General features: G+C 72.7%; 140 protein-coding genes, 2 rRNA genes, 1 pseudogene and 1 riboswitch (1 of these 144 only partly in view). Of the genes and pseudogenes, 65 read left to right on the forward strand and 78 right to left on the reverse strand.

Annotated features, from left to right (window positions below; all coding sequences use genetic code 11):
- Together V2J85_RS04475 and V2J85_RS04480 are read right to left on the reverse strand one after the other, a co-directional pair.
- A protein-coding gene (locus V2J85_RS04475; protein ID WP_261952968.1) for an HlyD family efflux transporter periplasmic adaptor subunit crosses the window boundary here: on the reverse strand, positions 1–86 show its start. Its footprint begins 721 nt before the window's first position; only the first 86 of its 807 coding nucleotides appear in the window; the start codon lies at positions 84–86; its stop codon lies beyond the left edge, outside the window.
- 200 nt (positions 87–286) lie between these two features.
- Entirely contained in the window at positions 287–499 is a 213-nt protein-coding gene (locus V2J85_RS04480; RefSeq protein WP_261952967.1) for a type A2 lantipeptide, read from the reverse strand.
- A gap of 778 nt (positions 500–1,277) precedes the next feature.
- Here V2J85_RS04480 and V2J85_RS04485 point away from each other — a divergent pair.
- Positions 1,278–2,306 carry a PHP domain-containing protein gene (locus V2J85_RS04485; RefSeq protein ID WP_330820678.1) on the forward strand — a complete coding sequence of 343 codons (1,029 nt, stop codon included), beginning with the start codon at positions 1,278–1,280 and terminating at the stop codon, positions 2,304–2,306.
- A gap of 12 nt (positions 2,307–2,318) precedes the next feature.
- Here V2J85_RS04485 and V2J85_RS04490 read toward each other — a convergent pair whose 3' ends face one another.
- The 5 genes from V2J85_RS04490 to V2J85_RS04510 all read right to left on the reverse strand — a co-directional run bounded on the left by V2J85_RS04490 (position 2,319) and on the right by V2J85_RS04510 (position 7,588).
- Positions 2,319–3,716 carry a chloride channel protein gene (locus V2J85_RS04490; RefSeq protein WP_330820679.1) on the reverse strand — a complete coding sequence of 466 codons (1,398 nt, stop codon included), beginning with the start codon at positions 3,714–3,716 and terminating at the stop codon, positions 2,319–2,321.
- Positions 3,717–3,816: 100 nt separating this feature from the next.
- Positions 3,817–4,725: a LysR family transcriptional regulator gene (locus tag V2J85_RS04495; RefSeq protein ID WP_261952964.1), complete on the reverse strand. Its 909-nt coding sequence runs from the start codon at positions 4,723–4,725 to the stop codon at positions 3,817–3,819.
- 85 nt (positions 4,726–4,810) lie between these two features.
- Positions 4,811–6,010, reverse strand: coding sequence for a glycine C-acetyltransferase (locus tag V2J85_RS04500; RefSeq protein WP_261952963.1), 1,200 nt, complete (start codon positions 6,008–6,010; stop codon positions 4,811–4,813).
- Between the two features lie 60 nt (positions 6,011–6,070).
- Positions 6,071–7,099 (reverse strand): L-threonine 3-dehydrogenase, encoded by a 1,029-nt coding sequence (gene tdh, locus V2J85_RS04505; RefSeq protein WP_261952962.1) that lies wholly within the window; start codon positions 7,097–7,099, stop codon positions 6,071–6,073.
- A 189-nt stretch (positions 7,100–7,288) separates the two neighbouring features.
- Entirely contained in the window at positions 7,289–7,588 is a 300-nt protein-coding gene (locus V2J85_RS04510; RefSeq protein WP_261952961.1) for a DUF6506 family protein, read from the reverse strand.
- Between the two features lie 302 nt (positions 7,589–7,890).
- On the opposite strand from V2J85_RS04510, the gene V2J85_RS04515 reads away from it, so the two are divergent.
- From V2J85_RS04515 to V2J85_RS04525, 3 genes are all read left to right on the forward strand, one after another.
- A complete protein-coding gene (locus V2J85_RS04515) occupies positions 7,891–9,408 on the forward strand; it encodes a S1 family peptidase (protein ID WP_330820680.1) in 1,518 nt (505 codons plus the stop codon).
- Positions 9,409–9,612: 204 nt separating this feature from the next.
- Positions 9,613–11,898, forward strand: a complete 2,286-nt coding sequence (locus V2J85_RS04520; RefSeq protein WP_330820681.1) for a hypothetical protein — start codon at positions 9,613–9,615, stop codon at positions 11,896–11,898.
- Complete coding sequence (locus V2J85_RS04525) at positions 11,804–12,400, forward strand: hypothetical protein (protein ID WP_330820682.1); 597 nt, start codon at positions 11,804–11,806, stop codon at positions 12,398–12,400. Before V2J85_RS04520 ends, V2J85_RS04525 begins: the two co-directional genes overlap by 95 nt.
- 36 nt (positions 12,401–12,436) lie before the next feature.
- On the opposite strand, the gene V2J85_RS04530 is transcribed toward V2J85_RS04525, so the two are convergent.
- Positions 12,437–13,225 (reverse strand): VOC family protein, encoded by a 789-nt coding sequence (locus tag V2J85_RS04530; protein WP_330820683.1) that lies wholly within the window; start codon positions 13,223–13,225, stop codon positions 12,437–12,439.
- Between the two features lie 160 nt (positions 13,226–13,385).
- On the opposite strand from V2J85_RS04530, the gene V2J85_RS04535 reads away from it, so the two are divergent.
- The 3 genes from V2J85_RS04535 to V2J85_RS04545 all read left to right on the forward strand — a co-directional run bounded on the left by V2J85_RS04535 (position 13,386) and on the right by V2J85_RS04545 (position 17,316).
- Positions 13,386–15,812, forward strand: coding sequence for a SpoIIE family protein phosphatase (locus V2J85_RS04535; protein ID WP_330820684.1), 2,427 nt, complete (start codon positions 13,386–13,388; stop codon positions 15,810–15,812).
- 112 nt (positions 15,813–15,924) lie between these two features.
- Positions 15,925–16,116 carry a hypothetical protein gene (locus V2J85_RS04540; RefSeq protein ID WP_261952957.1) on the forward strand — a complete coding sequence of 64 codons (192 nt, stop codon included), beginning with the start codon at positions 15,925–15,927 and terminating at the stop codon, positions 16,114–16,116.
- 99 nt (positions 16,117–16,215) lie between these two features.
- Positions 16,216–17,316, forward strand: coding sequence for a GNAT family N-acetyltransferase (locus tag V2J85_RS04545; RefSeq protein ID WP_330820685.1), 1,101 nt, complete (start codon positions 16,216–16,218; stop codon positions 17,314–17,316).
- A 42-nt stretch (positions 17,317–17,358) separates the two neighbouring features.
- Here V2J85_RS04545 and V2J85_RS04550 read toward each other — a convergent pair whose 3' ends face one another.
- Positions 17,359–19,209, reverse strand: coding sequence for a glycoside hydrolase family 15 protein (locus V2J85_RS04550; RefSeq protein ID WP_261952955.1), 1,851 nt, complete (start codon positions 19,207–19,209; stop codon positions 17,359–17,361).
- Between the two features lie 99 nt (positions 19,210–19,308).
- Here V2J85_RS04550 and V2J85_RS04555 point away from each other — a divergent pair, with 99 nt between their 5' ends.
- The 8 genes from V2J85_RS04555 to V2J85_RS04590 all read left to right on the forward strand — a co-directional run bounded on the left by V2J85_RS04555 (position 19,309) and on the right by V2J85_RS04590 (position 30,714).
- Entirely contained in the window at positions 19,309–20,115 is an 807-nt protein-coding gene (locus V2J85_RS04555) for an SAM-dependent methyltransferase (protein WP_261952954.1), read from the forward strand.
- On the forward strand, positions 20,112–22,238 hold the full coding sequence (locus V2J85_RS04560) for a putative bifunctional diguanylate cyclase/phosphodiesterase (protein WP_330820687.1): 2,127 nt from the start codon (positions 20,112–20,114) through the stop codon (positions 22,236–22,238). Before V2J85_RS04555 ends, V2J85_RS04560 begins: the two co-directional genes overlap by 4 nt.
- A gap of 401 nt (positions 22,239–22,639) precedes the next feature.
- Entirely contained in the window at positions 22,640–23,470 is an 831-nt protein-coding gene (locus tag V2J85_RS04565; protein WP_261952952.1) for a glycosyltransferase family 2 protein, read from the forward strand.
- A complete protein-coding gene (locus V2J85_RS04570; protein WP_261952951.1) occupies positions 23,467–24,810 on the forward strand; it encodes a glycosyltransferase family 2 protein in 1,344 nt (447 codons plus the stop codon). Before V2J85_RS04565 ends, V2J85_RS04570 begins: the two co-directional genes overlap by 4 nt.
- The gene (locus V2J85_RS04575; RefSeq protein WP_261952950.1) at positions 24,807–26,141 is read left to right on the forward strand and encodes a lipopolysaccharide biosynthesis protein; all 1,335 of its coding nucleotides are present in this window, start codon (positions 24,807–24,809) and stop codon (positions 26,139–26,141) included. The genes V2J85_RS04570 and V2J85_RS04575 overlap by 4 nt, the downstream gene beginning before the upstream one ends.
- Positions 26,138–28,933: a glycosyltransferase gene (locus V2J85_RS04580; protein ID WP_330820688.1), complete on the forward strand. Its 2,796-nt coding sequence runs from the start codon at positions 26,138–26,140 to the stop codon at positions 28,931–28,933. Before V2J85_RS04575 ends, V2J85_RS04580 begins: the two co-directional genes overlap by 4 nt.
- A 44-nt stretch (positions 28,934–28,977) precedes the next feature.
- On the forward strand, positions 28,978–29,814 hold the full coding sequence (locus V2J85_RS04585; protein ID WP_261952948.1) for a polysaccharide deacetylase family protein: 837 nt from the start codon (positions 28,978–28,980) through the stop codon (positions 29,812–29,814).
- A gap of 132 nt (positions 29,815–29,946) precedes the next feature.
- Positions 29,947–30,714 (forward strand): S1 family peptidase, encoded by a 768-nt coding sequence (locus V2J85_RS04590; RefSeq protein ID WP_261952947.1) that lies wholly within the window; start codon positions 29,947–29,949, stop codon positions 30,712–30,714.
- A gap of 67 nt (positions 30,715–30,781) precedes the next feature.
- Here V2J85_RS04590 and V2J85_RS04595 read toward each other — a convergent pair whose 3' ends face one another.
- Positions 30,782–31,612 carry a glycoside hydrolase family 16 protein gene (locus V2J85_RS04595; protein WP_261952946.1) on the reverse strand — a complete coding sequence of 277 codons (831 nt, stop codon included), beginning with the start codon at positions 31,610–31,612 and terminating at the stop codon, positions 30,782–30,784.
- Between the two features lie 134 nt (positions 31,613–31,746).
- Between V2J85_RS04595 and V2J85_RS04600 the strand changes: the two genes are divergently transcribed.
- Positions 31,747–32,253 (forward strand): DinB family protein, encoded by a 507-nt coding sequence (locus V2J85_RS04600; protein ID WP_330820689.1) that lies wholly within the window; start codon positions 31,747–31,749, stop codon positions 32,251–32,253.
- Between the two features lie 40 nt (positions 32,254–32,293).
- Here V2J85_RS04600 and V2J85_RS04605 read toward each other — a convergent pair whose 3' ends face one another.
- The 3 genes from V2J85_RS04605 to V2J85_RS04615 form a co-directional block, all read right to left on the reverse strand.
- Complete coding sequence (locus tag V2J85_RS04605) at positions 32,294–33,148, reverse strand: GNAT family N-acetyltransferase (protein ID WP_261952944.1); 855 nt, start codon at positions 33,146–33,148, stop codon at positions 32,294–32,296.
- A gap of 92 nt (positions 33,149–33,240) precedes the next feature.
- On the reverse strand, positions 33,241–34,692 hold the full coding sequence (locus V2J85_RS04610; protein ID WP_330820757.1) for an amino acid permease: 1,452 nt from the start codon (positions 34,690–34,692) through the stop codon (positions 33,241–33,243).
- A gap of 119 nt (positions 34,693–34,811) precedes the next feature.
- Positions 34,812–35,774, reverse strand: coding sequence for a hypothetical protein (locus V2J85_RS04615; RefSeq protein WP_261952943.1), 963 nt, complete (start codon positions 35,772–35,774; stop codon positions 34,812–34,814).
- A gap of 985 nt (positions 35,775–36,759) precedes the next feature.
- On the opposite strand from V2J85_RS04615, the gene V2J85_RS04620 reads away from it, so the two are divergent.
- Positions 36,760–37,296, forward strand: coding sequence for a winged helix-turn-helix domain-containing protein (locus V2J85_RS04620; protein ID WP_261952942.1), 537 nt, complete (start codon positions 36,760–36,762; stop codon positions 37,294–37,296).
- A 27-nt stretch (positions 37,297–37,323) separates the two neighbouring features.
- Here V2J85_RS04620 and V2J85_RS04625 read toward each other — a convergent pair whose 3' ends face one another.
- Complete coding sequence (locus V2J85_RS04625) at positions 37,324–39,036, reverse strand: hydrogenase maturation protein (RefSeq protein WP_330820691.1); 1,713 nt, start codon at positions 39,034–39,036, stop codon at positions 37,324–37,326.
- 365 nt (positions 39,037–39,401) lie between these two features.
- Between V2J85_RS04625 and V2J85_RS04630 the strand changes: the two genes are divergently transcribed.
- From V2J85_RS04630 to V2J85_RS04665, 8 genes are all read left to right on the forward strand, one after another.
- The gene (locus V2J85_RS04630) at positions 39,402–39,557 is read left to right on the forward strand and encodes a hypothetical protein (RefSeq protein ID WP_261952940.1); all 156 of its coding nucleotides are present in this window, start codon (positions 39,402–39,404) and stop codon (positions 39,555–39,557) included.
- A gap of 135 nt (positions 39,558–39,692) precedes the next feature.
- The gene (locus V2J85_RS04635; RefSeq protein ID WP_330820692.1) at positions 39,693–40,931 is read left to right on the forward strand and encodes a phenylacetate--CoA ligase family protein; all 1,239 of its coding nucleotides are present in this window, start codon (positions 39,693–39,695) and stop codon (positions 40,929–40,931) included.
- 49 nt (positions 40,932–40,980) lie between these two features.
- Positions 40,981–41,493, forward strand: coding sequence for a glycine-rich domain-containing protein (locus tag V2J85_RS04640; RefSeq protein WP_261952938.1), 513 nt, complete (start codon positions 40,981–40,983; stop codon positions 41,491–41,493).
- Positions 41,494–41,506: 13 nt separating this feature from the next.
- Positions 41,507–42,790 carry an MFS transporter gene (locus tag V2J85_RS04645; RefSeq protein WP_330820693.1) on the forward strand — a complete coding sequence of 428 codons (1,284 nt, stop codon included), beginning with the start codon at positions 41,507–41,509 and terminating at the stop codon, positions 42,788–42,790.
- A 121-nt stretch (positions 42,791–42,911) separates the two neighbouring features.
- Positions 42,912–43,355, forward strand: a complete 444-nt coding sequence (locus V2J85_RS04650) for a hypothetical protein (protein ID WP_330820694.1) — start codon at positions 42,912–42,914, stop codon at positions 43,353–43,355.
- A 93-nt stretch (positions 43,356–43,448) separates the two neighbouring features.
- Positions 43,449–44,051: a carbonic anhydrase gene (locus tag V2J85_RS04655; RefSeq protein ID WP_261952935.1), complete on the forward strand. Its 603-nt coding sequence runs from the start codon at positions 43,449–43,451 to the stop codon at positions 44,049–44,051.
- A 17-nt stretch (positions 44,052–44,068) separates the two neighbouring features.
- Positions 44,069–45,538 carry a SulP family inorganic anion transporter gene (locus tag V2J85_RS04660; RefSeq protein ID WP_330820695.1) on the forward strand — a complete coding sequence of 490 codons (1,470 nt, stop codon included), beginning with the start codon at positions 44,069–44,071 and terminating at the stop codon, positions 45,536–45,538.
- Positions 45,539–45,749: 211 nt separating this feature from the next.
- Entirely contained in the window at positions 45,750–46,199 is a 450-nt protein-coding gene (locus V2J85_RS04665) for a nitroreductase family deazaflavin-dependent oxidoreductase (protein WP_330820697.1), read from the forward strand.
- 22 nt (positions 46,200–46,221) lie between these two features.
- On the opposite strand, the gene V2J85_RS04670 is transcribed toward V2J85_RS04665, so the two are convergent.
- The 3 genes from V2J85_RS04670 to V2J85_RS04680 all read right to left on the reverse strand — a co-directional run bounded on the left by V2J85_RS04670 (position 46,222) and on the right by V2J85_RS04680 (position 49,727).
- On the reverse strand, positions 46,222–48,210 hold the full coding sequence (locus V2J85_RS04670) for an ABC transporter permease (RefSeq protein ID WP_330820698.1): 1,989 nt from the start codon (positions 48,208–48,210) through the stop codon (positions 46,222–46,224).
- A gap of 114 nt (positions 48,211–48,324) precedes the next feature.
- Positions 48,325–49,125, reverse strand: a complete 801-nt coding sequence (gene modA, locus V2J85_RS04675) for a molybdate ABC transporter substrate-binding protein (RefSeq protein ID WP_330820699.1) — start codon at positions 49,123–49,125, stop codon at positions 48,325–48,327.
- A 206-nt stretch (positions 49,126–49,331) separates the two neighbouring features.
- A complete protein-coding gene (locus V2J85_RS04680; protein ID WP_261952930.1) occupies positions 49,332–49,727 on the reverse strand; it encodes a TOBE domain-containing protein in 396 nt (131 codons plus the stop codon).
- Between the two features lie 136 nt (positions 49,728–49,863).
- On the opposite strand from V2J85_RS04680, the gene V2J85_RS04685 reads away from it, so the two are divergent.
- Entirely contained in the window at positions 49,864–50,283 is a 420-nt protein-coding gene (locus V2J85_RS04685; protein WP_261952929.1) for a TOBE domain-containing protein, read from the forward strand.
- 17 nt (positions 50,284–50,300) lie between these two features.
- Here the strand turns inward: V2J85_RS04685 and V2J85_RS04690 are convergent, their stop codons facing one another.
- Positions 50,301–50,825 (reverse strand): molybdopterin-dependent oxidoreductase, encoded by a 525-nt coding sequence (locus V2J85_RS04690; protein ID WP_261952928.1) that lies wholly within the window; start codon positions 50,823–50,825, stop codon positions 50,301–50,303.
- Positions 50,826–51,171: 346 nt separating this feature from the next.
- On the opposite strand from V2J85_RS04690, the gene V2J85_RS04695 reads away from it, so the two are divergent.
- A complete protein-coding gene (locus tag V2J85_RS04695; protein ID WP_261952927.1) occupies positions 51,172–52,707 on the forward strand; it encodes a PucR family transcriptional regulator in 1,536 nt (511 codons plus the stop codon).
- A gap of 50 nt (positions 52,708–52,757) precedes the next feature.
- On the opposite strand, the gene V2J85_RS04700 is transcribed toward V2J85_RS04695, so the two are convergent.
- Positions 52,758–53,165: a TOBE domain-containing protein gene (locus V2J85_RS04700; protein ID WP_261952926.1), complete on the reverse strand. Its 408-nt coding sequence runs from the start codon at positions 53,163–53,165 to the stop codon at positions 52,758–52,760.
- A 335-nt stretch (positions 53,166–53,500) separates the two neighbouring features.
- Between V2J85_RS04700 and V2J85_RS04705 the strand changes: the two genes are divergently transcribed.
- From V2J85_RS04705 to V2J85_RS04725, 5 genes are read left to right on the forward strand one after another with little or no spacing between them, the layout of a single operon-like run.
- Positions 53,501–53,686: a hypothetical protein gene (locus V2J85_RS04705; RefSeq protein ID WP_030411128.1), complete on the forward strand. Its 186-nt coding sequence runs from the start codon at positions 53,501–53,503 to the stop codon at positions 53,684–53,686.
- A gap of 10 nt (positions 53,687–53,696) precedes the next feature.
- Positions 53,697–54,398, forward strand: coding sequence for a hypothetical protein (locus tag V2J85_RS04710; protein WP_261952925.1), 702 nt, complete (start codon positions 53,697–53,699; stop codon positions 54,396–54,398).
- Complete coding sequence (locus V2J85_RS04715; RefSeq protein WP_330820702.1) at positions 54,395–55,378, forward strand: DUF6895 family protein; 984 nt, start codon at positions 54,395–54,397, stop codon at positions 55,376–55,378. Before V2J85_RS04710 ends, V2J85_RS04715 begins: the two co-directional genes overlap by 4 nt.
- A complete protein-coding gene (locus tag V2J85_RS04720) occupies positions 55,375–56,295 on the forward strand; it encodes a DUF6895 family protein (RefSeq protein WP_330820703.1) in 921 nt (306 codons plus the stop codon). The genes V2J85_RS04715 and V2J85_RS04720 overlap by 4 nt, the downstream gene beginning before the upstream one ends.
- 27 nt (positions 56,296–56,322) lie before the next feature.
- Complete coding sequence (locus tag V2J85_RS04725; protein ID WP_330820704.1) at positions 56,323–57,360, forward strand: serine hydrolase domain-containing protein; 1,038 nt, start codon at positions 56,323–56,325, stop codon at positions 57,358–57,360.
- A gap of 19 nt (positions 57,361–57,379) precedes the next feature.
- Here V2J85_RS04725 and V2J85_RS04730 read toward each other — a convergent pair whose 3' ends face one another.
- Both V2J85_RS04730 and V2J85_RS04735 read right to left on the reverse strand, forming a co-directional pair.
- Positions 57,380–59,413 (reverse strand): ATP-binding protein, encoded by a 2,034-nt coding sequence (locus tag V2J85_RS04730; RefSeq protein WP_261952921.1) that lies wholly within the window; start codon positions 59,411–59,413, stop codon positions 57,380–57,382.
- A gap of 96 nt (positions 59,414–59,509) precedes the next feature.
- Entirely contained in the window at positions 59,510–61,345 is a 1,836-nt protein-coding gene (locus tag V2J85_RS04735; protein ID WP_330820705.1) for an alkyl/aryl-sulfatase, read from the reverse strand.
- Positions 61,346–61,428: 83 nt separating this feature from the next.
- Here V2J85_RS04735 and V2J85_RS04740 point away from each other — a divergent pair, with 83 nt between their 5' ends.
- Complete coding sequence (locus V2J85_RS04740; RefSeq protein WP_261952919.1) at positions 61,429–61,863, forward strand: hypothetical protein; 435 nt, start codon at positions 61,429–61,431, stop codon at positions 61,861–61,863.
- A 101-nt stretch (positions 61,864–61,964) separates the two neighbouring features.
- Here the strand turns inward: V2J85_RS04740 and V2J85_RS04745 are convergent, their stop codons facing one another.
- Positions 61,965–62,402: an SPW repeat protein gene (locus V2J85_RS04745; RefSeq protein WP_261952918.1), complete on the reverse strand. Its 438-nt coding sequence runs from the start codon at positions 62,400–62,402 to the stop codon at positions 61,965–61,967.
- Between the two features lie 161 nt (positions 62,403–62,563).
- Positions 62,564–63,145 (reverse strand): histidine phosphatase family protein, encoded by a 582-nt coding sequence (locus V2J85_RS04750; RefSeq protein WP_330820706.1) that lies wholly within the window; start codon positions 63,143–63,145, stop codon positions 62,564–62,566.
- Positions 63,146–63,455: 310 nt separating this feature from the next.
- Between V2J85_RS04750 and V2J85_RS04755 the strand changes: the two genes are divergently transcribed.
- Positions 63,456–63,674, forward strand: a complete 219-nt coding sequence (locus V2J85_RS04755) for a CbtB-domain containing protein (RefSeq protein WP_261952916.1) — start codon at positions 63,456–63,458, stop codon at positions 63,672–63,674.
- 16 nt (positions 63,675–63,690) lie between these two features.
- Positions 63,691–64,440: a CbtA family protein gene (locus V2J85_RS04760; RefSeq protein WP_330820707.1), complete on the forward strand. Its 750-nt coding sequence runs from the start codon at positions 63,691–63,693 to the stop codon at positions 64,438–64,440.
- Between the two features lie 117 nt (positions 64,441–64,557).
- On the opposite strand, the gene ribA is transcribed toward V2J85_RS04760, so the two are convergent.
- Positions 64,558–65,250: a GTP cyclohydrolase II gene (ribA, locus tag V2J85_RS04765; protein WP_261952914.1), complete on the reverse strand. Its 693-nt coding sequence runs from the start codon at positions 65,248–65,250 to the stop codon at positions 64,558–64,560.
- Positions 65,251–65,376: 126 nt separating this feature from the next.
- Between ribA and V2J85_RS04770 the strand changes: the two genes are divergently transcribed.
- Together V2J85_RS04770 and V2J85_RS04775 are read left to right on the forward strand one after the other, a co-directional pair.
- A complete protein-coding gene (locus V2J85_RS04770; RefSeq protein WP_261952913.1) occupies positions 65,377–66,132 on the forward strand; it encodes a creatininase family protein in 756 nt (251 codons plus the stop codon).
- Positions 66,125–66,769: pseudogene (locus V2J85_RS04775) on the forward strand (RibD family protein); the annotation flags it as partial. The gene V2J85_RS04770 and the pseudogene V2J85_RS04775, both read left to right, overlap by 8 nt.
- Here V2J85_RS04775 and V2J85_RS04780 read toward each other — a convergent pair.
- The 5 genes from V2J85_RS04780 to V2J85_RS04800 all read right to left on the reverse strand — a co-directional run bounded on the left by V2J85_RS04780 (position 66,683) and on the right by V2J85_RS04800 (position 71,306).
- Positions 66,683–67,876 carry a lysylphosphatidylglycerol synthase transmembrane domain-containing protein gene (locus tag V2J85_RS04780; RefSeq protein WP_261952912.1) on the reverse strand — a complete coding sequence of 398 codons (1,194 nt, stop codon included), beginning with the start codon at positions 67,874–67,876 and terminating at the stop codon, positions 66,683–66,685. The pseudogene V2J85_RS04775 and the gene V2J85_RS04780 sit on opposite strands and share 87 nt — an antisense overlap.
- On the reverse strand, positions 67,873–68,730 hold the full coding sequence (locus V2J85_RS04785) for a class I SAM-dependent methyltransferase (RefSeq protein ID WP_261952911.1): 858 nt from the start codon (positions 68,728–68,730) through the stop codon (positions 67,873–67,875). The genes V2J85_RS04780 and V2J85_RS04785 overlap by 4 nt, the downstream gene beginning before the upstream one ends.
- A complete protein-coding gene (locus tag V2J85_RS04790) occupies positions 68,727–69,845 on the reverse strand; it encodes a glycosyltransferase family 4 protein (RefSeq protein WP_261952910.1) in 1,119 nt (372 codons plus the stop codon). The genes V2J85_RS04785 and V2J85_RS04790 overlap by 4 nt, the downstream gene beginning before the upstream one ends.
- Positions 69,842–70,240, reverse strand: coding sequence for a 6-pyruvoyl trahydropterin synthase family protein (locus V2J85_RS04795; RefSeq protein WP_261952909.1), 399 nt, complete (start codon positions 70,238–70,240; stop codon positions 69,842–69,844). The genes V2J85_RS04790 and V2J85_RS04795 overlap by 4 nt, the downstream gene beginning before the upstream one ends.
- 76 nt (positions 70,241–70,316) lie before the next feature.
- Positions 70,317–71,306, reverse strand: a complete 990-nt coding sequence (locus tag V2J85_RS04800; protein ID WP_261952908.1) for a zinc-dependent alcohol dehydrogenase — start codon at positions 71,304–71,306, stop codon at positions 70,317–70,319.
- A gap of 107 nt (positions 71,307–71,413) precedes the next feature.
- Here V2J85_RS04800 and V2J85_RS04805 point away from each other — a divergent pair, with 107 nt between their 5' ends.
- Positions 71,414–72,208, forward strand: coding sequence for a CDP-alcohol phosphatidyltransferase family protein (locus V2J85_RS04805; RefSeq protein ID WP_261957235.1), 795 nt, complete (start codon positions 71,414–71,416; stop codon positions 72,206–72,208).
- On the opposite strand, the gene V2J85_RS04810 is transcribed toward V2J85_RS04805, so the two are convergent.
- A complete protein-coding gene (locus tag V2J85_RS04810; protein WP_261952907.1) occupies positions 72,144–72,539 on the reverse strand; it encodes a hypothetical protein in 396 nt (131 codons plus the stop codon). The genes V2J85_RS04805 and V2J85_RS04810 overlap by 65 nt on opposite strands.
- 289 nt (positions 72,540–72,828) lie before the next feature.
- On the opposite strand from V2J85_RS04810, the gene V2J85_RS04815 reads away from it, so the two are divergent.
- Positions 72,829–73,203: a VOC family protein gene (locus V2J85_RS04815; RefSeq protein ID WP_261952906.1), complete on the forward strand. Its 375-nt coding sequence runs from the start codon at positions 72,829–72,831 to the stop codon at positions 73,201–73,203.
- Between the two features lie 74 nt (positions 73,204–73,277).
- On the opposite strand, the gene V2J85_RS04820 is transcribed toward V2J85_RS04815, so the two are convergent.
- Positions 73,278–75,584 carry an excinuclease ABC subunit UvrA gene (locus V2J85_RS04820; protein ID WP_261957234.1) on the reverse strand — a complete coding sequence of 769 codons (2,307 nt, stop codon included), beginning with the start codon at positions 75,582–75,584 and terminating at the stop codon, positions 73,278–73,280.
- Positions 75,585–75,666: 82 nt separating this feature from the next.
- Here V2J85_RS04820 and V2J85_RS04825 point away from each other — a divergent pair, with 82 nt between their 5' ends.
- From V2J85_RS04825 to V2J85_RS04835, 3 genes are all read left to right on the forward strand, one after another.
- The gene (locus V2J85_RS04825) at positions 75,667–76,467 is read left to right on the forward strand and encodes a TetR/AcrR family transcriptional regulator (protein ID WP_261952905.1); all 801 of its coding nucleotides are present in this window, start codon (positions 75,667–75,669) and stop codon (positions 76,465–76,467) included.
- Between the two features lie 457 nt (positions 76,468–76,924).
- On the forward strand, positions 76,925–77,986 hold the full coding sequence (locus tag V2J85_RS04830) for a right-handed parallel beta-helix repeat-containing protein (protein ID WP_261952904.1): 1,062 nt from the start codon (positions 76,925–76,927) through the stop codon (positions 77,984–77,986).
- Between the two features lie 63 nt (positions 77,987–78,049).
- Positions 78,050–79,078, forward strand: coding sequence for an acetylserotonin O-methyltransferase (locus tag V2J85_RS04835; RefSeq protein ID WP_261952903.1), 1,029 nt, complete (start codon positions 78,050–78,052; stop codon positions 79,076–79,078).
- A 135-nt stretch (positions 79,079–79,213) separates the two neighbouring features.
- Here V2J85_RS04835 and V2J85_RS04840 read toward each other — a convergent pair whose 3' ends face one another.
- From V2J85_RS04840 to V2J85_RS04870, 7 genes are all read right to left on the reverse strand, one after another.
- A complete protein-coding gene (locus V2J85_RS04840) occupies positions 79,214–79,546 on the reverse strand; it encodes a TcmI family type II polyketide cyclase (protein WP_261952902.1) in 333 nt (110 codons plus the stop codon).
- Between the two features lie 56 nt (positions 79,547–79,602).
- Entirely contained in the window at positions 79,603–80,076 is a 474-nt protein-coding gene (locus V2J85_RS04845) for an SRPBCC family protein (RefSeq protein ID WP_261952901.1), read from the reverse strand.
- A 1-nt stretch (position 80,077) separates the two neighbouring features.
- Positions 80,078–80,365, reverse strand: a complete 288-nt coding sequence (locus V2J85_RS04850; protein ID WP_261952900.1) for an acyl carrier protein — start codon at positions 80,363–80,365, stop codon at positions 80,078–80,080.
- Between the two features lie 14 nt (positions 80,366–80,379).
- The gene (locus V2J85_RS04855) at positions 80,380–81,630 is read right to left on the reverse strand and encodes a ketosynthase chain-length factor (RefSeq protein WP_261952899.1); all 1,251 of its coding nucleotides are present in this window, start codon (positions 81,628–81,630) and stop codon (positions 80,380–80,382) included.
- On the reverse strand, positions 81,627–82,895 hold the full coding sequence (locus V2J85_RS04860) for a beta-ketoacyl-[acyl-carrier-protein] synthase family protein (RefSeq protein ID WP_261952898.1): 1,269 nt from the start codon (positions 82,893–82,895) through the stop codon (positions 81,627–81,629). Before V2J85_RS04860 ends, V2J85_RS04855 begins: the two co-directional genes overlap by 4 nt.
- Positions 82,892–83,326 (reverse strand): cupin domain-containing protein, encoded by a 435-nt coding sequence (locus V2J85_RS04865; RefSeq protein WP_261952897.1) that lies wholly within the window; start codon positions 83,324–83,326, stop codon positions 82,892–82,894. The genes V2J85_RS04860 and V2J85_RS04865 overlap by 4 nt, the downstream gene beginning before the upstream one ends.
- Positions 83,327–83,393: 67 nt before the next feature.
- Positions 83,394–84,512: a TcmI family type II polyketide cyclase gene (locus tag V2J85_RS04870; protein WP_261952896.1), complete on the reverse strand. Its 1,119-nt coding sequence runs from the start codon at positions 84,510–84,512 to the stop codon at positions 83,394–83,396.
- A 252-nt stretch (positions 84,513–84,764) separates the two neighbouring features.
- On the opposite strand from V2J85_RS04870, the gene V2J85_RS04875 reads away from it, so the two are divergent.
- Positions 84,765–86,399, forward strand: a complete 1,635-nt coding sequence (locus V2J85_RS04875) for an FAD-dependent oxidoreductase (RefSeq protein WP_330820708.1) — start codon at positions 84,765–84,767, stop codon at positions 86,397–86,399.
- 468 nt (positions 86,400–86,867) lie between these two features.
- On the forward strand, positions 86,868–87,356 hold the full coding sequence (locus tag V2J85_RS04880) for a glutathione peroxidase (RefSeq protein ID WP_261957233.1): 489 nt from the start codon (positions 86,868–86,870) through the stop codon (positions 87,354–87,356).
- A gap of 13 nt (positions 87,357–87,369) precedes the next feature.
- On the opposite strand, the gene V2J85_RS04885 is transcribed toward V2J85_RS04880, so the two are convergent.
- Both V2J85_RS04885 and V2J85_RS04890 read right to left on the reverse strand, forming a co-directional pair.
- Positions 87,370–87,774, reverse strand: coding sequence for an STAS domain-containing protein (locus tag V2J85_RS04885; protein ID WP_330820709.1), 405 nt, complete (start codon positions 87,772–87,774; stop codon positions 87,370–87,372).
- Positions 87,775–88,025: 251 nt separating this feature from the next.
- Positions 88,026–88,532, reverse strand: coding sequence for a DinB family protein (locus tag V2J85_RS04890; protein WP_261952893.1), 507 nt, complete (start codon positions 88,530–88,532; stop codon positions 88,026–88,028).
- Positions 88,533–88,719: 187 nt separating this feature from the next.
- Here V2J85_RS04890 and V2J85_RS04895 point away from each other — a divergent pair, with 187 nt between their 5' ends.
- The 3 genes from V2J85_RS04895 to lnt all read left to right on the forward strand — a co-directional run bounded on the left by V2J85_RS04895 (position 88,720) and on the right by lnt (position 93,014).
- Entirely contained in the window at positions 88,720–90,705 is a 1,986-nt protein-coding gene (locus V2J85_RS04895) for an ABC transporter ATP-binding protein (RefSeq protein ID WP_261952892.1), read from the forward strand.
- Between the two features lie 63 nt (positions 90,706–90,768).
- The gene (locus V2J85_RS04900; RefSeq protein WP_261952891.1) at positions 90,769–91,251 is read left to right on the forward strand and encodes a nuclear transport factor 2 family protein; all 483 of its coding nucleotides are present in this window, start codon (positions 90,769–90,771) and stop codon (positions 91,249–91,251) included.
- A gap of 170 nt (positions 91,252–91,421) precedes the next feature.
- Positions 91,422–93,014 (forward strand): apolipoprotein N-acyltransferase, encoded by a 1,593-nt coding sequence (gene lnt, locus V2J85_RS04905; RefSeq protein ID WP_261952890.1) that lies wholly within the window; start codon positions 91,422–91,424, stop codon positions 93,012–93,014.
- Here the strand turns inward: lnt and V2J85_RS04910 are convergent.
- Both V2J85_RS04910 and V2J85_RS04915 read right to left on the reverse strand, forming a co-directional pair.
- Positions 92,983–93,891, reverse strand: coding sequence for a Gfo/Idh/MocA family protein (locus V2J85_RS04910; protein ID WP_261952889.1), 909 nt, complete (start codon positions 93,889–93,891; stop codon positions 92,983–92,985). The genes lnt and V2J85_RS04910 overlap by 32 nt on opposite strands.
- The gene (locus tag V2J85_RS04915) at positions 93,888–95,222 is read right to left on the reverse strand and encodes an FAD-dependent monooxygenase (RefSeq protein WP_330820710.1); all 1,335 of its coding nucleotides are present in this window, start codon (positions 95,220–95,222) and stop codon (positions 93,888–93,890) included. Before V2J85_RS04915 ends, V2J85_RS04910 begins: the two co-directional genes overlap by 4 nt.
- A gap of 135 nt (positions 95,223–95,357) precedes the next feature.
- Between V2J85_RS04915 and V2J85_RS04925 the strand changes: the two genes are divergently transcribed.
- Positions 95,358–96,191 carry a TetR/AcrR family transcriptional regulator gene (locus V2J85_RS04925; RefSeq protein WP_419836735.1) on the forward strand — a complete coding sequence of 278 codons (834 nt, stop codon included), beginning with the start codon at positions 95,358–95,360 and terminating at the stop codon, positions 96,189–96,191.
- Here the strand turns inward: V2J85_RS04925 and V2J85_RS04930 are convergent.
- From V2J85_RS04930 to V2J85_RS04960, 7 genes are all read right to left on the reverse strand, one after another.
- A complete protein-coding gene (locus V2J85_RS04930) occupies positions 96,188–96,742 on the reverse strand; it encodes a hypothetical protein (RefSeq protein WP_330820759.1) in 555 nt (184 codons plus the stop codon). The genes V2J85_RS04925 and V2J85_RS04930 overlap by 4 nt on opposite strands.
- A 246-nt stretch (positions 96,743–96,988) precedes the next feature.
- Entirely contained in the window at positions 96,989–97,657 is a 669-nt protein-coding gene (locus V2J85_RS04935; RefSeq protein ID WP_261957231.1) for a uracil-DNA glycosylase, read from the reverse strand.
- A 371-nt stretch (positions 97,658–98,028) separates the two neighbouring features.
- On the reverse strand, positions 98,029–99,006 hold the full coding sequence (locus V2J85_RS04940; RefSeq protein ID WP_330820711.1) for an aldo/keto reductase: 978 nt from the start codon (positions 99,004–99,006) through the stop codon (positions 98,029–98,031).
- A gap of 153 nt (positions 99,007–99,159) precedes the next feature.
- Positions 99,160–99,930 (reverse strand): SDR family oxidoreductase, encoded by a 771-nt coding sequence (locus tag V2J85_RS04945; RefSeq protein ID WP_261952885.1) that lies wholly within the window; start codon positions 99,928–99,930, stop codon positions 99,160–99,162.
- Between the two features lie 28 nt (positions 99,931–99,958).
- Positions 99,959–100,720, reverse strand: a complete 762-nt coding sequence (fabG, locus tag V2J85_RS04950; RefSeq protein ID WP_261952884.1) for a 3-oxoacyl-ACP reductase FabG — start codon at positions 100,718–100,720, stop codon at positions 99,959–99,961.
- 312 nt (positions 100,721–101,032) lie between these two features.
- Complete coding sequence (locus V2J85_RS04955) at positions 101,033–101,428, reverse strand: DUF3037 domain-containing protein (protein WP_330820712.1); 396 nt, start codon at positions 101,426–101,428, stop codon at positions 101,033–101,035.
- Entirely contained in the window at positions 101,425–102,249 is an 825-nt protein-coding gene (locus tag V2J85_RS04960) for a HipA family kinase (RefSeq protein ID WP_261952882.1), read from the reverse strand. The genes V2J85_RS04955 and V2J85_RS04960 overlap by 4 nt, the downstream gene beginning before the upstream one ends.
- A 383-nt stretch (positions 102,250–102,632) precedes the next feature.
- On the opposite strand from V2J85_RS04960, the gene V2J85_RS04965 reads away from it, so the two are divergent.
- Positions 102,633–104,654 (forward strand): prolyl oligopeptidase family serine peptidase, encoded by a 2,022-nt coding sequence (locus tag V2J85_RS04965; protein WP_330820760.1) that lies wholly within the window; start codon positions 102,633–102,635, stop codon positions 104,652–104,654.
- Positions 104,655–104,774: 120 nt separating this feature from the next.
- Positions 104,775–105,314 carry a Rieske (2Fe-2S) protein gene (locus tag V2J85_RS04970; RefSeq protein WP_419836736.1) on the forward strand — a complete coding sequence of 180 codons (540 nt, stop codon included), beginning with the start codon at positions 104,775–104,777 and terminating at the stop codon, positions 105,312–105,314.
- Between the two features lie 84 nt (positions 105,315–105,398).
- On the opposite strand, the gene V2J85_RS04975 is transcribed toward V2J85_RS04970, so the two are convergent.
- The 9 genes from V2J85_RS04975 to V2J85_RS05015 all read right to left on the reverse strand — a co-directional run bounded on the left by V2J85_RS04975 (position 105,399) and on the right by V2J85_RS05015 (position 137,730).
- Positions 105,399–106,301: an alpha/beta fold hydrolase gene (locus tag V2J85_RS04975; protein ID WP_330820713.1), complete on the reverse strand. Its 903-nt coding sequence runs from the start codon at positions 106,299–106,301 to the stop codon at positions 105,399–105,401.
- On the reverse strand, positions 106,298–107,893 hold the full coding sequence (locus V2J85_RS04980) for an ABC-F family ATP-binding cassette domain-containing protein (RefSeq protein ID WP_330820714.1): 1,596 nt from the start codon (positions 107,891–107,893) through the stop codon (positions 106,298–106,300). Before V2J85_RS04980 ends, V2J85_RS04975 begins: the two co-directional genes overlap by 4 nt.
- Before the next feature lie 122 nt (positions 107,894–108,015).
- On the reverse strand, positions 108,016–108,933 hold the full coding sequence (locus V2J85_RS04985; RefSeq protein WP_261952879.1) for an SAM-dependent methyltransferase: 918 nt from the start codon (positions 108,931–108,933) through the stop codon (positions 108,016–108,018).
- A 58-nt stretch (positions 108,934–108,991) separates the two neighbouring features.
- Positions 108,992–109,966, reverse strand: coding sequence for a diiron oxygenase (locus V2J85_RS04990; protein ID WP_261952878.1), 975 nt, complete (start codon positions 109,964–109,966; stop codon positions 108,992–108,994).
- A 159-nt stretch (positions 109,967–110,125) separates the two neighbouring features.
- Positions 110,126–111,328: an MFS transporter gene (locus tag V2J85_RS04995; protein WP_261952877.1), complete on the reverse strand. Its 1,203-nt coding sequence runs from the start codon at positions 111,326–111,328 to the stop codon at positions 110,126–110,128.
- A 250-nt stretch (positions 111,329–111,578) separates the two neighbouring features.
- On the reverse strand, positions 111,579–112,457 hold the full coding sequence (locus V2J85_RS05000) for a proline iminopeptidase-family hydrolase (RefSeq protein ID WP_330820715.1): 879 nt from the start codon (positions 112,455–112,457) through the stop codon (positions 111,579–111,581).
- Positions 112,450–128,673 (reverse strand): non-ribosomal peptide synthetase/type I polyketide synthase, encoded by a 16,224-nt coding sequence (locus V2J85_RS05005; protein ID WP_330820716.1) that lies wholly within the window; start codon positions 128,671–128,673, stop codon positions 112,450–112,452. Before V2J85_RS05005 ends, V2J85_RS05000 begins: the two co-directional genes overlap by 8 nt.
- Positions 128,670–135,959 (reverse strand): amino acid adenylation domain-containing protein, encoded by a 7,290-nt coding sequence (locus tag V2J85_RS05010; RefSeq protein WP_330820717.1) that lies wholly within the window; start codon positions 135,957–135,959, stop codon positions 128,670–128,672. Before V2J85_RS05010 ends, V2J85_RS05005 begins: the two co-directional genes overlap by 4 nt.
- A gap of 1,123 nt (positions 135,960–137,082) precedes the next feature.
- The gene (locus V2J85_RS05015; protein ID WP_261952873.1) at positions 137,083–137,730 is read right to left on the reverse strand and encodes a cysteine hydrolase family protein; all 648 of its coding nucleotides are present in this window, start codon (positions 137,728–137,730) and stop codon (positions 137,083–137,085) included.
- A gap of 244 nt (positions 137,731–137,974) precedes the next feature.
- On the opposite strand from V2J85_RS05015, the gene V2J85_RS05020 reads away from it, so the two are divergent.
- From V2J85_RS05020 to V2J85_RS05030, 3 genes are all read left to right on the forward strand, one after another.
- Positions 137,975–138,439 (forward strand): pyridoxamine 5'-phosphate oxidase family protein, encoded by a 465-nt coding sequence (locus tag V2J85_RS05020; protein ID WP_330820718.1) that lies wholly within the window; start codon positions 137,975–137,977, stop codon positions 138,437–138,439.
- A gap of 180 nt (positions 138,440–138,619) precedes the next feature.
- Positions 138,620–140,077: an acyl-CoA synthetase gene (locus tag V2J85_RS05025; RefSeq protein ID WP_330820719.1), complete on the forward strand. Its 1,458-nt coding sequence runs from the start codon at positions 138,620–138,622 to the stop codon at positions 140,075–140,077.
- The gene (locus V2J85_RS05030) at positions 140,070–141,545 is read left to right on the forward strand and encodes a carboxyl transferase domain-containing protein (protein ID WP_330820720.1); all 1,476 of its coding nucleotides are present in this window, start codon (positions 140,070–140,072) and stop codon (positions 141,543–141,545) included. Before V2J85_RS05025 ends, V2J85_RS05030 begins: the two co-directional genes overlap by 8 nt.
- Positions 141,546–141,563: 18 nt before the next feature.
- On the opposite strand, the gene V2J85_RS05035 is transcribed toward V2J85_RS05030, so the two are convergent.
- The gene (locus V2J85_RS05035; RefSeq protein ID WP_261952870.1) at positions 141,564–142,472 is read right to left on the reverse strand and encodes a LysR family transcriptional regulator; all 909 of its coding nucleotides are present in this window, start codon (positions 142,470–142,472) and stop codon (positions 141,564–141,566) included.
- 74 nt (positions 142,473–142,546) lie between these two features.
- Here V2J85_RS05035 and V2J85_RS05040 point away from each other — a divergent pair, with 74 nt between their 5' ends.
- From V2J85_RS05040 to V2J85_RS05055, 4 genes are all read left to right on the forward strand, one after another.
- Complete coding sequence (locus tag V2J85_RS05040; RefSeq protein WP_330820721.1) at positions 142,547–143,557, forward strand: DMT family transporter; 1,011 nt, start codon at positions 142,547–142,549, stop codon at positions 143,555–143,557.
- A gap of 263 nt (positions 143,558–143,820) precedes the next feature.
- Positions 143,821–144,177: a hypothetical protein gene (locus tag V2J85_RS05045; RefSeq protein WP_330820722.1), complete on the forward strand. Its 357-nt coding sequence runs from the start codon at positions 143,821–143,823 to the stop codon at positions 144,175–144,177.
- Positions 144,159–144,944, forward strand: coding sequence for a hypothetical protein (locus tag V2J85_RS05050; protein ID WP_330820723.1), 786 nt, complete (start codon positions 144,159–144,161; stop codon positions 144,942–144,944). Before V2J85_RS05045 ends, V2J85_RS05050 begins: the two co-directional genes overlap by 19 nt.
- Complete coding sequence (locus tag V2J85_RS05055) at positions 144,941–145,372, forward strand: hypothetical protein (RefSeq protein WP_330820724.1); 432 nt, start codon at positions 144,941–144,943, stop codon at positions 145,370–145,372. The genes V2J85_RS05050 and V2J85_RS05055 overlap by 4 nt, the downstream gene beginning before the upstream one ends.
- Positions 145,373–145,511: 139 nt before the next feature.
- On the opposite strand, the gene V2J85_RS05060 is transcribed toward V2J85_RS05055, so the two are convergent.
- A complete protein-coding gene (locus V2J85_RS05060) occupies positions 145,512–146,843 on the reverse strand; it encodes an aminotransferase class I/II-fold pyridoxal phosphate-dependent enzyme (RefSeq protein WP_261952866.1) in 1,332 nt (443 codons plus the stop codon).
- Positions 146,844–146,878: 35 nt separating this feature from the next.
- Here V2J85_RS05060 and V2J85_RS05065 point away from each other — a divergent pair, with 35 nt between their 5' ends.
- On the forward strand, positions 146,879–147,544 hold the full coding sequence (locus V2J85_RS05065; RefSeq protein WP_261952865.1) for a pyridoxamine 5'-phosphate oxidase family protein: 666 nt from the start codon (positions 146,879–146,881) through the stop codon (positions 147,542–147,544).
- 9 nt (positions 147,545–147,553) lie between these two features.
- Positions 147,554–148,219 (forward strand): FMN-binding negative transcriptional regulator, encoded by a 666-nt coding sequence (locus V2J85_RS05070; protein ID WP_261952864.1) that lies wholly within the window; start codon positions 147,554–147,556, stop codon positions 148,217–148,219.
- Between the two features lie 267 nt (positions 148,220–148,486).
- Here V2J85_RS05070 and V2J85_RS05075 read toward each other — a convergent pair whose 3' ends face one another.
- Together V2J85_RS05075 and V2J85_RS05080 are read right to left on the reverse strand one after the other, a co-directional pair.
- On the reverse strand, positions 148,487–149,677 hold the full coding sequence (locus V2J85_RS05075; RefSeq protein WP_261952863.1) for an EamA family transporter: 1,191 nt from the start codon (positions 149,675–149,677) through the stop codon (positions 148,487–148,489).
- Positions 149,678–149,726: 49 nt separating this feature from the next.
- Positions 149,727–150,257, reverse strand: coding sequence for a Clp protease N-terminal domain-containing protein (locus tag V2J85_RS05080; protein WP_261952862.1), 531 nt, complete (start codon positions 150,255–150,257; stop codon positions 149,727–149,729).
- A gap of 333 nt (positions 150,258–150,590) precedes the next feature.
- Here V2J85_RS05080 and V2J85_RS05085 point away from each other — a divergent pair, with 333 nt between their 5' ends.
- The gene (locus V2J85_RS05085; RefSeq protein ID WP_261952861.1) at positions 150,591–151,019 is read left to right on the forward strand and encodes a type II toxin-antitoxin system Rv0910 family toxin; all 429 of its coding nucleotides are present in this window, start codon (positions 150,591–150,593) and stop codon (positions 151,017–151,019) included.
- A 94-nt stretch (positions 151,020–151,113) separates the two neighbouring features.
- On the opposite strand, the gene V2J85_RS05090 is transcribed toward V2J85_RS05085, so the two are convergent.
- Positions 151,114–151,755: a PadR family transcriptional regulator gene (locus V2J85_RS05090; protein WP_261952860.1), complete on the reverse strand. Its 642-nt coding sequence runs from the start codon at positions 151,753–151,755 to the stop codon at positions 151,114–151,116.
- 299 nt (positions 151,756–152,054) lie between these two features.
- On the opposite strand from V2J85_RS05090, the gene V2J85_RS05095 reads away from it, so the two are divergent.
- The gene (locus V2J85_RS05095; protein WP_261952859.1) at positions 152,055–152,876 is read left to right on the forward strand and encodes a PhzF family phenazine biosynthesis protein; all 822 of its coding nucleotides are present in this window, start codon (positions 152,055–152,057) and stop codon (positions 152,874–152,876) included.
- A gap of 339 nt (positions 152,877–153,215) precedes the next feature.
- Here V2J85_RS05095 and V2J85_RS05100 read toward each other — a convergent pair whose 3' ends face one another.
- Positions 153,216–154,058 (reverse strand): CPBP family intramembrane glutamic endopeptidase, encoded by an 843-nt coding sequence (locus V2J85_RS05100; protein WP_261952858.1) that lies wholly within the window; start codon positions 154,056–154,058, stop codon positions 153,216–153,218.
- A gap of 173 nt (positions 154,059–154,231) precedes the next feature.
- Here V2J85_RS05100 and V2J85_RS05105 point away from each other — a divergent pair, with 173 nt between their 5' ends.
- Complete coding sequence (locus V2J85_RS05105; protein WP_330820725.1) at positions 154,232–156,019, forward strand: substrate-binding and VWA domain-containing protein; 1,788 nt, start codon at positions 154,232–154,234, stop codon at positions 156,017–156,019.
- Positions 156,020–156,065: 46 nt separating this feature from the next.
- Here the strand turns inward: V2J85_RS05105 and V2J85_RS05110 are convergent, their stop codons facing one another.
- Positions 156,066–157,619 carry a glutamate-cysteine ligase family protein gene (locus tag V2J85_RS05110; RefSeq protein ID WP_330820726.1) on the reverse strand — a complete coding sequence of 518 codons (1,554 nt, stop codon included), beginning with the start codon at positions 157,617–157,619 and terminating at the stop codon, positions 156,066–156,068.
- A 578-nt stretch (positions 157,620–158,197) separates the two neighbouring features.
- Here V2J85_RS05110 and V2J85_RS05115 point away from each other — a divergent pair.
- Positions 158,198–158,788, forward strand: coding sequence for a hypothetical protein (locus V2J85_RS05115; RefSeq protein WP_261952855.1), 591 nt, complete (start codon positions 158,198–158,200; stop codon positions 158,786–158,788).
- Positions 158,789–159,142: 354 nt separating this feature from the next.
- On the forward strand, positions 159,143–159,337 hold the full coding sequence (locus tag V2J85_RS05120; RefSeq protein ID WP_030416598.1) for a DUF5999 family protein: 195 nt from the start codon (positions 159,143–159,145) through the stop codon (positions 159,335–159,337).
- A 77-nt stretch (positions 159,338–159,414) separates the two neighbouring features.
- Here the strand turns inward: V2J85_RS05120 and gcvP are convergent, their stop codons facing one another.
- A complete protein-coding gene (gene gcvP / locus V2J85_RS05125) occupies positions 159,415–162,300 on the reverse strand; it encodes an aminomethyl-transferring glycine dehydrogenase (RefSeq protein ID WP_261952854.1) in 2,886 nt (961 codons plus the stop codon).
- Positions 162,301–162,488: 188 nt separating this feature from the next.
- Positions 162,489–162,586, reverse strand: a riboswitch (glycine riboswitch).
- A gap of 114 nt (positions 162,587–162,700) precedes the next feature.
- Between gcvP and V2J85_RS05130 the strand changes: the two genes are divergently transcribed.
- Positions 162,701–163,096, forward strand: coding sequence for a PRC-barrel domain-containing protein (locus V2J85_RS05130; RefSeq protein ID WP_261952853.1), 396 nt, complete (start codon positions 162,701–162,703; stop codon positions 163,094–163,096).
- On the opposite strand, the gene V2J85_RS05135 is transcribed toward V2J85_RS05130, so the two are convergent.
- The 12 genes from V2J85_RS05135 to V2J85_RS05190 form a co-directional block, all read right to left on the reverse strand.
- Positions 162,994–164,457: a DNA polymerase IV gene (locus tag V2J85_RS05135; RefSeq protein WP_330820727.1), complete on the reverse strand. Its 1,464-nt coding sequence runs from the start codon at positions 164,455–164,457 to the stop codon at positions 162,994–162,996. The genes V2J85_RS05130 and V2J85_RS05135 overlap by 103 nt on opposite strands.
- Positions 164,458–164,523: 66 nt before the next feature.
- Entirely contained in the window at positions 164,524–165,129 is a 606-nt protein-coding gene (locus V2J85_RS05140) for a MerR family transcriptional regulator (protein WP_261952851.1), read from the reverse strand.
- 195 nt (positions 165,130–165,324) lie between these two features.
- Complete coding sequence (locus tag V2J85_RS05145; protein ID WP_006606439.1) at positions 165,325–165,798, reverse strand: bifunctional nuclease family protein; 474 nt, start codon at positions 165,796–165,798, stop codon at positions 165,325–165,327.
- A gap of 56 nt (positions 165,799–165,854) precedes the next feature.
- The gene (gene ftsR, locus V2J85_RS05150) at positions 165,855–166,601 is read right to left on the reverse strand and encodes a transcriptional regulator FtsR (protein WP_261952850.1); all 747 of its coding nucleotides are present in this window, start codon (positions 166,599–166,601) and stop codon (positions 165,855–165,857) included.
- A gap of 17 nt (positions 166,602–166,618) precedes the next feature.
- Complete coding sequence (locus tag V2J85_RS05155) at positions 166,619–167,467, reverse strand: FHA domain-containing protein (RefSeq protein ID WP_261952849.1); 849 nt, start codon at positions 167,465–167,467, stop codon at positions 166,619–166,621.
- A gap of 118 nt (positions 167,468–167,585) precedes the next feature.
- Positions 167,586–168,575, reverse strand: coding sequence for a DUF881 domain-containing protein (locus V2J85_RS05160; RefSeq protein ID WP_261952848.1), 990 nt, complete (start codon positions 168,573–168,575; stop codon positions 167,586–167,588).
- A gap of 5 nt (positions 168,576–168,580) precedes the next feature.
- Positions 168,581–168,913 carry a small basic family protein gene (locus V2J85_RS05165; protein ID WP_003984969.1) on the reverse strand — a complete coding sequence of 111 codons (333 nt, stop codon included), beginning with the start codon at positions 168,911–168,913 and terminating at the stop codon, positions 168,581–168,583.
- Complete coding sequence (locus tag V2J85_RS05170; protein WP_261952847.1) at positions 168,910–169,842, reverse strand: DUF881 domain-containing protein; 933 nt, start codon at positions 169,840–169,842, stop codon at positions 168,910–168,912. The genes V2J85_RS05165 and V2J85_RS05170 overlap by 4 nt, the downstream gene beginning before the upstream one ends.
- A 75-nt stretch (positions 169,843–169,917) precedes the next feature.
- Complete coding sequence (locus tag V2J85_RS05175) at positions 169,918–172,413, reverse strand: mannose-1-phosphate guanyltransferase (RefSeq protein ID WP_261952846.1); 2,496 nt, start codon at positions 172,411–172,413, stop codon at positions 169,918–169,920.
- 119 nt (positions 172,414–172,532) lie between these two features.
- Positions 172,533–173,144, reverse strand: coding sequence for a cardiolipin synthase ClsA (locus tag V2J85_RS05180; protein ID WP_261952845.1), 612 nt, complete (start codon positions 173,142–173,144; stop codon positions 172,533–172,535).
- A 150-nt stretch (positions 173,145–173,294) separates the two neighbouring features.
- Positions 173,295–173,411, reverse strand: a 5S ribosomal RNA gene (gene rrf, locus V2J85_RS05185).
- Between the two features lie 77 nt (positions 173,412–173,488).
- Positions 173,489–173,594: ribosomal RNA gene (locus tag V2J85_RS05190) — 23S ribosomal RNA — on the reverse strand; the annotation flags it as partial.

The following is a 173,594-nucleotide window of genomic DNA, read 5'->3' on the forward strand; positions in this document are numbered from 1 at the left end:
AGTCCCTGCGGCCGGGCGAAGCGCACCGGCAGATCGATTTCCTCGGGCGATTGCAGCTTGGAAAGGGCCTGTTGGCGGAACTGCACGACACTCTTCCCTCAACTGCAAAGGACTGTCAGGACTCCAGGACCCGGCGCCCGTTCCGGCCGCCGCGGTGGGGCCGAGCGTACGGTGTCGGGTCCGGGGCTCGGCAGCCGGGTGCCCCGGAACCCGGCGAAGGCCTGGCGGTTCCGGGGCATCCGGCCGGCATGTCGGCAAGGAGGGGACGCCGACCTGCCGTTGGTCTTTAGAGACCGGCGACGAGGCCCGTGACCTGGCCGGTGTTGACGCCGGTCAGGCCCTCGACGGTGCCGGTGACGGTGCCGAGGGTGCCGCCGACGTTGAGACCCGTGGCGCCGTCGAGGGTGGAGGTGGCGGTGCCGGCCAGGTTGCCGACGAGGCCACCGGCCACGTTGTCCAGCTCGCTGTCGGCGATTTCCTGGGTCTGAATCTCGCGCATGATGATTCCTTTCGGATGCATATCTCAAATAGCTGCGACCGAGCCGTCCGCAGGGCGGTCCGGCCGCGGCAGCGGTCGCCCGGGCCCTCGAAATCGAGAACCTCTGCACGACTTCCGCAGTGCGAAGGATCAAAGCATGCAGGTGGGTTGTGCTGCTAATCGGACTACGGCCCATCCGGACCGCTTCGAACCTCTCAATTACCTGACGTGGACGCACGTCCATGAATTGGTGGCAGCTTCTTCACAACCTCTGCGGTTTGCGTTCGCTCGTGTTGTCGAAGACCCGTCAGGCGAACGGGACATTCCCGCATCAAACCGCTTACGTGCAGGTCAGCGCCGTGACGGACAGCGGGAGGGGGTGTGCCGGCTGCGCAATCGGTGTGCAGATTCCTTGAAGACACGCGGTTTTTACAGCACCGATCGACGGGCGCCCGCAGAACTCCGCCGAGCCCCCGGGGAACCCTCCGCCGAATGTTGCGCAAGCTTTAACGGCGCCCGATTTACCCGGAGTTACGGGGGGTGGTATCGAGCCCATGGAACGCCTTGCACGGATTCTTCGGCACTATCCGTACGGCATTCCCATGGAATCGGATCGACCGCCCCGAGAACGGACATAACCCCATAACGGCACACCGTCCGACTCGGCGGGAATGGGCGATTTCCCGCCGGTACCGCCCGCGGGCGTCGGCCCGGCCGACGGGCCCGGTGGCAGCCGGTGTCCGGTTGCGGCACGGTGAGAGGGACCCGCGGGGACCGGCGCACCCGGAAGGAGCCGTACGTGGAGCCCGTCGACGCGCTGGAGCGGATCGCGTTCCTGCTGGAGCGGCAGGGCGCGGCGACCTACCGCGTACAGGCGTTCCGCGGGGCCGCGGCCGCGCTCGGCGCGCTGTCGGACGACGCGCTGCGCGAGCGGGCGCGGCAGGGCACGCTGGTCCGCCTCAAGGGGCTGGGTCCCAAGACCACCCGGGTGGTCGAAGAGGCGCTGGCGGGCGTGCGGCCCACCTATCTGGCGCGGCTGGAGGACGAGGCCGGCGCCCCACTGGTCGAGGGGGAGCAGGGGCAGCGGCTGCGGCGGGCCCTGCGCGGCGACTGCCATCTGCACTCCGACTGGTCGGACGGCGGCAGCCCGGTCGACGTGATGGCCCGGGCCGCCCGCGACCTGGGGCACGAGTGGTGCGTGCTGACCGACCACTCCCCCCGTCTCACCGTCGCCCGCGGGCTGTCCGCGGAACGGCTGCGGGAACAGCTGGAGCTGGTGGCGGAGGTGAACGAGCGGCTGGCGCCGTTCCGCCTGCTGACCGGGATCGAGTGCGACATCCTCGACGACGGCTCCCTCGACCAGGAACCGGAGCTGCTGGAGCGGCTCGACGTGGTGGTGGCCTCGGTGCACTCCAAGCTCCGGATGGACAGGGCGCCGATGACCCGGCGGATGGTGGCCGCGGTGCGCAATCCCCTGGTGGACGTCCTCGGGCACTGCACCGGGCGGCTGGTGACCGGCCGGGGCCGCCCGGAGTCGGAGTTCGACGCCGACGAGGTGTTCGCGGCCTGCGCGGAGCACCGCACCGCGGTGGAGATCAACTGCCGCCCCGAGCGCCTCGATCCCCCGCGCCGGCTGCTGCGCCGGGCGCTGGCGTCCGGGACGCTGTTCTCCATCGACACCGACGCGCACGCCCCGGGCCAGCTGGACTGGCAGATCTACGGCTGCGCCCGCGCCGAGGAGTGCGGCGTACCTGCGGAGCGGGTCATCAACACCTGGACGGAGCGCCAGTTGGCCACCTGGACGGCCACCGGCCGCACCCCGCGCTGAACGGACGCCCGGTCAGGCCGCCGACGGCGCCGGGGCGGTGCGGCCGGGCGCGGCGGGTGCCGGGGTGAGCCGCAGCGTCACCACGTAGCCGACCACGACGGCGACGATCACCAGCGGCATCACCGTGAGTCCGCTGCGGCCCATCAGCAGCGTCGCCATCAGCACCGACGTCATCGGGAGCCGGAGCATGGCCACCGCCAGCGCTCCGACGCCCATCGCGAACGCCGGGGTGAGCGACAGCCCGGGCAGATGTGACAGCACCACCCCGCCGGCCGCGCCGAGGAACAGCGCCGGGAAGATCGGCCCGCCCCGGAAGGCGCTCAGCGACACGCAGTACGCCAGGCCCTTGCCCAGGAGGAGCAGCAGCAGCGCCGCCATGGAATATCCGGCGCTGTCGTGGAACAGCGTCCCCAGCGCCGACTGCCCCGAGAAGAGCAGCTCTTGGGCGGGCTTGCCGGTGGCCGCGGAGAAGCCCACCGCCAGCGCGCCCACCACCAGACCCATCAGCACCGTGGCCGGCACCCGGTGGCGGATCACCCGCGCCTTGAGCCACCGCGCCAGCCGCCGGACCCCGGTGCCGGCGCACGCGGCGGCCACCCCGATGACCAGGGCCCAGCCGAACTCCGGGACGGTGGGCCCGGCGGCCCGGGGGACGTCGTGCAGCGCGAGGGAGTACGTGCCGAGCCCGGTCCAGTCGCCCAGCCCGGTGAAGACCAGCGCCCCGATGCCCGACGCGAGCAGGCCCGGCACCAGCACCACTCCGAGCATCGGGCCGGCCAGGCCGGAGACCTCCATCAGCAGGAACGCGCCCAGCAGCGGGGACCCGAGCAGTGCGCTGATCGCGGCGAAGCTGCCGGCCGATCCCACCATGGCGACCGCCCGGGCGTCCTTGCCCCACCCGGTCAGCCGGGCCGCGCCCGCGGCCAGCCCGCCGCCCAGGGCGATCAGCGGCGCCTCCGGACCGAGCACCGCGCCGAAGGCGAGCGAGGCCAGGGACGCGAGCGCGACGCCGGGCAGTGCGGACAGCCCGGGCGGGCCGCCGAGCGCCAGCCCGTCGGCCGGTTCGTGGCCGCCGTTCCCGGGCAGGTGGCGGATGGCGAGCCCGGTCAGCAGCCCGCCGAGGGCGAGCACCGGCAGCGGCCACCACAGCGGCGTGCCGGCGAAGCCCAGCGCCCGCGGCAGGTCGTCGTAGAGCAGCGGTTCCAGGGCGTGCACGACGGTGAGGAAGCCGAACGCGATCGCACAGACCGGGAACCCGATCACCGCCGCGGTGAGCAGCAGCTTCGGGTAGTCGCGGGTGCGCACCGGCGCGTAGGGGTCGGGGGACGCGGCGGCGGGCGGTGTGCCGCCAGGGCCGGTGGGGCCGCCAGGGCCGGTGGGACCGCTCTGGCCGGTGGGGCCGACCGACATCGCCTCGCCTCCTCGCCGCAACCGGGACGAGCCTGCCACGGGCGGGGCGGGCGGCCCGGAAGGACGCCGTCCGTATCAGCCCGAAGCACCCGAACGCCGGTCAGCCCTGCGCGGCCGCCGCCTCCCGGAGCGCGGTCAGGACCGGGCGGAACAGCGGGTGGTCCTCGGCCCCGCGGCGTACCGCGGCGAAGACCCGGCGGGTGGGCGCGACGTCGTCGAGGGGGCGGACGACGACTCCGGTCAGGTCCATGTCGCGCAGCGCCGAGCGGGGCACCAGCGCCACCCCGGCCGCGGCCGAGGCGAGCGCGACCACCGCCCGGAAGTCGTCGGAGGAGTGTTCCAGCCGGGGCTCGAAGCCGGCGTACTCGCAGGCCAGGACCACCACGTCGTGGCAGGGGTTGCCGGGGTAGGGGCCGATCCAGGGGTCGCCGGCGAGGTCGGCGACGGCGACCCGGTCGGCCTCGGCGAGGCGGTGGCCGGGCGGGAGGACCGCGTCGAAGGGTTCGGCGTAGAGCGGGACCCGGGTCAGCCGGGGATCGTCCGCGCGGGGCGCGCCCCGGTATTCGACGGCCACCGCGACGTCGACCTGCCGGTCGAGGACCATCCGCAGGCTGGCGTCGCCCTCGGCGTCCTGGACGCGGACCCGTATGCCGGGCGCGCAGCCGGCCAGCGCGGTCAGCGCGGGCGCGACGACCAGGCCGATGCCGGTGGCGAAGGACGCGACGGTGACCGTGCCGGCCTCGCCCGAGCCGTACGCGGCGAGCTCGGACTCGGCGCGTTCCAGCTGGGCGAGGACGGCGTTGGCGTGGCCGAGCAGGATGTCGCCCGCGGGCGTCAGCCGGACACCGCGGGCGCTGCGCTCCACCAGGCGGTGGCCGGTCTCCTGTTCCAGGGCGGCCAGTTGCTGGGACACCGCCGAGGGCGTGAGGTAGAGCGCGGCGGCCGCGGCGGTGACCGTGCGGTGGTCGGCCACCGCACGGAGGATGTGCAGCCGGCGTGCTTCGATCATGTCCCCAGTGTCCCAGGACGCGGACGGACCGGGCGGGTCACTCCCCCGTGGCGGCCCCCGCCTCGGCGTTCATCGCGGCTCGCGCCTAGGCGTTCATCGCGGCTCGCGCCGCTACGAATGCGTCCACCGCACGGTGCACGTCCTCGGTGGAGTGCGCGGCGGACAGCTGGACGCGGATGCGGGCCTGGCCCTGCGGCACGACCGGGTACGAGAAGCCGATCACGTACACCCCGCGCTCCAGCAGCAGCTCCGCCAGCCGGGCCGCCCGGGACGCGTCGCCGATCATGACGGGGGCGATGGCGTGGTCGCCGGGGAGGACGTCGAAGCCCTCCTCGGTCATCCGGGAGCGGAACAGCGCGGTGTTGGCGTGCAGCCGCTCGCGCAGGTCACCGGCGGACTCCAGCAGGTCGAGGACCTTGAGCGAGGCCGCGGCGATCACCGGGGCGAGCGAGTTGGAGAAGAGGTACGGCCGCGAGCGCTGGCGCAGCAGGGCGACGATCTCGGCGCGGGCCGCGACGTAGCCGCCGGAGGCGCCGCCGAGCGCCTTGCCGAGGGTGCCGGTGATGATATCGACGCGGTCCATGACCCCGTGGAGCTCGGGGGTGCCGCGGCCGCCGGCGCCGACGAAGCCGACCGCGTGCGAGTCGTCGACCATCACCATCGCGTCGTAGGCGTCGGCCAGGTCGCAGATCTCGCGCAGCGGCGCCACGTAGCCGTCCATGGAGAAGACGCCGTCGGTGACGATCAGCTTGCGGCCCGCGCCGCCCTCGGTGGCCTCCTTCAACTGCCGTTCCAGATCGGCCAGATCGCGGTTGGCGTAGCGGAAGCGGCGGGCCTTGCACAGCCGGATGCCGTCGATGATGGAGGCGTGGTTGAGGGCGTCGGAGATGACCGCGTCCTCCGGGCCGAGCAGGGTCTCGAAGACGCCGCCGTTGGCGTCGAAGCAGGAGGAGTACAGGATGGTGTCCTCCTGGCCGAGGAAGGCCGACAGCCGCGCCTCCAGCTCCTTGTGCACCTCCTGCGTGCCGCAGATGAAGCGCACGGACGCCATGCCGTAGCCCCAGCGGTCCAGCGCCTGGTGGGCGGCCGCGACGACCTCGGGGTGGTCGGCGAGACCGAGGTAGTTGTTGGCGCAGAAGTTGAGCACCTCACCGGGGTTGCCCCCGGCGGTGACGTCGACGGTCGCCGACTGGGGCGTGCCGATGACCCGCTCGGGCTTGTGCAGGCCGGCGGCGACGATCTCGTCGAGGGTGCCGCGCAGTTCGTCGCGTACGGAGTGGAACATCAGGGGTTCTCCAGGAGAGTGGGGGTGGTGACGGGCGGGACGGACGCGGTCAGGCCGTGATCAGGCACTCCAGTCCAGGATGATCTTGCCGCTGCGGCCGCTCGCGGCGTCGTCGAAGGCGGCCTCGAAGTCGGTGTACGCGTACCGGCCGGTGATCACGGGAGCGAGGTCCAGTCCGCCTTCGAGCAGGACCGACATCGCGTACCAGGTCTCGAACATCTCCCGGCCGTAGATGCCCTTGATCGTGATCATGGAGGTGACGATCCGGGACCAGTCGACGGGGAAGTCCTGGGCGGGCAGGCCGAGCATGGCGATCCGGCCGCCGTGCGTCATGTTGGCGATCATGTCGCGCACCGCCTCGGGCCGCCCGGACATCTCCAGCCCGATGTCGAAGCCCTCGCGCAGCCCGAGCGCGCGCTGCCCGTCGGCGATGTCCGCCTCGGCGACGTTGAGCGCCAGGCTGACGCCGATCTTGCGGGCGAGGGCCAGGCGTTCCTCGCTGACGTCGGTGATCATGACGTTGCGGGCGCCCGCGTGCCGGGCCACCGCCGCCGCCATCAGGCCGATCGGCCCGGCGCCGGTGATCAGGACGTCCTCGCCGACCAGCGGGAACGACAGCGCGGTGTGCACGGCGTTGCCGAACGGGTCGAAGACCGCGGCGATGTCGAGGTCCACGGGGACGCGGTGCACCCACACGTTCGTCGCGGGCAGTGCCACGTACTCGGCGAAGGCGCCGTCCCGGCCGACGCCGAGCCCGACCGTGGCGCGGCACAGGTGGCGGCGCCCGGCGAGGCAGTTGCGGCACTTGCCGCAGACCAGGTGGCCCTCGCCGCTGACCAGGTCACCGGTCGCGACATCGGCCACGTCGCGGCCGGTGGCGACCACCTCGCCGACGAATTCGTGGCCGATCGTCAGCGGGGTGGCGAGCGCCTGCTGCGCCCAGCCGTCCCAGGCACGGATGTGCAGGTCGGTGCCGCAGATGCCGGTGCGGAGCACCTTGATCAGTACGTCGCCCGGGCCGATGGCCGGTTCCGGCACCTCCGTGAGCCAGAGCCCCGGCTCCGCCTTCTGCTTGACCAGTGCCTTCACCGCGACGGCTCCCGTACGTAAGAGTGCATGACGTGTCGGGGGCAGTCATGTTCCGGCCACCCGATCTCCGCCGGAAAATCTTCCGTACGACGGGCGCCCGGTCCATCGAGGTTTTCTTAAGCGCGGTGACAGCTGATCTTCACGCCCCGCCGCGGCGGCCGCGGCGGGGCGGGCGGGCCGCGGCCCGGGTCAGGAGAAGATCGCGTGCACCTGGTCGACCGCCTCGGGCCCGTACCCGACCGTGCCGACCGGGACCGCGCCGTCGATCGCGTCGATGATCCGGCCGCCCCAGACCGGCCCGAAACCGCCGCACAGCTCGATCAGTTGGACCCCGTCGGCCACCAGTTTGCGGGCCGCCTCGATGCCCTCCTCGGGCTTGGTCACCCCGATGAACACGCTGCGGCACGCGCCGGTGTCCACGACGTTGACCTCGCCGCCGGCGGCGCTGCCGGCCGCCGTGTAGATGAACCCCCAGTGGGTGAGTGCCATGCCGTGGACCTCCCGTGGTCGTGGCGGTCACCCGGTCGTGGTGATCGCCGAGGGGACCAGCCAAGCAGAGCCGGGGCGGCCAGGGCACGGATTCGGTCACGCCGGGCCGACCGCGCGCGAGCCGGGCGCGGGAGTGTAGGGCGTCGGGGCGGCGGCCGGCGGAATTCATCACAGGTTGAGCGGGCCTGAGCCCGGGGCGCGGCGGACTCCGTAGGACTGGATGCAACCACACACGGGGCGCGCCGCGCCGCACCACGGCGCTCCGTGTGCTCCGTTCCTGTGCGGCCCTGGAGGTCAGTGAAGTGAGCCACCGACATGTGAACAAGCGGACCGGCGTCGTCATCGGCGCCGCCGCGGCCGCCGTCATGGGCGCGGCGATCCTGCTCCCCAACGCCAACGCGAGCACGGACCGCCCGCCGGCCCCGCGCACCTTCAGCGCCTCCGCGGCGACACAGCTGGCGACGGCCCTGAAGTCGGACCTCGGCGGCGACAACGCCGGCTGGTACCTGGACGGCGCCAACGGCCACCTGGTGATGAACGTGCTGTCGAAGGACGCCGCCGAGCGGGTGCAGTCCAAGGGCGCGGTCGCCAGGGTCGTGCACAACAGCATGACCGCGCTGAAGGCGGGGACGAAGACGCTGCGCGAGACCGCCGCGGTCCCGGGCACCGCGTGGTCGATCGACCCGCGGACCAACAAGATCGTGGTGGTCGCCGACAAGACGGTCACCGGCGCGAAGATGGCCACGCTCACCAAGGCCACCCGCGGCATGGGCGCGGGCATGGTCACCGTCAAGCGGTCGCAGGGCGAGTTCCGGCGGTTCGACGGCGGAGGGATGAGCGAGGACCCGGGGACCCCGCCGGCCGGCGGCGACGGCCAGAACGGGGGCCAGGGAGCCAACGGGGGCCAAGGGGCCAACGGGGGCCAGGGAGCCAACGGCGGGCAGGGGGCCAACGGCGGGCAGGGCGGCGGTCAGGCCAACGGCGGGCAGGGCGGCGGCGGTTCGGCCGCGGGGCCGATCGGGGGCAGTGCCATCTTCGGCGGCAACGCCCGCTGTTCCCTGGGGTTCAACGTCACGGTGAAGGGCGCCCCCGCGTTCCTGACGGCGGGCCACTGCGGCAACGACTCCCCCACCTGGTCCGCCGACCAGGGCGGCAGCCAGCCGCTCGGCAGCGTGCAGGACTCGCAGTTCCCCAAGACCGACTTCGCGATCGTCACCTACGACGACAAGAGCGCGCAGCCGCAGAGCGCGGTGGACCTGGGCAACGGCTCCACCCAGCAGATCACCAAGGCCGCGGAGGCCGCCGTCGGCATGAAGGTGCAGCGCTCGGGATCCACCACCGGGGTGCACGACGGCACCGTCACCGGGCTGGACGCCACGGTCAACTACGGCAACGGCGACATCGTCAACGGCCTCATACAGACGGACGTCTGCGCCGAGCCGGGCGACAGCGGCGGCTCGATGTTCGCCGGTGACTCCGCCGTCGGACTGACCTCGGGCGGCAGCGGCGACTGCACCCAGGGCGGCGAGACGTTCTTCCAGCCGGTCACCGACGCGCTCAAGGCCACCGGCGCGGAGATCGGCGCCGGCGGGGGCGCCGGCAGCGGTGGCGCCGCCGCGGGCGGCGACCAGAGCGCCGGCGGCGACCAAAGCGGCGGGAGCGACCAAAGCGGCGGGAGCGACCAGGGCGCCGGTGGTGACCAGAGCGCCGGCGGCGATCAGGGTGCCGGGGGCGACCAGAGCGCCAGTGGTGACCAGAGCGCGGGTGCCGACCAGGGTGCCGGCAGTGACCCGAGTGCCGGAGGTGATTCGCTGAACTGATGACGATCACGACGTCCGACGACGACGTCTGACCAGGACATCTGATAACGACGGCGCAGATGACGCCCCGCCCGCCCCCCAATCCCCTGGGCGGGCGGGGACGTTGGTGGCCACGGGGTCCTGGAGTACCGGCGGAACCATAGCGACCGCCTGGGACGCGGTGTCAGAATACCGGCCCTACTCCGACCCGTCCTCAGGGGCACCATGGCGTCGAACGAACTCGATTCCCAGATCCCCGTCTTCCGCGGAGCAGGCCATCTGCTCCGTCTGATCGCCGACCTGACCCGCCGGCCACGCCGGCGGGAGTGTCCGGAACCGGTGCGGCACCGCGGCGTGGCGCAGGGCCGGGAGGGCCTGCCGGTGCTCTGTCTGGTGGCCGGCCCGGACCACACCCCGCTCGCCAAGGGCATCGGCTACTTCCTCAGCCACGCCGATCCGCGCCGGGTGCCGCACGTGCTGTACGACCTCGCGGCCGACGCGCCGCGGTCCGAGCCGGAGTCCGTCGAGGCGGTGCGGCGGACCCTGGAACGCCTCGCCCAGGGCTTCGCGCGGAGCGTCAACGGCAGTGACGGCAGGGTCCGTTTCCGCCGGTTCGGTCTGGTCAACTGGCTGACCCAGGTGGGCACCGGCAACCGCCCGGACGACCTGGGTGACATGGAAGGCACCGACCACACCCTGTTACAGGGGCTGCGGGAGCGGGAGTTCCGGCGGCGGCGGATGTTCGGGCTGCTGCGCTCCCCGGAGACCGAGCTGGCGGTGGACGGCAAAGTGCCGTGGTGGGTGTGGCTGTTCGCGGTCCACGTCTTCCCGCTCGCCTGGTTCCGGGTCCGCCGCGGCCTGGGCCGGGAGTACCGCTGGCTGCTCAACCAGCCCTACCTCGCCCCGCGCGACCCGGGCACCTTCATCGGCTTCGCCGAGCGGCTGACCGCACCGCACAACCAGGTCGAGGACCCGGAGCAGTTGCGGAAGCTGATGGTCAACGCGTTCCTGGAGGATCTGCGGGTCGCCTTCCGCCGCCGTCCGTGGCGGCCCCGCACGGCCCGGCGCACCGCGTACTGCGTGGCGCTGCTCGACGGGGTCGGCCCGGACAACTGCGGTCATCCGCTGCTCCAGGCCGTCATCGACGTCCGCAACGAGACCGGCGCCTTCGACCCGCTGCTGATCATCGCCTGCGGTGCCCAGCCGCCGGCCGAGGGCAGCCGGGCCCGGGCGGACTGGGGCCGCAGCGAGCTGTGGGAACTGACCGACCGGCTCTACGGCGGCTGGCGGGACACCTTTCTGCACCAGGGCCGGGCCCGCAACCGCGCCCCCTGGTACCTGCCGGTCAGCGTGCCGCGGCTGATGCCGCCGTCCGAGGAGAGCTACGAGCTGACCCGGCGGCTGGAGGTGGCGCAGGACGCCCGGCTGCGGATCCCCGAACCGCCCCTGTGGGCGCGCCGGGTGGTGTCCGTCGTGGCGGTCTGCGCGGTCGTCGTCGGCCTGCTGGGCGCGGGCGGCCTGGTGCTGGGCGCGGAGAGCCGGTACCGGCAGGCGCACTGCGGGCTCAGCCGGTTCAACGCCGACGCGGACACCCTGCGCACCGCGGAGACCGGTGAGTGCATCGGGGTGGCCCGCCATGGTTTCACCTTCCACTCCCCCGATCCGTCGCTGGACCGGACCCTGCAGAAGATCTACGCCCAGAACGCGGTCGCCGAGCAGGAGCACCGGGCGGCGCCGGAGCGGCCGTTCGTCACGCTGGTGCACCTGTCCGCGCTGCTCAGCGTCTCGGGCAAGCTCTCCGGTCAACTCGCTTACGGGCGCGAGGCGTTGCAGGGGGCGGCGAGCGCGCAGTCCCGGCAGCTGCGCAGCAGCGGGGCCACCGAGCCGATCCTGCGGATCTTCCCCGCGAACGCCGGGTCGGGGATGCGGTTCGGCCCGCGGGGTGGTGGAGATCCTGGACCGGCTCAAGGAGCAGGACCCGTCCCTGGTGGGGGTGACCGGGCTGGACCAGAGCCGGGAGGCGACCAACCGGACGATACGGCAGCTGACCGCGGTGGGGCTGCCGATGGTGGCGACGACGCTGTCCGCGGACTCGCTGGTGCGCCAGTCGCCGATGTACTTCCAGGTGTCACCGCAGAACAGCCGGGAGGCGGAGGTCGCCGCGGCCTACGCCGACCACGTCGTACGGACCGGTGCGGGCAAGCCGGCCCGGCGGGTGCGGATCATCGCATCCGCCGATCCCAGCGACACCTACAGCCGCACGCTCAGCGACGACGTCGAACGGCGCTTCCGGGCGCGGGAGTTCGCGGTGGAGCGGACGTCGTTCACGCCGCCCCCGCCGCCGGGCCAGGAGCCCGCCTCGGATGCCCCGGGCCCCGGCACGGTGGGGCAGCGGAGCTGTTCGTACCCGGGGGTGGTGTTCTTCGCGGGGCGCTCGGAGGACTTCGAGTCGCTGCTCGGCGGGATCAACGAGTCCTGCAACTCCGCGCCGCCGGTGCTGATCGGCGGTGACGACGTGGCCCGGCTGGCGGCGGACGCGGACCGCCGGGGGCACTATCCGGGGATCCCGTACGACTTCCTGGACTTCACGCTCGGTTCGGCGCACTGCGACGGCACCAGCGAGCTGTACGCGGAGCTGAGCCGGCTGTTCCCCGAGGAGTGCGCGAAGGTTCCCAACTCCTCGCTCGACGGGCATGCGGCGCTCGGGTTCGACGCCGTGAAGCTGTACGTCAACGCGGTCAAGCAGCTGCGGGAGGAGGCCGCGCAGATGCCGCTGACGCCGCCCGCGGTGTGGCACGCGATCAGCGGGGTGCACGGGGACGGGGCGCTCGACGGGGCGAGCGGGATCATCAGCTTCGGCGGTGAGGTGGACCGCCAGGTCCCGCTGGACAAGCTGCTGTCGGTGCAGCGCATCGACAGGACGGGGCGGCCGGCCCAGGCCGGGTTCTGCGGGCGGGTCGGCGGGCGGAAGCAGGCGGCGTGGTGTCCCGCGCTGGAACCGGAGGAGGGCTGACGCACCGGCCGGCCGGGGGGCGCGGTCCGGCGGGGGTCAGGGGGGTTCGGGCGAGGTGACGGTGAACAGGCCGCCGTCGGGGTCGCGGACGACGGCCTGGCTGCCGTTGCCGTCGGCGGTCGCGGTCACCGGGGTGACGGTCCCGCCGGCGGCGACCGCGGCGGCGGTCACCTTCTCGATGTCGTCGACCGGGAAGTGCACGTGCCAGCGCGGCCGCACCCGCGGGTCCGGGGCGGCCTCCACCCCGCCGCCGCGCAGGGTGGCGACGATGTGGGTGCCGTCGTGCACGATGACCTGGTCGTGTTCGTAGGTGACCTCGCAGCCGCCGGGCCGGCCGGAGGCCCATTCGAAGACCTCGGCGTAGAAGATGGCGGCCTCGAAGGCGTCGCGGGTGCGCAGTTCCAGGCAGGCGGGGGCGCGGCCGTGCCCGACCGACCAGGCGAGCGTCTGGCCCTCCCAGAAGCCGAAGGTGGCGCCGTCGCGGTCGGCGGCCAGCGCGGCGCGTCCGGGGCCGAGCTTGAGCGGGCCGACCGCGACGGTCCCGCCGCGCTCGCGGATCCGGTCGGCGGTCACGTCGGCGTCCTCCACCGCGAAGTACGACGTCCAGGCCACCGCGACCTGGAAGCTCTGGGCGAGTGCGCCCAGGCCGGCGACCGGCTGCCCGTCGGCCATCGCGACCGAGAACTCCTGGCCGAGGCTGGCCGGGCGGAACCGCCAGCCCAGCACGGCGGCGTAGAACTCCTGCGCCGATTCGAGATCGCGGGCCATCAGGCTCACCCAGCACGGAGCCCCGCGCACGGGGGTCGTGGGGCCATGGGCCGACATGACATCTGCCTCCTGTCGCTTCGCACCCCCGCCGCACCCCCTCCCACTGTGCCAGCGACGCAGCGGGCCCGCACCGGGGCGCCGGGCGCGGGGCAGCGCAGTTGTGCCGGTCTTGATCAGGCTCGATGCTGTAGGTACTGAACCGGGCTGGGTTGATGCCATGAACGCATGGAACGCGGCGGAGAGCGCCGACTTCCGTGGTCCCCTCGACGTCACCAGGGCGGCCACAGCGGTGCTCGACGCCCGGGACCTGGTCATCGGGTGGAGTCCGGCGGCCCAGCGGCTGCTCGGCTACCGGCCCGAGGAGGTCATCGGGCGCCCCTGCGAGGCGTTCTTCCCGGCCGCCGAGGCGGCCGGTGACGCGTGGTCCGGGCAGTCGGCGAAGGCCCCGCTGAGCAGCGGCCGGCTGGGGACGGCACGGCACCGGGACGGCCGGCTGCTGCCGGTGGCGGTCACCACCTGCCCGCTGGAGCCCGCGCCCGGCGGTTCCGCGCCGGACGCGCCGGCCCGCATCCTGGTGGTGGCCGGGCTGGCCGCGCAGCAGGAGTGGGAGTCCCGGCAGGCGATGCTGCACGGACTGGCCACCCAGTCCCCGGTGGGGCTGGGCATCTATGACACCGATCTGCGGGTGACCTGGGGAAACGCCGCGTTCGTGAAGGAGATCGGGCTGCCGCTGCGGGAGTTCCTCGGCACCCGGGCCGAGGCGCTGTACCCGGACGGGGAGTTCGTGACGGAGGGGTACCCGCGCACGCTCGACGCGGTGATGGAGCAGGTCCTGGAGACCGGTGAGCCGGTCCTCGACCTGCACTTCCTCGGCCAGCAGCCGTCCGAGCCGGGCCCGGACCACGTCTGGTCGTGCTCCTACTACCGGCTGCACGACGCCCAGGGGCAGGTCCTCGGGGTGTGCGAGGACGCCTTCGACATCACCGACCGCTACCAGGCGCAGCGCCGGCTCAACCTGCTGGTGGCGGCCGGCACCCGGATCGGGACGACGCTCGACATGACGGCCACCGCCCGGGAGATCACCGAGGTCGCGGTGCCGGACTTCGCGCGGACGGTCACCGTGGACCTGGTGCACCCGGTGCTGGAGGGCGAGGAGCCGGCGCCGGGGGACGGGACGGTGCCGCCGCTGGTCCGGGTCGCCACCCGCAGCGTCGACGACCCGCCGGACGCCGTGCCGCACGGCCCGTACCGCATCGAGTATCCGCCGGGGTCGCTGCCGTACCGCAGTCTGTCCTCCGGGGGGATGGTGCGCGCGGAGAACTCGATGGTCGTGCCGCTGCGGGCGGGCGGCGCCCCGATGGGGCTGGTCACCTTCACACGGGGCACCCACCCGTCGGTGTTCGACAAGGGCGAGGTCGAGCTCGCCGACGAGCTGGTCACCCGGACGGCGGTGTGCCTGGACAACGCCCGCCGCTTCACCCGGGAGCACACCGCCGCGCTGGCCCTGCAGCGCAACCTGCTGCCGCAGCACGTGCCGGAGCAGTCCGCGGTCGACGTGGCGTACCGCTATCTGCCCAGCGACGACCGGGCCGGGGTGGGCGGCGACTGGTTCGATGTGATCGGGCTGTCCGGGACCCGGGTCGGGCTGGTGGTGGGGGACGTGGTGGGGCACGGCCTGGAGGCGGCGGCGACGATGGGGCGGCTGCGGACGACGGTGCGTGCGCTGGCCCAGCTGGACCTGTCGCCCGACGAGCTGCTGAGCCGGCTGGACGACCTGGTGGGGCAGCCCGCGGAGGAGGGGGCCGGCCAGGTCGGCACGCACACCGGCCCGGACGACGTGGCCACCGGCGTGACCTGCCTCTACGCGGTCTACGACCCGGTGTCGCGGCGCTGCACCATGGCCCGGGCCGGGCATCTGCCGCCGGCCGTGGTCGACCCGTCGGGCACGATGTTCTTCCCCGATCTGCCGGCCGGTCCGCCGCTGGGCCTGGGCGGGCTGCCGTTCGAGTCGCTGGATCTCGAACTGCCGCCGGGCAGTCTGGTCGCGCTGTTCACGGACGGGCTGGTGGAGTCGCCGCACCGGGACGTCGACGAGGGGCTCGCGGTCCTGGCCCGGGTGCTGGGCGAGCACCACCGGCCGCTGGAGGAGCTGTGCGACCGGGCGATGGCCGAACTGCTGCCGGACGGACCGGCCGCCGACGACTCGGCGCTGCTGCTGGTGCGCACCCGGGAGCTGGACGCGAGGCAGGTGGCGGCCTGGGAGCTGCCGGCGGATCCGGCCGCGGTGGGCGCGGCCCGGGAGCTGGCGACCGCGCAGCTGCGGGAGTGGGGCCTGGAGGAGCTGTCGTACGCGACCGAGCTGGCGGTCAGCGAGCTGGTCACCAACGCGGTGCGGCACGCCTCGGGGCCGCTGCACCTGCGGCTGCTGCGCGATCTGACGCTGCTGACCGAGGTGTCCGACACCGGGCACACCTCGCCGCACCTGCGCCACGCGGCCAATGAGGACGAGGGCGGGCGGGGGCTGTTCATCGTCGCGCAGCTGGTGCAGCGCTGGGGCACCCGGTACACGCCGTACGGCAAGACCATCTGGACCGAGCAGGCCTTCCCGCCGCGGTATCCGGGGGCGCCGCGGCCGATGGACTGACCGGGTGCGGGGGCCGCGGCCCGGCGTACGTCGTGCGGGTGTTCGGTGACCGCCCCATCATGGAACCAAGCGAGGTCCCGGCGACCCGGCGGGCGCGGACGAAGGAGGACCTGTGACGACCAACGGCAAGGAGCAGCCGGCCGAGCACCGGCCGGCCGAGCTGTACACCGGCAGCGAGCGGCCCTACGACCCGGAGGATCTGGTGCGGGCGTCCGGGCGTGAGCCCACCCCGTCGAGCCTGGCATGGGCCAGGCGGCTCATCGAGGAGGAGGGGCCGGGCGCCATCGAGCGGTATCTGCCGTGACGGCCGCACGCTCCGGGGGACGCTCCTGAGGGCCTGCTTCCGGATCTCCCCGACGACCCCGCGCCGGCGGCCGCGGCGCGGGATGCGGAGGCGCTAGGGATGGACATCGAGGTCCTGGCGGCCGGTGCGCTCGGCGGTGTCCGGGCCGAGCGCTGGGCGCGGGCGCTGTCCGCGCCCGGCGGTGCGGCCCATCCGGTGCTGTCCCCGGATTTCGCGCGGGCGGTCGGCGGGGTCCGTCCGGCCGCCCGGGTCGCGGTGCTGGAGAGCGACGGGCGGTGCGGCTGGCTGGGGTTCGAGGAGCGCGGGCACGGCGTCGGCGAGGTCATCGGCAAGGGCTTCACGGACGTGGGCGGGCTGCTCTGCGAGCCGGGGCTGCCGCGGCCCGACTACCGTGCCGTGCTGGCCGCCTGCGGGCTGGCGGTGTGGCGCTTCGTGCAGGCCGAGCCGGCCGGTCCGCCGCTCGGCGGGGCGGGTACCGCGGTGCCGCCCGGGGTCCGGCTGCTGGGCCGGGTGCCGAGTCCGCTGGCGGATCTGAGCGAGGGCTACGAGGCCCATCGCACGGCCGTCCGGCGGCGCTCGCCCGCCTCGGCGAAGACCCTGCGCAAGCACGAGAACCGGCTGGCCCGCGGCGCGGTGCCGGTGCGGTACGTCTTCGACGCGCGCGATCCGCAGCTGCTGGGGACGATGCTGCGCTGGAAGTCGGCGCAGTACCGGGCGAGCGGCTGGTCCGATCCGCTGGCCGCGGAGCGCGGTACGGAGCTGGCGCACGCCTTGGCGGGGCTGCGCACGCCGACGTGCACCGGCGCGCTGTCCGTGCTGTACCTCGGTGACGAGCCGGCGGCGATGCAGCTCACGCTGCGTTCGGCGACCGTGCTGACCTGTTGCGTCACCGCCTTCGACCACCGGTACGCGGCGCATTCGCCCGGTACGGTGCTGCTCGGCCGGGTGATCGAGACCGCGGCGGAGCTGGGGGTGACCACCGTCGACCTGGGCACCGGCGACTCGGAGTACAAGCAGGCGTTCACCACCGAGCAACGCACCCTGCCGCAGGGCCTGTTGTGGCGGCCGACGCTGGTGGCGGGCGGTGCCCTGCTGCACGACGCGGCCGAGCGCACGGCGCGGGACTTCATCACCGCCCGGCCGTGGCTGCGGTCCCGGGTGCGGGGCGCGCTGCGGCGCTACGGAGCGCTGCGCGGCTGAACGGGCAGGCGGGTGAAGGGAGTTGGCCGGGTGCGGGCCGCGTCATGCGGCGACGGCGGCGTCCTCGGACAGCAGGAACGCCGTGTTCACCAGCGCGACATGGGTGAACGCCTGCGGCGTGTTGCCCAGTTGGCGGCGTGTCTCGGGGTCCCATTCCTCGGAGAGCAGCCCGACGTCGTTGGCCGCCGACAGCACCCGGGCGAAGAGTTCCCGGGCGGCGTCGTGCCGGCCGGTCGCGGCCAGCGCGTCGGCGAGCCACAACGAGCAGGCGAGGAAGGCGCCTTCGGTGCCGGGCAGTCCGTCGACCGCGGCCCGTCCGGCGTAGCGGCGGTGGAAGCCGGCGTGGTCGAGTCCGTCGCGCACCGCGTCGACGGTGCGCACGACCCGGGGGTCCTCGGGCGGCAGGAAGCCGGTCTTGACGATGAACAGGGTGGCCGCGTCCAGTTCCCGGCTGCCGTAGTGCTGGACGAACACCCCGCGTTCCCGGTCGTAACCGTGCGCGCAGACGTCGGCGTGCACCGCGTCGCGCATCGCCCGCCAGCGGTCGACCGGGGCCGCGAGGCCGGTCAGGTGCGCCATCCGGACCGCCCGGTCCGCGGCGACCCAGGACATGACCTTGGAGTGCACCCAGTGCCGGCGGCCGCCGCGGCCCTCCCACAGGCCCTCGTCCGGGTCCCGCCAGTGCGCCTCGATGAAGGACATCAAGGTCCGCAGCAGGCCCCAGACATGGCGTTCCATCGGGATGCCGGCCCGCAGCGCGAGGTAGAGGGTGTCGACGACCTCGCCGTAGATGTCGAGCTGGAGCTGGTCGACTGCGGCGTTGCCGAAGCGGACCGGGGCGGAGTGCTCGTAGCCGGGCAGCCAGTCGGCGGCGGTCTCGGGCAGCCGCCGTTCACCGGCGACGCCGTAGACGCTCTGCAGGTCCCGCGGGTCGCCGGCGATGGCCCGTACCAGCCACTGCCGCCAGGCGGCCGCCTCCTCGCGGAAGCCGCCGCGCAGCAGGGCGGACAGCGTCATGCTGGAGTCGCGCAGCCAGCAGAAGCGGTAGTCCCAGTTGCGTACGCCGCCGAGGTGTTCGGGCAGCGAGGCGGTGGGGGCGGCGACGATCCCGCCGGTCGGCCGGTAGGCGAGCGCCTTGAGGGTGATCAGGGAGCGCCGGACGGCCTCGCGCCATTCGCCGTCGTAGCGGCAGCCGGCCGTCCAGCGCCGCCAGGCGTCGGTGGTCTCCCGCAGGGCGCGGTCCGGATCGATCCGGTGGGCGTTGGGCAGGTGGGAGGGCTGCCAGGTCAGGACGAACGGCACCGTCTCGCCGGCCCGTACGGTGAACTCCGAGCGGGTGCTGGTGTCGTGGCCGTAGGTGTGCACACCGGGGGCGAGCCGCAGCCAGGCGGAGTCCGGTCCGGCGACCGCGATGCGGTGGTGCTCGGTGCGCCGCACCCAGGGCGCGATCCGGCCGTAGTTGAAGCGGAGCCGCAGGTCGCCGCGCATCTCGACACTGCCGCGCAGGCCCTCGACGAGGCGGACCAGGCGCGGTGACTGGTCGCGCTGCGGCATGAAGTCGACGACCCGGACCGCGCCGTCGGGGGTCTCCCAGGTGCTCTCCAGGATCAGGGTGTCGCCGCGGTAGGCCCGGCGGTCGCACGGCCCGCCGGAGACCGGGGCGAGCCGCCAGTGGCCCTGCCGTTCGTCACCGAGGAGGGCCGCGAAACAGCTGGGCGAGTCGAAGCGGGGCAGGCACAGCCAGTCGATCGAGCCGTCCCGCCCGACCAGGGCGGCGGTCTGCAGGTCGCCCAGCAGGGCGTAGTCCTCGATGCGTCCGGGCATGGCGTCCCTTCGTGATGTCCATTCTGCGCGCGACGGCGGCGGGGCGCGCGGGCCGCCCGTTCGGCGCACGGCGCACGGCGCCCGACTGGCCCGCTTGCGGCGGATATGGGATCGTAGGAGGCTTTTTTTGCAGCGTGGGATCCCTCGTCTGGGGAGGAGGGACGCTCGATGACGCGGCGGCGGTGGGTGCCCGAGGGCACCGACCAGGACGTTCCGAACGTCGCCCGGGTCTACGACTGCTACCTGGGCGGTTCGCACAACTTCGCGGCGGACCGGGAGCTGGCCCGGGAGGCCGTCGAGATGTGGCCGGACCTGCCGCTGATCATGCGCGCGAACCGGGCCTTCCTGCGGCGGGCCGTGCAGTTCCTCGCCGGGGAGGGGATCACCCGCTTCCTGGACATCGGCTCCGGTCTCCCCACGTTCGGCCCGGTCCACGAGGTGGCGCGGGTGGTGCAGCCCGAGGCGCGGGTGGTGTACGTGGACATCGACCCGGTGGCCGTGCAGCACAGCAGACTGCTGGTGGCCGATGACCCGCTGTGTGCGGTGGTCGAGGCCGACATGCGGGATCCGGCGGGGCTGCTGGCGCGGCCCGCGGTGGCGGAACTGCTGCGTCCGCGCGAGCCGGTGGCGGCGCTGCTGCTGGCCGTACTCCACTTCGTGACGGACGAGGAGGACCCGGCGCGGATCGTCCGGGAGCTGTCCGCCGCGCTGCCGGCGGGCAGTGCGCTGGCGCTGTCGCACGGGTCGCGGGAGGGCCGGCCCGATGTGGTGGAGAAGCACGAGGACCTGTACGCACGGGCGTCGGCGCCGTTGACCATGCGTACCCGGGAGGAGATCGTGGCGCTGTTCGAGGGGTTCCGGCTGCTGGAGCCGGGGGTGGTCTACCTCCCCGAGTGGCGTCCGCAGGATCCCGCGGCGGTGGGACCGCATCCGGAGCTGTTCAGCGGCCTGGCGGGAGTGGGGCTGAAGCCGTGAGCGTCCCGGCCGGGGGGCGCGTGGACGCCGCCGCGGTCCGTTTCCGTGACTCCTGGTCCCGGCTGTTGCGGCAGGGCCACGGGGCCGCGGTGAGCCCGGGTGTCCTGGGCCCGCTGGTGTACCGCACGGCCGAGCTGCTCAGCCGGGCCCACGGGGAGGATCCGTTCGATCCGGGACCTGCCGAGCGGGCCGGGGCGCTGCTGGTCGACGCCCAGTTCACCGACCCCGTGGTGCTCGCCCACGCCGTCGAGCTGCTCCAGCAGTGGCCGGCGCCGGACGACCGGGGGCCCGCGCTGACCGGGGCGTTCGCCGCGGGCTGGTCGGCCGCGCTGCGCGACCGGACGCTGCGTGAGCAGGAGGCGATCCGGCGCGCGGTGGACCTGGCGCGGCGGGAGGCGGAGCGGGCGCTGTACGCGTCGGAGGCCCGGTTCCGGGCGATGTTCGAGCGCGCCGCGATCGGCATCGGCTTCGCGGACCTGGAGGGCAACCTCCTGGTGGTGAACAGCACGCTGCAGGACATGTTCGCGGCCACCGCCGAGGACATGCGCGGGCTCAACGTCGAGTCGCTGGTCCACCCCGAGGACTCGTCCGGTGTCTGGGAGACGTACCACGAGCTGGTCCAGGGCGAGCGGGAGAACTTCCAGTGCGACAAGCCGTACTACCGGCGGGACGGCGAGGTGATCTGGACGCACCTGACGGTCTCGCTGATCCGCGACGAACAGGACACGCCCCGTTACCAGGTGGCGATGCTGGAGGACATCACCGACCAGCACCGGCTGCAGGAACGGCTGCGCCATCAGGCCACGCACGATCCGCTGACCGGGCTGCCGAACCGGACGGCGTTCTTCGAGCGGCTGGAAGCGCTGTTCGACGATCCGGGGCCGGGGGCGCGGTTCGGGCTGTGCTCGCTGGACCTGGACGGCTTCAAGAACATCAACGACAGCCTGGGCCACGAGGCGGGTGACCAGCTACTGGGGGCGGTCGCGGACCGGCTGCACTCCGGGGTGGCGCCGCTGGGCCACCTGGTGGCACGGCTGGGCGGGGACGAGTTCGCCGTGCTGATGGAGCGGAGCAGGGGGCCGCAGGAGGGCATCGCGGTGGCCCAGCGGGTGCTGGGGACGCTGGCGCCGCCCTTCCTGATCGGCGATCAGCAGCTGGTGGTCAGGGCCAGCATGGGGGTGGTGGAGCAGCCGGTCTCCGCGACGACGGCGAGCGCCGCGATGCGCAGTGTGGACCTGACGCTGTACCGGGCGAAGAAGGAGGGCCGCGGCCGCTGGACGCTGTTCGATCCGCAGCGCAACGCGGTGGCGGTGAGTCAGTACGCGATGTCGGTGCGGATACCGATGGCGCTGGACCGCGGGGAGTTCTTCCTCGACTACCAGCCGCTGTGCGCGCTGGACGACGGGGCGATGGTGGCGGTGGAGGCGCTGGTGCGCTGGCGCCATCCGGAGCTGGGGGTGCTGGGACCGGACGAGTTCATCATGACGGCCGAGGACAGCGGGCTGATCATCCCGCTGGGCCGCTGGGTGCTGCTGCACGCCTGTGAGCAGGCGGCGCGCTGGGCGGACCGGTTCGGTGACGCGGCGCCGCGGATGAACGTCAATCTGGCGGTGCGGCAGGCCCGTAACGCCGGGCTGATCGCGGACATCGACCGGATCCTGCGGTCGAGCGATCTCGATCCGGGCCGGCTCCAGCTGGAGATCACCGAGAGCGCGATGCTCGGCCCGCGGGACCCGGCGCTGCAGGCGCTGCACGAGCTGGTCGGCATGGGGGTGTCGCTGACGGTGGACGACTTCGGCACCGGCTGGTCGAACCTGGCGTACCTGCGGGACCTGCCGGTCTCCGGACTGAAGATCGACGGATCGTTCGTGTCCGAACTGCATGCGTCCGGGGAGGATCCGGTGGGCTGGCGGATCATCGGCGGCATGGTGTCGCTGGCGCATTCGCTGGGTCTGTCGGTGACGGCGGAGGGGGTGGAGACCGCCGCGGACGCACAGCGGTTGCGGGCGATCGGCTGTGACTGCGCGCAGGGCTGGTACTACGGCCGTCCGGTGCGGCCCGGGGAGATCACCCGGCGGATCGTCGAGGCCGCGGGCGGCACCCGCGCCGACGGGGAGGGCTGAACGGCCCTCAACCCCCGGAAGATAATTTCTCCGACATTTTGGACATTTCCCCTTGACTCGGTACCGAGAACCTGTTCATGATGGGGCCCTGGCACCCCGTAGGTAGTGCGGGCACCGCCCCACAGCCCCAACGGACAGCACATTTGCCAGTCGTGGTGGTCGACGCTTCCAGCGTCCGAGAACGACCCGGCGTCTCCTCGCCCGGGGTACAGCGACCGAGTTCCTCCGCGAACTCCTCCTGCCTCGCGTCCCCGCAGCTCGTTCTCCTTACGGTTCGCGGGTGTACCGCGCCTTCTCGAACAGGCCCCGGCGGCCGCGCCGCCGATGTACGCCCCTCACCTTCCGGTACGCCCTGCGGCTTTCCGGCCCGGGCGTCCGTTGCCGCTTCGTGAGGCACGCTCATGAGTACCACTCTGCCCTCGGGCATGATCCAGCGCACCGTCGACGGCGGGCGGCCGCTGCGCCGCTCCAGCGACCGCATCACCAGTCCGCTCCCGATGCGGCGGGAAAGCGACCTCCCACCGACCTCACACACCGTCAGTTTGGTGATCCCGGCGCACAACGAGGCCCGCAACGTCCCCTGGGTGTTCAACCAGATCCCGCCCTCGATCGACGAGGTGATCCTGGTCGACGGCGCGTCCGACGACGCGACCGTGCGGATGGCCGCGCACTGCCTGCCGTCCGTGCGCGTGGTCCAGCAGACCGGTCACGGCAAGGGCGACGCACTGCGCACCGGCTTCCTGGCCGCGACCTGCGAATACATCGTCATGATGGACGCCGACGGCAGCATGTGGCCCGGTGAGATCCCGCACTACGTGCACTTCCTCGACAACGGCTTCGACTTCGTCAAGGGCTCCCGCTTCATCGCCGGCGGCGGCTCGCTCGACCTGACGCCGGTGCGCTCGCTGGGCAACCGCGCGCTGCTCACCGTCGTCAACCGGGTCTACCACGCCACCCTGACCGATCTCTGCTACGGCTTCTGCGCCTTCCGCCGCACCTTCCTCGACGACCTGCACCCGCAGGCGCCCGGGTTCGAGATCGAGGCGGAACTGATCGCCCACGCACTGCGACTGGGACTTCGCGTCGCCGAAGTGCCCAGCCTGGAACTTCCCCGCCGCAGCGGGCGCTCGCATCTCCACGCGGTCTCCGACGGCCGCCGGGTGCTGCGGACGCTGCTCGCCGAACGGCCTGGTGGCCGGCGCACGGCGCCCCTGGGAGTGGGGAATCGATGAACGGCCTCGGCCCGCGCACCGCAGCGGCCTGCCCCGGACTCGCCGCCCGCGATTCGCTCTACACCCCCGCCCATGTCGTCGAGCTGGACCTGGCGGCGCCCGGTGAGCTGCGCTCACCCGGCGGCGCACCGGCCGCCGCCCCGGGTGGACGCGTGTTGGCGTTGGTGCGGCTGCACGGACACCCGCTCGGAATGGTCAGCGCCCACGGTGTGCTCGGGGACACCACCGGCCTGTACCACGCGCTGGCCGAAGCCGCGCATCGCCAACTGACCGCACCGGCCGCCCCGGAGGCACTCCGGCCCGGTCCCGGCCGTCCGGCCCGGGCCCCGGGAGCGGCCGCACCGCCCGCGGTCACCGTCATCGTCGCCACCCACAACCGTCCCGGGATGCTGCGCCAGTGCCTGGACTCGCTGCTGCGCAGCCGGCACCCCTCGTACGAGATCGTGGTGGTCGACAACGCGCCGCGCGACGACGCCGCCGAGCGGCTGGTGCGCGACCGTTATCCGTCCCGGGTCAGGTATGTGAGGGAATCCATGGCGGGCCTGGCCCGGGCGCACAACCGCGGACTGCTCGCCGCCCGCGGCCGGATCTGTGCCTTCACCGACGACGACACACTGGCCGACCCCGGGTGGCTGGACGCCCTGGAACGCGCCTTCGACGACGGCGGCGCACCGGGCGGCGGGGCACGGGTCGGCTGCGTCACCGGGCTGATCGTGCCCGCCGAACTGGCGACCGCGGCGCAGTCCGCGCTGGAGTTCCACGGCGGCTTCGGCAAGGGGTTCGCCCCGCGCAGCTGGTCGCTGGCCGACCCGCCCGCCGATCCGCTCTTCCCGTTCACCGCCGGGCAGTTCGGCTCCGGGGCCAACATGGCCTTCCGCACCGACGTGCTCCGGGAGCTGGGCGGCTTCGACCCGTCGACCGGCACCGGCACCCCGGCGCACGGCGGCGACGACCTGCTGGCCTTCTTCCTCGTCCTGGCCACCGGGCACCGCATCGTCTATCAGCCCGACGCCGTCATCTGGCACCGCCACCGCCGGGCGGCGGACGCCCTGCCGGCCCAGGCGTTCGGCTACGGCGCCGGGTTCGGCGCCTTCCTGGCCGCCGCGCTGCGGCACCGTCCCGGGGCGCTGCCCGCCCTGCTGCGCCGGCTGCCGGGCGGCATCCGGCACGCCGTCGGCCGGGCCCACGACCGCTCGGCGCCGGCCGGTGTCTGGCCGGCCCGGCTGTCCCTGCTGGAGCTGCGCGGCCTGCTCTACGGCCCGGTCGGCTATCTGCGCAGCGTCCACGCCACCCACCAAGCCGCCCACCGCGCCGCCACCGCCGGAACGGGACCGTCATGACCCCGCACACCGCTCCCCCGGGCGTCGCGGACCTGCCCGCCGCGCCCTATCTGGTCGTGCTGCGGCGGCGCTTCGGCTCCGCGCTCCACTACGAGCCGCTGCTGCGCAACGGCCACGTCCTGGTGGCCAGTTCGCTGATGACGGCCGCGGTCGGCGCGTTCTACTGGGTGCTCGCCACGTCCTGGTACCGCCCGGAGACCGTCGGCCGCTCGTACGCCGTGATCTCCGCGGTGACCCTGCTCGCCGGCTTCGGGCAGCTCAACCTCTCGGACGTGCTGGTGCGGTTCGTCCCCTCGGCCGGCCGGCACACCCGGCGGCTGCTGCTGCGCAGTTACGCCGCGGCCGGACTGTGCGCCGGACTGCTGGCCGGCGCCTTCCTCGCCCTGGTGCCGCTGATCGCCCCCGGACTGGGCTTCCTGCGCGGCCCGTTGGTCGGCCCGTTCTTCGTGGCGGGGACGATGGGCTATGCGCTGTTCATCGTGCAGGACGGGGCGCTGACCGGTGTCCGCCGGGCAAACTGGGTGCTCGGCGAGAACGCGGTCTTCGCGGTGGTCAAGGTCCTGGTGCTGACGCTGGCCGCGGGCTGGGCGATCAGCTCCGGCATCCTGCTGTCGTGGGCCGGGGCGCTGGCCGTCTCGCTCCTCGTCGCCAACTACGTCCTGCTGCGGCGCGCGGTGCCGGCCCACGAACGGGCGCACACCGACGGGCGGATGCCGCCCCGGCTGCTCGGCTACGCCGCCACCGACTACGGCGGCGCCCTCTTCCGGCTGTCCGCCTACAACATCGTGCCGCTGATCGTGCTCGACACCCTGGGCGGCGCCCGGAACGCCTACTTCTCCCTGTCGTGGGTGATCGCGTACACCCTCTACCTGGCGACCTACAACATGGGCAGTTCGCTGCTGGTCGAGGCCGCGCACGATCCCGCCCGGATCAGCGAGCTCGGCCGCCGGGTGCTGCGGCACACCGGTCCGCCGCTGACCGCCGGGGTGGTCGTCCTGGTCGTCGTCGCCCCCTGGCTGCTGTCGGTCTTCGGTGCCGAGTACGCCGACCAGGCCACCGGCGTACTGCGGTTGCTGGCCCTGTCCGCCCTGCCCAACCTGCTGCTCAACGTGGCCATCGACGTGGCGCGCGCCCGCCGCCGGCTGGCCTGGGCCGTCGCCCTCCAGGCGGCGCTGTGCGCCCTGGTGCTGGGCCTGACCGTCCGGCTGATCCATCCCTTCGGCATCACCGGTGTGGGCGCCGCCTGGCTGCTGGCCGAATGCACACTCGCCCTGCCCCTGCTGATCACGCTGCCGCGCTGGCTGCCGTCCCCCGCGAGGAGCCCTCGATGAACGCGCTCGGATTCCGCCTCTTGGGCGGTCTGCTGCAGGCGGTCCGCTTCGTGCTCGGCATGCTGTGCGGTGGCGCGTCGACGACCGTGGGGGCGCGGCCGGCTCCGACCGCCGCGGCCCGCACCGAGCCGAGCCTGACCGTGGTCATCTGCGCGTACACCCTCGACCGCTGGGAGCAACTGCTGGACGCCGTCCGCTCCGTGCAGCTCCAGCACTACCCGGCCGACGAGATCCTGCTGGTCGTCGACCACTGCCCCGAGCTGGCCCGGCGGGCCGAGCCTGCGCTGCCCGGCGTACGGGTGCTGCCCAACGCCGAGGCACAGGGACTCTCCGGTGGCCGCAACACCGGGGTCGGGGCCGCGCACGGCGACATCGTGGCCTTCCTCGACGACGACGCGGCGGCCGACCCGGACTGGACCGCCCGGCTGCTCACCGCCTATCACGACCCGCGGGTGCTCGGCGTCGGCGGGCTGGTCCGCCCCCTGTGGGAGACCGGCCGGCCCGCCTGGTTCCCCCGCGAGTTCGACTGGGTGGTCGGCTGCTCCTACCAGGGACTGCCCGAACACCGCGCGCCGGTACGGAACTTCATCGGCGCCAACATGTCCTTCCGGCGCGCCGAGGTGCTGGCCGCCGGCGGCTTCCGCACCGACCTGGGCCGGATCGGCACCCGCCCGCTGGGCTGCGAGGAGACCGAACTCTGCCTGCGGGTCGCGGCCCGCAACCCCGACGGGAAGCTGCTGTACGAGCCGGCCGCCGCGGTCCGCCACCACGTACCCGCCGCCCGCACCACCCGGACGTACTTCCGGGCCCGTTGCTACGCGGAGGGGCTGTCGAAGGCGGCCGTCGCCCGGCACGCCGGTGCCGGCCCGGCGCTGGCCAGCGAACGCACGTATCTGCGCCACACCCTCCCGGCCGCGGTGGCCGACGGGCTGCGGCCGGGCGGCGAGGCACCGTCGCGCACGGTGCCGGCGCTGGTGAGCGGGGTGGCCGCCACGGTCCTCGGCTACGCCGTCGGCCGGCTGCACCGCCCCGTCGAACGCACCCGCGCCCAGGCCGCCCTGCGTGCCCTGGCCGTGCTCGCGCTGCCCGCCGCGCTGCTGCTGTGGGTGTTCTCGCTGCGCGGGGTGGACCTCGACGCGATGCGCGACCTGGGCCTGGTGCAGGTCCTGCCGGTCACCTACTGGGCCGGGCTGGTGCTGCTCGGCCTCGGGTTCTGCGCCGCGCTCTCCGACCGGCGCACCCGTGGCCTGCACCACGCCGGTTACGTGCTGGCGCTGATCACCTTCCTGCACGCCACCCCGCTCGCGCTCTACCCCGAACTGCGCTATTCCTGGGCCTGGAAGCACGTCGCGGTCACCGACGTCCTGCTGGACACCGGCACCCTGCCCACGGCGGCCGGCCCGCTGGCCGTCTACGCCCGCTGGCCCGGCTTCTTCTGGCTCAACGACCTGTTCGTCACCCACATCGGCCTCAAGTCACCCGGCTCCTACGCCAGTTGGTTCCCGCTGCTGATCAACGCGGCGCTGGTGATCCCGCTGCTGGCGCTGTACCGCTCCTTCACCCGCAGCCGGCGGCTGGTCTGGGGCGGCGCCTTCCTCTTCTTCAGCTGCTCGTGGGTGGGCCAGGACTACTTCTCACCGCAGGCGTTCGCCTTCCTGCTGTACGTCTGCGTCATCGCGGCCGTCGTCCACCGCCTCCCGCGACCGGGCCGGCCACGACCGGGCCTGCCACCGCTCGGCTGGGCGGTGCTGGTGCTGCTCGCGATCGTCACCATCGTCGTGTCCCATCCGCTCACCCCGGTGATGCTGATCGGCTCGCTGCTCCTGCTGTCCCTGCCCCGCCGCAACCGCCGGGTGGCGCTGCCGGTGCTGCTGGTCGCGCTGGCGCTGACGCTGGCCTGGGACCTGACCGCGGCCCGGCCGTACCTGGAGGAGAACCTCCACAACCTGATCGCCGGCCTCACCACGCCGGAGTCGAACGCCGGGTCCGGGCTGCTCGGCCTCTCCGGCGCCACCAGCGGACAGGTGATGGTCGCCTGGGCCGACCGGATCCTGTCCGCGGTGGTCTTCCTCTTCGCCGGGCTGGCGGTGCTGGCGCGGCCCTCACTGCGGCGCACCGCGCTGCCGTGGCTCGCGGTGGCACCGCTGCCCTGGGCCGTGGCCAACAGCTACGGCGGCGAGATGATCTTCCGGGTGTACCTGTTCGCGCTGCCCGCGACCGCGTTCGGCGCCGCGGCGCTGCTGCTGCCCCCGCTGCTGACATCGTCCCGCGGCCGCGGTCTGCGCCGCGCGCTGCGGCGGGTGCGGGCCGCGGCGGTACCGGTGGTGCTCGTGGCGCTGTTCGGCGCGCTCTCCCTGGCGTACTTCGGCAAGGAGAACGTCAACTACTTCACCGCCTCGGAGACCTCGGCCGCCAAGTGGCTCGCCACGCACGCCCCGGAGGGCTCGCTGATCGTCGGCGCCTCGGACAACTTCCCGTACGCCTACCACGATTACGAGTACCACGACCGGATCTGGCTGTCCGAGGCGGCGCCCGGCGACCAGTGGCAGGTGCGCCGCGACCCCGCGGCCGAGCTGCACGTGCTGACCGGATCGGGGCCGCCGCGCCCGGTCTACCTGATCCTCAACCGGGCCCAGGAGGCCCAGGTCACCGCCACCGGAGCGCTGCCGCCGGGCACCCTGGCCCATCTGCGGAGCGCACTGGCCCACCGCTCCGACTACCCCGTCATCCACCGTACCGCCGACGCGGTCGTCTACCGCATCCTGCCGGAGCGCACCCCAGGAGGCTCCTGAGAGCACTTCCGGTTCCGCACGGGGGTCCCGAAAGGACACCGGACATGAGCGCCGTGCCCGTCTTCCTCTACCACTCGGTGACCAGCGACCCACCTCCCTGGATCGCGCCGTACACGGTCACCCCCCGGGCCTTCACCGAGCAACTCGACCGCATCGCGGACGCCGGGCTCACCATCATCCCGCTGCGCCGGCTGGTCGCCGCGATCCGCGGCGGGCCCGCGCTGCCCGCCCGCTGCGCGGTACTGACCTTCGACGACGGCTTCGCGGACTTCTACTGGTCGGTGGCACCGCTGCTCACCGAACGCGCCCTGCCCGCGACGGTGTTCATCACCACCGGTGCCGTGCATCCGCCCGGCGGCGCCCCGGAGGGCAGTCTGCTGCCGCCCGCCGCCATGCTGAGCTGGCGCCAGATCGCCACCCTGGACGCGCTCGGCATCGAGATCGGCGGCCACACCGTCACCCACCCCCAGCTGGACGCCCTGCCCGCGCAGCGCGTCTGGCACGAGGTCGTCGACTGCAAACGGCGGCTGGAGGACGCGCTCAACCACGCCGTTTACGCCTTCGCCTATCCGCACGGCTACTCCAGCAACGCGGTCCGCCGCACGGTACGGGAGGCGGGCTGGACCTCGGCCTGCGCGGTGCGCAACGCCCTGGCGACGGCCGACCGCGACCCGATGCGCATTCCCCGCCTGATGGTGCGGGCGGACACCCGGCCGGAGCTGTTCACCCAGTGGGTCCGCGGCGGCGGCGCGCCGGTGAATCCCGCCGGGGAGTCCTTCCGCACGACGGGCTGGCGCCTGTACCGCCGCACCCGCGCCCTGCTCGGCCGCCCGGTCGGCGGGCCGTCGGAATCCGGCACCCTGTCACGGGAGTCGGGGTGACGCACTCGACGAGGTGACGCACCTCACATAGTCCAAAATGGATGATTGCCTCCCCGCGGAGCGCGGTCAGCGGTTGGCTGGAGCCGACATCGCCGCCCGGCCGTCCAGGCCCCGCAACGGGAAGTGATCCTCTTGTCACGTCACTTACGCGCGTTACGCGCCCTTGGCCTCGCCCTCCTGCTGGCCACCCTGTCCCTGGTCACCGCCCCGTCCGCGAGCGCGGACACCCGCACCGCCATCGGGGGCGGCACCGGGATCATCTTCCGGCTGCAGCCGAACCCCCAGGAGCCCACCGGCTTCTACGTCTGCACCCTCACCGCGGTCGGCCGGGACGCGGCCGGCAACCTGGTGGCCCTGACCAACGCCCACTGCTTCATCGACGAGGCGGGCAACAAACTGGTCGGCGAGAAGGTCTACCGGGACCGCTCGCCCGCCGGGACGGCCTTCTCCCCCGCCCCGCTCGCCGACAGCCGCCCGGACCTGGACACCGGCGTCATCGGCACGGTGACCTACGTCAGCACGCCCAACAACCTGCTCAACTCCGGCCCCAAGGGCCTGGACTACGCGGTGATCAAGCTGGACGAGAGCCGGGTCGCGCCGACCGGCACGGTCGGCGGCGTCACCATCACCTCCCTCGGCGCCCCGCCCGCCAACGGCACCCGGATGTGCAAGGAAGGCCACCGCACCGGCCTGACCTGCGGCATCAAGCTGGGCACCCACGACCTCTGGTTCACCCACCTCATCTGGACCGACGGCGGTGACTCCGGCTCCCCCGTCGTCGACGGCCAGACGCTGGTCGGCAACGCCTGGGGCGCCCAGCACAGTTCACCGATCCTGAGCATCCTCGACGAGATGAACGCCCACGGCGGCGTCGGCGCCGGCTTCCACCTCGCCACCTGAGCCCGCACGGAGCGCACGGGCCCGCCCAGGGGGTGCCTCCGGGCCGGGCCCGTGCCGTTCGCCCGGCTCAGTGCTGCCAGACCCGCACCCAGTCCACCGACATCCGGGCCGTGTGCACGTCCGGCGGCGGGAGCTCGGGGTAACCGACCGCGAGGGTGAACAGCAGCTCCATCGGCACGTGCGGGATCTTCGCGGGATCGGTCACCCGGAACCTGGGCTCACCGTCGATGTACCAGGTGAGCGCGTCGCGTTCCCAGTTCAGCGCGAACACGTGGTGACCGGCCGGGAAGTCCACCGGCCCGAAACTCCCCGCGGTCGACCGCTCCCCGCCGTCCGGCCCCCGCCAGTGCACCGTCATATCGATCCACCGGGGCATCTCCAGCACCTCCGCGATGTCGATCTCCGGCGGCGTGAACCGCGAGGCCGGCATCAGCCAGAAGGCCGGCAGCATCCCGCCCTGCCCCGGGATGCGCACCGACGCCTCGAAGTAGCCGTAGGTGAAGACGGCGCGCGGGCGGGCGTTCCAGGAGCTGCGGCCGGTGGAGACCATGCCGGAGGTCCAGGGGTAGTCGCGACCGTCCGTCCCCCGGGTCGCCCGCCGCCGGGCGGTCAGGGTGAGCCGGCCGCCGCCGACCGAGACCTGCCCGGGCCGGTACCACTCCAGCTCGTCGTTGCCGCGGTTGGTGCACCCGCCCTGGTTCCAGTCGTAACACGTCGTCCACCTGGCCGGGTTGAGCCGGTCGCCGTGGAAGTCGTCGGCGAAGACCGTGTGCCAGGGCCCGGGGACCGGTGGGGTCGGCGGCGGGACGCGCGATCCGCCGTCGTGGGCGCAGCCCGCGGTGACGGCGACCGCCAGAAAAAGGCTTGCGGCGGCCCGCACCACTCGGGAAGATCCCATCGGCCGCCTCCCCGGCGCGCTACGGAGCACTCCCGAAGATCGTCCCCCAGACCGGGACGGTCCGCTACTTTCCCGCTCCGCCGCCCCGAGGCCCCTGGCCGTCTCCCAGCCCGCACACCTCCCGAAGGACCGGCATGACCACCGAACGCATCTCCCCGCCCGTACGTGCCGGCGAACGCGAGACCCTGCGCGCCTTCCTCGACTTCCACCGCGCGACCCTCGCCATGAAGGCCGAGGGCCTGTCCGACGAGGACCTGCGCCGCCGCTCGATGCCGCCCTCCACGCTCACGCTGCTCGGCCTGGTACGCCATATGGCCGAGGTGGAGCGCACGTGGTTCCGCCGGGTGATCAACGGTGAGGACATCCCGCTCGTCTGGTCCGCCGAGGGCGACTACCAGGCGGCCTACGACCCGGACGGCTCCACCGGTGCTGAGGCGTTCGCCGTCTGGCAGGAGGAGGTGGCGCACGCCCGCCGCATCGAGCAGCAGGCGCCGTCCCTCGACGTCACCGGCTACCAGCCCCGCTGGGGCGAACACGTCTCGCTCCGCCTGGTCATGCACCACCTCATCCACGAATACGCCCGCCACAACGGCCACGCGGACTTCCTCCGCGAGGGCATCGACGGCACGGTGGGCGCCTGAACCGTCCGGGCGCCCCCTGGGCGGGGCGCCCGGTGGACGGTCAGCCCAGTTCCAGGCTCGTTACGCCGTACGTGCGGTGCTGGTCCGTCGGAGGGACCGGGCCGGTGTACATGCGGACGGTGTGGGACCGGGGGGTCAGGCCGCGGTCGGTGGCCAGGGCATGGGCGCCGGTCCGGGGGCCGGGGATGTCGAGGGCGACCTCGTCTGCGGGGGCGAGGGTGGCCGTCAGGGCGTCGAAGAGCGCCTCGGCGACCCGGTCGGTGTCGGCGAAGAGCGGGCCGATGCGGTGACCGGTGCGGGCCGGGCGCAGCACGCCGTAGCCCGCGATCTCACCGTCGCGCAGGTACGCCCGGGCGGTGTGACCGGGGGCGGTCAGCCAGCGGGTGACGAAGCCGCGCCGGTCGGCGGGGAAGCAGCGCCGGTCGTAGGCGGCGAGCGCGTCGAGGTGGGAGCCGGTGACGGGGACGACCTCGGGCGTCGGGGTGCCGTTGCGGACGGGCCGCCCGCCGTAGCGGATGGTCTCGTGGGCGGGGGTGAATCCGGCGCGCCGGTAGGTGGCCTGCTGGGCCGGGACGGCATCGAGGCCGACGGTCCGGGTGCCGGCGTGCGGGACGGCGGCGCGCCAGGTGGCCAGGCCCAGTCCCTGTCCGCGCAGGTCGGGGTGGACGAGGTAGTAGCCGAGGAAGGCGTACGACGCCGAGTAGTTGACGACGGAGACCGCGGAGACCGGCCGGCTGCCGCGGCGGCCCAGGAAGAAGCCGTCCGGGTCGGTGGGGTGGAAGCAGGCGGTGTCGTCGCGGCCGGGGTTCCACTCCTCGTCGGCGGCCCACTGCACCACCTGCTGCCAGTCGCCCGGCGTGGCGGTGGTGACGGTGAGTTCATCGGTGGCAGGCATGACGGGTGATCGGGTCCCTTCAGGTGGGGCAGCGGGGTGGGGGCTGCGGAGGCCGCGGGCCTCGGGGCCCAGGTGTGCTGTACGGACAGGTCCTAGATGAGGTCCATCGCGGCGACCTCGTCCGGGCGGCCGTAACTGACCGGGCCCTGGAAGCGCCGGCGGGCGGTGGCGAACCACCAGACGGTGGCGATGACGAGGACCACGGCCAGGGCGAGGGGCGCGTAGTTGAAGGAGGCGGGGGTGATCGGGGACGCCTGCGGCAGCATGAACAGCACGTTGCTGATCAGGATCCAGATCACCGCGATCGCCGCGACCGGCTTGCCGTAGCGGCCCAGGTTCCACGGCCCGGCCTGGAAGTCGTCGAGCCGCAGCCGCAGGAAGATCGGCACGGCGTAGGCGAGGAACAGCCCGACGACGTTGACGCTCACCACCGCGGTGAAGGCGGTGTGCGACCACCAGCCGGGCACCACCAGCACCAGCGGGCAGGCCGCCGCGAGCCAGACCGCCTTGACGGGCGTACGGGTGCGCGCCGAGACCGAGTGCCACCAGCGGGAGCCGGGCATCGCCCCGTCCCGCGAGAACGCGAAGATCTGCCGGGTATTGCTGGTCATGTTGGCGAGCCCGCAGAACAGCATCGCGCCGATGACGATCAACAGCAGGAACTTGGCGGTGCTTTGGCCGAGCGCGTCGACGAGAATCTGCACCGGCGGCGCCTCGGCGCCCGCCGCGTGCCCGTAGTCGCGAATCGCATAGACCAGGGCGAGCATGAGGATCAGCCCGGTGATCGCGGAGTAGGTGATGGCCCGCATGATGCCGCGGGGCGCGTTGACCGTCGCCTTCACGGTTTCTTCGGACATGTGGAAACTGCCGTCGAAACCGGTGAAGGTCCAGCTGGTGACGAGCAGTCCCAGCATTCCGCCGTACATCGCGTTGGTGAAGCCGGTGTTGTTGACGAAGTAGGCGGCGAACGCGGGCGATTGGTGATGGTCCGGAACAAAGGTGAGCGCGCCGACGATGACCACCATGCCGATCAGCAGCCACCAGACGGAAATCCGGTTCACCAGTGCCACCAGCCGGACGGTATACGTGTTCGCCAGCGCCTGGACGAGCAGGATGGCGGCGGTGATGAGCACCGTCTGCTGCGGCGTCGGCGTGTAGGACGGCCACTGCATCGCGAGGAACGCCTGGATGAAGGTGGCGGCCGCGAAGTTGGTGGCGGCGGTGCCGCCGACCTGGCCCACGAAGTTCAGCCAGCCGGTGTACCAGGACCAGGCGCCCTGGTGCCGCTTGGCCAGCTTGCCGGCCGAGAAGTAGAGCGCGCCGCTGGTCGGGTAGGCGGAGGCGATCTCGCCCATCGCGGCGCCGACGAACAGCACCATGACCGACACCCCGATCCAGCCGAAGACGAGGATCCGCGGCCCGCCCGCGGTCATGCCGAATCCGAAGGACGAAAAGATCCCGGAGATGATGTTGATGATGGTGAACGAGATGGCGAAATTGTCGAACGCGCGGAATCTCCGGGTGAGTTTCCGCGGATAGCCCATGGCATGCAGTGTCGCGTCATCGTCGAGGGTGGCCGGGTCGGCCGCGTGGGGGGATTTCGAGCGGGTTATTGATGTGCGCTCGGACACAACCGCAACCTTTCTGGGGGGAATTTTCTGCATCACGTCTCGTGCGGTACCGGGAGACCGCAGGAACGTCTGGCTTTCGACAATTGCTCCGCCGGATCGCCGAATGCGCTCCAGGGCATGCGGGAGGCGTACGGCCCCATCGCCGTGAGGACTTCGCGCGCCTCGAATTCGTGTTTCGCCATGTACAACGCGTGCGCCAGATAGGCCAGATCGAGTACCGGCGTGAAACGGTATCCGGACACCTGCGGCAGCCAGTTGCGGTAGATGCTCAGCGCCGCGCTGGTCCACTGGGGCTGTTCCCAGGTGCGGTCGGCGAGCGGCATCCCGGGGACGTAGTCCTCGACCAGGGCCACCAGCGGCAGCAGCCGCAGCGCCGAGGTGACCGGCGCCCGCTGGCTGAGGAAGGCGGCCACGTCCCAGCTCGCGCTGGAGGCACCGCCGTAGCGGGGGAAGAAGAACGACAGGAAGCGGTGGTGGGCCTCGCGGTGCCAGGGGTCGAGCCGGAGGATGTGGGCGAAGAGGTACCAGGGGCCGGGCGGCGCGGTCAGCAGCCCCTGCGGCGCGGGGTCCAGGGGGCGGTCGAGACGGGTCAGCGCCAGCTGGGCGACCCAGGGGGTGGGGTCCTCGGGCAGCAGTTTCGCGGCCCGGTCGCACGCCGTCCGCGCGATCCGCGCCAGCGCGCCCTGCCGCCGGTCGCCGGCGCCGGCGTCGGCCATGCGCAGCGCCCGGACCATGGCCACCCGGGCCCAGAGCAGGGCGGCCTCCGGGCCGGGCTCCTCGGCCAGCCAGCGTTCGGCGAGGTCCGAGTCGGCGGCGACGGAGGCCAGGACGAGCGAGCGGTGGGCGCGGACCTCGAAATCGTCGCGGGTCTCCTTGAGGACGTCGTGTGCGCTCAGGTACCGCCCGGCGGTGACGTCCATGCAGGCCCGGGCCAGCGCCCGGTCGTCGGCCGCCGGACTCCACACGTACTGCCCCTCGAATGAGCCGGCCGCCATGGTCCCCTCCCGGTCACGAAGGCGTCATCCGCCACACCGCATTCCAGCCGCGCCGAATTCAGCTGGCCCTGCCACCGGTCGAGCAGCAGCGGGCCACACCCTACTCATCATCAACTCACCAGGAAAACAGTCGTCTGGAATATCTGGTTCCGCACCCTTTTGCTCTGACCGACGAGAAAGAGATTGAAGAGGAAACCACTTTCCGGCCAACTTCCCGTGGACCCCTTCCCCTTGAGCCCCGTTCGACCCCAGTGCATTTAATTGGCATATTCAGGCGTTCACCAACCCTCCACAAGCGGAGGCCATCGACGCCCTACCCCTCCGTTTCGCGCACGACTCCCCGTCCGGCACCCGCGACGGCCGCCGATCCGTCGAACCGGCCCCCTTATGCGCCGACGGCCCGTACCTCTCGGCCAGTTCACCCGCGATTTCCGGCCATGCCGGACGGAGACCGGTTCCCGGACCGAGAAGTCACCGCGAGCCCGGTACGCGTGCCGCTCCGGGCCTCTTCACGGCGCACTTCCAGGCGCAAACGACTCCCACGCTGATGACGACCCCTCAGGTTCCGGCAATTTTTTGCACCTTCGTTGAACGAAACGGCACTCCGCGCCGGTCACCACCCACCTGTCACCTCAAGGGAGTTGGCGCACCGCAAGCACGGATTCGACCCAAGAGCAACCGAAATTAGCGGAAGCTACTTTCCGGAAGCGCGCGATCACATGTAGCGTTCGTCCGACCGGAGGCCGTGGCCACGCACCACGTCATGGCCGAGTACGGGCATGGGCGCGAACGTTCTTGTGCACGGACGGAGCGATTGCCCCCGTTGGGCGCAGCCGCCTCCCACGTGCCTGTTCGCGACCACGCCCCGCCACCGGATTAACGTCGCGATGGCTGCACAGCACCTCAGCACCCTTCGAACGTCGAGCACCGCCATGTCTGTCCGTACACGCCTGCTTTGCAAGAGGAATGGGCCCAGATCATGTTTATGAACTCCTCGACGACCCCGCTTGCTTTGCGACCGGATGCCGACTTCGGCCGCCCGGTCATGGCCGGGCCCGGCGAAGGGCCACCCCTGGCGGTCGACCGGCTCCCGGACGGGACCTGGCAACTGACCCTGCACGCCCTGGAGCCCGTCTCCGTGTACCGGCTGCCCTCGGACGAGGTGCACATCATCCTGGCCCCGCCGGGTGAGAACCCGCCCCGTCCCGAGGAACCGGCGGCCGGGCCGGCCCCCCGCCCGGAGCCGATCCAGATCGACAACGCGGCCCGCACGGTCTTCATCAAGGGCCGCCAACTCGGCCTGCCCAAGCTCGAATTCGACCTGCTCGCACACCTCGTCCGGCATCCCCAGCGGGCCTTCACCCGGGAGCAGCTGATGGCCGCGGTCTGGCCGAGCTGCCAGTCGAGCACCCGCACCGTCGACGTGCACATCGCCCGGCTCCGCCGCCGTCTGGGACCGGGCCTGCGCGATTCGATCCGCACGGTCTTCGGTATCGGGTACAAGTACCACCCCGCGCCCTGACGACGGCCGGCACCCCGGCGCCGGGCCTCAACCCCCCGCGAAGGCGGCCGGGTTGAGATGTGCCGGGGTGCCGTCCGAGGGTTCCTTGCGGACGAACGCCCGGCGCAGGGCGTGGTACGGCTGGTCCGGGTCGAAGAAGATCCGGTGCATACGGGCGAGTTCGTGCTCCCGGTAGGCGGCGAGCGGCCGCTCCGCCTCGTCCCGCTCCCGGGCGTCCTTCTTGGCGGCGATCCGCGACTGGACCGCCGGCGAGGCCGCCAGCCGTCGCGCCAGTTCGGTGGTCCGGACCGTGAAGTCCCGCGCGGCGCAGTCCACGGTCCGGTCCACCAGTCCGAGCCGCTGCCCGGTCGCGGCGGTGACCGGCAGGGCGCGGGTGGTGAGCCGTTCGGCCGCCTCCCGCCCGGCCCGGCGGGGCAGGGTGTAGGTCCAGTACTCCGAGCCGTAGAGCCCCATCAGCCGGTAGTGCGGGTTGAGCACCGCGGCCGAGCGGCACCACACCTCGTCGGCGGCGAGCGCCAGCATCACCCCGCCGGCCGCGGCATTGCCGCCGAGCGCGGCGACCACCAGCCGGTCGGTGGTGGTCAGCACGGCCTCCACGAGGTCGTCCATGGCGTTGAGGTTGGCCCAGGACTCCTCGGCGGGGTCGGCCGCCGCCTCGATCACGTTGAGGTGGATGCCGTTGGAGAAGAAGTCCCGGCGGCCGCCGAGGACCAGCACGGACGTGGGCCGGGTGCAGGCGTGGCGGTAGGCGGCGAGCAGCCGCCGGCAGTGGTCGGTGCTCATCGCCCCGCCCGGGAAGGAGAACTCCAGGAATCCCGCCGGGCCTTCCTCGCGGTAGCGGATGTCGCTCCAGGTCCGGGGCGCCTCGCCCCGGTCGAGCGGTGCCGGGATCTCGGGGAGCGGCGGCAGGCGGTCGCCCAGTGCGAGGGTGGCGGGGAGCTTGACGGTGCCGGGCTCCCCCGGCCGGCGCGGCGCCCGGAGTTCGGGGATCCACACCGCGCCGTCGGCCGTCGCCCGGCAGATCGCGCCGCACCGGGTGGCGAGAAGTTCACCCGGCCGCCCACGCAGGGTGTCCTCGGGATGTCCGCCGTGCAACATCCAGGTGTCGCCGAGGAGTTCGTCCCGTACGCCGGGCCGGGAGTCGGCGGCGCGGAGCGTGCGTACGACGGTGGCGGTGGGGTCCGAGCGCCAGTCGATCCGGCGCAGGTCCTGGCGGAACGGTGGCCGGGGCCGGCCGGGGCGGGCACCGGCGGGCAGGGTGGCCTGGGGCTGCGGGCGGTGGGTGCCGGAGGCGAAGCGCTCGACGGCGGTGAGCACCGCCTCGACGGCCGCGTCGGCGATCTCGTTGCGGTACAGGTCGCTCTTGCCCACCGCGGGGACCGGGCAGCTCGCCGAGGCCCAGATGTCGCCGGCGTCCATCTCGGCGTTGGCCTGCAGGACGGTCACGCCCCAGGCGTCCGCGCCCAGGTGCACCGCCCAGTCCACGGAGGACGGACCGCGGTCGCCGACCGGGCCGGGGTGCACGATCAGACAGGTGTGGGCGGACCACACCTCCCGGGGAACGGCCGTGGTGAGCATGGGCGCCACGATCAGGTCGGGGGCGTGGCGGCGTACGACGTCGAGCAGCGGGGTCCGCGGAGTCACCAGTTCCACGCCCACCCGGTGGCCGCGGTCGCCGAGTTCGGCGTGGACGCGCTGGGTCAGGCTGTTGAAGGCGCCGGCGATGAGCAGAATGTGCACAGCTTCACTCCCCTGGTGCGGCAACCGGTGCGGTGGGCCGGGGTGGCCGGTGGTGAGCGTTCCCCGGGCACGGCCGCACGCCGCGCGCCCGCCCGGCAGGTCCCCCGATCGGCGACGGCCGTATGGCGCAACCCGTCCGCCGAACCCCCGCCCGGGCGAGACGTGACTGACTGCCCGTCAGGTAGTTCCGGGCCCCGATCACCTCGGCGGTATCCCGCCAAAGTTGGCGCGCCGGGGCCGCCTCACACCGCCCCGGCATTGCCTTTCATTGACATTTGCTTGGCCAGGCTTTTACTTTCGGTGTGCGGCATCGACGCAGGTCAGCGCCGATGCCGGACCGTCTTCCGACTCTCACGGAGGTTCCCATGGAGCAGCTCATCAAGAAGATGGCCCAGGACGACGTGTGGCGCAGCTGGCTGGCCGCCAACTCCGCCGCACAGGCGGCGAAGGAGGGCTGCATCAGCGCCGCACCCAAGGCCGGCTGCATCAGCGCCGCGCCGAAGGCCGGCTGTATCTCCTGATCGTCCACCGGCACTCCCCGGCGCCCGGGAGCAAGGGACGGCGGTGGCACTTCCCCCCCGCCGGCCCGCTCCCGGGCGCCGCGCCCCGTCCCCGCGGGCACTCCCCGTTCCTCCCCGAGCCATGACGAGGGTTCCATGGATGGTCAGCCGACCGCCGAGGTCATCGAGCAGATCCGCGACATACCGCTCTACCGCGCATCGCTGGCGAAGGGCTATTTCCCGGTCCTCGACAAACCGGACATCGCCCGCGGCTTCCCCGAGAACTGGATGACCCCCCGGCTGGCCGCGGCCCTTGAGGCCGGTGAGGCGGAATACGTGCTCTCCACCGGCACCAACCACGCCCGGATGCAGCTGATCCGGCCCCCGTACTTCCTGCTGCACTCCTACTACCGGCTGTGGAGCGAGCATCCGGACATCGCCGGGACCTGGGAGTCGGGCTGCCGGCGGGTCTCGCTCACCACCGTGCTGGCGACCGAGCACGTGGCCCGGGTCGGCGCGGCCCGGCGCGGCGTCCCGCCGGCGCCGGTGCCCTCCTTCGAGGACCGGTGGCTGGACGACCGCACCTGCTACCTCAACCTGCGGCTCGACCCCGCGCGGTGGGAGCGCGACGAGGTCCTGCGGATGCTCCGGGAGATCGAGGCGGCCCGGCAGTCGCACCCGCGGGGCGAATACCACCTCGACTGCTCCGGGTACCACCTGGCGCATCTGCTGCGGAAGGTCGGGGAGTGGGGGCTGTGGGACGACTTCCCGCCGCCCGCCAGCATCATCCACGCCTACGAGTACACCCCGGTCAACGTCCGGCGCTTCCTGGCACAGCACTTCGACTGCCCGGTCATCGACCTCTTCGGCAGCACCGAGCTCGGCTACCTCTACTTCAGCGACCGGCGCGGCGGATACCGGCCGTACCTCGACGGGATGAGCGTGGAGCTGCATCCGGTCGCCCCGGAGAGCACGATCCACGAACTCGTCGTCTCCAGCGTGCGCAATCCCTTCATGCCGCTGATCCGCTACCGCTCGGGCGACTGCGTGCGCACCCTGGACGGCACGCCGGACCCGGACCGGATCACCCAATTCTGCGGCCGCCGGAAGGAGTTGCTGCCGACGCGGAACGGGCCGGTCGCCCAGGGCGACCTCGACCGGTGCATCGGTGAGCTGTCGCCGGACGTGTTCGTCTACCAGCTGCAGCTGACCGGTCCCGCCGAGGCCCTGCTGGCGTACACCACCTTCCACGGCATCCCCGTCGGGGCCGCCGAGTCCGCCGCGCTGGAGGACGCCGTCGGCGCGCTCACCGGGCGGCGCTGCCGGCTGGTGCACCACGCCCACGTCCCCATCGGGAAGTCCGGGAAGTACGCCTGGCTCGTCGACGCCGACTGATCCGCGCACCCCCCTCCCACCTGCCCGTCCGCACCCGCACAGGAGACCCATGACCAGCCGCCCGCCGCTGTCCGCCGACGCCCTCCGGGAGTTGCTCGGGGAGGCGCTGCACACCGAGGTCCTCGACCATTTCGCCGCCCGCAGCGAGGCGCCGCGGGAGTTCGTGGCGCGGCAGGTCACGGAATGCCTGCGCTACCTCTTCCTCGTCTCGCGGTACCGCGACCGGCTCGGCGGCCTGTTCCTCCCGGTCGAGCAGGACATCGACGAGATCTGGCACTACCTCATCCTGCAGACCCGGGAGTACCGCGCGCTGTGCGAACAGCGGCTGCCCGGGCGGTACTTCATCGAGCACCGCAGCATCGCCTACGAGGACTACCAGCAGGAGCCGGGCCGCGAGCAGGTCCTCGAAGAGGCGCTGCGCTGGATCCCGTTGTACTGCGCGGAGTTCGGGCCGTTCGACGAGGGGGCGCTGCCGCACTGGACGATCGTGCGCTTCCTCCACGAGCAGCTGGGCATGCCGCTCGCGGACATCGCGGCGCTGAAGTCGCCGGCACCGGTATAGGGGACCGCAGATCATGCGCGAAAGGCCGGAACAACGGCGCGTCCTGGCCGTCCTGGTGGTGGCCCAGGTCCTCAGCGGGGCCGGGCTCGCCGCGGGCATCACCGTCGGGGCGCTCCTCGCCGAGGAGATGTTCGGCTCGACCGGGCTGGCGGGCGTGCCCAGTGCGCTGTTCACCGCCGGGGCCGCGGGCGGCGCGGCCGTGATCGGCCGGCTGTGCCGCCGCTGGGGCCGGCGCCCCGGCCTCGCCCTCGGCTACGGCGCCGGGGCGCTGGGCAGTCTCGGGGTGGTCGCGGCGGCCGCCGCCGGGAGCGCCGTGCTGCTGTGCGCGTCCCTGCTGGTCTACGGGGCCGGTACCGCGACCAATCTGATGGCGCGTTACGCGGGCGCCGATCTGGCCTCCCCCGAGCGGCGCGGGCGCGCGGTGAGCACGGTGCTGTTCGCCACCACGCTCGGCGCGGTGGCCGGCCCCAACCTGGTGACGTGGACCGGTGACCTCGCGCGTTCCTGGGGCATTCCCCGGCTGGCCGGGCCGTTCCTGCTGGCCTGCGTGGCGTTCGCCGCGGCGGCGCTGGTGCTGGCCGTGCTGCTGCGGCCCGACCCGCTCCGGCTGGCCGCGCGCCTGGCCGCCGCGCCGGAACTGGCGGACGCCCCACCGGCGGCCGCCCCGGCGGGCGGCCCCCCGTGGGGCGACGCCCGGCGGCGCGGCCTGGTGGCCGGCACCGCGGTCATGGTCCTCACCCAGCTCGTGATGATCGCGGTGATGACGATGACGCCGGTCCACATGCTGGCCCACGGGTCGGACCCGCAGGCCGCCGGGCTGGTCATCGCGCTGCACGTGGCGGCCATGTTCCTGCCCTCGCCGCTCACCGGACTGCTCGTCGACCGGTACGGCCGGCGGTGGATCGCCGCCGCGTCGGGCCCGCTGCTGCTGGCCGCCGGGGTGCTCGCCGCGACGGCGCCGCCGCACGCGGTCCCGCAACTCGCCACGGCGCTGGTGCTGCTCGGCCTGGGCTGGAACGCCGGGCTGGTCAGCGGCACAGCCCTGGTCACCGACGCCCTGCCGCCCGAGCGGCGGGCCGCGGTCCAGGGCCTGGTGGACGTCGGCATCGCGGGCGCCGGTGCGGCCGGCGGGCTGTCATCGGGGCTGGTCGTGGCGGTGGGCGGTTACCCGGTCCTGGCGCTGGCCGGCGGGGTTCTGGCGCTGGCGGTCGTGCCCGCCGTGGGCTGGTCGGCCCGGGTGCCGCGCACGGTCCGTGGGGTGCCGGCGGCCGCAGGTACGGAGGCGGAGCGGTCATGAACTCCCGTACGCACGGCGGGTGGTGCGCAAGTGCACCAGGAGAAATCTCGAAACATGGCGTCATTTCGCGTTTTCCTGCTGGAAACCTGGATGCTGCACTGTGAGGGAAGGCTGTAGGCGCATGGACCTGCGACGGGGGACGAGGATGCGGAAGGACCGCGGCACACCCGGCATACCGGTGCGTGGCCTGCTCCGCGTCCCGCTGATCGCGGTCGCCGTGGTCCTGGCGTTCCTGCTGGGTGCGGTGGCCGCCGGCGCCGATGCGACCGCCACGTTCGCCGCCCCCGCCGCCACGCCCGCGGGCGCCCCGCCCGCCGTCAAGCCCGGTTCCGACTCCAACGAGGAGAAGACCAAACGGGACGCCGAGCGCGGCGCCCCCCGGGGGACCGCGCGCACCTCCGTCGGCGTGCCGCGGCACGCCGGCCGCCCGCTGCCGCCGTCCGGCCCCGACGGGCCGACGCCGCCTTCCACCGGTGGGTCCGGCGTCCCGGCCGCGGGCACTTCCACCCGGGCCGCTTCGAGACCGGCCCCGTTCCCCGTCCTGCACTGCGTCTTCCGCTGCTGAGCGCGGCCGTGGTGGCTCGCTCCACCAGCCGCATCCCGCACCTTCCCGCCACCACCCCCACAGTGGCACCACTCATCAGCAGGAGACCTCCTCGTGGAGACCTTCATCCAGCATGCCCGGGGCCTGACGGCCCGTATCGCCGAGCGGCGCGAGGAGCAGGAGACCTACGGCCGGCTCGCGGCCGGCCAGTCCCCCCTCGCCCTCTTCATCACCTGCTCCGACTCCCGGGTCGTCCCGTCCCTGATCACCGGGGCGCGCCCGGGCGAACTGTTCGAACTGCGCACCGCCGGCAACGCCGTGCCCGTCTACCGCGAGGACATGGCGGCCTGCGCGGAGGCCGCGACCATCGAGTACGCGATGCGGGTGCTGCGGGTCGCCGACATCGTGGTGTGCGGTCATTCGCACTGCGGCGCGGTCGGCGCCAAGGCCCGCGGCGAGGACCTGACCGGCGCGCCGGCCGTGCGCGACTGGCTGGCCCAGGCGCTCTCCGACGAACTGCCCGAGGACCCCGAGCCGACGGTCTCCGCCGCGGTCCAGCAGCACGTGCGCCAGCAGCTCGCCCGGCTGCGCGAGTACCCCTGCGTGCGGGAGCGGCTGACGGCCGGCGAGGTGAACCTGCACGGCTGGTTCTACGAAGTGCACACCGGCCTGGTCGCGGCCCACCACCCGGCCACCGACCTGTTCCTTCCGCTGTGAGCGCGGGGGTGACGACGATGAAGCGACTGCTCTCCTCCCGCGCGGCGTCTTTCCGGGCCGACTTCACCGCCTCCCTGGTGGTCTTCCTGGTGGCCGTCCCGCTGTGCGTCGGGGTGGCCGTGGCGTCCGGCGTACCGGCCGAACTGGGCCTGGTCACCGGTGTCGTCGGCGGTCTGCTCACCGGGCTCCTGCCCGGCAGCAGCCTGCAGGTCAGTGGCCCGGCCGCGGGCCTGACGGTGCTGGTCTTCGAGGCCGTCAAGGAGTACGGCCTCGGGGTGCTGGGCGCCCTGGTGCTGGCGGCCGGGGTGCTCCAACTGGCCATGGGCGCACTGAAGTTGGGGCGCTGGTTCCGGGCGATCTCGGTCGCCGTCGTGCACGGCATGCTGGCGGGCATCGGCCTGGTGCTGATCGCCGGCCAGCTCTACGCCCTCACGGACGCCAAGGCACCCGGCAGCGGACTGGCCAACATCGGCGGTGTGCCGGCGCTGGCCGCCGCCACCGTCGGCTCGGGCACCGCGCTGTCCGCGCTCGCGGTCGGCGCCGGGACCATCGGCGTGCTGGTCCTGTGGCCGCGCTGGCGGCGCGGCGCCCGGGTGCTCCCGGCGCCGCTGGTCGCGGTGGCGCTCGCCACCACCACGGTCTGGGCGCTGGACCTGCCGGTCGCCCGGGTCCGGGTCAGCGGGCTGCTGGACGCGATCCAGCCACCGGGCATGTCGGACCTGAGCCGGCTCACCGAGGTCGGGGTGCTGGGCACGGTCCTCGCCTTCGCGCTGATCGCCTCCGCCGAATCGCTGTTCAGCGCGGCGGCGGTGGACCGGCTGCACGACGGGCCGAAGACCGACTACGACAAGGAGCTGTTGGCCCAGGGCGCCGGCAACACCCTCTGCGGCCTGCTCGGCGCGCTGCCGATGACCGCGGTGATCGTACGCAGTGCCGCCAACGTCCAGGCCGGCGCGCGGACCAAGGCGTCGCGGGTGCTGCACGGCGTCTGGCTGCTGGTGTTCGCCGCGGCGTTCCCGGCCGCGCTGGGCATCGTCCCGGTGGCGGCGCTGGCGGGCGTACTGATCCACGCCGGCTGGAAGTTGCTGCCGCTGAAGTCGTGGCGGCCGCTGTGGCGGGAGCACCGCGGGGAGGCCGTGGTGCTGCTGGTCACCGCGCTGGCCATCGTCACGGTCAACATGTTCGAGGGGGTGCTGATCGGTCTGCTGCTGGCGGTCGCGAAGACGGCCTGGGAGACCTCGCACGTCCACCTGGACATCCACACCCCGGACGACGCCGGGCAGCCGGTGGTGGTGCGGGCGGTCGGCAACGCCACGTTCCTGCGGCTGCCCAAGATCCTGGACCAGCTCGACGCGCTCCCCGCCCACCGGGACGTCGAACTGGACCTCGGCGGACTGCGCCATCTCGACCACGCCTGTGAGGCGGCGCTGACCAACTGGGCCGAGCAGCACCGCCGGAGCCGCCGTGCGGTGGAGCTGGTGTCCTGACGCCCTGCTGTCCTTGGGGGCCCGGCTTCGCGCACCGGACGGTGTGCGGGCCGGGCCCCGTCGTCATGTCCGGCGCGGTCCGCCGGGACACGACGGGGCGGCCGGGATGATTGCGTCCGCCGCGGTTGTTGAGCGAAGGTCAGGGCGGCCGCGGGCCGAGGTGCACCGCGGCCGGTGTCATCACCATCGTGCAGAGAGAGAGGACGGGCGGATGCCTCTTCAGGGTGAGTACGAACCGAGCCCGACGCCGTGGGTGCGGGAGCAGGTCGAGGAGTACGAGAGCTCCGGCGGGACGCGGGGCACGACGATCCGTGGGCTGCCGGTCGTGGTCCTGACCACCCGCGGCGCCCGGAGCGGCAGGATCCGCAAGTCCCCGGTGATGCGGGTGGAACACGAGGGGACGTACGCCGTGGTGGCGTCCCTGGGCGGCGCGCCCAAGAACCCCCTCTGGTACCACAACCTGGTCGCCGACCCCCGGGTGGAGCTCCAGGACGGCCCGGTCCGCCGGGACATGACGGCCCGTCAGGTCACCGGCGAGGAGAAGGCCGTGTGGTGGGGGCGAGCGGTCGAGGCGTTCCCCGATTACGACGCCTACCAGAAGAAGACGACCCGCGAGATCCCGGTGTTCGTCCTGGAGCCGGCGGCCACGGCGCACGGCTGAGGCGGCGGGGCCCCGACGTCCGCTAGAGCGTCACGAGCGAGACCTCGGTGGCCTTGATGCCGGTCCATACTGGCACCCCGTCGGCCAGGCCGAGTTCGAGGGCGGCGGACGGGGTGATCTCGGCGACGAGGTCGGGGGTGTGCGGCGAGGTGATGAGGATCCGCAGCCGGCTGCCCGCCGAGGTGATCTCCCGTACGGTGCCGGGCCAGACGTTGCGCGGGCTGCCGGCCGGCTTGTCGAGGTGGACGGAGACCGCCTCGGGGGCGATCACGGCCAGCGCCCGGGCGCCCTCGGGCAGGCGGTCGGCGACGACGAGGTGCCCGCCGCCGGCGAGCGCGAGGCCATCGCCGGTGGCGGTGCCGGGCCAGGCGTTGCGGCCCAGCATCCGGGCGACCCAGGGCGAGCGGGGATGCCGGGTGACCTCGGCGGGCGGGGCGTCCTGGAGGGCGCGGCCGTCGTCGAGGACGAGCACCCGGTGGGCGAGCGAGACCGCCTCGACGGGGTCGTGGGTGACGATCAGGCAGACCCCGTCGAAGCCCGCGAGATGGCCGCGCAGCGCGTGCCGGACGTGGGCCCGGGTGGTCTGGTCGAGGGCGGCCAGCGGTTCGTCGAGCAGCAGCAGACGGGGGCGGGCGGCCAGGGCCCTGGCCAGCGCGACGCGTTGGGCCTGGCCGCCGGAGAGCTGGGCGGGGCGGCGGTGGGCGAGGTGGCCGACGCCGAGCCGGTCGAGCCACTCCTGGGCGGCGCGGCGGGCCTCGGCGCGCGGGACGCGCTGCGCGCGCAGTCCGTAGGCGGTGTTGCCCAGGGCGTTGAGGTGCGGGAAGAGCGCGCCGTCCTGGGGGACCCAGGCGACGCCGCGGCGGTGCGGGGGCAGGGCGGTGACATCGGCGTCACCGAGGCGCAGGGTGGCGTGGGCGCGCGGGGTGAGGCCGAGCAGGGCGCGCAGCAGAGTGGTCTTGCCGGCGCCGTTGGGGCCGACGACCGCGATGGTGGTGCCGGGCCCGGCGTCCAGGGTCAGTGCGGTGAAGCCGGTGACCTCGGCGTGCAGCGGCCAGCGTTCCGGGTGCGGTTCCGCGGCGGTCTCCTGACGCTCCGTCACCGCGCGCGGGCCGCCGCTGTCCGTTCCGGCCGGCTCGGTCTCGTCGGCGGCCGGCGCGGGGCGCGGTGTCCGGCCGGCCGGCATCGCGCCGGTCCAGCGGCCGCGCAGGCAGATCAGCACGGCCATGGCGATGACGAGCAGCAGCAGGGAGACCGAGGTGGCGGCTTCCGGGGAGTCCTGGAGCAGCAGGTAGACCTGGAGCGGGAGGGTCTGGGTGGTGCCGGGCAGATTCCCGGCGAAGGTGATCGTGGCACCGAATTCGCCGAGCGCGCGGGCCCAGGTGAGCGCCGCGCCGGCGGCCAGGCCGGGGGCGACCATGGGCAGGGTGACGGTGGCGAAGACCCGGACCGGGGACGCGCCGAGCGAGGCCGCGGTCTCCTCGTAACTGGGGCGCAGGCCGGCGAGCGTGCCCTCCAGGCTGATGATGAGGAACGGCATGGCGACGAAGGTGGCGGCGACCACCGCGCCCGAGGTGTGGAACGGCAGGACGATGCCGAAGGTGTCCTCCAGCCAGGGGCCGAGCAGTCCGCGGCGGCCGAAGCCGAGCAGCAGGGCGACACCGCCGACGGTCGGCGGCAGCACCATCGGCAGCAGCACCAGCGAGCGGACCACCGCCTTGCCGGGGAAGCTGACCCGGGCCAGCAGCCAGGCCAGCGGCACGCCGAGCAGCAGCGACAGGCCCAGGGCCCAGAAGGAGACCAGCAGGGACAGGCCGAGCGCCTCGGTGACACCGGGACTGGTCAGATGGGTGCCGAGGTCGCTCCAGGTGGTCCGGGCGAGGATGCCGAGCAGCGGCATCAGCAGGAACGCGATGGCGACCAGCGCGGGCACGGCGAGCGCGGCGGGGGTACGGGCGCCGGGCGTGCGGCGCCGGGCGGCCGCGGGCCGGGCCGAGGTGCGGGAGCGTCTCATCATCGGTCCTGGGGTCGGGGCGGGGTCGGGCCGGCCGGGGGGGGGCGGCCCCGGTGGCGCGCACGGGGCTGTCCGCTCCCCCGAGCCGGGCAGTCCCGTGCGCGCGGAGCCCCGTTACGGCTTCTGGAAACCCGCGTCCTGCAGGATCTTCTGTGCCTCGGGGGTGCTCAGCCACTTCACGAAGGCGGCCGCGGCGGCGGCGTGCTTCGAGGTCTTCAGGGTCGCGGCCGGGTAGGCGGCGACGGCGTTCTGCTTGTCGGGGATGTCGACGGCGTCGACCTTCTTCGGCGCGGAGGCGGCGTCCGTCCTGTAGACCAGGCCGGCGTCCGCCTCGCCCAGTTCGACCTTGCTGAGGACGGCGCGGACGTTGGGCTCCTGCGAGACCGGCGTGACCTTGAGCTTCTGGGCGTCCAGGACCTTCTTGCCGTAGCGGCCGACCGGCACCTCCGGGGCGGCGAGCACGACCTTCAGCTTGCTGTCGGTGAGGTCCTTGAGGGTGTGGACCTTCTTCGGGTTGCCCTCGCCGGTGACGATGACCAGGCGGTTGTGGGCGATGACGGTCGGGGTGCCGGTGTCCGCCTTCAGCCCGTCCATGGTCCTGGTGTCGGCGGTGACCAGCGCGTCGGCGGGGGCGCCCTGCTTGACCTGGGCGGCGAGTTCCTGGGAGCCGGCGAACGAGAAGTTCACCTTCGTGCCCTGGTGTTCCTTCTCGTACACCGCGGCGGCCTTCTTGAAGACGTCGGTGAGCGAGGAGGCGGCGAGGACGGTCAGCTGCGTGTTCGCGGTGCTGCCGCCGGACTTCCCGGCGCCCTTGTCGGTCTTGCCGTCGTCCTTGCCGCAGGCGGCGAGCGGGACGAGGAGGGCGGCGGTCACGACCGCGGCGGCGGCGCGTCGTCCGGTGCGGAACTGGGGCATGGGCGGGACTCCTTGTGACGCGGGACGAGGGATCGTCCGAGCGGATGGGAAAGCCGCGCCGTGGACGGGCGACGCCGCTGGGATGAGAGCCGGCCGGTGGGGACGGGGCGCGGTCCGGCTGTGGTGCTGCCGCGGTGGGCGGTGGGGAGCCGGCCCGGTGGTGCGGGCGGACGCCGCCGCGGGGGTTCGGGGAGCGGTCGGTGGCCTCAGGAGCGGTCGATGTGCACGCTGGTGGATTTCACGCGGGCGGTGGCCTGCATGCCGACCTCCAGTCCCAGTTCCTCCACCGCTTCCCGGGTCAGCAGGGAGACCAGCCGGTGCGGACCGGCCTGGATCTCGACCTGGGCGGCGACATCGCCGAGTTTCACGGCGGTGACGATGCCCGGGAAGGCGTTGCGGGCGGAGGTGTACGAGGCGTCGTCCTCACCGGTGCCGGTCTGCGCCACCTCGATGGAGAAGGCGGCCAGATCACGGCCGTCGATGAGGCGGCGGCCGCTGTCGTCGCGATGGGTCGCGACCTTGCCGGCGTCCGCCCACCGGCGGGCGGTGTCCGGGCTGACGCCCAGCAGCCGCGCCGCCTGGCCGATTGTGTAGGACTGCATGTGCGACAACATAAGCAGCTCAGCCTGGCAGGTGCAATCCACAGGAAGGATCTCCGTAGCAAATGCCAGCCGCCTTGGAGGAAGGGACGAATTTCCTCGCGATGCGCGGCCGGACGGCACCGCGCAGGGTGTGGGCATGAGCCTGAGCATCCGCAATCAGTTGTCCGGGACGGTGCGCTCCGTCGCCCCCGGCGAGGTCATGGCCCTGGTCAGGGTCCGGCTGGACGGCGGGCAGGAGATCACCGCCGCGGTCACCCGCGAGGCGGTCGGGCAGCTGGGCCTCGCGGCGGGCACGGCGGTGCGGGCGCTGATCAAGTCCACCGAGGTCGCCCTGGCCACCGGCGGGGTCGAGGGGCTGAGCATCCGCAACCGGCTGCCCGGCACGGTCACCGACGTCTCGGCCGGCGGCGCGATGGCCGGGGTGAAGGTCGCCGTCGCGGGCGGCGAGCTGACCGCGGCGATCACCAGGGACGCGGCCGAGGACCTGGGACTGGCGGCCGGTTCCGAGGTGACCGCGCTGATCAAGTCCACCGAGATCGCGCTCGCCGCGGCCTGACCGCACCGGCCCGGGCGTCACTTCGGCTGCCCGGGCGGGGCGCAGGTGCCCACCCAGATGCCGGTGATCGCGCTGATGTAGCGGGCCCCGCAGCGGTCGGAGGGGACCACGAGCTGACTGCCCGCGGTGTCGAGGGGACGGCCGTCCATCGCCGTGGCCAGCAGGACCGGGGCGTCGCCGAAGTCGGCGTCGATCTCCGCCCAGGAGAGCACCGCGTGGTGCCCGTCGCCGCCGCTGACGGCGAGCAGGTAACGGGAGCGGTCCTTGCGCCGGGACGCGTCGAAGGCCGGGCCCGCGGCGTCGAGGACATCCCGCAGCAGGACGCCCTCGAAGGTGTGCCGCTGCGGCCCGTTGGTGGCGCAGTCGAAGACCACCTCGGCCCGGTGCCGCGGCCACCGCTCGCGCAGCTGGGCGACGGTCAGCGCGAGCGGGCGGCGGAGCTGGCCGCGGATCTCCAGCGGCCGGGGGGCGGGTGCGCCGGTGTCCGCGGGCGTCGGGCGTACGGCGGTGGTGGTGCGGGACGGCGGGCCGGGTCGGCGCATTCGAGTCCCCCTTGAGGCGATCCGCGCGGTGACTGCCCTCTGTGATGCCCGAGCCGTGCACCGTTGAATCACGGATACCACCCTTCTGACCCTCTTACCCTCGCTGATGTGAGGGAGATGGCGCCCGAAGAGCGGTATCTCCGACCGGCAGGGCGCCGTCCCCGCGCCCGACCGGGGCCGGCCGCGGGCAACGGGGAAAACCACCATCGCCGCGGGCCGGAACTGGATGATCAACCAAGAGGGCTTTGGGCTGGATGAGCTTGCATTTACGATGCGAGTACCCACATTCACCTCGTGAATGTGAGATGCCGGATCCGCCGCCGGCAGCCTATCGAGGAGCCAGCACATGCACGTCCACGATCTCCTGCGGGTCGACTCGCTCGACCTGACCCTGCTGTGGGGCGAGGGCCCCCTGCTCGACCGGGAAGTCCGCGGGGTCACCGCCACCGACCTGGAGGACCCGGCGCGGTTCCTGCAGCCGGGCGAGCTGGTGCTGAGCGGACTGGTGTGGTGGACGCCCGGTGACGACCGCGCGAAGGTCGACCGGTTCGTCTCCGCGCTGGCCGCCGCCGGGGCCACCGCGCTGCTGGCGGGCGAGGAGACCCACGGCAAGGTCCCCGACGTGCTCGTCGACTCCTGCCGTGACCACGGGATCGTGCTGGTCGCGGTCCCCGCGCACACCACCTTCCGGGCCATCACGGAGGCCGTTTACCTGCGGCAGTGGGGAGAGCTGAGCCGGCGCCCCACGGACCACTACGCGCTGCCGGAGAACGTCCGCGACGAACTGGCCGCGCTGCTGGCCGCGGACGCCGCCCCGGACGTGCTGCTGGACCGCGCCTTCGCCCACCTGGGCGGGCCGCCCTGCTACCTGCTGTCCGCGACCGGCCGGGTGATCGCCCGGACCCCGGCCGCGCCGCCGCTGACGGCGCGGCAGGCCGTCAAGGCCCTCGAAGCGGCCGGGACGGGCCCGACGGTGCGGATCGACGGGGACGCCGGCCCGTACGACACCTGGTATCTGCACGTGGGCGGCCGGGCGGACGCGCCGCCGCGGGCGGTGCACGAGATCGCCGAGGTCGTGGGCGGGTACCGCCGGCAGGCCGCGCCCCGGCAGGCGGCCGCGCGGCGGGCCGCGGACGGGCTGGTCGCCCTGCTCGCGTCGGCCGATGCGGGAGCGGCGGACGGCGCGGCGCTGGAGGCGGCGCTGCAGGCGTGCGGTCTGCCGGCCGCCGGTCCGTACCGGGTGGTGCTCGCCGCGCTGGGTGGTGCGGAGAGCGGTCACGTGGTGAGCGCGCTGGCCGAGGCGCTGCGGCACTCCCCCGGCGAACGGTTCGCGGCCGGGCGGCTGCCGGGCGGCGAGGCGGTCGCCGTGGTCCACGCGGTCGCCTCGGACGCCGAGGACTCCACCCCGCTCGCCGAGGTCTGGCCGGCGCTCACCGCCTGCCGCCCGCAGGCGCCGCTGCACGCCGGGGTCAGCGCTCCCGTAACGGCCCCCGGCGACCTCAACTCCGCCTTTCAGCAGGCCCGTTACGCCCTGGCGTCGGCCCGTGCCGCGGTGCCGGACGGGGCCCGGGTGACCGGTGTCGAGGGGCTCGGCACGCTGGCCGAGCTGCTGGCCGGGGTTCCCACGGAGGTCCGTGCGGCCTTCAGCAGCCAGGTGCTGGGGCCGCTGGCGCGGGCCGGCTCGACGTCCCACCGGATGCTGCTGGAGACGCTGGAGGTCTTCCTCGCCCAGCACGGCTCATGGGCGCGGACCGCCGAGGCGCTGCACCTCCACGTGAACACGGTGCACTACCGCATCCAGCGCATCGAGACCCTCACCGGCCGGGACCTGTCCCGGCTGGACCACAAACTCGACCTGCACGCGGCCCTGCTGTGCCGCTGAGGGAGCCGTCCCGGCCGCGCCGCTGAGGGGACGCGCCGCCCCTCCCCCGTTCACTCCCGCCCGCCCGGCCGGTCGACATGCACATGGGTCGACTTCACCCGGGCGGTGGCGGTCACCCCGACCTCGATCCCCAGCTCCTCGACCGCCTCCCGGCTGACCACCGACACCAGCCGGTGCGGCCCGGACTGGATCTCGACCTGGGCGATCACGTCGTCCATCGTCACCTTGGTGACGATCCCCGCGAAGGAGTTCCGCACGGACGTGAGCACCTCGCCGGGCACCGGATGGAGCCCGGCGGCGCGCTCCTTGGCGAACGCGGCCAGGCTGACCCCGTCGATGACGCGGTTCCCCCCGCCGTCCCGCCGCATCCCCAGCTGACCGCCGTCGGCCCACCGCCGGACGGTCTCCGAACTCACACCCAGCAGCTCCGCTGCCTGACCAATGCTGTACGTCGGCACGGTCGCACTCTAGGCGGTGTCTCCCCCCCGGCCCGGCCCCCGCCCCGACCGCGTCTGCCGGCCATCCCTCCCGGGGTCCGATGCCATCCGAACGGAGCAGCGAAATCCGCCATCGGTGCGAGCGGACCACCCCTTGCGCGCCCGGGGCGCGGCGCCGCCGGAACTCGATGCGGGACCACCCAACTCGGCGCACCGGTCACCACGTTGGGGTGCGGAACGCGCTCTGAGTCGACGTCAAGGATGCGGAGTTCGTGGTGTCTATTGGGCTTTCTCCCGTTGCGTCCCAAAAACCCCGATGTGAATCTGGTATCCCATTCGTCAAAGGAGTTGATCGCATGGTTACGGATCGCACAGCGCCGGTCGAGACGGCCACCCTGGCCGCCGAGGTCGAGGGACTGCTTGAACCCGCCGAGGCCGACGGCGTCTTCCGCGACACCCGCGAGTGTGGAGGTGCGCTGCTGCTGGCCGCGCTGCTCCTGATCTCGCCGCCCACCCCCCGGCCCAAGACTGACGTCCGCTGAGGGGAAAGCGTTGGCTGAACAGACGCAAGGAGCAGTCCCGCTCAGCGCTGTGATCGCCGATGCCGCAACCGGGGTCGCCCTCGCCCTGCGGGGTGAGGGCGACCCTTATGCGTTGTCCGGCATGCTGCGGCACGAGGATGCGCTGACCCCGGCCGCGGTACGGGTGCTCGGCGCCGATGCGCTGGCGCCGTACGCCGTGGAACACCGGGCGGCACCGGCCGGCGCGGACGACGAAGCGGTGGTGCGGCAGGCGCTGATGGCCTACCCACCGGGTGACGGCGCCTCCGAGGTGTCGCTGTGGAGTTACCGCGGCCTGGTCGAGGCCGCGCACGCGTTCCTGCCCGGGGGCGGCCGGCCGTGGCCGCCGGCGCCGGAGGCCGGCACCGCGTGGGTCGGCGACTCCCCCTGGCCGAAGCTGTCGCACCGGGTGTCCCAGCTGGCCGCGCTGGCCCTGCCGGGGCTGGCGTCCGGTCTCGCCGAGCGGCTCGCCGCCCGTACCGACGACCTGTCCCGCGGATTCGTCCGGGCGGTCCGCCGCCGGGACTGGCCGCAGGCGGCCGGGGTGGGCCGTTGGCTGGCCCGGCTGCCGGACGTGCCGCAGACCCTGGGGCTGGACAGCGGGCTGGCGTTCGTGGCGCAGATGGGCGGCGCCGATCCGCGGGTCGCGCTGCACGTCGCGGCCGCCCGGCGGTTCTACGGGCGGGGCGGATGACCGGCGGGCACGGCGACCCGGGGCTGCTGGACCACATGGTCCGGGCGAGCCTCGGGTGGCTGGACGGGGCGCGCGGGTTCTTCCGCCTGCCGCCCGACGTGACGACCGACGCCGACCCCAATCTGACCCTCAAACCGCTCGGCGAGCTGGCCGAACTCACCCAGCTGATCGGGGCGGTGCACCCACGGGCGGAGATCCGCCGGACGGCCCGCGGGCTGTTCGCGTTCGCCTGGAACGAGACCCGGGACGGTGAGCTCTTCGCCGAGCTGATCCGCGGCGAGCCGTTCGCCACCTACCCGGTGGAGCTGTACGGGGTGTTCGCGCGGGCCGGGCTGCGCCATGCCGAGGCCGACGAACTGGTGCGGACCACCACACGGCTGCGCGGCTGGCGGGTGGCGCGCGAGGACCACACCCGTACGCTCGGGGTGCTGAACGCCGAGCGGCGGATCGGGCTGCGGCCGCACGCCGACTTCGCCCCGGTGCTGGCGCTGACCGGGCTCGGCCGGCTGCCGGAGCCCTGGGCGCTGGACCGCAAGGCGGCCTACGGCATCACCCACGACGTGTTCCACCTGACCGACTGGGGGCGCGATCGGCAGCGGCTGTCCCCCGAACTCGCCGGCTACCTGCGGCTGTGGCTGCCCTCCTGGCTGGAGAACTGGCTGGAGGAGCAGCTGTGGGACCTGGTCGGCGAGCTGCTGGCGGTGACCGCGTGCCTGCCCCGGGCCCCGTACGATCCGGTCGCCTGGCAGCGGCTGGCCGGGGCGCAGGCGGCCGACGGCAGCGTGCCGGAGATGGGCGCGGCGCCCGGCTCCGGCGACCCGGGCGAGATGTTCACCGCCTGCTACCACTCCACCCTGGTGACCGCGTTCGCCGCCACCCTGGCCCGGATCGCCGCCGACGAGGCCGAGGCCGGCCCGCGGGGCGGGGACCCGGCGCTGGTGGGCGGCCGGACGCCCGGCGAAAGCGAGAGTGCCCCGTGACCGTGACGGCCGCGTCCCCCGCCCTGCTGCACGGTGTCGGCGACCGGGCCCTGTCCTGGCTCGACGACCACCGCGAGCATTTCCGGCTGACCCCCGAGGACTTCCGCTCGAACGGCGCGGTGGTCGAGCGGCTCAAGCCCATCGGGGAGCTGGCGCTCAACATGCACGTGCTGTTCCGGGAGGGTGTGGCCGGTTCCCGGCAGAAGGCCCGGGCCGGGCAGTTGCTGGACTTCGCCTGGCGCGAGCTGCTGGACGGCGGCAACGTGCTGGCCCGGCTGCAGCACGACGAGCCGCTCTCCCCCGTACCGCTGGAGGTCTACGCGACCTTCCACGAGCTGGGGCACCGGCACCCGGGGCTGGAGGCGGCGGTGGAGGTGTGCCGGCGCACCGCCACCTGGAACGCGCTGGAGATGATGCCCAACCGGCGCCTCGGGGTGCTGAACGCCGAGCGCAAGCTGGGTCTCGCCCCCAGCAGCGACTTCGGGGAGGCGGTGGCACGCACCTGGCTGGGGCAGCTGGCCGAGCCGTGGACGGTGCAGCTGCACATCGCCTACGACCTCACCCACACCGTCTTCCACCTCACCAACTGGGGCGAGGCGCCCGAGCGGATCCCGGAGGACATCGCGGACTACCTCACGCGGTACCTGCCGGCCTGGACGGAGGACTGGGCGGACCTCGAACACTGGGACCTGCTGGGCGAGTTGCTGGTCGTCGACGCGTGTCTGCCGCGGCCCACGCTGGACGCGGAGCTGTGGGAGCGGTACGCCGCCGCGCAGTCCGACAGCGGGGCGATGCCGATCCAGCGCGGGATACCGCAGGGCGATCCGGCGCGGGTCTTCGACCTGGTGCACCACCCCACCCTGGTCGCCGCGTTCGCCTCGGCGATGGCCACCTCACGGGCCATGTCCGCGGTCTGATGGGCAGACTCTGATGGGCACTCTCTGATGGGCGCGACGCGCGGCGCCGCGCCGGGTGACCGCCTCGCCGACGCGGTCACCCGGATCGACGCGCCGGACGTGGTGCTGGCGGTGACCCGGCGGGGCGTGCGGACCGTGGTCACCGGCGGCACCGCGCTGGCCCCGCCCACCCCGCGGCAGGCCCTGCGCTACGAACTCGGCTCGCTGTCCAAGACGTTCACCGTGCTGCTGCTGGCCGATCTGGCCCGCTCCGGCGTGCTGTCGCTGGACGATCCGCTGGTCGACCATCTGCCCCGCCTGCCGCTGCGGTACCCGTGTGCGCGCCGGATCACCTTGCGGCATCTGGCCACCCACACCTCGGGGCTGCCGCGGATCCCCGCGGACCTGATCGTCGGAGCGCTGGTGCATCCGTACGCCAACAGCTACGCCCGCTACGACACCGAGCGGCTGCTGCGGACCTTCGCCCGCACCCGGCCCCGGAACCGGCCGGGCACCCGCTGGCGGTACTCGAACTTCGGGCTGGCGCTGCTCGGTCCGGCGATGTCCCGGGCCGCGGGCGAGGACTATCCGGCGCTGCTCGGCGGCCGGGTGCTGGGCCCGCTGGGGCTGTCCGGGACGACGCTGGCGCCCGGCGCCACCGGCACCGACGCGGTCGGGCACCGGACGAACGGGGTGACGCCGGTGGCCAGCGCCGACATGGGCGCGTTCATGGCCGCCGGATCGGTCCGGGCCACCCCCGGCGATCTGCTCAGGTATCTGGAGGCGCACCTCTCGCCGGAGGACACCCCGCTGGCCGGGCCGCTGCGCGACGTCCAGGTCCCGCTGCTGCGGCGCGGCTGGCGGCGCCGCAACACCCACACCCTGACGTGGTACCAGCACCCGGCGCCGCGCGGTCCGTTGCTGTTCCACGTCGGGGCGACCTTCGGGCAGCAGGCGTTCCTCGGGTTCCATCCGGCCACGCACACCGGGCTGGTGGCGCTGGCCACCCGGCGCGGCCGCACCTGCCGGATGATCACCACCGCCTACGAGACGCTGTACGCGCTGGCCGGTGAGCCGCCCGCGTGACCGCCCGCGGGCCCGGCGGTCACAGCTCGCCGGCCAGGATCCGGGGCAGGGAGGTGCCCGGGCGTTCCTCGCTGGCCTGCCGGAAGACCTCCGTGTAGGCCCGGTCGCCGATCGCCGCGCGGGCCCGCTGCTCGCACTCCTCGCGGACCGCGCGCAGTTCCGGGGTGCCGCGCTGGGGGTGCCCGACGGTGCGCCAGAGGGCCTGGCCGCTGCCGTAGACCCGGGCGGCCGCGGCGCCGGCGCCCTGTGCGGCCAGCGCGGCGGCGAGCAGGTCCAGGCCGAGGGCGATGCCGAACTTGTCGCCGATGCCCTGCTTGGCGGCGAGCATCGCCCGGGCGTGGCCGGCCGATTCCGCCGGCCGGCCCTGGAACAGCGAGATCAGGGCGAGCTGGTAGTCGGTGTAGGAGCGGGTCCAGTACTCGCCGCGTTCGACGCAGCCGCGGCGCAGTGCGGTGGCCTCGGCGCGGGCCTCGGCGAGCTTGCCGATGCCGGTGAGCGCGAAGATCCGTACCAGGTGGCAGCGCAGCCGCCCCGGCGAGTCGAAGGGGGCGTCCGGCGGTGGGCCGAGGACCTGTTCGGTGACGGCGTGGGCGGACATCGGGCGGCCGGCCATCAGGTGGGTGAGGCCGATGAGGTAGCCGGCCGCCAGCACCGCCTCGGCGTCGCCGGACGTCCGCGCGGCCCGCGCGCACTCCCGCCCGAGGGCGTCGGCCTGCGGCAGATCGCCCTGGAGCAGGACGGCGACGCCGAGCGCCCACAGGGCCCGGGTGCGGGCCCGGCTGGGCCCGTCGTCGGCGGCGAGGGCGCGGGAGAGGTAGTCGCGGGCCTCGTGCAGATGGCCGCAGCAGCTCCAGAAGAAGCCGACCGCGGCGCTGAGTTCCTGGGCCCGCTCGGGGGCGGTGACCAGCAGATGGTCCAGTGCGGTGCACAGGTCGACGTGCGCGTCGGCGGTCCTGCGGTACCAGCCGACCTGCCCGGGACCCAGCCAGCCCTGTTCGGCGCGGCGGCCGTGGCCGACGAAGTGCGCGGCGTGCCGGTCGGCGAGGGCGGGTGCCTCACCGAGCTCGCCGAGCCACATCCGGCCGTACTCGCGCAGGGTGTCGAGCATGCGGAAGCGGCCGCCCTCGCGGGCGAGCACGGACTTGGCGGCCAGTCCGGTCAGGGCGGTGCGCACCTCCGCCTCGGTGAGCGGACCGCCGGTGCACACCGCGCCGGCCGACTCCGTGTCGAAGGTGCCGCGGAAGACGGAGAGCCGGGCCCACAGCAGCCGCTCCAGGGGGGTGCAGAGTTCGTGGCTCCAGCCGATGGTGCAGCGCAGGGTGCGGTGGCGGGGCGGCGGCGGCAGCGCTGCGCCGGTGTCGAGGGTGTCGAAGCGGGTGGCCAGCCGCTCCGCGATCCGCTCGACGGAGCTGGTGGCCATCTGCGCGCCGGCCAGCTCCAGGGCGAGCGGAATGCCCTCCAGGCGCCGGCAGATACCGTCGGCGGTGGCCGCGTGGGCGGGGTCGGTGAGGACGAGGCCGGGCGCGGCGGTGCCGGCCCGGTCGGTGAGCAGGGTCAGGGCGTCGTTGTCGCCGGTGCAGGGCAGCGGGCCGATCTCGGTGACGCGTTCGCCGTCGAGGCCGAGCGGCTGCCGGCTGGTGACCAGCACGGTCACGCCGGGCGCGGCCGTCAGCAGGTCGCCGAGCAGGTCCCGGCAGGCGGCCACGAGGTGTTCGCAGGAGTCCAGCACCAGCAGCAGCCGTTTGTCGGTGAGCCAGGAGCACAGCGCGGCGGCCGGGGTGCGCGCGGTGTGGTCGGCGAGCCCGACGGCGTCGCAGACCGTGGCCAGCAGCCGCCCCTCGCCCTGTAACGGCCACAGATCGGCCCAGCCGACCCCGTCGGGGAACCGCGGTGCCGCCGCCCGGGCCGCCCTGACGGCGATCCGGGTCTTGCCCACCCCACCGGGCCCGGTCAGGGTGACCAGCCGGTGTGCCGCCAACTCCTGGTCGATCCGCTCCAGTTCGCTCCGCCGTCCGACGAAGCTGGTCGACTCCTCGGGAATGCTGCTCGCCACGGGGCCAGTGTGCCCCAGCTTCGGCCCGGGTGGCGCGGGGTGGCGTGGTGGTCCGGGGGGCGCGAGGTTGACGCCGGACGGAAGGCTCGCCAGGGGTCAGGGCGTGACCACCGGGAACGCCGGGTCCGGGGTGGTGGCGAGGGCGAGGAGGTTGCGGAGGGGGCCGGGTTCGCCGCGCGGGGCGGCTTCGGTGGGGGCGTGGGGGGTGAGGAGGTCGAGGAGCTGGGTCTTGGTGAGGGTGAGCGTGAGGTCGGGGATGCCGTCGGCGGAGGGGGCCGGGGCGCCGGGGGAGGCGCGGTGGGTGAGGGCGCCGTTGGAGAGGGTCAGCCGCCAGGTGCGGTCCTCGTCGGGGAGGTAGAGGTCGAGGGTGAGCGCGGTGTACCAGGCGCGCGGGCCGTCGATGCGCAGGGCCAGCGAGTCCAGGAGCTGGTCGACGGTGAGCGCCCGGGTGAGGTCGGGGGCGGCGGTGGCGTCCCCGATGTCGTCCCGGGCGGCCGGGGCGCCGCGCAGTTCGCCCGCACCGGTGAGGTAGACGTTGCGCCAGACGGCGTTCTCCGCGCCGTGGCCCAGGCGTTCGTAGACCTGGGCGAGCGCGCGGCGGGCCCGCACGTTGTCCGGGTCGGCGAAGACGGCGTGGTTGAGGAGGGTCGCGGCGAACCGCAGGTCGCCGTCGGCCGCGTACTGCTTGCCGGCGTTCACGGTGGCCTCGACGCCGCCGAGGGCGTGGACGTAGCGCCGGGCCTGTTCGGCCGGCGGGTGCTCCCACAGATGGGCCGGGTTGCCGTCGAACCAGCCCAGGTAGCGCTGGGTGACCGCCTTGACGTGGTCGCTGACCGAGCCGTAGTAGCCGTGGTGGGACCACACCCGCGCGAGGGCCGGCGGCAGCCGCAGCTGTTCGGCGATCTCGGGGCCGGTGTACCCGGCGTTGAGCAGCCGCACGGTCTGGTCGTGCAGGTAGGCGTACAGGTCGCGCTGGCCGGCGAGGAGGGCCCGGATGCGGTCCTTGCCCCAGGTCGGCCAGTGGTGCGAGGCGAAGGCGACCTCGGTCCCGTCGCCGAAGAGGGCGAGCGCCTCGTCGAGGTGGCGGGCCCAGGCCCGGCTGTCGCGGACCGCCCCGCCGTACAGCGGCAGGACGGTGTGCAGGGTGTGGGTGGCGTTCTCGGCCAGGCAGAGCGCCCGGTGCGCGGGGAAGCCGAAGTTCATCGCGGCGGGTGCCTCGGCGTCCGGGGTGAGCTGGAAGACGAGGTGGACGCCGTCGAGGATCTCCTCCTGGCCGGTGCGGGTGATGTCCACGGTCGGCGGGATGAGGGTGCGGGTGCCGGTGGACCGGGTGGTGCCCAGCCCGCAGCCGATCTGGCCGTCCGGTCCCTTCGGCAGCGCGGTGCCGTACGTGAAGGCCGCGCGCCGGGAACTCGCGGGCCCGGCGTCGAGGTGCTCGCCGACCGCGTGGGCGAGGAAGCCGGCCGGGGCGAGGACCGGTACGGGGTCGTGCCCGGCGGGGACGACCCCGCCGGCGCCGCCGAAGTGACCGGCGTGCGAGTGGGTGTAGATCAGCCCGGTGACCGGCCGGTCGCCGCGGTACTTGCGGTAGAGCTCCAGGGCCGCGGCGGCGGTCTCGGCGGAGAGCAGCGGGTCGACGACGATGACGCCGTGGTCGCCCTCGACCAGCGTCATGTGGGCCAGGTCCAGGCCGCGGGCCTGGTAGATGCCGTCGGTGACCTCGTAGAGGCCCTGGCGGCTGACCAGCCTGCCCTGCCGCCAGAGGCCCTCGTGGGCGGTGTCGGGGCAGTTCTGGGCCAGGAATCCGTAGGCCGCGGCGTCCCAGACCGGCCGGCCGTCGTCCGTGGTGATCCGCGGCGGGTCGAGCTCGGCGATGAAGCCGCGGTCGGCGTCGGCGAAGTCTTCGTGGTCATCGACGGGTGCAGCGGTCACGGGGCGCTCCCTCTCCGGGGCGGCGGCGGGCCCAAGGCCCCTGCCCCACACGTTCGATTTAACCGGTTTTGTCCGGGTGGCGCATGCCTGCCCCCGCGGCGGCCGGGGAGCGCCGGCGCGGCCAACGGCGTTACGGGCAGGGCCGGGCAGGGCACAACAACGCAGGTGGGGTCCTCTCCGGGCGCGGCAATCCGGCCGGCCGGGGCGGGTCCCGGCTCGATCTTCCGGGAGGGGAGGGACGCCCTCTGTCCCCGTACGACGACCGCGCCTTCGGCGAGCTCGCCGAATCGTTCCGGCACCCTGCCGTTCCGTACGCCCGTCCCCGCACCCCGCCCGCCGGCCGCCGCGCCCCGCCCCGTCCCGGGTTCCGGGGCACGGCCTGGCTGCTGCCCGCCGCCGCGGCCGGCAGCCTGGCCGCCGGGATCCTGCTGGCGCACGCCCTCCTCCTGGCGGGCGGGCTGGTCCTGGCGGGCCTGTCCGGGCACCTCTCGGCGGGCGGGCGCGGGCGGCGCCGGTAGGGGTCCCTCCGGACCCGGGGACGGCAGACGGCCGCCGGCCGGCCTGCCCGGGGACGGGGAGGCCGGCCGGCGGTCACTCATTGCGACCCGTGGGCAGCGCGTCAGGTGGCGCGCCGCTTCGATGCCGCCATGACGCACAGGGCGCCCAGCAGGAACGTCAGAGCACCGATGACGATGTTGTTCCAGATGACGCCCATGTCCGCGCCACGGCCGACGATCCAGGGCGCGATGATCATCCACACGCCGATCGCGCACATCGCGCCGCTCAGGCCGTACATCCGCGCCGGGGTGACGGTGAAGCCGACCGCCAGCAGGGCGATCGCGATCCCGACGATGAGGTTGTGCGTCGCGAGGCTGGGCTGCGCCAGCGAGTAGTGGACGATCCACGGTGAGGCAGCGCAGTACAGGCCGACGAGGAAGACCGGACCGTCGACAAGTACCACGTCACGCCCGCCGAGCACCCGCTCGTATCGGGCCTGCATCTCTGAAGCATCGGGGTGACCTGCGAGATCTCCCCTGGGGTGTGAGACGTCGGCCATGCGACTCGCCTCCTTCGCTCGCAAGCCTGGCCGTTATCGCGTGGCATCGGGCCACGGTTTCATTCTGCGCTTATGTCGCCTTTATGTGTAGATGAAGCGGTGGGTGAATTTTGAAGGGGTACGGTCAGCTTCTCGTGCGGGACCGGCCGGCTTCCCGCAGGTCAGCTTCCCGCCCCGCGCTCCAGCGCCCGGCCCAGACCCAGATTCCAGCGGCCGCCCCGCCCGCTCAGCTCCGTCACGGTCAGCGGCGCCACGTCCAGCCGCCAGAACGCGTCCGCGGGCACCCGCAGCGCACACACCGCGGCGGCCCGCACCACGTCCGGTTCCACGACCGCCAGCACCCGCCCGGCGTCCGGTGCCATCCGGGTCAGCCAGGTCGCGACCCGGTCGCAGAGCTGCCGCAGCGACTCCCCGCCGTGCCCGGCGAAGTCCGGATCGGACAGCCAGGCGGAGACCGCGAGCGGTTCCGTTTCGGCCACCTCCGCCAGGGTCCGCCCCCGCCACTCCCCCATCGCACAGCCCGTCAGCTCCGGCACCGGCCCGGCCGGCAGCCCGAGCTGCTCCGCGGTGCGCCGGCAGCGTACGGAGGGCGAGGCGAAGACCCGGTCGGCGGCCGGCAAAGTCCCGGCGGCGGCCCGGGCCCGCCGCAGTCCGGCCGCGTGCGGCGGGGAGTCGTCGTCGAAGCGCACCTCACGCTGGGCGTCGCCCGCGGCCGGTGAGACCAGCATCACCCGAGTTGTCATGCCCTCTTCTCTCTTTCGTTCCCGAGACGCCAACCCACCGCCCCGACACGGGAGTTGGCCGGTCGATGCGCCCCGGTCCGCACCCGTCCGCCCCCCGTACGGTCTTGGCCAGGTGGCCGGATCGCGGTACGTTCACCGGTGCTTGACGACGGCATGACGGAAGCCGGTGGGATCCCGGCGCGGTCGCGCCACTGTATGTCCGGTTCTTTATCGGCCCGCCAGGGGCCGGTACCGGACGAGCCAGACCCGCATGTCGTTACGCACTCCCATTTACCGGGGACGCGAGTTCCCCCCAACAGGAGGTCATGCCATGGCTTCGTCCATCGCACCGCCGGCCGCCGGCACCACCACCCCCGCCCCGCTCCCCCTGAAGGCGATCGCCCCCTGGGCGCTGTTCGCCGGTGTGCTGATGCTGGTCCTGCTGTACTTCGTCGGCGCGGAGCAGGGCGCCACCTCGCTGCTGTCCGGTTCGGACGTCCACGAATGGCTGCACGACGGGCGCCACCTCCTCGGTTTCCCCTGCCACTGACCGGGCGGCCGCAGCCATGAACTCCCTCACCGTCAGAACCCTGCTCGTGCGCGGCATGATCGCCGGCCTCGCCGCCGGAGGGTTCGCGCTCCTCGTCGCCTACGTGCTGGGCGAACCGCGGATCGACGCCGCCATCGCCTTCGAGGAGGCGCACAGCCACGAACACGAGATGGAAGTGGTCAGCCGTGGACTGCAGTCCACGGCCGGCCTCGCCACCGGCGTCCTGATCTACGGCGTGGCACTGGGCGGGATCGCCGCCCTGGCCTTCTGCTTCGCCCTGGGGCGGATCGGCCGGTTCGGGGCGCGCGCCACGGCCCTGCTGCTCTCCGGGGCGGCGCTGGTGGCCGGTTACGTCGTGCCGTTCCTGAAGTACCCGGCGAACCCGCCGTCGGTCGGCGACCCCGACACCATCGGCAAGCGCACCGCCCTGTATTTCCTGATGATGCTGCTCGGCGTCCTGCTGGCCGTCGCCGCCACGATCCTGGGCCGGCGGCTGGCTCCGAAGCTGGGCAACTGGTACGCGACGGTGGCCGCCGTCGCCGCCTTCGCGGTCGCCGTCGGGCTCGCCTATGCGTTCCTGCCGGCCGTCGACGAGGTGCCCGACGGCTTCTCCGCCACGCTGCTGTGGCAGTTCCGGCTGTCGGCGCTCGCCGTCCAGCTGGTGCTGTGGTCCGCCTTCGGGCTGGTCTTCGGGCATCTGGCGGAGCGCGTCGTCGCGCCGCGGCCGGCCACCGAGCCGGCCGGGGCGGTGTCCGTCGCCTCCTGATCCGGATCGCCTCCTGATCCGGAGCATCCACCGCACCACCGGTCCGGGGCCCGCGAGCACTCCTCGCGGACCCCGGACCCGGTGCGTCCGGGCCGTTCCCGGATACCTGACGATGCGTCAGAACTGGCCCGGGATCCCGTCGAGGTGCGGCAGGTCGTGGTCGAGGCGCTCGCGCTTGGTGCGGAGATAGCGGATGTTCTCCGCCTGCGGCTCGGCCAGCAGCGGGACGCGTTCGGTGACGGTGATGCCGTGCCGCAGCAACGCGGCGCGCTTGCGCGGGTTGTTGGACAGCAGCCGTACCGCGCGGACGCCGAGGTCGTCGAGGATCTGCGCGGCGGCGCGGTACTCCCGGGCGTCGACCGGGAGGCCGAGCGCGATGTTCGCCTCGACGGTGTCCAGCCCCTCCTCCTGGAGCTGCATCGCGCGGAGCTTGGCCAACAGGCCGATGCCCCGGCCCTCGTGGCCCTGGAGGTAGACCAGCACCCCGCGCCCGGCAGCCGCTATCGCGCGCAGCGCCGCGGACAGCTGATCACCGCATTCGCAGTGCCGGGACGCGAAGGCGTCCCCGGTCAGGCACTCCGAATGCACCCGGGTCAGCACCGGTTCGCCGGTGACCTCGCCGTACACCAGCGCCACATGCTCGGTTCCGCTGGGCCGGTCGAGATAGCCGACCGCCCGGAACTCCCCGTAGGCGGTCGGCAGCCGGACCGACACCACCCGCGCCACACCGGGCAGCGGGCGGGCCGTGTCGGGCGCGACGGCGAGGTCATGACCGGGGCGGGGGCCGCACAGGGCGTCGGGGTCCGTCATGGCGCGATGGTACCCACGGGGGTCGGAACCCGACAGCGATCACTCAGATACATGACAAGTATGCTGCGGCACCCGCGTCCCGACCGGCTCCCGGCGAGCCGACCGACGAAAGGCGGACCGATCCCGATGACCGCTCCCCCGCAACCGCCGACGCCCACCGGGCTGTTGCCGGCCGACACCACCGAGGACGTCCGGCAGCGGCGACCGCGGCTGGCGGTGCTGCCGATCGGCAGCTTCGAACAGCACGGCCCGTTCCTGCCGTTGACCACGGACACGGTCATCGCCTGCACCGTCGCCCGGGAAGTGGCCGCGGCCCACGAGGTCCTGCTGCTGCCGCCGCTGACCGTCTCCTGTTCCCAGGAGCACGCCGCCTGGCCGGGCACGGTCAGCATCTCGGCGCGGACGCTGCACGCGGTCGTCACGGACCTCGCCGATTCGCTGCTCCGGTCCGGGATCGGGGCGCTGGTCCTGGTCAACGGCCACGGCGGCAACTACGTGCTGCGCAACGTGGTGCAGGAATCCGCCGGGCGCGGCATGCGGATGGCGCTGTTCCCCGGCACCGCCGACTGGGACGCGGCCCGCGACCGGGCCGGGATACGCACCTCCGCGCACAGCGACATGCACGCGGGCGAGCTGGAGACCTCGATCCTGCTGCACGCCCATCCGGAACTGGTCAAGGACGGCTACGCCGGAGCGGATTGCCCGGCCGACGACCGCCGGCACCTGCTGACGCTGGGGCTGTCGGCGTACACCACGTCCGGTGTCGTCGGCCGCCCCTCGCTCGCCTCCGCCGACAAGGGCCGGGAGCTGCTGGCCGGGCTGACCGAGGCGTTCGCCGAGTACGTCGCGCTGCTGGGTACGGGGGCGGACGCCGATGACTGAGGTGCTGGGGACCGCGGAGGCGTGGCAGCGGCTGCGGCGGATCCGTACGGAGGAGCAGGCCCGGGCCGCCGGGCTGGTGCGGGACGGCGACGGCCGGCCGCGCTGGGCGGAGCCCGCCTCGGCCGGCGCCGCCGAGCTCGCCGAGCGCTATCTGCCGCTCTGCCTGGCCGGGCCGCGGGTGGCGTTCGGGCAGTTGGGGCAGAGCCTGGACGGCTTCGTGGCGACCCGCACCGGCGACGCCGACTACGTCACCGGGACGGCCGACCGCCGCCATCTGCACCGGCTGCGGGCGCTCGCCGACGCCGTACTGGTCGGGGCGGGCACGGCCGTGGCGGACGACCCCCGGCTGACCGTACGGGCCTGTCCCGGCGACAACCCGGTGCGGGTGGTGCTCGATCCGCGCGGCCGGGTGCCGCACGGCAGCGGGGTGTTCACGGACCGGGCCGCGCCGACGCTGTGGCTGGTGGGGCCGGAGGCCGCGCTGGAGCCGGACGTCCCGGGCGACGGGGTCGAGGTGCTCCGGCTGCCCGACGCGGCGGCGTTCGCCCCGTCACGGCTGCTCGCGGCCCTGGCGCGCCGCGGCCTGGGCCGGGTGCTGATCGAGGGCGGCGGGGTGACCGTGTCGCGGTTCGTGCGGGCCGGTGCGCTGGACCGGCTGTACCTCACCGTCGCGCCGGTACTGATCGGGGACGGCGTGCCCGGACTGCGGTTCCCCGGGACGACGGTGATGCGCGAGGCGCTCCGGCCGCCGCTGCGGCGCAGCCTGCTCGGGGAGGACACCCTCTTCGAGATGGAGCTGCGGTCGGCCGGCGCGGAGGGCGGCACCCCACCGGACGCACAGGACCACGACGCCGGGCAGGCTCGCGGCGAAGGCGAGGACGCCGTAGACGACGGCGGTGGCCAGGCCCTGCGCGGCGCCCAGCCCGGCCGCGCCGAAGGCCCAGGCGGCGACGCCCTCGCGGGGGCCCCAGCCGCCGACGTTCAGCGGCAGCGCCATCGCCAGCAGGGCGAGGACCACGAGCGGCACCAGCTCGGCGGTCGGCGCGGTGACGCCGGCGACCCGGGCGGCCAGGACGAACGTGGCGAGGTAGCCCGCGAGGACCACCGCGGAGGAGAGCGCGACACCGGACCGGACACCGGGGGCGCCGAGGCCCTGGCGCGCCTCGGTCAGGAAGGTGCCGAGCGCACGCCGGACGCGTGAGGTGCCGGGGCGGCGCCGCAGCCACCGGGCGAGGACGAGCGCCGCGGCGCCCACCGCGACGGCGACCGCGGCGGCGCCCGGCGAGGCCAGGACGCGAACGACCGGTGCCAGGACCGGCGACGGCCGGGCGAGCAGCACCACGGCCCCGGCGAGCACCAGCACCAGCTGGCCGGCGGTGCGTTCCAGGACCACCGCCCGCACCCCGCGGCCCAGGTCGCCGGAGGCCCGGCCGTGCCCCACCGCGCGGTGGACGTCGCCCAGGACGCCGCCGGGCAGCGCCGCGTTGAGGAACAGCGCCCGGTAGTAGTCGGCGACCGCCCGGCCCAGCGGCAGCCGCAGGCCCAGCCCGCGGGCCACCAGACACCAGCGCCAGGCGCTGCCGACCGTGGTCAGCAGGCCGAGGGCGAGGGCCGCGAGCAGCGCTCCGGCGTCGATCCGGCGCAGCCCGCCCAGGAAGGCGCCGGAACCGAGGTGCCACACCAGGGCCGCCAGGATGCCCGCGCCCGCGAGCAGCCGCAGCAGCGCCCAGCAGCGCCGGTTCACCCCCCGTCCCCGGACGGCGGACCGGGCAGTGCCAGCAGGTCGGTGTGGTGCACGGTCACGCCCAGTTCGCCCGCCGCGCACTCCTCCAGCCGGCGCCCCAGATAGGCCGTCGACTCCGGTGCCAGCGCGGGCCGCTGGGCGTGTGCGGCGCCGACCCAGCCGCGCAGCCATTCGGCGGTCAGCGCGGACTCCGCGCAGCCGAGCCGCCAGGGGCTGGACCGCAACCGCACCGTCCAGCCGTGCCGTTCGAACGCCGTGACCGCCGCGGCGACCGCGTCCGGACCGAGCAGCCCGCGGCCCCCTTCGGTACGGCGCTGGTGGTCGTTGAAGGCGCCGGCCAGCACCCCGTCGAGCGGATCGGGCGGGGTCAGCTCCACCCGCCCGGAGACCGAGAGCGCCAGCAGGACCGGGCAGCCGGCGCCGGCACAGGCCGCGGCGAGCGCCTCGATCTCGTCGAGGGTGAGCAGGTCGAGCAGGGCGGAGCCGGTGACCAGGGAGGTTCCGGCGAGGTCGGCGGCGGTGAGGGCGGTCAGGTCGCCGCGCTCGGTGGTGGCCGTGACGGGCGTGCCGTCGGCGGCCGTTGCGGGCATCCGGGAGCCGGCCTCGGCGAGCAGCACGGGGTCGTGGTCGTGCAGGATCCAGCGCTGCGGGCCGGGCAGCCGGACGGCGAGCCAGCGCGCCATGGAGCCGGTGCCGCAGCCCAGGTCGCGGATGGTCAGACCGGGCGGGCCGGGCCGTCCGGCCAGCGCTCTGCGCAGCGGGCGGAGGAGTTCGGGGGCCCGGGCCGCGGCGTCGGCGCGTTCGCGCAACTCCAGCCAGCGGGGGGCGAATCGGGGGCTGCCGACGGCGGTCATCGGCTGCTCCGGGGCTCGTGCCGAAGCCGTTCCAGCGCTTCGGCCAGGCTGTGCGACGTCATCTCCCACCCCTCCAGCATGGCACGCCGTCCGCGCGCCGCCTCCCTCAGCCGGTGCCGCAGCGCACGGTCCGCCAGCCAGTCGCGCAGTGCGGCGGAGAGCGCCGCGGGCTCCCCGGAGGGGACGAGGAGGCCGGGCGGGGTGCCGTCGGGGGCCCGCCCGAGGGCCTCCGGTACGCCGTCGACGGCCGTGGCCAGAACGGGGATTCCGCGCGCCAGCGCCTCGGTGATCACCATGCCGTACGTCTCGGCGTACGAGGCGAGGACCAGCAGGTCGGCGGCGGCGTAGTGCGCGGCCAGCTCGGCACCGGTCCGTGGTCCGGCGAAGTGGACCCGGTCGCCGATTCCCAACCCTGCGACCTGCTCGTGCAGTTGAGAGGCGTAGCCGGGGTCGCCGCCGGGGCCGCCGACGACGGTGAGGTGCCAGGGCGGATCGGTGACCGTCGCCAGGGCGTCGAGCAGCCGGCGCTGCCCCTTGCGCGGGGTGAGCGCGGCGACGCAGAGCAGCGCGGTGCCGGCGTCGGTGCCGGGCGCGAGCGGTGCGGGGTCGGTCCCGGGCCGGGCGAGGTGCACGCGGGCGGGCGGCAGGTGGTGGTGGGCGGTGATCCGGCCGGCGGCCCAGGCGCTGGTGGCCACGACGGCGCCGGCGGCGTGCAGGGCGCGGCGTTCGCGGGCGTCCAGGTCGGCCGCGTCGCGGGGTTCGAGCCCGGTCTCGTCGGCGAGCGGCAGGTGGACGAGGACGGCGAGCCGCAGCCGGGCGGCCTCGGGCTCCAGGACCTCGGGGACGCCGCAGCCGACCAGCCCGTCGAGGAGGACCACCGCGCCGTCGGGCAGGGCCGCCAGCACCCGGGCCAGTTCGGCGCGGTCGGCGGCGGCCGGCCGCGGCCAGGTGCCGGGCAGGGCGTACGGGCGCACCCGCCACCCCGCCGCCGGGAGACCCTGGCACACCCGCCGGTCGTAGGTGTTGCCACCGCTGGGCGCCGCCGGGTCGTCGACGGCGCCGGGCAGGACGACGTGCACCGTCCGCTCCCCCGCCGGGGCGGCGCCGGGGGTCACAGCGCGCGCTCGTAGCTGGCCCAGGCGATGTGCGATTCGTGCAGGGTGACCGATATGCCGGTCAGTTCGCGGGCGCCCTCGCCGAGGTTGCCGGCCTGCACGCGGTCGGCGAGCCGGTCGGCGATGACCTTGGCCAGCGCCTCCGTCGAGGTGTTGGTGCCGGCGAAGGCGGGCTCGTCGTCGAGATTGCGGTAGTTCAGCTCGCCGACCACGCCGGCGAGTTCCTGGGTGGCCAGGCCGATGTCGACGACGATGTTGTCGGCGTCGAGCTCGGGCCGGCGGAAGGTGGCGTCCACGATGAACGTCGCGCCGTGGAGCCGCTGCGCGGGGCCGAACACGGCACCGCGGAAGCTGTGCGCGACCATCAGGTGATCGCGGACGGTGATGCTGAACAAGGCCGTTCCTCCGGTGTGATGTCGGTCTCAGTGACGGTGTCGTGGGGGGGGCGGATCCGGGGCCGGGGCGCGGCGCCTACCGGCCGTCCGGCGGTGCGTACCGGATGCGGTGGCAGAGCGCCGGGAGGTCGCCGGAGGCGAGCCGGGGCAGCACCTGCGGCAGCTCCTCGAAGGCGGACTCCCCGGTGATCAGCGCGTCGAAGGCGGGATCGGCGAGGAGTTCGAGGGCCAGCGCCATCCGGTCCGCGTAGCCGCGGCGGGCCCGCCGGGCCGGGGAGACGGTGCCGACCTGGCTGCTGCGCACGACCAGCCGGCGGGAGTGGAACGCCTCGCCCAGCGGCAGGCTGACCCGCCGGTCGCCGTACCAGCTCAGCTCCAGGACGGTGCCCTCCGGCGCGAGCAGTTCGAGGGCGCGGGCCAGGCCTTCCTCGGTGGCGCTGGCGTGCACGACGAGGTCGCAGTCGCCCCGGGCGTCGGCGGGCAGCGCGAAGTCCACGCCGAGCGCCTCGGCGGTGGCGGCGCGGCCGGGATCGGCGTCGACCAACTGCACCCGCACCGCCGGGTAACGGGCGAGGAGGGCGGCCACGCTGCACCCGACCATGCCGCCGCCGATCACCGCGATCCGGTCGCCGATCAGCGGCCCGGCGTCCCAGAGGGCGTTGACCGCGGTCTCGACGGTGCCGGCGAGCACGGCGCGGGCGGCGGGCACGGTGTCCGGTACGGGGGTGACGGCGTGGGCCGGGACGACGTAGTGCGTCTGGTGCGGGTACAGGCAGAAGACCGTGCGGCCGCGCAGCGCGGGCGGTCCCTCCTCGACGACACCGACGTTGAGGTAGCCGTATTTGACCGGCGCGGGGAAGTCGCCCTCCTGGTGGGGCGCCCGCATCGCCGTGTGCTGGCTCTCCGGCACCCCGCCGCGGAAGACCAGGGTCTCGGTGCCGCGGCTCACCCCGGACCAGAGCGTGCGCACCAGCACCTCGTCGGGACCGGGCCGGGACAGCTCCGCCGGCCGGATCCCGCCCTGTCCTGGGGCGTTTGTCCAAAAGGCACAAGCGGCGCGCGACAACGGGATCCTCCTGGACGCTACGGCGAGGAGTCCTCGATGCTGGGGATCAAGGACGCCGTCACCCTACGCGGCGCCCCCCGACTCCGCCACAGGTCAAGGGAGGCATGGTGGCCGTACAAGGGCACTACGACACAAGAGCCTTGGGGCCGGACACCACGGCGGGCATGGGCGTGCAGCTGCTGGTGCTGGAGGTGCTGTGCCGGGTGGTCGGGCTGGGCACCGCGGGGTGGCTGACGGGTTCCGCGTTCGCGGTGGTGACCTGGGCGGTGCTGACGCTGGCGCTGCGCCGCTCGTGGACCGGTCCGTTCGGGCCGGCGAACCGCGTCACGCTGGCCCGGGCGATCCTGGTGGGCGGGGTGACCGCGCTGGTCGCGGACTCCTTCGACCGGCGGGCCCCGGTCGCGGTGCTGACCGCGCTGGCCACGGTGGCGCTGATCCTGGACGCCGTGGACGGCCAGGTGGCCCGCCGCACCGACACGGCGACGCGGCTGGGGGCGCGCTTCGACATGGAGGTCGACGCGTTCCTGATCCTCGTGCTGTGCGTGTACGTCGCGATGCCGCTGGGCGTCTGGGTCCTGGCCATCGGTCTGATGCGGTACGCGTTCGTCGCGGCGTCCTGGGCATGGCCGTGGTTGCGCGGTGAGCTGCCGCCGAGCATGGCCCGGAAGACGGTGGCGGCGCTGCAGGGCATCGTGCTGGTGGTGGCCGGCGCCGGGATCGTGCCGCGGGAGGTGGCCGGCGCTGCGGTGGCCGGCGCGCTGGCGCTGCTGGTGTGGTCGTTCGGACGGGACGTCAGGTGGCTGTGGCGGGCCCGGCCGGGGAGCCGGGGAGAGGCCCCTACGTGCCCGCGTGCCGTCCCAGATAGACGACCAGCGCGAGAAAGAGCAGCAGCAGGTTCGTGACGAGGACGGAGAGCAGGACCCGGCGCAACAGGCCGGTGCGCGGCGCCCGGTGGGTGACCAGTACGGCGCCGGGCAGCCGGGCCAGCTGGAGACCCGGGCGGAGCGCGGTGGTGCGCGGGTGCCGGACGCCGCAGCGCGGGGAGGCGTGGTGACGGGCGGTCGGCTGGGGGCAGCCTCGGCCGTGTCCGTGGGGGCGGCGCAACGGCCCCCGGGCCGGCGGGCGCCCGCGGCAGGGCCGGCCGGCACCCGGGCCGGAGGGCGCCGGTATGCAGGTGCGGGAGCGGACCGCCCGCCAGGGCGGCGGTCCCTTACGCCGTGCTGCGCCGGACATCCGCGCTCACCCGGTCCCGGTGGGGAGTGACCGGGCGCCGCTCACGTCCGCGCCCCTGCCCGGCCCGCACCGCGGGTCTGGTGTGCCCGTACCGACTCGGCGAAACCGCCCACGCATGGTCCTCCGCGTTCAGGCCGTACGGCCGTCGCGTCATCTGTTGAATTGCGGATTTCTGCAACTGTAGACGACGGGGGTGCCCGACCTGAATGGGTGGGCCGGACAAACCGGGTGCACTCCCGGCGCGCGATCCCGGTGGACAGGCGCCGGACCTCCGCGGACACTGACGCGCATGAGCTCACTGATACGGCACGTCACCGTCGACTGCACCGATGCCCACCGGCTGGCGACCTTCTGGGCCGAGGTGCTGGGCGGTTCGCTGGCCGAGGACGACTTCCCGGGGGATCCCGAGGCCACGGTCAGCACCGCGGCCGGTGCGCTGCTGTTCGTCGCGGTGCCCGAGGCCAAAGCCGGGAAGAACCGGCTGCATCTGGATCTGCAGCCGCAGGACCGCGGCCGCGACGAGGAGGTCGAGCGGCTGCTGGCGCTCGGCGCGACCCTGGTCGCCGACCACCGCCGGCCCGACGGGACGGGGTGGGCGACGATGGCCGACATCGAGGGCAACGAGTTCTGCGTGGAGCGCAGCGCGGCGGAACGCGCGGGCTGAGGCGGGCGGTCAACTCCCTTGCGTACGGGCTGCGTCGAGGCGGCCAGGGGTGGTCCTGCGGCTGGTGTACGGGCCTACTCGGCCGGTCGGCGGAGGTAGGTCCGCAGGTGGCGGGCCGTCAGGGTGTCGCCGGTGGTGACGAGGTCGGCGGGGGTGCCTTCGAAGACGATGCGGCCGCCGTCGTGGCCGGCGCCGGGACCGAGGTCGACGATCCAGTCGGCGTGGGCCATGACGGCCTGGTGGTGTTCGATGACGATGACGGTGTTGCCGTCGTCGACGAGCCGGTCGAGCAGGCCCAGCAGCTTGTCCACGTCGGCCGGATGCAGTCCGCTGGTGGGTTCGTCGAGGACGTAGAGGGCGCCCTTCTCGGCCATGTGGAGGGCGAGTTTGAGCCGCTGCCGCTCACCCCCGGAGAGCGTGGTGAGCGGCTGGCCGAGGCCGAGGTAGGCCAGGCCCACGTCGGCGAGCCGGTCGAGGACGGTGCGGGCCTGGCCGGAGGGGAAGAACTCCCGGGCCTCGGCGACCGACATCGCGAGCACCTCGCTGATGTTCTTGCCGCGCAGGGTGTAGGTGAGCACCTCGGGCGTGAACCGCCGGCCCTCGCACTCCTCGCAGACGGCGGCCACACCGGCCATCATCGCCAGGTCGGTGTAGACCAGTCCGATGCCCTTGCAGGTGGGGCAGGCGCCTTCGGAGTTGGCACTGAACAGTCCCGGGCCGACACCGTTGGCCCGGGCGAAGGCGGTGCGCACCGGGCCGAGCAGGCCGGTGTAGGTGGCCGGGTTGGAGCGCCGGGAGCCGCGGATCGGGGACTGGTCGGCGGTGATGACGCCGTCCCGGCCGCTCAGTGAGCCGTGGACGAGGGAGCTCTTGCCCGAGCCGGCCACGCCGGTGACGACGGTGAGCACGCCGAGCGGCAGGTCGACGCTGACGTCCTTGAGGTTGTGGGTGGTCGCGCCGGTGACGGCGAGCAAGCCGGTGGGCCGCCGGACCTGCTCGCGCAGCCCGGCACGGTGGTCGAGATGGCGGCCGGTGAGGGTGCCGGAGGCCCGCAGGCCGGGGACGTCGCCGGTGTAGCAGAGGCGTCCGCCGGCCGGTCCGGCGCCGGGGCCGAGGTCGACGACGTGGTCGGCGACGGCGATGGTCTCGGGTTTGTGCTCGACGACGAGGACGGTGTTGCCCTTGTCGCGCAGCCGCAGCAGCAGGTCGTTCATCCGCTGGATGTCGTGCGGGTGCAGGCCGACGGTGGGCTCGTCGAAGACGTAGGTGACGTCGGTCAGGCTGGAGCCGAGGTGCCGGACCATCTTCACCCGCTGGGCCTCGCCGCCGGAGAGGGTGCCGGATTCCCGGTCCAGGCTCAGATAGCCGAGGCCGATCTCGACGAGGGATTCCAGGGTGTCGCGGAGGGTGGCGACCAGCGGGGCCACCGACGGGTCGTCGATGCCGCGGACGAAGTCCACCAGATCGCTGATCTGGAGGGCGGAGCATTCGGCGATGTTGCGGCCGGCGATGCGGGAGGCGAGGGCCGCGGGATTGAGGCGGGCGCCGCCGCAGGCCCCGCAGGCGGCGAAGGTCACCGCACGGTCGACGAAGGCCCGGATGTGCGGTTGCAGGGATTCCCGGTCCTTGGCGAGATAGGTCCGCCGGACCCGGGTCAGCAGTCCTTCATAGGTGATGTTCGAGGTGCCGCGCTTGATTTTGGTGGCGGGTTTGTGCAGGAAGTCGTCCCACTGCGCGGGGGTGAAATCCGCGAGTTTCACGTCGGGGTCGAAGAATCCGGAGTGCGCGAGGGTCTGCCAGTACCACGAGCCGACGGTGAATCCGGGGGCGCTGATCGCGCCCTCGTTGAGCGAGCGCGAGGTGTCCACGAGCTGGTCGAGGTCGATGGTGGAGACCCGGCCGAGCCCCTCGCACTCGGGGCACATGCCCTCGGCGCTGTTGAAGCTGAACGCGGTGGAGGTGCCGGCGTGCGGGGTGCCCAGGCGGCTGTAGATGATCCGCAGCATGGTGTGGGCGTCGGTGGCGGTGCCGACGGTGGAGCGCGCGTTGGCGCCCATGCGTTCCTGGTCGACGACGATGGCCGCGCTCAGATTGCGCAGGGCGTCCACGTCGGGCCGGCTGCGGGCCGGCATGAAGGACTGCACGAAGGCCGTGTAGGTCTCGTTGATCAGCCGCTGGGACTCGGCCGCGACGGTGCCGAAGACCAGGGAGGACTTCCCGGATCCGGAGACGCCGGTGAAGACCGTGAGACGGCGCTTGGGTATGTCCAGGGAAATGTCGGCGAGATTGTTCTCCCGGGCACCGCGCACCTCGATCACATCGTGACCATCCGCCGCGTACGCGGTCTCCCTATCCGGCTTTCCTGCCTGCTCGGCCCCCATGTCAGCCGCCACCCCTCCTGATATCCTTACACCGTAAAGAGTTCGCCGGGCGACGTTACTTTATGGCGTAAGGAGACGGCAAGTGGTGGTATTCGCCGGCCAGGGCGACCCCCGTCGGTCGATGGCTCTGCTGTGGCGCGACGAGCGCCCCGGCGGGGCGCGTACGCGGCAGTGGCCGGGCCCCAAACCGGCCCTGAGCGTCGAGGTGATCGTCCGGGCCGGGATCGCGGTCGCCGACGCGGAGGGCATGGCGGCCCTGTCCATGCGCGCGGTCGGCGAGCGACTGGGGCGTACCGCCATGGCGCTGTACACCTACGTCCCGGGCAAGAGCGAGCTGGTGGACCTGATGTACGACCAGGTGCTGGCCGAACTGCCGCACGACTACGACCCGGCGGCGGGCTGGCGGGCCGCGGTGACCTCCTGGGCCGAGGACACCTGGGAGTTCTACCTGCGCCACCCCTGGGTGCTCCAGGTCTCCCAGGCCCGCCCGGTGCTCGGCCCGCACGAGTACCGCGCCCTGGAGACGCTGCTCCGGCTGCTGTACGCCACCGGTCTTGACTCCGCGGAGCTGCGGCGGGTGGTCGGGACGCTGGTGCACGTCGTGCGCGGGGCCGCGCGGACCGTCGCCGAGTCCCGGGTGGCCGCGGCCTCGACCGGGGTGTCCGACGAGGACTGGTGGCTGGCGCGGTCCGGGATGCTGGAGGAGGTGGTGCCCGACTTCGCCGAGCGCTTCCCGCTGCTGGTCCGGCTGGAGACCGAGGGCGCGGCCCCGGTCACCGACGACTCGGTGCCGTATCTGGAACGCCAGGCGCGGGCCACCTTCGAGGGCGGGCTCGCGGTCGTCCTGGACGGGGTCGAGGCGGCGATCCGGCGCGCCCGCTGAGCCGGGACCGGACGCACCCGCCGCGCCGCCGAGGGCCGTTGGGGTGATGAAGGGGGCGTCATGCCCCTTGCCGGTGTCGTCGGCCGGGCCCCGCGCGTTGGTCTGCCATGACCGTCTTCCGCGTCCGACCGTGGTTCCTGCCGGCCAGCCTCACGGCGTTCCTGAGCGAGGTGTGGCCGGACGGGCCGGCTGACCCACCGTCGGATGCCGGGCCCGGGGACCGTGCGGACGCGGCATCCGATACCCGGTCAGGTGAGTGCCGGCCGGGCGATCCGCCGACCGGCACAGGGAGCCGCGGCGAGCATCCGGAGAACCCCGCTGACCGGCCCTGATGCGCGGCCGGACGGACGGCCGGCCAGCGGACTTGACGGCGTGTCGGACGCCCGCGGGCGCGCCCTCGGCCGTCATCGGATCACCACAAATGGCGAGCGGGTCTGATCGCCCATAGCTTCGCCTCATGGCCCTACAACAGATGACACTCCTGGGCTGCGTCGCCGCGGTGATGGCCGGCGGACTGGGCGCGGCACCCCCCTCCGATGCCCCGGGACGGCATGTCGTCCGCCCGGGCGAGTCGATCCAGCAGGCGGTGGACGCGGCCCGGCCGGGTGACACCGTCGTCCTCCGGCCCGGGGTCTACCGCGAGAGCGTGCTGATCACCACGCCGCGGCTGCACCTCGTCGGGGCCGGCAAGAAGACGGTGATCCGCCCGTCGGCGAAGCGGGCGGCGAACCGCTGCGGCGAGGAAGGCAACGGCATCTGCGTGCTCGGCTCGCGGCACCGGCTGCTCCGGGGCGTCAGCATCCGCGCGTTGACCGTCACCGGCTTCAAGCAGAACGGCATCTGGGCCTCCGGCACCGACCGGCTGTCCGTGCACGGGGTGACGTCCCGGAAGAACGGGGTCTGGGGCATCGCGCAGGAGAAGTCCATCCGCGGCGTGATCCGCGACAACTTCGTCACCGGCAACGGCGATTCCGGCATCTTCCTGGCGAACACCGTCAAGGAGGAGGGCGGCGCGACCGACACCCGGGGCGCGTCGATCACCGAGAACCGGATGTCCCACAACCGGATCGGTGTCACCATCCGCCGGGTCAGGAACCTGACGGTCGGCCACAACACCGTCGTCGGGAACTGCGCCGGGGTCTTCATCGTCGGCGACGAGTCCCGCCCCCGGGCGGGCGCACTGACCGTACGGGACAACGACGTCTCCCGGAACAACAAGCACTGCGCCGCCACCAAGCGGCTGCCGTTCCTCCAGGGCTCGGGCATCGTGCTCACCGGCACCGAGCGGGCGCTGGTGCGGCACAACCTGGTCCGCGACAACCGGGGCAAGTCGCCGCTCTCCGGCGGCGTCGTCCTCTTCCACAGCTTCGTGGGCGCGCTCAACGAGCACAACACCGTCGTCGACAACATCGTGCTGCGCAACAAGCCGGTCGACCTGGCCAACCGGGACCCCAAGGGCCGGGGGAACAGGTTCGTCCGCAACGTCTGCCGGACCTCGAAGCCGGCCGGGCTGTGCTGACGGCCCACCGGGCGCACCCGGTACCACGGGTGCACTCACCTACCACGGGAGAATAGAGGCGGAATGACCACCGTAAGTCCCACGCCCCAGTCGGCCATGCGGCTGCGGGAGCTCGTCTTCGGAGCCGCGTGCGCGGCGGCGGTACGGGCGGCGGCGCGACTCGGCGTCGCCGACGCGCTCGGCGACCGGCCGGCCTCCGCCGAGGAGCTGGCAGCCGAGGTGAAGGCCGAACCGCGGCCGCTGGAGAGGCTGTTGCGCGCGCTGTCCTGCTACGGGATCTTCGCCGAGACCGACGACGGGAAGTACGTCCACACCGACATGTCGCGGATGCTGCGCGAGGACACCCCGAACAGCCTGCGCTACATCTCCCTGTGGTGCACCGAGCCGTGGACCTGGGAGGCGTGGCCGCGGCTGGACGAGGCGGTGCGCTCCGGGCGCGATGTCTTCGACGACCTGTACGGCAAGAGCTTCTTCGAGTACCTGCACCAGGACGCCGCCGAGTCCGCCCAGGTCTTCGACCGGGCCATGACCACCTCCAGCAAGCAGTCGGCCGAGGACGTCGCCCGGCTGCTGGACCTGTCGAAGGCGCAGTCGGTGGCGGACATCGGCGGCGGGCAGGGCCACGTCCTCGCCAGCCTGCTGGAGAAGCACCCCTCGCTGGAGGGCACCCTGCTCGACCTGCCCACGGTCGTGGCGCAACCGGACCCCCGGCTGCGCGCGGGCGGCCCGCTCGCCCCGCGGGTGACGGTGGTGCCCGGCGACTGCCGGGAGGACATCCCGGTCCGGGCCGACGTCTACATCATCAAGAACATCCTGGAGTGGGACGACGACTCCACCCGCCGGACGCTGCACAACGTCAAGGCGGCGGCCCGGCCCGGTGCCCGGGTCGTGGTCATCGAGAACCTCGTCGACGACAGCCCGTCGATGAAGTTCACCACCGCCATGGACCTGCTGCTCCTGCTGAACGTGGGCGGCGCCAAGCACACCAAGGACAGCATGATCCGCCGGATCTCGGACGCCGGGCTGGAGGTGCACGACGTCCTCGTCGTCAACCCGTACCTGCACGCCTTCGAGTGCACCGTCCCGGCCTGAGGACGCGGCCGCCGCAGAGGAACCCGTCCGCGCACGGCCGGCCGCCCGGCGGGGAGAGCTCTCCCCGCCGGGCGGCCGTGCCGGTTCCCGGGTGGCGGCCGGAGCCCGAGGGATCGCCTCGGCCCGGCCTGCGCGTCAGCGGCTGCCGTCGCGCTCCCAGCGGTAGAACTGCTGGGCCATCGCGTCCTTCGGGCTCCGCCAGGTCTCGGGGTCGTAGGCGCTGACGAAGGCGGACAGCTTGTCGCTCACCGCGCGGAACTCGGGGTGCTCGGTGACCTTGGCGATCTCCGGGCCGGGCGGCCGGTCCGATTCGATGAGGTGCAGGTACACGTCACCGAACTGGAACAGGGTCCGCCGCGAGACACCGACCAGGTGCGGGAGTTCCGTACGGTCGGACTCGCGGAAGACGTCCGCGATGTCCGGTGCCGAACCGGGTTTCATGCGGGCGACGATCAGAGCGTGATGCATCGGGAAGATCCCTTCGTTGCCGCCGGAGGGCGGTCCGGACGCGGCCCGGCGGGCCGTCAGCTGACCGTGGCGGACCGCAGCTCACGGTCCCGCTGCTCGATCTTGTCCCGGATGAGCTCCATCTGGATCCGGGAGTTGCGGTTGATGAGCTCGGTCATGCCCTTGTCGTCGACCGGGGCGTCCGGCTTCATCGCGAAGTCCTGGGTCCAGTGCATCGAGGTGCCGCCCGGGATCTCGGAGTACTGCCAGTGGATGTCCATGTGCGCGAACGGGCCGGTCTCGACCCGGCGGGCGCGGACGGTGCGGTGGGCGCGGTCGACGACCCGCTCGGAGACCCAGCTCCAGACGGTGCCGTTGTCGTCCGGGTGCATGGTCAGCCGGAAGGTGGTCTTGTCGCCCTCGCGGGACAGCACCTCGACCGCGGCGTACTCGCTGAACAGCTGCGGCCAGTTCTCGATGTCGTTGGTGATGTCCCAGACGAGGTCGAGGGGCGCGGCGATGGTGATGTCGTTCTCGGTGTGGCCGGGCATGTCAGGCTCCTGTCGTAGGCACTTTGTCGGCTTCCATGGGGGCTTTGCTGGGGGTGTTGACGAGGGCGAGGAAGTCGCGCGGCGTCCTGCAGCGCTCCGCGTCGGTCGGCATCGGCCGGCCGCGCCGGTTCTCCAGCTCGCCCACGATGCCCAGCAGGCCCAGCGAGTCCAGGCCGAACTCGGCGAAGGTCGAGTCGGCCCGGTTCGCCAGGTCCTTCGGGTCGACGGTCAGGCCGGCGGCGGACTTCATCAGCGCTGCCAGCTCGTCGAGGGTCAGTTGAGCGGTCATTGCGGTTCTCCTTCTCATGAGGGGGACGGCGGGCCCTGCCGCAGCACCATTGCCGCGTTCGAGCCCATCAGTCCCCGGCTCAGCACCAGCGCCGTCCGCAGTTCGGCTGGGCGGGCCCGGCCGGTCACGACGTCAAGGTCGTGGCACACGTCGACGACGTTGGGGGTGGGCGGCACCACACCGTGTTCCATGGCGAGCACCGCGGCCGCGATGTCCAGGACGGGGGCACCGCAGTACGCCCGCCCGGTGCCGGTCTTGGGCGCGGTCACCGGGACCCGGGTGGCCTGCCGGCCCAGGGTGTCCGCGAGGGCCAGCGCCTCGGCCCGGTCGGCCGAGGGGACGCCCAGCGCGTCCGCGAACACCACGTCGATCTCGTCCGGGGCGCACCGCGCGTCCTCCAGCGCGCCGCGGATGGCGTGGGCGAGTCCGGCCCGGGACTCCTCCCACCGGGAGGCGCCGGTGAAGGTCGCGGCGTGTCCGGACAGTTCGGCCCGGACGGGTGCGCCGCGGCCCTCGGCCGCCGTCGCCTCCTCGACGACCAGCATCGCGCCGCCTTCGGCGGGCACGAATCCGCAGGCGCCGTCGGTGAACGGGCGGTAGGCGCGGACCGGGTCGTCGAGCGTGCTCAGATCGTCGTAGCCGAGCTGGCAGACGACCGAGTAGGGGGCCAGCGGTGCCTCGGCGGCGCCCACGACGACCGCGTCGGTGCCGCGCCGCACGGTGCGGCAGGCGTGCGCCAGGGCGTCCAGGCCGCCCGCCTCGTCGCTGGCCACGACTCCGCAGGGGCCCTTGAAGCCGCCGCGGATGGAGATCTGTCCGGTACTGGCGGCGTAGAACCAGGCGATCGACTGGTAGGGGCCGACGTACTTGGAGCCCTGCCCCCAGAGCCGTTGCAGCTCGCGCTGGCCGAACTCGCCGCCGCCGGAGCCGGCGGCCGTGACGACGCCGACCGCGAACGGCGAGTCGGCGTAGTCGGCGCGGCCGAGGCGGGCGTCGTCCAGCGCGAGGTTGGCCGCTGCCATGGCGAAATGGGTGAACCGGTCGGTCTGGACGAGGTAGCGCTCCTCGATCAGGTCCGCCGGGTCGAAGCCGCGCACCTCACCGGCGACCTTGAGCGGCAGGTGCTCGCAGCCCTCCCGGGTCACCCGGTCGAGGACGCTGATGCCTTCCTTGGTCGCCTTCCAGAAGGCATCGGTGCTCACCCCGTTGGGGGCGATCACCCCCATGCCCGTGACGACGGAGCGTCGTTCCTTCGGGGAGCTCATGTTGCCCTCCCACCCTGTCGGGTCAGTACCACCGCTGACTGGAATCCGCCGAAGCCGCTGCCGACCGAGAGCACCGAACGCAGCGGCAGTTCCCGCGCCGTTCTGGGCACGTAGTCGAGGTCGCACTCCGGGTCCGGGGTCTCGTAGTTGGCCGTCGGCGGCACGACCTGGTGGGTCAGTGCCAGCACGCAGGCGACGATCTCGATGGCGCCGATCGCGCCCAGCGAGTGGCCCACCATGGATTTGATGGAGCTCATCGGCACCTTGTGGGCGTGTGCGCCCAGCGACCGTTTGACCGCGGCGGTCTCGTGCCGGTCGTTCTGCTGGGTGCCCGAGCCGTGCGCGTTGACGTAGTCGACCTGGGTGGCGTCGAGCCTGGCGTGGTCGAGCGCGCGGTTGATCGCCTCGGCCATCTCCAGGCCCTCCTGGGTCAGCCCGGTCATGTGGTATGCGTTGCCGAAGGTGGCGTAGCCGCGGATCTCGCAGTGCACGGTCGCACCGCGGGCCCGGGCGTGCTCCAGCTCCTCCAGGACGAGCACGGCGCCGCCCTCGCCCATGACGAATCCGTCGCGGTGGGCGTCGAACGGCCGGGAGGCGTGGGCGGGGTCGTCGTTGTTGGCGGAGGTCGCCTTGATCGCGTCGAAGCAGGCCACGGTGATCGGGGAGATCGGCGAGTCCGACGCGCCGGCGATGCAGACGTCGACCTTGCCCTCCTCGATGGACTGGAAGGCGTAGCCGATGGCGTCGAGGCCGGAGGTGCAGCCCGTGGAGACGGTCTGCACCGGGCCGTGCGCGCCGACCTGTTCGGCCACCGCGGAGGCCAGCGAACTGGGCGAGAAGGCCCGCTCCAGATAGCGGCCGGCCGGCCGGTGGTCGACGTCCCAGCGCTTGCCGCGGTCGCTCACGGCGACGTAGTCGTGTTCGAGGCGGGTGGTGCCGCCGACCGCGGTGCCCAGGGAGACCCCGATGCGCCAGGGGTCCTCCCGCTCGGGGTCGAGGCCGGCGTCGCGCAGCGCCTCGTCCGCGGCGACCATGGCGAACTGGACGTACCGGTCCGAGCGGGCGACCTGTTCCGCGCTCAGGCCGTGCGCCGCGGGGTCGAAGTCGCATTCGGCGGCGATGCGCGAGCGGAATCCCTCCGGGTCGAAGAGGGTGATGCCACGGGTCGCCGTACGGCCGGCGGACAGCAGGTCCCAGAAGGCGGGCACTCCCACCCCGCCGGGCGCGACGATCCCGACTCCGGTGACCGCCACGCGGCGACTCATGACACCGGCTCCGTGTGTTCGGGCGGGGCGGCGGGGCTGCTCTCCTCGGTGCCCTCGGTGTCGACGTGCCCCAGCTCGGGGCGGGGCGCCAGCGGGCCGAGGTGGAAGACCATCCGGGCCTCGACGTCCCCGACGTTGCGGAACCGGTGCCGCATGTAGGGCGGGATGAGCAGGCCCTGGTCCGGGCGCAGCGGGTGGGGCTCCCCGTCGAGGTCCACTTCGAGCGCGCCCTGGACGACGTACACGAACTCCTCGGAGTACGGGTGGTAGTGCTCGCCGATGCGCTCGCCGGGCTGTACGAGGGCCATGCCCATGAAGCCGCTCGTGGCGCCCACCGCGCTGGGTGTCAGCATGGCGCGCAGATCACCTCCGCGCCGGCGGTTGGGCTGGGTCTCGCTGAGGTCCACGATGCGTGGGCGGTGCGTGGTCATGGCTGATTCCTCCAGGGGCGTGAAGCCGGCGATGGGTTGGGATGGGACCTGCTCCGGGCGGACGCTTTCAGGCGCCCGGGGACCGGCGGTCGGTGATCAGGGCCATGTCGCAGCGCGCGAGGAAGCGCGCGAGCTCGCGGTCGTTGGACAGACCGCCGGCCACTTCGGTGTCGAGCAGACGCCGCAGCACCGCCGTCTTGCGCTCACCGCGGATGCCGAGCGAGAGCAACGGGTCCTGGTCGAGCGGGATCCGCATGTCGACGAGCCGGACGACGACGTCGTCGCGCTGGAAGATGGTGCTGCCGGCGACGGGGCAGTCCGGGTCGTCGGCGGCCAGCTCGTCCTGGCGGGCCAGCATCCTGGCCAGCGCCATGCCGCAGCCTCCCTTGGCGGGGTAGAACAGCGCGTGGCGCCGTACGTCCTCGGGCCGGGCGCTGCCGGAGGCGACGTGGTGCACGGCGGGCAGGGCGGCGCGGGTGAAGAACACCCGGGCGGAGTTCGCGTCGCTGAGGTCGCGGTCCTGCTCCAGGTAGGGGTTGATGGCCTCCTCGACGGCCCGGACCTCGGGCTGCTGGGAGACGTGGCGGAGCGCCGCGACCAGGTCGCCCTGCACCTCCACCGCGCGGACGACGCGGTTGCCGTGCATGAACAGGGAGGTGCGGCGCAGCCGGGTGGTGTCGTCGACCCGGGCCTCCGGCGAGTCGTAGCCGGCCAGGATCTCGGCGACCTGCTCCTCGCTGCCGGGCTTCACGGTGAAGGTCAGCGCGTGCCGCACCACACCGTCGCCGACGCGGGGGTTGGCCTGGAGCCGGCCCTTGGGGGGCTCGGGGGCCCGGGCGGCGATGTTCGAGGTCTCGCGCAGGACGCTGAAGCGCAGCGAGCGGGTGTCGCGGACGCAGGCGTGCAGCGGCTGGACCATCTTGACGTGTTCCTCGCTGTTGACCCAGGCGAGGAAGGGGGGCGCGCTCTCCCATTCGCTGGTGATCAGCCACTGCGAGGGGTTCTCGATGGACTGGCACAGCTGGTCGGTGAGGTGCCCGGGGACGGACGCGACCTGGTTGCGCAGGTGCTCGTAGGCTTCGAGGAACTGCTGCTGGGCTCCGTCGTGGAGGTCCAGGAGCAGTACGACCCTGAGCCGGGAGCCGTCGAAGGCTGACTGGGATATTCGTTCCGACAGCGTTGTCATCGTCTACGCATCTCCTTCGGTGCCCGTTGGCCCCTGTGGTGCGTCGTCAGTTCCGGTGCGATCCGGGTGACTGAGCCGGATGGTGGGGCCGTCCGCCCCGGTGTCCGGGGGGCGTCCCGGATTCGATCGTGGCCGGGACATACGGGCGGCGCGAGATCTGTGAGCCATGCAGGTGAACCGTGATCGAACAGGTCCGCGGCCGGGCATTCGTGCTCCATCTGCCCTCAATGCGCCTTGGAGCTGGAGCACGCCATGAATCCCACTCCCCGAGAACGGGTCCCGGTACTGGTCGTGGGCGGGTCCCTGGTGGGCCTGTCCGCCTCGCTGTTCCTGGGACGGCTGGGTGTACGGCACCTGTTGGTCGAGAAGCACGCGGACACCTCCCATCACCCGCGCGGGCGGGGCAACAACGTCCGCACGATGGAGCTGTTCCGGGTGGCCGGGGCCGAGCGGCCGATCCGGGAGGCGGCCTCGACCCTGGCCGGCAACCACGGGATCCTGCAGGCCCGTTCACTGACCGGCGACGAACAGGAGTGGCTGTTCAAGGAGATCGACCCGGGCGGCGGGCTGGCCCGGATCAGCCCGGCCGGCTGGTGTCTGTGCAGCCAGAACGACCTCGAACCGGTCCTGGTGCGCTCTGCCCGCGAGCTCGGCGGCGATCTGCGCTTCTCCACCGAGCTGGTCTCCTTCGAACAGGACGCGGACGGGGTGACCGCGGAGCTGAAGAGCCGGGAGACCGGCGAGCGGCGCACCGTGCGCGCGGACTACCTCATCGCCGCCGACGGACCCCGCAGCCCGGTCCGCGAGCGGCTGGGCATCGGGCAGGCCGGCCCGGGCGACCTGTTCCACAACGTGAGCATCACCTTCCGCGCCCCGGAGCTGGCGGAGGTGGTGGGCGACCGCCGCTTCATCGCCTGCTACCTGACGAACCCGGAGGCCGACGGCGCCCTGCTGCCGGTGGACAACGAGCGGGACTGGGTCTTCCACGCGCCCTGGCACCCCGATCGGGGCGAGACCCTGGAGGACTTCACCGACGAGCGGTGCATCGACCACATCCGGCGGGCGACCGGCGCGCTGGACATGGCGGTGGAGATCACCGGCAAGGCCCCGTGGCACGCCGCCGAGCGGGTCGCCGAGCGGTACGGCGCGGGCCGGGTCTTCCTCGCCGGCGACTCGGCCCACGAGATGTCGCCCACCGGCGCGTTCGGGTCGAACACCGGCATCCAGGACGCCCACAACCTGGCCTGGAAGATCGCCGCCGTCCTGGACGGTGCGGCGGGCCCGGAGCTGCTGTCGACGTACGAGGCGGAGCGGCTGCCGGTGGCCCGGGAGACCAGCGCCCGCGCCTCGGCCCGCTCCGCGGAGCACAGCCACCCCGGGTACGCGCCGGCGCCCGGGGCCGGCGGCGGCCGGCAGCGCGGGGTGCTCACCGTCGCGCTCGGCTACTGCTACCCGCGCGGCGCGGTCGTCGGCGCCGATCCCGAACTGCCGGTGGTTCCGGACGAGTTGCGGATGACCGGCGAGCCGGGCACCCGCGCCCCGCACATGTGGCTGACCGGCCCCGAGGGGCGCCGCTCCACCCTCGACCTCTACGAGACGTCGTTCACCCTGCTGTCCGGCTCCGACGGCGACATGTGGCGCACCGCGGCCAAGGGCGCCGTCCAGCGCTTCGGGGTGCGGCTGAACTGCTACCTGATCGGCACCGAACCGGACGACGACCTGGCCCCGGAGGAGGGCGCCGACTGGGCCGAGAAGCACGGCACGACGCCCGAGGGCGCGGTCCTGGTGCGGCCGGACGGCTATGTGGCGTGGCGGGCGGAGGGCCGGGTGGCCGATCCCGAGGCGGCGCTCGCGGAGGTCCTCGAGGCGCTGCTGTGCCGGACGTGATCCGGGCAGAACCACCGAGGACGCCCCTGGCGGCGCGGCCGGTGGTGCGGAGCTGAGCGAAGGGGCCGGCGGGGCGTCCGCCGGCCCCTTCGCTCCGGGAACGTATCTTCTGCCCGTCACCACCGCAGGGGCATCTGCGGGCCGCCCCGGCCGCGTCCCGCAACCCGGGCGCCGATTTCCGGTTGAGTCCGGGCATGGATGTCAAGAAGCCCGCCTCACACCCTTTTCAGCGGATCTCGCTGTCGCACCGGCCCCCGTCGCTGCCGCCGCCGCCCGCCCCTCAGGCCCGCCGGCCGCCCGAGGAGGAGACGCCGATCTTCGACCAGTTGCTCAAGGAGTGGCGGGCCGGCACCCTGCGCCCGACGGTTTCGTGGCCCACCGACGATCCGGGGAAGATCAGGGCGGGCGGCGCCGTTGGGAACGACGAGGGCCGTCCCCGTCCGCGTACCCGTGAAGAGGAGCATGACCGTGAGCCTGTACGACATCCCGCTGCGCACCCTGACCGGTGAGCCCGCCTCGCTCGCCGACCACCGCGGCAAGGCGCTGCTGGTGGTCAACGTCGCGTCCAAGTGCGGGCTGACCCCGCAGTACGAAGGTCTGGAGCGGCTGCAGCAGCGCTATGCGGACCGGGGCTTTTCCGTGCTGGGCTTCCCCAGCAACCAGTTCGCGGGCCAGGAGCCCGGCACCGCCGAGGAGATCGCCACGTTCTGCTCGGCGACGTACGGCGTCAGCTTCCCGCTGTTCGAGAAGGGCGACGTCAACGGCGCCGGCCGGCAGCCGCTGTACGCCGAGCTGACGGCCGCCGCGGACGCCGAAGGGACAGCCGGCGACGTCCAGTGGAACTTCGAGAAGTTCCTGATCGACGCCGAGGGCCGGGTCGCGGGCCGCTTCCGGCCGCGTACCGAGCCGGAGGCTCCCGAGCTGGTCGCCGCGATCGAGGCGACCCTGCCGGCCTGAGCCGGAGCGGGCCTCACGCCACGGCGATGTCCGCGCCCTCGGCCGCCCCGGCATCGTCGCCGGCGGGGCCGGGGGCGTCGTCCGGCACGAGCTCGAAGTGACCGGTCAGTCCGGTCATCCGGAGCAGTCGTCCGACGCTGCCGCCGTCGGTGACCCCGGCCAGCCGCAGCCGGCCGCCCCGCTGCCCGGTCCGGCAGCGGGCGCGGCTGAGCAGTGAGAGTCCGGCGCAGTCGATGAAGGCCACCGCGCGCAGGTCGAGCACGAGATCGGCGCCCTGCACGCCGGTGAGCTCGTCCAGCCGGGCGGAGAGCACCGACACGGCGAGGATGTCGAGCTCGCCGTGGAGCTCGAGGACGGTCGCGCCGTCCGCGGCGCGACCGGGTCCCACGATTCTCGGGTAGTACTGACGTTCGTCCATCGGCCCGGCCCACTTTCGTGCCGCGGCGCCGGAAACGGCCATGCGCCGCGGCGGAGTCGTACAAGAGAGGTGGGGGGCGCCCGGCGCGATCCGGGCGGGGTCGGCCCGTTTCCGGGGCGTCGTTGCGCTTGAGTTGCCTACGGCTTACCCGCCGTCCCGCCACCTCAACTCTCCGGCGTACGCCGCCTCGCGAGGTTGTCTCAAAGTCGCCCCTCGGCGCACGGCGGACGGTATCCGCACCCCGCACTCCCTCACCTGCCGACGGCCCCGTCGGCCTGTTCCCGCAGGATGTCGGCGTGCCCGGCGTGCCGCGCGGTCTCCTCGATCATGTGCACCAGCACCCAGCGCAGCGACCGGATCGCCCCGGCCTGCCCCGCCGGCCGGACGCAGCTGCGGCCCAGGTCGTCGCAGCGCCCGACGATCTCGTTGGACCGCCGGACGGCCGCGCGATATCCGGCCAGCACGTCCTTGGCGCTCTCCGCCTCGCCGACCGTCATACCGAGGTCCGGCGGCGCGTCCCCGGCGCCCTCGAAGGCCCAGACGAACCAGTACCGCTCCGCGGCGGTCAGATGCCTGACCAGCCCGAGCAGGCTGGTCCCGGAGGCGACCCCGGGAGCGCGCGCCGCCCGCTCCGCGAGGCCCTCCGCCTTGGCGGCCACGGCCTCGCGGACGTAGTCCAGGAACGCGAGCAGGGTGGCCTTCTCGTCGGCGTCGGTGCCCGGCGGGCCGGTGTCGGGGCGCGGCTGAGTCGTCGTCACCGGGGCACCTTGGCCACGTCCCGGGCCGGGCCGCCGGGCAATTTCCGCGCACCGGCTCCCCCGCTGGGCCCGGAGGGTGATCCTTCGGGAATCGCTTGACCTCAATATTGGTTGAGGTCCTAGGTTCCTTTCATGTCGCCGGTCACGCACGGCGATCCCGTGACGACCCGGCACACAGGAGGCCACCATGGACATGGAAGTCACCGCCTGGCACTCGCTGCACAGCACGATGGCCGCGCAGCAGGGCCGGCACCGCTTCTCCCGCGGCACACTGCGCCGCATCGCGGCGTTCGCCCGGCCGCACCGCCGGCATCTGATCTGGTTCCTGGTGCTGAGCACGGTGACCGCGATGCTCGCGGTGGCCACCCCGCTGCTCGCCGGCCGGGTGGTGGACGCGATCGTCGGCGGTGACTCGTCCGCCCTCGTGGTCGGGCTGTCCGGGCTGATCGCCCTGATCGCGGTCGCCGAGGCGGCCCTGGGGCTGGTGACCCGCTGGCTGTCGGCGAGCATCGGCGAGGGACTCATCCTGGACCTGCGGACCACCGTCTACGACCACGTCCAGCGGATGCCGATCGCCTTCTTCACCCGCACCCGCACCGGCGCCCTGGTCAGCCGGCTCAACAACGACGTGATCGGCGCCCAGCGGGCGTTCAGCGACACGCTCTCCGGAGTGGTCAGCAACATCGTCACGCTGATGCTGACACTCGGCGTGATGCTCACCCTCTCCTGGCAGATCACCCTGATCGCCCTGGTGCTGCTGCCGGTGTTCGTGCTGCCCGCCCGCCGGGTCGGCCGCCGGCTGGCGGCGCTGCGCCGGGAGGGCGCCGACCACAACGCGGCGATGGGCACGCAGATGACCGAACGGTTCTCCGCACCGGGCGCCACCCTCGTCAAGCTGATGGGCCGCCCGGCCCGCGAGTCCGCCGAGTTCGCCGTCCGCGCCCGCCGGGTCCGGGACATCGGCGTCCGCTCGGCCATGGTCCAGACGTACTTCGTCACCGCCCTGACCCTGGTCTCCGCCCTGGCGCTGGCCGTCGTCTACGGCCTGGGCGGCTTCCTGGCCCTGCGCGGGCAGCTGGAGGCCGGCGCCATCGTCTCGCTCGCGCTGCTGCTCACCCGCCTCTACGCCCCGCTGACCGCGCTGTCCGGCGCCCACATCGAGGTGATGAGCGCCCTGGTCAGCTTCGAGCGGGTCTTCGAGGTGCTCGACCTGACGCCGCTGATCGCCGAGAAGCCGGACGCCCGCGAGGTCCCCGACGGCCCGGTGTCGGTGGAGTTCGACTCCGTACGCTTCGGCTACCCGTCCGCCGACAAGGTCTCGCTGGCCTCCCTGGAGGAGGTCGCCACCCTCGACACCCGCGGCGGCGAAGAGGTGCTGCACGGCATCTCCTTCCGCGCCGAACCCGGCCAGATGGTCGCCCTGGTCGGCTCCTCGGGCGCCGGCAAGTCGACCGTCGCCCAGCTGCTGCCCCGGCTGTACGACGCGGACTCGGGCGCGGTCCGGCTCTCCGGCGTGGACGTCCGCGACCTGACCGCCGCCTCGCTGCGCGGGGCCCTCGGCATGGTCACCCAGGACGGCCACCTCTTCCATGACTCGATCCGCGAGAACCTGCTGCTCGCCAAGCCGGAAGCGACCGAGGACGAGCTGTGGGACGCGCTGCGCCGGGCCCGCCTGGAGGAGCTGATCGCCGGCCTCCCCGACCGCCTGGACACCGTCGTCGGCGAGCGCGGCTACCGGCTCTCCGGCGGCGAACGGCAGCGGCTGACCATCGCCCGGCTGCTGCTCGCCCACCCCCGGGTGGTGATCCTCGACGAGGCCACCGCCCACCTGGACAACACCTCCGAGGCGGCCGTCCAGGAGGCGCTCGGCGAGGCCCTGGAGGGACGCACCGCGCTGGTCATCGCCCACCGGCTGTCGACCGTGCGCGCCGCCGACCTGATCCTGGTCGTCGAGGGCGGACGGATCGTCGAGCGCGGCACCCACGAGACGCTGCTGGCGGCCGACGGGCGGTACGCGGAGCTGTACAGGACCCAGTTCACGGAGGCGGCGGCCACGTCACCCGGCGCCTCACCCGCGGGCCCGGACACCGAGTCCGCAGCGGGCCCGGAAACCGAGGCCGCACCGGCCGGCCCCGGCGACGACCTCCTGGTGGACCCGGCGCTGGTGAACTGACCGCGGCATGCGGAAGGCCCCCACCTCTTGGCGGGGGCCTTCCGCATGGCGAAAACTGAGGAGATGACGCAGCGCGCGGAACACTCCATCGTCATGGACCGGCTCGCCCTGGACGATCTGGTCACCGGCTACGCGCTCGCCGTGGACGACGGCGACTGGCCCGGCTACCTGGCTCTTTTCACCCCGGACGCACGGGTCGACTACCGCTCGGCGGGCGGCATCGAGGGCAGCGCCGAGGACGTCGCCGCCTGGCTGGCCGAGACGCTCCGGCACTTCGTGATCCGCCAGCACCTGATCGTCAACCGCCGGATCACGCTGACCTCGCAGGACGGCGCACCGGGCGACGCGGCCGACATCCGGGCCGACTACCTCAATCCCATGCGGCTGGCCGGCCCGGCGACCGACGCCGACGGCGGGCCCACCGCCCCCAACTACACCTGCGCCGGCCGCTACGACTTCACCGCCCGCCGCACCCCGGACGGCTGGCGGCTGACCTCGGTCGTCGTACGGGAGAAATGGCGGGAGGTGCGGCAGCCGAGCGGCTGACCCCGGGCGGTCCGCGGCCGGGTGCGCCTCGGCCGTCCCGGCGAGCGTCCGGCTCCCCCGGGCGAGGCCCCCTTTCCTTGATCGCACCGCCCGCGCACACTGGGCGTCCGGCCGGTCCCGCGCGCCCGGCCGGACGGACGGACCGGCACCCGGCAGACCGTGGAGACCGTATGGACAGACCGCTCGGCCCCCGGACGCGGTGGCTCGGCTCCGCCTGGGGCCGGGGAGCGACCGCCGCGCTCGCCGGGGCGCTGCCGGCGCTCACCTTCCCCGCCCCGTCGTGGTGGTGGCTGGCGTACGTCGCGCTGGTGCCGTGGCTGCTGCTGGTGCGGACCGCGCCGACGCCCCGGCGGGCGGCGCTGGACGGCTGGCTGGGCGGGGCCGGTTTCATACTGGCGGTGCACCACTGGCTGCTGCCGAGCCTGCATGTCTTCATCCTCGTCCTCGCCCTGCTGCTCGGTGCGCTCTGGGCGCCCTGGGGGCTGCTGGTACGGGCCCTGCTGGGCGGTGTGCCCGGCGCCGGGCGGAGGTCGGCCGCGCTGGTGCTGGTGCCCTCGGGCTGGCTGATGGTGGAACTCGTCCGCTCCTGGGAGTACTTGGGTGGCCCCTGGGGCCTACTGGGCGCCAGCCAGTGGCAGGTCGCGCCCGCACTGCGGCTGGCGTCGATCGGCGGGGTCTGGCTGCTGAGCTTCCTGATCGTGGCGGTGAACACCGCCCTGGCCGAGCTGATCGCCCGCGGCTGCGCCTGGCGGCCCGCGGTCGCCGGTCTGCTGGTGTGCGCGCTGGCGGGCGGCGCCGCGTGGTTCGTGGCGCCGGCCCCCCGCCCGGCCGGCACGGTGCGGATCGCGGTCGTCCAGCCCGGCCCGGACGGCACCCCGAGCCAGCGGCTGGCCCGCAGCGCGGCGCTCACCCGGTCGCTGGCCGGCCGCGGGGTGCGCCTGGTCGTCTGGGGCGAGAGCAGCCTGTACCAGGACCCGGCGGACCGCCCGGCACTCGCCGCCCGGCTCGCCGCACTGTCCCGGGAGACCGGCGCCGACCTGCTGGTCAACGCCGACTCCAGGCGCGCCGGTCGGCCGGGCATCTACAAGAGCGCGGTACTGATCGGCCCGCACGGCCCGACCGGCGACCGCTACGCCAAGAGACGGCTGGTCCCGTTCGGCGAGTACATACCGTTCCGGTCCGTGCTGGGCTGGGCGACGAAGGTGGGCAAGGCGGCCCGCACCGACCGGATACGCGGCACCCGCCAGGTGGTGATGCCCGTCGCCACGGCCGGTGGCCTGCGGATCGGGCCGCTGGTCTGCTTCGAGACCGCCTTCCCCGACCTGAGCCGCGCGCTGGTGCGCGGCGGTGCGCAGGTGATCGTCGCCCAGTCCTCGACGTCCACGTTCCAGCACAGCTGGGCTCCGCTGCAGCACGCCTCCCTGGGCGCCCTGCGGGCCGCTGAGACCTGGCGGCCGATGGTGCACGCCACCCTCACCGGCGTCAGCGCGGTGTACGGCCCCCAAGGCGAGCGGATCGGCACCACGCTCGGCACCGACCGCAGCGCGGCGGCCGTCTACGACCTGCCGCTGGCCACCGGCACCAGCCCGTACACCCGGTTCGGCGACTGGGTGGTGTACGGGGCGGTGGGCGCGCTGGTGGTCGCGGGTGCGTACAGCGGCGGGCGGAGGATCAGAGGGCGCAAGGCCCGATCCGGTCGTCCCGACGGCGGGACCGCTCCCTCCGCTCGACTCAGCGGGCGTGCTGCTCGATCGCGTCGGTGATCACGCGCTCGCACAGTTCGTGGGTGCGCAGCGCGTCCCGGGCGGACGGCTGCCGGCCGGCCCGTACGTCGTCCAGGAACGCCAGGACGATCTGCTCGATACCGCGCTGGCGGGCGACCGGCACCCAGTCGCCGCGCCGCCGGATCGTCGGCTGCCCCTTGTGGTCGATGACCTCGGCGAGGTTCACGACCTGCCGCCGGGTGTCCTGCCCGGAGACGTCGAGGACCTCCTCCGCGGAGCCGCTGAGGCGGTTCATGGTGCCGATGGCGGTGAACCCGTCGCCGGACAGCTGGAGCACCACGTGGTGCATCAGACCGTCCCGGATTCTGGCCCGGACGTCGATGTGGTCCGGCTCGCCCGGCAGCAGGAACCGCAGGGTGTCGACGACGTGGATGAAGTCGTCCAGCACCAGCGTGCGCGGGTCCTCGGGCAGCCCGACCCGGTTCTTGTGCATCAGGATCAGGTCGCGGGCGTGCTCGCGGCACTGCGCGTAGGCCGGCGCGAACCGGCGGTTGAAGCCGACGGTCAGGCCCACGCCCCGGTCCTCGGCCAGCGCCACGATCCGCCGGGACTCGGCGAGTTCGTAGGAGAGCGGCTTGTCCACGTAGGTCGGCACACCGGCCTCGATGAGCCGGGTGACGAGCTCCGGGTGGGCGGCGGTCGCCGCGTGCACGAACGCCGCGTCCAGGCCGACGGCGAGCAGCGAGTCCAGGTCCGCGTGGAGCTGGTCGCCGGTCAGCCGGTGGGCGGCGCCGACCCGTTGGAGGGTGGCCGCGGTCCGGGTGTGCAGATGGAGTTCGGTCCCCGGCAGGCTGCCCAGTACGGGCAGGTACGCCTTCTGCGCTATGTCGCCGAGTCCGATGCAGCCGATCTTCACTCTTGCTCCTCGCGTCGTGCCGCGGTCCTGGTGCCCCGCGCCCCGGCAGCATACGTGCCGGCCGGCGGCCGCCAGTCGGCGATCTCGTCGAGGGCGCGCAGCGCGAGATCGGGCGCCAGGCGGGCGGTGGCCGCCATCAGCCCGGCGCGCAGGGCACACGCGGGCCGGGACCGCCAGGTGGTGAGCCGGCCGATCCGCTCGGCGCGGCGCACCACCTCCATGGTGCGCGGCAGCCGCTGCCGGGTGTACCCGGCCAGCGCGGCACCCAGATCGGCGTCCGGCGCGGCCTCGTGCGCCAGCACGACGGCGTCCTCGACGGCCTGGCAGCCGCCCTGCCCCAGGTTGGGCGTCATCGGGTGGACGGCGTCTCCGAGCAGGGCGACCCGGCCGTGGTGGAAGGCGGGTGGCGGGGCGGCCGCGGTGTACACGTCGTTGCGCAGCACCTCGGCCGGGCCGACGGCGTCGAGCAGCGCCGGAACGGGGTGGTGCCAGGCCCCGAAGCGCCGCAGGAGTTCGGCCCGCTCGTCGTCGACGGCCCGGCCCCCGGCGGGCACGGCCGCGGTGGCGTACGCGTAGATCCGCCCACCGGCCAGCGGCACGGTGCCCCACACGCCGCCGGGCCCCCAGGTCTCGTGCGCCACCCCGCGCACCCCGTCGGGCGCCGGGACGACGAACCGCCAGGCGGTGAATCCGGCGTAGCGGGGCGCGGGGTGGCCGGGGAAGACGGCGCGGCGGACGGCGGAGTGGATGCCGTCGGCGGCGACGACCAGGTCGGCGGAGAGTTCGAGGTCGGTGGCGGTGCGGGTGTGGGTGGCGGTGTCCCCGTCGTTGCTGGTGCGGTCGGCCCTGGCGTTGTCCCCGTCGTCGGCGGCGGCCGCGTCGGGCACGGCGATGCGGACCCGCGCCGGGCGGCCGCCCGGGCCGGGGTCACCCGGGTCGACGAGGGTGGCCGTGGCGTGGGTCCGGACCGCCCCCTCGGGGAGCCGGGCAGCCAGCAGGGCGACCAGTTCGGCGCGGTGGGCGACCACCACCGGCCCACCGAAGCGCCGGACGGCCGCGGCGTTGTCCGTACGGGCCAGCCGACGGCCGCCGGGCAGCCGGAGCTCCCCCGCCCCCTGCCAGTCGGCCGTCGCACGCACCGCGTCGCCCACCTCGATCGTGTCCAGCGCGCGCTGGGCGTTCGGCGCCAGCGCGATGCCCGCCCCGACCGGCGCCAGCGCGGCGGCCCGCTCGACGACGGTGACCGACCACCCCCGGCGGTCCAGGGCCACCGCGGCGGTGAGCCCACCGATCCCCCCACCGATCACCAGCGCGGTGCGCCGCTGCTCCATGCCGTCTCCGAGTCCGTCCGAGGTCCTGGCAGCGGCAACTACAGCCGTAGTTGCCATGCGCCAGGAGACTACACCTGTAGTCGGACGCGGTCACCACAATCACTACATCCGTAGTAACCCCGCTAGGCTCCTCCCATGACCGCCCGTGACGCCCGCCCCCCGACTACGACCGCCACCAGCACCCCGCCTCCCACCCCTGCCTCCGGCCGCGCTCAGCTGATCGCGGATGCGGCAATTCGCCTGCTCGCCGAGCGCGGGATGCGGGGGCTCACCCATCGGGCCGTCGACGAGGCGGCCGGTCTGCCGTTGGGCTCCACCTCGAACCTCGCGCGGACCCGGGAGGCCCTGCTGGAGGCGGCGGTACGGCGGCTGGCCGAACGGGAGGCCGCGGTACTCACGCCGGCGGAAACGCCGGCCGTCCCCGCACACACCACCGGCGACGCGGCGGCGGCCGCCGTCTCGGGGCCTCCGCCGGTGGACACCGGTCCGGCAGGAGAAACCGGTCCGGCAGGAGAAATTGGTCCGGAGACTGACACCGGCCCGGAGGCGGAAACGAGTCCGGAGGCGGTCGCCGGTCCGGAGGCCGTCGCCGGTCCGGAGGCCGTCGCCGGTCCGGAGGCCGTCGCGAACGCCCTCGCGCTCGCGCTGCACCGGTACCTCTCACGGCACCGGCAGCTGCTCCTCGCCCGCTACGAACTCGCTCTGGAGGCCACCCGCAGGCCCGCACTGCGGGAGATCTACGACCGGGCGGGTCGGGCCTTCCGCGAGCCGATGGTCGCGATGCTGGCGGCGGCCGGCTCCGCCGCGCCCGAACGGCATGCGCTCACGATGGTGGCCTGGTGCGACGGCGTGCTCTTCTCCTGCACCGCCGGGCAGTTCCACACCACCACCCCCACCCGCGCCGAGCTGCGTACCTCCTGCGCGGAACTCCTGACCGGCATGCTGCGCGGCCAGGACGCAGGACGCTAGGGGGTACGGCCGGCCGCCCCGCCGAGCTGGAGCTCCAGACGATGGATCGCGTCCCGCAGCCCCTGGCGGTATTCGCCGTCGGCGAGCGCATTGACCGACGCCCGGGCCCGCAGCAGCTGGGCCCGGGCGTCGGCCGGCCGGTCGAGCGCCGCATAGTCGGCGGCGATGTTGAGATGCAACGAGGGGAAGAACGCCCGCAGCGCGACGAGGGGGTGGTGCCGGGGGCCGGGGCTCCCCTCCGGCGCGGCGGCCACACCGGACTCACCTGCCGCGGGCCCGGTGCCCGGACGCCGCTCGGTGACGAATCCCTCGGCCGCTTCCAGGGCCCGGAGGTCCCAGTCCAGTTCGTCCTGCGGGTCGTCCTGGGTGTCGGCCATGTAGTGCGCGAGGGCGCAGCGGTGAAAGGCGTCGCCCCGCGGCCCGATCTCGTGCCACAGCGCGGAGAGGCGATTACGTGCCTCTTCGCGGTCGCCGGCCCGATGCAGCATGATCGCCTGGCCGATCCGGGTCAGTACCCCGTCCTCGGAGACCGCCTCCCGCCGCTCCTCCACCACCGCGCACTCCCCGTATCCGCTCACCACCGCTGACGTTTCCTCGACGCTAACCGCCACCGGGGAGCTTCGCTCGGTGTGCGCGACGCACCGGGTGGCAGCCGGACGAGCACGGGCTACGGCCGGCCGGGTGGCAGCCCGGCGAGGGGCCCACCGTCCCCGCCAGGCGGAAGCCGTACGAGAACGGGCCGCGGTTCCGACCGGGTGGCAGCTGCACGAGGGCCGGCTACGGTCCCGGCCGGCTGCTCAGCCCAGGTCCGGGATGCGCCAGTCGATCGGGGCGTGGCCCTGCGCGGCGATCGCGGCGTTGATCTGGGTGAACGGGCGGGAGCCGAAGAACTTCTTCGCCGACAGCGGGGAGGGGTGCGCGCCCTGCACCACGACATGCCGGTCCTCGTCGATCAGCGGCAGCTTCTTCTTGGCGTAATTCCCCCACAGCACGAAGACCGCCGGATCGGGCCGGGCCGCCACCGCGCGGATCACCGCGTCGGTGACCTTCTCCCATCCCTTGCCCTTGTGGGAATTGGCCTCCGCCTCGCGGACCGTCAGGACGGCGTTCAGCAGCAGGACGCCCTGCTGGGCCCACGGCATCAGATAGCCGTTGTCCGGAATGGGGTGGCCCAGCTCCTCCTTCATCTCCTTGTAGATGTTCCGCAGCGACGGCGGCGTCTTGACCCCGGGCTGCACGGAGAAGCACAGGCCGTGGCCCTGACCCGCGCCGTGATACGGGTCCTGGCCGAGAATGAGCACCTTCACCTGGTCGTAGGGCGTCGCCTCCAGCGCCGCGAAAACCTGCTCGCGGGGCGGATAGACCGGGCCCTGGGCCCGCTCCTGCTCGACGAAGTCGGTGAGCTCCTTGAAATAGGGCTTCGCCAACTCCTCGCCGAGTACCCCACGCCAGGACTCGGGCAGCATGTCGGTCACCACGTCAACAACCTCCGGTGTGTGTTGCGTTCTCACTCACAGAACCTACCGGCGACCACTGACAACACCGCCCACGGGCCGATCCTTCCCGGGGGCTGGGGACGGACCATGCCGGTGCGGCAGGCCGCTGCGGCGTGGGGGGCGGGCCAACGATACGGGCCCCGGCCTCCCCCACCGAGCCCCAGCCTCCGCCGCCACCGCCCCCCGGCCTCCCCCACCAGGCCCCCGCGGCTTTGCCTGCCCCGCCGCGGCTTCCCCCGCCCCCTCCCCCTCTCCCCCTTCGGGGGAGGGGGCGGGGGTGGGTTCGGGGGTGGGGGGATGGGGCCACCTCAGCAACGCCCACCAGAGCCCCGCCCCACCCCTCACGCCGTATCCAGCCGAGCCCTCTGCACCGGGTCCAGCCGGAGGTCCAGGGCCGCCAGGCACTCGTCCAGCTGGGCCGGCGAGGTCACGCCCAGTACGGGCACGACCGGTTGGGGGCCGCCCATGAGCCAGGCCAGGACCACCTGGTTCACCGTGGCGCCGCACTCCGCCGCGACCTCCGCCAGTACGCGCAGCCGCGCCACCGACCCGGGGTGGTCGTAACGCTCCGGCGGCGGGCGGTCCGGGCGGGCGTAGGCGCCGCCCATCAGCGTCCCGCGGGCGAGCAGCGTCAGGCCGGGGTGCGCCGCCACGTAGTCGAGCAGTTCCTCGTCGGTCTCCACCTGGTGGTCCGGCGGCAGCCCCCGGCGCGGCCGCAGATACGTGTACCGCTGTTGGACGGCCCGGAAGCCGGGCAGTCCCCGCCCGGCGGCGAGGAGCCGGGCCTCGGCGAGCCGCCACGTCCGGTGGTTGGCGGCCCCGAGGACCTCCACCGTGCCGTCCCGCACCAGACCGGCCAGCGCCGCCACTGTTTCCTCCAGGGGAACGCCGCGGTCCTCGGTGTGGGCGAACGAGTGGGCGTAATACAGGTCCACCCGGTCGATGCCCAGGCGGCGCAGGCTGGCCTCGATGGCCGCCCGTACGGCTGCGGCGCCCAGATTCTCCGTATCGGCGGGCCACCGCCCTCCGCGACGTGGGTCGGGCCGGGCGCCGGCCGTAGTGGCCACGACCGTACGGCCGGCGGCACGCCGGCTGCGCAGCCAGCGGCCGAGCAGCAGCTCGCTCTCGTCGCCGGTGGCACCCGGCACCCGGCAGCCGCAGTGGTTCGCGGTGTCGACGAACGTACCGCCGGCCTCCGCGAACCGGTCGAGGATCGCGAACGCGGTCGCCTCGTCGACGGTGCTGCCGAACCGCCACGTGCCCAGGCAGACGGCGCTGATCCGGGGCCCGTGGCCGCCCCCGAGCGTGCGGTGGTGCATGGCATGTCTCCCGACGGTCCGCTCACGCGAGTGGTGCCGGCCCCTCGGGGACCGGCACCACGGACTCTGCCTCTTGGAGCGCACACCAACGCAAGCCGGCCGACGGGCTCAGCGACGCGGGCTCGGCCGGGGCCTACCGCCCCGGGCCGGCGCTCACGCCCCCGCGTTGAGGAACAGACCGCCGTCCACGACCAGTGTCTGGCCGGTGATCCAGCCCGAGGCGTCGGACAGCAGGAAGGCCGCCGCCCCGCCGATGTCCTCCGGGACGCCGAGCCGCGCCATCGGGTAGGCGGCCGCCGCCTCCTCCTCGCGGTCCTCGTAGAGCGCGGCCGCGAACTTGGTCTTGATCACGGCGGGCGCGATGGAGTTGACCCGCACCAACGGCGCGAACTCGTGCGCCAGTTGCTGCGTCAGGTTGATCATCGCGGCCTTGCTGATGCCGTACGCGCCGATGAACGGCGAGGCGCTGAGCCCGGCGATCGACGCGATGTTGACGATGGCGCCGCCGTTCTCCTTCTGCCACGCGTGCCAAGTGCGCTGCGCGAGGCCGAGCGCCGAGACGACGTTGGTCTCGAACACCTTGCGGGCGACGCCGAGGTCGAGGTCGGCGATGGGCCCGAACACCGGGTTCGTCCCGGCGTTGTTGACCAGGTAGTCGACCCGGCCGAAGGCCTCCATCGCGCGCTCGACGGCGACGGCCTGGTGGGCCTCGTCATGCGCCTTGCCCGCGACGCCGATCACCCGTTCCGCGCCCAGCTTCTCGACGGCCTCCTTGAGGGCGTCCTCGTTGCGTCCGGTGATGACGACCCGGTCACCGCGGGCGACCAGCGCCTCCGCGATGCCGTAGCCGATCCCGCGGCTTGCGCCGGTCACCAGCGCCACCTTGCCGGAGGGCTCCGGGAGCCCGCTTGCCTGCTCGGTCATGTCCTGTACTCCTGTGGTCGGTGGGCGGTCAGTTGAGCGGGCCGCCGGCGACGTACAGGACCTGGCCGGAAACGAACCCCGCCGCCTCGCCGGTGAAGAAGGCGATCGCGTTGGCGATGTCGTCGGGCCGGCCGACGCGCTGGACCGGGATCTGGGTGGCGGCCGCGGCCTGGAAGTCCTCGAAGCCCATGCCCACGCGCTCGGCGGTGGCGGCGGTCATGTCGGTGACGATGAAGCCGGGGGCGACGGCGTTGGCGGTCACGCCGAACTTGCCGAGCTCGATGGCGAGGGTCTTGGTGAAGCCCTGCAGACCGGCCTTGGCGGCCGAGTAGTTGACCTGGCCGCGGTTGCCCAGCGCCGAACTGGAGGAGAGGTTCACGATCCGGCCGAACTTGGCGTCCACCATGTGTTTCTGGCAGGCGCGGGACATCAGGAACGCGCCCCGCAGGTGCACGTTCATGACCGTGTCCCAGTCGGTGTCGCTCATCTTGAACAGCAGGTTGTCGCGCAGCACACCGGCGTTGTTGACGAGGATGGTCGGCGCGCCGAGCTCGGAGGCGACCCGGGTCACCGCCGCCTCGACCTGCTCGGAGTCCGAGACGTCACAGCCGATCGCGACGGCCTTGCCGCCGGCCGCGGTGATCTTCTCGACGGTGTCCTTACAGGCCGCCTCGTCGAGGTCGATGACGGCGACGGCGCGGCCCTCGGCCGCCAGGCGTACGGCGGTGGCCGCGCCGATACCGCGGGCCGCGCCCGTCACGATGGCGACGCGCTGCTCGGTGGTGGACATGCGGGTTCTCCTCACCTCGAAACCTCGACAAGCGGTCCGCCGCACCGATATCCCGTGGGTGAGCAACCGCTTAGTAGCCTGAGCAGGGCTGACGCTAGAAGCCCGGCCACCCGCTGTCAACGCCCCACCACCGCGCCGTTGCCGAGCTCACCTGCACCGCCCCGGTGGAGGCGCGGAAACCGGACGGACGGAGCAAAGGGGCGCCCGACCCGGGAGACGGGCCGGGCGCCCCCTGTGGACGCATCCGGGTATCGGCGGAATGCCGTTGTCCGCGGACTCCGGGTGAGCGGCCGGGTGGATGCGGAATCCGGCTCAGCGGACCAGCAGGTCCAGCAGCCGCTCCGCCTCGGTCGCGGGGTCGGCGGTCAGCCCGGTGTGCACCGGGCCGGGCTGGACGATGGTGCTGCGCGGGGCGATCAGCCAGCGGAACCGGCGCCCCGCGTCGTCCGCCGCGGCCTGTCCGGCCCGTTCGCCGCCCGCGCAGATCCCTTCCACCGCGCCGAGCGCGGCGCGCACCCCCTCGACGTCGACCGTCGGATCCAGCGCCAGCAGCCGGGCCTCGTCCAGATGGGTGCGGGCCTCGACGAAGCGCCGGGCGCGGCAGTACACCACCACACCGGCATTGATCATCTCGCCGCGCTCCACCCGGGGCACGACCTTCAGCAGGGCGTACTCGAAAACATCGCGTCCGTTGTGCAGACCGGTCACTTCACTGCCCTCCGAGGCAACTTCCCCGCCAGCCATGCCGGCGCCTGCGAGGGCTTGTCCTTGGTGGGCTCCCCGACGGTGATCTGATCGCTGATCGTACGGGCGCGCGCCAGCAGCGTCTTCACGTACGCCTGGCGCAGCACGTCCGGCGAGTCGAATCCGGGCTCGTCGACGAGCCATTCGTCCGGCACGTCGGCGGTGATCTCGGTCAGCAGTTCCTCGGTGATCCGCGGCGCGAATTCCTCGGCCGCCGCCGCGAGGTCCGGACCGAACGTGGCGAGCACATGGTCGGAGGCGTTGTACGGCCGGCTCGCGGCCTTTTCGGCGGTCGGCCAGTTGTGGTGCCAGATCATCGCGGCGCCGTGGTCGATCAGCCAGAGTTCGCCGTGCCAGACCAGCAGATTGGGATTGCGCCAGGACCGATCGACATTGTTGATCAGCGCGTCGAACCAGACCACCCGGCCCGCCTCCCGCGCGCTCACCTCGAACGCGAGCGGATCGAATCCCAGCGATCCGGGGAGGTAGTCCATGCCGAGATTGAGCCCGCCGCTGGCCTTCAGCAGCTCCTGGACCTCCTGGTCGGGCTCGCTGAGGCCGATGACGGGGTCGAGCTGCATCCGGACCAGCTCCGGCACCCGCAGCCCGAGCCGGCGGCCCAACTGCCCGCAGATCACCTCGGCGACGAGGGTTTTGCGGCCTTGCCCGGCACCGGTGAACTTCATGATATAAGTTCCGAGATCGTCGGCCTCGACGATTCCCGGGAGCGATCCGCCCTCACGCAAGGGCGTGACATAGCGGGTCGCCATGACTTCGGTCAACATCCCCACAGGCTACGGCAGCGTTCTGCCACCCGTTATTCCTTTTCCGCCCGGTCCGGTACCGGTGCTCCGTGCTGCGCGGATTCCGGCGGAAAGACCCGGAGAAAGCTCCCCGTGGAATGTCACGGCGGAATGCCCGTGGAACGCCTTGGGGAACGCCGGCCGGAACGCCGGCCGGAAGGCCGTGTGGAACGCCCCCACGGCATCCCCGGGATGACAGTGCAGCACACACACTGGAGGACAGCATCGTGAACGACCGTCCCCTGGACGACCGCACCTTGGACCACCGCACCGCCGGCCCCGCGCCCCGCACCGACCCCGCCCCTCCCGTCAACTCCGCCGCGTTTCCACGCCAGTTCGCCCGCACCCGCCGCTTCTCCCTCGGGGTGCCCCGGCATGTCACCGTCTCCCCGGACGGCCGCCGGGTGCTCTTCGTCCGCACGGGTTCGGGCACCGACCCCGTGGGCCGGCTGTGGCAGTACGAGAACGGTGCGGAACGGGTGCTGGCCGATCCGGCGCTCCTCGTGGGGGACGCGGCCGAGTCGCTCCCCGAGGAGGAGCGGCTGCGCCGGGAGCGCGCCCGGGAGAGGTCGGCCGGGGTGGTCTCCTACGCGGCCGACGGCGACGCGCGGCTGGTGGCGTTCGCGCTGTCCGGTGCGCTGTGGGCGGTGCGAACCGACGGGGGCGAGCCGTTCCCCGTCCCGGCGGCCGGTCCGGTGGTCGATCCCCGCCCCTCACCCGACGGACGGTCCATCGCCTATGTGAGCGGCCGCTCCCTCCACGTCGTCACGCTGTCCGGGGACGACCGGCAGCTGGCCCGCGCGGAGGGCCCCGACGTCTCCTACGGCCTCGCCGAATACGTGGCGGCCGAATCCATGGGCCGGCTGCGCGGCTACTGGTGGGCCCCGGACAGCCGCCGCCTCCTGGTGGCGCGGGTCGACACCGGCCGGGTGGCCCGGCGCTACCTCGCCGACCCCGCGGATCCGGCCAGGCCGCCGCGGACGATCCGGTACCCGTCCGCCGGTACCGCCAACGCGGACGTCACGGTGCAGCTCGTCGCGCTGGACGGCAGGCGCGTGGAGGTCACCTGGGACCGCACGGCGTACGAGTACCTCACCGAGGCCGGCTGGGACGCGCACGGCCCCTTCCTGGCCGTGCAGAGCCGTGATCAGCACACGGTCCGGCTGCTCGCGGTCGATCCGTCGACCGGGGCCACCGAGGTGCGGCACGAGCGGACCGATCCGGCCTGGGTGGAGCTGATACCGGGCACTCCGGCCCGTACCGCCTCGGGCGCGCTGGTGCTCCCCGAGGACGACGGCGGCACCCGCCATCTGACCGTCGGGGGCCGGCGGGTCACCCCGGAAGGGCTCCAACTGCGCGCCGTAGTGGGAGTGGAGGGGGAACGGGTGCTCTTCACGGCGAGCGAGGACCCGCTGGAGACCCATGTGTGGTGCCATGAGCCCGGCCGCGGCAACCGGCGGCTGAGCCGGGGGCCGGGCCGGTTCACGGGCACGGGGCGGGGCGGCACCGTGGTGGTCGAGGGGGAGACCCCGCACGGCGACGAGGTGAGCGTGGTGCGCGACGGCGAACCCGCGGCGGGCATCACCTCGCTCGCCGAGACCCCGGCGGTCACCCCGCGGCCGGTCTTTCTCACCTTGGGAGAGCGGGAGTTGCGCGCCGCCCTCTACCTGCCGTCGTGGCACCGGGAGGGCGCGGGCCGGCTGCCGGTGCTGCTCGATCCGTACGGCGGGCCGGGGATCCAGGTGGTGGGGCGGGGCCGCGGGTGGTTCACCTGTGTGTCGCAGTGGTTCGCCGAGCAGGGCTTCGCCGTATTGGCGGCCGACGGGCGGGGCACGCCGGGCCGGGGGCCGGCCTGGGAGAAGGCGGTGCACGGCGACCAGCTCGGGCCGGCGCTGGAGGACCAGGTGGACGCGGTACGGGCGGCCGCCGCGCGGTACCCGGACCTGGACCTGTCGCGGGTGGCGATCCGCGGCTGGTCGTTCGGCGGGTTCCTGGCGGCCGCCGCGGTGCTGCACCGCCCCGATGTGTTCCACGCGGCGGTGGCCGGCGCCCCGCCCACCGACCAGCGGCTGTACGACACCCACTGGAAGGAGCGGTTCCTGGGCCACCCGGAGGAGCATCCGGACGCCTATGTGCGCTCCTCCCTGGCCGGGCACGGCCATCTGCTGACCCGTCCGCTGCTGCTCGTCCACGGGCTCGCGGACGACAACGTGGCGGCCGCGCACACCCTGCGCTTCTCGGCGGAGCTGCTCGCGGCGGGCCGTCCGCACAGTGTGCTGCCGCTGCCGGGGGCCACCCATCTGCCGACCGACGACGCGGTCAACGAGCAGTTGCTGATCTTCCAGCGGGACTTCCTGCGGGATGCGCTGTCGGCCGTCGGAGTGTGACCCGCGGACAAGAACGTGCCCGGGTTTGAACGCGGCCGCCGAGGTCTCCGTATGGAGCTTGTGCAACGTCCATGGACCAGATCGCGCACCGAAGGCACCACCAGGAACCGGAGGCAGACCATGGCACGACAGGCAGCAACGGGGCGGACGGAGACCGCGGCGACGGGGACGGAGGAGACGGTTCCGGCACGGCCGTGCTGCGGAATGGCCCGGCGGACCGTCGTGGCGGCGGCCGGCGCGGCCGGCCTGACGGCGGCGCTCGCGGCCTGCGGCAACGACATGGCCGACTCGGGCAGCGGCGACAAGGCGGCGGCCGGCAACGGCGCCGCGGGGGCGGGCGGTTCCGAGGCAGGCAGTGGCGCCGGCGCGGCCGGCAAGGAGCTCGCCAAGGCGGCGGAGATCCCACAGGGCGGCGGCAAGATCTTCAAGGCGGAGAAGGTCGTGGTCACCCAGCCGCAGAACGGCGAGATCAAGGCGTTCTCCGCGGTCTGCCCGCATGCCGGCTGCGTCGTCAACGAGGTCTCCGGCGGCACCATCAACTGCCCTTGTCACGGCAGCAAGTTCGACATCACCGATGGCAGCGTGAAGCACGGCCCCGCCACCAAGGGGCTGGCGCCGGCCAAGGTGAGCGTCAAGGGAGGCGCAGTCACCCTCGGCTGACAGCGTCGCCCTCCAGCCGTCCGCCGGGGCCCGGAGCCCCGGCGGACGGCCTGCCCTCCTACCCGCCGCTCCCCCTGGCGCCCCTCACACCTCGCCGTGCCGCAACAACGCGCGCAATACGGCTTCCGCGTGCGTCCAGAGCAGCAGCCCGCCGGCGTGCCGGACGATGTGGCGGTGGGCCAGGGGCAGCTCGCGGACGAGGGGCTCGCTCAGGTGGTGCGAGTGGAACATGCTGGCGTCGTCCTCGCCGTACCAGAGGTCGACCGGGACGGTGATGTCGGTGAGCGTGAACGGCCAGCGGCCCATGGTCAGTACGGTGTCGCGGGCGAAGCCGCCGGGGCCCTGGGCGAAGCCCCTCTCGATCGCCTGGCGGAAGGCGTGGGCGAAGGCCCGGTGGCGGAAGACCGCGCGGTCGGCAGGGGCGCAGCCGGCCGTCACCATGTCCCACATCGAAGCGGCGTCCGCGGAGGCGGCGACCGTCGCTTCGGCGTCTTCGGGGTCGCGGGCCACGGCCGTCACCATGTCCCGTACGTCCGGCGAGAGGGCGTCGGCCAGTTCGGGTGCGGACGGTTCGGCGCTGCCGGAGACGGCCGATACCGCGGTGGCCAGGCCGTGGGCCGCGCAGGCCAGCGCGAAGGGGACGCCCTGGGAGTAGCCGACCAGGTGGGGGCGGCGGATACCGCGGGCGGCGAGGAGGGCGGCCACATCGTCGGCCCAGTCGGTCAGGGTCCGGCCGGGCGCGGGGTCGGAGGCGCCGAGGCCGGGGCGGTCCACGGAGAGCAGGCGGACGCCCAGGTCGTCGAGCAGATGCGTGCCGAAGCCGAGGGTCCGACCGGTGGCGCCCCCGGGGCACAGCAGCACCGGCCGGCCCTCCGGCGGCCCCCATTCCGCCCAGGCCAGCCGGCGGCCGTCGGGCAGTGCGGTGCGGCCGAGCCGGGCGGGGGCGTCGATGCCCAACGGGGGCCCGTCGTCTGTGGCGGAGGTCATGCGAGGGCCACGAGGTCGGCGTACTCGTCGCCCCACAGGTCCTCGACGCCGTCCGGGAGGAGGATGATCCGCTCCGGTTGGAGGGCGTCGACGGCGCCCTCGTCGTGCGTCACCAGGACGACCGCGCCGGTGTAGGTGCGCAGGGCACCGAGGATCTCCTCGCGGCTGGCCGGGTCGAGGTTGTTGGTGGGCTCGTCGAGCAGCAGGACGTTGGCGGAGGAGACGACCAGGGTGGCCAGGGCGAGCCGGGTCTTCTCGCCGCCGGACAGCACTCGGGCGGGTTTGTCCACGTCATCGCCCGAGAAGAGGAAGGAGCCGAGCACCTTGCGGATCTCGGCCAGGTCCATGCCGGGCGCGGCGGTGCGCATGTTCTCCAGTACGGTGCGGTCGCCGTCGAGGGTCTCGTGTTCCTGTGCGTAGTAGCCGCACTTGAGGCCGTGCCCGGGGATCACCTTGCCGGTGTCGGGGGTGTCGACGCCGGCGAGGAGGCGCAGCAGGGTGGTCTTGCCGGCGCCGTTGAGGCCCAGGATGACGACCCGGGAGCCCTTGTCGATGGCGAGGTTGACGTCGGTGAAGATCTCCAGGGAGCCGTACGCCTTGGACAGGCCCTCGGCGGTGAGCGGGGTCCGGCCGCACGGTGCGGGCTCGGGGAAGCGGAGTTTGGCCACCTTGTCGGCGTGCCGCTCGGGCTCCAGGTCCTGCAGGAGCTTCTCGGCGCGGCGGGCCATGTTCTGGGCGGCGACCGCCTTGGTGCCGGCGCGCAGCCGGTTCGCCTGGTAGCTGAGGGCCGAGGCCTTCTTCTCGGCGTTGGCGCGTTCGCGCTTGCGACGGCGTTCGTCGGCGGCCCGCTGGGCCTGGTACTGCTTCCACCCCATGTTGTAGACGTCGATGGCGGTGCGGTTGGCGTCCAGGTGGAAGACCTTGTTGACGACGGTCTCGACGAGGTCGATGTCGTGCGAGATGACGACGAACCCGCCCTGGTAGGTCTTGAGGAAGTCGCGCAGCCAGAGGATGGAGTCCGCGTCGAGGTGGTTGGTGGGCTCGTCCAGCAGCAGGATGTCGGCGTCGGAGAAGAGGATGCGGGCGAGTTCGACGCGGCGGCGCTGGCCACCGGAGAGGGTGTGCAGGGGCTGTTCCAGGACACGATCGGGCAGGCCCAGGCTGGCGGCGATGGTGGCGGCCTCCGCCTCGGTCGCGTATCCGCCCTTGGCCAGGAACTCGGTCTCCAGCCGCTCGTACCTCTTCAGCGCCTTCTCCCGGGTCGCGCCACGGCCGGTGGCGATCCGCTCCTGGCACTCGCGGATCGACCGGAGCACGGTGTCCAGGCCGCGGGCGGAGAGCACCCGGTCGAGCGCCAGCACGTCCAGGTCGCCGGTGCGCGGGTCCTGCGGCAGGTAGCCGATGTCGCCGGTGCGGGTGACGGTGCCGTCGGCGGGCAGGCCCTCCCCCGCGAGGACCTTGGTGAGGGTGGTCTTGCCGGCGCCGTTGCGGCCGACCAGGCCGATGCGGTCGCCGCGGGCAACGCGGAAGGACGCCGACTCGATGAGGACGCGAGCGCCGGCGCGCAGTTCGAGACCGGTGGCGGTGATCATGAGAAGTGGGGCTCCAGGGCCGTAGTTCGGGTGGTGCGAGGAGTGGGCGCGCGGCGGCCGGTGCGTGTCGTCGCTCCGGCCGCCTCGGCCCGTCGGGGCGGGGGGTCAGGTGAACGCGGGCGTCACTTGACCGCGGTGACGATGGGCAGTACGCCCTGCGGGCTGTAGCGGATGTCAGCGACGCTCAGGCCGGCGGCCGCCAGCTGGCCGCGTACCTCCTCCTCGCTGGAGAAGTTCAGGTAGGTGGCCTGGATGATGTCGCCCATGATGGACAGTTCGCGGCGTAGATCGGCCTCGGCGATCTGGTACTTCTGCCAGGCCGCGGCCTGCTCCGGGGCCTCCCACGGGGGCGGGGGCGGCGGGGTGAGGAAGCTCAGCAGCAGCCGGCCGCCGGGGCGGAGGGCCTGGTGGAAGCTGCGGTAGAGGTCGGTGAGCCGCTGCGGGTCCGACTCGTACATGTTCAGGCCGTTGCTGACGATGAGGTCGAACTCGCCCTCCACCCCGAGGTTCCAGGCGTCGCGCACCTGGAACGCGGTGTGCTCGGCGAGGCCGCGCTCGGCGGCGTTCTTGCGGGCGTAGCCGATGGATTCCTCGTCGAGGTCGATCCCGACGAGGCGGAAGCCGGTGACGCCTTCGTAGTCCTGCTGGAGGAGGTCGTCCATGACGCCGCAGGGGACGGAGGCGAGGGTGGCGCCGTCGGTGATGCGGGCGGCGATCTCCTCCTTGAAGCGGTGGTAGCGCTCGCGGGCCTGGCACAGCAGGGAGTTGTTGAGCAGCCAGTGCTCCAGCGGCGTGGTCGGGCCGGTGGGCTCGTTGCGGAAGATGTAGGAGGTCCAGTAGCCGTTGAGGCCGCGGTTGTGCAGCAGGAAGCGGCCGAGCTCGAACTCCTGGAGCTGTGCGAGGAGTTCGAGAGTCTCGTCCAGCGGCAGTACGAGTCTGTCGGCCTGCCGGAGGCGTTGCTCGATTTCCGCGGCGATTTCCTTGGTGCGCCGGTCGTCGTCGACCTTGGTGGTGGTGTGGTGCGAAATCGTGGAATTCATGGTGTTCCTCGTGAGTCCCGGTCGGTCCCGGTACGGGTGAAGGGGTGGGCGGTGCGGGTCAGACGGTCCAGCCGATCCGGGTGAAGCCGGCGCGGACGGAGGGGTGGTCGAGCATTCCCGCGTTGCGGAATGCGCGGAGGACGTTCTTGACGATCGGCACGTCCGGGGTGATCTCGAATCCGGCGTAGAGCGCTTCCACGGATGTGCGGGCCTGCTCGCGGTCCTCGATGAAGGAGCCGAGCAATTCGATGTTGAAGAGCTTCTCCGATTCGACGGAGAGGTACAGCAGGGTGAAGTCGGCGAGGTGGATGCCGATGGCCTGCCGGTAGTCCTCGGGGACCTCGGCCCACAGGTAGGTCATCAGGTCGTAGAAGAACGCGTAGTGCCGGGACTCGTCGTTCATGTGGTCGTTGACGTAGTACTTGATCGACGGGTGGACGCCGGGGCTGTTGAAGAACTCCACGAGTTCGCGGACGAGCGTGGTCTCGAAACAGCAGTTGGCGAGGATCTCGAAGACGTCGTGGTACTTCGGGTCGAGGTGTTTCTTGGTCTCGATGACCGCGCGCCGAGAGTCGGATATGGGGTAGTCGAGCGGCTTGAGGTCCGGGTGCTGCTCCTCCAGCTGCAGGATCATGTCCTGGGCGATGTAAACGTGGTAGTACTCGTCGATGATCACCGAGTAGGTGTTGAGCTTGGTCTCCTCGGAGAACTCCACCGGAAGGTCCGCGTAGAGGATTTTCGAGCAGGCCGCGACGATTTCCTTGATTTCCAGGTTCACGATGTCGTGCAGGTACTTGTAGAAGGACTGCACGAGGATGTCGTTCTTCGCCTTCCCGCCGAGCGAGGCGACCTCGTCGGCCAGCAGCAGCGGCTGCTTGTCCTCGGGGAAGAAGTAGCCCTCCTCCTCGAAGTCGATGGTCTTGCGGGGGCGGGTACGCACGGAGGAGCGGGACTCCCAGCGGACGGTGTACTCACCGGTCAGGCTGGACAGTGTCCGTCCGGTTTCGGGGGTTTCCTGGCCGTTTGCGTTCATGACGGGCCTCTTTCCGGGCGGCGGGTATCGCGGTGCGGGCCCCGCGCCCCTGGTGCGGGTGCATCCGCACGGCGGCTGCCGGTGGGCGCCGCCGTGCGGACGAAGGGAGGGGAGAAAGAAAGGTGGGAAGCCGAACTTCCCGTCGGTGGACGGCGGTTGTCAGCCGGCCTCGGGCACCGGCTCGGCTTCCACCTGGTCCGCCGCGCTCTGCTTCGGCTTGACGAAGGCCAGGGGCGCGGCGACGACCACGGCGACGGCCATGACTCCGGCGGTCACGATCGAGTCACCGGTGAACAGGCTGCTGGCGACGCCGGTGAGCAGCGTCACCAGCAGCGCCCGACCGCTCATGTTCAGCGAGGACGCGGCGCCCTGGAGCTCCGGGAAGACCGCCAGGGAGCGCCCGAAGATGACCGGGTAGACCGCGGCGAAGCCGACGCAGAAGACGGCGATGGGGCCGGTGGTCGCCCAGGCACCCTCGCCGAACACCAGGAACAGGGCGATGCCGAGGACGGTGGTGGCGATGCTGTAGACCACCGTGCGTTCCGGGCCGCCCAGCACCCCGATGAGCTTCGAGGCGAACAGGCTGGTCACGGCGAACGAGGCCACGATGATCAGCAGATGGCCGGCGAAGCCGATCGTGGACAGCCCGTAGGTGTCGGTGTAGAGGAACGAGCTGGACGCGATGAACACCATGTAGGCGGCGAACAGCAGGCTGGGGACGACCGAGGCCGCGAGGAACTCCTTGCTGGACAGCAGCTTGCGGTAGTCCGCGGCGACCTGACGGACGGTCACCTTTGCCCGCTCGCCCTTGGTCTCGGGCAGGAAGCACGCCATCAGCAGCAGCGAGACCAGCGTGATGCCGCAGACGGTGGCGTAGTTGCCGCGCCAGCCGATCGTGCGGTTGATGAGTCCGCCGAGCGCGGGTGCCGCCGTCATGAACGTGGACATCGCGGCGTTGGTGAGCCCGAACATCTTGAACAGCTCGGTGCCTTGGTAGACGTCGCCGATGATGACGAAGACCAGGACCACGGAGGTGCTGGCGCCGACGCCCTGGACGAGCCGGGAGCCGAGCAGGAACTCGATGTTGGGCGCGATCGCGCAGCCCAGCGCGCCGGCCAGCATGATCGTGTTGCCGATCAGCATGACCTTGCGCCGGCCGAACCGGTCGGAGAGCGGGCCGTAGGCCAGGGCGCCGAGGCAGTAGCCGAAGAAGTTGTAGGTGATCGTCAGCTGTACCGAGGACTCGGACGCCGTCAGGCTCTTGGCGATGTCCGGGAAGCTGGGCACGGACATGTCGAGTTCCATGATCGTGCCGACGAGCGTCACGACCAAAAGGGCAGGCAGATATCTGTGTTGTTTCATGGCCTCATGAAGGACGGACCTGATGGGAAGAAGGGATTGCGGGCACGCTGAGCAGAGCCGTGCCGGGATCGGCAGGCTCTGCGGTGCGGCTATGGTCTTCGGACCAAGGGCCACCAGGTGGCGTGGGCATTGAGAGGCCGTCGGCTCGCCCGTTCACCACCTGCGGCACGTAATGCCGGCTGCAACGTGTCCCCTTCTGCGTCAAGGCTGTCGTCACGCCCATCGTATGGGCGTGGTCGGACGGTGCAACTCATTTACGACCTGCGTCGATGCGGGCCAGCAGCTCCTTGGCGAACAGCTCGGGGGACTCCAGATGGGGCATGTGCGAGGCGCCCGCGATGACCGCGGTGTCGGCGCCCGGTATCGCCCGGGCGTACGCCTGGCCGGCCCGCGGCGGCACGAAGTCGTGCTCGCCGCAGAGGATGAGGGTGTCGGCCGACAGGCCGCCCAGCCGGTCGGTGCAGGTGTACGACCGCAGATTGCCGGTCACCTGGAACTCGGTCCGGCCCCACATGGTGTCGCGCACCGCGGCGGCGGTGTCCATGGTGGCGTCCAGCAGGGTGTCCGGCCATTCGGTGCGGCACATGTGCCGCTCGGCGAAGACCATTGCGGCGTCGACGTACTCCGGTGTGTCGTACCGGCCCGTGCGCAGGGCGTCGGTGAGGCCCTGGGCGGTGTCCGGCGGCAGCCGGAACAGCAGCTGCCGCATGTCGTCCTCGTACTTGCGGACGCTGAGCACCGGGGAGACCAGCACCAGCCACTCGGGGCGGTGCGGGCCGCCCCGCAAGGCGTACTCGGCGGCGATCATCGTGCCGAAGGAGTGCCCGAGCAGATGGAATCGCGGCAGGTCCAACTCGGCCAGGAGGGCGCCAAGTTCGCCGACGAAGCGGTCCAGCCGCCACAGCGACGGGTCGGCCGGCCGCTCGGAGCGGCCGCAGCCCAGCTGGTCGTAGACGACCACCGGGTGGCCCGGCAGCAGGTCGGCCAGCGGGCGCAGATAGTCGTGCGGTGTGCCGGGGCCGCCGTGGACGGTCACGACCGGCGTGCCGGGTGCGCCGGGGTTGAGGATCTCGTACCGGATCCGGCCGCCGGGGACGGCGCACAGTGCCCCGTTCGTCTGCTCACTCACCGTCTTCTCCCTGGGTCGTTGCGAGGTGGGCGCCGACCGTCGCGATGTGCGGCAGCCCGTTCATGCTGAGGTGGTTTCCGGGCACCGGCACCTCGGTCCAGCCGCCGGCGGCCAGCCGGCGCCAGTGCCGGGCCTGGTCCGCGGGGAACTCCGGGATCTCCTCCTGGTGCGCGAAGTACACGAGGTCGCCGGCGTAGGGACGCGGGACGTATCCGTGCATGGCGCGGCCGTGCCGCTGCCAGGTGCGCAGGTAGCGGGGCAGGAACTCGGCCGAGAGCATCTCCTCGAATTCGGTGCCGCGGGACTTGTCGGCGAGGTAGGCGATCTTCTCGTCGAGGGTGGGCAGCGCTTCGAGCTCGGCCATCGGGAAGTCCAGCCGGGCCAGGCCGTAGCGGAACAGGTAGTCCAGGATGTCCTCGCCGGACATCTCGGCGGGCAGGTTGCCGTGGGCGGGGCTGTCGATCAGCACCACCTCGGGGCGGTACCCGTCGCGCGCGTCGAGCAGCTGGGCCATTTCGTAGGCGACGATGCCGCCGAACGAGGAGCCGCCGAGCCGGAACGGGGCCTGGAGGCCGAATTCCGTGAGCTGCTCCAGATAGTGCGCGGCCATCTCCTCGATGGTGCCGAGCTCCGCGGTGCCGTCCAGCATGGGCGAGCGGAGTGCGTACACCGGCTGGTCGTCCGGTAGGCAGCCGGCCAGCTCGCGGTAGAAGTACACATCGCCGCCGATCGGGTGGACCAGGACCAGGGGCGGCCGGGACTGCGGTTCGCCCTTCTTGACGACGACGACCGACGGCGCGGCCGCGGGGGCGAACCGGTTCGCCAGGTGTGCGGCCAGGTGCTCCGCGACGGCCTGGGGGGTGTGCTGTTCGAGGGCCATGAACTCCAGGCGGACGCCGGTCCGTTGCCGGATGCGGGCGACGAGCTGAACGGCGGCCAGCGAGTCCCCGCCGCGGGCGAAGAAGTCGTCGTCGGGCCGGACGTCCCGGACGCCGAGGACGGCGCGCCAGGCTTCCGCGACAACGGTGCTCACCTCGTCCTCCGCGACCGCCGCGGCCGGTTCTCCGGCCGTCGGCCGCGCCTCGGCCGGGGTGGCCCTCGACGGGGTGACCGCCGCGGTGCCGGAGCGGTCGATCCAGTGCTCGTGCCGCTGGAAGGCGTAGCCGGGCAGCCGCACCCGGTCGCGGGCGGTCAGGCCGTGGAAGGCGGCCGCGTCGACGTCGACGCCCGCGGCCCAGGCCGTGCCCAGGGCCGTCAGCACGGTGGCCGGTTCCTCGTCGGCCCGGGCGGCCCGCGGCATGGCCGGGACCACCAGGTGGTCGGTGCGCGCTTCGTGGCCGCGCGCCGACCGGGTGAGGATCCCGCCGGGGCCCAGCTCCAGCAGGACGGCGCCCCGGGTGCGCACGTCCCCGTACAGCGTGGCCAGTCCGCGGTGGAACTCCACCGTGCCACGCAGCTGCGCCGTCCAGTACTCGGGGCGGGTCACCTGGGCGGGGTCGGCCCAGTCACCGGTCAGGTTGGACAGGAACGGGACGGTGGGCGCGCGGAGTTCGGTGCGTGCCAGCACGGCGGCGAACTCGTCCAGTACGGGGTCGAGCAGCCGGGAGTGGAAGGCGTGCGAGACCGCGACCCGGCGCCCGGTGATCCCGTCGGCGGCGAGCTCCGCGGTCAGCGCCTCGATGCCCTCGGGCGGGCCGGAGACCACACAGCTCATGGCGTCGTTGACCGTGGCGAGGTCGAGGCCGTGCCGGTGCGCCACGGGCCGGATCCGTTCGGCGGGCAGCGGGACCGCGAGCATCGCCCCGGCGCCGGTGCCGGCGAGCAGCCGGCCGCGTTCCAGGATCAGGGTCAGCGCGTCCTCCAGCGAGAACACGCCCGCCAGGCAGGCCGCGACGTACTCGCCCAGGCTGTGCCCGATCATCGCGGCCGGCCGGACGCCGAGGCCGATGAACCAGCGGGCCAGCGCGTATTCCACGATGAACAGCGCGGGATGGGTGTAGCGGGTGTCCCCCACGCGCGCGGTGCGGCCCAGCAGATCGGCCTCGTCGACGCCTTCGGGGAGGAGTGGCCGGAGGATCTCCAGACAGCGGTCCACCTCGGCCCGGAAGGCCGGTTCGCTGTCGTAGAGCGCCCGTCCCATCTCCTGGTACTGGGCTCCCTGGCCCGGGAAGAGGAACACCGTCGGGCGTCCTTCCTGCCAGGTGATCGGCTCGCGCTCCTCGGCGGCGAGCTTGTCGGCCAGGTCGGTCCGGCTGTCGCCGACGACGACGCGGTGGTGCCGGAAGCGGTGCCGTGCGGTGTGCAGGGTGTACGCGAGCCGGTCGAGCGGGACGTCCGGGTGGGTGGTCAGATGCTCCGCCAGGTCCCGCGACCGCTGTGCCAGCGCCTCCGGTGAGTGCGCCGACAGCATCAGCAGCTGCTGCGAGCGGGCCGGCGTCCTGGTGGACGCCGCAGCGGCCGGTGCCTCTTCCAGGACGACATGGGCGTTGGTGCCGCCGATCCCGAAGGAGCTGACGCCGGCCCGCAGCACCGGGTGCTCGCTGGTCCAGGGCGTACAGGCGGTGTTGACGTAGAAGGGGCCCTTCTCCAGCTCCAGGCGGGGGTTGGGGGTGGTGTGGTGCAGCGTCGGGGCCAGGGTGCGGTGCTCCAGGCACAGCACGGCCTTGATCAGTCCGGCGATGCCGGACGCGACGTCGAGGTGGCCGATGTTGGTCTTCACCGAGCCCAGCGCGATCCGCTGTGCGGGCACGTCGGCCTCGGCGAACGCCTCGTGCAGGGCGGCGACCTCGATGGGGTCCCCGAGGGCGGTGCCGGTGCCGTGTGCCTCGATGTAGCTGATGGTCGCCGGGTCGATGCCGGCCTTCCGGTGGGCGGTGCGGATCACCGCGGCCTGCCGTTGCCGGCTGGGCGCGGTGTAACCGACTTTCTGCCGGCCGTCGTTGTTGAGGGCGGTGGCCTTGATGACGGCGCGGATCGGGTCGTTGTCGGCCAGCGCCCGGTCGAGCCGCTTCAGGACGACGATGCCGACGCCCTGTCCCTCGACGGTGCCCTGGGCGGCCTCGTCGAAGGCACGGCAGGCGCCGTCGGGGGAGAACACCATGCCGTCCTGGTGGACGTAGCCCTCGGTGCCCAGCTTGCCGATCGAGACGCCGCCGGCCATGGCGATGTCGCAGTCCCCGGCCAGGAGTGCCGTGCACGCCTGGTGCACGGCGACCAGGGAGGTCGAGCAGGCGGTCTGCACGGTCACCGCGGGCCCGGTCAGGTCGAGCTTGTAGGCGACCTTGGTGCACAGGAAGTTCGCCTGGTTGTTGATCATCGCCTGGTAGCGGGTCGCCAGATCGGCGTCCTCCAGGCCCGGCAGGACATGGTCCAGGGCGTAGTCGTTCTGGCCCGCGCCCGCGTACAGCCCGATGTCGCCCTCGTAGGTGTACGGGTCGCAGTGCGCGTCCTCCAGGGCGTGCCAGGCGCACTCCAGGAACACCCGGTGCTGGGGGTCCATGGTCTCGGCCTCGCGGCGGGAGTAGCCGAAGAACTCCGCGTCGAAGGAGGCGATGTCCCGCAGCCGGCTCTGCGCCCGGACGTATCCGGGCTGGTCGAGCTCGGCCTCCGGGACGCCGGCGGCCAGCAGCTCTTCCCGGCTGTGGTGGACGACCGATTCATGACCGGCCGTCAGGTTGCGCCAGTACTCCTCCAGGGTGTCGGCGTCCGGGAACCGGCCGGCCATGCCGATGACGGCGATGTCCGCCCCGCCGGGCTCCGCGGTGCCGCGCGCGGCCGGTGCGCGGTCCGGCCGGGCCTCGCCGTCGCGCGGGCCGTCGAGGTGCGCGGCGAGTGCGGCGACGGTCGGGTGGTCGAACAGGTCGGTGAGGCTCAGCGTCCTCCGGATGTCCTCCGGCAGCCGGGCGTGCAGCTTGGTGAGCAGGATGGAGTTGCCGCCGGCCTCGAAGAACCGCTCGTGGACGCCGATCTCGTCCACGCCGAGTACCTCGCACCAGAGCCGGGCGAGCATCTGCTCGGTCTCCCCCTCCGGGGCCACCGGCCGGCCGGTGCTCCGACGGGCGGGCCGCGGCAGCGCCTTGACGTCCAGCTTGCCACTGAAGGACAGCGGCAGGGCGGTCAGGTGCATCAGCGCGGCGGGCCGCATGTGCTCCGGCAGCAGCCCGGCCAGGTGGGCCCGGAGCGCCGGCTCGTCGAGGGGGGTGTCCGCGACGTAGTAGCCGATCAGGCTCCGGGCGCCGGCCGAGGTGTCCGGGCCGCCGTCCAGGGTCCCGACGATCGCCGCGCTCTGCCGCACCCCGGGGAAGGCGGCGAGCGCGCTCTCCACCTCTCCCAGCTCGATGCGGTGGCCGCGCAGTTTGACCTGGGTGTCGACGCGGCCGACGAATTCCAGCTCGCCGTCGTCCAGCCAGCGGGCCAGGTCGCCGGTGCGGTACAGCCGGCCGTGGAGCGGGCTTTCGAGGAACCGCGCCGCGGTCAGGTCGGGGTCGTGGAAGTAGCCGCGGGCGAGCCCGTCGCCGCTCAGGTACAGCTCACCCGTCGCGCCTACCGGCAGCGGCCGCAGCCGGGCGTCCAGGACGTGGGCCCGCTCGTTCGGCAGGGCGCGGCCGAGGGTCACCTCCGGGCGGTCCTCGGCCGCGGCGAGGTACTCGCGGGAGGTGGACCAGATGGTGGTCTCGGTCGGGCCGTAGACGTTCACCACGCGGGGGCAGCGCGCCAACGCGGCGTGCAGCAGGTGCCGTTCGAGCTTCTCGCCGCCGACGAGCAGCCGGGTCCGGCCGGTACCGTGCAGCGCGTCCAGCTTCATCTCCAGCAGGCTGGGCGTCAGCTGCACGAAGTCGTACGCCGAACAGTCCAGTTCCGTGAAGAGGTGGTCGCCGACGGCGATGCTGCCGCCGCCGAGCAACGTCAGCCCGTATTCGAGGCCGAAGATGTCGAAGACGTAGTTGGTCATGCTGAAGGTGTGCAGCGGGCCGGCGCCGGGGAAGTGCCGGTCCCGCATGGCCGCCGTCGTCGCGGTGTACGCGCGGTGTTCGACCATCACGCCCTTGGGCTGTCCGGTGGTGCCGGAGGTGAAGAGCACATACGCCAGGGCGTCCGCGGCCACCGGCAGGTCCAGGTTGCCGGCGCTTTCCGCGGCGCAGTCGGCGAGGGTCTGCGGGTCGTCCAGGGCGAGCACCGTGAGCTGGGGCCAGCGCGCCCTGACCCGCTCCCGGTGCCGGGAGTGGGTGAGCAGCAGCCTGGCGCCGCAGCTCTCGACGATGCGGGTGGTGCGCTCGTCCGGGTAGCCGGGGTCCAGCGGTACGTAGGCCGCGCCCGCCTTGAGCGTGGCGAGCAGGCCGACGAGGGTGTCGGCACCGCGGTCGAGGAGGAGCAGAACGGGCTCCTCCGGCGCGGTCGCCACGTGTCGGCGGGCCACCCGGGCCAGCCGGTTGGCGGCCGCGTTGAGCTCTGCGTAGCTGAGCGTGCGGCCGTCGTGGTGCACGGCCGGGGCCTCGGGCGTACGGGCGGCCTGGGCCTCGAAGGCGCGGTGGATGACGGGCTCGGCGGGTTCCGCGGTGCCGGTGTCGTTCCACTGCCGCTGGCGTTCCAGGTCGGCGTCGTCGGCCGGGGCGAGGTCCGCCGGGGAGCTGTCGGGGGCGTCCGCGAAGCGCTGCAGCACCGACTCGACGCCGGCCAGCAGCCGTTCGGCGGTTCCGGGCGCGAAGAGTTCACCGGCGTGGTCGAGGGTGAGCAGGACCTCGTCGCCCTGTTCGGTCACCGAGACGACCAGCGGGTAGTCGCGCTTCTGGTGCCGGGAGACGAACCGGGGGCGCAGCAGCCGCTCGTGCTCGGCGTCGGTGACCTCCGGGTAGTTCTCGTAGATGAAGAGGCTGTCGAAGAGCCGGCGGCCGCCCGACTGGAGGGCCGCGAGATCCACGACGGGCCGCCGGCCGATCTCGTGGATGTCCTCCTGAAGCCGCTGGACCTCCTCGATCAGGCTGTCGGCGCCGGTGTCGTGGCGGGCGATCAGCGGCACGGTGGAGAGGTAGAGGCCGACCGAGGTGTCGATGCCCTCGACCGGGAGGTCCCGGCCGGCGAGGACGGTGCCGACGACGGTGGTGTCGCAGTGGCCGTAGACGCTCAGCACCTTGTGCCAGGCGTACTGCAGCACGGCGTTGGTGGTGACCCCGTGCTGCTGGGCCACGGACCGCAGCGCCGCGAGCAGTTCCGGACGCAGCGGCAGGGTCCGCTGCTCCTGGCTGCGCAGGTGCTTGTACGTGCCGAGGTCGACGTGCCGGGAGCTGCCGTTCAGCAGTCCGCCGAGGTCACAGCCGTTCTCCACGCCGGCCACGTAGCGCCGCCAGAACGCCTGGTGGTCGTCGGCGTGCCGGTGCAGATGGCGCTGGATCTCGGCGTAGTTCTCCGCCGGGAGTACGGCCGGCTCACCGGCGCGCAGCGCGAGGTAGCAGGTGTGCAGCGCCTGCAGCAGCAGCGGGCTGCTCCAGCCGTCGAGGATGGCGTGGTGGGTGTTGAGGACACAGGTGAAGTGGTCGGCGGCCCGCTTGACGAGGTGGACCCGGAACAGTCCGCCGGCGCCCAGGTCGTAGGGGATGCCGCGGTCGCGCGCCAGCAGTGCGGCGAAGGCCCCGTCGGGGTCGTCGTGGTCACTGAGGTCGACGTACTCCCAGGTCAGCCGGGATTCCCGGTCGACGACCTGGACCATCTCATGGCGCCAGTCGAAGCGCAGCCGCAGCGCGCTGAACGCCTGCTGGGTCCGGGCCCAGGCCGCGCGGTAGAGGACCGGGTCGATCTCCGCCGCATAGTCCCAGACCGCCTGCACGCGATAGGCGTCGTCGACATCGCCCTGGGTGAGGGCGTGGTGGATGAAGCCCTGCTGGAGGCCGGTGGCGGCGAAGACGCCGTCGAGCTCGCCGTGCTCCTGCAGCCGGTCCAGGTGCTCCTGCGGCAGCAGTCCGCCGATGTCACTGGGCGTCAGGTACGTGCGCGGGCTGCGCGCCGTCGCCTCGACGAGGTCGTCCAGCCGTCGGGCGAACGCCCGGGCCAGCCGCTCGGTGTCCTCCTGCGGCAGCCGGGAGTGGAGGGTGAACCGCAGCTGTCCGTCGCTGACCATGGCGACCGCGCTGATCGTGTACGACAGTCGGTTGTCCGGGTCCGACCAGTCACCGGACGGTTCGCCGGTGGGCTCCCAGAGGCTGTCGCCGGCCGTGTCGAGCCGGCCGAGGTAGTTGAAGCAGGCCCGCGGCAGCGCCCGGTCGTAGCCGAGCAGCGGACCGTAGCCGAGGCCCTTGCCGGGCACCGCCCGGAGGGTCTCCTTGACCGAGGTCAGGGCGGCGGCCGGTTCGTCGGACGCGGTCAGCCGCACCGGGTAGAGGGTGGTGAACCAGCCGAGGGTGCGGCTGATGTCCGTTGCCTCGTCCGGTTCCTCGCGGCCGTGCCCCTCGACCATCAGGTGGCTGACGGTCCGGCCGGTCAGGTCGGACAGTGCCTGGGCGAAGGCGGCGAGCAGGAACTCGTCCACGCGGGTGCGGTAGGTGCCCTGGCAGCCGTCGAGCAGCAGCGCGGTGCGCTCCTCGTCGAGGGTGAGCTCGGTTTCGACCGGGACGCCGGTGTCCTGCCGGAGGACGGGCTGCTCGCCGAGGTCGGCGAGTACTTCCTGCCAGTAGGTCCGCTCGTCGGCGTTCCGCTCGGCGTGTGCGGTCACGGCCGCGGTCCATTGGCGGTAGCTGGTGCCCTTGGCGCCGAGTTCCCCGCCCTCGTACAGGGTGTGGAGGTCCTCGGCGAGGATCCGCCAGCTGACGGTGTCGACGAGCAGGTGGTGCAGGGCGAGGAAGACCCGGCTGCTGCCGTCGGCGTAGCCGTGCAGACAGCCGAAGGCGTACGCCGGTCCGGCCGTCAGGTCGAAGCCGGCCTGCCAGTCGGTCAGCGTGCGGTGCAGCGCCGCGTCGAATTCCGGTGTGCCCTCGCCGCCCGGCAGGTCGCGCACGTCGAGCACGCGCAGGGCGGGGACCGGGGCGGTGGTGTCGTAGTGCTGCCGCGGCCCCTGGGTGCCGGTCGTGTCGTGGCGCAGCCGGAAGGCGTCGTGGTGGTCGACCAGTGCGCGCAGACAGGCCTCCAGACGCGGCAGTTCCAGTTCCGGGGTGCGGATCAGGAAGGACTGGTTCCAGTGCGCCGGCCGGGCGAGGTCCTGGGTGAAGAACCACGACTGGACGGGCAGCAGCGGCACCTCGCCGTCGAGGGTGCCCTGCTCGGCCCGGACGGCCGGTCCGGCGGGCGTACCGGCGGCGGCCACCACCCGGTCGTGGAACCGTTCCACCGTGCGGTGGGTGAACAGGTCGCGCACCTGGGCCTGGATGCCGAACTGCTTGCGCAGGCGGCTGACCAGGCGGATGGCGATGATGCTGTCCATGCCGAGCCGCATCAGGTCGTCGGTGATGCCGAGCCGCTCGGCGGGGATGCCCAGCACTTCGGCCCAGGCGTCCCGCAGTTCCCGTTCGCGGTCGGTGCGCGGCGGTACGTGGTCGGCCGCGGCCGCCGCCTCGGGTGCGGGCAGCGCGCCGCGGTCCAGCTTGCCGTTGGGGCTCAGCGGCAGCTCGGACAGGTGCAGCAGGACGTCCGGGACCATGTACTCCGGCAGGCTCGCGGAGAGCTGTGCGCGCAGCTGGGCGGGGTCGAGGGCGGTGTCGGCGACGTAGTAGCCGACGAGGGTCTGGCGGGGGCGGCCGGCGCCGGTGTCGTCCTCCTTGACCAGGACGACGCTCTGCGAGATCCGCGGGTCCTGGGTGAGCACGCTCTCGATCTCGCCGAGTTCCACCCGGTAGCCGTTGAGCTTGACCTGGAAGTCGTTGCGGCCGATGAACTCCATGTGTCCCGCGCGGGACCATCGGCCGAGGTCGCCGGTGCGGTAGAGCCGGCCGAGGGTGGGGTGTTCGATGTACCGCCGGTCGGTGAGTTCCGCGTCCTGCCAGTACCCGAGGGCGACGCCGGCGCCGCCGATGTGGATCTCGCCGATGACGCCGACCGGACAGTGTTCGCCCTGGTCGTTGAGGACGTACATCCGCTGGTTGGGCATGGCCACGCCGTAGGGGATGCTGCTCCAGGACGGGTCGACCTCGTCGATCTCGTACCAGATGGACCAGATGCTGCCCTCGGTGGCGCCGCCCAGGCTCATCACGACCGCTTCGGGGGCCAGCGCGCGGATGCGGTCCGGCAGGCCGGTGGGGATCCAGTCACCGCTGAGCAGGAAGGCGCGCAGGGAGTCCAGCCGTCCGCCCTCGTCGACGAGGAGTCCGGCGAGCTGCGGCACGCTGTTCCAGACCGAGACCCGGTGCCGGGCCACCAACTCGGCCCAGTGGGCGGGATTCTTGGTCTCCTGCTGGGTGGGGAAGACGATGGTGCCGCCGGCGGCGAGGGTGCCGAACAGATCCCAGACCGACAGGTCGAAGCTGAGCTCGGACAGCGCCAGCACCCGGTCCTCGGCGGTGATGCCGAAGCGTTCGTTCACCGCCAGGACTGTGTTGACGGCTCCGCGGTGGCTGATCGTCACGCCCTTGGGGCGGCCGGTGGATCCGGAGGTGAAGATGACGTAGGCGACGTCGTCGGGGTGCACCTCCGGCAGGGTGCCCGCCGGGTCCTGGCCCTGGTCGAGCAGGTCCTCGATGACCAGCAGGCGGGCGTCCAGGGCGCGCACGTCGGCCCGTTCGTACTGCGCGCGAGAGACCAGGAGCGTGTGGGCCCCGGCCTGGTCGAGGATCTCCGCGACCCGGCCGGCCGGCCAGTCGACGTGCAGCGGCAGATAGCCCAGACCGGCCTTCATGACCGCGGTGGTGGCCAGCACCTGGCCGTAGCCCTTCTCCGCGAGCACGCCGACCAGCCGCTCCCCGGCGGGCCCGGTCAGCTCGCCGCGCAGCCGCAGGGCGAGGGTGCGGGTCTGCTCGGTCAGCTCGCCGTACGTGTGGGTGCGGCCGGTGCCGGCGTCGATGACGGCGGGTGCCTCCGGCCGGCCCTCGGTGCGGTACCGGTCCTCGTAGAGGCCGAACAGGGTGTGCTCGTCCGGTGCGGCCTCGGCTCCGTTGGCGGCGGCGATGAGGGCCCGGTCGGCGTCCGGAAGATAGGCGTCGCGGGGCAGTCCGGCCGCCCAGTCGCCGTCCGCCAGGCGCTCGATGAGCAGGCAGTAGAGGGCGTTGAGGTGGTCGATGGTGGCCTCGTCGAAGAGCTGCTCGACGTAGAGCCATTTGCTCATGAAGCCGCCCGCGACCTCGATGGCCTGGAGGTCGATCCACGCCTGTGAGGTCTGCGCGCTCCAGTGCCGGCCCTCGACCAGCTCGCTGTCGTCCAGGTACGCGCCGCGTTCGAAGTCACGGGCCTCGTTGCCGACGACACCGGTGAAGACGATCGGGGAGACGGCCTTGGTGGTGTCGAGACCGTGCAGCTTGCTCAGGTCGCGCTGGACCTCCACACCCGAGTAGAGCGCATGGCTGATGTCCTCCCACAGCACGTCGTGGGTGCGCCGGGTCAGTTCCTCGATGTCGGCGCCCCGGTCCGCGTAGTGGAAGAGCACGGTGGAGGTGAAGTTGCCGAGCAGGGACTCGGTGCCGTCCAGGACGGGGTAGCGGTTGAACAGGGTGAGGGTGAGCGGGAATTCCGCGGCACCGGAGAAGTACGAGATCACGCTGCCGAAGAGGCTGAGCAGCGCGGAGGACGTGGACACCCCGTGCCGGCGCGCCTGCTCCTTGAACCGCTCCCACACCTCGGGCGCGACATGGCGGGTGTGCTCGCCGAAGCGCGGGTGATCGACGGTGTCGGGCGACTGGGCGAACGGCAGCGTGCAGCGCAGCGGGAGGTCGGGCAGCTTGCGCTGCCAGTAGGCGCGGTCCGCCTCGTACCAGGCCGAGTTCTTCAGCAGGCCGGTGTAGTCCTGGTAGTCCTTGAAGCTCGCGCGGGGCAGCTCCGGGCGCGCTTCGGTGCCGCGGTAGAGGTCGTCGAGGCGGCGCAGCACCGCGAGCCTGCTCTGCACGTCGAGGATGATCAGGTCCCAGCTGATGTGCAGCACGCTGCGGTCGCGGAAGCGGCTCACCTCGAAGGCGAACAGCGGGAACCGCTCCGGGTCGTACAGCTGGTGGGAGAGCCGTTCCCGGACCTCGCTCAGCAGCGCCGGGTCGTAGTCGTGTGCGGTGAAGTCGTGGACCGGGACGCGGAAGCGCGGGACGTCGGCGGCGGCGAGGACGCGCTGCTGGAGCCGTTCGTAGCTGAAGACGGTGCGCAGCACGTCGCATTCGGCGACAAGCCGGTTCACCGACTCCTCGAGGCGGGCGGGGTCCAGCTCGCGGTACAGGTGCTCGGTGTAGACGTGGTTGGCGACGTTGCCGATCTCGTAGTTGCCGAGCCGGCCGACGAGATAGGCCTTCTGGATCTCGGTCATGTCGAACCAGCCGGCCGGGTCGGCGCCCACGCCCGGCGGCAGCGCGGTCAGCTCGGCCTCGCCGGTGACCTCGCGGAAGTCGCTGGGGGTGTAGCGCACCGCGGTCCGTGTCGTGCAGTGGCCGATGATCTCCACGAGGGCCGCTTCGAGGGAACGGGCCAGCGTCCGGGTGGCCTCGGCGTCCAGCCGGCTGTCGACGCGGAGGTGCAGGCGGCCCTCGGTGACGTAGGCGAAGACCGAGACGAGGGCGCCGGAGGCGTTGTCCGCCGGCACGGTCTCGCCGGCGTCCTCCATCACCAGTCGCCAGTCGTCGTCACCGGACCGCTCACCGTCCAGCTGGCCGAGGTAGTTGAACCAGATGCGGGGCAGCGGCCGGTCCCGGTAGCCGACCAGCGGGCCGAAGCCGAGGCCCCGGTCGGGCACCGCGCGCAGGCTCTCCTTCACGGCGCGAAGGCTCGCGCCGAGGTCGTCCGCCAGGGGCAGCCGGACCGGGTAGAGGGTGGTGAACCAGCCCATGGTGCCGCTGACGTCGAGCGCGGCGCCGAGGTCCTCACGGCCGTGCCCTTCGAGCAGGACGTGGTGGGTGCGGCCGCCGTCGAGGGTTTCGAGGGCCCGGCCGAGCGCGGTCAGCAGCAGGTCGTCGATGCGGGTGTGGTAGGCCTGGTGCGCCGCGCCCAGCAGGTCGCGGGTGTGCTGCTCGTCGAGGGTGAACTCCTCGGCGCGGGCGGGGCCGTCGGGCGCCCGCTCGGACTCGTCCGGCCGGAAGTCGGCCAGCAACTCCTCCCAGTACGCCCGCTGTTCCGGCCGTGCCTCGGCGTGCTCGGCCACCGCCCGGCTCCACTGGCGGAAGCTGGTGCCCTTGGGCCCGAGCTCGCGGCCGTCGTGGAGCGCGCGCAGGTCGTCGGCGAGGATCCGCCAGCTGACGGTGTCCGTGATCAGGTGGTGCAGGGCGAAGAACACCCGGCTGCTGCCGTCGGCGTAGCCATGCAGATGGCCCAGCGCGCAGACCGGCCCCTGCGTCAGATCGAAGCCGCGCTGCCAGTCGGTGAGCGTGCGGTGCAGCGCGTCGGTGAACTCGGGGCTGCCCTCGGTGCCCGGCAGGGTGCGCACGTCGAGCGCGTGGACGCCGGGGAAGGGAGCCTCCGGGTCGTAGTGCTGGACGGGGATCGGGCCGGCGGTGTCCCGGTACCGCAGCCGGAAGGCGTCGTGGCGTTCGACGAGGGCGCGTAGCGCCGCGGTCAGCCGCTCGTGGTCCAGCGCGGGCGTACGGAGGAGGAAGGACTGGTTCCAGTGCTCGGGGCGGGCGAAGTCCTGTGCGAAGAACCAGGATTGGATGGGCAGCGGCGCCAGCTCTCCGTCGAGGGTGCCCTGCTCGGTCCGGGTCTCGGTGTGCGGGCCTGTCACGGCCTGCTGTTGCTGCGCCACGAAGTCCGCGAACGCCTCGACGGTGGGCAGCGAGAACAGGTCCCGGACGCCGATCGCGACCCCGAGCCGCTGGCGCATCCGGCTGGCGAGCCGGATGGCGACGATGCTGTCCATGCCCAGCCGGGTCACGTCGTCGCGGATGCCCAGTTCGTCGGCGCCGAGGCCGAGGCACTCCGCCCACAGCGCGCACAGCTGCTCCTGCAGCTCGGTGGCCGGGGCGACGCGCTCGGAGGCGCCGGTGTCGGTAACCCCGGGATCCGGGAGCGCCTTGCGGTCGAGCTTGCCGTTGACGGTGACCGGCACGGCGGTCAGGTGCACCAGCGCGCCGGGGACCATGTAGGACGGCAGGGTGGCGTGCAGCGACCGGAGCAGCGCGGCCTCGTCGAGCGGCCGGTCGGCGAGGTAGTAGCCGACCAACTGCTTGTGTTCGGGGCGCTGCGGATCGGGCTGGCGGACCACGGCGATGCCCTGCCGGACACCGGGGTGGCGGGCCAACGCGGCCTCGATCTCACCGAGTTCGATGCGGTAGCCGCGGATCTTGACCTGGAAGTCGTTGCGGCCGAGGAATTCGACGGTGCCGTCGGGCAGCCGTCGTACGAGGTCGCCGGTGCGGTAGAGCCGGCCGGCGCCGAAGGGGTTGTCGACGAAGCGCTCGGCGGTCAGCTCCGGGCGGTTCAGATAGCCGCGGGCGAGGCCGGCGCCGCCGAGGTACAGCTCGCCGATCGCCTGCGCGGGCAGCGGCCTGCGGGCCGGGTTCAGCACGTACACCTGGGTGTTGTCGATGGGCGTGCCGATCGGCACGGTGTCGGCCACCGGGCCGGTGCAGGGGTGGTGGAGGACGTCGATGGACGCCTCGGTCGGGCCGTAGAGGTTGTGCAGGGCCGCGCCGGGCAGCAGCCGGTGTGCGGCGCGCACCTGCTCGGGCTTGAGCTCCTCGCCGCTGCAGAAGACGTAGCGCAGGCCGGCGAGTCCGTCCGGCGCGGGTCCCGCGGAGGTCTCCGGGGCCTCCAGGGCCTCCACGGCCTCCACGGCCTCCACGGCCTCCAGGAAGACGCCGAACATCGACGGCACGAAGTGCACCACGCTGATCCGCTCGCGCTCGACGAGGCCCATCAGGGCGTACGGGTCCTTGTGGTCGCCGGGGTCGGCGAAGACCACGGCCGCGCCGAACCAGTTGGCCCACAGCAGTTCCCACACCGACACGTCGAAGACGTACGGCGTCTTCTGGAGCACCCGGTCGTCGGGACCGAGCGGGAAGGCCCGGTTCATCCACTGGATGCGGTTGACCAGCCCGCCGTGCTCGCACAGCACGCCCTTGGGGCGGCCGGTGGTGCCGGAGGTGTAGATGACGTACGCGAGGTCTGCGCCGGTGAGCGGCAGCGCGAGGGCGTCGGCGGTCTGCCGGGCCAGCTGGTCCGCGGTGGCGGTTCCGTCGACGGATGCCACGGGTACCGGCAGCCCTGCCCCCGTGCACCGGGAGAGGTGCCGCTCGTCGGTGAGCAGCAGCGGGCTGCCGGTGTCGGAGAGCAGGAAGCGGAGCCGCTCGTCGGGGGCGTCGGGGTCGACGGGCACATAGGCGCAGCCGGCCTTCATGACGGCCAGGATTGAGATCAGCATGTGCTCGCTGCGGTCCAGGAGCAGACACACCAGGGTGCCGGGCGAGACCTGGTGCTCCGCCACCAGCCAGCGGGCCAGGCGGTTGGCCCGTTCGTCGAGCTCCCGGTAGCTCAGCCGCCGGTCGCGATGGATGACGGCGACGGCGTCGGGGGTGCGCCGCACCTGCCGCTCGAACATCTCGACCGCGGTGCGTACCGGCCCGTGGTCCAGCTCGGTGGCGTTCCACCCGTCGAGCTGCCGCAGCCCGTCGGGGCCCACCAGGTCCAGGCCGTCGGTCGGGGCGTCGGCCCCCGCTTCGGCGACCGACCGCAGCACCCTGAGGTAGGTGTCGAAGAGGCCCTCGACATAGGCGCGTTCGTAGCGTGCCTCGGCGTAGGTGACGGTGAAGGTCACCCGGTCGCCGTCCTCCTTGGCGATGACCGAGATGCCGAACTTCTCCGCGAGGTCGCGGTAGGGCAGCACGCGGTGGCCGGGTGCGGCACCGGACCGGGTGGGCCGGGTGAAGTTGTGCATCGTGAAGAGGACCTGCAGCGCATCGGCCAGGTCGGCGGCACCGCCCGGCAGCGCGTCGGTCAGCATGTTCAGGTTGAGCTGGTGGTGCTGGTTGAGCTCGATGACGTCGTCGTTGACCCGGCGGGCGTTGTCCAGGAAGCGGTCCTCGCCGCGGAACTCCGGGATCAGCGGCAGCGTGTTGATGAACGGGCCGATCGCCGACTGGAAGGCGGGCGGCCGGTTGGCGACCGTGATGCCGACGGCGAAGTCCCGCTGCCCGCCGGCGAAGCTGCCCAGTGTGTGGTACAGGCCGGTGAACAGCAGGGAGTACAGGCTCAGCCGATGCTGCCCGGCGAGCTCCTTCAGTGCCCGGCAGGTCTCGGGCGGCAGCTCGTGGACCAGGGTCTCGGCCCGGTTGTCGGCCCCGCGGGCGGGGCGCCGCTTGAGCCGCAGCTTCTCGGCGGCCGCCAGCCGGCCGGCGAGCCGCTCGCGCAGTGCGGTGTAGGCGGGCCGGGCGAGCTCGATCTGCTGCTGGGCGGTGAGGTCGAAGTAGTTCGGCTCGCGGGCGGCGGCGAATGCGCCGTTCTCCGCCTCGTGCAGCGCCGCGAGCCGGTCGGCGAGCAGCTCCATCGAGTAGGCGTCGGACAGCATGTGATGATGCGTCAGCCCGACGACGACGTCCGGGCGGTCGGTGAGTTCGATGATCTCGGGCCGGATCAGCCGTCCGTCGGCCAGCGGTAAGGCGGTATGGGCCCGCTCCTCCCGCAGCGCGTCCAGCTCCCCCGCGGCGAGCCGGGTCCGGGCGATGTCGTACGAGTCCGCCGGCAGCAGCTCGTACGAAAGATCCTCGTGGACGCGCATCCGCAGCACCGGCTCCGTGGCGAGCAGCGCCCGCACCGCGCGTTCGGCCGCGTCCGCGTCGATGCCGGTGAGCTCGACGAACAGCGGGATGGTGTAGGTGTACCCGAGCTCGTCGATGCGGCTCTGCAGGTACATGCCCTTCTGGATGGAGTGCAGCGACCTGTCGTGGGCGTCGTCCGGCAGCCTGTAGTGCGTGGCCTGCCGGGCCTGTTCCTCGGAGTCGATGCCGTTCAGCGCGAGCAGGGGCAGCAGCCGCTGCTTGCCCTCCTTGACCCGGTCCTTGAGCTCCTGCGGGAAGCCGGTGTCCTGCGGGAAGGAGAAGCCGAGCCGGTCCTCGCCCTTGTTCCAGACGAGAACGCGAGCGGCCCGGAGGTCGTTCAGCAGTTCCAGCTCGGGGTTCACAGCTCTCCTTCTTCGCGGTCGGCGACCACCTCGGCGGCGCCGACGTGCTCCGCAAGCTTGATGATCGTGTCGTTCTGGTAGAGGTCCCGGAGTCTCAGCTCGATCCCCAGGTCCCGCTGGAGCAGGCGCACCAGCTTCATGGCGGCGAGCGAGTTGCCCCCGACCGAGAAGAAGCTGTCGTTGGCGCTGAGGGCGGCGGCGGGGCGGCCGAGGATCTCCGCCCAGACCGCGGCCAGGGCGCGCTCCCGGTCGGTCGACGGCTCGACGTGGACGCCGGCGAACTCGACGGGCGGGAGCCGGTCGGCGGCCAGCTTTCCGTTGGCGCTGAGCGGCAGTGCGTCCAGTACGGCGTAACCGCCGGGCAGCATGTAGTCCGGGAGGGCTCGGGCGAGTTCCTCGGTGACCGCCGCGGTCAGCGTCAGCGGCTCGGCGGGGCTGTCCGGCGCGGTGAACGCCGCCTCGTCGACCGCGCCCACGGCCATGGTGTAGACGCCGCCGTCGGTGATCCGCAGGCCCAGCGGGCAGGTTCCCAGCCCGTCGGCCCGCAGCCGTTCGCTCAGGCGCTGGAAGAGGAACCCGGCCGACAGACCGGTGGCGAGGTCACCGTCGGTCGGGCCGCTCTCCAGCGCGAGCAGGCACCGGGCGCGGCGCAGGATGGCGTAGACGTCGCTGACCCGGTCGAAGACGGGCAGCAGGTCCGGGTCATAGCGACGCCCACCGCCGGCCTCGGCATATCCGGCCCCGTCCATCTCCCGTACGAAGCAGGAGAGTTGGAGCGGCATCGGCCGGAAGCCGCCGCCGGACCCGCTGTCGTGGTCGCCGTCGGTGCCGGTGCCGTCGCCGCTCAGGACGATGCGGCAGAGCAGGCTGTGCTCGTCGTCCAGTCGGCGCTCCTCCGGCACCACCCGGTACGGGATGCCGCGCGCGTCCAGGGCCTCGGTGAGCAGGGCGAGCATATGCCCGGCCTCCAGCCGGGCCAGCCGGTCCGACCGGTCGCCGTACAGCGGGGTGATCGCCGGCCGGTGGAGGACCAGTTGGAGCTCGTCCGCCCCTTCCCCGGACCGCACCTTGAGGTCGTCGAGGCGGTGTGCGCACAGCTCGCCGGTCAGGGGGTGGTGGTAGAGGTGCTCGCCCTCCCCTGCCCATTGCAGGAAGGTGCGCACCGCGTAGCTGCTGCCCGCGGACGGGTAGCGGTACTTCGGCAGCGCCCGGTCCGGCAGTTCGACCGCGGTCAGCACACTCAGCAGTTCCGCCCAGTCGCCCGGGCCGAGCCGGGCCCGGCCGCGCGTCGGGCGGGCCGTGGCGGACGCCAGGACCTCGGCGTAACGGTTCTGCGGCAGTGCGGGGTCGACCGCCGCATCGAGGAAGTGCCGGTAGCTCTTCGCCCGGACGTACGCCGCCGGGTCGGGCCGGCCGGCCGCGGGGACCCGGGGCTCGGCGGTCGCCAGCACGCCGGGCGCACCCAGCAGGAACGCCTCCTTGTCCAGGTCCGGGTCGCCGTCCCCGGTCAGCGGCCGGTGGTCGCCGGCCGGGACCAGGTAGCCGACCAGCCGGTCGTGCTCCTCGCCGGACTGGATGCGGGCGACCGCCCGGTCGACGCCCGGCAGCCGGGTCATCTTGGCGGCGATCTCCTCCAGCTCCACGCGGTAGCCGTTGAGCTTGACCTGGAAGTCGTTGCGGCCGATGAACTCGATGTGGCCGGCGTCCGACCAGCGTCCGAGGTCGCCGGTCCGGTAGAGGCGGCCCAGCCGGGGATGCTCGACATAGCGCTCGGCGGTCCGCTCCTCGTCGCGCCAGTAGCCCAGCGCCACGCCCGCACCACCGATGTGGATCTCGCCGATCACCCCGACCGGGCAGTGCTCGCCCTCGGCGTCCAGCACGTACATCCGCTGGTTCGGCATCGCCACGCCGTACGGAATGCTGCTCCAGCCCGGGTCGACCTGTCCGATCTCGTACCAGATCGACCAGATGCTGCCCTCGGTCGCGCCGCCGAGGCTCATCACCACCGCGTCCGGCGCCACGGCCCGGATCCGGTCCGGCAGACCGGTGGGGATCCAGTCTCCGCTGAGCAGGAAGGCCCGCAGGGAGTCGAGGCGTCCGCCCTGGTCGACGAGGAGTCCGGCGAGCTGCGGCACGCTGTTCCAGACCGAGACCCCGTGCTGCTCGACCAGTTCGACCCAGTGCGCCGGGTTCTTGGTCTCGGCCTGCGCCGGGAAGACGACGGTCCCGCCGGCGGCCAGGGTGCCGAACAGGTCCCATACCGACAGGTCGAAGCTGAGCTCCGAGAGGGCCAGCACCCGGTCCGACGCCGACACGCCGAACCGCTCGTTCACCGCGAGCAGCGTGTTGACGGCGCCGCGGTGGCTGATCGTCACGCCCTTGGGGCGGCCGGTCGACCCCGAGGTGAAGATCACGTACGCCACGTCGTCCGCGGCCACCGCGGGCAGCGCCGGCTCGGCGACCGGCTCCCGCTCCAGCAGGTCTTCGATCACCAGCAGACGGCACACCGATTCCAGGGCGCGCACGTCCGCGCGCTCCCACTGCCCGCGCGAGACCAGCAGCGTCCGGGTACCGGCCGATTCGAGGACCTCACCGATCCGGGCGCCGGGCCACTCCACGTTCATCGGCACGTACGCCGAGCCCGCCTTCATCACCGCGAGCGTGGTGACGACCTGGAGGTAGCCCTTCTCGGCGAGGACGCCGAGGGTCTCGGGCCGACCGGGCAGTGTGCCGGGGGCCGGCAGCGCCCCGGCGAGCCGGATGGAGTCGTCGTGCAGCCGGTCGTAGGTGTACGTCCGTCCGGTGGCCGCGTCGACGACGGCCGTGCTCTGCCGGCGCCCGGCCTCGTCCAGCCGGCTTTCGTAGAGGCTGAACAGGGTGTGCTCGCTGGTCGGTTGGTGTGCGGCGTTGGCCGCTTCGATCAGCGCCAGGTCCTCGGCCGGCACCGGCAGCGACGGGAAGCGGCCGGTCTCCCAGTCCAGGGCGGCGAGTTGTTCGATGAGCCGGCAGTAGCCGTCGTGCATGGCGTCGATGACCGCGGGGTCGAAGAGCTGCTCGACGTAGTCCCACTCGGCGACGAAGCCCTCGTCGGTCTCGTACGCCTTGTTGTCGAGCCACACCTGCGGGGTCTGCGAGATCGCGTGGTCGATGCCCAGATAGCCGTCGTCCAGGGGCAGTTCGAACATGCTCGCGTTGCCCTTGGCGCCCAGGGTGCTGGTCAGCACGACCGGCGCGACGATCTTGCTGACGGGTATGGAATGGCGGGTCTTCAGCAGCCGCTGGAAGTCGACGCCGTCGAAGAGGTTGTGGTCGACGTCCTGGAGCAGTTCGCCGTGCGTCCGGCGGAGCTTGTCGGCGATGCCCAGCTCGCGGTCGATCCGGTAGTCGAAGAGTTCGAGGACGGTGAAGTCGCCGATGACGCCGTTGATGTCGGGGTGCAGCGGCAGCCGGTTGAAGAGCGTGAGGTTCATGCACAGCCGGTCCTGGCCGCTCCACTGCCCGAGGACCCGACTGAAGAGCTCCACGACGAGGGCGGTCGGGCTGATGCCGTGCCGGACGCATTTCGCCGACAGCGCGTCCCACACCTCGGCGGGGATCACCTTGCTCTTCCGCCGGAAGACCGGGGCGGCGACGTCCGAGGGGCGGGCCCGCAGCGGCAGCCTGAGGTCGAGGTGGTAGTCGTCCGCCTTGGCCTCCCAGTACTCCTGGGACGCGCGCATCAGCGGACTGTCGCGGACCCGCTCGTACTGCAGCACGTAGTCCCGGTAGCTGATGCCGAGGTCGGGCAGACAGCGCTGCGGGTCGGCGTAGAGCTGGGCCCACTCGTCGAAGAGGATGTCGAAACTGCCCATGTCGATGATGAGCGCGTCGAAGCTGATGTGCAGGCGGTAGATGCCGTCGAGGCGGCTGAGGACGACGTCGAAGAGCGGGTACTCCTCGGGGTCGTAGAGCTTGTGCGAGTAGGTGCCGCGCAGCCGCTCCAGGGCGTCCTGGTCCGGCAGTTCGTGGTAGGCGATCCGGTAGCGGGGGACCTCGTCCTCGGCGAGGAAGCGCTGCTGTCCGTCGGTGATCACCGTGCGCAGCGCGTGGTGGCGCCGGATGAGACCGTTGTACGCCTCCTCCAGCCGCGCGTGGTCGACGTGCCGGTATTGGAACTCGCTGTAGACGTGCGTCGAGACGCTGCTCAGCTCGAAGCTGTTGAACCGGCCGAGGTAGTAGGTCTGCTGGACGTTGGTGAGCGGGAACGGCTCGTGGAGCTCGGCGGTGTCGGTGCCGTCGAGCACGAAGTCGCGGTAGGCGAAGTCCCCGAGGCTGCCGGCGACCAGCGGCGCCAGGCTGCGGATCGTCTTCTCGCGGAACAGGTCCCGGATGCGGATGTCACAGCCCAGCACACTGTTGATCTTGTTGACGAGCTTGATGCCGAGGATGCTGTTGCCACCGAAGCCGAAGAAGTCGTCGGTGACCCCGACGGCCCGGCCGCCCTTGGCCGTGACGCCGAGGACCTCGTCCCAGATCTCGCACAGCCGGGTCTCCAGTTCACCGGACGGCGCCAGGTAGCCGCCGGTGAGGTACGCGGACGGGTCCGGCAGCCGGCTGCGGTCGATCTTGCCGTTGACGTTCAGCGGCATGCTCTCCAGGTGGATGAGCACGGCCGGCACCATGTAGTCGGGAACACGGTCCGCCAGATGCTGCTGGAGCTCCTCCTGCGCCACCGGTTCCGCGGCGACGTAGTGGCCGACCAGGAAGCGCCCCTCGTCGCCCTGGGCCGCGGCCGGTTCGTGGACGGTGACCAGGCTCTGCTCGACGGCGGGGTGGGCCTGGAGCGCGCTCTCGATCTCCCCGAGTTCGATCCGGTGGCCGCGCAGCTTGATCTGGAAGTCGTTGCGGCCGATGAACTGGAGGTCGCCGCTCGGCAGCGCGCGGACCAGGTCGCCGGTGCGGTAGATGCGCTCCTCGGGTACGGACGGGCCGTCGCCGGACGTTGCCGGCGGCGGGGTGAGGAACCGGCTCGCGGTCAGTTCCGGCGCACCGAGGTAGCCGCGCGCCAGCCCGCTGCCACCGATGTACAGCTCACCGGCCACGCCCGGCGGAAGCGGCTGCAGTTCCTCGTCGAGGACGTAAGCGCGGGTGTTGGCGACCGGCCGGCCGATCAGCGGCTCGGGGGCGTCGGGCGTCAGCAGGTGGCGGGTGGACCAGACGGTGGTCTCGGTGGGCCCGTAGACGTTCCAGCAGACGTCGACGGAGGCCGCCAGCACGGCGGCGAGCTGTGGCGAGAGCGCCTCGCCGCCGCACAGCGCACGTACGGGCAGCCGCTTGCCGTCGAGGCTCTGGGTGATCAGGTGCCACAGTGACGGGGTCGCCTGGACGATCGCCACGCCCTGTTCGATCAGGTCGATCAGCTTGCCGACGTCGAGCAGGTCGGCGCGGCCGGCCAGGACCACCGTGCCGCCGTGCAGCAGCGGCATGAAGATCTCCAGGGTGGAGATGTCGAAGGCGATGGTGGTCACCGCCAGCATCCGCTCCCCCGGCCGGAAGTCGATGCACCGGCCGATGTCGTCCGCGATGTTCAGATAGCTCTTGTGCTCGACGGCGACGCCCTTGGGCCGGCCGGTCGTGCCCGACGTGTAGATGACATAGGCGAGGTCGTCGGCGGAGACCGGGGTGTCGAGGTCCTCACCCGAGAGGGACGGGTCCGCGTCCGCCGCCCATACGGCGAGAAGATCATCGGCGTCCATGGCGACCACGGAGGCGCCCGCACTGCTCCCCGCCAGCCGCTCGGCATGCGCCCGGTCGCTGACGACCAGCGCGGGCGAGCTGTCGGCCAGGATGCCGGCGGTGCGCCGCAGCGGGGAATTCAGGTCCAACGGCACATAGGCACAGCCCAGTTTCAGCGCCGCGACGGCCGCGATGAGCAGGTTCTCCGTACGGTCCAGGTACAACGCGATCAGATCGCCGGGCGCCACCCGGTACCGGGCGTGCAGCAGCCGGGCGAACCGGTTGGCGGCCGCGTTGAACTCCCGATAGCTGAGGGTGGTCTCGCCGCAGACGACCGCGGCCGCATCCGGGTGGCGGGCGGCCTGCTCCTCGATCAGCCGGTGGATGGGCCGGTCGTCGCGGTAGGGGGCGTCGGTGCGCACCCGTTCCTCGTCGAGCCGCGCACGCAGCTCGACGGGCAGCGCCAGCAACGCCCCGAAGGGGAGGTCCCCTTCGGCGAACCGGTCCACCACCTCGAAGAACCCGTCCAGGTGCTCCGGCAGCACGGCGAGGAACGGCAGCCCGGCCGGAGCCACGACCTCCAGCACCCAGCCGTCCTGGTCGGCCCGCAGGCTCAGCAGCGCGGGAAGACGCTCACCGTCCTCGTCGCCCCCTCGCGAAACGTCCCAGCACACCTCGACCCGCGGATTCCAGCTGTCACCGAAAACCGCGTCGACATCGTAGAAGGGATTGGCGCAGACCGCCGGGCGGGCCGCGGAGACACGCTCGTCGAGAGCATCGACCCGCAGCGCACGCTCCACCTCGGGATAGCTGCGTATGCACCCCTGCGGAGTGCGCAGCTCATATCCGTAGAGCCCGGCCTTACGGGAATTCAGCAGCATCTGCAGAGCGAGGGCGAGCCATTCCAGACGGGTCGCGTCGAAGGCCGCGCGATGCCGCTCCGGAATCTCGTACCGCAGGGTTGTCATGGGCGGGCGACCTTCGCCCGTTTCGGCGCCCAGGAGCTCCGCGAGGTCACAGCGCTCCGGATGCCGTTCCGCCGCCCGCGCCGCGGCGGCGAGTTCCTCCGCCGTGGCTGCCATCTCCAGGTAGGCGGCCAGGTCATGGGGGCGTTCCTGGTCCCGCGGAACGAACTCCAGCTGCTCCGCGCCTTCCCGGGAGAGGCGGATCAGCGCGTCGACGCAGACGTCCAGCAGCGCGCCGCGCAGGGCGCTCAGCGAGGGGGCGCCCAGGACGGCGGTGCTCCGCACCAGCGCCTCCTGCCGCGGAGTCCGCAGATAACAGTCGACGGCCGGCGCCTTCCCCAAGGCCTGGATTTCCGGTACCAGAACCGGCGCCTCGACTCCCCGCAATGCACCGGAGAAACCCACCACGCAGTCGATCCGCCGACCGGCCAAACCGTCTTCGTCGACCACGCTCGCATTGTGCGTGAAGTGCTTGCGCCACTCCTCCGACCCGACCGGATCGCCCGCCCGGAGATAGACGAAGTGCCCGGCATCCGCCAAGTACTCGGCGATCTCGGGCCCGAGCGCACCTAACTCCGGCCCGACCAGCACATGGAGAATCTTCATTTGCGGATCTCCCCCGCTCCCATGACAAATGCAGCGCACGGGGAAGGGTCCGCAAAGAGCCCCCGTACACTTCTATCCGTATCGAGAAAGGAAACGTAGAAACGTAGAAACGTAGAAAAGTTACATGCTCAATCGGCCCAGATGAGCTCGCGCATGGCACTCAATACCACACGGAGCGGCCGACCAGACCTTCATCCCACCCGCTTCAAAGGCGCCAAGGCAGGTCCTCCCCCGCTTTCATGTCCGCATTTAGGCAATCACCAGGCACTACGCGGTGTCAAGCGCTGCCTAAAGGTTAGAGAAAGGCCCTTCCTCGATATAAGGAGTTTTTATTGACAGCAATAGGGAGGCTTATCGTCGGACCCCGGGCGCCCCGGCCCGCCGACGGCCCGGCCCCTGCCCTCGGGAGCCCTCAACGCCCGCCCCGCGCCCGGCTGACGTGCACCTTTCCCCGTACACCCAGGCCGGCCACGCGCCCAGCAGGCCAGCATCACCTACGCACCGGGAGAGGCGGGACGAGGGGGAGACCTGCCGGACGAGAGGGACACCTGGGACGCACGGGAGCTCCACCACCCCCTCCCTCCCCCTTCCTCGTTCCGGCCCGCTGACCGAGATCGGACACTCCGCATTTCTGGTCTATGCGGTCGGTTTTCCGTCCGGCCTATCGGGCATCCACACTGCCTATTGGGCAAGGGACTTCGGACATTACTCAAAGGGCAGGCCGGACCGGAAAGGCCGGGAACGCTGCCCCGCCCGCGAAGGGTCGGCACGAAACCCCGGGGACGGGCAGCAGCCGGTAAGTGCCCGCCTCTGCGGCGACAAGGCCGGCGGTCGGCGGCGGGAAGTGGCTGCCGAGGAGCGGGCATTCGGTTCCGGCGAGCGAGGCGATCAGTTCGCGGCGGCCGCGAACGGTCTGCACGGGGGCCGATGTCGAGAATCTGGTGGCAGCGTGAAGCACGGCCCCGCCACCAAGGGGCTGCCGCCGGCCGAGGTGAGCGTCAGGGGCGGTACGGTCGCGCTCGCCTGAGGCGCGTCAACGGCCCGCCGAAGGGCGCGCCGCCGCTTGTCTGACGTGCGCCGGCCGGCCCGTCCGCCGGCCCGGCCCGTCAGCGGGCGCGGCCCGTCAGCGGGCGCGGCGCGGTCTCCGCCAGCTGGCGAGCACGCCCTCCGTAGTGGTGACGGTGGCGACCAGGGCGAGCGTGTTGCGGATCATCGCCGGGGTGTAGTCGGCGGGCACCCCGGCGATGGCGTCCGCGGGCACCACCGCCGTGTAGCCGAGGTTGACCGCGTCGAACACCGCATTGGGGATCGCCACGTTCGCCGACACCCCGGTGACGACGAGCGTCCGGCAGCCGAGGTTGCGCAGCAGCGCGTCCACCTCGGTGCCGGCGACCGGCGACAGACCGTGCAGCCTGCGCACCACCAGGTCCCCCTCGCCGACCGGTACGGGATCGGCGATGCGCACCGCGGTGGACCCGGCGAGCTGCTGGACGGGCAGCTTCTCCGCGGCCCTGAACAGGCGCGCGTTACGGCTGGCGCCGCGCCCGTCGGGGCGGCGCTCGGCCACCGCATGCATCACCTGGACGCCCGCCTCGTGTGCGGCCGCCACCAGACGGGCGATGTTCGCCAGCGCCCCTGAGGTGCGGGCCACGTCGGCGAGTTCGGGCAGTGCGCTCTCCGGGCCGACCACGCCCCGCTGGCACTCGACGGTGAGCAGCACCGTCGAGGCCGGGTCGAGTTGCTCGCCGAGCCGTACGGCATCCGAGGGCATGGCAGGTCCTTCCGGTTCCGGTGGCCCGTTGCTGGTGGTCTGTTGCTGGTGGTCAGTTACTGGTGGTCCGTTGATGGCGGCGTCCTCCCCTGGCGGGAGGTCTCTCCTGCCGGGGCTCTTCGAGGCGGGTGAGGGTAGCGGGCATTGCATCCGCCAGGAAGAGCGTCGATGATTCCTGACGCCCAGTCAGGTAGTCCCGGGCGGGCGGTTCCCGTCAGGGCGGTCGCAGCGGAGGCGATGGCGGATGACCGACACACAGCGGCGCGGGCGCCGGATCATGATGACGCCGGGCGAACGCGACGCGTTCCTCGCGGAGCAGCGCACCTGCCGGGTCGCGACGGTCGGCGGGGACGGGGCGCCGCACGTCGGGGCGCTGTGGTTCATCTGGGACGGTGCCGCGCTGTGGCTCTACTCGATCACCCGCAGCAAGCGGTGGGCCCAGATCCGCGAGGACCCGCGGATCGCGGTGGTGGTCGACGACGGCCACGAGTACGGCGAGCTGCGCGGCGTGGAACTGTCGGGCCGCGCGGCGTGCGTCGGTGAGGTACCGCGGACCGGTGAGGCATGTTCCGAACTGGACGCCCCGGAGCGGCTGTTCGCGCGGAAGTACTTCGGGATGACCGCGATGCCGCACGACGGCCGGCACGCCTGGCTGCGGCTGACGCCGGACTCCGTCGCGTCGTGGGACTTCCGCAAGATCCCGGGCTGAGCGCCGGGCGCGGCGCGGCAGCGAGGCCGGAGTCACCCGCGGTGATCGCCGGATCTCATCGCGTTGTCAGTGGCGTCTGCGAGAGTGGTCTGCGTCAGCCCGTTCCGCGCCCGCGCAGGGTGCGGAGGCGGGGCGGCCCGGCCGGGCGCGGCCGGGTGCCGACGAGACGAAGGAGATCCGGTGAACGTGCTCTTCCCCGCACTGCGCGAGGGTTCGCCCGCCCCCGCGCTGCGCTTCGGCGACCGCGCGCTGAGCCATCGACAGCTGGCGTCGGTGGCGGGCGCGCTGGCCGAGCGGATCGCCGGTGAGACCCGCATCGCGCTCTGGGCGACGCCGACGCTCGAGACCTCGGTGGGGGTGGTGGCCGCGCTGCTCGCCGGTGTGGCGGCCGTACCGGTGAATCCGAAGATCGGTGAGAGCGAGCTGGCGCACATCGTCGGCGACAGCGCCCCCTCGCTGGTGCTGGCCGGGGCGGACGACGAGCTGCCGGGCCCGCTCGCCGCCCTGCCCCGTATCGACGTCGACGCCACCGAGCCACCCGAGGAGCCCGGGCCCGCGCTGCCGATGGAACCGGCCGACGAGACTCCGGCGCTGATCGTCTACACCTCCGGGACGACCGGCCCGCCCAAGGGCGTGGTCCTCCCCCGCCGCGCCATCGCCCACACCCTCGACGCCCTCCAGGACGCCTGGCAGTGGACCGCCGACGACGTCCTGGTGCACGCCCTGCCGCTGTTCCACGTGCACGGCCTGATCCTCGGCGTCCTCGGACCGCTGCGCCGCGGCGGCAGCGTCCACCACCTGGGGCGCTTCGATACGGACGCGGTCACCCGGGAGCTGTCCGGTGAGGGCACGATGCTCTTCGGCGTCCCGACGATGTACCACCGCCTGGCCGTGGAGGCGGGCCGCGATCCGGCCCTGGCGAAGGCGCTGTCGCGGGCCCGGCTGCTGGTCTCCGGTTCGGCGGCGCTGCCGCTGACGGATCACGAGCGGATCGCGGCGGCCTCCGGGCGCCGGGTGATCGAGCGGTACGGCATGACCGAAACCCTGATGAACACCAGCGTGCGCGCGGACGGCCCGGAGGCCACCGGCACGGTCGGGGTGCCGCTGCCGGGGGTGTACGTCCGGCTCGTCGACGACGCCGGCCAGGCCATCGAGGGCGGGGACGGCGAGACGGTCGGGGAGATCCAGGTCCGCGGCCCGAACCTCTTCGTCGAGTACCTCAACCGCCCCGACGCCACCGCGGCCGCCTTCGAAGGCGGCTGGTTCCGTACCGGCGACATGGCGGTCCGGGACGCCGCCGGCAACTACCGCATCGTCGGCCGCCGGGCCACCGATCTGATCAAGAGCGGCGGTTACAAAATCGGCGCGGGCGAGATCGAGAACGCGCTGCTGGCCCACCCCGGGGTCGCCGAGGCGGCCGTCACCGGCGTTCCGGACGAGGACCTCGGTGAGCGGATCGTCGCCTGGGTCGTGGCCGAGCGCGGCCCGGACGCCGGCCCGCCGCCGTCCGCCGAGGAGCTCGCCGACCATGTCGCGCGCCAGCTCGCCCCGCACAAACGGCCGCGCACCGTGCACTTCCTGGACGCGCTGCCGCGCAACGACATGGGCAAGATCCTGAAGCGAGAGCTCCATGCGTGAGGGCGGGGGCAGTGCCGGCGGGGGCGGCACGGCCGGTGCGGGCGCGGGCGCCGCAGGAGCGGGTACGGGCGGCGGCGCGGCGAAGCCGTGTGCGCGCCTGACGGCTCGTCAGGCGCTGGCGGCGGTCGCGGATTCGTACACCGAGTTGCCGGCGCCGACGGCCACGGCGTCACCGGGCCCGGACGGGCCGCTCGGCTGGCCCGGTTATGACGCCGCCCGGACCCGCGCACGTACGGCGACCGGCGAGGACGAATCGGTGGTCACGGCCGTGGCCGACCTCGGTGGGGCCGAAGCGGTCGTGATCTCCTTCGAGTTCCGCTATCTCGGCGGTTCGCTGGGCGAGCGCACCGGCGACCGTCTGGAGGCGGCCTACGCCGCGGCCCGGGAGCGGCGGCTGCCGGTCGTCTCGCTGATCGCGACCGGCGGGAGCCGGATGCAGGAGGGCATGCGCGCGCTGAGCCAACTGCAGCGGGTGGCCCGGCAGTCGGCGCTGAACCGCGCCGCCGGGCTGGCGCAGCTCGCCGTGGTCCGCGATCCGACCACCGGCGGCGGCTGGGCCACGCTCGGGGCGGGCGCCGATGTGATCCTCGCGCTGCCCGGGGCGCAGATCGGTTTCGCCGGCTCGCGGGTGCGCCCCCGGGACGCCGACCCCTATGCGTACTCCGCCGAGGGGCAGTTCGCCGCCGGCCAGGTCGACGCGGTCGTCCCGCCCGACCGGTTGCGGGGCACCCTCCGGCGGTGGCTGCGGCTGCTCGCTCCCACCGGCTGCCCGGCCGGCGCCGATGCCACGCCCGCACGCCCGCCGGCCGCGCTCGGCGCCCCGGGGCTGCCGGAGACCGGCTGGGATGCGGTGGTGCGGGCCCGGGCGGCCGGGCGGCCGCGCGCCGAGGCGTATCTGCGGGCGTATTTCGACGACCGGGAGGAGATCAGCGGCGACCGCTGCGGCGACACCGACCCCGGAATACGCTGCGGATTCGGCCGGCGCGAGGGCCGAACGGTCGCCTTCGTGGCCCAGTGCGGCACGGCCACCCGCCCGGCCGGCTTCCGCACCGCGGCCCGGCTGGTCCGGCTCGCCGACCGGCTCGGCATACCCGTGCTCACGCTGGTGGACACCCCTGGCGCCGCGAACGACGCGGCCGCCGAGCGGGCCGGTGCCGGAGCGGCGATCGCCGACGCCTTCGCGGCGCTGGCCACCGCCGGGGTACCGGTGACGTCCCTGCTGATCGGCGAGGGCGGTTCGGGCGGCGCACTGGCCCTCGCCGCCCCGGGCCGGCTCTGGGCCACACCGGACAGCTACTTCTCGGTGATCGCCCCGGAACTGGCCGCCGCCATCCTCAAACGCGACGAAGAGCAGGTGCACGACACCGCCGAACAACTCCACATCCGCCCCCAGGACTTGCTGGACCTGGGCGTCATCCGCGGCATCGTGCCGACGACCGGAAACGGGGCGACGGACCGGGGCGACTGAGGCCGCCGACGGACCCGTTCAGTCGGCCTCGACCTCCTCCGCGGCCGTCCGCAGCGCGTCCACCGCGGCCCGGATCGAGGGCCTGCGGTCCGCGTCCGCGCGCCAGATGGCGTACACATGGCGGCGCATCGTGTGGCGTACGGGCACCACGCTCACCCCCTCGGGCACCGGGCCGCGGCCCAGGCGGGGTGCCACCGCGACGCCGAGCCCGGCCGCGATCAGGGCGAGCTGGGTGCCGTGCTCCTCCGCCATATGGGCGATGCGCGGTTCGATGCCCTTGCTGCGCAGCGTGAACATCAGCCATTCGTTGCAGAACTCCCCCTGCGGCCAGGAGATCCACTCGTCCTCCGCGAACTCCTCCAGCTCCACGGAGCTCCGCCGGGCCAGCGGATGCGTGGCCGGCATCGCCACATCGGCCGGGTCGTCCAGCAGCGGCGATTTCGCCAGCCCGTCGGGGAGGGACAGCGGGCGGTTGTACCAGTCCAGGACGACGGCCAGATCGATGTCGCCGCGCACCACCCCGCGCACCGACTCGTCCGGCTCCATCTCGGTCAGATGGGCGCGCAGCTGAGGATGCGCGGCGCGCATCCCGACGAGCGCGGCAGGGAAGAGCCCGCGCGCCGCGGTGGGGAAGGCGCCCATCCGCAGCTCGCCGACCGCCTGGCCGCGGTGCGCCTCCAGCTCGGCCTGGGCGAGTTCGACCTGGGAGAGGATGCGCACCGCGTGGTCGGCGAGCAGCCGTCCGGCGTCGGTCAGCCGCACCCCGCGCCCGTTCTTCGCCAGCAGCTGCTGCCCGGTTTCCCGTTCCAGCTTGGCGATCTGCTGGGAGACGGCCGAGGTGGTCACATGCAGCCCGTCGGCGGCCGCGCTGACCGATCCGTGGCGGGCGACCGCACTCAGCGTCCGTAGGCGATCAAGGTTCAACATATAAGCAATGCTACGCGATACCTGCCACGAAAACTCGCTTGTGCTACTAAATTGCATCCGCCATCTTGGGTGCCATGACCAGCGCCACCAGCACTCCCGTCGCCTCCGGCAGCCCCGCCGCCACGGCCACGGCCACCACCACCCCCACGCCCCAGCGGCCCGCCGCCACGACCCGGCCGCGCGCCCGCGGCTGGCAGGTCCGGTTCGCGGTCCTCGCCCTCATCTGGGGCTTCAGCTTCCTCTTCATCAAGGTGGGCACGCAGGGCTTCGCGCCCCTGCAGGTCACGCTCGGCCGGGTGACGTTCGGCGCGCTGGTGCTGCTGACCATCCTCGTGATCAAGCGCGAGCGACTGCCCCGCTCCGCCCGCACCTGGGGGCATCTCGCCGTCGCCGCGTTCTTCCTCAACGCGCTGCCGTTCTCCCTCTTCGCCTACTCCGAGCTGACCATCCCCTCCACCCTCGCCGGCATCTGCAACGCCACCTCGCCGCTGTGGGGCATGGCGCTGTCGGTCGTGGCGCTCTCCGAGGACCGCCCGACCCGGCGGCGGGTCGCCGGTCTCGGCATCGGCTTCCTGGGCGTGCTGACCGTGCTCGGCGCCTGGCAGGGCTTCACCGGTACGGATCTGACCGGCACCGCGATGGCGCTCGGTGCCTCGCTCAGCTACCCCATCGGCTGGATCTACGTCCGCCGCACCCTGGCCGGCTCCGCGCACTCCCACCTGTCGATGTCCAGCACCCAGCTGCTGCTGGCCACCGCCCAACTCGCCGTCGTCACACCGCTGTTCACCACCGCCCCGGCCGGCTACCCGATCCTCCCGCTGCTCTCGGTCTTCGCACTCGGCGCGCTGGGCACCGGCTTCGCCTTCCTCCTCCAGTACGGCCTGGTCGCCGAGATCGGCCCCACCACGGCGCAGATGGTCACCTACTTCGTCCCCGTGATCGCCACCGCCGCCGGCGTCGCCCTCCTGAACGAGCGGCTCAGCTGGAACACCCCGGTCGGCGCACTGATCGTGCTGGCCGGCGCGGCCCTCGCCCAGAGCAAGCCGCGCGCTTCGACGGCCCGGCGCTCCACCGACACCGACTGAAACCCGGCCGGCCCGTTGTCCCTCTCCGGAGCGTCAACGGGCCTACGTTCGGCGGCAGTTCGCGCCCCGTGCCAAGCTGACGGGTGAGGGGCACGCCCTGGACGGGAGCGCGAAGGGGGCGTCGTGGACGGGACGAGCGGTACGTCCGGCCTGGCCGGCCCGCTCAGCGAGCTGAAGAACCGGGCCGGTGTCAGCTACGCGGCGCCGGCCCGGTCGACGTACCCGACGCGGTCGAGCCTGCACCGCTACTGCACAGGCGAGGCGTGCCGCGCGACTACGCGGTGATCGCCGCCATCGCGCACCACTGCGGCGCCACCCCGCACGAGCTCAACGAGCTGCTACGACTGTGGACGGCAGCGACCACGGCTGTTCCACGGGAGGACGTGGAGGCGGACCCGGATGTGCCCCACAGGCCGGTGGGCCACCAGGACACGGGGCCGGAGGGCCGCCTGACCACCGGGCCGCGGGGCCGCCTGATCTCCATGCCGCGGGGCCGTCCGACCGCCGGGCCGGAACAGGAGCCTCCGGCCATACGGGCCGGCGGGCGCCCGAGGGGGCAGCCGCGCCGCCCCGCCGACCGGTTCGCCGCCGCACCGCCTCCGTGGCGCTGTGTCTGGTGATGCTGCTGGTGTTCCTCAGCTCGGCGGAACCGGTGCGATCGTTCAGCCCGGCCGAGCAGCACCGGCCGCCGGCGCCGGCGGGCGCGGCGGCGTCCGTCGGCGGCCCCGATGACCGCTGGACCTGGGCCCCGTCCCCCGTGCCGCGGACGGCCTTCGGGGTCGCCATGAACAGCAACATCGGCACCATGCCGTCCTTCCACATCGGCGCGGTGCGCTTCTGGGACAGCGGTACCCGCTGGACGGACCTGGAGCCCCGGCGTGGCACGTACGACTGGACGGCCCTCGACCGCCTGGTCGCCGCGGGCCAACGCGCCCACATGGACAGCCTCTTCACCTTCGGCGGCACCCAGCCCTGGGCGGCGCCCGACGGGCCGAAGTCCCCCTACCCCGACGGCGCCCGCTCCGCACCGCCGGACCGGCCGGCGGACTGGGACGCCTTCGTGGCCGCGCTCGTCGCGCGCCACCGGGGCCGGATCAACGCCTATGAGCTCTGGGACACCGTCAACGACCGGCACTTCTACTCCGGCAGCGCGCGCACCATGGCCGACGTGGTGCGGCGGGCCGCCCGGCTCATCACCCGTACGGACCCGGCCGCCACCCTCGTGTGCCCCTCCATGGGCCATCTCCGCACCGCGGCCGGGCTGCGCTTCCTGCGCGACTTCGCGGCGGCCGGCGGATATTCGCGGCGGCCGGCGGTTATCGGCCGTGTGACGTGGCCGGTCTCAAGACCCTTCAACGGCCCGCGGAACGGCCGCCGGAGGAGGTGACCGGCGAACTCGCCCCCGTGAACCGCGTGCTGCACGACGCCGGCGTCGGCGTACGGCTGTGGATCACCGGACCGGACTACGACGTCACCTGCCAGCCCCGACTGACCGGCCCGCGGGCCGGCGACGCCGCGGTGCGTTTCTTCCTGATCGCGCTGTACGGCCTGGACCAGGGAGTCCAACGGGCCTACTTCTACAACTGGGGCGGCGCGAAGATCCCCGTCGTCCTCCAGGTGGAAGGGAAACCCCCGACTCCGGCCGCGCTCGCCGTGGACCGCCTCCGGGACGTCTTCTACGTCAACGCCCACTGCACCTACCGCGGGCAGCGCCACTCATGGGGCATCAGCTTCACCGAGCGCGGCGGCAGCCACGGCAAGTGGGTACAGGTCCACAACGATCAGCACTACTACATCAAGCAGGTCACCTGCTGATGCTGGCGGCGGGCCTGACCCGCATCACAGTCGGCCGCCCGGGCAAAAAGCCGGACGGTCCTGCCAAGTCCCGTGCGCTACCGCCGAGTTGCAGGCCAGCGGGCTCCGCCGAGCGGCTCCTCTCCCCGGATCACCTTCCCTATTCGTATCGTCGCAGCTCACCCGCCCCTGTGGCCGCGGCGACGGCGTCGGCGACCGGTTCGATGTCGTCGTGGGAGAGCCGGGAGACGGTGATGCGGATTCCCGGTGGGGAGTCCAGCCGGAAGCGTGCACCGGGGGCGACCGCCCAGCCGGAATGCAGCAGCCGGGCCACCGCACCGGTCTCGTCCGGAACCGGCACCCAGACATTCATCCCGCTGCGCCCCCGCGCCGGCACCCCGCGCTCGGCCAGCGCCCGTATCAGCGGCTCCCGGCGCCGGCCGTACGCGCCGGCCACGGCCGTCGGATCGACCGCGGACGTCTGCCACAACTGCACGACCGCGTCCTGGAGCAGATGGCTGACCCAGCCGGGGCCCAGCCGCTGCCGTCCGCGCACCCGGTCGACGGTCACCGCGTCGCCGGTGAGCACCGCCAGGCGCAGATCGGGGCCGTAGGCCTTGGCCGTCGAGCGGACCAGCGCCCAGTGGTCGGTGACACCGGAGAGCGGATGGAGCGGGAGATCGACGATGCCGTGGCCGTGGTCGTCCTCGATGAGGAGGACGCCGGGGTGGTCGGCGAGGAGCGCGCGGAGCTCGGCGGCGCGGGCGGCCGTCACCGCGGCGCCGGTGGGGTTCTGCGCCCGGTCCGTGATGACCACCGCGCGGGCACCGTCCTCCAGCGCCCGCGCCAGCCGGGCGGGCAGCGGCCCTTCGTCGTCCACGCCGACCGGCGCGGGACGCAGTCCGAGCGCCGGGACGAGATCCAGCAGACTCCCCCACCCGGGATCTTCCACGGCCACACTGTCACCGGGCCGCAGATGAGCGGCGAGCACCCGCTCGATGGCGTCGAGTGACCCACTGGTGACGGCGATCGGGCCCTCCGCCACGCCGTCGTCGGCGAAGGCCGAGCGGGCCAGCGCGGCCAGCTCCTCATCGACGGCCGGGGTGCCGTAGAGCACCGGTCGCCGGGAACTGCGCGCCGCGGCCGCGGCCAGGGCCCGTTCGAGCGGGGGCAGCAAGGACGGGTCGGGGTTGCCGTCGGAGGCGTCGCGGACCCCCGGAGGCACCTCCACCCGCAGCGCCTCGCGGGGCGTACTCGCGGGGCGCGGACGCACCCGGCTGCCCCGGCGGCCCGCGGTTTCGATCACCCCCCGGTCACGGAGCGTGCGGTATGCGGCCGCGACCGTATTCGGATTGACCTCCAGATAGACGGCCAACTCCCGCAGCGGGGGCAGGACTTCGCCTGGTTGGAGCTCGCCCGCACCGATGGCTCGCTCGACGCTGGCGGCAATGTCCGATGCGCGCCGCCCTTCGATCCGATACTCTCCTAGCACAAACTTGATTATGCACTAGTGCAATGGAGTTGGCAATGGCCTCTGCCGAGTCGTACGCACCGAGCGACCTCACGACCCCGACCCGCGCCCGCGAGCGCGCCGCCTATGACCACGAGACGGTGCACGCCATCCTCGACGAGGGCTATGTCTGCCACCTGGGCTTCGTCCGCGACGGTTCCCCGGTCGTCCTGCCGACGCTCTACGGCCGGGTCGGCGACCGCCTCTACCTGCACGGTTCGACCGGCTCCCGGCCGCTGCGGATGGCCGGCGGGACCACGGACCCGGGGCTTGAGGTCTGCGTCACCGTCACCCATGTCGACGGCCTGGTGCTGGCCAGGTCCGCCTTCCACCACTCCATCAACTACCGCTCGGTGGTGGTGCACGGCACCGCGTACCAGGTGACCGACGCGGAGGAGAAGACGACCGCGCTGGACGCGCTGGTCGACCACGTCCTGCCCGGGCGGGCCGCGGACTCCCGTCCCGGTAACGCCAAGGAGCTGGCCGCCACCGCCGTGATCCGCCTGGACCTGCGCGACGTCTCCGCCAAGGTCCGTACCGGCGGCCCCAACGACGAGCCGGAGGACATCGCGCTGCCGTATTGGAGCGGTGTCCTTCCCGTGGCTCCGGTGTACGGCGCCCCCATACCGTCCGACGACCTCGCGCCCGGCATCCCGGAGCCGGCATACCTCACCGCCCGTTGAGGAGCACCCGTGCTGATACACCCCTGGGACGCCCCCACCGACGACGCCGAGTGGCAACGCTGGCTCGCCGCACACGACTTCGGCCAGCTGGCCGCCAACGGACGGCCCGGTGAACCACCGCTGGTACAGCCCCTGCACTTCGCCTACGACCCGGACCGCGGCGAGGCGGTGACACATCTGGCCCGCCCGAATCCCCTCTGGGAGGCGCTGGCGGACCGTCCGCAGGTGCTGCTGAGCGTGGTGGACGACTACACCTTCATCCCCGGCCCCTGGCAGGCCGAGGAGGGCAAGCCGCCCGAGCACGGCGTCCCGACGAGCTTCTACGCCGCGGTCCAGCTGAGCTGCACGGCGCATGTCGTGGACGATCCGGAGGAGAAGGCGGCACTGCTGCAACGGCAGATGGGCCACTTCCAGCCCGAGGGCGGCTCGGCCCCGGTCACCGCCGGTGAGGCACCGTACGGGCGGTTGCTCTCCGGCATCCGCGGCCTGCGCCTCGAAGTGCACGACATCCGCGCCAAGTTCAAATACGGAGGCAAGCGGAGCGAGACGGTCCAGCACCGCATCTCGGGCCGCCTCGCCGAGCGGAACGGCCCCGGCGACGCGGCCGCCCGCGCCCACCAACAGCGCCGCCTGACGGCGGCGGCCGGTGCGGTCCCGAGGACGCCCGCCACCTGAACCGGACGTCCTGCAGACCCGGGAGGGGCCCGGCCGATGCCACCGGCCGGGCCCCTCCTCGACTCCTCGACGCACCCAAGGCGCCGTCGTATCAGCCCGGCAACGTGCTGCGCGGGGCGCTCAGCAGGACCAAGCCACCGAAGGTGCGCCAGAAGGCAGCAGCGATCGGGCCCAGGCCGCTGCCCCGGTGGAGGAAGAGGCCGCGGAGGCCGCCGCCCGCCCTACGTGGCGGGAGCGGACAAGACGGCCGCATCCATGATCGACACGCTAGGCGGCGGGCGATCCCGGCGGCACGCCGTCCCCGGCACCCGTAGGCGCTCCGGCCGCGGCCGCCGCCGCATCACCGCCGGACGGGTACGCATCGCCGCGGGCACCCGTACCCGTGGCCTGAACCGAGCCCGTTGTCTCCCCCGGGCCCGCGCCCGCCACGACCAACGACTCGGTCGTCTGCGGTTTGGCCAACTGCGCGATGAAGGCACCGATCAGGACGACCACCCCGCCCAGGATCTGCGGAGCGGAGAGGTGTTCGCCGAGCAGCACCCAGGCCAGTACGGTCGCGATGACCGCCTCCAGGCAGGCGACGACCCCGGCCACCTGGGGCGAGAGCCGGCGGATCGACACCACTCCGGTCAGATAGGCCGCCACCGTCGCGACAAGCACGATCCAGGCGAGCAGCAGGGCGGCGGGCACCTCGGTGCCGTTCATGTCCGCAGCGCCGCCGAGGACCGTCCAGTCGAGCTCCCAGGGGCGCGCGATCGCGGTGAGGACGACGGCGCCGATCAGCAGGCCGTACGCGATCACCCCGAGCGGGTCCGCCCTGTCCTCGCCGTCGCTCCCGTGGTCGGAGAGTACGAAGTAGCCCACCTGGCAGCAGGCCGCCCCCAGCGCCAGCGCCAGGCCGAGCACGTCGAAGCTCAGCCCGGACCAGATCTCGACGACACAGGCGAGACCGCCGACGGCGAGCACCACACCGAGCGCCGCGGCACGGGTGACCGGCCGCTTCTGCACGAAACGGACCCAGCCGAGGACGAGCGCCGGCGCCAGGTATTCGATCAGCAGGGCCACGCCCACGGGAATGCGGGAGAGCGCGGCGAAGTAACACGCCTGCACACCGGCGACGGCGAGCAGCCCGTAGCCCGCGAGCAGGGCGGGCTGGCGGCGCGGCAGATCGCGGTGGCGCCAGGCCACCGGCAGCATGACCAGCGCGGCGCCGGCGACCCGGAGCCAGGTGACGTGCAGCGGTTCGAGACCCGCCGTGATCAGGGGTTTGGCGGCCACGCCCGAGCCGCCGAAGGCGAGCGCCGACAGCAGGGCGATGCCGACGCCGGCACCACGGCCCCGCGGCGCGCCGCCCCGGCTCCCGTCGAGCGCGGACGGTCGCTGGTCCAGCCAGGACCCTGGAGTTCCCTGGCCCGGGCCGGCCGCTCGACCTGCCGGGCTCCCTGATGACGCGTGCATCGGGTCATCATGACAGCCGCCGTCAGCAGCGCAACCCCCGAGACCCCTGTCAGTCCTGGCCGGGGCGCTCCCCGTCCAGACGGGCGGCGAGCCGGGCGGTGTCGACGGAGGCCCGGCGCAGTACCTCGACGGCCCGCGATTCGGGATCGTCGACGAGAGCGGCGAGCAGATCGAGGCAGCCGGCGCGGGTGTCGTAGCGGGCATGCGCACGGTCGAGGGCGCCGTCCATGGCCGCGGCCGCGGCCGGTGACCATCCGGGGACACCGCCTTCGGTGACCACCGGAACGGCACCGGAGTCCTCTACCGTGCCGTGCCACTGGAGTCCGTAGCCGATGCTGCGCTGGACGAGATAGCCGAGCAGCCGGGCCACCTGCGGCCCGCCGTCGAAGGCCGCGCGTACGGCGGGGTCCGACTCCAGGAGACCGTGCAGCAGATGCGCGGTGTCCACCTGCCGGTCACCGTCCCGGGTGGCCCGCCTGCGGGCCGCGGAGACCACCGACGCGAGCTCGACGGTGAGTCTGCTGCCGAGGTCCTCGTGGACGGAGTCGTCGGCTCCGCTATACGCAGTACGGTTTTGCACAACCCCACCCCACCAGCCCCTGAACGCCCGGGCATCCCCGCCGGGAAGCATTTGCGCATCCCACGCTGGTTGGGGATGCCACCCCGCGGTCTCCTCCTCAGGGAGGAGATACGACGGAGAGAATACGCAGATTCCGTGGAGGTCAGACATCCGGGACCGGCACGTTCTGCCTCCCACGAGCCCCCCGCGACGACAACAGGGGCTCCCCCTCCCGTCAAACCGACCAGCCAGCTGACGGCCCATCAGAAATAGGCGCCGCCGGTATTGAACCTTCCTCCCCACCCGGCTACGTTCCGCGGCACCAGCCTGGACCGTCACCGGAGGGGTGATCGCATGGCCGAAGTCACCGCACAGGCCCGCATCGAGGCACCGGCCGAGAGGGTCTGGGACCGGCTCACCGACTTCGATGCGTACGGGCAGTGGAACGCCACCCACACCTCCTTCCCGAAGGGCGGCCCGGAAACGCTGACAGTGGGCGCGGCCTACGAGGAGAACATGAAGCTGATGGGCTTCCCCGCCGAGGTCACCTGGACCGTACGGGAACTGGAGCCGGGCCGGTTGCTCGACATCACAGGCAAGGGCCCCATGGGCGTCAACCTCGGGATGCGTTACTCCCTCACACCGGACGGCGAGGCGACCACCGTCCAGGTCGACGGGACCTTCACGGGCGCCGCGGTCTCCCTGATGGCAGGCAAACTCAAGGACTCGGCGGGCGCCGCACTGAACGAGTCACTGCGCAAGCTCGCCAGCCTGCTCGCCTGAGCCCCCGGGCGCCCGGCGCCCGCTCCGACGTCAACCCACTCAACGAGAACCCTGGCGTCGCCCCCGCCCCCCTTCCACAGGGAGCCATCTGGCATCAGTCCTCTTCGGCGAGGATCAGATACAGCTCCTTACGGGCCTTGTTGACCACCGCCATGGCCTTCTCCCGCTGCTCGGGACTGCCGGTTGCCCACACCTGCCGGAACGCCTCGACCAGGCCGCCGCCCGCCTTGCGTATCTCATTCATCGCCTCCCAGTCGACACCGCGGCCGGCGTCCTCCCAGGGGGCGTCCGAGCCGCTGTCGGCTTCGGCGCGTCCGGCCTCGGTCAGCGAGAACAGCTTCTTGCCGCCCTCACTGGCACTGGCGATCAGCCCCTCGTCCTCGAGGAGTTGCAGGGTCGGGTAGACCGAGCCGGGGCTGGGCTTCCACGCCCCGCCACTGCGCTCGGCGATCTCCTGGATCATTTCGTAGCCGTGCATCGGGCGGTCCTTGAGCAGCGCCAGTATCGACGCGCGCACATCTCCGCGCCGAGCGCGGCCGCGCGGGCCGCCACGGCCCCGGCCGCCACCGAAGGGCGGGCCTCCGAACGGCGGACCGAAGGGACCGAAGGCGGAGCGCCGCCGCTCCCAGCCACCCCCGAAGTCGCCCCGACCGCCGTGGCGCCCAGGTCCGTAGCGCTCGTGCCGGTACTCGTGCCCGTGATCGTTTCCTTGGGAACGCATGGTGACGTCCTCCATTCCTATCGTTGATCGGTCGCGATGCTTCAACGATATATCGGGACTGTTCGCCGAAGCAAGACCCGAGCTACATCCGATTCAACGAGAGCAGGGCGCAGCGACGAGAGCACGGCGCAGCCCGGCAACACCCGCGCATCCGTCGCATCCGCGCCGCCGATGCCCCCCGCCGGCGCGACCGCACAAGGCGCGCATCCGGCCCGTGTGCACCAGTACGCCCGGTTCGCCGGCCTCCCATCCCGGTCCAATTTCCCGGGATTGGCCTTGGCCCGCGCCTCTGTGGCCCCTCTACGCTCACGCTCATGAGGATTCGTATCGTCGACGCCTTCAGTGAGCGTCCATTCGCCGGTAACCCCGCGGGAGTCGTGCTCTTCGACTCCGACGCCTTTCCCGAAACGGCCTGGCTGCAGCGGGTCGCCATGGAGGTCAACCTCTCCGAAACCGCCTTCGCGCACCCGCTGCCGGAGGGCGGCGACGCCGACTGGGCGCTGCGCTGGCTCACCCCGGCCACCGAGGTGAACATGTGCGGGCACGCCACTTTGGCCACCGCGCACGTTCTGCACAGCACGGGGACGGCCACCGGTACGGTCCGCTTCCGTACCCGCAGCGGGGTGCTGACCACGACGGCCGGCGACGACGGCGCGATCACCATGGACTTCCCGACCGCGCCGCTCAGCCCGGTCGAGGTGCCGCCCGTGGTCGCGGCCGCGCTGGGTGTCGACATCCTCTCGGCCCACGACACGGGCCCGAACGTCGGGGATCTGCTGGTCGAGCTGGCCGACGAGAAGTCCGTACGGGCCTTGGCGCCGGACCTCAAGGCGCTGGCCGGGCACGGCGGGCGAGGGGTGATCGCCACCGCGCGCGCCGAAGACCCCTCCGGCGGCTACGACTTCCTCTCGCGCTGCTTCTTCCCTGCGGTCGGCATCGACGAGGACCCGGTAACGGGCAGCGCGCACACCGCGCTCGCCCCGTTCTGGTCGGCACGGCTGGGCCGCAACTCACTGGTCGGCCTGCAGGGCGCGGCCCGTACCGGATACGTACGGACCGAACTGCGCGGCGACCGTACGCTGCTGACCGGTTCCGCGGTCACGGTGATCGACGGCGAACTGCTGAGCAGGGCCTGAGCGGCCGTCTTGCGCTGAGGGCCGAGATCGGGCGGCAGGGCCGCGATGTCAGAGGCCGGTCCGGCCCGTCCGTCGGGCAGCGGTTCAGGCACGCTCCGGGGAGGGCCCGTGCGGCCGGCCGCGCCGGGCGCCCGTTGTCAGGCTTCCGCCCGCGTGCGCGCGAAACCTCACGACTCCCCCCACCCCCGAACCCACCCCCCGCCCCCTCCCCCGAAGGGGGAGAGGGGGAGGGGGCGGGGGAAGCATCGGCGGGCCTCAAGCAAGCGGCAGCAGGCAGCAGGCAGCAGGCAGCAGGCAGCAAAGCCTCCCCACCCCCACACCGCAGTCACCCCTCACCCCTCACCCCGTAGGCAACCACCCCACCCGCCCCGCCAATACCGCGTAGCCCACGAACGCGACGGTGTCGATGAGGGCGTGGGCGGCCACGAGGGGGCCGACGCGGCGCCAGCGGCGGTAGAGGAGGACGAAGATGGCGCCCATCACCATGTTGCCGAGGAAACCGCCGATGCCCTGGTACAGGTGGTACGAGCCGCGCAGCAGCGAGCTGGCCACCAGGGCGGCCATCGGGGTCCAACCCAACTGGCCCAGCCTGCGCAGCAGATAGCCGACGACGATGACCTCCTCCAGTACGGCGTTCTGCACCGCGGAGGCGATCAGTACCGGGATCTTCCACCACACATCGGGCAGCGCCTCGGGGACCACCGTCAGGTTGACGCCCGCCGCCCGCGCGCCCAGGTAGAGCAGCAGGCCGCTGCCGCCGATGGCGGCCGCCAGGCCCGTTCCCCGGCCGAGGTCGAAGCCGGGCCGCTGCCGGTCGAAACCGATCGCGCGGAGCCCGCCTGCCCGTTCGCGCATCAGGAGATGCGCGACCAGAGCCACGGGCACCAGGGCGGTGGCGATCCCGAACAGCTGCCAGGCGAGATCCAGCCACGGCCGGCCGGGCGCATGGGAGGCGTTGAGGGTCGCCGCCTGGTGTTTGAGGCCACCGGGTTTGGTCAGCGACCCGATGAAGCTGATCAGTGACGACACCGCGCTGGCGCCCACGGACAGGGCCAGCACGATCAGCGTCTCACTGCGCAGGACGCTGCGGGCCGGCTGCTGGGACGCGTCCGGTCCCGCGCCGGCGCCGGAGCCCTCCCCCGGAACGTCCGCACCAGCCCCGGGACTTGTATCCGAGTCCACGCTTCCTCCACTTCTGCATTACCGCCTCTTCGCCACCACCGCCCCGCTAGGGTCTCGACAGCAGGTACGAAGATCGCGCGCGACAGGCCGGGGACGGGCGCCATCCACGTGGCGCATTTCCTCCTCCCCCATCGATTCACGATCGAGCTCCGAGAAGGAGAGGCGCTACCGCAATGGGACGACACAGCTTGCCCGACCGCCCCACCGCGCGGTCCACCGGGGCTCGCCCCGGCCCCCGGCGCCGCACCGTCGTCCTGTCCACCGCCCTCGTACTCGCGGTCGCCGCCGGTTCCGTAGTGGCGCTGCGCAGCGGTCTGCTGCCCTTCGGCACGCGATGTGACGGCCCGTCGGTGCGGCTCGATGTGGCCGCCTCGCCCGACATTGCACCGGCCGTCGAAGCGGTGGCGGATACGGCCCGCGAGAAGGCGACGCGTACCGACGGCAGATGTCTCGACGTCCGGGTCGTCGCGCGGCCCTCCCACGAGCTCGCCGACTCCCTCGGACAGCGGCCCGCCGACCCGGAGTTCCAGGTCTGGATACCGGATTCGAGCCTGTGGGTCGACCGGGTCGAAGGGGAGAGCGGCACCCCGCTGACGGCCGCCGGCAACGTCGCCTCGTCACCTCTGGCGCTGGGCGCCGTCCCCAAGGCGGCGAAGTCCCTGGGCTGGCCGAACAAGCGCTACACCTGGGCCGGTCTCACCGAGAGCGCGACCTCCGGTGGTGATCTGCGCCTGGGTGTCGCCGATCCCACCCGCAGCGCCACCGGGCTGCTCGCCCTGGCCCGTATCAGCGCCGCCAATACGGAGGACGCCGAGGACGGGGACGAGGCGGACACCCGTACCGCGGCCACCGCCAAGCTCCTCTACCAGCGGGTCGCGGACGGCGACGGTCAGGTCATGGCCACGTTGCCGCGCGACGACTCCGGTGCCGAGCAGGGCAATCCGCGCCGTAACCAGGCGCTGCTGCTGTCCGAACAGGCCGCGTTCGCCCACAACGAGGGCCCGGACGGCGGCCCGGACCTCGATCTCTTCTACCCGGAGGACGGCACGGCCCGGCTCGACTACCCGTACGCCCTGGTGGACCAGGACGAGATGAGCCCCGAGCAGTCGCGGGCCGCCAGCCGCTTCATGACGCTGCTGGGCGAGCCCGGCGGGCAGCGTGCGCTGCGCGAGCGCGGCTTCCGGGCCGGGGACGGCACGGCGGACGCCGAGGTGGTGGCGGCCGCCGGCGGGCGCGATCCGCAGCCGTACTCCGCCGCACCGGCCGACGCTCCGACGGCCAAGCAGCTCCAGGCCCTGCTGGGCATGTGGACGATCACCGTGCAGAGTGCCCGGATCTCCACCGTGGTGGACGCCTCGGCGTCGATGGGCAACCTGGTGCCGGGGCGAGGCGGCCAGACCCGGATGGACCTCGCCCGGAACTCGCTCCTCCAGGCGCTGGCCACGTTCACGCCCGAGGACGAGATCGGGCTGTGGAAGTTCGCCACCCACCTGGACGGCGAGAAGGACTACCAGGAGCTCTCCCCGACCGGTCGTCTCGGCGACCGGGAGGGCGACGGTGGCACCCACCGTGACGCGCTCGCCGCCGCGTTCGGCTCGCTGGCCCCGGTACCCCACGGCGCCACCGGTTTGTACGACACCGTCCTCGCCGCCTACGAGGAGGCCCGCCGGACGTACACGAGCGGGAAGTTCAACGCGGTGGTGCTCGTCACCGACGGCGCCAATGACGACGCGAGCAGTATCGGGCTCGACGCCTTGGTCACCAAGCTGGGGAAGCTGTCGGATCCGGGGCGTCCGGTGCCGCTGATCGCCGTCGCGATCGGTCCGGAGGCCGACGCGTCGGCGTTGGACCGGATCGTGGCACCCACCGGCGGTTCGGCCCACCGGGTGGACGATCCGTCGCAGATCCACCAGGTGATCCTCAAGGCCATCATGGCGGCGGGCAGCAAGGCGCCGCGCTGAGCCCGCGCGGCCGCGGCCGCCCCCGGCCTCGCCCCCCCGGTGGCGGCTACGCCCCCTCGGTCGCCGCCTGGCGAGGACCCGGCACCGCGGTGCGGGCGCCGAGCGGCCAGGCGACCGCCCAGGTGTGCACCGGCTGCCCGGTGTGCATCAGTTCGCGGTACCGCCGGGTCATGGCGGCGAGTGCGGCGTCCCGGTCCAGGCCCTGCCGGCGGGCGTGGTGGTACGCCGCGGCCTGCCAGGAGGCGCCGTTGACCCGCCGTCGGCAGCGCTCCTCGATGATGCCCAGATAGTGGTCGCGGTCGGCCGCCTCCACGCCCCAGGCGTCCAGTCCGCGCGCGGCCAGCGGCAGCAGTTCCTGGCGTACCAGCCGTACGGCCGGGATGTCGGCGAGGGCGGTGGTCCGGCCGGGGCGGGGCCATTGCAGGGTGGCGTCGATGCCGTACCGGCAGGCGGTGTCGAAGTTGCCGGCCGCGGCGGCGAACGGGAGGCGGGTCCAGATGGGGCGCGGTTCCTCGGCCAGGGCGCGCACCAGGCCGTAGTAGAACGCGGTGTTGGCGATGGTGTCGGCGACGGTGGGGCCGGCCGGCAGTACCCGGTTCTCGACCCTGAGGTGGGCGACGCCGTCGGCGACCGCGTAGACGGGGCGGTTCCAGCGGTAGATCGTGCCGTTGTGCAGCACGAGTTCGGCCAGGTCGGGCACGCCGCCCTCGGCCAGGACCCGCAGCGGCTCCTGCGGTCCGCACACCGGGAGCAGGGGCGGGAAGTAGCGCAGGTTCTCCTCGAAGAGGTCGTATGCGGATTCGATCCAGCGTTCGCCGAACCATGTGCGCGGGCGTACGCCCTGCGCCTGTAGTTCCGGTGCGCGGGTGTCGGTGGCCTGCTGGAAGACCGGCGGCCGCGACTCCCGCCACAGTTCCCGGCCGAAGAGGAACGGCGAGTTGGCGCCGACCGCGATCTGCGCGGCGGCAACGGCCTGGGCCGCGTTCCATACGGCGGCGAAGCGGCCCGGTGTCACCTGGAGGTGCAGCTGGACGGAGGTGCAGGCGGCCTCCGGCGCGATCGAGGGGGAACGCGCCACCAGATGCTCGACGCCCTGGATGTCCAGGACGAAGTCCTCGCCGCGGGCCGCCCGCATCTGGTCGTTGAGCAGGACGTAGCGGTCGTTCTCGGAGAGGCTGGCGACGGTCAGGTCGGCGGCGTCCAGGGTCGGCAGAATGCCGATCATCACGATTCCGGCGGCGACTTCGCGGGCCTTTCTTTCGGCGTAACTCAGGCCCGTGCGGAGTTCCTCGGCGAGCTGGTCCAGCACGCGGCCGGAGAGCCGGTGCGGGAGGATATTGACTTCCAGATTGCACTGGGCGAGTTCGGTCTGGAAATCCTGGCTGGCGATCCGTTCGAGAACCTGGGAGTTCAGCATGCGGGGGCGCCCGTCGGCGCCGGCGAGATTGAGCTCGATCTCCAGGCCCATGAGATTCCGGGGCCGGTCGAACCGCTTCTCCACGAGGAGCCTGTGCAATCCCTCGAGACAGTCGTGTAGCTTTCTTCGATAACGCTCCCGGTCCGCCAGGTCGATCCCGTCCGCGGCGACCTTCTCCCCCATCGAAAGGGTCCCTCCTCCAGTGAACGGCCCGCGGCCACGGGCCGCTTGGGGGCGAACCCGGGCACGCCGGGGCTCGCGCTACGGTCGATGATGCCCCGGCAATCTGATCGATAACGCCTCCGGGGCGGCCGGGTGCCGATAGGCTCGAAGTGGTACGGCGCCCGGCATCTTCCACCGGCATATCTCAGCGGCGATCGCCGTCCGCATTTCGCTCGTGAGATTCACCGACGAGATCCGGCCTACCGCACCGGCGAGGCAATACGAGGTGGCGCGACAAAGGCTCCGTACAAATTGGAGTAAATCACCTCGCGGACCGGTCCGGATTCGGCCTTGTCGGAAATCCGCAAGGCCGGTAGCCGAAACACTTTCAGAACATACGTCGTATAAACTCCGCTTACGAGGCAGAGACTTGGCGCCCCGTGTCGCGGTGTTCCCACCCGTGGCGTGGTTCGACGACAGGCCCTGATTCCCCACGCCGGGCCGCAGCCCCGGCCGGCCACGCTCTGACCCCGCACGCAAACAGCGCCGTTTGCACCTGCCACGCTCCACCGTGTCTCCGAAGTGAGAGGCGACCCACCATGCCGCTGCACGTTGCCCCTGCCCCCGCGCCCGCCCTGCGCAGCATCCTGACCGCCCTCGGCTCGCCGACCGCCGTCCGCGAGGCCCCGGTCCCCGCCCTGCGCGCCCATCAGGGCCCGCTCAGCCCCGACCACCCGCTGCCCCTGCACGTCTGGGACGACGTCAGCCGGGCCGACGGCACGCCGCACACCCGGCTGGCCGGCTGGCAGTTCCTGGTCCGCGGCGGCGAGCGGGCCGTGGCGACCGCCGAGGCGGTGCTCACCGCGGACGGCTGGACGTTCGGGCGGTTCTGCGGCGGCCCCTACGTCGCCTCGACCGAACGGGCGCTGGCACAGTCCGAGGCGCTCACCGCGCCCTACCAGCCCCGGCTGCTGTCCGTACCGGAGCTGTACATGCTCACCCTCTGGCTGCATCACGACCTCTCCTCCGACGGGGCCGCGGGGCTGCCGGCAGCCGATGACCTGCTGGTGCCGCTGGCGCCCGCCCCGCCCGGCATCGCCGCCCACCGCACGCACCACGTCGCGGACCTGCTCCCCCGGCTCACCCTGCGTCTGGCCTCCGCGCCCCTGGAACTGCGCGAACCGGCCTGAGCCGCAAGCCGGCGGCGTCCTTCCGGGTACCCGCGCACCGGCGCACCACGCCCCTCACGACCGTGCCCCGTGGCCCTTTCCGGTCACGGGGCGCGCTGGCGTGCTCACCCGCGCGGGCTAGCCCGCGGATACCACTGCCAACCTCCTTGGAGCGGAGAGCACTTGGGAGCAACCGCCCGCACGGGTGACGCGTCGATATCGAGTGAGTACCGCTGCTGCGAAATCCCTGCGGAATCCCCTCCGTAGGGCAACACTGGGACCGACCGAAGAAACGGGGGAGCGGCCATGGCCATCTCATCGAGCTCATCGAGCCGCACGACGACGTTCACCACACCGCAGCGAAAGACAACTTCCATGTGTCAGCACCAACCACCTTGCCCCTCAGCGGATTCCACCGACCGGGAGGCCGCACACCTTGTGGCACACCACCCGGAGCAGGGCTGGAGCCTGCTCTGCAACGGCGTCCTGCTCTTCGAGGACACCGGTGAGCTGCTGCCTGACGGGCAGGTCATCGCCCCGCACCGGGCCCGGGTCACCGCGGCGGCCTGACCCCGCGCACCCGGTAGAACCACCAGGGCCCCCGGCAGAACGCCTGCCGAGGGCCCTTGCTGTTGCCGTGGAACGGCTCAGCCGTCGTACGCGTCCAGCGGCGGGCAGGAGCAGACGAGGTTGCGGTCACCGAAGGCGCCGTCGATGCGGCGAACCGGCGGCCAGTACTTCTCGGCCGCCACGACACCGGCCGGGAAGACGGCCTCCTCGCGGGAGTACGGGTGGGTCCACTCGCCGCCGAGCGCGCCCGCGGTGTGCGGGGCGTTGCGCAGCGGGTTGTCGTCCTTGTCCCACTCCCCCGTGCCGACCTTCTCGATCTCCGCGCGGATGGCGATCATCGCGTCGCAGAAGCGGTCCAGCTCGGCGAGGTCCTCGCTCTCGGTCGGCTCGATCATGAGCGTGCCGGCCACCGGGAAGGACATCGTCGGCGCGTGGAAGCCGTAGTCGATCAGCCGCTTGGCGACGTCGTCGATGCTCACGCCGGTCGCCTTGGTCAGCGGCCGGACGTCGATGATGCACTCGTGCGCCACCAGGCCGCCGGGGCCGGTGTAGAGCACGGGGTAGTGCGGCTCCAGGCGCTTGGCGATGTAGTTGGCGCTGAGGACCGCGACCTGGGTGGCGCGCTTGAGGCCCTCGCCGCCCATCAGGCGGACGTACGCCCAGGAGATCGGCAGGATGCCCGCGGAGCCCCAGGGGGCCGCCGAGATCGGTCCGACGCCGGTCTCCGGGCCCGCGGTGGGCTGCAGCGGGTGGTTGGGGAGGTACGGCGCCAGGTGGGCGCGGACGGCGACCGGGCCGACACCGGGGCCACCGCCGCCGTGCGGGATGCAGAAGGTCTTGTGCAGGTTGAGGTGCGAGACGTCGCCGCCGAACTTGCCCGGCTCGGCGAGGCCGACCAGCGCGTTCAGGTTGGCACCGTCGACGTAGACCTGGCCGCCGGCGTCGTGCACCGCGGCGCAGATCTGGGTGATGTGCTCCTCGAACACGCCGTGGGTGGAGGGGTAGGTCACCATCAGGACCGCGAGCTCGTCACGGTGCTTCTCGATCTTGGCGTGCAGGTCGTCGGCGTCGACCTCGCCGTCCTCGCCGGTCTTGACGACGACGACCTTCATGCCGGCCATCACGGCGCTGGCGGCGTTGGTGCCGTGCGCCGAGGACGGGATCAGGCAGACCGTGCGCTGCTCGTCCCCGTTGGCGCGGTGGTAGGCGCGGACCGCCAGCAGGCCGGCCAGCTCGCCCTGGGAGCCGGCGTTGGGCTGGATGGAGACCTTGTCGTAGCCGGTGACGGTGGCGAGGCGCTCCTCCAGTTCCTGGATGAGCGTGAGGTAGCCCTGCGCCTGGTCGGCCGGGGCGAAGGGGTGCAGCTGGCCGAACGCGGGCCAGGTGACCGGCTCCATCTCGGTGGTGGCGTTCAGCTTCATCGTGCAGGAACCGAGCGGGATCATGCCGCGGTCCAGCGCGTAGTCCTTGTCGGCGAGGGTGCGCAGGTAGCGCAGCATCGCGGTCTCGGAGCGGTGCTCGTGGAAGACCGGGTGGGTGAGGTAGTCGTCGGTGCGCAGCAGCGACTGCGGAAGCGTTTCGTCGGTGGTCGCGTCGAGCTTCTCGATGTCGGCCTGCACGCCGAAGGCGGCCCAGACCCCGGTCAGCTGGGCGCGGCCGGTGGTCTCGTCGCAGGCGATGCCGACCAGGTCCGCGTCGACCTGGCGGAGGTTGATGCCGGCCTCGCGGGCGGCGGCGACGACCTCGGCGGCCCGGCCGGGCACCCGCGCGGTCAGCGTGTCGAAGTACGCGCCGTGGACCAGCTCCACGCCACCGGCCCGCAGGCCCTCGGCGAGGATGCCCGCGTAGCGGTGGGTGCGGCGGGCGATGGTCCGCAGGCCCTCGGGGCCGTGGTAGACGGCGTACATGCCGGCCATGACGGCCAGCAGCACCTGCGCGGTGCAGATGTTGCTGGTGGCCTTCTCACGGCGGATGTGCTGCTCACGGGTCTGCAGGGCGAGCCGGTAGGCCTTCTGGCCGTCGGCGTCCACGGAGACGCCCACGAGGCGGCCGGGGAGGCTGCGCGCGTACTGCTCGCGCACCGCCATGAAGCCGGCGTGCGGCCCGCCGAAGCCCATCGGGACGCCGAAGCGCTGGGTGGTGCCGACCGCGATGTCCGCGCCGAGCTCGCCGGGCGAGGTCAGCAGGGTCAGCGCGAGCAGGTCGGCGGCGACGGTGACGACCGCGCCGAGCTCATGGGCGCGCTCGATCAGGGCGCGCGGGTCCCGGACGGCACCGGAGGCGCCCGGGTACTGCAGCAGGACGCCGAAGACGCCGCGCTCGGCGATCTCGGCGGGGATGCCCTCGGAGAGGTCGGCGACGACGACCTCGACGCCGGTCGGCTCGGCGCGGGTCTCGATCACGGCGATGGTCTGCGGCAGGCAGTCGGCGTCGACGAGGAAGACGCCCTGCTTGACCTTGCCGACGCGGCGGGAGAGCGCCATCGCCTCGGCCGCCGCGGTGCCCTCGTCCAGGAGGGAGGCGCCGGAGGTGGGCAGTCCGGTCAGCTCGGCGACCATCGTCTGGAAGTTCAGCAGCGCCTCCAGGCGGCCCTGCGAGATCTCCGGCTGGTAGGGGGTGTACGCCGTGTACCAGGCCGGGTTCTCCATGACGTTGCGGAGGATCACCGGCGGCGTGAACGTCCCGTAGTAGCCCAGGCCGATCATGGAGGCCAGCACCTGGTTGCGGTCCGCGAGGCCGCGCAGCTCCTGGAGGACCTCGGCCTCGGTACGGGCCTGCGGCAGGCCGAGCGCCTCCGCGCTCCTGATCACATCGGGTACGGCGGTGGCGGTGAGCTCGTCCAGCGACCCGAAACCGATGTGCGCCAGCATCTTGGCCTGCGCCTCGTGGTCGGGGCCGACGTGCCGGGCTTCGAAGGGGGTGCCGCGCTCCAGCTCGGTCAGGGAGATGCGGTTGGTGGTCATCTGCGGGGGCCTCCTGGTCGGTACGACCTACGAGGGGCACCACGGCGCGGGTGCCCGGACGGCCTCCCCCTCTGTCATCTCAACCTGAGAGCTTCACCGGCCCGCGCATGGCGGCCCGGCTTTCACCGTCGGTGAGGAGGGGTCCCGGAGCTGTGCCTTCCGCGGCCCGCCCTGCTTTCCAGAGTGACCTCGTCCGTGCGGTACGTGTGCCTGAGAGATTCCGGGGAGGATTTGCTCCTTCGGCGCCCTGGTCGCGTACGACAAAGGACTCTCCCGCACGGGTTCTGCGGCCATTCGCCAGCCTACCAGCGCGCCACTCGAAGGATCCTTCGAGTGGCCGGGGCATGAAATGTGCCGTTTGGTAGTTGTCACAGGGCAGTTGCGACCAATTGGAGGGGCCGTGCAAACCGATATCGATCCCCGGAGCCTGATCGGCCGCAAAGCGTTCGACCGTAACGGCGCGAAGATAGGCACCATCGACGAGGTCTATCTGGACGACGCGACGGGGGAACCGGAGTGGGCAGCCGTACGCACCGGGCTCTTCAGCCGGGACGCGTTCGTCCCCCTGGAGCCCAGCAAAATGGTCGGCGAGAGCCTGCACATCCCCTACGACCGCAAGCTGATCAAGGACGCCCCGGACTTCGGTGTGGGCCGCCATCTCTCCCCTGAGCAGGAACTCCAGCTCTACCACCACTACCGCCTGGATATCTCCTCCCCCGACTCCGACGCCGCGTCCCCCGGCAATTCGGGCACCTCCGACACCGACTTCGGCAAGATCGCCGGATCGGAGGACTGATCCGCCGCGGGCCCCCCGCCCACCAGCGGCAGGGGCTCCCCCGGCCGCAGCGCCGGATCCTCGACGGCAAAGGTCCGCACCCTCCCTGGTGCGGACCACGGCGTCTCGAAGCGGACGGTCACTCTCCCCAGCCCGCTGCCCTGTACCCACCCGGCGCCGTACTCGTCGTGGACCACGTCCACGCCCGGATGCCAGCGGCGCGGCCGCTCCTCCTCGGGCGCCTCCTCGGCCGGCTCCGCCCCGGCCCGCTCCTCCGCGGCCCGCGCCAGCTCCTCGGCCTCCCGCTCCGTCGTGAGCTGGGCGAACAGGTCTTCCTGGGTGAAGTCGGCCAGCCCGCTGACCCCCACGCCCAGCAGCCGGACGCCGCCGGTGGTGTCCACCAGCTCCAGCAGCCGCACCGCGGCCTCCCGGATGACCGCGGGGTCGTCGGTCGGCCCGCGGAGCGTCTCGGAGCGGGTCAGCGTCGAGAAGTCGTAGTTGCGCACCTTGATCACCACCGTGCGCCCGGAGCGCCCGGCCGCCCGCAGCCGCTGGACGCAGCGGTCGGCCAGCCGCAGCACCTCCATCCGCACCCGCGTCCGGTCGGTCAGGTCGACCTCGAAGGTGTCCTCGACGGAGATGGACTTGGCATCGCGCTCGGCCACCACGGGACGGTCGTCCTGCCCCAGGGCCATCGCGTACAGCCCGGCGCCGTGCGCCTTCCCCAGGAGTCGTACCAGCTCCGCCTCGCCGGCCTCCGCGGTCTCGGCGATCGTGTGGATCCCGGCCCGGCGCAGCGTCTCCGCCGTCGCGGGCCCCACCCCGGGCAGCGTCCGGACCGACATCGGGCCCAGCAGCTCCCGCTCGGTACCGGGCGGAATGACCACCAGGCCGTCCGGCTTGGCCTGCTCGGACGCGATCTTCGCCAGCATCTTGGCGCCGGCCAGCCCCACCGAGCCGGTCAGCCCGGTCGCCGCCCGGATGTCGCGCCGCAGCTGCTCCCCCACGGCCCGTACCGCGGCCGTCTCCGGGGCCACCCCGCCCGCCTCCAGGTCCACGAACGCCTCGTCCAGACTCAGCGGCTCCACCAGCGGCGACAGGGCGTGCAGCAGCCCCATGACCGTTTCACTCACCTGGCGGTACAGGGTGAAACGCGGACTGAGATACGCGGCGTTGGGGCACAGCCGGCGCGCCTGGGCCGTCGGCATCGCCGAGCGCACCCCGAAGACCCGGGCCTCGTACGACGCCGTGGCGACCACACCGCGCGGCCCGATCCCGCCGACCACCACCGGTTTCCCGCGCAGGCTCGGCTTCGCCGCCTGCTCAGCAGAGGCGTAGAACGCATCCATGTCCAGATGCAGGATCGTCGGCGCGGGTCTCACATGTCCGATGCTGCCGCATGGCACTGACAATCGACCCGTCGCCGGGCCGGGGCCCGGGGGCGCGGCTCAGCCGGCCCGGTTGCGCCGCCGCGCCAGCTCGTCGTGCGGGTTCTTCCCGACCAGCGTCTCGCCGGTGTCGACGCGCTCACCGTGCAGCTGCGAGAGGGCGCCCTCCACGTCCCGCCACACCACGCCGACGGCGATCCCGAAGACCCCCTGGCCGCCCTGGAGCAGGTCGACGACCTGGTCGGGTGAGGTGCACTCGTAGACCGTCGCGCCGTCGCTCATCAGCGTCATCCGGGTCAGATCCGCCAGCCCCCGCGCGCGCAGGTGCTGGACGGCGGTGCGGATGTTCTGCAACGAGACACCGGTGTCCAGCAGCCGCTTGACGATCTTCAGGACGACGACGTCCCGGAAGCTGTAGAGCCGCTGGGTGCCGGAGCCGTACGCCGGCCGGATGCTCGGCTCCACCAGGCCGGTGCGTGCCCAGTAGTCGAGCTGCCGGTAGGTGATGCCCGCTGCCGCGCACGCGGTCGGGCCGCGATAGCCGATGTCCTGCGCCTCGCAGTCCCCCGACACCGCCGCGGCCGGTGCCGGGGCGCGGTTCGCCGTTGCCCCCGCGTGGAGCGGCAACGCCCCTTCCGCCGCCATACCGTCGCCGGTGATTGCCACGCCGCCCTCCGTCCTCCACGTCCCGGACGGGACCTGCCATATCGACGGTATGCAGTCACTCGGGGTGCGTCAACGATCGCCGCGCTCGCCACGCCGAGTGATAATCACCCTACGAGTGGTTTCTCGTGACCTCGCGTGGGGAATGGCTAAATAGTTTGGCCGGAATCAGACCCTTCGCCCGTCCGGCCGCACCGGCTACTGGCTGTTGGTCCCGAAGTCCTCGGGTGAGATCTGGTCGAGGAACTCGCGGAACTTCTCCACCTCGTCCTCCTGCTCGTCCGGGATCGCGATCCCCGCGTCGTCCAGCACACCATCGGTGCCGAAGATCGGCGTTCCGGTGCGCAGGGCCAGCGCTATCGCGTCGGACGGACGGGCACTGACCTCCACCCCGCTGGCGAAGACCAGTTCCGCATAGAAGACCCCCTCGCGCAGGTCGGTGATGCGGACCTGCGTCAGCTCCTGCCCCACCGCCTCCAGCACGTCCTTGAAAAGGTCGTGCGTCAGCGGCCTGGCAGGGACCATGCCCTGCTGGGCGAAGGCGATGGCGGTGGCCTCACCCGGCCCGATCCAAATGGGCAGGTAACGGTCGCCCCCCACCTCCCGCAGGAGCACGATCGGTTGGCTGGAAGGCATTTCCACCCGGACACCCACGACGTCGAGCTCGTTCACACAGCAACCCTAGGACGTGCCCGGCAGGTTTGGGTAGTCGGGCACTCTTTTGCTCACTACGGCCGGCCCCGCAGCGCGCTCTGGACCAGCGCCGCGTGCAGCCGTACGGAGAGCGTGGCGAGCTCCCTGGCGGTGGCCTCGGCATGGGCCCTGGTCTGCGGATTACGGTGCCGCCGAAGGGGTGCAACGACCTGCTCGACCAGGCCCGCCTCGCGCTCCGCGGCCGCCTTGACGACCCGCAGATGCCGTGGTTCGAGGCCGAAACCGCCCAGGTCGGCGACAAGTTTGGCGACCGTGACGGCCTCGATGTCGTATCCGCCGTCCGCATGGGGGACGATGAGTCCGTACGACTCCCAGTCGGCGAGCGCCGCCTCGTCCACCTCGGCGGCGGCCAGCAGCTCGGCCCGGCCGATCCGGGCAGCCGTGGGGGTGTCCTCGCCCGCTTCCGGGACGCCCTCGATCAGATCGCGGGCAGGTGCGGCGGGCGCCGGCAGCGCGACCTGCTCACCGCGCTCGATGGCGTCCAGATGCTCGCGGATGACCTTCAGCGGCAGATAGTGGTCGCGCTGCATCCGCAGGACGTTCGCCAGCCGCTCCACGTCGGCCGGGGTGAATTTCCGGTACCCGGAAGGCGTGCGCTTCGGCTCGACCAGCCCCTCGGCCTCCAGGAAGCGGATCTTGGAGATGGTGACCTCGGGGAATTCCTCGCGCAGCTGGTTGAGCACCGTGCCGATGCTCACCGGCCTGCCGTCCGAGGAGGCGGTGCCGGAATCTCCGGCACCGCCTTTCGGTGTATGGCGCATGTGCCTTCCCTGGCCGGTCAGATACCGGCGCCTCGCTGGCTCGCGTAGAAGACCAGGCGGTACTTGCCGATCTGGACCTCGTCGCCGTTGGTGAGGGCGACGGAGTCGATGCGCTCACGGTTGACGTAGGTGCCGTTCAGGCTGCCGACGTCGGAGACCGTGAAGAGGCCGTCCGGGCCGCGACGGAATTCCACATGGCGACGCGAGACCGTCACGTCGTCGAGGAAGATGTCGCTCTGCGGATGCCGGCCCGCCGTCGTCAGCTCGCTGTCCAGCAGGAAACGGCTGCCGGAGTTCGGACCGCGGCGGACGATGAGCAGCGCCGAACCCAACGGAAGGGCGTCGACGGCCGCCTGGGCCTCCGGGGACAGCGCGGGCGAGAGGTTCTGGCCCGTCGTCTCCGAGTCGTAGGCCTCGAGCCCCGAGATGGAGATCGTCGACGTCGTCTCGGACGCCCGCTCGGGCTGCGCGCCCGCACGCAGCGGCGCGCCGCAGTTGGAGCAGAACCGGCTCGCCTCGGCGTTCCGGTGCCCACACCTCGTACAAACCGGCAAGGCTGGACCTCCGCCCGTGGGTGCGGCTGATGGTTCCTGGGAACCTATGCGGGCGGCACCGGAGGGGTCAACAGAACCCGCGCCGTGCCCCCCGGACGGACCGCCGACCTCGTCACGGAAGAGCGGACGGTTCTCGGCCGCGCCGCTCTCGTCGGCCCGGCCCGCGGCGCGATGCCGCGCGGAGCCGCTGCCGCCCTCCTGGCGCGCGCTCTTGCCGAACAGCTTTCCAAACAACTTCACGGGCGATTCCCCTTGAACGAAACAGACCCGCCCGTGGGGCAGGACGAACCCTCGATGCACACACCGGCCCATCCGGACATCCAGTGAACGTCCGTGGCCTCCAGACAGTTTCCACCACACACCACACGCACGGTGCGTCGACCCCCCGCTACCTCATGCCCTCCTGGGGCACTCGACATACCTGTACGCCTCACTGCGATGACGACCGAGCGTAGTCAGGCCGCTTCGCCGCTCGCAAGGCGTCCACAATGATCTTCTTTTCTCGGGTCACAGACACCTTGGCCTGCTCCTTTTCCAGTGTCTGGACCACTCCGCCGGGGATGTTCAGCGCCGGTTCCAGATCCTCCGGCTTGCCGATGACCTTGAAGCGGTACGGCTGCGTGACGCGCCTGCCGTCGATCTCCACCCCGCCCCGGACGTCCGAGAGGGAGGTGTTCGCGACGACCCGGACGTCATTGACCTGGATCGCCTCGGCGCCGGCCGCCCGCAGCTCCTGGATGGTGTCCAGCAGCTTGTCCGCCTCCACGGAGTGCGTCGGGTCGTCGATGGTCAGGTTGATGCCGGGCCCTTGCGCCGCGACGGTCCCGGCCAGCACGCCCAGCTGCTGTTCCTTCTCCACGGTCTGCTTACGGGCCTCCTCGGCCTGGTCCGAGCTGTTCGCCAGCTCGGTCTTCTGCCCTTCCAGGCGCCGCTGTTCGTCCGTCAACCGCTGGGAGCGGTTGTCCAGCTCGTCCAGGATGCGCACCAGGTCCTCCTGACGCGCACCTCGCAGCGCACTGCTGTCACTCGTGGAACGTACCTGAATCGCCAGGCCGAGGCCGAGAATGAACAGCAGCAGGGCGACGATCAGTTGAGCCCGGGTCAACCGCGGCGGCCACAGGCTCGCCACCAGCCGCTCACGACCGGTCTTCGGGCGTTCCGCGTCCCCGTCGCCGGTGTCCGCCGCCGGGGCCGAGGAGTCTGCCCCGTTGTCCGGCTTCTGTCCAGTCGTGTCCGGTTCCTGGCTTTCCGCGTCGTCCGCGGACTTCGCCGGTTCCGGGGTGCTCCGGCTCTCCGGCGGCATCGGCTGCCGGCCGGCCGAGCCGTGTTCCTGCTCCCGCTCCGGCTCCGGCTTCTGCTCCGGTCGTTCGGGCCGCTGCTCCGGCTTCTGCTCCGGCTCAGGGGTCTCGTCCGTTGCCATCCGCCTCACGCCCGGAAGACGTGCCGGCGGATCGCCGCGGCGTTGGAGAAGATGCGGATGCCGAGCACGACCACGACACCGGTGGAGAGTTGGGCACCGACGCCCAGCTTGTCACCGAGGAAGACGATCAGCGCCGCGACGACCACGTTCGACAGGAAGGAGACCACGAAGACCTTGTCGTCGAAGATCCCGTCCAGCATGGCCCGCAGACCTCCGAACACGGCGTCCAGCGCGGCGACGACAGCGATCGGCAAGTAAGGCTCGACCACCGTCGGCACCACGGGCCGAACCACCAGCCCGACCACGACTCCCACGATGAGGCCCAGTACGGCGATCACGATGTGCCCTTCCCTGTGTCGGCGCCGTCCGGCTTGGCGGCACCGGCCTGCGGCTTTGCGGTACGTACGATCAAGCTGGGCGCGGGCGGCAGCGTCAGCTCGCTCTCGGCGGAAATCCTGGCGCGGACGCCGTAGTTCTCCTGCAGAATGTGCAGGTACTGACCGTCGGCGCTGTCCTGGAACGCGGTGCTCAGCCGCTGCCCGTCCCCCACCGCCAGCACCGTATAAGGCGGCACCAGTGGCTTGTTGTCGACCAGTATGGCGTCTCCTGCGGCTCTGATCGCCGAGAGTGACGTAAGCCGCTGTCCATTGACGGAGATGGCCTCCGCGCCCGAGGCCCACAGGCCGTTGACGACGCGCTGCATGTCCCGGTCCCGCACCCGCCCGGTGTCCGAGAAGTCGCTGCTCTCCCGTGGCCCGCCGCCGCTGGACTCGGCTCCCTTGGCGTCGTCCACGACGAGCTTCACGCCGGGACCGGTGGCCTGCGTCGAACCGGCCAGCAGGGCGAGCAGTTCGGCCTTGCCCCCACCGTGCTGCTTCAGCGCCTCGCGCTGCATCCTGCTGACGTCGTCCCGCAGCGCGTCGACGCGCTTCTGCTGCCGGTCCGCCTCGCCGGTGCCCTTCTGGATGCGGTTGATCAGCTCCGTACGCTCCTTGGCGAGCGTCGGTGCGGATATCCGGGCCTGGGCCGCCCCGACGGTCACCACGAGCGCGGCCAGCACCAGACCGGCCGCGAGGCCCAACTTCGCCCGCAGGGTGCGCGGCAGACCGCGCACGCCGGCCTCGGACTTGCGCGCGGCCGCCTCGGCGTACCCGTCGTCGAGGCTGTGATCCATCACGTTGGTCAGCAGCGACATGGACGCGTCGGGGCGCGCGGCCGGTCTGTTCGGTGTGCTCCGATCGGGGCGCTGCTGCGACATGCCGCACATCGTCGCACGTCGGCTCCGCAGTCTCCCAATGGCCCCACCGGCGTGCCGATGCCCGGCCCGCCGGTGGGGTCCGGATCAGCGTCCGGCGCTGTCCACCACGGCCGACCACTCGTCCAGCAGCTGCTGGGCGGAGGCGTCGTCCGGTCCTTCCGCCCACAGGTGCGTGACCGCCTCGGCCGGGTCGGGCAGGACCAGGATCCAGCGGCCGTCGGACTCCACGACCCGGACGCCGTCGGTGGTGTCCACGTCGCGGTCGCCGGCCGCCTCGACGACGTGCCGCATGACCAGGCCCTTGACCGCCCAGGGGGTGGCCAGGTCGCGCCGCAGGACGTGGGCCCGCGGGATCCGCGCGTCGATCTGGCTGACCGTGAGCTGGGTGCGGGCCACCAGGCCGATCAGCCGGACGAAGGCGGCGGCGCCGTCGAAGACGCTGCTGAACTCCGGGATGATGAAGCCGCCCATGCCGTCACCGCCGAAGACCGTGCCGTCCTCCCGGCCCACCCGGGTCAGGTCGTCGGGCGAGGTCGTCGTCCACTCCACCTGCGTGCCGTGGTAGGCGGCCACCTGCTCGGCGATCCGGGTGGTGGTCACCGGCAGCGCGACCCGGCCGGTGCGCCGCTCGGCGGCGATCAGGTCCAGCATGACCAGCAGCGCGCGGTCGTCCTCGATGATCCGGCCGCGTTCGTCCACGAGGGACAGCCGCTCACCGACCGGGTCGAAGCGCACGCCGAAGGCGGCCCGCGCCGAGGCCACGATCTCGCCGAGCCGGACGAGCCCGGAGCGTCGGGCGTCGGCGGTCTCGGTGGGCCGGGACTCGTCGAGACCGGGGTTGATGGTCAGGGAATCGACTCCGAGCCGGCCCAGGAGGCTGGGCAGGACCAGACCCGCACTGCCGTTGGAGGCGTCCACGACGACCTTCAGCCCCGACTCGGCGATGCCGGTGGTGTCCAGGGACCGCAGCAGCGAGCCGGTGTACGAGTCGAAGACGCTGGCCGGGAACGCCAGGTCACCGATCTCGCCCGGGAAGGCGCGGCGGTACTCCTGCCGGGCGAAGACCCGGTCCAGCTTGCGCTGCCCGGCCTGCGAGAGGTCGGCGCCCCGCTCGTCGAAGAACATGATGTCGACGGAGTCGGGCACACCGGGCGTCGTACGGATCATGATGCCGCCGGCGCTGCCGCGGGCGGTCTGCTGGCGGGCGACCGGCAGCGGGACGTTCTCCAGGTCGCGTACGTCGATGGCGCTGGCCTGCAGTGCCGAGATCACCGCCCGTTTGAGGGCACGGGCACCACGGGAGTGGTCCCGGGCGGTGGTGACCGTGGACCCCTTCTTCAGGGTGGTGGCGTACGCGCCGGCGAGCCGCACGGCGAGTTCCGGGGTGATCTCCACATTGAGGATCCCGGTCACGCCGCGCGCGCCGAACAGATGCGCCTGGCCGCGGGATTCCCAGATCACCGAGGTGTTGACGAAGGCACCGGCCTCGATGGTCTTGAAGGGATAGACCCGCACATTGCCCTGGACGATCGATTCCTCGCCGATGAGGCATTCATCGCCGATGACCGCGCCGTCCTCGATCCGGGCGGCCCGCATGACATCGGTGTTCTTGCCGATGACGCAGCCGCGCAGATTGCTCTGCTGCCCGAGATAGACGTTGTCGTGCACCACGGCCCGGTGCAGGAACGCCCCGCTCTTGACGACGACGTTGGAGCCGACGACGGTGTGCTCGCGAATCTCCACCCCGGCCTCGACCTTGGCGTAGTCGCCGATGTACAGCGGACCGCGCAGCACGGCATCGGGGTGCACCTCGGCGCCCTCGGCCACCCATACGCCCGGCGAGATCTCGAAGCCGTCGATTTCCACATCGACCTTGCCCTCGAGCACATCGGCCTGGGCCTTGACGTAGCTCTCGTGGGTGCCGACGTCCTCCCAGTAACCCTCGGCGATATAGCCGTAGATCGGCTTGCCTTCCTTCATCAGCTTCGGGAAGACGTCACCGGACCAGTCGACGGACACGTCCGGCTCGAAGTAGTCGAAGACCTCGGGCTCCATGACGTAAATGCCGGTGTTGACGGTGTCCGAGAAGACCTGGCCCCAGGTCGGCTTTTCCAGGAACCGCTCGACCCGGCCGCCTTCGTCGACGATGGTGATACCGAACTCGAGGGGGTTGGGGACCCGGGTGAGGCAGACCGTGACGAGGGCGCCCTTTTCCTTGTGGAACCGGATCAGATCGGTGAGATCGAAGTCGGTGAGGGCATCACCGGAGATGACGAGGAAGGCGTCGTCCTTGAGGGCCTCCTCGGCGTTCTTCACACTGCCGGCGGTGCCGAGCGGCTTTTCCTCATTGGCATAGGTGAGCTCCATTCCCAGCTCTTCGCCGTCACCGAAATAATTCTTGACGAGCGAGGCAAGGAATTGCACGGTGACCACGGTCTCGTTGAGACCGTGCCGTTTCAGCAGCCGCAGGACGTGCTCCATGATCGGCCTATTGGCGACCGGAAGCAGCGGCTTGGGCATGCTGGACGTCATGGGGCGAAGGCGTGTTCCTTCGCCGCCGGCCATCACAACGGCCTTCATGTCGGAAGCGTCCTCCTCTGAGAGACGACGGTCTTGCCGACTTCACTTGCCCAGAGCCCGCTGTTCCTGTTCTTACCTACGGGCGCCGGGCCCTGGCACTATCTGCCGGTTCGAAGAGCTCAGTCGGCGGTGGCGTCCGCCCTGATGAGCCGACGGACCTGGACCACGTAGAGGATCCCTGCCCACCAGTAGAGCGCCGTACCCCATCCTGCGAACGCCCATCCGAAAACAGCAGCGAGTGAGTGAAGCCAGCCATCTCCGTCGCTCAGCAAGAGCAACGGGAAGGCATACATCAAGTTGAACGTAGCTGCTTTGCCCAGGAAGTTCACCTGGGGAGGTCCGTATCCGTGACGCCCGAGGATTCCCACCGCGATGAGGAGCATCAGTTCCCGCGCCAGCAGGGCGGCGGTGAGCCAGATCGGCAGGATGTCGCGCCACGTCAGACCGACGAGCGTGGACAGGATGTACAGGCGGTCGGCCGCCGGGTCGAGGATCCGGCCCAGCTTGCTGATCTGATTCCAGCGCCGGGCCAGCTTGCCGTCCAGATAGTCGCTGACGCCGCTCAGGGCGAGGACCAGCAGCGCCCAGCCGTTGGCGGCCTTCGGGCCCCCGAATTCAGGCCACAGGATCAGCCACAGGAACAGGGGCACGCCGACGAGGCGAGCCATGCTCAGGATATTCGGGATGGTGAGGACGCGATCGGTCTGGACCCGCGTCTCCTGGACCTCCACCGCGGGGGCCTCCTGTGGGAAATGTGCCAACGATGCCCCTTGACCTTACCTGTCCCGCCGACCGGGCCGCGCCGCGGGTCCCAAGATCACCGAGAACGCAGAAAAGCCCCGCCGGAACCAATGGTTCCCACGGGGCTTTTCATAAATTTAGTTCGGCGGCGTCCTACTCTCCCACAGGGTCCCCCCTGCAGTACCATCGGCGCTGAAAGGCTTAGCTTCCGGGTTCGGAATGTAACCGGGCGTTTCCCTAACGCTATGACCACCGAAACACTATGAAGTTAACCAACCGGAATCATGACTCAACGGTCGTTACTTCAGAACCTACACAGTGGACGCGAGCAACTGAGGACAAGCCCTCGGCCTATTAGTACCAGTCAACTCCACACCTTACGGCGCTTCCATATCTGGCCTATCAACCCAGTCGTCTACTGGGAGCCTTACCCCATCAAG

Source organism: Streptomyces bugieae (genome assembly GCF_036352915.1).
Lineage (GTDB): Bacteria > Actinomycetota > Actinomycetes > Streptomycetales > Streptomycetaceae > Streptomyces > Streptomyces endophytica.

Coding starts and splice junctions, on each gene's coding strand:
- V2J85_RS04480 (WP_261952967.1), bottom strand. CDS start 499: ATGCGCGAGATTCAGACCCAGGAAATCGCCGACAGCGAGCTGGACAAC.
- V2J85_RS04490 (WP_330820679.1), bottom strand. CDS start 3,716: ATGTCGGTCGGCCCCACCGGCCAGAGCGGTCCCACCGGCCCTGGCGGC.
- V2J85_RS04495 (WP_261952964.1), bottom strand. CDS start 4,725: ATGATCGAAGCACGCCGGCTGCACATCCTCCGTGCGGTGGCCGACCAC.
- V2J85_RS04500 (WP_261952963.1), bottom strand. CDS start 6,010: ATGTTCCACTCCGTACGCGACGAACTGCGCGGCACCCTCGACGAGATC.
- V2J85_RS04510 (WP_261952961.1), bottom strand. CDS start 7,588: ATGGCACTCACCCACTGGGGGTTCATCTACACGGCGGCCGGCAGCGCC.
- V2J85_RS04520 (WP_330820681.1), top strand. CDS start 9,613: ATGGCGTCGAACGAACTCGATTCCCAGATCCCCGTCTTCCGCGGAGCA.
- V2J85_RS04530 (WP_330820683.1), bottom strand. CDS start 13,225: ATGTCGGCCCATGGCCCCACGACCCCCGTGCGCGGGGCTCCGTGCTGG.
- V2J85_RS04535 (WP_330820684.1), top strand. CDS start 13,386: ATGAACGCATGGAACGCGGCGGAGAGCGCCGACTTCCGTGGTCCCCTC.
- V2J85_RS04545 (WP_330820685.1), top strand. CDS start 16,216: ATGGACATCGAGGTCCTGGCGGCCGGTGCGCTCGGCGGTGTCCGGGCC.
- V2J85_RS04555 (WP_261952954.1), top strand. CDS start 19,309: ATGACGCGGCGGCGGTGGGTGCCCGAGGGCACCGACCAGGACGTTCCG.
- V2J85_RS04565 (WP_261952952.1), top strand. CDS start 22,640: ATGAGTACCACTCTGCCCTCGGGCATGATCCAGCGCACCGTCGACGGC.
- V2J85_RS04570 (WP_261952951.1), top strand. CDS start 23,467: ATGAACGGCCTCGGCCCGCGCACCGCAGCGGCCTGCCCCGGACTCGCC.
- V2J85_RS04575 (WP_261952950.1), top strand. CDS start 24,807: ATGACCCCGCACACCGCTCCCCCGGGCGTCGCGGACCTGCCCGCCGCG.
- V2J85_RS04580 (WP_330820688.1), top strand. CDS start 26,138: ATGAACGCGCTCGGATTCCGCCTCTTGGGCGGTCTGCTGCAGGCGGTC.
- V2J85_RS04585 (WP_261952948.1), top strand. CDS start 28,978: ATGAGCGCCGTGCCCGTCTTCCTCTACCACTCGGTGACCAGCGACCCA.
- V2J85_RS04595 (WP_261952946.1), bottom strand. CDS start 31,612: ATGGGATCTTCCCGAGTGGTGCGGGCCGCCGCAAGCCTTTTTCTGGCG.
- V2J85_RS04600 (WP_330820689.1), top strand. CDS start 31,747: ATGACCACCGAACGCATCTCCCCGCCCGTACGTGCCGGCGAACGCGAG.
- V2J85_RS04605 (WP_261952944.1), bottom strand. CDS start 33,148: ATGCCTGCCACCGATGAACTCACCGTCACCACCGCCACGCCGGGCGAC.
- V2J85_RS04610 (WP_330820757.1), bottom strand. CDS start 34,692: ATGGGCTATCCGCGGAAACTCACCCGGAGATTCCGCGCGTTCGACAAT.
- V2J85_RS04615 (WP_261952943.1), bottom strand. CDS start 35,774: ATGGCGGCCGGCTCATTCGAGGGGCAGTACGTGTGGAGTCCGGCGGCC.
- V2J85_RS04620 (WP_261952942.1), top strand. CDS start 36,760: ATGAACTCCTCGACGACCCCGCTTGCTTTGCGACCGGATGCCGACTTC.
- V2J85_RS04630 (WP_261952940.1), top strand. CDS start 39,402: ATGGAGCAGCTCATCAAGAAGATGGCCCAGGACGACGTGTGGCGCAGC.
- V2J85_RS04635 (WP_330820692.1), top strand. CDS start 39,693: ATGGATGGTCAGCCGACCGCCGAGGTCATCGAGCAGATCCGCGACATA.
- V2J85_RS04640 (WP_261952938.1), top strand. CDS start 40,981: ATGACCAGCCGCCCGCCGCTGTCCGCCGACGCCCTCCGGGAGTTGCTC.
- V2J85_RS04645 (WP_330820693.1), top strand. CDS start 41,507: ATGCGCGAAAGGCCGGAACAACGGCGCGTCCTGGCCGTCCTGGTGGTG.
- V2J85_RS04650 (WP_330820694.1), top strand. CDS start 42,912: ATGGACCTGCGACGGGGGACGAGGATGCGGAAGGACCGCGGCACACCC.
- V2J85_RS04660 (WP_330820695.1), top strand. CDS start 44,069: ATGAAGCGACTGCTCTCCTCCCGCGCGGCGTCTTTCCGGGCCGACTTC.
- V2J85_RS04665 (WP_330820697.1), top strand. CDS start 45,750: ATGCCTCTTCAGGGTGAGTACGAACCGAGCCCGACGCCGTGGGTGCGG.
- V2J85_RS04670 (WP_330820698.1), bottom strand. CDS start 48,210: ATGAGACGCTCCCGCACCTCGGCCCGGCCCGCGGCCGCCCGGCGCCGC.
- modA (WP_330820699.1), bottom strand. CDS start 49,125: ATGCCCCAGTTCCGCACCGGACGACGCGCCGCCGCCGCGGTCGTGACC.
- V2J85_RS04680 (WP_261952930.1), bottom strand. CDS start 49,727: ATGCAGTCCTACACAATCGGCCAGGCGGCGCGGCTGCTGGGCGTCAGC.
- V2J85_RS04685 (WP_261952929.1), top strand. CDS start 49,864: ATGAGCCTGAGCATCCGCAATCAGTTGTCCGGGACGGTGCGCTCCGTC.
- V2J85_RS04690 (WP_261952928.1), bottom strand. CDS start 50,825: ATGCGCCGACCCGGCCCGCCGTCCCGCACCACCACCGCCGTACGCCCG.
- V2J85_RS04695 (WP_261952927.1), top strand. CDS start 51,172: ATGCACGTCCACGATCTCCTGCGGGTCGACTCGCTCGACCTGACCCTG.
- V2J85_RS04705 (WP_030411128.1), top strand. CDS start 53,501: ATGGTTACGGATCGCACAGCGCCGGTCGAGACGGCCACCCTGGCCGCC.
- V2J85_RS04715 (WP_330820702.1), top strand. CDS start 54,395: ATGACCGGCGGGCACGGCGACCCGGGGCTGCTGGACCACATGGTCCGG.
- V2J85_RS04725 (WP_330820704.1), top strand. CDS start 56,323: ATGGGCGCGACGCGCGGCGCCGCGCCGGGTGACCGCCTCGCCGACGCG.
- V2J85_RS04740 (WP_261952919.1), top strand. CDS start 61,429: ATGCCTGCCCCCGCGGCGGCCGGGGAGCGCCGGCGCGGCCAACGGCGT.
- V2J85_RS04745 (WP_261952918.1), bottom strand. CDS start 62,402: ATGGCCGACGTCTCACACCCCAGGGGAGATCTCGCAGGTCACCCCGAT.
- V2J85_RS04750 (WP_330820706.1), bottom strand. CDS start 63,145: ATGACAACTCGGGTGATGCTGGTCTCACCGGCCGCGGGCGACGCCCAG.
- V2J85_RS04755 (WP_261952916.1), top strand. CDS start 63,456: ATGGCTTCGTCCATCGCACCGCCGGCCGCCGGCACCACCACCCCCGCC.
- V2J85_RS04760 (WP_330820707.1), top strand. CDS start 63,691: ATGAACTCCCTCACCGTCAGAACCCTGCTCGTGCGCGGCATGATCGCC.
- ribA (WP_261952914.1), bottom strand. CDS start 65,250: ATGACGGACCCCGACGCCCTGTGCGGCCCCCGCCCCGGTCATGACCTC.
- V2J85_RS04770 (WP_261952913.1), top strand. CDS start 65,377: ATGACCGCTCCCCCGCAACCGCCGACGCCCACCGGGCTGTTGCCGGCC.
- V2J85_RS04785 (WP_261952911.1), bottom strand. CDS start 68,730: ATGACCGCCGTCGGCAGCCCCCGATTCGCCCCCCGCTGGCTGGAGTTG.
- V2J85_RS04810 (WP_261952907.1), bottom strand. CDS start 72,539: ATGTCCGGCGCAGCACGGCGTAAGGGACCGCCGCCCTGGCGGGCGGTC.
- V2J85_RS04815 (WP_261952906.1), top strand. CDS start 72,829: ATGAGCTCACTGATACGGCACGTCACCGTCGACTGCACCGATGCCCAC.
- V2J85_RS04820 (WP_261957234.1), bottom strand. CDS start 75,584: ATGGGGGCCGAGCAGGCAGGAAAGCCGGATAGGGAGACCGCGTACGCG.
- V2J85_RS04830 (WP_261952904.1), top strand. CDS start 76,925: ATGGCCCTACAACAGATGACACTCCTGGGCTGCGTCGCCGCGGTGATG.
- V2J85_RS04835 (WP_261952903.1), top strand. CDS start 78,050: ATGACCACCGTAAGTCCCACGCCCCAGTCGGCCATGCGGCTGCGGGAG.
- V2J85_RS04840 (WP_261952902.1), bottom strand. CDS start 79,546: ATGCATCACGCTCTGATCGTCGCCCGCATGAAACCCGGTTCGGCACCG.
- V2J85_RS04845 (WP_261952901.1), bottom strand. CDS start 80,076: ATGCCCGGCCACACCGAGAACGACATCACCATCGCCGCGCCCCTCGAC.
- V2J85_RS04850 (WP_261952900.1), bottom strand. CDS start 80,365: ATGACCGCTCAACTGACCCTCGACGAGCTGGCAGCGCTGATGAAGTCC.
- V2J85_RS04855 (WP_261952899.1), bottom strand. CDS start 81,630: ATGAGCTCCCCGAAGGAACGACGCTCCGTCGTCACGGGCATGGGGGTG.
- V2J85_RS04860 (WP_261952898.1), bottom strand. CDS start 82,895: ATGAGTCGCCGCGTGGCGGTCACCGGAGTCGGGATCGTCGCGCCCGGC.
- V2J85_RS04865 (WP_261952897.1), bottom strand. CDS start 83,326: ATGACCACGCACCGCCCACGCATCGTGGACCTCAGCGAGACCCAGCCC.
- V2J85_RS04870 (WP_261952896.1), bottom strand. CDS start 84,512: ATGACAACGCTGTCGGAACGAATATCCCAGTCAGCCTTCGACGGCTCC.
- V2J85_RS04875 (WP_330820708.1), top strand. CDS start 84,765: ATGAATCCCACTCCCCGAGAACGGGTCCCGGTACTGGTCGTGGGCGGG.
- V2J85_RS04885 (WP_330820709.1), bottom strand. CDS start 87,774: ATGGACGAACGTCAGTACTACCCGAGAATCGTGGGACCCGGTCGCGCC.
- V2J85_RS04895 (WP_261952892.1), top strand. CDS start 88,720: ATGGACATGGAAGTCACCGCCTGGCACTCGCTGCACAGCACGATGGCC.
- V2J85_RS04900 (WP_261952891.1), top strand. CDS start 90,769: ATGACGCAGCGCGCGGAACACTCCATCGTCATGGACCGGCTCGCCCTG.
- lnt (WP_261952890.1), top strand. CDS start 91,422: ATGGACAGACCGCTCGGCCCCCGGACGCGGTGGCTCGGCTCCGCCTGG.
- V2J85_RS04915 (WP_330820710.1), bottom strand. CDS start 95,222: ATGGAGCAGCGGCGCACCGCGCTGGTGATCGGTGGGGGGATCGGTGGG.
- V2J85_RS04925 (WP_419836735.1), top strand. CDS start 95,358: ATGACCGCCCGTGACGCCCGCCCCCCGACTACGACCGCCACCAGCACC.
- V2J85_RS04935 (WP_261957231.1), bottom strand. CDS start 97,657: ATGCTGCCCGAGTCCTGGCGTGGGGTACTCGGCGAGGAGTTGGCGAAG.
- V2J85_RS04940 (WP_330820711.1), bottom strand. CDS start 99,006: ATGCACCACCGCACGCTCGGGGGCGGCCACGGGCCCCGGATCAGCGCC.
- V2J85_RS04945 (WP_261952885.1), bottom strand. CDS start 99,930: ATGACCGAGCAGGCAAGCGGGCTCCCGGAGCCCTCCGGCAAGGTGGCG.
- fabG (WP_261952884.1), bottom strand. CDS start 100,720: ATGTCCACCACCGAGCAGCGCGTCGCCATCGTGACGGGCGCGGCCCGC.
- V2J85_RS04960 (WP_261952882.1), bottom strand. CDS start 102,249: ATGTTGACCGAAGTCATGGCGACCCGCTATGTCACGCCCTTGCGTGAG.
- V2J85_RS04970 (WP_419836736.1), top strand. CDS start 104,775: ATGGCACGACAGGCAGCAACGGGGCGGACGGAGACCGCGGCGACGGGG.
- V2J85_RS04975 (WP_330820713.1), bottom strand. CDS start 106,301: ATGACCTCCGCCACAGACGACGGGCCCCCGTTGGGCATCGACGCCCCC.
- V2J85_RS04980 (WP_330820714.1), bottom strand. CDS start 107,893: ATGATCACCGCCACCGGTCTCGAACTGCGCGCCGGCGCTCGCGTCCTC.
- V2J85_RS04985 (WP_261952879.1), bottom strand. CDS start 108,933: ATGAATTCCACGATTTCGCACCACACCACCACCAAGGTCGACGACGAC.
- V2J85_RS04990 (WP_261952878.1), bottom strand. CDS start 109,966: ATGAACGCAAACGGCCAGGAAACCCCCGAAACCGGACGGACACTGTCC.
- V2J85_RS04995 (WP_261952877.1), bottom strand. CDS start 111,328: ATGAAACAACACAGATATCTGCCTGCCCTTTTGGTCGTGACGCTCGTC.
- V2J85_RS05010 (WP_330820717.1), bottom strand. CDS start 135,959: ATGAAGATTCTCCATGTGCTGGTCGGGCCGGAGTTAGGTGCGCTCGGG.
- V2J85_RS05015 (WP_261952873.1), bottom strand. CDS start 137,730: ATGCCCTCGGATGCCGTACGGCTCGGCGAGCAACTCGACCCGGCCTCG.
- V2J85_RS05020 (WP_330820718.1), top strand. CDS start 137,975: ATGACCGACACACAGCGGCGCGGGCGCCGGATCATGATGACGCCGGGC.
- V2J85_RS05030 (WP_330820720.1), top strand. CDS start 140,070: ATGCGTGAGGGCGGGGGCAGTGCCGGCGGGGGCGGCACGGCCGGTGCG.
- V2J85_RS05035 (WP_261952870.1), bottom strand. CDS start 142,472: ATGTTGAACCTTGATCGCCTACGGACGCTGAGTGCGGTCGCCCGCCAC.
- V2J85_RS05040 (WP_330820721.1), top strand. CDS start 142,547: ATGACCAGCGCCACCAGCACTCCCGTCGCCTCCGGCAGCCCCGCCGCC.
- V2J85_RS05065 (WP_261952865.1), top strand. CDS start 146,879: ATGGCCTCTGCCGAGTCGTACGCACCGAGCGACCTCACGACCCCGACC.
- V2J85_RS05075 (WP_261952863.1), bottom strand. CDS start 149,677: ATGCACGCGTCATCAGGGAGCCCGGCAGGTCGAGCGGCCGGCCCGGGC.
- V2J85_RS05085 (WP_261952861.1), top strand. CDS start 150,591: ATGGCCGAAGTCACCGCACAGGCCCGCATCGAGGCACCGGCCGAGAGG.
- V2J85_RS05090 (WP_261952860.1), bottom strand. CDS start 151,755: ATGGAGGACGTCACCATGCGTTCCCAAGGAAACGATCACGGGCACGAG.
- V2J85_RS05095 (WP_261952859.1), top strand. CDS start 152,055: ATGAGGATTCGTATCGTCGACGCCTTCAGTGAGCGTCCATTCGCCGGT.
- V2J85_RS05105 (WP_330820725.1), top strand. CDS start 154,232: ATGGGACGACACAGCTTGCCCGACCGCCCCACCGCGCGGTCCACCGGG.
- V2J85_RS05110 (WP_330820726.1), bottom strand. CDS start 157,619: ATGGGGGAGAAGGTCGCCGCGGACGGGATCGACCTGGCGGACCGGGAG.
- V2J85_RS05115 (WP_261952855.1), top strand. CDS start 158,198: ATGCCGCTGCACGTTGCCCCTGCCCCCGCGCCCGCCCTGCGCAGCATC.
- V2J85_RS05120 (WP_030416598.1), top strand. CDS start 159,143: ATGTGTCAGCACCAACCACCTTGCCCCTCAGCGGATTCCACCGACCGG.
- gcvP (WP_261952854.1), bottom strand. CDS start 162,300: ATGACCACCAACCGCATCTCCCTGACCGAGCTGGAGCGCGGCACCCCC.
- ftsR (WP_261952850.1), bottom strand. CDS start 166,601: ATGCGCCATACACCGAAAGGCGGTGCCGGAGATTCCGGCACCGCCTCC.
- V2J85_RS05155 (WP_261952849.1), bottom strand. CDS start 167,467: ATGGGCCGGTGTGTGCATCGAGGGTTCGTCCTGCCCCACGGGCGGGTC.
- V2J85_RS05160 (WP_261952848.1), bottom strand. CDS start 168,575: ATGGCAACGGACGAGACCCCTGAGCCGGAGCAGAAGCCGGAGCAGCGG.
- V2J85_RS05170 (WP_261952847.1), bottom strand. CDS start 169,842: ATGTGCGGCATGTCGCAGCAGCGCCCCGATCGGAGCACACCGAACAGA.
- V2J85_RS05175 (WP_261952846.1), bottom strand. CDS start 172,413: ATGAAGGCCGTTGTGATGGCCGGCGGCGAAGGAACACGCCTTCGCCCC.